Raw genomic sequence first — 203,580 nt, forward strand, 5'->3', positions numbered from 1 at the left:
TGCCGCGGTGACGTTCGAGATCGGCAAAAACGCGGTAGCGGCCCTCGGCATGAAGCCCGTCCAGCTCGTTTTTGAAATACGCTTCGAAATCCATCATTTGCTCCCTTTGCACGTCAAGCGATACATCGGGGCAGCCGGTCGGTGTTTGATCTCCGTCAAGTTGGGCGCAAGTTGCTTCCTTTTCGCGGAGATCACGGTATTTGCTTCCATCAAAGAGCAAGCCGCGGGGCAAGTCGGGAGCTCCCGTGTCAAGCGGGGAATTTGGCAGATGGCTTGCTCAATCTTGACACACCGAGAAAGCCTCTTGTCACTTTGCGCGTGATGGTCCGCCGATACGGCCCGAGCCTTCAATCCTGGCCGCGAACAGGAGAAACCAGCAGACAATCCTTATAGCCGGCAATTCCGCCAAGGCCTTCGACGAGTACCTTGACCGCCCTGCGCTTAAGTTCGGATTCCACCTGACCGCCAACCGTCACCTGCCCGTTCAGGACGGATACCTGGACTTTTTGCGGCGTGAGACCGAGATCTGATCTCAACCGGGTGCGCACTGCCAGCGTGATGGCCTCGTCTCCCCGCGGCAATAGGGCCGTCGGCGCCTCGGCGATGACGCTCAGGATGTCCCGTCGGCTGACGATCCCGACCAGTCGTTCGTCTTCGACGATGGGTAGCCGTTTGATGCGATGCACCTGCAGGCTTTCGGCGATGTCGGAGACTTCGCTATCCGGCCGGGCGACGATGACGTCCTGGGACATGACGTCGGCGACACACCATCCGTTGCTGCCAATATAGCGTTCGAGATCGATTTCGGAGATCAATTCCGGCGCGCGCGCCGGACGGGGAGAAAAGCGAACCTCCCGGCGTAAAAGCAGATCGCCCTCCGTGACCATGCCGCAGATACGGCCGTGGTCGTCAACGACAGGAAGGCCGCTGACGTGGTTTTGCAGCATCATCGCGACGGCATGGCGCACGCTGACCGATGGGCTGATCGACACCACATTTGTCGTCATTATATCCCTTGCTTGCATGGTCGCTGCCTCACTGATCATGATTATTCCTGGAACATGCTAGAGGCCGGCCGGTCATGCCGCTTTGATTTTCATCAAACTGTTCGTGGCCGCCCGTCGCATTCGCTGCGGCTCGGCTGCCTGCGGATCTATCGGTGGCCCGAACGGCACGATGACGAGCAGAGGCGCCATCAGGAGACTGAAGGTCACCTCGAAGAAGGGCGCCCGACCGAGTTCTTGTCGCGGTTAGGGCTGATCTCGATGATTATGGCGTCGCTTTCGCCTCCTGCCCCTGTCCCGGATTTTGGCTCTGTCCCTGCCCCTGGCCTTCCTGCCACAGCCCCTGCTGCTTCAGTTTGTCGGCCACCTCCTTCGGCATATAGGTCTCGTCATGCTTGGCAAGCACGGTATCGGCGGTAAAGACGTTGCTGCCGGCGGCAAACACGCCCTCGGTCACGACGCCCTGGCCTTCGCGGAACAGATCGGGAAGGATGCTTTGACCTTCACAGCATTGGCGCTGCCGTCGGTGACGGAAAACTCCACCGTCGAACCGGCGCCGCGCACGATGCTGCCCTCACCCACCAGACCACCGAGCCGGATGCGGGTCTCCGGCGCCACCGGCGCCTTGGCAAGATCGCCAGGCATGTAGAAATACGCCACAGACTGGCTGAAGGCGAACATCACCAATAACACCACCGCAAGGATGAAACTCATCCCGCCTGCAATCACCACAAGGCGCTTCTGCTTGCGCGTCATTGCAAATCTCCGGCAGCTGTCGTGTGCTTAACTCCGCCACACCGCCATGGAAAAATCGCCGCGCGACTTCGGCACGGGCATTCGCACTCGTTGCCGCCGAGGTGGTGGGCAAGTGGATAAGGAAGGATAGCGATGACGCGTCGCGGCGAACACAATAGGGACAGCATGACATCGAGGTGCCATTTACCCAAAGCTTGGTGGAGCTGGCGATCCCCACATTGATGCCGGTCAAATTGCGCCGCGCTTTTCCGGCTGGTTGCCAACGTCAGCATGCCTTCCGCAACAGATCGACACTGTCGACCAGCACTACCTTGCCTCTGACTTCTACACCTGCGGGAACGAGCGCCGCGAATGCCCGCGACAGGGCTTCGGGCGCGAGCCCCAATTTTCCGGCCAGAATTCTCTTCCGGTAAGGCAGGCGAAACGTAACCTGCGAGGCCGAGGCCGGGCATCGGCTCACGAGATAGTTCGCGACACGTTGCGCGGCCGTGTGCAACCGGTCCCCCGCAATGCAATCCATGGCGCCGAGCAGGTGCCGGGTCATAATACGCATGATGTTGCGATGAATGATGGGGTGCCGGTCGGCGAGTGTCCGCAGGTCCGAAAGTTCGAACACCGCCACCTCCGCTCCGTCGGCGGACCAGGCGCTGTATGCGTAGGAGCCGCCACCCGACAGAAGATATTCGCCGAAGGTGTCGCCGCACTCGCAGACATAGATATCTGCCTCGCGCCCGGCGGATTCGGATTTCGAAAGCCGGACGAACCCGCTCATCACGCAATAGACGAACGATGCCGGCTGGCCTTCGGCGATGATCCGCTCATCCGGCGCGAAGGTTTGAAACCGGGCCGTGGCGGCCAGTTCCTCTATCGTCGCCTCGTCGAGGCCGTCGAATAGGTCAGACCGCAAGAGTACGGGGTTTTTCGCAAGCATCGATCTTCCTTTCGTTTTGGCCTGTCTGCGATTCATGATTTTTTGCGATCGGTTCCTCGTCGACGAGAATTCGCCAGGCGGCTCCTTCAAGGTCGTCGTACTGGCCGCTCTTCAGCGACCATAGGAACGCCAGGAGACCTATGCCTCCCATCATGAGCGCGATCGGTATCAGATAGATGAGCATATTCATCCAGTTCTCGCCTCTCTGCTCCTGCGTTCCCGTGTCTCGATCGCCATGCGGGGACCTTTGCCGAATGTGTTCAGCCGCAGCGCGTTCGTGACTACGATGATCGATGATGTCGACATGGCTACCGCAGCGATGAGCGGCGTTGCCAGTCCGGCAATCGCAATCGGCACCGCCAGGATGTTGTAGCCGATGGCAAGGGCGAAGTTCTGCCGGATAAGGCTCGCGGATCTCCGCGCAATGGCGATCGCCTCCGGAACGGCGTCAAGGCGATCGTTGAAGAAGATAAGATCGGCCGCCTGCCGTCCGATGTCGGACGCTGTGGCAGGCGCCATTGAGACATGCGCGACGGCAAGCGCCGGAGCGTCGTTGATCCCGTCGCCGACCATGAGCACGCGGCGGCCCTGGCCGCTCAGCCTCTGGCATTCCTCGACCTTCTGCTTCGGCGTGAGCGTGCCCAAAGCCATGTCGATCCCGAGAGCCTTTGCGGTAGTGTCGACGACAGCCTGCTTGTCCCCGGAGACCATGAACGTGTCGAGACCGGCCGCATCGAGCTTGCCGATGGTTTCGGCAGCTCCCGGGCGCAGCGTGTCGTCGAACAGGAAACGGGCCAGATGAACGCCGTTCTTTGATAGAATCACTTCCGAGAACGGGCTGTCGCCGGCTGGAGGTGCGAAACCGGTCACGCGGGCGAATTTCGCATTGCCGAGGCGGTAGACATCCGTCCCACGCCTTGCTTCCAGTCCGCCGCCCGGAATTTCCGCGACGCTTTCGAAGGACGACATAGGAGCGAGGTTCGTATCCCGAACCAGCGCCTGGGAAAGAGGGTGGCGCGAATGGATCGCCAATCCGCGGGCGATGACCGCGGCGTCCTCATCCACCGCCTCGGTCTTGATGAGGCGCGGTCTGCCCATCGTGACGGTGCCGGTTTTGTCGAAGGCTACAGTGTCTGCCTCGGCCAATCTTTCGAGCGCCGAGCCATCCTTGACCATGATGCCCTTCCGAAAAAGTTCGCCCGCTGCGACGACCTGAACCACGGGAACCGCCAGACCCAATGCGCATGGGCAGGTGATGATCAGAACTGCAATTGCGACCAGCATCGCCTGTTTCCAGTCGCCGCCGATAAAGCCCCAGGCAAGGAAAGAGATGAGCGCCAAAAGATGCACGGCCGGGGAATAAAGTGCGGCGGCACGATCGGCGATCCGGCGATAGCGGGCTCGTCCTCCCTCCGCGGCTTCCATCAATTCGATGATTTCCGATAGAAGTGAATCCTTCGCCACTTTCGTCGCCCGCAGGATGAGCGATCCGGTCAGATTCAACGCGCCCGAATTCACAGCGCTACCGTTGGCGACGGCGACCGGACTGCTTTCACCGGTGACGATAGAGAGATCCACGTCGCTCTCGCCGCTGACGACCATGCCGTCGACCGGGATGCGTTCGCCTGCTGCGATCGAGATGTGGTTTCCCACCGCAATCTCTTCCACCGGAACAAAGCGTCGCGATCCGTCCGGCATCATCAGCAGCGCCCCGCGCGGAGCCAGCCTCGCAAGTCCGTTGATCGCCGCGCGCGCTTTTTCCCGCATGATATGATCAAGTGTCCTGCCGATTAGCAGAAAGAACAGCAGAGAAACCGTAGCGTCGAACCATGCATGTTCGCCGTGATGAGCGGTCTCCCACAATGAAACGGCATAGGAGAGCGTCACGGCGAGCGAGATCGGAACGTCCATGTTGGTGCGCCCGCGCTTCAGCGCGTTCCAAGCCGATTTGAAGAAGAAGCGCCCCGCATAGATCAGCGCGGGGGCCGCGATCATCGCCGAAATCCAGTGAAACATGTCACGCGTCGCCGCATCTGCGCCCGACCAGACCGATACCGACAGCAACATGATGTTGGCGGCGGCGAAACCGGAAACCCCGACCGCAAGCAGAAGCTGGTTTCTGGTCCTGTCGTTTTCGGGGGCTGCGGGTGTGAAAAGGTGTGCTCGATATCCGGCCGCATTGATTGCTGTAAGAATTTCGGACGGATCGGTTTCACGATCCTGGATGGTTTCCTCGTAGACGCAGGTCACTCTTCGCGCAGTGAGGTTGACCCGAGCCCTCCTGACGAAGGCAAGTGCTGACAGCGCCTTTTCAATGGTCGAGATGCAGCCGCCGCAATGGACGTCGGGCACGCTGAGGTCCAGCTGGCGCAATCCTGCGCCGAGCGGATGGCTGGCTAGGCGGGCCTCCTCGGCGCTGGATGACGTCGCGCTGAGGGCGAGCACGCTTTCCGTATCCATGGAGCAGCAGGTCATTGGCCGAACTCCGTAGTATCGATGCGCTTGGCCTCATGCATAATGACCGCGCCGTTCCTCCTCGATGTGGCTTCGACGATCCAGTCGCCGACCGCGACCTCGTGGTCGGCTTCGAACCTGCCCTCACCCGTCTTCCGGAGCGTCAGGTGGAAATCCTCGTGATCGCCGACCGGGCGTTTGAAATTCAACGTGACCTCGTCGATGAGCGCAGGCGCGCCGTTTCCGTCGTGGATGTTGTAGCGGATCTCGCGGCCGTTGACGGAGAGAACGCCCTCGACGCCGGAGGCGGCCATCGCCTTCATCGCCGCGGCCTTGCCGTTGAATTCCTGACTGGCCACATAGGTGTTTTCGACGACCAGGCCGCTCCAGCTGGATGAGGCATAAAAGGCCATGGTGACGTTGACGGCGATCACCACGGCGAAGAATGCCGAAATTGAAAGCAGCATGTGCAAGCCGGTAAAACCTCGAGGGGAAGTATTCATTTCACGTCTCCCGGTGCGTTGAACGCCGCGCGATAGGTCGCCCGGTCGGAATCGCCCGTATCTTCGATGACGAAAAGGAATTCATTGATCTCGGCCCCATCCGGCTTGCGCGTTACGAAGACCTTCAACGTCGTGGCCGCGTCGGGTTCTGCACGGACCGTAAAGCTGCGGCCATCCTGCCTGCCGAACTCGGGGATGCGCATCGTCCCGCCCTCGAGCCCGACAAGAGTGAGGATCACATCCCGCGGCATGGGCACCATGTTGAGGACACGAAGCGTGTAGCCGTTGCGGATGGAGCCATCGCTTTCCAGAACATATTGAGGGTTGCGATCATGGACGACGTTGAGTTCGAGCCGTTCGCGGAAGGCGAGATGGATGACCATGGCGATGCCGATCGATGCCCAGACGACGGCATAGAAGATGATTCTCGGACGAAAGATGATGCGCCAGTCAAAATGCCGGATTGCCGGAATGAAGCTTCCATCGTCATTTCGAACATTCGAGGGCTGGATAGCTGTCCGTCCTCCGTCCGTCGCAAGCGACATATTGCTCGAATATTCACTGAGCGTCGCATAGGCGATCAGGCCGCGAGGTTTTCCGAGCTTGTCCATGACGCCGTCACAAGCATCGATGCAGAGAGCGCATGTGATGCATTCCATCTGCTGTCCGTCGCGAATGTCGATTCCCATCGGACAGACCGCGACGCAGGCATTGCAATCCACGCAATCGCCGACCGGCAGGCCCTTTGCCTGGGCCTTCTTGGCGTGGCGCGACCTCTGTTCGCCCCGCCAGTCATTGTAGGTGACAACTAGGGAATTCTCGTCCAGCATCGCACCCTGGATGCGCGGCCACGGGCACATATAGGTGCACACCTGCTCGCGCATGAGGCCGCCAAGCACATAGGTCGTGGCGGTCAGGATGGCGACCGTCGCATAGGCCGCCGCAGGAGCGTTTCCAGCAAATAGCGAAGCCGCCAGGCTCGGTGCGTCAGCGAAATAGAAGATCCATGCGCCGCCGGTGGCGGCGCCGATCAGCAGCCAGATCGCATGCTTGATCACCCGCTTCCTCAACTTGTCGAAGGTGAAAGGGCCGGCGTCGAGCTTCATTCGCGCGTTTCGATCGCCTTCGATGGCGCGTTCGACGACGAGGAAGAGATCGACCCAGACGGTCTGCGGGCAGGCGTAGCCGCACCAGGCGCGGCCCACCGCGGCGGTGACGAGAAAGAGGCCAAATCCGGCCATGACGAGCAAGCCCGCGACATAGTAGAATTCCTGGGGCCAGATTTCGATGAAGAAAAAGAAGAAGCGCCGCGAGGAGAGGTCGACGAGGATTGCCTGATCAGGCGCGTAGGGACCGCGATCCCAGCGGATCCAGGGCGCCAGGTAATAAATGCCGAGCGTAATCAGCATCACGATCCATTTGAACCGGCGGAACCGGCCCTCGGCGCGCTTTGGAAATATCTTCTTGCGCGGCGCATAAAGAGGCTGCCGATTACGACGGGCGTTGACCGGCTCGACGCTGACACGCTCGATGTCATTTGGATCTGGGGCGGTGTAAAGGTTCATGGGAGCTGTCCGGTGTTCGCCCGCTCTTGTCCCACCCGCGGCGCATCAATTCCTTGACCCAGATCAAGAAATGACCTCTCGAAACAAAAAGGCCACGCCCTGGGGTAAAGGGCGTGGCCGGAGGACAGCGGGGGAGAAACACCGCTGGAATGTCCTCGACAGGAGTTGAAACTACCGGCTTGTCTGCCTGTGATCCTTGAGGCAGATCAAGCTGACGATCGAATTGCCGATCTTTGCCGGATCGTCCTGTTCGGCAGACGGAGGCATCGCCTTTGCGCGTGCCGAAACACGCGACCGAATTGCGGCGCGCGGTGTGCCGTAGAGACCGAGGATCGGGTTGTGGTCGTGGGACGTCATCAATCTCTCCTTAGGTCCCGCCGCCAAGCGAATGAACGAAAATGGTGAGCTCCTTGACGGTCGTGTCCCCCAGGCGTTCTGCCCAGGCAGGCATGACGCCATGCTTGGGGGAGGCAATCTGGCGAATGATGGCGTCTTCGCCGCGCGTCTTCAGCCAGATCGCGTCGGCAAGATCCGGCGCACCCATTTCCGCCTTTCCTTTGGCATCTTCGCCGTGACATGCGGCGCAGTTGTCGAGGAAGAGCTGCTTTCCGGCCTCCGCGAGAGCGGGGTCCGAGGGCGTATTGGTCAGTCCCCAGACATAAGCGGCGACCTGTCGCATCTGGACAGGCTCCAGAACATCGGTGAAGGCAGGCATCTCGGAAGCGTGCGTTTCGGCATCCGACTCGAAGCGGACCCCGTGGGCGATCGTGGCCTGAATAGCTTCCAGGTCGCCGCCCCACAACCAGTCGTCATCGTTGAGATTTGGAAAGCCCGGGCCGCCGCTCGCCCCCGAGCCATGACAGGGCGCGCAATTGACTTTGAAGGCCGACGCACCGCCGGCTATGGCAAATTCTCGAAGGGTAGGATCGGCGTCGATCTCCTGCACTGTCTTTGCCGCGATGAGGTCATGAAACTGCGTCTGGGACGCTTTGGCCAGATCCAGATCCTGCTGCAGTTCCGCGCGAGTGGAGTAACCGAGATAGCCTTTTGTGGCGGAAGTAATCATCGGGATCGCGGGATATGCGATCGCATAGCCAATCGCCCAAAGAATGGTGGCGTAGAAGGTCCACACCCACCAGCGGGGCATGGGATTGTTAAGCTCGCGAATGCCGTCCCATTCATGTCCGGTCGTTTCGACGCCGCTCAATTCATCGATATGTTTTTCCGACATCTCAATCGTCCTTCAAGGGAATATCCGCGGCTTCTTTCGCCGTCTGCTTGCTGCCTGGGCGAAGGGTGAACACGACCACGCCGACGAAGAATGCCGCCATCGCCAGGAGGCCCCAGCTGTCCGCGAAGTGTCTCATTGCAGTGTAGGTTTCCATGGATCACCTCAACGGTAGCCGGTCGCGTCGTCATAGGTCGAAAAATCGACCAGGGTCCCGAGCATCTGCAGGTAGGACACCAGGGCGTCCATTTCGGTCAGCTTGGCCGGATCGCCGTCGAAATCGCCGACCTTCGCCTTCGGGTAGCGTTCGAGGAGGGCAGTCGTGTCGGCATTGGGATCGGCTTGAGCCCTCATGTCAGCCTCCGCATTCGCCAACATGTCGTCATTGTAAGGCACGCCCACGTGCTCATTGGCCTTAAGGTCCATTCCGACACCCTTGACCGTCACTTCCTGCTCCTTGAGGAAGGCGTAGCTCGGCATAACGGATTCCGGCACGACAGCCCGTGGCTCTGCGAGATGCTGCACGTGCCATTCGTTCGAATAGCGGCCGCCGACGCGGGCAAGATCCGGTCCGGTCCGCTTGGATCCCCACTGGAACGGATGGTCGTACATGGATTCCGCGGCCAGCGAATAATGGCCGTAGCGTTCGACTTCGTCGCGGAATGGCCGGATCATTTGGCTGTGGCAGAGATAGCAGCCTTCACGGATGTAGACGTTCCGTCCAGCGAGCTCCAGCGGCGTGTAAGGCCGCATGCCCTCCACTTTCTCGATCGTGTTCTGCAGGTAAAACAGCGGGGCGATTTCGACGATCCCGCCGATGCTGACGACGAGCAGCGAGCCAACCAGAAGAAGCGTCGCGTTCTTTTCGAGGATCTTATGTTTATCCAATATCGATGCCATGTCTCACCTCATTCGGCAGGCTGTGCTTGGGGCACGAAAGTGGTCGGGATTGCGGCTTCGTCGCGCAGATGGCCGCGGATCGTCATGAACACGTTCCAGGCCATGACGAGGCCACCTGCTAGATAAAGCGCTCCGCCGGCCGCGCGCAGCACGTAGTAGGGGATCATCGCCGCAACAGTTTCGGCGAAGGAATAGACGAGGAAGCCCTGGGAATTGTATTCTCGCCACATCAGCCCCTGCTGTATGCCGGCAACCCAGAGCACGGCGGCGTAAACGACGATGCCGAGCGTTGCGAGCCAGAAGTGCCAGTTGACCATCCGCAGGCTGTAGAGACGCTCGCGCCCCCACAGTTTCGGCGTCAGGTAGTAGATCGCCCCGAAGGTGATCATCCCGACCCAGCCGAGTGCGCCGGAATGCACATGGCCGATCGTCCATTCGGTATAGTGGCTGAGTGAATTGACCGCCTTGACCGACATCATCGGGCCCTCGAAGGTCGACATGCCGTAAAAGGCGATGGCGACGATCATCATCCGGATGATCGGGTCCGTGCGGATCTTATCCCAGGCGCCGGACAGCGTCATAAGGCCGTTGATCATGCCACCCCAGGAGGGCATCCAGAGCATGACCGAGAAAACCATGCCGAGCGTCTGGGCCCAGTCCGGTAGCGCCGTGTAATGCAGATGATGCGGTCCGGCCCAGATATACATAAAAATCAGGGCCCAGAAGTGGATGATCGAAAGCCGGTACGAATAGACAGGCCGGTTCGCCTGCTTCGGTACGAAGTAATACATCATGCCGAGGAAGCCGGCGGTAAGGAAAAAGCCGACGGCATTGTGGCCGTACCACCATTGCGTCAGCGCATCCTGAACGCCCGAGAAGAGAGAATAGCTCTTGGAACCGAGCAAGGAAGCCGGAACTGCAAGGTTGTTGACCACATGCAGCATCGCAATGGTAACGATGAAGCCGAGATAGAACCAGTTCGCCACGTAGATGTGCGGTTCTCTGCGCTTCAGGATCGTTCCGAGATAGACGGCGAGATAGGCAACCCAGACGATCGTCAGCCACAGGTCGACATACCATTCAGGCTCGGCATATTCGCGGGCCTGGGTGATGCCGAGGACGTAACCGGTCGCCGACATAACGATGAAAAGCTGATAGCCCCAGAAGACGAACCACGCAAGGTTGCCGCCGAAGAGACGCGCGCGACAGGTACGCTGCACGACGTAAAAGGACGTCATGATCAGCGCGTTGCCGCCGAAGGCGAAGATCACCGCCGACGTGTGAACCGGCCGTAACCTTCCGAAATTGAGATAGGGCGCGATGTTGAGGTCGGGAAAGGCCAGCTGCAGCGCGACAACGACGCCGACGAGGAACCCCACCACGCCCCAGAATACCGTAGCGATCAGGCCGTAGCGGACCACTTCGTCGAAATAGCCCGATAGGTCGACTCTCCGCCGTTCGTCCGCCGGTGCGAAGTCGACCTTCCTGACTAGGAGCAGGGTTCCCGCAACGAGGCAGAAGCTGAGTATGCCCATATGGACCGCAAAGAGCTGATCGTGCGCAAATGCGGCTCCAAGCAGCGCTAGAAACGCCGCGACCGCGAGCATCATCGTTTCCGTGGTGTAATTCATGATGTCGTCCCCAGTGCAAAGACGACCGCCCCGCGGCCGGCTTTCTCGTGCTTCGAGGCAGGACTGTCATGAAGCCGGCAACGGCTCCTTGATCTACATCAACAAGGCGACCCCAAGCCGCGGACCAACCGCCGCTGTTACATACTGTTACACTCTTTCACCCTTTCGCACCGTCCGCTCATCCGCTTGTGACGCAGCAGCTTTCTACTGGCCCCACTGCCACGAGGGACACGACGATGCTGATGCAGAACAACCACGCGTTCGACCATGTCGAGAAAACGGGCGAAGCCATTGATGCCGGTCAATCGCTTTCATGTCTCTTCCTGAGTTCGGCGGCGGAACCCGTCTCAGCCGGCAAGGCAATTTGTTGGGAGGGCGACAAGGCGAAACATCTCTTCCAGGTGGAAGAGGGCGTCGTTCGCCTCCATCGCATCATCGGCGAAGGTCGCCGGGTGATCACCGCATTCCTTTTCGCCGGCGATCTCATCGGCGCCTCCTTACAAAATGATTTTATTTTCACGGCCGAGGCCGTGACCGAATGCAAGATCCGGCGCATGTCGCGGAAGAGCTTCCACGAAGAAGTCGCCCGGTCCGAAGCGCTCGTCCCGGCCTACATCTCCCTACTTTGTCAGGAGGCGGCCGCCGCACATGAACAGATGGTGCTGTTGTCGAAGAAGAATGCCGAGGAGCGCCTCTGCAGCTTCATCGTCAAGCTTGCATCCCGCCGCAACCCGCGGCCGCGCCAAGGGCTCGTGCGCGTTCCCATGAACCGCCAGGACATTGCAGATCATCTCGGCCTGACCATCGAGACGGTGTCTCGCACGATCACGAAACTGGCTTCGCGCAACATCGTTATTCCCGAGGGCAGGCACGACCTGCGGATCGTCAATCTCCCCCGGCTGATACAGTTATCAGGCGACGCTGATGATTTTTCTGATGATTCCTGTCATAGGGTCAAGCTGCACTGATGCAACAAGCCGCAGGATCGACATTCATGCCTCACCGCCTCGTGTCACCGAGAACCGCATCGCCGCAGGAGCTGGATGCCATGGTGCACGTCCTCGACGGAGCGGATATCGTGGTCCATCGTTTCGACGGAACGATAACGCACTGGTCCATCGGCTGCGAGAACATGTATGGCTGGGCAAGAGAGGAGGCAATCGGCGAGAAGGTCCACGAACTTCTGGCGACGAAGTTTCCCGAACCAGCGGAAAACATCCGCGACCAGCTGAAATCGCGCGGCTTCTGGCAGGGCGAAATCATTCATCGCCATAAGAGCGGGCACGATATTCATGTCGCATCCCGCTGCGTGCTGGTCAGCCTGCCGGACGGCGAGCTTACGGTCATCCAGACAAACAGCGATGTCAGCGCCCTGAGGCGGGCTCAGGAGGCGGTCAAGTCGCGTGAGGCGCATCTGAGCTCCATCCTCGAAACGGTACCTGATGCTATGGTGGTGATCGACCATAAGGGAACCGTGCTGTCGTTCAGCAAGGCTGCCGAAAAACTGTTCGGAATGCCGGCGGATCAGATTTGCGGCCGTAACGTCAGCAACCTGATGCCGAACCCCTACCGCGACGCTCATGACGGTTATATCGGCCACTATATCGAAACCGGCGAGAAGCGCATCATCGGCTACGGGCGAGTCGTAACCGGACAGCGGGCCGACGGCTCGCAATTTCCGATGGAACTGCATGTCGGCGAGGCAACCGCCAACGGCGAACGTATTTTCACCGGTTTCGTCCGCGACCTGACGAGCCGTTTCAAGATCGAGGAGGATCTTCGCCAGGCGCAGAAGATGGAGGCGATCGGGCAGCTGACAGGAGGCCTCGCGCACGATTTCAACAATCTCCTGACGGTCATCAGCGGCAATCTCGAAATGATCGAGGACAAGCTGCCGCCCGGCAGCCTTCGCGATATTCTCAAGGAGGCCCAGTCCGCCGCGCAGGACGGAGCGATCCTGACCGGCCAGCTGCTGGCCTTCGGCCGGCGGCAGCCGCTGAACCCGAAGCATGCCGACCTCGGTCAGCTCGTCAGCGGCTTTTCGGATCTGCTGCGGCGGACGCTCGGCGAAGATATCAAACTTTCGACCGTTATTGACGGGTCGGGCTTCAACGTTCTCGTCGACAGCTCGCAGCTTCAGAACGCCATTCTGAATATCGCCTTGAACGCAAGGGACGCGATGCCGAGGGGCGGCAGTCTGACGACCACGATCTCGCGCGTCTACCTCGATGCCGATTATGCCAAGATGTATCCGGAGGTGCGCAGCGGCAACTTCGTCCTCATTACCATGACGGATACTGGTACGGGCATGACCGAGGAGGTCAGAATGCGCGCAATCGAACCTTTTTTCACGACGAAGGAAGTCGGCTCAGGCACGGGTCTCGGGCTCAGCATGGTGTATGGCTTCGTCAAGCAGTCGGGCGGGCATCTCCAGCTTTACAGTGAGGTGGGACGCGGCACGACCGTCAGGATATATCTGCCTGCCATCAATGGGGCGAAGCCCCGCGAGCTTGCGCCGGATCTTGGCAGCGGAGAGAGCCAGATGCCGCGCGGCGACGAGACGGTTCTGGTCGTCGAGGATGATGCCCGCGTCCGCCGCGTGGCCGTCGCCAGGCTCGCGTCAATGGGTTACACGGTGCGTGAAGCCGAAAATGGCCGCCGCGCACTCGAAGTCCTGCGGGAAAACGCCGACATCGCCCTCCTGTTCACCGACATCGTCATGCCGGGCGGGATCACCGGTGACGAACTCGCACGGGAAGTGCGCGTTATGCGGCCCGACATCGCGGTTCTGTTCACGTCGGGATATTCCGAGCCGGGTCTTGCGGAAAAAGGGACCGTTCCCGGCGCAGAGTGGTTGCGCAAGCCCTATACCGCCAAAGAGCTGGCGTTGAAGATCCGGGAGCTTCTCGACGCCAGGTGATCTCAGGCCTGCTGCCCCCTCGACTTGCCCCTGGAACTGACGCTTGGCGAGCGAACGTCTCCCCGGCAACTGGCGCAGCGCCGCTTGTCGAGCAAGGCAAGCGCATTCCCGACATGGTGCCCGGCAAGCTGCCAACCTGATCGCCGGCTTTTCCCCGAATTTGACGGGCGTCAAAGAACCCGGCTCGGGCATCTTCTAAGACATGTTCATGAGGCTGATCGAGCCTCGCAGAACAGGAGATTGCAATGCGTTTGAAATTTGGTCTGATCGCTGCAGCGGCAGCCTTGATTGCCTCGACAGCGCCGGTGATAGCCGCCGACCACCAGGTTCAGATGCTTAATAAGGGCATGGATGGCGCAATGGTGTTCGAGCCCAGCTTTTTGAAAATCGCCCCCGGCGACACCGTAACTTTCGTTCCCACCGACAAGAGCCACAACGTCGAGACCTTCAAGGGCCTCATTCCGAATGGCGTCGCCGAATTCAAATCCAAGCCGAATGAACAGTATCAGGCAAGATTCGATGTTGCCGGCGCTTACGTCCTGAAATGCACGCCGCATGTCGGGATGGGCATGGTTGCCTTGATCCAGGTCGGCGACAGCCCGGCCAATCTCGAAGCGATCAAGACGGCAAAGGTGCCGAACATGGTACGCAAGCGGCTTGATGCCGATCTTGCGCATATCACCCAGTGATGAATGACCGGTGCGGGTGGGCGCACTCGCGCGCCCTCCCGCATGATGGAGAACCCCTAGCTTCGCCGACGGTGAACCGATCAAGGCTGCGCTGCGGCGTTGGCTGCCGGCGATCTATCGAACCTGACCGCCTGAAGGGCACGAACAGACAGGCCGCAGTCATTGGATCGGGTCAGGCGGCCTTGCTGTGCGTGCGTCCGTGCGAGCCGAAATAGGCGTCGAACGCCGCCGCGACGGCACGGACCATGAAGCGTGCGTCCTGGGATACGACGATCCGCTCGCCGTCCATTGTGACAACGCCATCGGCCATTAGCTCACCGAGACGGTCGTTGCGCTCGACAAGGAAGCCGGTGTCGAAACCCGATCCGCTGCTAACTCTGCCGAGGTCGACCTCGAAATCGCACATCAGCCTTTCGATGATCTTCGCCCGAAGCTTGTCCTCTTCGCTGAGAAGATATCCCCTGGCGGTGGGCAGCACGCCGGAGGCAATCCGTTCGGCGTAGAGACCGAGAGGCACGTGGTTCTGCATGTAGCCGCTCGGAAGCCGCCCGATCGCGGAAGCGCCAAGGCCGATGAGATTATCGCAGTCATCCGTGGTGTAGCCCTGGAAGTTTCGTCTCATCGCGCCGTTGCGCGCGGCGAGCGCCAGGTGATCCTCCGGCAAGGCAAAGTGGTCGAGTCCGATACGCACATATCCGGCTTGTTGAAGCTCCTGGGCGATGGCTTCCGCCTGCTCGTTGCGCTGTTTTGCCTCTGGCAGCGATGCTTCGTCGATGAGACGTTGATGCTTCTTGAAGGCGGGTATGTGGGCGTAGCCGAAAACGGCGAAACGATCGGGACGCAGCTCCGCAGCCAGGCGGACCGTTTCCACGCAGGATTGGACTGTCTGCTTCGGAAGGCCATAGATCAGGTCGAAATTGATGCTTGTCACGCCTGCCGAGCGCAGTCCGACGACCGCCGTCTCCGTCTGCTCGAAGGACTGCAGCCGATTGATTGCCGCTTGCACGACCGGATCGAAGCTCTGGACGCCGAGGCTCGCGCGATCGACGCCGTTTTCGCTGAGCGCATCGATCATGGAGGCAGCCAATGTGCGCGGGTCGATCTCGATTGCGACGCTGGCACTCGCTTCGAAGGCGAAGGCGCTCCTGAGCTTTGCCATCAGAGCGGAGAAGTCCTGCGGCCTCATGATTGTCGGCGTGCCGCCACCGAAATGCACGTTCCTGACGGGCACGTGGTTGCCAGCGGCAAAGGAGACGAGCTCGATCTCCTGGCTCATCACGTCAAGATAATCGACAACAGGAGCGTCCTGCCGGGTGATGGACGTGTGGCAGCCGCAGTACCAGCACATCGAGCGGCAGAAGGGCACATGGAGATAGACCGAGACTGGTCCGCCCTCTCCGATTTCGGCGAGGCCCCTAGCATATTCATCTGGTCCGACGGCGGCTGAAAAAGCCGGTGCCGTCGGGTAACTCGTATAACGCGGAAGCCGTGCATCGCCGTATTTGGCGACAAGATCGTCGGGCATCATCACATTCCTTTCAAAAGCAGGATGCTTTGTGCGCGTGGACCGAGATGTCTTCCTTGTTCCAAATCAATGATGATGCCGCCGCCGCGAGATCATCCACATATTCGTTGCCCGAGCCGGCTAGCGTGTCGTTCCGACACTCAGGACGAAATAGGGCCCATTACCTTGAAGCATCGCGGGCGGTCACGGAGCGAATGTTCGGTGCCGACCCCTTCGCCCTTCCACTTGATCGAGGTCAAAGCGTCATTCGACCGGCGTCGTAGCTTGGAGAAAATGGGAGAGGCCGCAGCGACGAAGCGATGATCCGGAGCGAGTGGAATGCCATATGAAATCGTCACAGCAAGTCTCGACGTGAACGACAAGTCGGGGCGCATCGACGTGTGGTTCGGACCCGACATGAAGACCATCGTCGTGTCGCGGCGGGCATTGCTCTCGGTGGCCTCGCCGCCGCGGGCGACGGAATTCCGCCTTCTCCAATACGTCGAAACCTTCTGCCAAATCGCCGCGCGCCGCCTTGCCTCGACGAGCGGCAACACCATTCTGATCACGGCGAACGATGTCCGCGGATGGCTCTGCGCGTGGCAGTCCTCTCCAGCCCCGGTCCCGATACAGGCGGTCCGCCATCGGCTCCACGACGCCGGATCGGTGTGATCTTGCCCGGAACAGTTTCCGGCGTCCGATGAGGACAATGGACTGCGTGCTGGTGACACCAGCTTGACCGGCATGTTAAAGACGATGCCATTGAACAGGATCTGTAACGAGCAACGGCTTGGCGGATGGACGATGGCAGCAACTCAGCATGACGCGCATCTTCTCGTCGTCGACGACGATCCGCGCATCCGCCAGATGTTGACGCGCTATTTCGAGGATGAGGGTTACACGGTCTCCTCCGCCGCCGACGGCACCGAGATGCGGTTGCGTTTGCGTCAGCAGAATTTCGACGCCGTCCTGCTCGATCTGGTTCTTCCCGGCGGTACGGACGGACTTGACCTTGCCCGCGAAATCCGCGCCCATTCCGATGTGCCGATCATGATGCTGACGGGCCGCGACGACGTCGTCGATCGAATCGTCGGTCTAGAGGTCGGCGCCGACGATTACATCGCCAAGCCCTTCCATCTCCGAGAAGTCCATGCGCGCCTGAAATCGATCCTGCGCCGCCGCCAATCTCCTGCCCGCAGCGCCGAAGCGACTGGCGAGGAAATCATCGGCTTCGAGGAGTGGAAACTCAACCTCAGTCGCCGCCAGCTTCTCGACCCCGAAGGCACGGAAATCGAACTGACGACCGGCGAATTCGATATGCTGACGACCTTTGTCCGGCATGCCGGACGGGTTCTGACCCGCGACGTGCTGATGGACCTGACCAGAGGCCGAAGCCTCGAAGCGTTCGACCGGACGATCGATGCCCAGATCGTCCGGCTGCGGCGCAAGATCGAGACGGACCCGAAGAAGCCGCAATTCATCAAGGCCGTTCGCGGCGTCGGCTATGTCTTTACCGCCAGGCTCGATTGACGGTTTCAGGAGATGGCGAGGCTGACGCGCCTCGCCGAAATCCCCTGCAACGTCCAATCATCAGGGGCGCAGCAAGGCAGTGATCTCGGCGCGAGAAGGCATGGCGGGGGCTGTGCCCGGCCGTGTTACCGCGATTGCGGCGGTCGCGCAGCCGAAGCGGACGGCCTCGATCGGCGCCTGACCTTCGGAAATCGCTGTCGCGAACCCGCCGAGAAAGGCGTCGCCGGCTCCGGTTGTGTCGACGACGTTTCCCGCCGAAAATGCGGAGACAAATTCGCTCTGCCCGGCTGTGTGATAGAGCGCACCGCGAGCGCCGAGCGTGATGACCGCTGCTTTCGCCCCCCGATCGACCAGCGTGCGCGCCGCCGCCCGTGCCTGCTCATCAGTTTCGATAGCATGGCCCACCAATTCCGCCGCTTCGACTTCATTGGGGACGATGAAATCGCACAAGCCGTAGATGCTGTCCGGGATGGCGCCGGCCGGCGCGGGGTTGAAGATCGTAATGGCCCCTGCCCTTTTCGCGATCGACAGGCCGTGCAAGGCCGCTTCCAGCGGCTGTTCGAGCTGTGTCATGAAAATAGCGGCGCTTTCGATCGCCGCCCGGTTGGCTTCGACATCTTCGATGCCGATCAGCCCCGCGGCGCCCGGCACCACGATGATGGCGTTGTCGCCGCTCACTTCGTCGACGAAGATGAAGGCGGCACCCGTGGAAACGCCTTCCATCTTCATCACATTGGCTTTGACGCCCGCCTCCGCATAGGCCGCAAGCGCCATCGCGCCGAACGCGTCGTCGCCGACCCGTGAAATGAAAGCCACCTTGCCGCCTGCCTTTGCCGCGGCAATTGCCTGGTTGGAGCCCTTGCCTCCCGGCCCGAGCGTGAAACCTGACCCCATCAACGTCTCGGCAATATAGGGCAGGCGCTTTGCCTTATAGGCGGTGTCGGCGGCGAAAATGCCAAGAATGACGATCCCGCTTTTCTCGCTCATCTGACCGCCTCTTCCGCTGGAATGACGCCCTTGGTCAAAAGGAAGCATCCGTAGAACCGCAGCTCCCCGGTTGCGATCACGCAATAGGCCTTTTTGGCGATGTCGTAGAACGCCATGCGTTCGACGGGATACATCGGCGAAGGCTTGCTTTCGGCGCGGTCGACGATCGCCTGCACTTCCTGTTGAATCGGCGGAATTTCATCCGGCTTGCCGATCACTTCCATACGGCCAACCGAAGGCTGGATCGGTGTGTCCAGAGGCAGCACCGAAAGGATGGCGTCGATCGCCTGCGGCGCGGGAATGTTCTCCATTGTCAGCAGCTTCCCCAAACGCGTCTGGCGGGCTATCGAATCCGATGGAAAATTCATGTCGGAGATGACGAGATAGTCACCGTGTCCCATGTTGCAAAGTGCTTGAAGAATGTCGCCGTTGAGTTCGGCCCGAATTCCCTTGAGCATTGATCTCCATCCTTTCTCTAGCCGGAACGCCGGCCGTGCTTCAATTTCTGTTGTCCGGCGATATCCGGCATGGAGCGCCGTGCGCCTTTCGTGCGCACAAAACAGCGCCTCATTTTCGGCCCGATGCGCCGGGTTGCGGGCACGGGCCGCTCGAACCGCGCACGATCAGCGATCCGTCTACCATTTCGTCCCCCTTGCCAGGCGGTTCCTCCAGGAGAAGGCTGACTGCGCGCCGTGCCAGCATGTCGGCCGGCTGACGTATGGTTGTCAGCCGCGGCACCACGAGATTGGCAAGCGAAATGTCGTCGAAACCTGTGACGGACAGTTTTCGCGGCACATCGATCTTGAGGTCGCGGGCGGCGCGCAACGCGCCGATCGCCTGCTGGTCGCTGGCGGCCGCAATCGCCGTTGGCCGGTCCTGCGGCGGGTACGAAAGCAGCTCGCGGGCAATTCTTTCGCCGGACTCGTAGTCGAATCTGCCATAGGCGATTTCCAGTTCGACAGGCTCGCCGGTCTTGCCGAACCCGTCCATGCGGCTGACGAAGGCCTCCTTGCGCATGCGCCCTGCTTCGGTGTCGGTCGGCCCGGCGATATAGGCGATGCGGCGATGCCCCAGCCCATAAAGATGATCGGCGATCAGCGTGGCCGCCTGCGCATGGTTGGTCGAAACCAGGGGAAAGGTGCCGAAGCGCCGGTCCAGCGATATGACCGGCACCGAGGCTGGCAGATCGAGACCTGAACCGTCGCTTGAAGCCACCACGATGATGCCGCGCACCGATCGGTCGAGAAAAGCCGAAACGTGGCTCTGCTCCGCCTCGCTGTCGTTATGCGAGCTCGCCAGCATCAGGCTGTGGCCGCATTCGAGCGCCGCACGCTCGACGCTTGCCGCAAGCTGTGCAAAGAAAGGATTGGTGATGTCGGGAACGACGAGGCCTATGACGTCGGTTCTGCTGGTGCGCAAGGCTCTTGCGGTCACGTTCGGCCGGTAACCGAGGGCCGAAATGGCGTCGTTGACCCTTTCACGCAGCAACGGTTTGACCGCGGCTTCGCCCGACAGGACACGCGAAACCGTGCCCACGGATACGCCCGCATATTCGGCGACATCCTTGACTGTGGGCATCTTTGACATTTTCAAACGTCCCGCAGCTATTTTACCGCTCCCGCGGTCATCCCGGCGATGATGTGCTTTTCCAAAACGACGCCAACAATGACCAGCGGAAGGATTCCAGCGGTGGAAAGGGCGGCCATCGACCACCAGTTGATGCCCTGGCTGCCTGTCTGGCTCGCAATCATGACCGGCAGCGTGTTCGTATTGGTGGAGGTCAGCAGTGCGGCAAAGAAATATTCGTTCCAGCACAGGATCAGCGCCAGAAGGAAGGCGGCCACCATACCCGGTAGAACGAGCGGCACGATGATGCGGGCAAACGCGCCCCAGATCGACAGGCCATCGACCAGGGCCGCCTCCTCGAGCTCTACCGGAATGGTCGCGAACTGGTCGCGCATGATCCAGACGACGATCGGTAGCACCATAAGCGTATAAACTGCGATCATTCCGGCATAAGTGTCGAGCAGCGCCAGTTCCTTGTAGAGCACTAGGAACGGCAGGGCGAGGACGACAGGGGGCATGATGAGCTGCGACAGGAAGAAAAAGGAAATGTCGGAATTGCGCATATGGCCGAATTTGTAGGAAAAGCGGCTAAGGCCGTAAGCCGCGAGCGATCCGAGCACGACGGCAAGGGCGGAAGCGGTGACGGAGATGATGACGCTGTTCCAAAGCCTGCGCATGAACTCGTCACGTACGGTTGATATCTGGGAAATCGTATCGGGAGAGAGGCCGAGCGAGCGCCAGCCCAGCCAGTTCGGCGCGAAATTCGCCCATGGGATCAGATTGCCGCGCATGACATCTGCGGCCGTCTTGAACGAGGTCGAAACCGTCCAGAACAGCGGGAAGATGCAGACACACGCCCAGATGACGAGCAGGCCGTAGACGGCCAAACGCATGGCCCACCAGCGAATGCGTTGACCGCGCCCATATTTTTCGAAGTCGATGCGAACCATCAGAGCCTTCCTGTCATCCGCTTCACGATGCGGTCGGAGATCTTCATCAGCACCGTCATGGCGACGACGATGATCACGAGGTAGACGAGCGCCAGCAAGGTTCCGTATCCCACATTCGAACGGTCGCGGTATTCGCGATAGATGAAACTGGTGACGGAGTCCGTCGCCCCGCCGGGACCTCCCGATGTCACGGTGATGATGATGTCGGCGAGCTTAAGCTTGAAGATGATGCGGATCATCACCGCCGTGACCGACACCGGCAGCATCAGCGGGAAAATCACCTGCCAGAAGCGTTGCCACTTGGTGGCGCCGTCGACTTCGGCCGCCTCCAGCACCTCCCTCGACAAGGCCTGCAATCCGGCCAGCAGCATGATCATCATGAAGGGAATGAAGGTCCAGGCGTCCATGATCATGATCCAAAGGCGCGCCGTCAGCGGATCACCAAAAAAGGACGGGTTTTCCCAACCGAGCCAGCGGGCCATGCGCGCGATCGGGCCGAAACGGGTTTCCAGCATCGACTTGCCCACCATCCAGCTCACCGCGACCGGCGACAACATCAAGGGCACGAGGAAGGTGACGCGCCAGAACTTTCGGGCAATGATTTCCTGGTTGAGAAGCAGCGCCAGGCCGAAGGCGATTGCATATTCGACGGCAATCGCGAGGCAATAAAGGATCATGTTGAGCAGGGCGTTGGCATAGAACGGATCGGCGATCATCCGGCGCACATTGTCGAGCCCGTTGAAGCGCCGCCCGGCCGAAGAGGCGAGGTTCCAGTCGGAGAAGCCGATCCAGAGCGCAAAGAGCAGCGGGAAGACCACCATCGATACGACGAAAAGTGCTGCCGGCAGCACAAAGAGCGCCTTCTTGCCGGCCTCTCCGTATATGACGACGCGGGTGACGCAAAGAACCGCGGCCCAGATGAAATAGGCGTAGAGAATCGGCCGCCAATTGGCAAAGCCCCAATCGGTCCAGCCGAGTTCGTGGACGGCCTGCAACACAAAAGATGCCATGAACCATATGGCGCTGAGCCACAGAGCCGAGCGGCCCCAGAGACGGCGGCTCGCGGAAATGGAGCCGGCTTCGACCGTGTGGAGCAGGTCGCCTTCGACTGTCGACATTGATATTCCTCGCCCAGACAGGATGGGCGCTGGCGGAGCCTTCCGGTCCGCCAGCGCGTTATGTCAAACGATCAGAGCCCGAGGCTCGCCCGATACAGCTTCAGCTGGCTATCGCGGCCGATCTGGTCGGTGATCTTTTCCCAGGCGGCTGCAATCGCATCCGCCGTTTCCTGCGCCGACTTGTATTGTCCGGCAAAGCCCTTCGCCAATTCGTCCTCGGCGACGGAGTAGTATTGGAAGATGCCGGGGATGCGCGGTTCGATCGCGGCGTTCGGGTGATTGTAACTGTCGGCGTTCGAACCCAGATAATCCTCGATATAGGCGCGGTCGTAACCGGCCTTTTCCCATTCGTCATAGTTGAAGTGGGACTGACGATAGGGCTGGAAGCCGGAGGGATAGGCCGAGGTCCAAAGGGACAGATCCTTGCCGCCGAGATGGGCGGCAGCAGACCAGGCCGCCTTGCGCTTCTTCTCGTCGCTGGAGACCCGCTTGGTGACGTAGATGCCCCAGCCGATGTAGGCCATGTTGGGCGCCTCGTTATACTTGTCTTCCCACTGCCCGGACTTGCGGTTGTAGACGCGGTTGGAGCCGCGGTTGATGCCGAAGCCGACCACGTCGCCGACGACCGAGGTATCGGATGTGCGGGCGCCGGAGCCAACATCGCCCCACCACATCAGCATTGCACCGGTGCCTGCCAGAAACTGCGAGAAGGCCGTGGTGCCGGGGTCCGCATTGATCTGATCGGCCGGATAGGCCTTGGCTGCGATCAGATCCAAGACGTCCTGGATCGCCTGGACCCAGGCGGGGTTATTAACCAGCGGCTTCATATTTTCGGGGTCGAACAGCCAGGCCGGATCGCCGGGATATTTGGCATAGGCCGTCGCACGGTTTTCGATGAAATAGAAGCCGAAGCCGCCCCAGCCCTTAAGCGGGTCGAGATAGCCGTAGGCCGGCTGGCCGGTCAGCGGATCGGTCTTGCCGATCAGCGCCTTGGACGCTGCGTTGACATCCTGCCAGGTCTTCGGCGGTTCGGCCATGCCGCTGATCGAGCCTTCACCGAAATAGTCCTTGCGATAGGCGAAGGTGTGGCAGTCGCCGTCGATCGTGACGCGATAGTTCTTGCCGTCCCAGGTGCCGACCGGCGGCTTCAGGTAGCTCACCAGGTCGTCGGCTTCGATTTGCTTTGCAGCCCAGTCGGGCATCTCGTCGAGAAGCCCGCGTCCGGCTGTATCACCTTCGAAGGGAGCGCCCATTTCAAGGATGTCGAAATCAACAGTGCCGGTTGCGATCGACTGCTGAAGGCGGGCGTTGTAATCGGCCTGAGCGAGGTCGATCCAGTTGATCTTGGCGCCGGTATAGGCTTCCCAAGGCTTCAGGAAGCCGCGGAACAGGAAGTTGTGGAGGTTCTGGTTGTTGAGCCCCATGAAGGTCAGCTCGACGCCGGCGAATTCCCCCTGCTTGACATTGGCCTTTGTCGGGCCGAGGCAGAGCTCGCCAACCTTCTGCCAGTCTGCATCGGTCGGAGACCCCTTGCCGACGCCTGGAATTTGCAGAATCTGGGCCCGCAGATCATCGGCAGCCAAGGCCATGCCAGGAATTCCGGCCATCGCGCTGGACAGGCCAAGCAGAGCCGCCGCACTTGCCGTTCCGCGCAAAACGTCGCGGCGACTTGCCTGACGGCGCATCAATGCATCGTAAATCTCGATTTTCATGTCTTCCTCCTCCACGTTTGGTGCGCTGCCGCCAGCCAGTGTTCCGGAAGGCTCCGGCCGATTTTGGGACTGGTCTCGTGCAGAACTATCTGGTAAACAAGAAAATGAAACGTTTCATAATTCTTGTTTGAAACCGCTCCTCTCGGTCTCGCCATCGAGCATTAGACGGCAAGCGGAAAAAGTCAATAAAAAATGAAACGTTTCATGGAGGAGGCTCGACGGGTAATTCAGGTCATGGCGCAGCGCTGCTTTTGCTGGCCCTGAGTCGCTGTAATCTGTCGGGAGATGCGCGGGCGCCCGGAATTCTTCCGGGCTGCTGTAAAGCGAGTGGGAGGCATATGGCTGAGGTCAATATTTCAGAGGCGCGAAAGGCCTATGGCGCCTTAAATATCCTGCATGGGGTCGATATAGACATTCGCGACGGCGAGTTTGTGGTGCTCGTCGGCCCGTCCGGTTGCGGCAAGTCGACTTTGCTGCGTATGGTCGCAGGGCTCGAAAGCATCACCGGCGGCACCATCTCGATCGGCGGGAAGATCGTCAACAATCTGCCGCCAAAGGACCGCGACATCGCGATGGTCTTCCAGAGCTATGCGCTCTATCCGCACAAGACCGTTGCCGAAAATATGGTCTTTGCGCTGCGCCTGCAGAAGCAGCCGACCGAAGTCATCAAGCAGCGCCTGCAGGCTGCCGCCGAAACACTCGACCTCGTGCCTTATCTCGACCGCTACCCTCGCCAGCTCTCCGGCGGCCAGCGGCAGCGCGTGGCGATGGGACGAGCCATCGTCAGGTCGCCGCAGGTCTTCCTGTTCGATGAGCCCCTGTCGAACCTCGACGCCAAGCTGCGCGTGCAGATGCGCAAGGAGATCAAAGAGCTCCACCAAAGGCTGAGAACTACGACGATCTACGTGACCCATGATCAGGTCGAAGCGATGACCATGGCGGACAAGATCGTCGTCATGCAGGGCGGCAAGATCGAACAGACCGGAACGCCGCTGGAACTCTATGATCGTCCCCGCAATACATTCGTGGCCACCTTCATCGGTTCGCCGTCGATGAATCTGCTGAAAGGCCGCTACAAGGCCGACGGTGCCGTTTTTGTCACGGAGACAGGCGACGAGATCGCGCTCGGTTTCACGCCGGAGGCATCCGATGGTCAGGCTGTGCGCCTGGGCGTGCGGCCGGAACATCTGTCACTCGCTCCAAGCGGCTTGACGACGACCGTCAACGTCACCGAACCCACGGGCCACGAGACGATGGTATTCCTGCGCTACGGATCCGGTGAGCTTGTGGCGGTGCTGTCCGAACGTCACGATTTCGAGCCGGGGCAGGTCGTAACAATAGCTGCCCGGCCGGGCAAGCTTCATCTGTTCGATGCGGAGTCCGGTAAGACGCTGCGCCGAGACTGAGGAGCTGCTTCCTGCTGAGCGACAAGCCGCGGGTTATGAGGCACGTGGCCTTCGTGGCGTTGACAATCAGTTCGAGAGCCAGTCGAAGCCGATCCCCTGATCGCATGCCGTGTCTCAATGCGATAGCAGGACAGGCAGGGTAATGCTGGTCAGCACTGCCTCCGTCGCGCCGCCGAGCACGAATTCCCGCAGGCGCGAATGGCCGAAGCCACCCATGACGAGAAGATCGGCCCGCAATTCGAAGGCCTTGCTCTGAAGGACCTCCCCGACCGGCTTGCCGTGTGCGCGCAGTCGCGCCGCCTCCGCCGTCACACCGCTCTTTAGCAGGTTTTCGATGAGATAGTCGCCTGTCTCGTGCGTCACCGGCTTCTCGTCGGTCACGGAAAGCAGCCAAACGTTGGAAGCCTGCTCCAGGAAGACGGAGGCATCATGGGACGCCCGCGCAGCCGCGCGGCTGCCATCCCAGGCGATGGCGATATGATCGATCCGGCCGCCGAAAGGCGCCGGCGGATAGAGGATGAGCGGCCGCCCCGATCCGAACAGCACCGCCTCGACGATCGGACGGGAGAGGCCTGTCAATTCCAGAAGCACGAGATCGTAGGCCCGCGAGGCTTCCGCCAGCGCGTCGACGACGAATGGCTCTTCAACTTTGATCGCGCGGGTGCGTAGATCGACGGAAGCCGTCCTTGCCTCATCGACCGCTTTCTGCGTCAGCGTCGAAGCATGCTTGCGGCTTAGCGCTCCCGCTTCCCGCGCCATTCGTGCCGCATCGATGATCAGTGAGGACAGGGCATTGGAGACGTCGGGAATGGTAATCTCCACTGCGCAGACGGTCAGCGTCGCCTGCATGTGGCGCGCGAGCATGATCGCATTGGTGATCATGCTTTCCGAAGTGGCATCCGGATAAGTGAGGAGCGGAAGAAAGATATGCCGTTTCATGGTGTACACCCGAAGAAGAGAATGGCCGTCTGATATTACCACTCTGGCACTCGACCCGGAATGCGCATTGACATGTCTCAAACTGGGCATCTCCCACCCCATTGACACCGATCAATGCGGCATTCCTCCGCAGCCGTACGGTAATGACCGTAGCGTAATGACCGGCCACCGGCCGGCTGTGTGTACCGATAGAGCGCGGCAGGTGCCGCGCTTTCCACAGCGGGAAAGCCGTCGATGAAAAACGAAGAGATAGAAAACAAGCTGAACACCATGAAAGCGGATCTGCAACGCCGGCTGTCGGTGATCGATGCCGATCTCGGTGCTGCGCTGGATCCGGATAGCGAAGATAGAGTTACCCAGATCGAGAACGATCAGGTGCTGACCGAAATGCGAAGGGAAGCAGGTGAGCAAATCTCATTGATCGAGGCGGCCCTCGAACGGCTGAAGCGCGGAAGCTTCGGTCGCTGCGTCAGATGTCTTGCACCGATCCACCCCAGCCGGTTGGAAGCCATCCCCTATACGCCCTACTGCGTGACCTGTGCCCGCCTGGTAGACGAGAGACTTTCCTCATTGGCTTGAAGCATTCTGCCGGAGCAAATTCCTTCTGTTGCCCAAGCTCCCAGTCGGCCCCGCTCCGGCCAATTCGACTTTGCTCTTCATCAATGCGCGAAAGGGCGGTCGGCCTACAGTGACTCCTCGAACACCCGAAAGGAGCGTCTCATGTCATTGGGTTTACGGGAGTTAACGCTGGCCGAATGCCACGCCGTCCTGGGAGAGACAAGAATAGGGCACCTGGCCTGCTGCAAGGGCGGCCAGCCCTATGTCGTTCCCATCTATTTCTCCTATCAAGATGGCGTCGCATATTGTTTTTCGATGCCCGGCCGCAAAGTGGAAGGGATGCGGGAAAACGACAGGGTGTGCCTGCAGGTGGACACGCGGGTGGGCAAAGGCTGGACGAGCGTTATAGCCGAAGGAAAGTTCGAGGAGTTTCCGGACACCGACCTCTGGCGAAGCGAGCGTCTGCACGCCTGGGAAATACTGCAGAAGCACCTGGACTGGTGGGAAATCGGTTCGCTCAGGCCGAAAGAGGTTCCGGTCCTTGCCGAATCTCCGCACATCTTTTTCGGCATCCTTGTCCGGACGTTGTCGGGCCGCGCCGCTTTTGCCATCGACTAGACTCATGCATATCGCCCGGACGTGTGCAGCAACCGGGCGACATGCATAACAAGGTGTGAGACGCAGGGCCGGCTGAGCGCCTGCCGGTTCAATGGGCCATGAAGATCGGCATCCTGCTTTCTTCGATCATGCTGCGGGTCACCCCGCCAAAGATCGTCTGCTGCCAGCGGGGATGATTATAGGCGCCCATGACGATGAGATCGGCGGACACATCGATAGCGTGCTGCCGCAGGACCTGGTCTGCCGAATGGCCGCCGCTTGCAATGCGGTCCACCTGCACCTTTACCCCGTGACGGGCAAGATAGGCAGCAATGTCGGCGCCCGGTTCCTCGCCGTTTGCGCGGATCCGCGCCACCGGATCCACCATGGTCACGTAAACGGTGTCGGCTTGCTTGAGCAGATCAAGCGACTGCCGGGCGGCGCGCGACGCTTCGTCGCTCGAATCCCATGCCAGCAAAACCGACCTCACGGAGGCAGTCATCGCCCGTGTTCCGCGGTTGATGAGGATCGGGGTCGGCGTCTGGAAGAGAGCACCATCGATGATGCGTTTGCGGAGATCTTCGTCTCGGGCCGCCTGCCGCCCGACCAGGACGACGTCGGCATAGAGCGCCCTTTCGGCGATATCTTCGTCGGCCCATGCGAATTCGGTGTAGACGTCCTGGACCTCGTAGGAGATCTCGCTTCGGTCGAGCGTAGTCTTGATCTCGTCTGTCCTCCGGGACAGGACCTCGATTTCGCGCTGACGTTCGTCGAGCCAGACAGAAGAGATGGTGTTATAATTGCCTACCGTTGGAGCAGCTCCCAACGAGATCACCAGCGCATTCAGATGCGCGCCATGGGCGCCGCAGAAGTCGATCGCGGTTTTGAGATCTTCCTCGAACTGGTGAACGCTGAGGATGCTTAGTACCGTCCTGATGGTCATGTCGATATACCTCTGTGGTTGGATACGACAAGGATAGTCGCCATGGCCCTGGGTTCCTTGACCTTCGTCAAAGCGATAGGGATTCCTATCCGGTAAATTGCTTCTAGATGGACAGAACGTGGACGTCCTGATCGCGGAATTCGGAGTGAAGGTCTGCCACCGGTTAGGAGGCCGCAAATGCTGTCGACAGAGAGAGACTTCAAACGGGGCGGTGAGCGGTTGCCCATTCCTTCGCAAGGCGAAGTCGAAGGCAAGCTTGTCATGTTCGAGGCGGTTGCCGTCACCTGTTTGCAGGAGCTTCTCGCCAAAGCGGAATCGCGCCTGGTTCCGAGGCTTCGACGGAGACTTGTCCGCAATCTGAAGAAGCGGTGCGCCCCGTTGAAGCTATGCGCTGATGACGAAAAGGCTGCAGAGGAGTTCGCGCTCCAACTGTTAAGGGCAGCTCTGGAAGAGGCTGAAGACGAAGCAGCCCGCTGAAAGGCAGACGCATCAAGCGCAGGTGCGGGCGCCTAGGTCTTTGACGGTCTCATCCGCCAGCTTGCGCACCACCTTTGCGGAGACCACCCCCATTTTCGATGAGATCCCCGCCAGTCGCGCAGTCTCTCGAGGTGCTTCGGCCAAGGCATTCTGTGCAAAGTCGGCTACGACCTCGAATGTATCGTTCAGTTCTGCACTTTCAGCAAGGTCGTCCAGGAAGACCTGGTAAAGTTGAAGCCGGCGCCGGAATGAAGCCAGTAGCTCGATCTGACAACGTAGCATCGTCCGCGATGCTTCGGTATTCAGACTGTAGGCCGCGAGGAAAAGATTTCTTGCGGAAGCAGGCAGCGCCTGCTCCGGTATCAAGGGCGCGTTATTGACCATGGCAGAGTCCTCTCTTCTTCTTCAAGACTATCGCCGCGGCGGAAGATCTCGTTGATCTGCATCAAGCGGAATCTGCTCATTGCGACGTCATGGACAGATGAGGTGATTGAGCAATCGCAATGACCGGGCCGCATGGGTGTGGATGGATTGCAGGGGCAAGGAGATCGACATGCGAGCTTATTCCGGCAAATTGGGCATAAGGCCGCCGGGGGGCGGCGGCGCCGGCGAGAACTGGATCTTCGCATGATGACTTCATTGGTGATGGCTGATGCCTTTCAACGTCTCAGCCTTGCGCTTGCGATCGGCATACTCGTCGGCATCGAGCGTGGATGGCAAGAGCGCGAGGCCGCGTCGGGCAAGAGAGTGGCGGGCATTCGCACCTACGGCCTCTCGAGTTTCCTCGGCGGCTTTTGCGGCTTCCTGCAACCGGTCACGGGACCGATCCTGCCGACGGCAATCTTCGTATTCTTTGGCATCACGACCCTTGTTTTCAGCCGCGTGCAGGCGTTGCGGGAGGGTGACTACAGCGCAACCGGCGCCATTGCCGCAATTACGGTGTTTGCGCTCGGTTTCGGAGCTGTCGTTGCAGACATGACGACGACCGCGGCGAGCGCGGTCGCAATGACGGCACTTCTGGCGGCGCGGGAGCCACTGCACGGATTTCTGCGGAAGCTGACCTGGCTTGAGCTGAGAGCCGCCCTGATCCTGTTGACGATGACCGTCGTCATTCTTCCAGTTCTTCCCAACGAGGCCATTGATCCCTGGCAGATGATCAACCCCTTCGAACTGTGGATGCTGACCATATTCGTAGGAGCGGTTTCATTTGCGGGCTATGTGATGATCAGGCTCACCGACGCCAGAGCCGGACTGCTCCTGACAGGAGCCTGTGGGGGTGTCGTCTCCTCGACGGCCCTGACTCTCTCCTTTGCACGGCAGTCCAAGCAGATGCCCGCCCTCTCGCCGCTGCTTTCAGCGGGAGCGATGATGGCCGGGGCCGTATCGCTGAGCCGGGTGCTTTTGATTTGCGGGGTAATCGCACCGGCGGTGCTGGAGGAGCTTGCAGCAGTGCTCGGCTCGGCTGCAGCGGTGCTTGCCATTGGAGGTGGTCTCGCCGGCTTGTCGCCGCGCTCCGGTGACAGCCCCGATTTTTCACCGAAAAACCCGCTGGAGGTGATTGTCGTTCTACGCTTTGCTCTTCTTCTTGCCGCCGTCACCATCGTGACGCGAGCGGCTTTGGAATTCTTCGGAACACAGTCGCTGGCGGTGGTCGCCTTCATCACAGGGCTGGGCGACCTCGACGCGATAACGCTTTCGATTGCCAAGCTTCCGAACGTGTCGCTGGATGCGGCTGCACATGCCATAGCAGTCGCTGCCTTCGCCAATCTTCTTGCGAAAACCGGGCTTGCAGCAAGCGCGGGAAGCCTTGGCTATGTGGTGCGGCTCGCCATCGTGAGTGGCATCGCAGTGCTTGCCGGCGCTGCCGGCTCATTTCTGATGTAAGCCGCTGATCTGGTCGTCGGCGATGGCGCTTGCCGCTTTATCACGCCGGATCTGACGCGCTACCTTCTATGGCCGCCGAGCGAGTGCCATCCGGCCTACGCGCCCACTGATGTGCCAAGGTCGGCCGCATGAATGTGGATGCGCCCGTCGGGCTCGATATCGCCACAATCGAACTTCGCGCAGGCGATTCGACTGAAAAGGCCGATATTTTCCTGAAGCCGGCTTTCGTCGCAGCGCGGCGGCTGGGCAACCTCAAGAAGCGCCTGCCTGTCGATAACGACCATCTGGTTGGTGCCGCCGGTATCCATTACCAGCAGGGCCTCCTCGCCGGACGATTTCATCATTCCACTGATCAGCTTCAAGGACATAGCTTATCTCCGGACCGGTTGATCTCGTAAACCTGCCGCGGGACGCGCTACCGGGCTGCTCGGGCAGGCTGCCGGCAACCTTATGCCAGCGCGGGAAGACCACGCCTTGATGCATATCAATAAAGATCGCCAGAGAGGCTCTCAGCCAAGGCCGCTCAAGAACTCCTCGGTCTCCATGAGCTCGAGCTGCACGGAAAAGCGGTCGTGCAGAAGCTCTAGCGATGCGTCATAGGTGTCGTCGGCGCTACTGCAGACGGCGTCCTTCAGCATGATGACACGATAGCCGAGATCGATGGCGCCGAGCGTCGTGGCAAGCACGCAGACGTCCGTTTCCCCACCGGTGACCACAAGGGTGTCGACCCGCTCGGATTGAAGAGTTGTGTGGAGGCGGCCGTCGATCCAGGGGGAATAGGTGCATTTGTCGAAATATCTTGCCGGCGGAACAAGCAAGGTCAGCGAGGAAGCCAGCTCGACGAGGTCACGCGGAAGATGCTCGCCCGTCATCATCCACCATTTCCGGTAATAGTCGCGCCATTTTCCGGGCATCGCATCCGCGTGCTGGGGCGGCACGAAGCGCGTGAAGATCGTTCGGGACGGATGCCGGCCGGCGAGTTCCTCGATCTGCGGGGAGATCCGGGCCATCCAGGGAACGTGCCACGGGGTGTCTTCGGCGAACATCCGCTGCATGTCGACGCAAAGGTGCCGCCACTCGCCGATCTCGCCCATTACATCTCCCTTCGTCCAAGAGCCTTTCCTGCTCAGAATGTTTCAATCTGACGAGGAAAGGCTCTGGGGCGTGAACCGCTGCCCGGGGCGAAAGTTCCCGACTGCCCGGCAGATCAAAAGCTGCTCAGGCAATGGCTCCGGGAACGATCGTCCGTAATGCGGCGCCGCTTTCGGATTTGCCGAAGCAGTCGAGTTCGCGAAGCGGAAGCGGTTTGGAGAAGAAGTAGCCCTGAAGATCGGTGCAGCCGAGGGCAGCCAGAAAATCCCTTTGATATTCTGTTTCCACCCCTTCGGCCGTCGTCGAAATGCCGAGGTTGCGGCTGAGCGCGACGATGGCGCCGATGATGGCCGCTCCATTGGCTTTCGTGCCGAGCAACGAGACGAACGAGCGATCGATCTTAATGCGGTCTATTTCGAAGCGCACCAGGTGGCTGAGGCATGAAAAGCCAGTTCCGAAATCGTCCAGCGATATCTGAACGCCTTGGCTGCGGAGCGACCTCAGCACCGAATAGATCTCGGAATTGTCCTCGATGAGCGAAGATTCGGTGAGCTCGAGCTCGAGCCGGTATGGCGACAGCCCGCTCTCCTCAAGCACGGCGAACACCTCCTCGGCAAAATTTGGCCTTCTCAACTGGGCGGGAGATACGTTGACCGCGACAAAGGTGCCTTCAGGCCATTTGCAGGCGGCTCTGCAGGCTTCGCGCAATACCCAAAAACCAAGCGCGTCAATAAGACCGCCCTCCTCGGCCGCAGGGATAAAGCTGGCGGGCGTCAGGAGCCCGCGCTGACTGTGACGCCAACGCACCAGCGCCTCGGCGCCCGACGCCTGAAATCCCTGCCCGGCACGATGCACCGTCTGGTAATAGACCTCGAGGGACCCGAAATCAGACCGTCCCGTAACCGGAGCCGAGGAGGAAGTCTCGGGGAATGAGGCGGTGCTCTTGGCGAGAACTTCCCGCAGCTCGTTCTTGAGGATATCGCGCGCATTTCTGCCGCCGTCCATGGACGGCGAATAGACGCGCCACTGGCCTCTTCCGCCCATTTTTGCCTCATAAAGCGCGACGTCGGCGTAACGCATGATATCGTCGGCATTGCGCCCGGCATCCGGCACGACGGTCACGCCGATCGAGCCGCCGACCCGGGCGACTGCTTCGCCCCTCAAAAGCGGGAAGGGTTTGCCAAGTTCAGCAACGATTGCATCGCAGATGGACGGCAAGGTTTGATCATCTCTGATGTTCGGGAGAAGCAGGGCAAACTCGTCCCCGCCGAGCCGGGCAAGCGTGTCGTCCGGACGAAGCAACGCGCGGATTCGCGCCGCAGCCATCCTGATGAGTTCGTCGCCGGCAGCATGGCCGAACGTGTCGTTCACCGCCTTGAAGCGGTCGAGGTCAAGAAGCGCCACTGCCGACCGCTCGGTGGAATTGCGCGGGTCGGCCAGGCACTCCTCGAACCGCATCGCGAACATGGCGCGGTTGGGAAGGCCTGTCAGCACGTCATGCAAGGCGAGCTGCCTTGCGTGCAGCTCGCTTTTCTTCAATTCGCCGAGACTGCTTCGCAGGCGCAAGAGCAGAACCGAAAACAGGACCGCGATCACCAGGGCGGCAATCGAAAGCGCCGGCATCAAGCGGCCGATCACCCTCGAACCCGGAAGATCGGGCCGCCATACGATGAAGCCGATCGGTTCACCGTTCGCCGTGGCGTCGATCTGGAACGCGACCTCGTTTTCGTCAGCGTCGGCCGTGCGCGCGAAGCGGGCGCCGTTGAGGCCCTGTTGCCGGCTCAATTCGTCGAGCGCCGCGCCGTCAAGAAACCGTACGACGATCAGGAATTGCCGCATCGGCTGCGGTTGGCTCTCGGCGGCTTCGTTGACGGCGACAATGCCCACGATGGTCGGCCGGCCTTCGAGCCGCATCAGATTGGCAAGTGCTCGGTTGGCGCGGGCGGTATCGGCGAAGCGGCTTTCCATCGATGATGGGGTCCGGTCGCTGGGAACTGTGCCCCGGCTCCCCGTAAGGCGGGCATCTTTAAGGAGAGGCAGAAAGAGCGGCCTCATCCAGCGATAGCGCTTTTCCGTTTCGGCGTCGGTCATCATGATCAGCTGCGCCTTGTCGTCGACGACGAAGGCCTGATCGTAGCCGAAGGCCGACATTGCAGTCTGGCTGATCGCACTCCCGGCCGCTGCGGTGAGAACAGTATCGAGGCTGGAGGAAACTCCGGCTGCCCGGGAGGCCGGATAGACACCGGCGAGATAGCCATTGCCGAATTGACCGATGACATGCGCGACTTGATCGACCTGTTCCCTGAGGCGCGCATTGACGAGCTGGCGCTGTCGATCGAGGGCCGCGGCGTCGCTTTCGGTTCCCGCCCAGAGCGCAGAGAGCACGACCAGTCCGATCGCTCCCAGCCCGCTGACAGCGATCAGGAACAGAATTCTCCCCGAAGCGATCCAGGATTGCTGAAACGTATTGGAGCTGGAAGGAACAACGATGTGCAAGCCTAAACCCCTGAACCCACCACGATACGGGCGCATTCGTGGAGGCTAACAAAGAAGCGTTCACGTAGAATTAAAGGCTGCGGCGCACTATGGGGCGAGATTACCTCACAAGGAGTTTCAGACATGTTGCGCCTTTCCATTCAGACTATACTCCGCGGAGCGCTGATGGCGGGCGGACTGGGTCTTCTTCTCGCCGCGACCGTACCGTTGCAGCTGGCTGCGCAAGATCGCACGCCCATGAGGGTTGCCGTCGAAGGTGCATTTCCGCCCTTCAACTATCTTGATGCGAATAACAAGCTGCAAGGCTTCGACATCGATATCGCCAATGCCCTTTGCGAAGCCGGCAAGTTCGAATGCGAATTCATCATCCAAAAGTGGGACGACATGATCCCCGATCTCGTCGCCGGCAAATACGACGCGATCATTTCCTCCATGTCGATGAGCCTGGAGCGCCGCCAGAAGGTCGCGTTCACCGCCCAATATTACACCAGCCCGTCGGTGTTCATCGCCCGTAAGGACTCGCCGATCAGTGACGTCAGCCCCGCCGCCCTCAGCGGCAAAAAACTCGGGGTGACATCGTCGACAGCGCAGGAATCTTATGCCAACCACTTGTATCCAGACATGAAAAAGACGGTTTTCCGATCTTCGCCGGAATTATACAAAGGGCTGTCGGACGGGCGCGTCGACATTATCCTTGAGGATAAACTCGCCATTTATGACTGGATCGCCAACACCAAGGCGGGGACCTGCTGCGAGTTCAAGGGGCCGGACCTGGTCGATATCACTTATTTCGGCGAGGGTGCCGGGATCGCATTGCGCCTGGATGACAAGGAGCGTCTTGCGCGCCTGAACGAAGCCTTGAAGGCCATCAAGGACGACGGGACCTATGACATGATCAACGCTAAGTATTTCCCGTTCAGCATCCAGTAGTTTTGTCGCGCGCTTCTTGTGATCGACACGTCAATTGTTTACAACGCCGCGCCTGCGAAACAGGCGCGGCGTCATAAATTTTTCCTTTGGGTCAGGCAGCTTTCGCGACCTCTCCGTGCGGATCGAGGACATATTTCGTTGCCGCGCCATGGTCGAAGCTTTCATATCCAGCGGCGGCGTCGTCGAGCGGGATGACCTTGGCGTTGACGATATCGGCGATCGGCAGCCGGTCGTGGAGGATCGCCTGCATGAGCTGGCGATTATATTTCAGCACCGGTGTCTGGCCGGTGTGGAAGGACTGCGCTTTTGCCCAACCGAGACCGAAGCGAAGCGAGAGATTGCCGTGCTTGGCGGCATTGTCGACAGCACCCGGATCCTCGGTCACGTAGAGACCGGGAATACCGATCGAGCCGGCGGCGCGGGTGATCTCCATCATCTGGTTGAGCACGATCGCCGGCTGTTCTCCGCCGGAATGGCCGCGTGCCTCGAAGCCGACCGCATCGATGGCGCTGTCCACTTCGTTGCTGCCGACGACCTCGGCAATCATGTCGCCAAGACGATCGCTCTTGGAAAGATCGATGGGTTCGAAACCGACCTTCGCGGCATGCGCCAGGCGATCCTTGTTGAAATCACCGATCATGACGACGGCGGCACCGAGGATGCGAGCCGAAGCCGCAGCCGCTAGACCGACAGGGCCGGCACCGGCGACATAGACGGTCGAGCCGACCCCGACGCCTGCGCGCACTGCGCCATGAAAGCCGGTGGGCAGAATGTCGGAAAGCATTGTGAGATCGCGGATCTTCGCCATCGCCTTGTCGCGATCGGGGATTTTCAGCAGGTTGAAATCGGCATAGGGAACGGTGACGTAACGTGCCTGTCCGCCGATCCATCCGCCCATGTCGACATAGCCGTAAGCGCCGCCGGCGCGGGCTGGGTTTACCGTCAGGCAGACGCCCGTATCCTGAGATTTGCAGCAGCGGCAACGGCCGCAGGCGACATTGAACGGCACCGAGACGATGTCTCCGATGTCGAGCATCTCGACGTCTACGCCTTTCTCGATGATCTCGCCGGTGATTTCATGGCCAAGGATCAGGCCCGGCATTGCCGTCGTGCGGCCGCGGACCATGTGCTGGTCGGAGCCGCAGATGTTGGTGGAGATAACCTTCAGGATCACGCCGTGTTCGATGCGGCGGCCGTCCGGCGCTTCCAGCTTCGGATCGTCGATATCGCGGACTTCGACCTTACCCGGCCGGAGATAGACGACGCCTCTATTCTTGCTCATGGATTCCTCCCATGTGTTGAATGCCTCGAGCTGCAACCGATGCAGTCGACGGCAAGCTTTCCTCCGGCCTGCCTCCTCTGCAGCCCGGCATTCACAACGCCGCATCGGGCGATGTTCGAATTTCTGAGATAGGCGGGACAGACTGGATCGAGGAGACAGCGAGCACGAAAGGTCTGGCCTGTCGTTCCGCTCATCATCGCCCGCCGCACTCCGCGGGTCTGCTACGCAAAGAGCTGGTTTCGGGCTCCAGAACCTCCTTTCGATCCATCTCGATATCTCCGGATGTCAATCCGGCGACCTCTTGAGGAGTTCAGTTCTTCTACCGCTGCCGGATCGCGCGCAGGCGGCTGGCCGGCCTCCTATAATTCATAGCGCCAGCTTGAGAGGCAGCGCCGTGAACATGTCAAGAAAACCATGCCTGACGAAAAACAGCGCCCGAAAAAACGACATGGGTGACACTCAAGGCGACAGTCGGACAAGTCGCATAGCTTCCAGTTGAGGACGCAGGCTGATCCCGCGAATATGACGGTTTACCCGCATCGACCCGGCTAGCTCATGTCACCTGCGCGCGCATCAATTTGGCCAAGTGCCGTTGCCGTTCTCAATCGTGATTGGACATCCGCTGCGACCTGAGCGAGGCTGTTTTTGGGAGCGGACCATCTATTTTTCCGAAGATAGGAGGCCGAAATGGAACAGTATACAGTAGAGCAGTTGAAAACGATTGCGAAGGTCAGCACGACCTGCAAGCGCCTAGAAATAACGCGGCGCGAACGGCTTGAGCGGTGGGCCGAAAGTCTGGAACGCAGCTCCAGACCTTTCCTCAAGACGCTTCACGAAACCGAATATCAGCCGATTGCAGATCGTATCGCCTTGCGGGACGACGACACCCCAATCTCTGTTGCATTCGCTGATCCCATTCTGCGGGCGGCAGGAATGGAAAATGACAGCTATGGAGAAGCCAAGCGGTTCTTCGAACTCAGCGATGAACAACTGCACGACCTTGTCTGCTTCTGTCATTTCGGTGAACGCGTCAGCGCGGCAACGGTCGCTCGCCGCGTACGGAAGATAGCGAGTCACAAACCAGGCGGGTTTTTCGCTCAGCTTCGTGCGTTCTTTGGCTAAGTGAGGCCGAAGGTACCTGACGCTGTGAAGGCTGGTCTTGGCCACCGTGTGGAATGGTCGCCATGGCAATCGGTCGGTCGCTCATCTCAGTATGAGCGAACAGGACCAGCCCAACACGGTTGCGTCAGCGGACGGAGAAACGGCAATTAGCTAAGCTGCGGCCGCCGGCCTCGGCTGAAGTCGACCGCCGTATGCCAGAACACGGCGCCGAGGATGATGGCGCCGCCGAAATAGGTGGCGACGGGCGGCTCTTCGGAAAATAGCAGCCAGACCCAGAAAGGCGTCAGCACGATCTCCATCGTGCCGATCAGCGCCGCCTCCGCCGGCGGCATCCGCTTCGCCCCGGCGAGGAAGAGCACCAGCGCCAGCGAGAAATTCGTCGCGCCGAAGGCGGCGAGGACGATCCAATTGTGCAGGTCGAGCGAGCCGACCGAACCGAAGGGCGCGAAGATGACGAGCGTCACGAAAGCGCTGACCACGGTCGGCGGCAGGCTCGGCACGCCGGGATCGATACGGGGAATGATGATGACGAGCGCGAAGGAAGCGGTCATACCGAGCGCCAGCAGGTCGCCCCAGCCGGTGCCGCCGCCGATCGACGAGGCGACAATGACGGCCACGCCGAAGAGCGAGATCGCGCCGGCAATCAGCGTCCGTCTGGCCACCCTCTCCTTGAGGATGAGCCAGCCGAACAAGGCGGCGATGAAAGGCGTCGTCGCATAGATCATCGTCACATTGGCGACGGTGGTCATGTAGAGCGCCCCGATGAAGCATCCCTGACTGAAGGTCTGGCAGGCAATCATAGCAAGGCCGGTGGGACGGAGGACGGAACGCCATTGTCGCCGTGAGATGCCCCCTTCGAGGAAAAGGCAGGGGATCAGCAGGAACAGGCCTCCGAACAACGACCGCCACGCGATCGCCGTCCATACGTCAGTCGTAAGCAGCCGCGAGTAAACGCCGCTGGCACTCCAGGCAAGCGTCGCGGCAATGATGAGAAGAACACCCTTCTCGTGCTCGCTGCCTGCGAGGCGTGTGGTCGGATTGTCAATGGTCACGCAGAGATTCTCAAAGAAGGAAGTCGAACGCCGCCCATTTCTGCGCCGGCAATTGACATAAGGCAAACGAATAGTAGAGATGGCTATCATCGATTTTTTCTATGGCATGTCCCATGCATGAGCCGGTCGAAAGCGATCTGTTAAGAACCTTTCTCGTCGTCGCCGAGACATCCAATTTCTCTGCGGCGGCCCAGCGCATCGGGCGGACGCAATCGGCCGTCAGCACCCAGATCAAGCGGCTCGAAGAGGCGATCGGCGAAACCCTGTTTGAGCGCGGCGCCCGTGGCGTGCTGTTGACGCGCCAAGGCATACAACTCGTGCCCTATGCCCGCCGCGTGATCGACCTCTTGAACGAGGCGGCGGCGAGAATCCGCAGCAAACCGCTCGACGGTCCTGTGCGCATCGGAATACCCGAGGAATACAGCCAGACCGTGCTGCCGGCAGCCCTTGCGGCTTTTGCTGTACGTCACCCGGCTGTCGAAGTCACAGTCTCCTGCGATTATACGATCCGCAACATCGCAGCTCTCGAGCGGGGTGAACTCGATCTCGCCGTGGTTTTCGACTGGAGCGACCAGGCGAAAGGCGAGGTCATCTGCGTCGATCCTACCGTTTGGGTCACATCCATGGTCCACCGGCTGCACGACCTGGATCCCCTTCCCATTGCGACTTATCGCAACTCCACTTGGTGTCGCGATTTTGCGCTCCGGTCGCTGGAGCAGATCGGCCGAAACTACCGGATCGCATTCATCGCCGATACAAGCTCCGGACTGAAGAACGCAGTCACCGCAGGTCTTGCCGTGACCGCGCTGTCCCGCAGCAATATCCCGTCCGGCTGCCGGGAGCTGACAACCGAAGACGGTTTCCCGCCGGTCGATTCATCCAAGGTCGTGCTACGCCGGAGCACCTACCGTTCGAGCGAGGCGGTGCGCGAGCTTGCCGAGATGGTTCGAGACGCGTTCCAGCCTATGTACGCGCTTCCGATGGTGTGATGCGCCGGCGCAAGCGGCGGCGGGTCTCGGACGGGCTCTCGGAAAAATTCGCCCGATAGCTTCGGGCAAAGGCCGAGGCCGAATTGAAGCCAGTCGCCGCAGCGATATCGGCGAACGAGGCTGTCGTCTCGATCACTTTGCGGCGTGCCGCGTTCAAGCGCAAAGCGAGATAATGCACATGCGGCGGCGCGCCGAAGCTCTGCTGAAAGAGGTCCTGGAGATGCCGGGCGCTGATGCCTACCCTGCGGGCGAGCCGCGCCAGGATCAGCGGCTGCTCGATGTGCTCCTCCATCAGCCGCACCGCCTGACTCACACGAGGATCGTGCATGCGCAGTCCTGCCGCACCAGCCGAAAGGGGCTCGTCGGCATGAAAGGAGGGCTGCTCGTAACGGAACAGCCGGCTGACTTCGAGCGCCAGCGAATAACCCTGCCGCTGCCTGACGATCTCCAGCATCAGGTCGACGGTTGGAAGGGAACCCGACGTCGTCAGCCTCTTGCGATCGATAACGAACCGATCCTTGACCGCTCGCACCTCAGGATAAGCAAGCGCAAAATCCTCATAATCCTCCCAGTGGACGGTGGCCGGTAGCCCATGGAGCAGGCTTGCCTCGGCGAGCAACCAGGTGCCGGACTCGATGCCCGCAATCACCGAGCGGTGGCGGGCGGCCTGGGAAAGCTGCATCTTGAGGGCCGGCGTCGCGCTGCGTCGCCAGTTGTAGCTTGCCAGGACGAACAGCGGATTATCCTCGGCCGTCGCCCGAAAGGTTCCCTCCGCCGGCACCGCGATATTGCTGGTCGTCAGGATTGGCGCTCCGTCCGGCGTCAGCAGCCGCCAGCGATAAAGCTCGCTGCCGGAAATGCGGTTGGCACCGCGCAGCGGCTCGATGACCGACGCGATCAGGATCAGGTTGGTATCGGGAAGAACCAGGAGATCGATATCCAGTCGTTCCGTCGATCGTTGTAGCAAGCTGACCTCCTCGGTTCTGATAATGTATCAAGTGTCTCTGATAGTGCAAAGCATCATTGTCCGTCCTGGCGCGTAATGCTGCATAGACGGGAGAACAAAAAATGCCTCTTGCTATGAACCGCGATGTCTTCATCACCTGTGCCGTGACCGGCGCCGGCGATACGGTTTCCAGATCCAGCCACGTTCCCATCACTCCCAAGCAGATCGCGGTTTCCGCGATCGACGCCGCCAGGGCTGGGGCGGCCGTCGTTCACTGCCATGTCCGCGATCCGGAAACGGGGGCTGCCAGCCGCCGCAACGATCTCTACAGGGAGGTCACCGACCGCATCCGATCGGCCGATGTCGACGTCGTCCTCAATCTCACCGCCGGCATGGGCGGGGACCTGATCTTCGGCGATGTCGAAACCCCCCTTCCCCTCAATGCGAAAGGCACTGACATGGCGGGCGCCACCGAGCGCGTCAGCCATGTCGCCGAATGCCTGCCGGAGATCTGCACGCTCGACTGCGGCACGATGAACTTCAATCTCGGCGACTATGTCATGACCAATACGCCGGCCATGCTGCGGGCGATGGCGAGGAAGATGACGGATCTCGGTGTGCGGCCGGAGATCGAGGCCTTTGACACCGGCCATCTCTGGTTCGCCAAGCAGCTTGCCGAGGAAGGCCTGATCGAAGATCCGGTGCTGATCCAGCTCTGCATGGGCATTCCATGGGGCGCGCCCGACGATCTCAACACCTTCATGGCGATGGTCAACAACGTGCCCGACAGCTGGACCTTTTCGGCCTTTTCGATCGGCCGCAATGCCATGGCCTATCCGGCAGCGGCGGTTCTCGCAGGCGGCAACGTTCGTGTCGGTCTGGAGGATAACCTCTTCGTCGGCAAAGGCCAACTCGCCACCAATGCGCAGCTCGTCGAAAAGGCCGTGCAGGTGGTGGAAGGCATGGGCGCGCGGATCATCGGTCCGCAAGACGTCCGCGATAAACTGAAACTGACGAAGCGCTGAGGGCGGTATGACAAGGATCAGCAAAGCGGCTTGCATCGGCGGTGGCGTTATCGGCGGCGGATGGATCGCCCGTTTCCTGCTCGCCGGCATCGATGTCGACGTCTTTGACCCGCATCCGGAGGCAGGCCGGATCGTCGGCGAAGTGATTGCCAATGCCGAAAAGGCTTATGCCATGCTGACTGGCGCACCGCTACCTCCGCGCGGCCGGTTGACATTCTGCAGCACACTCGTGGAAGCCGTCGCCGATGCCGACTGGATCCAGGAAAGCGTGCCGGAAAGGCTCGACCTCAAGCGCGGCGTGCTGACACAAATTGATGCTGCGGCGCGTCCCGACGCGTTGATCGGCTCTTCCACCTCGGGACTGCTGCCGACCGATCTGCAGCGGGATATGAAGCACCCCGAGCGCCTTTTCGTCGCCCATCCCTACAACCCCGTCTATCTGCTGCCGCTCGTCGAAATCGTCGGCGGCGAGAAGACCTCGGCAGCGACCATCCGGGCAGCGATGGAACGATTGCCGCCGATCGGCATGAAGGGTGTCCACATCGCCAAGGAGATCGAAGCCTTCGTCGGCGATCGCCTGCTCGAGGCGCTCTGGCGCGAGGCCCTTTGGCTCATCCACGACGATATCTGCACCGTCGAGACGCTCGACGACGTCATCCGCTATTCCTTCGGCCTGCGTTGGGCGCAGATGGGCCTGTTCCAGACCTACCGCATCGCCGGCGGCGAAGCCGGCATGCGCCACTTCCTCGCCCAGTTCGGCCCCTGCCTCGCCTGGCCCTGGACCAAGCTCACCGATGTCGTCGACCTCGACGATGCGCTGATCGAAAAGATCGGCCGGCAATCCGACGAGCAGGCGGCTGGACTTTCAATCCGCGCGCTCGAACGCCTCCGCGACGAAAACCTCGTCGGCATTCTGCAGGCGCTGAAAGGCGGCGATGGCGGCAAAGGCTGGGGCGCCGGCAAGCTGCTGAAGGATTTCGAACAATCGCTCTGGGCGCGAGGCGGCGGTCCGGCCGTCACGGTCGATGCGTCAAAGCCGCTGAGGCTCGTCGAAACCAAGGTGAGCCCCGCCTGGGTCGATTATAACGGCCACATGACCGAACACCGCTACCTCCAGGTCTTCGGCGACACGTCGGATGCCTTGCTGCGCCTCGTCGGCGTGGACCTTGCTTATGTCGAGGCAGGCCACAGCTACTATACGGTGGAAAGCCATATCCGCCATCTCGGTGAGGCCAAGCTCGGGCAGGCGATCCATTCGACCTGCCAGGTGCTCGCCGCCGATGACAAGCGGCTGCACGTTTTCCACACTCTGTACGACACGGCGACCGACGAGGCTCTCGCCACCGCCGAGCACATGCTGCTGCATGTCGACAGCAAAGCCGGCAAGGCCGTGCCGGCGCCGGCCGCCGTGCTCGACAAGGTAAAGACGATCGCCGCGGCTCATTCGGAATTGGCGCTGCCCGAAGGCGCCGGTCGTCACGTCGGCGAAAGGCGGTAGGAGGAGCGGCATGAATTTCGGCCTCAGCGAAGAACAGGAAATGATCGTCAACACGGTTCGCGCCTTTGTCGAGACCGAAATCTATCCGCATGAGAACGAGGTCGAGCGCACCGGCATCGTCCCGCGGGAGCTCGGGCGCGAGATCCAGCGCAAATGCATCGATCTCGGCTTCTACGCCTGTAATTTCCCCGAGGAGGTCGGCGGCGCCGGCCTTGACCATGTCACCTTTACCCTGGTCGAGCGGGAGCTCGGACGCGGCTCTCTTGGGCTCACGGTATTTTTCGGCCGGCCCTCCGGCATCCTGATGGCCTGCGAGGGCGAACAGCGCGAGCGTTACCTGCTGCCTGCAGTGCGCGGCGAGAAGATCGATGCGCTCGCCATCACCGAGCCGGACGCCGGTTCCGATATGCGCGGTATGAAATGCACGGCCCGCCGCGACGGCGGCGACTTCGTCCTCAACGGCACGAAGCACTTCATCTCGCATGCCGATGTCGCCGATTTCGTCATCGTCTTTGCCGCGACGGGCGAGGAGGAAACGGCGAAAGGCATCAAGAAGAAGATCACAGCCTTTCTCGTGGATCGCGGCACGCCGGGCTTTCAAATCCTCAAAGGCTACGAATCCGTCTCGCATCGCGGCTACCATAACTGCACGCTGAGCTTCGAAGATTGCCGCATTCCCGAAGCCCAGGTGCTGGGCGAGGTGCATCGTGGGTTCGATATCGCCAATCAGTGGCTTTACGGCACCCGGCTGACGGTCGCCGCCACCTGCGTCGGCCGGGCGCGCCGCGTCTTCGAAATGGCCCTGCCCTATGCGGCCGAGCGCAAGCAGTTCGGCAAGCCGATCGGGGCCAACCAGGGCGTGTCGTTCAAGCTTGCCGACATGATCACCGAGATCGACGCGGCCGACTGGCTGACGCTTGCGGCCGCCTGGCAGGTCGATGCTGGCCGTCCCGCGGACCGGCAGATCGCCTCGGCCAAGCTCTACGCCTCCGAGATGCTGGCCCGCGTGACAGACGAGGCGATCCAGATTTACGGCGGCATGGGCCTGATGGACGATCTGCCGCTCGCCCGCTTCTGGCGCGACGCGCGTGTAGAGCGCATCTGGGACGGCACCTCCGAAATCCAGCGGCACATCATCAGCCGTGACCTTCTCAGACCTTTGGGAGCGTGAGCCGATGACCTCTCGCCCACTCGACCGCCTGCTCAGACCGCAAACGATCGCCGTCTTCGGCGGGCGCGAGGCGCGCAGGGTGATCGAGCAATGCGACCGCATGGGCTTTTCAGGCGAGATCTGGCCCGTTCATCCCAGATTGGACGATGTGCTCGGGCGCCCCTGCTATCGTTCCGTCGCCGATTTGCCTTCGGCACCGGACGCCGCTTTCGTCGGCGTCAACAGGATGCTGACGGTCGAGATCGTGCGCGCCCTTTCAATGGCCGGCGCTGGCGGCGCGGTCTGTTATGCGTCCGGCTTCAGCGAAGCCACGGCGGAACTCGGCGACGGCGCCGAGTTGCAGCAGGAACTGCTTTCGGCGGCCGGCGACATGCCGATCCTCGGGCCGAACTGCTACGGCCTCATCAATGGGCTCGACGGCGCGTTGCTCTGGCCCGATCAGCATGGCATGCGCCGACTGGAAAAAGGCGTCGCGATCCTCACCCAGTCTTCCAATATCGCCATCAACCTGACCATGCAGACGCGCGGCCTGCCGATCGCCTATGTGGTCACGGCAGGCAACCAGGCGCAGACATCGCTCGCCGATATCGCCTGCGCGCTGATCGAGGATCCGCGCGTCACGGCGGTCGGCCTCCATGTCGAAGGTTTCGGGCAAATCGCTTCCCTCGAGCGCCTCGCCGCCATCGCCCGCCGGTCGAAGAAGCCGGTCGTCGTGCTGAAGGTCGGCAGGTCCGAGCAGGCAAAACACGCGGCCGTGTCGCATACCGCCTCGCTTGCCGGCAAAGATGCGGTGGCGGATGCCGTGCTCGCTCGTCTCGGCATCGGCCGTGTCCAGAGCCTGCCGGCACTGCTCGAAACCTTGAAGTTGCTGCATATCGCCGGGCCTCTCAAATGCAATTCGATCTCGTCCATGAGCTGCTCTGGCGGCGAGGCTTCGCTGATGGCGGATGCCGCTGTCGGCCGCAATGTGGAGTTCCCCGCACTACAGCCGCAGCAATTGCCGCGCTTGCGGCGGGCGCTCGGCGAAATGGTCGCGCTTGCCAATCCGCTCGATTACCACACTTTCGTTTGGGGCGATGTTGTGCGCCAGACCGAAGCCTTCAGCGCAATGTTCGAAGGGGACTACGCGCTTAATCTCGTGGTTCTCGATATTCCACGTGGTGACCGCTGCGATGCGTCCGAGTGGGTGATGACGGTAGACGCGGTCATCGCGGCGGCCTCCGCCACCGGTGCGCTGGCCGGCGTGCTCGCGACCCTTCCCGAGAACATGCCGGAGCTTGTCGCCGAGCGCCTGATGGCCAATGGCATCGTCGCCTTCTCGGGTACCGACGAAGCCATCATCGCGGCGGAAGTTTCCGCTGGGATCGGCGATGCCTGGGGTCGTCCGCCTCCCCTGCACCTGCTCAACGTCGTCCCTGTCGATGGCGAGCTCGAGACGCTGACGGAAGCGGATGCGAAGATCGAGCTTGCTGCCTGCGGCCTCCCAGTTCCCCGGGGGCTGAAGGCTTTTTCTCCCGGCGAAGCCGCCGCGCAGGCGGAACGGCTCGGTTTCCCTGTCGTGCTGAAGGGGCTCGGTATCGCGCATAAGACTGAAGCCGGGGCCGTCGTCCTCAACCTTAAGGATATTGAAGCCGTGACGAAAGCGGCGGCGGAAATGGCATCGAATGCCGGTTATCTCGTCGAGAAGATGATCGATCCGCCGGTCGCCGAACTCATTGTCGGCGCCATGCGTGACCCTGTTTTCGGTTTGTCTCTCACCTTGGGAGCGGGTGGAATCTTCGTTGAATTGGTTGAAGATTCCGTCATCCTGCCGCTTCCGGCAACGAAAACTCAGATTCACGCGGCGATTTCGCGTCTCAAACTGGCGAAACTGATCTATGGCTATCGCGGCCGGTCAAGAGGTGATCTCGAAGCTACGGTCGATGCTGTCGCAGCTGCGGCAGAATATGTCGTAAAGAATGCGGCGCGCTTGGAGGAACTGGACATTAATCCGTTGATGGTTCTTCCCGAGGGGCAAGGTGTTGCCGCAGTCGATGCCCTGATACGGCGAAGGAGGTAGCATAGGTTGAGCGACCAGATACGCACACGACGGGACGGCGGAGTGCTTGAAGTCGTCATCGACCGGCCGAAGGCAAACGCCATCGACCTCGCAACCAGCCGCGCCATGGGATTGATCTTTCGCGATTTCCGCGACGACCCTGACTTGCGCGTCGCCATCGTCACGGGTGCGAGCGAAAAGTTTTTCTGCGCCGGATGGGATCTAAAGGCGGCTGCTTCGGGCGATGCTGTCGACGGCGACTACGGCGTGGGTGGCTTCGGTGGGCTGCAGGAACTGCGTGACCTCAACAAGCCCGTCATCTCAGCGATCAACGGCATCTGTTGCGGCGGCGGACTGGAGATCGCGCTCGCGACCGATCTGATACTCGCTGCCGAGAATGCGACTTTTGCCTTGCCGGAAATCCGCTCCGGCACGGTTGCCGACGCCGCGTCGATCAAGCTGCCGAAGCGCATCCCCTATCATATCGCCATGGACATGCTTTTGACGGGGCGTTGGCTCGACGTTCACGAAGCGCATCGCTGGGGTTTCGTCAATGAGATCTTGCCGGCCCAGCGCTTGATGGCGAGAGCCTGGGAGCTTGCCCGATTACTCGAAAGCGGGCCGCCGCTCGTCTATGCTGCGATCAAGGAAATCGTGCGCGAAGCGGAGGGTTCGACGTTCCAGACTGCCATGAACAAGATCACCAAGCGGCAGTTTGCAACGGTCGACAGACTCTATTCGAGCGAAGACCAATTGGAAGGCGCGCGGGCTTTCGCGGAGAAGCGAAGCCCCATTTGGAAAGGACGATGAGGAGGCGGCGGCAACCGCGCATTTTCCCGCATGATGCGGGCACCGGAGGCGGAGAGGAAACTGCCTGCGATCCTGCCCGGAAGTTCTGTCAACGCACCAAAGAAGGAACAGGGGAATGAACGACTACACCAAATATCTCGCAAGCCGCGTCACCGCCGGCGGGCTCAGCCGCCGCGAATTCATGGGACGCGCGATGGCGGCCGGCATCACACTTGCCGTCGCCGACAAGCTCTTCACCGAAAGTGCCGAAGCCGCGGAACCGAAGCGCGGCGGCCATCTGAAACTCGGCCTCGAAGGCGGTGCCGCCACCGATTCCAAGGACCCGGCGAAGTTTCTGTCGCAATTCATGTTCTGCGTCGGCCGCTGCTGGGGCGACATGCTGGTCGAATCCGACCCGCTGACGGGGGCTGCCGTGCCGGCGCTCGCCGAATCCTGGGAGCCGTCGAAGGATGCCGTCACCTGGACGTTCAAGATCCGCAAGGGCGTCAAGTTCCACGACGGCAAGGAGCTGACGATCGACGACGTCGTCGCGACGCTGAAGCGTCACACCGATGCAAAGTCGGAATCCGGTGCGCTCGGCGTTCTCGGCTCGATCAAGGAGATCAAGGCCGATGGCGGCAACCTCGTCCTGACGCTCAGCGAAGGCAATGCCGATATGCCGCTGCTGCTCTCCGACTACCATCTGGTCATCCAGCCGAATGGCGGCGTCGACGATCCGCTCGCCTCGATCGGCACCGGCCCCTATAAGATGACGAGCTTCGAACCTGGCGTCCGCGCCACCTTCGAGAAGAACAAGGACGACTGGCGCAGCGACCGCGGCTATGTCGATTCGATCGAAATCATCGGTATGAACGACGCCACCGCCCGTATCGCGGCGCTCTCGTCGGGCCAGGTACACTACATCAACCGCGTCGACCCGAAGACCGTCAACCTCTTGAAACGCGCTCCTAATGTCGAGATCCTCTCGACCGCCGGCCGCGGCCATTACGTCTTCATCATGCATTGCGACAAGGCGCCGTTCGACAATAACGACCTGCGCCTTGCGCTTAAATACGCGATGGACCGGGAGACCATGGTGGAGAAGATCCTCGGCGGCTACGGCAAGGTCGGAAACGACTTTCCGATCAACGCCACTTATGCATTGTTCCCAGAGGGTATCGAGCAGCGCGCCTACGATCCCGACAAGGCTGCCTTCCACTACAAGAAGTCGGGCCACAGCGGCTCGGTCCTCCTGCGCACCTCGGAAGTCGCCTTCCCCGGCGCCGTCGATGCCGCCGTCCTTTATCAGGAAAGCTGCAAGAAGGCCGGCATCGAGATCGAGGTCAAGCGCGAACCGGGCGACGGTTACTGGACCAACGTCTGGAACGTCCAGCCCTTCTCGACCTCCTACTGGGGTGGCCGGCCGACGCAGGACCAGATGTATTCCACCGCCTATCTCTCAACGGCGGACTGGAACGATACCCGCTTCAAGCGGCCCGACTTCGACAAGCTGCTGCTGGAGGCCCGTGCAGAGCTCGACGAAGCCAAGCGCAAGGAGATGTATCGCACCATGGCGATGATGGTGCGTGACGAAGGCGGGCTGATCCTGCCGATGTTCAACGATTTCGTGAACGCCTCCACTAAGCAGGTGAAGGGCTATGTCCATGATATCGGCAACGACATGTCGAACGGCTACGTCGCAACCCGCGTCTGGCTGGATGCCTAAGGGGCTTAGCGCCCTTTGATCTCCGACGAAGCCGGGACCGCGGGATAAGACCTGCGGTCCCTCCTGACGTTTTACGAGAGGCCTCCGCCATGACCAATCCCGCTCCGAGCAATATCTTGCCCGGCCTCAGGTTCCGACAGCGATTTCCGTTGCTGGCCCTTATCCTCGAACGCCTGCTGCTCAGCGTCGTTCTGCTTTTTGCCGTCTCGATCCTCATCTTCGGCGGCCTCGAAGCTCTTCCCGGCGACTTTGCCACCACCTATCTCGGCCAGTCGGCGACGCCGCAGGCAGTCGCCAATATCCGTCAGGATCTCGGGCTCGATCGGCCGGTGACGACGCGTTATGTCGAATGGCTCGGCAATGCCGTTCAGGGCGATTTCGGCACCTCCTGGGCCAGCAAGAACTCGGTGAGCGAACAGATCGGCAAACGTCTCGGCAATTCGCTTTTTCTGGCGGGTTTCGCAGCTGTCATATCGGTGCCGCTCGCTGTCGGGCTCGGCATGCTGTCGGTGCATTTCCGCAACCGCCTGCCCGACAAGATCATCAACGTCATCTCGCTTGCGGCGATCTCGCTGCCGGAATTTTTTATCGGCTACCTGCTGATCCTGTTCTTCGCGGTGAAGTTCGGCATGGCGACCTTCCCGGCGACTGTCTACGACAGCATGGTTTTCACAGAGCGGTTGAAGGCGATCGCCCTGCCGACGGCGACCCTGGTGCTCGTCGTGCTCGCGCATATGATGCGCATGACGCGCGCGGCGATCCTCTCCGTCATGTCCTCGGCCTATATGGAGACGGCTGAACTGAAGGGTTTGAGCGCCTTCCGCGCGATCGTCAAACACGCCGCCCCCAACGCGCTCGCGCCGATCATCAATGTCGTGGCTTTGAACCTTGCCTATCTCGTCGTCGGGGTCGTCGTCGTCGAGGTTGTCTTCGTCTATCCCGGTATGGGGCAATATATGGTCGATGCGGTTACCGTGCGCGACATGCCGGTCGTGCAGGCCTGCGGCCTGATCTTCGCGGCCGTCTACATCTTGCTCAACATGATGGCCGACATTCTCGCGATCATCGCCAATCCCCGACTGAGGCATCCCCGATGAGAGCAAGAGACATCCCCATCACCGCCTGGATCGGCATGGCCGGCATCGCAATTGCCTTCATCTTTGCGATCTTCGCGCCTTGGATTGCGCCCTATGGCGAAACCCAGGTCGTCGGCGACGTCTGGCAGCTGCCGGACGATAAATATATTTTCGGCCTCGACAATCTCGGCCGCGACATTCTCTCGCGGCTGATCTACGGCGCGCGCACCACCTTGCTGGTCGCTTCTGCCGCCACCATCATCTCCTTTTCGCTCGGCGTCATTTTGAGTTTCACCGCAGCGGTGTCGCGGGGGCTGATCGACACGGTGTTCTCGCGCTTCAATGACCTGATGATGTCGATCCCGACGCTGATCTTCGCACTGGTGGTGCTGGCGGTCCTGCCGCAGAACATGGTCGTCCTGATCCTCGTCATGGCGGTCCTGGATTCCACCCGCGTCTATCGTCTCGGCCGTGCCGTGGCGCTGGACGTCGCAGTGATGGAATTCGTCGAAGCGGCGAAGCTGCGCGGGGAAGGCAAGCTCTGGATCATCTTCCGCGAGATCCTGCCGAACACGCTGTCGCCGCTGCTGGCCGAGTTCGGCCTGCGCTTCGCCTTCTCGATCCTGTTCCTCTCGACGCTGTCCTTTCTCGGCCTCGGCATTCAGCCGCCGGCGGCGGATTGGGGCGGCATGGTCAAGGACAACAAGGACGGGATCATCTTCGGCATATCGGCCGCCCTTGTGCCGGGTACGGCCATCGCCGTCCTCGCCATCTGCGTTAATCTGGTCGTCGACTGGCTCCTGAAACGCACATCCAGCCTCAAGGGAGGGCGCGGCGATGCCTGAGCTTCTTTCCGTCCACAATCTGAAGATCGAGGCGACCAGCTATCCGCCCGGCGAACCGCCCAAGCGGGTGACGATCGTCGACGGCGTTTCCTTCGACCTTCAGAAGGGCAATGTTCTCGGTCTGATCGGAGAATCGGGCGCCGGCAAGTCGACGATCGGCCTCTCGGCGCTGGCCTATGGCCGCGGCGGCGCCGAAATCACCGGCGGCGAGGTGCGGCTCGGCGGCACCGACATTCTGGCGCTCGGCAAGAACGGCATCCAGAAAATCCGCGGCGCCCGGGTCTGCTACGTCGCCCAATCGGCGGCGGCCGCCTTCAATCCGGCGCACAGGCTCGGCGATCAGGTGATCGAAGCGTCGGTCAAGCATGGTCTGATGACCAAAGATGAGGCGCGCAAACGGGCGCTTTATCTGTTCCGTGTTCTCGGATTACCCAACCCCGAAAGCTTCGGTGAGCGCTTTGCCCATCAGGTTTCCGGCGGCCAGTTGCAGCGCGCAATGACGGCGATGGCGCTTTGCTCGAACCCCGAACTCATCGTGTTCGACGAGCCGACGACGGCGCTTGACGTCACCACGCAGATCGACGTGCTGGCGGCGATCAAGCATGCCATCGAGGAAACGCATACAGCCGCGCTCTACATCACCCACGACCTTGCCGTCGTCGCCCAGATCTCCGACGACATCATGGTCTTGCGCCATGGCAGGCAAGTGGAATACGGCAGCGTCCAGCAGATCATCGAGGCGCCGCAACAGGACTATACGCGCGCCCTCGTCAATGTCAGGCAAGCCTATCGCGACGAAGCCGCAGACCAGTCATCGGCCCTACTCAAGGTGGAAAATCTCAGCGCCGAATATTCCAACGGCTTCAAGGTGCTGCACGATGTCTCACTGCATGTCCCCAAGGGTCAGACGCTTGCGGTCGTCGGCGAATCCGGCTCGGGTAAATCGAGTCTGGCGCGCGCCATCACCGGCCTTTTGCCGCCGAGCAGCGGGCGTATCGTCTTTGACGGCAAGCCTTTGATGCCAGGCCTCAAGAGCCGGCCCAACGATGATCTCCGGCGCATTCAGCTGATTTACCAGATGGCCGACACGGCGATGAACCCGCGCCAGACGGTGCGCGACATCATCGGCCGCCCGCTGACTTTCTACTATCGCCTGAGAGGTGCAGAGAAAACCGCCAGGGTCAAGGAATTGCTCGATCAGATCGAAATGGGCAATGGCTTCATCGACCGCTATCCGGCTGAACTGTCCGGCGGCCAGAAGCAGCGGGTAGCGATCGCCAGAGCGCTTGCCGCCAAGCCAGAACTCATCCTCTGCGACGAGCCGACCTCGGCGCTCGATCCGCTGGTGGCGGAGGGCATCCTCAAGCTGCTGCTGCGCCTGCAGGAGGAAGAGCAGCTTTCCTATGTCTTCATCACCCACGACATCGCAATCGTCCGGGCGATCGCCGATAGCGTGGCGGTGATGCATCGCGGCAAGCTGGTGCGCTTCGGCCCGAAATCGACGGCGCTGTCGCCGCCCTTTGACGATTACACCGACCTGCTTCTGAAATCCGTACCGGAGATGGAAATCGGCTGGCTGGAACGGGTGCTTGCCACACGTCGTATGGAAAGCGCCGGCAACTGAATGGGCATCAAGGAATCAGCATGACCTCGCGCGGCTTTACCACCATCGAGAATGAATGGATTACGCTGAAGGATGGAACGCGGCTTGCCGCGCGCATGTGGATGCCCGAGGGCGCGGAGGACGATCCCGTTCCCGCCGTCTTCGAATTCCTGCCCTATCGCAAGCGCGACGGAACCAGTCTCCGTGACGAGTCGACCTATCCGGTCTTCGCGGCCGCAGGCATTGCCGGCGTGCGTGTCGATATTCGCGGATCCGGAGAATCCGATGGCGTCATCGACGGCGAATATACCGAGCGCGAGCTTGCCGATGCCTGCGAGCTGATCGCCTGGATCGCCGAGCAGCCATGGTCGAACGGTTCGGTCGGCATGATGGGTATCTCCTGGGGCGGCTTCAACAGCCTTCAGGTCGCAGCATTGCGCCCGCCGGCGCTGAAGGCGGTCATCTCGATCGCCTCGACCGTCGACCGGTACAACGACGACATCCACTACAAGAACGGCTGCCACCTCTCCGCCCAACTCTCCTGGGCGGCAACCATGCTCGGCTACCAGTCGCGCCCGCCCGATCCGGTGCTCGTCGGCGAGCGCTGGAAGGAGATGTGGCTGGAACGTCTGGCCGGCGAACCGTTCTTCATGGAGGAGTGGCTGGCTCACCAGCGGCGCGACGGTTTCTGGCGACACGGTTCGATCTCAGAGGATTTTTCGGACGTGGATATCCCAGCGCTCGTCATTGCCGGCTGGGCGGACGGCTACCGCAATACGCCTCTGATGGCGGTGGAAGGTCTCGGCGGAAAGGCAAAAGCGCTGATCGGCCCGTGGGTTCATAAATATCCGCACTTTGCCTGGCCGAAGCCGCGCGTCGACTTCCACAGCGATGCGATCGCCTGGTGGAACAAATGGCTGCGCGGCGAGGACAATGGGATCGACCGCCTGCCGCAGGTCCGCGCCTACATTCTCGACGCCGTCAGGCCTGCCGCCCGACGCGACAGCGATCCAGGCTTCTGGATCGCCAAAGAGGACTGGTCGCCGCCGCGGATGCAATGCTTCTATGTCGAGCAATTCGGGCGGTTGACGCAAGGCATGCCGATCCCGCATGCGCCCGAGCATCCCATCTATCTCCATTCGCCCCTCGACACGGGCACGGCATCGGGGGAATATTTTACGCTGAAACCCGACGCCGAAATGGCCATCGACCAACGCTGCGACGATGCCGGCTCTCTCGTCTTCGACACGGCGCCGCTTGCAGGGGATCATGACTATCTCGGCCGGCCCGTCGTGACGCTTGCGTTGCGCGCGCACGCGACCGGCGGCAATCTCTGTGCCCGGCTGGTCGATGTCCATCCGGACGGCACGGCCACGCGTGTCGCCTTCGGCGTGATCAATCTCACCCACCGTCACGGCAATGCCGATCCTGAGCCGCTCACGCCGGGAGAGAGAGTGCCGATCCGGCTCATGCTCGATGCCTGCGGCTATCGCTTCCGCAAGGGGCATCGCATCCGCCTTTCCCTTTCGACCGCCTATTGGCCGATGATCCTGCCGCCGCCCGATGATCATGGCGTCGAGATCGATATTGCAACGCTCGGCCTGGCGCTGCCCTTGCTCGGGGACCACCGGAAGATCGAAATCGATGAACCGGCCAATCCCGATCCCCTGCCCAAATATATCGAGCATGCAGGCGCCGCGACGAAGCGTCAGGTCGTCCGGGACCTCTCGGCCAACCGCACGGATTATCGTATCCACGAGGAGACCGGGCTTTACGAACATCCCGAGACTGGCCTGTCGACGCGGCAATTGCGGGAGGAGGTCTGGTCGATCTCGCCGGATGACCCGCTGTCGATGACCGGCACTTCGACCTGGACCTGCGACATGCACCGGCCCGGCTGGTTCGTCCGCACCGTCGCGACCGCGCGAATTGCCTGCACCGCGAATGATTGGATCATCAGCGCCTTCGTCACTGCTTTCGAGGATGATGTGCAGATCTTCGAAAAGATCTTTGCCGAAAAGCGGATCGCGCGCGACCTGATGTGATCGTCAGGGCGCCGCGAAATGCCGAACCGCCTCGCAGACGGCGTGGAAGCCGTCGCGCGCGCCTTCACTCATGTGCCGGGCGCGCAGCCAGGCATGCACCATCTGCGGTTCCTCCCGAAAGGAGACCTCGACACCCTCCGCTGCGAGCCGGGCCGCATACTGGCGGCCGTCGTCTCTCAAGGGATCGAAATGCGCGACGGTGATGAAAGCGGGCGGCAGCCCGGCAAGCGACGATGCATTCAGCGGTTCGGCGACTTCGGCGCCTGCCGGCGCCTGCAGGATCTCGCGATAATAGGCGACATCGGCCGTGGTCAGGCCAGGCGCCGCAGCCATTTCGACATAGGAACCGGCAGTCAGGTCTCCACCGAGTGCCGGATAGATCAGGACCTGACCGACGACGCCGGGCAGGCCTTCGTCGCGTGCGCGTAATGCAAGGCCCGCCGCAAGGTTGCCGCCGGCGCTGTCGCCGATCAGCACGACCTTGTTGCTGGCCGAAAGGAGATGCTTCAGCACGGCAAAGCCGTCATCCGTCTGTGCCGGCCAGCGATATTCGGGAGCCAGGCGATAATCGACGGAAACGAGTTCTGCACCGGCAAAATCGGCAATCTCCGCACAGATGGCATGATGGCTCTCCAGCGAACCGACGACGAAACCGCCGCCATGGAGATAGAGAAGAACCGTGCGCGTGCTGATCTTGCGGGGACGGTAGCGCCGGATCGGAATGCGCTGGACCATGCCGTCGGCAAAAACCATGTCAGGCGGCAGCGGGCGGTCGAACCGCGCGCATAGGGCATCGTACCAGTTTCGCTGCTGCTCGACTGACGCTTCGACGGCGTCCTGGGGATAGAAACTATCGCAAATATCGAGAAACTGCAGGATGGCTTTTTCAGTAGGGACAGGCGATGGAGCGGACATGAAGAGTCCTTTCGATTTGGGACATGCAGATCCATGCCCTTGGCCGACTCTGCCATCATCATGCGCCTGCGGGGCGAAGGCAATCTGTCTGGTCGCGACTCGCGGATGTCGTGATGCTTCATTATTTTAAGCTGCGCCCGAGATAGTGCCGGTGTTCGAACGAAAATTTTGCTGTCGACCCAAGGAACGCCATCGGAAAAACGTCTCAATCCCGAATGGCATCTTGCTTGATAGCTTGGGGGTAGGTGCGCATTGGATGCGGAGCTCATAGAACGGGCGCAGCGTGGTGACCGGGAGGCCTTCGGGCAACTGGTCTCGCGCCATTATGATTTCGTCCATGCGACGGCGTGGCGATGGTCGGGCAGTTCCACCGATGCTGATGACATTGCCCAGGAGGTCTGTGTCAAGCTCGGCGCGGCGATACGCGGCTTTCGCGGCGCCAGCCGGTTCAGGACATGGCTTTATACGCTGACGCTCAACGCCGCCCGCGACCATAGACGCAAGCTGGCGCGGGAAGAGCAGACGTCCCGCGCGTATGCTGCCGAACCACGGCAGGATGCGCCTGCTGGAAATGATGATGACGAGATATCGAGCGAATTATGGGCGGCCGTGCGCGCCTTGCCGGAAAGGCAATGCGACGCCGTGCTGCTCGTTTACGGCGAGGGCCTCAGCCATTCGGCTGCCGCCGATGTCATGGGCTGCTCGGAGACGACCGTGTCCTGGCAGGTCCACGAGGCGCGCAAGAGGCTGAAGGCAATGCTCGGCAAGGAAGAGGTATGACCGTGGACAAGGAACTGGACAAACTCTCCCGCCCTACGCCACCGGCAGCCGATCCGGAGGCACGCTCACGCGCGCTCGCCGCCGCGATGCGGGCCTTCGACGACGCAGGAAATGATGCTGCCGCAGCCAAAGGAAATGTGAAGGTCTGGCGTCAAAGCTCCATCATCAACTGGATATGGAGCCCTGCCATGAACAAGAAATTCCTCGCCGGTTCAGCCCTTGCGACGCTGCTCGTCATTCCCGCCGCCGGTTATCTCACCTTCAAGCTGACCCGCAACCAATTGCCGATCGTCGGTCAGGAAGAGATTGCGGCCAGCCGTTCGAAAAATGACGCGCCGAACCAAACCGCCGAACTGGTGCCCCAGGCGGTTGGACCGGTTACAGCCGCGCCTCCAGTTCCACAGACAAGGCCAGAAATAAGCGAGCCTGTTGAGAAACCTGCCGCCGATAGCGCGCAGGTGTTGCAGGACAGCGAGCAGCGTGCCCCGGCGAGATCGGCTGAGTCGCCGTTATCCGATTTCAGCTCCGATGAGATATCGGCTCTCCTGAATAAATCGGACGGGTCCGCCAGACGGGCCAAACGCGCTGCACCGACCGCTCCCGGTATGGTGGCTCAAGGGCAGCTGTTGGCCGAACCGATGGCTGTCGCCCCCTCGCCTGTTCCGCCAGCAGATAGGCGTGCGCAGATTCAGCTCGATCCTGATCGCGAGCGGTTTGCCAATGCCGCGGCAAATCCGATCAAGAGCGTCGCGACCGATCCGGTTTCGACCTTCTCGGCCGATGTCGACAGCGCCTCCTATTCCTTCGTCCGCCGGTCGTTGACGGGCGGGGCGATGCCCGATCCCCAATCGGTTCGCGTCGAGGAGATGATCAACTATTTCCCCTACGATTGGCCGCGTCCCGACAATGCCGGTCAGCCCTTCAAGGCGACCGTAACGGTGATGCCGACGCCGTGGAACCACGACACGCAATTGATGCACGTGGCGATCAAGGGTTATGACATCGCGCCGGCGACCGCGCCGCATGCCAATCTGGTCTTCCTGATCGACGTCTCGGGCTCGATGGATGAGCCGGACAAGCTGCCGCTTCTGAAGAGCGCTTTCCGCCTCCTGGTCAACAGGCTGAAACCCGACGACACCGTCTCGATCGTCACCTATGCCGGTAATGCCGGCACGGTGCTTGAGCCGACTCGGGTGGCGGAGAAATCGAAGATCCTCGCGGCGATCGACAGGCTGGAGGCTGGAGGCTCGACCGGTGGCGCCGAAGGTATCGAGGCGGCCTACGACCTCGCCAAACAGGCCTTCGCCAGGGACGGCGTCAATCGGGTGATGCTGGCGACGGACGGCGATTTCAATGTCGGCCCTTCGAGCGACGAGGATCTGAAGCGTATCATCGAAGAAAAGCGCAAGGACGGCATCTTCCTGACCGTTTTGGGCTTCGGGCGGGGCAATCTCAACGATTCCCTGATGCAGACGCTTGCGCAGAACGGCAACGGCAGCGCCGCTTACATCAACACCCTGTCAGAAGCGCAAAAGACGCTGGTCGAAGAGGCGGGATCGACGCTGTTTCCGGTCGCCAAGGACGTCAAGTTCCAGGTGGAGTTCAATCCTCAGCGCATCGCCGAATACCGGCTGATCGGTTATGAAACCCGCGCCCTCAACCGCGAGGACTTCAACAATGACCGTGTCGACGCAGGCGATATCGGCTCCGGCCACAGCGTCACGGCAATCTACGAGATCACACCCAAGGGAAGCCCGGCGGTGATGAACGACGATCTGCGTTACGGCGCGGCAGGGAGGGCGCCGACCACGACGTCTGACAATTCGCACCAAGGCGAGATCGCCTTCGTCAAGATGCGCTACAAGCGGCCGGGCGAGGACAAGAGCGCTCTCATCACAACGCCGGTCGGCGATGGCAATGCAGTCGCCAGCGTCGATGCCGCGCCGCAGGATGTCCGCTTCTCGGTGGCGGTCGCCGCCTTCGGCCAGAAACTGAGCCGCCTCCCCGCCCTCGACACCTATTCCTATCAGGCGGTCGCCGACCTCGCCGCAGCATCGCGGGGAGCGGATCCCTTCGGCTACAGGTCGGACTTCCTTGGTCTCATCAGACTGGCTGACAGCCTCAGTCAACGATAAGAGAGGGCACGGCGAAAGCGGCCCCTGAATATGCGGCATCGGAAGTCAAGTAAGTTTCACCGCGAACACCAGTGTAAGCTGCTTGCCAGAGACTGGAGGAGTTATCTGCATGAAGAACCTGTTTGATCTTACCGGACGGCTTGCCCTGATCACCGGCTCGAGCCAGGGGATAGGCTACGCCCTCGCAGAAGGGCTAGCGCAGCACGGCGCCGAAGTCATCATCAACGGCCGGGCCCCCGAAACTGTCGGGCGCGCGATCGAAAGCCTCAAGGCTCAAGGTCTGTCCGCTCATGCGGCTATCTTCGACGTCACCAGCAGGGACGCCGCTAAAGAGGGCATAGACGCGATCGAAGCTGATATCGGGCCGCTCGACATTCTGATCAACAATGCCGGCATGCAGTTTCGTACCCCGCTCGAAGACTTCCCGGCGGACAAATGGGAACTGTTGCTGACCACCAATATTTCGAGCGTGTTTTATGTCGGGCAGGCCGCAGCCAAGGCGATGATCGCGCGCGGCCAGGGCAAGATCATCAACATCGCTTCCGTTCAAAGCGAGCTCGCCCGTCCCGGAATCGCGCCCTACACCGCGACCAAGGGCGCAGTGCGCAACCTGACGCGCGGCATGTGTGCCGATTGGGCCAAGCACGGCCTGCAGATCAACGCGATTGCGCCCGGCTATTTCAAGACGCCGCTTAACCAGGCGCTCGTCGACAATCCGGAATTCTCATCCTGGCTGGAAAAGCGCACACCGGCTGGGCGCTGGGGCAACGTCGAGGAACTGGTCGGCGCGGCCGTTTTCCTCTCGGGCTCCGGCTCGTCCTTTATCAACGGTCACACGCTTTATGTCGATGGCGGCATCACGACATGCCTTTGATATAGGCGCCACGACGCGCTGTTTCAGCTCTTGGGGAAGCTCAATATCGGCGGAGCGGTGACATCGAAGCCCATATCACTGCCGGCTGCTGCGGCACAGCCATGCTCAAGCCGTGGTCTCACCCCGCCCTCGATGATTGCAAAGGTGGGCAAGTCTTTCCAGTCAAATGGCAACGAGGCATTGGCTGGCGACCGGGAAGATTTCTGATCGGCTGCTCCTTTATCAGCTTCTGCCGAAGTACAAAGTGACGAAGGGCAGCGTCTGCTGCCCTTCGCATTTCCTGTCATGCTCGAGCTGTGGCCCGGGCCGGAAGCAGGGCGTTGACCACGACTGCAACCGCGATGTTTGCCGCCAGCGCCAGCAGGCCGGTATAGACGGTGAAGGGTTCGCCGCCGAGGCTGATCAGATGCAGCGGCTTCCAGCCGGCATCCCAGACCAGGAAAGTGCCGCCGCAGAAGCCGACGAACCAGCCGGCAAGCAGGCCGGGTGCTCGGAACCAGTTGGTATAGAGGCCGAAGACGAGCGCCGGGAGCGTCTGCAGGATCCAGATGCCGCCGAGCAGCTGCAGGTCGAGCGCGAACTGCGTCGGCAGAAAGATGATGACGAGAAGCGCGCCGACCTTGACGACGAGTGACGTCACCTTCGCGACCTTGGCCTCACCCGCATCGCTGACTCTGGGATCGACATAGGCTTTCCAGAAATTGCGGGTGAAGAGGTTGGCCGCGCCAATGCTCATCACCGCCGCCGGCACCAGCGCGCCAATCGCGATCGCCGCAAAGGCGAAGCCGGAGAACCAGCCCGAAAAGAGCGTCTTGAACAGGGTGGGAACGACGTCATTGGCGCTGTCGAGCTTCAGGTTGGCGGCGTGCCCCATATAGCCGAGCAGAGCCAGAAGGCCGAGCAGCAGCGTATAGGCCGGCAGCATGATAGCATTCTTGCGGATCGTCTTGCCGCTGTTCGAGGCAAAGATGCCCGTCAGCGTATGCGGATACATGAAGGCCGCCAGCGCCGAGCCGAGAGCGAGCGTGGCATAGGCGACGTATTGATTGCCGCCGAGCAGCAGATTGCCCGAACCCTTGGCCTGGAAAGCTGCGTCCGCCGAGGCGAAGACATTGGCGTAGCCGCCGAGCTTCGACGGGATCAGCGCGACGGCGGCGATCACCACGATATAGATCATGATGTCCTTGACGAAGGCGATCAAGGCGGGCGCGCGCAGGCCTGCCGAGTAGGTATAGAGCGCCAGCACGATGAAGGCGATCGCAAGCGGCAGTTCGCCATGCAGCCCGAGCGCCTTCAAGACCGCCGTCATGCCGACGAGCTGCAGGGCGATGTAGGGCATGGTGGCGATCACGCCAGTCGCCGCGACGGCGAGTTCAAGACCGCGCGATCCGTATTGGCCATGCACGACGTCGGCTGCCGTCACATAGCCGAAATCCTTCGCGCGTTTCCACAGGACCGGCATGACCATGAAGACGAAGGGATAGACGACGATCGTATAGGGCAGCGCGAAGAAGCCGTAGGCGCCGACCGTGTAGACCAGCGCGGGGACGGCGATCACGGTATAGGCGGTGTAGAAATCGCCGCCGACAAGGAACCAGGTGATCCAGGTGCCGAAGCTGCGTCCGCCGAGGCCCCATTCGTCGATATGGGCCAGCGTCTCGGGCTTGCGCCAGCGGCTGGCGACGAAACCCATGACGGTGACGAGGGCGAAAAAGAAGATGAAGACGGCAAGCGCCGTGCCGTTGATGTCAGTCGTCATGGCGAACGCTCCGATAGGCGATCCAGGTCAGCGTCGCGGTGATCGGCACCCAGAGAAGCTGATACCAGTAGAAGAAGGGAAAGCCGAAAAGCGTCGGCTCCCGGAGATTGTAGAATGGAGGCCATAGCAGCCCTATGTACGGGATGATCAGCAGCCAGAGCGCTGCCTTGCTTTGTGGTTTTTCCATGTCGGGTACCTTTCAGACGCCGCGGGCGGCGGTCGCCATGTTCCAGTTATCGGCGTGGAAGGCAGGTCTGTCAGCCGCAGGCCGCGGCGAGCCCGGTTCGGGTCGCTCGACCTTTCCAGCCGATCGAAAGCTGATGTAACGCATGTGAATTCCTCCCAACGACTGACACTCGGCCAGCCGCGGAGGGAGTCCTATGGCGTCGGTTTTGTCATCACAAGATGGGCGCGGGGCGGAAATGCCGGTGCCTACCCAGAAGTGGGTAGGCGCGGGTTTCCGCTGACTTTCGAGACGATACCGTGATCGAGCGCATAACGGATGAGGCCGGCCGTGGTGGCGATGCCGAGCTTCTTCTTGAGGTTCTTGCGGTGCGTTTCCGCCGTCGCGGAGGTTATTCCAAGCGCTTCGGCGATCGCCCTGTTGCTCCTGCCGGCAACGATCAGCTCGAGGATGTCACGCTCACGTGGCGTCAGGGGGTCACTCCCCTCCTCCGCGCGTTCGCCCATCAGCGCGTCGAACACGCCCGAGGAGAAATAGGTGCCCCCGGCCGCCACTGTGTCGATGGCCGAGACGATCTCGTCGGTAGAAACATCTTTGAGGACGTAACCGGCAGCGCCATGCATGACCGAGGAGGAGATATATTCGCGGCTGTCATGCATGGAGAGCATCACGACACGCGCTTGAGGAAGCTCGTTCCTGAACAGTTCGATCGCATCGATGCCGCTGAGTTTCGGCATGTTGATGTCCATCAGTACCACCTGCGGCTGGACCTGCCGGGCGATGTCGAGGCCCGTTTGGGCGAGCCCGGCGGTGCCGGCGACTTCGATATGGTCGAATGTTTCGAGCACCGCCTTCAATCCGTCCAGCACCAGCGGATGATTGTCGATCAGGAGAACCCTGATTTTCGGCCGTTCGCTCATGCGGCTTCCGCCTGGTTGCCGGCGGGCAGATTGGCCGACCTCGGCATCATTGCCGTCAGCGTCGTGCCGGATTCGCTGCTGTTGATGAGCAGCAGGCCCCGGAAGTGGGCCATGCGTTCCTGCATGTTGCGCAGTCCGAGACCTGTCTCGCCTGATGCGCCGCCCTTGCTGCCATCGAAGCCGGTGCCGTTGTCAGAAATCGTCAAGCGGGCGCGGCCGCCATCGCTCCACAGCTTGACCGAGAGCTTTGAGGCGCCCGAATGCCGCTCGACATTGTTGAAGGCTTCCTGTGCGACGCGATAGAGGGCGGTGTTGGCTTCGGCTTTCAGCGTGCCGGTAAAGCCTGAAGCGTCGATCGTTGTCTCGATCCCCGTCCGCTCGGCGAAATGATGACAGAGCGCCTCCAGCGCGGCCGTCAGGCCGAGATCGTCGAGCACGCGCGGGCGCAGGTCGTGCGACAGCCGCCGGATTTCCTTGATGGCGCCGTTCAGCGCCTCGACGCCACGGTCGATGGTCAGCGCTGCATCCGCGACATTGGTCCTGACCTTGCGGCCGGCGAGATCCATCGCATAGCGCACCCCGAGAAGATTCTGGGAAATGCCGTCATGCAGCTCGCGTGCAAGCCGCGAGCGCTCTTCCTCCTGGGTGTCGATGACCCGCTGCGTCAGCTCCTTCAGCCGGCTGTCGGCCATGCGGCGTTCGTGGAAAGTCAAAAGCATGCAGGTCGTGAAGACGACGAGCACCGAGGGCACTGCAATCAGCGCGACGATCACGAAGGTTCGTCTGATGTTGGCGCGCATCACGGTGTTGGCGGCCGCGCTCTGAGCAAAGACGTCGTCGAGATAGACGCCCGTGCCTACCACCCAGTGCCATTTGTCGAGGCTGACGACGAAGGAGAGCTTGTCGGCGATCTGTCCCGTGGAAGGTTTCTGCCATTTGTATTGATGCAGGCCGCCGCCCGCCTTTGCCGTGGCTATCAGCTCGGCAATCACCTTGTCGCCGTCAGGATCGGTAAGATCCAGCCAATTTTGCCCGTGCCGGAAGCTCTGGCGCGGATGGACGATATTGTTGCCGTCATAATCGTAGACGAAGAAATAGCCATCCCTGCCATAGTCGAGTGAGGTGAGGATCGCGGCCACCTGCTGCTTGGCGGCTTCGTCGTCGGGACCGGCCCTGTCATAGATCGCTTGGATGGCGGACAAGGCAAGATTGGTCAGGTTGAGGATCTCGGTTTCCTTGGCCTTCAGCATGTTCTGCTCGAACGTGTCGATGCTGTTCTTGGCGAGATTTGCCGATTGCCAGGTGATGAAGGTGGTGATCGCGAGGATCGAAATCACGAGCGGGACGATCGCCAATGCGATGATCTGGTGTCGTAAGGTCAAAGATCGTTCCTCCCGAAATTGCCCTCCGGGATTATGCCCTTTGTCCGACATGAGTCCAGCAGCTTGCCGGCTAAACAAGGTGATGGCTATTCCAGGGGCACGAACAGGCCGAGCTTGACGTCTCGCAGCACCACATTGGTGTGCATGCGGCGGATCTGCGGATTCTCAGCCATGATCAGGGCGGCGATGTCGTCATAATGCTCGACGTCGCGGGCGGTCACGATCGCGATCAGATCGACCGCGCCTGTGACGTAATAGACCTGCTGGATATGATCCTGTTTTTCCGCCCAGACGCGGAACTTCGCCAAGGCGTCGTAATTATCCCGCTCGATCTCCATTCCGACGATGAACACCATCGAGGTCCCCGTCGCCTTTCGGTCGACGATGGCGACCTCCGCCTTGATGACGCCCTCCTCCCGCAGGCGCTTCAACCGCCGCTGCACGGCCGAGACCGACAACCCCACCCGTTCGGCGATCGTTTCGGCCTTCAGCTGGCAGTCGCGCTGAACGATATCGAGAATGTCACGATCAAAACGATCCAGCTGTTCCATTGTACCAGTCCATTCCGGCGTTTCGCGGCTCATGCGTTTCGCCTGATTTGCCGCGTGAGAAAGATTATTTTGCACATTAAATGCAGAAGAGGCAGAAATTGCGCGAAAAAACCGCGCAACTTTATCATTATTCTTCGCAAATTCAGCTCAGCCGGACCCATGCATGTCGGATCACCCTATACCTGCTCTTCGCGTCGAAGATCTTCATAAAAGCTTCGGCTCCCAACAGGTTCTCAAGGGGATTTCGGTCGAGGCCCACAAGTCTGACGTCATCTCCATTATCGGCTCATCCGGTTCTGGCAAGAGCACCTTCCTCAGATGCATCAATTTTCTGGAAACGCCGGATCGTGGCCGCATCATCGTGAGCGGCGAGGAGGTCGCCCTGAAGACCGGCCGCGGCGAACGGCTGCAACCGCGCAGCTGGCGGCAGATCGAGCGGCTGCGAACCGGCCTCGGCATGGTCTTTCAGAGCTTCAATCTCTGGGCTCATCGCACTGTCCTGGAAAATGTCATCGAGGCGCCGGTGCATGTCATGGGCATTTCCAGGCGCGAGGCCATCGAAAAGGCGGAAGCTCTGCTCCACAAAGTCGGGCTCTTCGACAAGCGCGACGTCTATCCCGCCTTCCTCTCCGGAGGCCAGCAGCAGCGCGCGGCGATCGCAAGAGCGCTCTGCGTCGATCCCGCTGTCATGCTGTTCGATGAGCCGACATCGGCACTCGATCCCGAACTGGTTGGCGAGGTGCTGAAAGTCATCCGCGATCTGGCGGAAGAGGGCCGGACCATGCTGATCGTCACGCATGAAATGCGTTTCGCCCGCGATGTATCGAGCCGCGTCCTCTTCCTGCACCAGGGACGGGTCGAGGAGGAAGGCCCGCCCGAGCAAGTCTTCGGGGCGCCTGTCAGCGCCCGCTGCCGGGAATTCACTCGTCTCAGCTCCCACTGAACCCGCATCGAGCCATCACCCACAACACGAACCAGGAGAACCCTGCGAATGAAACTGCTCCCCACGCTTTTCGCCGGCGTCGCATTAGCGCTTTCCGCCGTCGCGGCACAGGCCGACGTCCGCTTCGGCGTCATGAATGAATCTTATCCGCCCTTCTTTGCCAAGGACGCTTCGGGCCAGTGGCAGGGATGGGAAATCGATCTGATGAATGCCGTCTGCGAAGAGATGAAGGAGAAGTGCTCGATCGTCGAGATCTCCTGGGACGGCCTCATTCCGGCTCTTGAGAGTAAGAAGTTCGACGTGATCTGGTCGTCGATGTCGAACACTGCCGAACGTTCGAAGGTGATCGACTTCACCGACAAATATTACAACACGCCGAGCACCCTGATCGGCCCCAAGGACCTGAAGCCGGGCGCCACGGCAGAGGACGTGAAGGGCAAGACCATCGGCATCCAGGTGTCGACCATCCAGTCGGAATATTACAAGAAGTATTTTGCCGCCGTCGCCGAGGAAAAGACCTACCAGACGCTCGACGAGGCTTTTCAGGACCTTTCTTCCGGCCGCATCGACTATGTCTTTGGCGATTCGCTGGCGCTTGACGCCTTCCTGAAAAGCGATGCCGGAAAGGATTGCTGCGCCAACATGGGAGATGTCACCGACGACAAGGAGATCCTCGGAGCCGGCGTTTCAGGCGGCCTGCGCAAGGAAGATACCGAATTGAAAGCCAAGCTGAACAAGGCAATCGCGGCAGTGCGCGCCAACGGTCAGTACGACGCGATTACCAAGAAATACTTCGACTTCGATATTTACGGCGCGAAGTAAGCCGTCCTGATAATGGCGACCGCGCAGCAAGGAATTCTGGACCTCCTGTCCCCCTCTCCTCCGGGATGGGGCGGCGTTCTCTTGGCAGGTGCGGTCTCCACGGTCGCCATCTCGGCCTGCGCCTTCGCCGTCGGTCTGCTGCTCGGCACGGGCGGCGCGCTTGGAAAGCTTTCCGGCAACCCTGTGCTCCGCCTGCTGCTCGACCTCTATACGACAGTCATTCGCGCCGTTCCCGAGCTGATCCTGATCGTCGGGCTCTATTATGCCGGCACCGATGGCGTCAACCGGCTGCTGGCTGCGCTGGACCTGCCGCCGGTCGAGGTGAACGGCTTCGTCGCGGGCGTCGCCGTCCTGGGTTTCGTGCAGGGCGCCTATATGACCGAGGTGCTGCGCGGCGCGATCCTTGCCATTCCCCTCGGCCAGATCGAGGCCGCCAAGGCTTTCGGCATGGGCCCGGTGCTCCGCTTCCGTCGCGTCCTCTTGCCGGCGCTGTTGCCGAACGCGCTGCCGGGCCTTGCCAACCTGTGGATGTCGGTGACCAAGGACAGCGCGCTCGTCGCGGTCGTCGGCTACCAGGAACTGGCGCTCGCCACCCGGCTCGCCGGGGCGAGCACCAAGCACTACTTCGTCTTTTTCCTCGCTTCGGCTCTTCTCTACCTCGCCATCACCCTTGTTTCCAACGTCGCCTTCAAGCTGATCGAAAGTCGGGTGCGGCGGGGGCAGCCGCGCCCTGCCTGAAGAGACCGCACTCATGAATTTTACCTGGATCTCTTCCTATTGGGCGCTTCTCCTGACGGGTGCCTGGCAGACAGTGTCGCTGCTGGTGATCTCCGTCACGTTCGGCTTCGTCATCGCCATAGGCCTTGCTTTCGCGCAGGTCAGCGGAGGCAGGATTACCAAGCTCCTTGCCCGCGGCTACTGCACTTTCTTCCGCGGCACGCCGCTGCTGATCCAGCTTTGGCTCCTCTATTATGGGGTCGGCTCGCTGCTGCCCATGATCCCCGGCATCCGCCAGAGCCTGTTGTGGCCGGTTCTGCGCGAGGGCTTTTTCTTCGCTTCCGTTAGCTTCACGCTGAATTACGCGGCCTATGAGGCCGAGGTGCTGCGCGGTGCCCTGCTTGCCGTTCCCAAGGGCGAGCTCGAGGCCGGTCGGGCCTTCGGGCTCTCGCCGTGGAAACTCACCCGCCGCATCTGGCTGCCACGCGCCATTCGCATCGCCCTTCCGACCATTGCCGGGGAGATCGTCATGCAGCTCAAGGCCACCCCGCTTGCCTTCACGGTGACGGTGATGGATCTCTACGCCGTTGCCAACAAGGTTCGCCAGGACACGCTGCTCGTCTACGAACCGCTCATCGTCGTCACCCTCTTCTATCTTGCTCTGACCGCAGTGATCGCCCGCGTCTTTCGAGGTCTCGAAGCGCAGGTGCCGGTTCGCCGCTAGGCCAAGAAAAGCTCGCCACTTTGTATTGAAAGCCCGCCGCCGCCAATGGCGCGACAGCCTGAATGGAGACTACCTCATGAGCACAACGCGAATTCTCGATGGCGGCATGAGCCGCGAGCTTCTGCGGCTGGGCGCCGAACTGAAGCAGCCCGAATGGTCGGCGCTGGCGCTGATGAATTCGCCGGAGATCGTGCGCGAAGTGCACCAGGAATTCATCGCCGCCGGCTCCGAGATCATCACGACGAACAGCTATGCGCTCGTGCCCTTCCATATCGGCGAACACCGCTTTCGGCAGGAGGGGCCAGCGCTCATCCGTCTTGCCGGTCGCCTGGCGCGCGAGGCCGCCGAGGGCGTCACCGGCCGGAAGGTGCAGGTCGCCGGTTCGCTGCCGCCGATCTTCGGCTCGTATGAGCCGCAGAATTTTCAGCCCGCCCAGGTGCAGGATTATCTGGAGGTGCTGGTCGAAAACCTCGCTCCCTTCGTCGACCTATGGCTCGGTGAGACTTTGAGCCTGATCGCCGAAGGCGAAGCCGTTCGCAAGGCGGTGGCGGCATCGGGCAAGCCGTTCTGGATTTCGTTCACGCTGGCGGATGACGAGGCTGCGCTCAGGGGCGGCGCGCCGAAACTCCGCTCCGGCGAAAGCGTCGAGGACGCGGCGTCCTGGGCGGTTTCGTCGGGTGCGGCGGCTTTCCTGTTCAATTGCAGCAAGCCCGAGGTCATGCGGGGCGCGGTTGACACGGCGGCACGGGTGTTCCGGGAGAGAAATGCTCAGATCGAAATCGGCGTCTACGCCAACGCCTTCGAAGGGGAAACTGGCGAGCAGGCCGCCAATGAAGGCCTGCATGGCACCCGCGACGATCTGGATGACGATGCCTATTCGCGCTTCGCCTGCTCCTGGGCCGAAGCTGGCGCGACGATCATCGGCGGCTGCTGCGGCATCGGCGCCGCCCATATTCATCGCCTGAGGAAGACGCTTTCCCGCTGAAGTGACATCTGGCCGCGGGTAACGGCCCCCGTTGCCGCCGCTCAGCCCTTGATTGTCTCGAGCATATTCATGTGATCATGGCGCAAGTCGCTCATTCCGCCTTCGCCGACGGCCGTCTGCCATTTCTTTCGCGAAGCTTGCCGTTCACCCATTCACCGCTTATATAGTCACAGTAGTCATTCTGGTCAGGAGGTGGGCCATGCAGTCATCACGGCAAGGCGAGGAAAGCTGGACCGTCGCCAGCGCAAAGGCGAAGCTTTCCGAAGTGATCGAACGCGCGCAATCCGCGCCGCAGACTATTACACGCAACGGCAAGCCGAGCGTGGTCGTCGTCTCTGCGGAGGAATGGCAACGGAAGATCGCCCGCAAGGGGACGCTGGCCGAATTTCTGATGGAGTCACCGCTGCGTGGAGCCGATCTGGATCTCGAGCGTCAACGCGACGAACCGCGCGATAGCGGACTGTGAGACTTCTGCTGGACACCAACGTCCTGTCTGAGGTCACGAAGCCGAACCCCGATGTGCGCGTCCTGGGGTGGCTGGGTGGGCTCGACGAGGATCGCTCCTTCATCAGCGTCGTGTCGGTCGCGGAAATCCGGCGCGGTGTCACCCTGATGGACAATGGACGAAAACGTGACGTGCTGGCCGATTGGCTTGCCCGCGATCTGCCGCAGCGTTTCGAGCAGCGCATCATCCCAGTGGACGAAGCGGTGGCCTTGGCTTGGGGAGATCTGATGGGCCACGCAAAGCGGAACGGCCGCGGCCTTTCGTCGATGGACGGCCTGATCGCCGCGACCGCGATTGCTCACGATCTCACCCTTGCGACGCGCAACACCAGGGATTTCGAAGGTTTTGGGATCGAGCTCGTCGATCCATGGGTCGGGTGAAACGCTGCTGATCCGCGAGATTGATACCCGTCAGCGGGTAGAGGCGGACGGCACAGGCCTCCCGCCTCCGCAGCCGTCAATGCAGCCCAAACAGGTGCAGCAGTTCCTCGCGGTGCCGGACGAATTCCGGAGCGCTGCGATCGCGGGGACGCGGCAGATCGATTTCGATCAGGCGCGGCTCGCTTCCTTTTTCCCGGGGCAGGATCAGGATCCGGTCGGCGAGATAAATCGCCTCCTCGAGATCGTGCGTGACGAGAATGGTCGTCACATCCTCGTCGCGCCAGATCCGGGCAAGCTCCTGCTGCATGCCGATCTTGGTCATCGCGTCGAGCGCACCGAGCGGTTCGTCGAGCAGCAGGATTTCGGGCTGGACGGCGAGCGCGCGAGCGATGCCGACGCGCTGCGCCATGCCGCCGGAGAGTTGCCGGGGATAGGCCGCTTCGAATTGCTGCAGACCGACGAGCTTGACATATCGGCGGGCTCGGTCCCTCGCCTGCTCGTGAGAGAGACCTCTTGTTTTCAGTCCGAAGGCGACATTGTCGAGCACGGTAAGCCAGGGAAGAAGGCGCGGCTCCTGGAAGATGACGGCGCGCTCGGCGCCGACGCCTCGCATCACCTTACCGTCGACGAGCACTTCTCCGGTGTCGGACTCTTCCAGCCCCGCGAGAACCCTGAGCAGGGTCGTCTTGCCCGATCCGCTGGCGCCGACGATGGCGAGGCTTTCGCCGGAGCGGACGTGGAGATTGATATCTTTGAGAACCTGCAGCGGTGTGCCGTTCAGCCTGTAGGATTTGGAGAGGTGACGGATGGTCACCTCTCCGCGGCGAATGTCCTCAGCGACGCTCATCGCGGCTCCTCAATTGCTTGCCGGCTTGGCGTCGGCGGTAAAGAGAATATCCTTGGCCGCGAGCTGGCCTTGCTTCAGCTTGCCCTCGCGAACCAGGACGTCGATCCAGAACTGGATGTCGCGCTCGACCGGGAGACCGCCGGCGCGCACGCCGTAGCCGCGGAAATATTGCGCGATATCCGGGTTTTCGCCGCGCTCGGCGAGCGCTTTGGCCAGGATCTTCTTGGTGTCCTCAGGATGCTCACGGGCATAGTCGAGCGCGCGTGCCGACTGCTCGACAAAGATTTTCGAGGCTTCCGGGTGTTGCTTGATGAAATCGCGGCGCAGGACCACGAAGCCGCCGGCGATGTCGCCGAGCACGTCAGTATCATCGAAAACCGGGCGCAGCCCCCCGTTCTTCAGCGCCGCACCCTCGAAGGTCGTCTGCCAATAGCCAAAGGCGGCGATATCGACCTGCTTCGAGCGCAGCACCTGCTCGAGCTGCGGTCCGGGAACGACGACCTGGTTGGCGGAGTCGCTCGGCAGGCCGACTGAATGCAGGGCCTCGCGGATTGTATAGTCGAGATGCGCACCGAGTGTATTGACCGCGATGCTCTTGCCGGCAATGTCCTTGATTGTTTTGATCGGGCTGTCTTCCAGTACGAAGAAGGTCGACTGAACCTCGTCATTGATGCCGTTCGAGGGATAGGCGGCGACGAAATCATTGCCGCCGATGATCGAATTGAGGACGGCGGAGGTGGCGGCGCTGCCGATCTCGACATCGCCCGACGCCAGGGCGATGAGGGAGGCCGGGCCGCCATGGGCATAGCCGACATTCTCCAGGGTGATGCCCGTGTCGTCGAAATATCCAAGCTCGGCGGCGAGCTCGTGGGCGGCAAGGCCCCCTTGGCTTGCGAGATAGCGCAGCTTCACCGCGTCGGTGGCTGCGGCCGGCGCGGCGAGACCGAGAGCGATTACGGCCGGCAGGAGAAGATTGCGGAGATGGTATGTCATGGGGTGTCCTTTCGGATAAGGAAAATCGATGGAAGCGGGTCAGGTGCTCGGCTGAGACCAGCGGCAGAGACGGCGCTGCAGGAGAACGAGCAGCGCATTGGCGGCAAGCCCCAGAAAGGCGAGCAGCAGGATCGCCGCAAACATCAGCGGGATCTGGAAATTGTACTGGGCGTTCATCACCTGGAAGCCGATGCCCTTGTTGGCGCCGATCATCTCGGCAGCGATCAGCAGCAGAAGCGCAGTCGTCGCCGAAAGACGCAAGCCGACGAAAATCGCCGGGACGGAGGCCGGCAAAATGACACGGCGGAAGACGGTGAGCGGCCCGGCGCCATAGGTGCGCGCCATCTCGATGAGCTTCTTGTCCACTTCCTTGACGCCGCCGATCGTGGAGAGCAGCACCGGAAACAGCGTCGCCCAGAAGATGACGAATATCTTGGAGGTTTCACCGAGCCCGAGCAGCAGGATGAAGACTGGATAGAGCGCCAGCGCCGAGGTCTGGCGGAAGAGCTGCAGGATCGGGTCGAGCGCCTGTTCAACCAAGCGAAACTGGCCCATGAACAGGCCGAGCGGAATACCGACAGTGACGGCAAAGGCGAAAGCGGTTCCGGATCGCTGCAAGCTGATGGCGATGTCATCGAGCAAGGCGCCATTGGCAAGATTGGTCCACAGCGCCGACAGGATCACATTCAAGGGTGGGAAGACGGCGGGATTGACCCAGCCTCGGGTGCTCGACACTTGCCACAGCACGAGGAAGCTGATGAGCAGACCGTAGCGCGGCAGAAACGCTGCAAGCACTCCGCGCACATGGGAGGCGAGAGGGGAACTATTGCTTTTGCTGCTCTTCAGCCGGCCGAAGCTTCTCGGAAGAGCTTGATTGATTTCGTAGGCCATGGATTTCTCCTCACTCCGCTGCCTCAAGGACGGCGCGTCCGGCAGTCCAGCGGTTTGTCGGGAAAGGCAGGCCGAGGTTTTCCCGGAGCGTCTTGCCTTCATAGGCCGTGCGGAACAGTCCGCGGCGCTGGAGTTCCGGAATAACGAGATCGACAAAGTCGTCGAGCGCCGTCGGCAGCCAGGGCGGCAAAATGTTGAAGCCGTCGGCCGCTTCGTTTTCGAACCATGTCTGCAGCGTATCGGCGATCTGCTCGGCCGTGCCGACGATCGTGTAGTGACCGCGAGCCGATGCGATCCACTGATAGAGTTGGCGGATGGTGAAGTTGTTTTCGTCTGCGATCTGGCGGATGAGGGCCTGGCGGCTCTTCATGCCTTCCGTCGGCGGTGCCGGGGGAAGAGGCCCGTCGAGATCGTAACCGTGCAGGTCGAGCGTACCGCCGGTCAGGCCGTTGAGGAGGCCGATCCCGTCTTCTTCAAGGATGAGCGAGGTCAGGCGATCATACTTCTCGCGTGCCTCGGCCTCGGTCCGGCCGACGAAGGCAGATACGCCGGGCATGACCAGGATATGATCGGGGTTGCGGCCGAGGCTGCGGGCGCGCGCCTTGATATCCCGATAGAACTCCTGGGCGGTTTCGATATGCTGGTGGGCGGTGAAGATGACCTCAGCCGTCGCGGCGGCGAGCCCGCGGCCGGCTTCCGACTGCCCGGCCTGCACGATGACCGGATGTCCCTGCGGCGAGCGCGAGACGTTGAGCGGCCCGCGCACGCTGAAATGCTCGCCGCGGTGGTCGGTGTCGTGCAGCTTCGCCGGATCGAAGAAGACGCCGGTCTCCTTATCGCGGATAAACGCGTCATCCTCGAAGCTCTCCCAGAGTTTGCGGACGACGTCGACATGCTCAGCGGCGCGGCGATATCGCTCGGCATGCGGCAGCTGCGTTTCACGGTTGAAGTTCTGCGCCGTGAGGTCGCCCGTTGTGGTGACGACGTTCCAGCCGGCACGGCCTCCCGAAATCAGATCCAGCGAGGCGAACTTGCGGGCGGTCGTATAGGGCTCCTCATAGGTGGTCGAGGAGGTCGCTATAAAGCCGAGATGGGTGGTGAGAGGCGCAAGAGCGGAGAACAAGGTGACGGGCTCGAAGCCGGCCACGCGGGCGTTACCGCCTTCACGCGCTCCGCCGAAACCGACCGCCAATCCATCGGCCAGGAAGTAGGCATCGAACAGACCGCGTTCCGCCGACAGCGCGAGCTGCTTGTGAAACTCAAAACTGGTCGCGCCGTCAACCGGCTGGTCGGGATGCCGCCACGATGCAACATGCTGTCCACCGCCGGGAAGAAATGCCCCAAGTCTGATTTTCCGCGTCATTTGCGTCCTCTCCGTTCGCCGGCAACAGCCCGTCTTGCCAAGAGCAAGGCAGAAATATCTGTCGCTGAGGACATCAGAATACGTACTCTATAAATTTAATAGAGAAACTTCATTCCGTAGTTTCGGGAGAAGGGTGAATAGATTTGCGGGATTGGACTGAATCCCGAAATCAACATCGGAGCGCACAACAGCACATGGCTCGTCCTGCGGCGGCTCTTCGACTTGCACGCGGCACAGAACCAGCGCGAGAGTGCTATTATTTAACGAAGCACGCAGCGCGGTGCGGCTTCCCGCAGGAGTCAGGCCCGCGATTAATGCGTGTTCGCGTCCGGGGTGTCAGCCTCGTTTCGGCCGGGCCGGGGCATGCTCCAAGCCGGCGGCGGCCTTCTTGAGGCAACCGAGGTAGCGTTCGCGGTTCGCGATGCCGTCGTCGCGCGGCGTGACCAGGCAGAGCGTTGCGGCCGCATGACCCTCCTCGCCCCGCACCGGCACTGCAAAACAGTGGGTAAAGCTGTCGACGATGCTGTTGAACGTGAAGACACCTTCGCGTTCGGCCTGGCGGACCTCGACGATGAAGCTTTGCGGATCGAGCCATTCGCCGTTCGGCAAACGAAAATCCTGCGATGGAATGAAGTTTAGGATTTCCTGATCCGACAGATGGGCGACCAGCAAGCGTCCGGAGGCCGTCCACGGGATTGGCACCGACTGGCCGATATCCGTCGAAATGCGGAATGGCCGCGCGCCTTCGCGCATGCGCACGACCGTATATTTGTTTCCGTCCAGCATGCAGAACTGCGCCGTCTCCCGCGTTTCGTCGGCGAGCTGTTCCAGCGCGGCCTCGCATTCGCGGGTGAAATCGAAATGGTTTTCATAGGCGGCGCCGAGGAAATAGAGCTTACGGCCGAGGTAGACGCGCCCCTCGCCGCCCGTGAATTCCAGAATGCCATTGCTCAGCAGCAGGTTGACGAGCTCGTAGACGGATGAGCGCGGCGCGCCGATCTGCGCGGCGATTTCATTCGGCTTCAAAGCCTGCCGTTTCTGGCGCAGGAAATCGAGGATTTCGAAGGCGCGGTCGAGCCCTCGGGCACGCTTGCCGATTGCTTCGTCCTGAATTGCGTCCATTGCTGTCGATCCCAATTTCTGTTCGGCCAAGCTTTTCAAACCCTCTGGTGCAATCTGTCAACCGATCCTGTAATTCCCAGCAAACGAAAATCCTTTCACCCCGCTGCGAGGCTGAAAAATTGGCATAGGATTACCTCGTCTGCTATATAGATCAGATGTACAATATATTGGACAAAAACGTATGGCAAGCGTCACCGGATAGATGAAGCAGCACACCTCCTACCCTCCCCCTCCCCTGAGATAACGATGCGAAGCTGTGCGTCCGGGCGGGAGATTTCCAACCCCTCCACTCCGGCGGCCCAGTGCTTGTTCTCACCGCTGACGGTGAATATATGTAGGTAAATACCTACATGGAGTGTGCCATGACAATTACGACACTTTCCAGCCGTGAGCTCAACCACGATGTCAGCAATGCGAAAAAAAAAGCCGCTAGAAAAGGGCCGGTCATTATCACTGACCGGGGCAAGCCTTCCCATGTACTTCTGACATATGAGGAATTTGAGCGTCTTTCCGGCAGGCGCCAGAGCCTCGTCGACGGGCTTTCCATGACAGGCCTGTCGGAAATCGATTTCATGCCGCCGCGCGTCGAGATCAAAATCCGCGGAGTTGATCTGTTTTGAGCTATCTGCTGGATACGTACGTCATTTTCGAACTGCGCAAAATTGGTGATGGTAAGGCTGATCCTGAAGTCGTAGCTTGGATCAACACGGCAAATGCTTTGGACTTCTATCTCTCCGCAATCACCATTCTCGAATTGGAACGGGGCGTGCTTGCTGTCCAGCGACGAGATGCAGCGCAAGGTTCACGCCTGCGTAAATGGCTTGATGACCACGTACGTCCGCAGTTCGCCGGCCGGATACTGCCGATCGATGAAGCCATCGCAACGCGCTGCGCGCATCTGCATATTCCTGACCGGCGCAACGAGGCAGATGCGTTGATTGCCGCGACCGCACTTGTTCACAATCTCACCGTGGTCACGCGAAACGTGAGAGATTTCGACGGCACCGGGGTCGTTATTGTCGATCCCTGGCAGGGCTAGGCACCGCGGGCGCCTGACTGGATGCAAGTTGCAGCATTCATTGACGGCGTCCGTTTTTTTTTCGGGACGTGCGGCTTCGCTCCGTCCCCGTCAGCTTTTCGGAGTGCCAATGCTCTCCCGCAGAATAAGCTCGCTCGGAATGACGGTGCGGACCTCCGCCATCTTTTGCCGCTGATCAATGGCGTCGAGCAGCAGATCCACCGCCGCGCGCCCCATCTCTTCCACCGGCTGCTTGATCGTCGAGAGCGGCGGAGAGCAGAACTCGCAGACGGGAGAGCCGTCGAAGGAGACGATGGAGAGGTCACCCGGTACGGCGAGGCCTGCACGCTGAATGCGGCTCATGAAGGAGATCGCCATGTCGTCGCTCGTCGCGATGACGGCCGTCGGCCGAGCATCGAGCTTCATGAAATCGTCGACCGCGCGAATGCCGGTCTCGAAACCGTGCTGATATTCGAGGTCTCCGCCGGATATGGACACGGCCTCCTCGGAAAGTCCCCCTGCCCAAAGCGCCTCGAGGACGCCGGCATAGCGCTCGACATCATGATAGTTGCCCCTCGGGCCGGCGATATAGAGGAATCGCCGGTGGCCTAGGCGGATCAGTTCCGTCGTTGCGTCTCTGATCGCTTCCCGATCGTTGGTCACGACGCTCGGCACCCCGGCATCGCTCATGTCGAACAGCATCGAGACGATGGGCAGCCCTGCGCCGGCTGGAGAGCGCCCGTCGACCTCGGGAAGTTTCGACGAGAAGATGATGGCGCCCCGCACCGTTCCACCAAAGGCAAGATTGAGGATGTGCCGTTCGGAGGCTTCCTCACGATCGAGATTGGCGATCATCAAATTGTATCCCTCCTGGATCAGGGATTTGTTGATGCTCTGGAGAACCTGCGGGATGATCTGCGATGCGCCGTAGTAAGGCGATCCGGGCAAGATGATCATGATCGTATTTGACTTGCCGACCCTGAGACCGCGCGCCATCGCATTCGGAGTGTAGCCGAGCTGCTTGGCGGCCGCATTGATCTTTGCGCGGGTCTTCTCGTTGACCCGACCGGGATTGGCAAGCGCCCGGCTGACGGTCGAGATCGCAACGCCGGCAAGCCGCGCGACGTCGGCCATCAAGGCACCCGACTGCTCATCTCCCATCACATCCTTGTTTTTATTCACCTTTATGTCTTTCTCCCGGATGTTTCGATTTGCAACTCTAAGGCAAGCGACGATTTATAGCAAACGTTTGCCAAAAATCGCTTGCTTAAAAAACCAGCTTGATTATCATCTAAGCATGGCAAACGATTGCCATTTCTTAATGTGTTGAAACCCATGGCTTTTTGAATGTGGGGCTCTCGTTCCGCACGCGGGTAGGTCATGCCTCGAGAAATGGACAGATTATGGCTGGCAACAGGCTGCGTTTCGGCGTCGATCTCGTGACATTCTTTCATCCCGGCTTCTGGGGCGTCGGCAGCCACGATGCGATCGTCGACCATGCGCGGGCTCAGCCGCGCGTCTTCTGGGACAAGATCCTCGACAGCGTCCAGGCTTCCGGCGTGACAGGCGTCGAACTTACCTTTTCTCCCTTCAACTGGCAGGACGCTATCAAGACCTATGGTTCCATCGATGCCTTCGCCGGCGAACTGGCAAGGCGCGGCCTGACGCTCTGCAGCGGCTTCTTCGCGGAACTGGAGGCGGCCGGTGACTTTGCCGATCCCGAGGCGCAGCGCGCATTGATCGACAAGGCGGAACGCTATGCCGATTTCCTGAAATCCTGCGGCAGCGACATCATGGTGATCGGTGCGCCGCTTCGCCAGACGCTCGGCGCTCAGCCGGTGCAGTTCCATGATTTCGACCGTGCCAAGACGATCGCAGATTTCTTGAACCGGCTCGGCGGGACCCTTTATGCCAAGGGCGTGCGGCTTGCGCTGCACACCGAGGCGCATTCGATGTTTGCCGCCGCGCGCGATGTCGACCTGCTGATGCTTTTGACCGATCCGGCCTATGTTCACATGTGCCCCGACACGGCTCATATCATCGTTGCCGGTTCCGACCCCGTCCAGCTCGTCGACCGTCATCACGAGCGCATGATCATCGCCCATTGGAAGGATGCGGTCGGCCCGATGCCTGCCGACACGCCGATCGACAAGCACATCCACGAACGCCACCAGCCCTATTTCTGCGGCTTCGGCCTCGGACGGGTCGACTGGCCGGCCTGGATCCGACTGCTACGCGACCGGGCCTACGAAGGCTGGGCGATCCTCGAACTCGATGCCGCGCCGGATCCCGTCCGCGACATCGCCAACGGGCTCACGCTCGTGCGGCAGGCGCTCCTGCCGATCTATCGCTGACATTATTCTGAGAACGACAAACGCCCCGGCAAGAGGGCATTTTCAAGAGGTGGAACAATGAAGACAATGATGAAGCTTTTTCTTGCCGGCGTGGCTTTCGCCGGTTCCTTCGTCCCGGCGCATGCCGAGGACAAACCGACGATCGAGATCATGTCGTCCTGGACGTCGGGCGGCGAAGCCGCGGCCCTCAACGTCATCAAGACGGAATTCGAAAAACGCGGCGGCGTCTGGAAGGACTCCTCGATCGCCGGTTTCGGCGCGGCCGATGCGGCTTTTCAGAACCGTATCGTTGCTGGTGACGCGCCCGGCGCCAAACAGGGCGTCATCGGTCTTGCCGCCGCCGATTTCGTCAGCCAGGGCCTGTTCAATCCCATCGACGACGTGGCCGCTGCGGGCAAGTGGACGGATGCCCTGCCGAAATCGATCCATGATCTAATTTCCTATGACGGCAAGGTCTATCTCGCTCCAACAGGTGCTCATGGCGAAAGCTGGGTCTTCTATTCCAAGGAAGCCTTCAGCAAGGCGGGTATTGCTCAGGAACCGAAGAGCTGGGACGAGTTTTTCACCGATCTCGACAAGCTCAAGGCCGCCGGCATCATCCCGATTGCCTGGGGCGGCCAGCCCTGGCAGCAGACCAAGGTCTTCAACATGATTCTGCTCTCCCAGGTCGGGACCGACGGCTTCCTGAAGATCTATGCCGACAAGGACAATAGCGACGCCTCCGTCGAGGGCGTGAAGAAGACGCTCGAAATCCTCGGCAAGCTGCGCGGCTATGTCGATGCAGGTGCGGCCGGCCGCAACTGGAACGACGCAACCGCCATGCTGATTACCGACAAGGCCGGCGTGCAGTTCATGGGCGATTGGGCCAAGGGCGAATTCACAGCCGCCGGCCAGGAGCCGGGCAAGGATTATGGCTGCATGTTCGCACCTGAATCCAAAGGCATGGTCTACATCGCCGACGCCCTGTGGTTCCCTAAGACCGGCAATGCCGCGACCGACAAGGCGCAGAAGCTTCTCGCCGAGGTCGTCATGGACCCGAACGTCCAGCTCGAATTCGCCCTCAAGAAGGGCTCGGTTCCGATGCGCTCGGATGTCGACAAGTCGAAACTCGATGCCTGCGCCCAGAAGGGCCTCGAGATGATGAGCACCGGCGCCATCGTGCCGGATCAGGCGATCGTGCTCACGCCCCAGCAGGTCGGCGCGCTCGATGATTTCGTCGACGAATACTGGAGCGGCGGCTCGAACGACGCCGGCTCCGCTGCCGAAAACTTCTTCGCCATCTTCGAGTAGGATCGTACCCGTGGCGTCGGCTCGATCCCGACCGCCACGGCTGCCGGCCGCCGCATGCTAGGCGGCGGGTGTTCCGCTTTCCATCCGTCAAAGAGCTGGCCGATGTCCGTCAAACGCAAGCGTAATCTTTCCGCGACCATCGCTCTCTTGCCGACATGGTTTGCCGCGGTCGTGGTCTTCGTCGGCACCATGGCCTGGTCGATCCGGCTGTCCTTCACCAATTCCACACTCTTTCCGTCCTCGACCTACGTCGGCCTTGCACAGTATTCGAAGCTCTTCGCCTCCGCCAAATGGCTCGCCTCGCTGCAAAACGTCTTGGTCTTCGGCGTCCTTTATGTGGCCGGCTGTCTGGTGCTCGGCTTCCTGCTGGCCGCAGCACTGGACCGCAAGATCCGCTTCGAAAGCGCCTTCAGGACGATCTTCCTCTATCCCTATGCCATGTCCTTCGTGGTGACGGGGCTGATCTGGCAATGGATGCTCAATCCCACACTCGGCATACAGGCAAGCGTGCGTTCGCTCGGCTGGGAAGGCTTCGTGCTCGACTGGGTGGTCAATCGCGATATGGCGATCTACGCGCTGGTGCTCGCCGGCGTCTGGCAGGGCGCGGGGCTCGTCATGGTGATCGCGCTTGCCGGCATACGCGGCATCGAAGCCGAGCAATGGAAGGCGGCGCGTATCGACGGCATTCCCGTCTGGCGCATCTATGTCTCCATCATTCTGCCCCAGCTCGGGCCGGCGCTCGCCGCTGCCGGCATGCTGCTCGCCATGGGCGTGATCAAGACCTACGACATCGTCGTCGCCATGACCAATGGTGGCCCGGGCAATGCGACCGAAGTGCCGGCGAAATTCATCATGGACAATCTGTTCGGGCGCCAGAACCTCGGCCTTGCCACAGCAGGCGCAACAGTGCTCGTCCTCGGCGTCATCATCGCAGTTGCACCATTCCGTTACGCGATGCACATGCGCAACCAGGCAAAGGGAGCGGCGTGATGAACCAGCCTCATCCGAATGGCCCGAAGCCCGCACGGATCACGGCGGGACGCATAGGCCTTTATGCCTTCCTGGTCGGCGCTGCGCTTTTCTTCCTTCTGCCGCTCTATACGATGGTCGTCACTTCGCTGAAGAGTATGGACGAAATCCGGCTCGGGCAGATCTTTGCCCTGCCTGCCACGCTCGATTTCTCCGCCTGGGTGACCGCCTGGTCGGGTGCCTGCATGGGCACTGTCTGCGTCGGCATTCGCAGCGGCTTCTGGAATTCGGTGGCGATCACCATTCCCTCCGTCGCGCTCTCGGTCTTCATCGGCGCCGTCAACGGCTATGCGCTGTCGCTCTGGCGGCCGCGTGGGGCAAATGCGCTCTTCGGCCTTCTCATGACCGGTGGTCTGATCCCCTATCAGATTTTCCTCTATCCGATGGTCCGCGCCATGGCGAATATCGGTCTCTACAATTCACTCGCCGGCATCATTCTCGTCCATGTCATCTTCGGACTGCCGTTGGTGACGCTGCTCTTCCGCAACTATTTCGTCAGCGTGCCGGAGGAGCTCTGCAAGGCCGCGCGCGTCGACGGCGCCGGCTTCTGGCGCATCTTCTTCGAGATCATGCTGCCGATCGCCCTGCCGATGGTCGTCGTCGTCTCCATGTTGCAGTTCACCGGCATCTGGAACGACTTTCTCCTCGGCCTCGTCTTCGCCGGCCGAGACAATCTGCCGATGACCGTACAGCTCAACAACATCGTCAACACCACGATGGGCGAGCGCACCTACAACGTGAACATGGCGGCGACGATCCTGACCGCCATCGTCCCGCTCGCCATCTATTTCCTGTCCGGCCGCTGGTTCGTGCGCGGCATCGCCGCCGGCGCAGTCAAGGGGTAACTCATTCCATGCAGTCCGCCGTTTCCGTCAAGGACCTGAAGATCGCCTATGGCGACCATACGGTGATCGAGAAGATGTCGATCGATATCGCGTCGCGCGAATTCCTGGTGCTGCTCGGCCCTTCCGGCTGCGGCAAGTCCACGCTTCTGAACGCCATCGCCGGGTTGCAGGACATTACTGCAGGCGAAATTTGGATCTCTGGCAAGAATGTCACCTGGGAGGAGCCGAAGGACCGCGGCATCGGCATGGTCTTCCAGTCATACGCGCTCTACCCGCGCATGTCGGTCCGCAAGAACCTCTCGTTCGGACTTCGCGTCGCCGGCCTGCCGAAGGCGGAAATCGAGGCGCGCGTTGCCCGCACGGCCGCGCTTCTCCATCTCGACACATTGCTCGACCGGCGTCCTGCCGAGCTGTCCGGCGGCCAGCGCCAGCGCGTCGCCATCGGCCGGGCACTGGTGCGCGAAGTGGATGTGTTCCTCTTCGACGAGCCGCTCTCGAATCTCGACGCCAAGCTGCGCAACGAATTGCGCGTCGAGATCAAGAAGCTGCATCAGAGCCTCGGCAATACCATGATTTACGTGACCCACGATCAGGTCGAGGCCCTGACGCTCGCCGATCGCATTGCCATCATGCGCGACGGCGTAATCCAGCAGCTCGCTTCGCCGGCCGAGATCTACCGCCGTCCGGCCAATCTCTTCGTCGCCGGCTTCATCGGTGCTCCGGCGATGAATTTCGTCGAGGGCCGGATCGAGCGCGGCGGCGGAGCACCCGTCTTCAGAAGCAACGCATTGGCTATCGATCTCTCTGACTATGCCTTCCGGACGGCTGCGGTGGAAGGACCTGTTACGTTAGGCTTTCGCCCTGAGCACCTTGTGCTCAACGGGGCGGCAAGCGGGCTTCCCACCATTCCTGGCTGCGTTTCGGTCGTCGAGCCGATGGGTTCGGATGCCGTCGTCTGGTTCGACTGGGCGGAGCAAAGTCTCTCGCTTCGTTTCATGGGCGACGTCTCCTTCAAGCCCGGCGATGCCATGGCTCCAGGCCTCGATATCACCAAGGCGTCGCTCTTCGCTGCCGATGGATCGCGGCTTTGACGCGCCACCCCTTTGCTTTCCCGCAATTTCGGATGCGCTTTGCGCGGCTTTGAGGAATTGCTCCAGGACAGGATTTAAGAAGACATGTCTGAGATCGTTTATGATGCGCTGGTGATCGGCTCCGGCGCGGCGGGTTCCTTTGCGGTTAAAGAGCTGACGGCCCAAGGCCTGTCTGTGCTGCTGCTTGAGGCCGGGCCGGCCGTCGGGCCAGGAGATTTCGACCCGGCGCGCAAGAAGGCGCCGGCAAGCAGCATCAATATCTGGGAGCGTGCACGCGCCACCCTCAAGGGCCAGCCGATCCAGGCGCGGGCGGCCTTCTTTACCGAGCGTTTCAGCCACTTCTTCGTCAACGATCGCAAGAATCCCTATACGACGCCGAAGGACGAGCCCTTTCTCTGGATCCGTGGCCGCCAGGGCGGCGGCCGCCTGCACAGTTTCGGCCGCGTGCTGCTGCGCTGGACCGACGATGATTTCAAGATCCGGTCGCGGACCGGAAAGGGAGTGGACTGGCCGGTCTCCTATGACGAGCTCACGCCCTTCTACGACGAAGTGGAGGCTTATCTTGGGCTCTACGGCAACAAGGACGATGTGCCGGCCTTGCCGGACGGCATCTATGCGAAGCCAGCAAGCCTGACGCCCGCCGAGCAGATATTCAAGCAGGCTGTTGAAAGCCGCTGGCCGGACCGGCACGTCGTCTCCTGGCGCTATATCGCGCCGGACGCCGAACGCATACCGCGACCGTTGCGGGAAGCAACGGCGAGCGGGCGGCTGACGGTCCTCTATGACGCGATCGTGCGCCGCATCACCACCGACGAAAAAACCGGCCGCGCCACCGGCGCGGAATTCATCGACCGCAATACGGGGAAGGTTTCGACGGCGCGTGCCGCGACGGTCGTGCTCTCCGCCTCGCCGATAGAGAGCGTGCGCCTGCTGCTGAATTCAGCATCGGCAAGACATCCCGGGGGGCTCGGAAACAGCTCGGGGGCGCTCGGGCGCTATTTCATGGATCAGCTTCCTTGCCTCGCCTTCGGTTCCTTTTCCAAGGCGAAGGGTTGGGCCGTTGACGATTCCGCTCCTGTCGATCCCTTCTACAACCCGTCGGGTGGTATCTTCATCCCCCGCTTCGGCGAGGGTGACGCCGCCCGCGGCGATTTCAATTATCAGGGCAGCATCGGCAGGGCACCGGTCTCAGGCGAGACAGATGCCCGTCTCGCCTTCTTCGGCTTCGGCCGGATGCTGCCCTATGCCGACAACCGCATCACCCTCGACGTCAAGCGAAAGGATGCCTGGAACATTCCGGTGCCGCATATCCGCTGCGTCATGCAGGAGGAGGAGCAGAGGCTGCTTCGCCGGCAGGAGGAGACGCTGATCACCATGATCAGGGAGGTCGGTGGCGAGCTGGAATTCATCGGCTCTCCCGAGGGCCTCAAGGAGATGGGCAGGGGCGCCTTTCCCGACGCCGATGCCTTCAGCCGCTTCATGTTCCGCAAATGGTTCCGCAAGACCATGTGCATGGGCGCGGCAATCCATGAAACCGGCGGCGCGCGCATGGGCGAAAGCCCGGAAGCTTCCGTGCTCAATTCCTACAACCAGCTCTGGGATGCCCCGAATGTCATCGTCACTGACGCCAGCGCCTTTCCGGGCAGCGGCATCGCGGGCACGACGCTCACCGTCATGGCGCTGACGCTCCGCGCCTGCCGCAACCTTGTCGATGGCTACCGGAAGGGACTGCTCTAGACGCACTTTCGCTTATGGCGCCTGCACGGGCGAGGGCGGCTTAGCTTTTTCGCATAGGCCGTGTGACGCCGGGTTCAGGCAGGGCTGGGGAACGCGACCTCACCAGGCATCCTGCTCAAATCAACTGTGTCTTTTGACCGGCGCCGCTCTGGACGGTGCCGCGAGCTTCAGCGCCCTTGCGGAGGACTCGGATCCTCTCTGGAACACGCAATCCGCGATGTTGCTTATCTACAACAATAAATTGAAAATCATTTCTGATCAACCGAAATCGCGTGATTTACGGCGGCAGAAAATTGCCTTTCAAGATGCTTCCACTACTACTGTAAATGCGTGGGCCGGCGTCAGCTACAATGCAGGCGGGCAAGCGCAAGCGCAGCCTCCTGTTGTTTGCAGTGGAGTGCGCTCGGTCTTCGGGTTGGGCAAATGACAAGTGACGAACAGCTGGACATCGGACTTTCCGGAAGAGAATCCTCGCCTGGAAACGTGAGCGGCATCTCACAAAACGACCTGATCAGAACCCGGCCGCGCTACAGGATGCGGAAGGCGAAGCAGGCCTTTAAAACAGATAGAAGATCAATTGCTGCCGGCACGCTCGCTTGCAAGCTGCTGTTGAAGCTAGCGCTGCTCGTTACTCTTTTCTGTTCTGGTTTATCGCTGGCAAGCCCGGGTGTGGCTTATGCTGCTTGTACCGTCTTCAACTTCCCTGATGCGAACACGACGCCATCGACAAGTCCGATGGCCTCCGGCGGGTCGATTGATGTCAACATCGGCACTCAGTGCGATCCCGTTGGCCTCAATCCCCTCAACGACCCAAGTGCAACCTCTCCGCAGCATGGCTCGATAACGAACTACAATGCCGCCGCGGGGACGTTTACGTATACAAACAATGGCGACGGAGCCACCAGCGACAACTTCATCCTGGTCGATGCCAGCGCCAATCCTTTCACGATCAATATTGCGATTGCGGCAAGTGTGGCGCCACCGGTTGCCGGGCCGGCCAGCGCAACAGTCAGCCATGGAAGCAGTTCGAATCCGATTACGTTGAATCTGTCGGGGGGAGCGGCCACATCTGTGGCTGTCGGCACGCAGGCGGCTCACGGCACAGCCTCGGCAAGCGGCACGTCGATCACCTATACGCCGACGGCAAGCTATGCCGGCCCGGACAGTTTCACCTATACCGCGACCAATGCCGGCGGTACTTCCGCGCCGGCAACGGTAACGATAACCGTCAGCCCGCCGACGATCTCGCTCAGCCCAGCGACATTGCCATCCGGCGCAACCGGGGCGGCCTATGGCCAGATCGTCACGGCCTCCGGCGGCACGGCCCCCTACTCCTATGCGATCACCGCCGGCGCTCTTCCGCCCGGTTTGAGCCTGTCGGCCGCGACGGGCGCGCTCGCCGGTACACCGACGGCGGGAGGTGCATTCAACTTCACTATCAGCGTGACCGACAGCTCGACGGGGGTTGGACCGTTCACCAGTTCGAGGCCCTACAGCATAACCGTTGCTGCACCGACGATCGCGATCAACCCTTCCTCTTTGCCGGCCGCGACCACCGGAACCGCCTATAACCAGACCATCACCGCCTCGGGCGGAACAAGCCCCTACAGCTATGCGGTGACGGCAGGCACGCTTCCGTCCGGCCTGACCCTGTCATCGAGTGGGGTTCTCTCCGGCACTCCGACGGTATCGGGCACATTCAACATCACGATCACCGCGACGGACAGTTCGAGCGGCACGGGACCCTTTACCGGCTCCAGGGCCTATACCCTGACAACCAACATCCAGCCTCCGGTCGCGGGTGGCGTTACGGCAACCGTTGCCGCCAACTCGTCGAACAATCCCATCACGCTCAATATCACGGGCGGAGCGGCGAGCTCGGTTGCGATCGCAACCGGAGCCGCCAATGGGACGGCGATCGCATCGGGAACGTCCATCACCTATACACCGACGTCAGGCTACAGCGGATCCGACAGCTTCACCTATACCGCAACCAATGGCTCCGGTACCTCGGCGCCGGCAACGGTCACCATCACAGTCAGTCCGCCGACGTTGGCATTCTCGCCGCCGAGCGGCGCCCTACCGAATGGTGCAGTCGGCATCGCCTACAGCCAGACAGTTACTGCTTCGGGTGGTGCCAGCCCTTACAGCTACGGCGTTACCGGCTCGCTGCCGGCCGGGCTGACGCTCAATCCGTCGACGGGGGCGATCACCGGCACGCCGACGACGCCAGGCAATTATGGTTTCTCCATCACGGCCACCGATGCCAACAGCGCCGCCACGTCGGCCGCCTATACGATCACAATTCCAGTGCCCACGAGTTTTGTCTTCTCGCCGGCCGATGGTGCGCTGCCCGAGGCCATGGCGGGCGAAGCCTATAGTCAGCAAATCTCGGCGACCGGCGGGGTCGGCACGAAGATCTACAGTCTGGCCTCCGGCAGTTTGCCGAACGGGCTGGTTCTGAACATCTCGACCGGACAGCTAACCGGCCCACTGGCGACCGGCACGGAAGGCGATTACAGCTTCACGATCGAGGTCCGCGACGGCAACGGCGCAACTGGAATAGCCTCCTATTCGCTGAAGGTGAAGACCCGCTCCGTCACTGTCCAGGACATGGTCGTCGACGTGCCGGCCGGTTCGACGCCTCCCGACGTCTACCTCAATCGCGGCGCAACCGGCGGTCCGTTCACCGCTGCGGCCCTCGCATTCGTAGAGCCCGCCAATGCGGCCACCGCGACGATCATCCGGGGTCAGCTGGCCCAGGCCGGCCCGGCGACCCCGGCCGGCTGGTATCTGCACCTTACGTTGAACCCAGCCTATTCCGGCCAGGTCCGCGTCGGCTACAGGCTCGTCAGCGCGCTCACTATGACGCCGGCAAGGTGGCCGATGATATCGACAAGCTCGTACATGACTTCGTGGAATCCCGACAGAACATGATCGCCAACACGATCAAGGTTCCGGGACTCCTGCAGCGCCGGCGGATGCAGGAGGCGACCGATCCGATCACCGCGCGCATGATGCCTTCCGAAGAAGGGATGACGTTCGGCTTCGCCACCAGCCTGTCGCAGATTCGCGCAGCCGGTGGTGATGCGGATACGGCCTCGGCACCCTTCAACGTCTGGATCGACGGCGCCTTCCTGGCCCATAACGACAGGAATAGGGACGACGGCGCCGGTGAGTGGGGCAGCTTTGCCATGATCAATATGGGAGCGGATTATCTGCTCTCTGACAAGGCGTTGATCGGGCTGTCCTTCCACTATGACCGCATGACCGATCCGACCGATCAGGATGCCGAGCTGACGGGCAATGGCTGGCTTGCGGGACCCTATGCCTCGCTGGAGATCGGCAGGGGCGTATTCTGGAACGGTAGCCTGCGCTACGGCGGTTCCGGCAACACCATTGACACGGAGTTCTGGGACGGTGATTTCGAGACGACGCGGTGGATGGCCGATACGTCAATCGAAGGACAGTGGAATCTCGACGATGAAACCACGATCGCGCCAAAACTGCGGGCGATCTACTTCTCGGAAAAGGTCGACGATTATACCGTCAAGAACAGTTCCGGCGATGCCATCATCATCGACGGCTTCAACGACGACCAGTTCCGGGTCAGCCTGGGTGCCGAAATCGCCCGGTCCTTCCTGCTGGAGAGCGGCGCGAAGCTCACTCCGAAGCTCGGCCTTACCGGCGGCTTCTCCGGACTGGACGGGTCAGGTGCCTTCGCTTCTCTTACCGCCGGGCTGACGATGCAGACCGCGAACTTCTGGATGCTCGACACAAGTCTGCTCTTCGACGTCGAGGGCGACGGGGAGCAATCCGTTGGCGCCAGGGTCGCTGCGTCAAAGAAGTTTTGAAGTTGCCTCAATTTGCTGCACTTAAGATAGCAAATTGCTCTTGCGTTTAGCGCAATGATTGAGTGATGATGCTCTTCAATATCGTTGGTATATTCAGGGGTATGGGTATGTCGGAATTCTTTCTCGGCCAGATCATGCTCACAGGGTTTCCGTTCGCGCCCAGAGGCTTTGCCCTGTGCGACGGCCAGTTCCTCAGCGTGAACCAGAACCAGGCCTTGTTCTCACTCTTGGGCACGCATTACGGTGGTGATGGGCAGACGACATTCGCCTTGCCCAATATGCAGAGCCGTACGCCGGTGGGATTTGGATCATCCTACGATCCCACATGGCAGCCTTCGCCCTATGGGATTGGCGCAACCGGCGGCGCCGAAAGTGTGACTTTGCTGCAGCAACAATTGCCTCAGCACATTCACCTGGCGACAGGAACCACGAGCAGCGGCACCGTGCGAAATCCGAGCGATGCGCTCTACGGAACCAACAGCGCCGAAATTTACGGCGCTTCCAGTGGTGATCAGGTCACGCTGTCGAGCCAGACTGTGATCCCCGCCGGTAATGGCCAGCCCCATGAGAATAGGCAGCCCTATGACGTGATCAGCTTTTGCATTGCACTGTCGGGGATTTTTCCGTCCTCCAATTGAACAGCGCTTGTCAACCCATTGCTTGGAGGATCAATCATGAGCACTCCCTTCGTCGGAGAAATCCGGTTATTTGGCTTTTCCCGAGTGCCCAGCGGGTGGTTGCCCTGCAACAATTCCCTACAACCCATTTCCGAATATGAGAACCTGTTCACGCTCATCGGGACGACGTATGGCGGCGATGGAGAGACAACGTTTGCGACCCCCAATCTTTGCGGGCGCGTACCGGTGCATCAGGGCAGCGGGCCGAACTTGTCGACCTATGTGATCGGTCAATTCGCCGGTAGCGAGAACGTCACGCTTCTGCCCACACAAATGCCAGCACACACGCATCCGTATCTTGCCACCACCGGACTGGCGGAAGCGACATTGGTAAGCTCGTCCGAACTCGCCGCGCTGAGCGGCGACACGATGTATGCCACCGATATCAGCGGCGCCACTCCGATCACAGCATCACAGGCGGCAATACAGGCAACCGGATCGACGGTCATGCATGACAATACGATGCCGACATTGACGGTGCAGTATTGCATCGCATGGGCCGGTATCTTTCCCTCATCCCCATGAGCCCGCTTCATCCATCAAGGACATTGCCATGACAGAACCTTATCTCGGCGAGATCCAACTGTTCGGTTTCGATTTTGCTCCCCGCGGCTGGGCATCGTGCAACGGTACATTGCTCCCCATCCAGCAGAACTCCGAACTTTTTTCCCTGCTCGGCACCCAATATGGCGGCAATGGCAAGAGCACGTTCCAGTTGCCTAACTTTGCCAACCGGGCAGGCTGCAACCAAGGTCAAGGCGTAGGTCTGACGCCGCGCACCATCGGCAACAGCTTCGGCAGCAACTTCATAACGCTGACGCAGGCGGAGATGCCGGCACACACGCATTCCTTGACTATCTATAATCAAGGCGATGCATCCAAGCGCGCCGCCTCGCCCAGTGAAGGCAATGCCCTGAGCCTGCCGAATTCGAGCAGTCCGTTTCTTCCCGATGCCCAGCCGAATACCCAATTTGCCCCGAACGTCATCGGCATTGCAGGCGGGAGCCAGCCGCATGAAAACCGTCAGCCTTTTCTTGCCGTCAACTTCTGCATCGCGCTGGTCGGCGTTTATCCATCCTTCGATTGATGATCGACCCGCTACCGGAGTTTCCTGCGCGAACGAGCATCATCGGCTTTGTGTTCCGGCCTGTATCCTGCGTCCGGCAAAGCAGGACGATCTCCCCTTTCTACGTCAGCTTTACCATTCGTTCCGGAGCGATGAACTGGCTCGGATCCCGTGGTCGCAAGAAGACAAGCAGGCATTCCTCGACCAGCAATTTAATCTTCAACATCGCTACTACGTCGCCGCATTCCCGCAAGCGGACTTCTTGATCATCGAGAAGGACGGCACCTCCATCGGCCGCCTCTACATCGATTTCGACGCTCATATCTGGCATATTGTCGATATCGGCTTCCTCCCCGAATGTCGTAATCTGGGTCTGGGCTCCGGGACACTGAAAGCCATTCAACATGCGGCAGTGACAAGGGAAATCCCGGGAATCGCACTGCATGTCGATCGAAACAACACGCGCGCATACGACCTTTATATGGCCTTGGGATTCGTGGTGATTAAAACGACCGTTACCCACATTCGTATGGAATGGCGCTCGCACCGGCTCCTGCCAGAGCCGGCGGATGAGCCGTCAGGCGTTAATTGAAGACGGCCTGATAGATGATCCCGTCTTTGTCCCTGGCGACCGGTACAAGGAAAATATCGAGAATCCCAAGTGTGGCGCTACGCAGCCTGTAAATCTGTTGTGGCAACAGCACCTTTGACGCACTGCGAAACAGCAATGAAAACGGCGCTCTCACCATCCCTGCGAAGCCCCGCTCGGGCAAGGGCCGTGCCTCGGTCAGCGTAAAAACAAGGCATCCTGTCCCCATATCGACTTCGAAGCCTTCCCCGACACAGCGGGCGAAATGATCCAGCGTTACGATCGCCATCCGGACCCCACTTCCTTTCTCCCTCTGCTTGCAGATACTTGCGCTTCATTCCATGGTTGAAGTTTATCAAGAGATTGGAGTGACGCAAGCAACTCTCTCCAGCAAGCCGATGCGTTAGCGCCAAATCGGGAGTCCGCTGTTCCAGCTCTCGGTCGGCCGAACCGTCACACAAACTTCGCAGTGACATGCTCCTGTCAAAAAAAGCAAAAGGGAAAAGACCATGTCTCAAAAAGATCAGGACCAGCTCAGCCGGATAAAGGCCGAAATCGCCGACAGCTTCGATGAGGAGCTGGAAATGCAGATGGAAGAAGACCGGCTGGGCGATCTGGTCGTCGAAGGAATGACGGAACCGGCGGAGCAGACGCTCGACCGAAAGATTTACTTCCGCGAGCTGTTCCGGCTGCAGCATGAGCTGGTGCGGCTGCAGGATTGGGTTCAGTACAAGAAGCTCAAGGTCGTCGTGCTTTTCGAAGGCCGGGATTCGGCCGGCAAGGGCGGCGCGATCAAGCGCGTGACCCAAAGGCTCAACCCGCGCGTCTGCCGGACGGTGGCACTGCCCGCTCCGACCGAACGGGAACGCCATCAATGGTATTTCCAGCGTTATGTTCCGCATCTTCCCACCGCCGGCGAGATCGTGCTCTTCGACCGCAGTTGGTACAACCGCGCCGGCGTCGAGCGCGTGATGGGGTTCTGCACCCCTGACGAACTCGAGGAGTTTTTCCGCTCGGTGCCCGAATTCGAACGGATGCTCGTCCGGTCCGGGATCGTGCTGATCAAATACTGGTTCTCGATCACCGACGAGGAACAGGAATTCCGCTTCAAGATGCGCATCCACGATCCGCTGAAGCAGTGGAAGCTTTCGCCGATGGATATGGAAAGCCGCATCCACTGGGAAGAATATACCAAGGCCAAGGAAGAAATGCTAGCGCGCACACACACCAGGGAAGCGCCCTGGTGGGTGGTGCAGGCCGTCGACAAGAAACGGGCGCGGCTGAACTGCATCGCCCATCTTCTTGATCAGATTCCCTATGAGGATGTGCCGAAGCCTGAAATTCAGCTGCCGGATCGTATCCGCCATGCCGATTACATCAGGGCGCCGGTTCCGGCCGAAATGCTTGTACCGGAGCGCTATTGAAAGCATAGCCGCGACGTCCCGCAAGATCGGCGGCGCGAGAACCGCTGCGTAGCGACCTGAACCACGGGCGACCGTCAGGCGGCCATATCGGCCATTCGGTTCAGCTCCTCAACAGCATCATCCGGCAGCACCAACCGGGCAGCGGCGAGATTCTCCCTGAGATGGCCGAGCGAGGACGTGCCGGGGATCAGCAGGATATTGGGTGCACGCTGCAGCAGCCAGGCGAGCGCTACCTGCATCGGCGTCGCACCGAGACGCGCGGCGACATTGGAGAGCGTGGACGACTGCAGCGGCGTAAACCCACCGAGCGGGAAGAACGGCACATAGGCAGTGCTTTGACCGGCAAGATCGTCGATCAGTCCGTCGTCGGTCCGATGCGCCAGATTATAGTGGTTCTGCACGCAGACGATCTCGGTGATCCCACGGCCTTCGATAACCTGTTTCGATGTGGCGTTGCTCAAGCCCACGTGACGGACCAGGCCTTGCCGCTGGAGATCAGCGAGAACCGTCAGGGGTGCTTCTATCGAGCCCTCGGCCGGGCTATGCAGGTCAAATGCGATCCGGAGGTTGACGACATCAAGCACGTCCCAGCCGAGGTTACGAAGATTGTCGTGGACCGCCTGCGTCAGTTCCTGGCGCGAGAAGGCCGGAATCCAGGATCCGTCCGCGCCGCGCCGCGCGCCGACCTTCGTGACGATCACGAGATCGTCGCGATAGGGATGGAGCGCTTCACGGATGATTTGGTTGGTCACATGCGGACCGTAGAAATCGCTGGTATCGATATGATTCACGCCGCTTGCGACCGCCTCGCGCAACACCGCCAGGGCGGCGCCATGATCCCTGGGCGGTCCGAATACACCGAGCCCGGCGAGTTGCATGGCGCCGTAGCCAAGCCGCCTCACCTTGCGGTCGCCGATAGTGAATGTGCCGGACTGATCTATGATGGACATGATCTCGCTCCCTTCAAGAGATGGGATCGAAATTACTCCTTGGCGGCGCGTGTGATAATTGAGTACAATGCGCACAGGCTGTGCGGAGTGGCGAACAGTGAAAGCAGACCTGAGTGACCTCAACGCCTTTGTCGCGGTGGCGCGGGCAGGTGGTTTTCGCGAGGCAGCGCGTGCCAGTGGCAGCAGCGCCTCCTTCTTGAGCGAAGCGGTCCGTCGCTTGGAGGCCAAACTTGAGGTTAGGCTTCTAAATCGCACGACGCGCAGCGTCGTTGCGACCGAAGCGGGAAAGGGTTTGCTTGAGCGGCTCGGCCCCGCTTTGACGGAGGTGGAGGCCGCGCTCGACGTGGTCAACCGTTTTCGCGACAGGCCGGCTGGTTCGCTGCGGCTCAATGTCCCGGTCAGTGCTGCGCGGCTGGTGCTGCCCGCTGTCGTCCCGCCATTCCTTGCCGCCTATCCCGATATCCGCCTGGAAATCGTTGCCGAGGAGAGCTTTGTCGACGTGCTCGCTGCCGGATGTGATGCCGGCATCCGTTATGACGAGCGGCTGGAACAGGATATGATTGCGATTCCAATCGGTCCGCGCCACCAGCGCTTCGCCACTGCGGCGTCGTCTGCTTATCTCGACCGCCGCGGGCGGCCGCAACATCCGAGTGAACTCCTCGGCCATTCCTGCTTGCTGGGCCGTTTTGCCAGCGGCGCGCTGACGACCCCATGGGAATATGAGCGGGACGGCGAGGTGGTGCGAGTCGAACCCACCGGCCCATTGATCGTCACGGTTGGTGGTGCAACCGATCTTGCCGTCGACGCGGCGATAGCGGATAGAGGGATCATCTGCATTTTCGAAGATTGGCTGCGTCCGCATTTCGACAGCGGTGCCCTCGAACCGGTCCTAGAGCCGTGGTGGCAGCGCTTTTCCGGGCCGTTCCTCTATTATCCCGGCCGGCGACTGGTGCCTGCGCCGCTGAGGGCATTCATCGATTTCATCAAGGCGTCGGCCAACCGATCCTGATATCCAATCCTGGTTGAGCGCCTATTCGTCAGAGCGTGACCTCGGCATTGTCGCCCATATCCGGTTTGCTGTTCGTAACCGCTGCGGCCGCCATTTTGATATAGCTGATGATGGTGCCGGGGCTGTCCCAATATTCGGCCGAGGTCGGGCTAACCTTGAGGATGCGGATGGAGGGATCGTCGGGGTTGTCCCACCATGCCTTTGCCGGTGTTGCCCACAATTCACGGATCTTTTCGCGATCGTTCTGCACTTCGGCCGTCCCTGACACGGAAACATATTTCTGTGCCTTCGTGTCGGCAAAGGCCAGGCAGACGCTCGGCCAGCGGGCGACCTCGTCGTCCTTGTGGCTACCGAGATCCGTTAGAAAATAGACCGCGTTTTCAAGTTGCGCGCTATAGGCGGACATCGGTCGGGCGCGCAGGTTGTCGCCATTTCGGGTCGTCAACATGCAAAACCCTATTCTGTCGATTAACTCCCATACCCGTGTCGCATCATCCTGCTCGACCATCGTTATCTCCATTTGTGCGAAAGACGGAGTAACCATCTGTTAGAGCCGATGTTCCCGTAGTTTACGCGGCCAATTCCCGGAAGGTGATCGAATAACGCAGTTGATCGACAGGCGGGATGGAATGCTCCCAGAGCGTTCTTGAGGCGCCGGCCATAAGATAGGCGGAGCCGGGTTCAAGCACCAGCGATCGCCGCAGCCATTTGTCGCCGTCCCGGCGCCTCAGCCTGAAGGTGCAGGACGAAAGCAGGGAGATGCCGACGACTCGGCCGAACACGAATTTATCCTTGTGCCAGCCGATTGGAGCGCCGGGCGAATATTCCGTCACGAGAGCATGTTCGAACGCCTCGGGCACGATATCCGCGAAGCGTGCTGCGACCTCGCGAATGGGGAGCAGCAAAGACGGTATTTCCTCTGCTCTTCTCATGCGCTGACTGTCGAAGTCGTATTTCCAGCCGAAGGAGACCGTCCTGCGTTTGCCTTCGAACCCGTGGAAATCGAAGGCTTTGAACGGCAGGGCCGGTATCGCTTTGAGAACCGAGCGCTGCAGATCGACGGGCACAATATCCTGGGAATATCGGAAACCCTCAGGAAAATCGTCATCGGCCACACCAAAGAGATCCTTTTGTACCATCGTGGCCACTGCTCATGTCCTCAATGCACGCTCGGGGTTTCCATAACAATCGCGAAGTCTTCTGCGACCAATTCGCTGACTGCTATGAGGATTTCCTCCCGCGAAAAGCCCGATGTCAGTGCGCGCTGGATCAGGTCCTGCAAATCCGGCTCGACCACATCGCGGCAATCCTCGAGGCGGTCCTCCGAAACGGTGAGGCTAATCAGTTCGTCCATTGTCTATCCTTTCGGGAATTGTAATCGCTGAGACCGGGTAGATTCTAACGCGCGGCGGTCCGCTTGCGCCCGACCAGCAGCCCTTCGCGCTGCATCTTCTTGCGGGCAGCCTTTCGCTGCCGGCTGATTGCCTGCGCTTTTTCCCGGACGCGGCGTTCGGACGGTTTCTCATAGGCGCGCCGTTCCTTCATTTCGCGGAACAGCCCTTCGCGCTGCATTTTCTTCTTCAAGGCCCTGAGGGCCTGATCGACGTTGTTGTCTCTGACGAGTACCTGCATATCGAGTCTCCTTGTTGGGATTATGATCGTTTCTCAGCCGAACTGTGCAGCGATCGGCGCCTACATTCGCGGCGGCAAAGAGGCAGGGGAAATGCCGTTCAGGCTCCCGCAGTTTAGGACAGCATGCCGCGCTTGCGCCGGCCGACCTGCCGCAATCGCAGTCGCTGTGTTTCGTGGTTCAAAAGAAATCCTCTGCCGGCCGCAGCCGTGATCATCGCTTGTTCTTGGGATTGCCCATAGTGCGCCGGCTGGCACACACCGCCGATCCTTGGCGTTCGCGGACGAGTCGGCACCACTCCGGTGTCCGATGGGATCAAGGTCGACCTTAGATAGGTGCGGGTGTCTGGGATTGCAATGGTGTGCAGGCACCGTAAAGCAGCATCAGAGAAGCGCCGCGGTAACGTAGTCGCCGCAGAGGTTCTTTCAAGTTTACCGCGTGTAAATAGGTCGAAATTGCTTCAAATTTGATTGAAGTGAAAAGCGTATTAGTCGATTTATAAGCGGCTGCACACGCTAAACGCGAATGTTAACCTTGCGTTAAATAACCCATTGACTTGTAGTATTAATAAGTTGTTAAAGGAGCGGCTCGCTAAGGTCAAATTGGCCTGCTGATAAACAATTTTAGGAGAAACTAATGGCTTCGCTGATTCACGCAACTGACGATAGTGCAACATTTCAAGAAACTGACGTAATTTCCGGAAATCTTCTTTCCAACGACTCGTCCGAAAACGGTCATCTGTTCCTGCGTGCATTTGACGGCGCTAGCGTTGGCGCCAAGAGCGGCATGAACCAGATCACCGAAATCCAGGGCGAGTACGGCACGTTCTTCGTCAAGCCGGACGGCAGCTATACCTATGTGCTGAGCGATGCAGCCAAGATCGGCTTCAGCAACGGCGAGCTGCTCCAGGAGAAGGTATCGTACAAGATCTCCGACGGCAGCGGCCATACCGATGTCGGCCTGTTCACGCTCAACATCCAGGGCGTCACCCAGAAGCCGATTGCTGTCGACGACGTCTACAGCTTCACCGAAGGCAGCCCCATTGCCGGCAACGTTCTCGATAACGACATCGCAGGCGACAATGGCAAGATGTTCCTGCGTCAGTTCCTGAGCACGCAGGTGGATTCCAAGGCTGATGCCGTAACCGATATTGCCGGTACCTACGGCACCTTCCATGTCAAGGCGAACGGCGAGTTCACCTACGAGCTCACGGCCGATCTCGAAGCGGGTCAGACCTACACGGAAGTTCTCCGCTACTACAAGATCTCCGATGGCGAAGGCCATACGGACACTGCCAAGGTGACGCTCAACATCCTCGGCACGGACGCTCTGCCCGACGGCGTCGGCGTTTGATCCGCAGCCCATAGATCAGTGAGACAAGACGCCCGCCGCGCAATCGGCGGGCTTTTTCATATATAAGCCGCTTTTACCGAAATGCCGGATGCACGCCGGCATATAACACCTTTTAGCTAGTTCGTATAAAAGCCGGGCGGGCGTAGTCTCGATGTTCGGAGGACAAGCTCTTGACCGAACATATCGAACTCAACCAAATCGAGTCGGAGGATCTGACGAAAGTCTGGTCCGTAACCGAGTTCTGCGCTCGCCATCGGATAGATGCCGAGGAGCAGGCGCTGCTTCTCAAGCTCTTTGGGCCATTCGCGACAGCTTGCGAACTGCTCCACAATGCCAGGCGCGCGCCGCGATTTCGATAAAAGCTCCGCATTGTTGCTAGCGGTTGCCGGTTTGCTTGCCTCGGCGCGCCGATTTCGAAATTGCAAATACCCTTGCTATCCCAGGCGGCTAAGCGCGCCGTCAGCTTTTCAGGTAGCTGACGACCGCATCGGCGATCATTCCGCGATGGCGTTCGATGATCTCGCCATCCGATAGATTGCGCCGGAAGATCGTGCCGAACGTGTAGCGGTTCGACACGCGAAAGAAGCAGAAGGCGCTGATCATCATATGGATGTCGATCGGGTCGGCTTTTCGCCGGAAGACGCCTTGGGTAAAGCCTCGCTCCAAGATACCGGCAATGGTTTCGATGACGGAGACGTTGAGATCGCGGATAGCTTCGGAGCGAAGCATATGGGCGGCATGATGGATGTTCTCGATGCTGACGAGCCGGACGAAATCAGGATTGGCTTCGTCGTGATCGAAGGTCGTTGAAATCAGTGTCCGCAACGCTTCTTCCGGCTCGAGATTGGATAGATGCAGATCGGCTTCCAGCGATCGTATCTTGCGGTAGGACTGTTCGAGGACGGCGAGATAAAGGCCCTCCTTGCTGCCGAAATAATAATAGATCATCCGCTTCGAGGTGCGCGTCTTCTCGGCAATCGAGTCGACGCGGGCGCCGGCGAGCCCATGAGTGGAGAATTCCTCTGTTGCGACGAGCAGAATATCTTCCTTCGTCTGCTGTGGATCATTCTTCCGGCCGTTTTCGCCCCGTTCCGCCATGAGCCTGGTTACCGCACTTTCTAATCAGTTGTTTTATATCTCGATTTTATGGTCTTAGGCTCAAGTGGAAACAAGTTCTTTCCGTTTCCGAGCCCGCCAGTCTTATTCACGTTGTTTGAATGTTTCAATAGATGCCGCTTGACATACGAACTAGTTAGTACATTCTGGAGTGGCGAACAGTGGAGGAATTGATCGCGACGGCAATATCTAGGTCATGACGTGCATCCGCGGGTCTGACTACGGTCGGCCGGCAGGAGCAAAGGCTACGCTTGGGAGGAGCGAATGACCCGTATCATCGATTTCTATTTCTTCGCGCTGAAGGTGACGATCGCGTTGCTGCTGGCAGGTATGGTCGTGCTGGTTTTCGGCAATGTGGTGCTTCGTTACGCGTTCAACCAGGGCATCACCTCCTCGGAGGAATTATCGCGGATCTTTTTCGTGTGGCTGACCTTCCTCGGCGCCGTGGTCGCAATGCGCGAGCACGCACATCTCGGGGTGGATTCTCTGATCACGCGCCTCCCGAAACCTTTCGCCAAGTTCGCTGTGCTGCTCGGTTACGGCATGATGCTAGCCGCCACATGGCTTATGATCAGCGGCAGCTGGACCCAGACGCTGATCAACCTTCACGTTTTGGCGCCGGCGACCGGTATTTCGATGGGCGTCTTCTATGGCGCCGGACTAGCCTTTGGCGTGCCGGCCTTTTTCATCCTTCTCTGGGACGCTTTTGCCATCGTGACCGACCGCATCGACGTGACGACCGCCGAGCTTGTGCGCGACAGCGAGGAACAGGCGGCGCTCAAAGAGCCCGCGCAAACAGCCTTCCCCGTTCTGAAGCCGAAGCACTGAGGAGCACGTCATGACTGTCACGATCTTTCTCGGCGCGCTTCTCGGTCCGATGGCGCTCGGAGTGCCGATCGCCTTTGCCCTCGTCATATCAGGCGTGGCGCTGATGATGTATCTCGACATGTTCGATGCGCAGATCGTCGCGCAGAACGTGCTGAACGGCGCCGACAGCTTCCCGCTGATGGCGGTGCCTTTCTTCCTTCTCGCCGGTGAGGTGATGAACACAGGCGGTCTTTCGCGCCGCATCGTCAATCTGGCCATGGCCATGGTCGGCCATATCAGGGGCGGCCTCGGCTTCGTCGCGATCTTTGCGGCCTGTGTGCTGTCGAGCCTTTCCGGATCGGCCGTCGCCGATGCCGCCGCCCTCGGCGCGCTGCTCTTCCCGATGATGCTGAAATCCGGTCATGATCCTGCTCGCGCCGGCGGTTTGCTTGCATCGGCCTCGATCATCGGCCCAATCATCCCGCCATCTATCGGCTTCATTCTCTATGGTGTCATTGGTGGGGTCTCGATCACCAAGCTGTTTCTCGCCGGTATCGTTCCCGGCCTGCTGATCGCGGCAGCACTCTGCGTCACCTGGCTGATCGTGGCGCGCAAGGAGCAGTTCGCCCTGCCGCCGAGACAAAGCGGCGCCGTGCGGATGAAGGCCTTCGTCGAAAGCATCTGGGCGCTGATGCTTCCCGTCATCATCATCGTCGGCCTGAAGTTCGGCGTGTTCACCCCGACCGAAGCCGGAGTCGTGGCGGCGGTCTATTCGCTGTTCGTATCGATGGTCGTCTATCGCGAACTGCCGCCGGCGCGGCTGTTCGAGGTCTTCGTCGCGGCTGCAAAAATCACCTCGGTGGTGATGTTCCTGGTGGCCTGCGCCGCGGTCTCGGCCTGGCTGATCACCGTCGCCGATGTGCCCGGCGAACTCGCGGCCCTTGTCGAACCCCTCATGGACAATCAGACGCTGCTGCTGCTTGCCATCATGGTGCTGATCGTCGTCGTCGGCACCGCAATGGACATGACGCCGACGATCCTGGTCATGACGCCGGTGCTGATGCCCATCATCAAGCAGGCCGGTATCGACCCGGTTTATTTCGGTGTGCTGTTCATCATCAACAACTCGATCGGGCTGATAACGCCGCCTGTCGGCACCGTGCTCAACGTCATTTGCGGCGTCTCGAAGCTTTCGATGGAGGATCTGATGAAGGGCGTCATCCCCTTCATGATCGCCGAACTGATTGTTCTGCTTTTGCTCGTCCTTTTCCCCGCGCTTGTGACCGCTCCGGTTGCCTGGTTCGGGCACTGACTTCGCCTGTGGCGATGGAATTTCAACGCGGCCGGAGGGAGATTGCGGCTCTATCCTGGGAGGAAAACATGCTGAACAGATTGACGAAACTGGCTCTGGGGCTGGCCCTGCCCATTGCCTTCCTGGCAAGCGGCCCCGCTATGGCGGAGATCCGCGAACACAGCCTCAAATTCGCCGCCGCCAATAATAAAGGCCATCCCCAGGTCATGGGCATGGAGAAATTTGCCGAACTGGTGAAGGAAAAGAGCGGCGGCAAGATCGAGGTCAAGCTGTTTCCGGGCGGCGTGCTCGGCGGCGACGTTCAGACGGTGTCGGCGCTGCAGGGCGGTGTGATCGAGATGACGGTGCTCAACGCCGGGATTCTCGCAAGCAACGTCAAACAGTTCGGCGCTGTTGACCTGCCGTTCCTCTTCAACAGCGGCGAAGAGGCCGACAATGTGATGGACGGTGCGTTCGGTACCGGCCTGATGAAGCTCCTGCCCGACACCGGGCTCGTCGGTCTCGCTTATTGGGAACTCGGCTTTCGCAACCTCACCAATAACCGTCATCCGGTCACCAAGCTCGAGGACATCAAGGGCCTGAAGATCCGCACGATTCAGTCGCCGATCCCAATCGAACTCTTCAACAGCCTCGGCGCCAATGCGGTGCCCCTGCCCTATACGGAACTCTATACCGCGCTTGAAACCGGCACCGTCGACGGCCAGGAAAATCCGGCCGCCAACATTATCAATGCCAAATTCTTCGAAGTGCAGAAGTACATGACGATCACCCGTCACCAGTACAATCCGCAGATCGTGCTCATCAGCAAGAAGTTCTGGGATGGCTTGAACGACGAGGAAAAGGCGGTTTTCCAGTCGGCTGCCACGGAAGCCCGCGATTATCAGCGCAAGGTGTCCAGGGAAAAGGACGCCAGCGCAATCGCGGAAATCAAGAAGACCGGCATGGAAGTCGCCGAACTCAGCCCCGAAGAGACGCAGAAACTGCGCGACGCCGTCAAGCCGCTGATCGACAAGTTCACGGCCCAGATCGGTGCCGATACCGTCACACAGCTCTTCAAGGAACTCGACGCGGTTCGCGGCAAGTAAGCGAATCAAGGCCCGCAGCGATCCTGCGGGCCTTTCCAATCACCAGCAAACGGGAACTGGCGCATGTCCGAGATACTGCTGAAACCGTTGAAAGCCGGGCTGATCGGCTCCGGCATCCAGGCGTCGCTCACGCCTGCCATGCATATGAAGGAAGGGGCTGCGCAGGGACTGGACTACGACTTTGAGTTAATCGATCTCGTCAAACTGAACGCTTCGCCGGCCGATCTCTCGCGGTTGATCGCGGACGCCGAAGCGCGTGGTCTTGCCGGCCTCAACATCACCCATCCCTGTAAGCAGCTCGTCATCCCGCTGCTCGACGACTTGTCGCCCGAAGCCCGGGCGCTCGGCGCCGTCAATACCGTCGTCCTGAAGGACAACAGGCGCTTCGGGCACAATACCGACTGGTGGGGCTTCGCCGAGAGCTTCCGCCGCGGGCTGCCGCAAGCCGATCTTTCCTCGGCCGTGCAGCTCGGAGCAGGCGGAGCGGGTGTCGCAACCGCCTATGCCATCCTGACGCTCGGCCTGAAGAGCCTGACGGTCTTCGACCGGGAGCATGAGCGCGCCGTGGATGTGGCGGAAACGATGTCCGCGCTCTTTCCCGATGCATCGATTACCGCCGGCAACGATCTTGAAGCCGCGATGAAGGTCGCATCCGGGCTGATCCACGCGACGCCGACCGGCATGACAAAATATCCCGGTGTGCCGCTTCCGCCCGAATTTCTTGAAAGGCGGCATTGGGTCGCCGAAATCGTCTACTTCCCGCTGGAGACGGAGCTTCTGCGGCAGGCAAGGCAGCGCGGCTGCCGGACGCTCGACGGCGGCGGCATGGCGGTCTTCCAGGCGGTCGGAGCTTTTCGCCTGATCACCGGCAGGGAGGCCGATGCTGGCCGCATGCTCGCTCACTTTAAGACCATGACGACCTGACACCTATCGCGAGGACCACTGCGATGAAGACATCGATTGCGACTGTTTCGCTGAGCGGCGACCTCAGTGACAAGCTGGAGGCGATCGCCAAGGCCGGCTTCGACGGGGTGGAGATCTTCGAGAATGATTTCCTGATCTTCGACGAAAGCCCGAAAGAGGTCGGTCGCATGGTGCGTGATCTCGGCATGGAGATCACGCTCTTTCAGCCGTTTCGTGATTTCGAAGGCATGCCGGAGCCGCTGCGCAGCCGCACTTTCGATAGGGCCGAGCGCAAGTTCGACCTCATGCAGGAGATGGGCACTGATCTCGTGCTTGTATGCTCGAACGTCTCGCCGGCCGCCCTCGGCGGTCTCGACCGGGCGGCGGCGGATTTTCGTGAACTCGGCGAGCGTGCCGCCAGACGCGGTCTGCGCGTCGGCTATGAGGCGCTCGCCTGGGGCCGCCATATCCACGATCATCGCGACGCCTGGGAGATCGTCCGGCGGGCCGATCATCCGAATATCGGCCTGATCCTCGACAGCTTTCATACCCTGTCGCGCAAGATCGACGTCAACTCGATTCGGTCGATCCCGAAGGAGAAGATCTTCATCATCCAGCTTGCCGATGCGCCGTCGATCGACATGGACCTGCTCTACTGGAGCCGGCACTTCCGCAACATGCCGGGTGAAGGCGATCTACCGGTGCTAGACTTCATGAAGGCTGTCGCGGCAACCGGCTATGACGGCTATCTCTCGCTTGAGATCTTCAATGACCAGTTCCGCGGCGGTTCGCCGAGCGCGATTGCCGTCGACGGCCGCCGTTCGCTGATCTATCTCGGTGATCAGGTGAAGCGACAGCAGCCGGAGAGCGCATTGCCGGTGCCCTCGATGCCGCCGCGCGCTACCGTCGAGGGCATCGCCTTCATCGAGTTTACCGCCGACGAGGACGAGGCGTCTCAACTCGAAGCGCTGTTTTCAAGCCTCGGCTTCTGCAAGGCGGCGAGACACAAGACCAAGCGGGTGACGGTCTTCCGCCAGGGCGCCATCAATCTCGTGATCAATACCGAGCGGAAGGGCTTTGCCAGCGCCTCCTATGCCGTGCACGGCACCTCGGCCTATGCCGCCGGCCTGATGGTCGATGATGCCGTGGCGGCCCTGCGGCGCGCCGTCGCGCTTGGCGCCGAGCGCTTCTCCCAGTCGCTCGATGCCGGCGAGATCGAGATGCCGGCGGTGCGCGGCGTCGGCGGCGGTGTGCTCTATTTCCTCGACCGCAAGAGCGATCTCGGCCGCATCTGGGATATTGAATTCGAGGCGGTCGAAGACGACGAGGCTTGCCGGCCGGCCGGGCTGCAATCGATCGATCATATGGCGCAGACGATGAAATACGAGGAGCTCTTGACCTGGCTGCTGTTCTACACCTCGCTCGTCGAGGCGGAGAAGACGCCGATGGTCGATATCGTCGATCCCTCGGGCATCGTCCGGAGCCAGGTCGTCGAGAACCGCGAAGGCTCGCTGCGCATCACCATGAACGGGGCGGAAAACCGCAATACGCTCGCCGGCCGTTTCATCGCCGAAACCTTCGGCTCCGGCATCCAACATCTCGCCTTCAGGACCGACGACATCTTCGCCACTGCCGCAGCCCTTGCCGCCAATGGCTTCGTTCCGCTGGCGATCTCGCCGAACTATTATGATGATCTCGAAGCCCGCTTCGGCCTCGACGCCGATTTCGCCGAGCGTCTAAAGGCTGGCAACATCCTCTACGACCGCGATGACCACGGCGAATATTTCCAGCTCTATAGCCCGACCTATGGCGAGGGCCTATTCTTCGAGATCGTCGAACGGCGCGGCTATCGCGGCTACGGTGCGGCCAACGCCATCTTCAGGATTGCGGCTCTCCGGAAACATCTGAGACCGGCGGGCCTGCCGCGTACCTGAGGCGCGATCTCAGGGCCGACTTCCGCAGCATCAGCACCGCTTGACCAAATGCGGGCGTGGGCCCCCTCCCCCGAGGGATCGCTGACATTTTACCGCGTCGTATAGCCACCGTCGACAACAAGCACCTCGCCGGTGACATAACTTGCCGCCGCCGAGCAGAGAAACAGGGCTGCACCGGCCACCTCTTCCGGCTGCCCGACACGTCCCATCGGCGTCATGCTGCGCCAGGTCGGGAACCAGTCGGGGTTGGCGATGCCGCCGCGCGACATGTCGGTCTCGATATAGCCGGGAGCAATGGCATTGACGCGGATGTTCTCGGCGGCGACTTCGCTTGCCAAGCTCTTCGTCATCATATGGACCGCCGCTTTGGAGGCGTTATAAGCCACCTGGTTCTGCGGAATGTTGGAAACAATGCCGGATATCGAGCCGATGTTGAGGATGACGCCGCCGCCCTGGCGCCGCATGGGTGCAAGTGCTGCGCGGCAGGTGCGGAAGACGGCGTCGACATTGACGGTCATGATCTCGCGCCAGATGGCATCGGAGAATTCGCCGCTGTCGCCATGAATTGCGATGCCGGCATTGTTGACCAGTATATCGAGCCGGTCCGCCCGTGAGAGGGTTTCGGCAACGAGCGCATCGGGGGCATTGTCCCCCATCATGTCAGCGGCGATGAAATCGAAGTCGACGCCTGCCTTGGCGAGCCGGTCTTCACTCGCTACGCTGCGAGTTCTTCCGCTGATGAAGACCTTGGCGCCCGCCTCGCCGAGCGCCTCGGCGATCGCCAGTCCGATGCCGCGCGTACCGCCGGTCACCAGCGCCACCTGTCCGTTCATGCGAAATCTGTCGAAGATCATGGCCGATTCCTTTCTCCGGTTGGGGAGCCCGGCACATCCTCCTCAGATGTCGGTGCTCTGCGGCAGGATGACGAGGTCGCGGATCGTGACGTTGCGTGGACGTGTCAGCATGAAGAGCACCGCTTCGGCCACTTCTTTCGGCTCCATCAGACCGCCCGCGGAGAGTGCCTCATCGAGCTTCTCTTGCGGCCAATCGCTAATAAGGGCGGTGACGACAGGGCCGGGCGCGACGGCGCCGACGCGCAAGCCGTGCTTGGCGACTTGTCGTCTGAGGGTATGGACAAAGGCTTGGACCGCGTGTTTGGAGGCCGTGTAGATCGGCTCCCAGACGACGGGGATCATCCCGGCAACCGAACTCGTCAGGATGATATCGCCGGTCTTGCGCCCGACCATGTGCGGCAGGACGGCATGCACCGAGCGAAATGCGGCGTTGATGTTCAGGTTGAGCATGCGATCCCAGGCGTCAGGGTCGCCGTCAAGCACTTCACCGCCGATATAGGATCCGGCGTTGGCGTGGAAGATGTCCAACTGGCCTGCTTTCTCCAGAATCCCGGGCATCATCCCAGCCACGCTTTTGGGATCCAGGAGATCGACGACTAAGGGAACAGCCTCTTCGCCGAGCTTCGCGCAGATTTCCCTCAATGCCTCTTCGTTGCGGTCGATCAACACGACGCGCGCACCTGATGCAAGCATGGTCTTGGCGCATTCGAGGCCGATACCCGATGCCGCGCCGGTGACGGCCGCGACTTTTCCAGACAGATCCTGTCCCATTTTCTTCCTCTGCTTTCCTGGTTGGTTAGGCTCTGCCGTGCGAAATCCGCGACCGGCGTGCCAGCGAATCGACGATGACGGCGACGGCAAGCACGGCACCCGTGATCATGTACCGAAGCGATGACGACAGATCGAGAAGTGTCAGTCCGCTGGCGATCGACTGGATAACGATGATGCCAAGAAGGGCTGAATAGGCGCTGCCGCGCCCGCCGAACAGGCTCGTGCCGCCGATGACTGCCGCAGCGATGGCGTTGAGATTGACGTCGCCCGTGCCGGCCTGCTGGCTGGCTGTCGCCAGCCGCGCGGCGGAAAGCACGCCGCCGGTCGCCGCCAGCAAAGCGCAGATGACGAAGGCGCTCGCATAGATGCGCGGCACGTTGATGCCCGAGCGGCGGGCCGCCTCCCTGTTGCCCCCGACGGCATGCATCGAGCGTCCCCATTTCGTCCGCGTCAGCGCGTAATTCATCGCGGCGACGAGCCCGACGAAGAGTCCGAACATCCAGGGAATGCCGCGCGACTGGTTGAGATAGAAGGCTATCGCCTCCAGGGCGACTGTAATGATGACGGCGCGCAGAAGCAGTCCGCCGACCGATTTCGACGACAGCCCGGCGGCGCGCCGGCGCGCCGCCGTGCGGTAGCTCGCGAAGAAGAAACCAAAGCCGGCAAGGGCAACAAGCACATAGGCGACCGGATCCGGCATGACCATGATCTGCCCGAAATTCACGAGCCACGAGCCATAGGTCAGATTGATCGAGCCGGTCGATCCGAGGATATAGAGCTGCAGCCCGAGAACGGCGAGCAGTCCCGACAGGGTAGAGACGAAGCTCGGCATGCCGAAGCGGTTGAAGAGGAAGGCGTAGAGCGAACCGATCAAGGCGCCGACCGCCATGGCGGCAAGAATGGCCAGCACCACCGGCCAGCCCTGGTTGATCCAGAAGACGCCGACGAGCGCCGAGGCGAAGCCGCTGACGGAGCCGACGGAAAGATCGATCTCTCCTACCATCAGGATGCAGACGATGCCGAGCGAGATGACGCCGACCGTCGAGCAGTCGAAGAGCATGTTGACGAGATTGGCGCTCGAGAGGAACACGGGATTGAGCGCCTGAAAAACTGTCCAGATGATCGCCAGACCAACGATGACCGGCAGCGAGCCCAGGTCGCCGGAGCGGATGCGATCCCAGAAGGCGCGGGCCCAACCGGCAAGGCTGTCGTCATGGTGCACTCTTTCGTCGCGCCGATCGAGAAGCGCGGGTGCTGCCGGTTCGTTCTCAATGGTCTTCATCATGGCCTTCCCTCCTCGTTCTCTCGGCCTTGCGCCTTGCGGCGCATCGCGCGGCGGGAGACGGAGTTGTTGGACGCGCCGGTAATCGCGCTGACCAGCTCTTCGTTGGACGCGTCGGGCATGAAGGTGCCGTTGTTGCGGCCGAGCCGAAGCACGACGATGCGGTCGGCGACGGCCCGCACATCCTCCATGTTGTGGCTGATCATGATAACGCCCAGCCCGCGTTCACGCACGCGTTCGATCAGATCGAGCACCTCGGCCGTCTGGGCGACGCCAAGAGCTGCTGTGGGCTCGTCGAGCATGATCAGTTTCGGCTCGAGCAGCAGCGACCGGGCAATCGCCACGGTCTGCCGCTGCCCGCCGGAAAGCGAGGCGACCGGCTCGCGCACGCTTGGGATTCGGGCCGATAGCTCGCTCAGCAGCTTCCAGGCGCGGATTTCCATGGCGACTTCGTCGAGCTGAAAAGGGTTGAGCTCCTTGCCAAGAAAGATATTCGCGACAACATCGAGATTTTCGCAGAGCGCCAGATCCTGGAAGACGGTCGCAATGCCAAGGTCGAGAGCAGCACTTGGGCTCGACAGATCGGCCTGTTTGCCCTCGAACAGGATCGTGCCCGACGTCGGTTGGTGCACGCCGGCCAGGATCTTCACGAGCGTCGATTTGCCGGCGCCGTTGTCGCCCACAAGCGCCACGACCTCTCCGGCATGCACGTCGAGTTCGATGTCGGTCAGGGCCGACACCGCCCCGAAATTCTTGGAAATTCCGCGCAGGCTGAGGACGGGCTGGCGTGAGTCAAAAGTGTGAGAGGTTTCAGACATCGCCTGGTCCTTCGAAAAAGCGAAATCGGAAGCGCGGCCGATGACGGCCGCGCTTCTCTTGCCGATTTACTTGATGATGCCGAGCTTCTTGCAGCCTTCGGCGTAACGGCCGGTGCACAGCTCCTCAGCGGTGTTGATCTTCTTGTCGATGATCTCGGCCTTCAAGTTTTCGGCGGTGACGACGGCCGGTACGAATAGCTGCGCCGGCGTGTCGTACAGCGTCATCTCGGCCTTGACCGTTTCTCCCGCCAGCAGTTTCACTGCAACGTTTGCCGCGGCAGCGGCGACGATTTCGCTCGGCTTGGAGATCGTATTGTACTGATCCCCCGATATGATCAGCTGCAGCGCGGCGATGGTCGCGTCATTGCCGGTCACCGGCGGCACGGGATCGACGCCGGCTGCCTTGAAGGCAGCGATGGCACCGCCGCCGGTGCCGTCATTTGCCGCGACGACGCCGACGATCTGCTTGCCGAAACGGGTGATCTGCCCCGCGGCCCATTGCTGGGCATTCGCCGGCTGCCAGTTCGGCGTGTCGAATTCGGCAAGCGTCTTGTAACCGCCGCTTGCGAGCCCCTCGTGAATGCCGTCCTTGATCAGCCCGGCAGCGGCATCCGTCGGCGAACCGTTGATCTGCAAGATGCCGCCACCATCGGTCGGCACGTTTTGAGCCTTCAGATGCTGAACGAGCGATTCCGCGATCGCCTTGCCGATAGCCTTGTTGTCGAAGGAAACGTAGAAGTCGGCCTTGCCGCTCGGTATCGGGCGGTCATAGGCGATGACCTTGACGCCCTGGCTCTGGGCGAGCTGGACAAGAGAAGCGGCTGCGGCCGAATCCACCGGATCCAACACGATGACTTTGGCGCCCTGGGTGATGGCCGAATTGAATTGCTGCTGCTGTTTGGCGATATCGGCATCGGCATTCTGATAGATGACTTTGCATGACGCGCAAAGCTTCTTCATTTCCGCGACGAAGCCCGGGTGGTCATGCTCTTCGTAGCGGGTTGAGCCCTGGTCGGGCATGAGGAACGCGACGGTCGCGTCCGCAACAGCGCTTTGTGCAAAGGCTGAAGTCCCGGCGAGCAAGGCCAGGATAAGTGCCGCGGCGCCTGCCGCGTTTGTCGGGAATTTCATCATTTCCATCTCCTCCCATTGGAAAAAATTGTGTAGCTTGGTCTTCTGCTAGGCCGTTCGGCTGATCGAACGGCCACGCCTGTCCCGGCGGTTTTCAGTTTTCTGGGGACAAGCGTCTCCTGCCGCGACCGCTCGTTGCGCGCTCGCGTTCAAGTCAGTGTCAGTTTCGCTCTCCTCCTTGACCTCCCAAACGCCGTGTTGGGCGGCTCCTATGCCGCCTTCGCTACATTGATGTTGTCACCAACTAGCCGCCGAAAACGGGAAGGCGTCATTCCCTTCTCCGCAAGAAACTGGCGGTTGAAGTTGGACAGATTGTTGAAGCCGACTTCGAAGCAGATATCGGTGATCGATGCATGGTCGTCACTCATCAGGATCTGGCAGGCGAGATTGATGCGCAGGCGTTTCACATATTGCACGAGCGACATGCCGGTATGGCGGCGGAAGGCACGTGAAAAGGCGCCTGTGGACTGTTCGGCAATCTTCGCGAGATCCGCTTCGTCGAAGGATTTTGTCAGGTTTTCTCTGATATAGGCGAGCGCCTTGTTAATGCCGGCAGACATATAGCCCGATGGATCGGGCAGATAGCTTGGGCTTGCGAGAAGCTGGGCATCCTGCGCGCGGCTGAGCAGGCCGACGATCATCATGAAAAGCTCGATACGGCGCACGCCCTGCGCCTGCTGCACCTCGCCCATCAGCGGCGCCACCTGCCGGCTGGTCTTGGCGCCGAAGAGCACACCGCGGCGGGATGCTTCGAGGACCGGCTCGAAGGGACCGAGCTCGGGCAGCACCTTCATCGTGTCGCTGATGAAAGTCTCGCTGAACTGGATGAGTTGGCATCGAAGCGGAATGCTTGAGCCCTTCGGGACGTCGCTGATCCAGTTGTGGGGAAGATTGGGACCGGCAAGCACAAGATTGCCGGGTTCGAATTCGCCAATGAAATCGCCGACGAAATAGCGCCCGGTCGTCGCTACGACGAGATGCAGTTCGTATTCCGGATGAAAATGCCAGCGAACGGTGTGGTAAGGATAGCCATGCGCCTTCGTTGCGAAGGATTCGCCCGGTCTGATCTGAACAACTTCCAAGTCAGGTTCCATTGTCCCTCCTCCGAGGATGGGTACCAAGCCCCGCGCCAAATTGCCTCTTTGGCCTTGTTGTTGAGGCGAGTGTAGTGGGCTCGTTTCACGCGCGCCACCACGATTCCTGGCCAAAACCGATACTTTTTTGATGATTGACGCTGCGCAGGCGGGGCAAAGACAACAGCAACCCGCCTTTGAGATCATCCAATTTGGTCTCAGGCGGCCAGGGCGGCGATGACGTTTCTGACGAGCGCAGCCGAAGACAGCCGGCTCGTGGCGCAGCTCGGAGCGCCGATCGCACCGACACGCACGGAAACCCCGCCGCGCGCATTGGCGATCGCAAACATCGACTCGTCGGTCAAATCATCGCCGATGGTGATCGGGCAGCGATTCTTGAAAGGATCGGACTGGAAAAACCGCTCCAGCGCATCGCCTTTGCTCGACCGTGCCGGCCGCAGCTCGAACACCATCTTGCCGAGCTGCAGCGCCCAGTTCGGCCCGGCAAGCTCCGCATAGTGGTGCATGCGCTCTTCGAGCACCTTTTCATATTCGGGCGCAAGCCGGTAGTGAGCGGCAACGGCTGCCCCCTTGTCCTCGATCAAAACCCCGGGATAATGTTCGGCTTCGGCGGTCAACGCATGTTTCAGCGCCTGGAACTCGGGTGTCGCCTCGAGCGTGTGCATTCCTGTGGCGCTCCGGATCTCGGCGCCATGCAAGCCTGCCGTCGGAAATGCAAAGGGTTTGAACAGCGCGTCGGCATAGGCGAGCGAGCGCCCGGTGACCAGCGCCAGGGCGCCGCCGAGCTTGTTCGACAGGCGGTGAAGTTGTCCGGGAAGTGCTTCCGGAACTTCGATCGCATCCGGAGTCGGTGCGAGATTGAGCAGCGTTCCGTCGATGTCGAGGAACATCGCCCAGCGATCCGGTTCCTCCAGCACCATTGAAAGCATTTCCTGCGTAGCGGCGTCGTCCTGCACGGCATTCTCCAAACTCTGCAATCATTGAAGCTAGGTCGCTGGTCGAAGAGGGCAAGATGACTTTTCAGGCTCCGGAACATCCAGAGGCTGGTCCGCGTTTTGTTTCGCCTGTTCAGAGCATTCGCGGCGGGAAAGGGACATCGATGGCCAGACGCAATCCGGAGCCCAGTGACGGGGCGAGTGCCCCATTGACGCATGGCGCGATGGTCCTGCCGTTGGTAACGATCGACGATTACAACAATGAACTGCGTGATAAGAACGGCTTCGTTGGCGACAACGCCAACAAGAAGACCTTTCAACAGAAGCTAGACGATTGGAGAAAGCGTGTCCGCAAGTTCGGAGACGACCCTCTCGGCAAGGCTGCGACAGCAGAGCTTTCCAAGAAAAAAATCGAGTCTCTGCTGAAAGGAGACGATATGGAGGCCGCGGCCCTGATCATGGGTGCGGTGGAGGACTTCGCGCAGGAGTTTGCCGACGTTATCGGCAAGTTCCTGAAGGACGAGCGCTGGTTCAAGACCGAGCGCATCGTCGTCGGCGGCGGCTTCAGGCAAAGCCGCTTCGGAGAACTGGCGATCGCAAGGACCATGATTCTTCTCAAGGCTGGAGGCATCGATATCGAACTCATCCCGATCGTCCATCATCCCGATGAGGCGGGACTGATCGGCTCCGTGCATCTCATGCCACCTTGGATGTTCAAAGGCTATAAAGCGATGCTGGCCGTCGATATCGGCGGCACGAATGTCCGTGCCGGCGTCGTCGAGTTCGGAAAGGAAAAAAAGCCGCACTTTGCCGATGCGAGCGTCTGGGATTCCGCCATCTGGCGCCACGCCGACGACGAGCCGAGCCGCAGTGCGACGATGGAAAAGCTGGTGGCGATGCTAGAGGAACTGATAGGAAAGGCCGAGAAGGCCAATCTGAAGCCCGCCCCGATCATCGGGATTGGCTGTCCAGGCATCATCAAGGCCGACGGCTCGATCGAACGCGGCGGACAAAACCTGCCAGGCGGCAATTGGGAAAGCGACAACTTCAACCTTCCCGCTGCACTGATGAAGGCCATTCCCTCAATTGGCGATCACAGCACATTCGTGATGATGCACAACGACGCCGTCGTGCAGGGATTGTCACAGATCCCCTTCATGGAGGACGTGTCGAGATGGGCGGTGCTGACCATCGGCACCGGTTTGGGCAATGCGCATTTTACCAATCGCGAGGGACGAAACCGCGATAGTCCTGCCATGGACGGGAGAACAGCCGGCAAACAATGACCATGTCACCCTTTCCGTGCCGACCGCGATAAAGGATCGGGCCGAAGTTGCGTCGCTTATGGTAAATAACAGGTAAACAACGAGGAATTGGGCAGACGGAAGCAAACCAGCGGATAAGTTCCGATAGAGGAGACCCGGTTTCGGGGAGAGACAGGTCAACGCCGCAACCATTTGCCGAGCTTGATGATAGCCGTCACGGCCTGATTCGCATAGCGCAGGTGTTGCAACCCTCACAGTCGGTGCGCCCATAATGTCCCTTCGCGCCAACTGTTCCTGTCCACGCCCAGCCGCGAACCACGGCCGACTGGTGTCATCGCGCTGACATTCGGCTGGCTCAGTCGTCGCATTCAGATGCCGTACAAGCATCACACGGAAAGCAATCAGGTCGCAACCATTGCAGTCGTGAGTGGCGGCACAACTCCGTCGCCAGAGCCGCGGCAGCAACTCGCGACTCTGGCAGTGCGCATTGCCCAACCGAACGCGGTTCGGCGATCCGTCGGAAATGCGGACGATCGGTCCTGTCGCAAGCGCCATCTCGGAGCGGCGCTTGCTTAAGCCCCTCTCCTTCTCCGACTTGATTGAAAAGATGGTGATAACGTCGGCGGGCGGTTCTCCGCGCGTTCAAATTGCGCTTATCTCCACCTCACGCATGCTCATACGCAAACGAAAGATGGAAGATGAATTTCAAGGGAATAAGCGCTCCGCTCAATGCCGGCCGTCTCGAACAAATGCTCGGCCTTGCCCCGACACGCCAGAGTTCCGAATCGCAAGATGCACATGACAAGTCTCCCAGCGACGAGCCCGTCCGCGGGTTGGGGGGCGAGAGCCTCTGCCGTTCGTCTGCCTATAAATGAAAAGCGGTTTCGCCTGATCCGGGGCCAAAGCGGCGGGTTGCTCCGGGGTGAGTCGGCAAATGGTGTTCGGGTCCGCTGAGAGTGCCGCGATATGCGGATGCGTTGCCGTTGTCAGCTGACAATTGCGCTAAGATTCCGGAATTCCACCTGATTTTTTGGTCGAATCCAGTTTGTTATATATTCGCTAACCAAGAAATCGCTTGACGGAATCGGCAGACTCACGATCATTTGCGCAAAATTACCCGATTTATCAGGATTTGCGTGAATGCCGACCAAGGCCGCGATTGTTGAGAAAGCCAAAAGAGCGAGTCAAGTCTCGATCGACGAGACGATTGCGCAGGACTCGACGATGCTCAGCAGCCAGCTCCAGGTGCTGTTCGAGCGGTTGTTCTCGCCCAATGCCCGCAAATCGCTCAGGCGGTTCAGCAGCACCGAGGCCGCCAAACTGCTCGGCGTCACCGACAGCTATGTTCGCCACCTCGCCGCCCAGGTGGAAAGCATCAATCCCGAAAAGACGGCGGCCGGCCGGCGTGTCTTCTCGCTCGAAGAAATCCATGCGATGCGCCAGCATCTGGGGCGCACCAAACCCTCCTATCTGCCAACGCGCCGGCCGGGTGATCATCTCCAGGTCATCGCCGTCACCAATTTCAAGGGCGGCTCAGGCAAGACGACAACGTCAATCCATCTGGCGCAGTTCCTGGCGCTGCGCGGCTATCGCGTGCTCGCCGTAGACCTAGACCCGCAGGCGTCGATGTCAGCGATGCTCGGATATCAGCCGGAGTTCGACGTCGGCGAAAACGAGACGCTTTACGGCGCCATCAAATATGACGAGACGCGCCGCGACGTCGGCGACGTCGTCCGTCAGACCTATTTCCCCGGTCTCGATCTCATTCCGGGCAATCTCGAATTGCACGAGTTTGAGCATGATACCCCGAAGGCGCTGGCAGACACCAATCGCGATGACAAGGACATGTTCTTCATGCGGGTCGGCAATGCGCTGCATTCGCTGGAGCAGAGCTACGACGTCGTCATCATCGACTGCCCCCCTACCCTCGGCTTCCTGACGCTGTCTGCTCTATGCGCCGCAACTGCCGTGCTGATCACCGTTCATCCACAGATGCTCGACGTGGCGTCGATGAACCAATTCCTGACGATGACCTCCGACCTTCTGGCGGTGGTCAAGCAGGCAGGCGGCAATCTGGACTACGACTGGATGCGCTACCTGATCACCCGCTACGAGGCGAACGACGGTCCGCAGGCGCAGATCGTCGCCTTCCTGCGCAGCCTGTTCGGCGAGCGCGTGCTGACCTCGATGATGGTCAAGTCGACGGCGGTTTCCGATGCGGGCCTGTCCAAGCAGACGATCTACGAGGCGGGGCGCGAGACGATGCATCGCCAGACCTATGACCGCGGCGTCGAATCCGTCGACAACGTCAATGCCGAGGTCGAGCAACTCATTCGCAGTGCATGGAGCAGGACATGAGCCCAAAAGGTCGCGATATCCTGAAGAGCATGGTTGGTGCCGTGGAGCCGGCACGACCGGAGACGCCAAGTGCGCCGCCGCCGCATCGGCCATCGGGCGCTGTCAAGGCGATGAACCTGTCGCTGGGGCGGCTGGGAGAGGAAGCGGCTGCCGCCAAGGCCCTGCGAGAATCGCTCGCCTCCGGCGATAAGGTGCTGGAGATCGATCCGTCTGCCGTCGAAATGTCCTTCATCCGCGACCGTATCCCGGTCGACAAGGATCCCGAATTCGAGCGATTGAAGCAGTCGATTCAGGAAAGCGGACAGCAGGTTCCGATCCTCGTGCGTCCGGATCCTATAAGAGCCGGGCATTATCAGGCCGCCTACGGCCATCGGCGCTTGCGTGCCGCCGCGGAGATCGGTGTTCCCGTCAAAGCTGTGGTGCGCAAGCTCACGGACGAAGAGCTGATCCTGGCGCAGGGTCAGGAAAACGGCCCGCGTGTCGACTTGAGCTTCATCGAACGGGCACTCTTCGCACGACGCATGGACGAACATGGCTTCAGTCGCGAGATGATTGCTCAGGCCCTGGCGACGGATAAGCCGGAAACGTCACGGCTGCTGCAGGTAGCGCAGACGATCGATCCCGAGATCATTCTTGCCATCGGGCCGGCGCCGAAGGTCGGACGTCCCCGCTGGCTGGCCTTTGCCGAAAAATTCCGGGAGACAGGCGGGCGGAAGAAGGTGCAGGCGGCAATCGCTGGCGCTGCTTTCCAAACGCTGGAGAGCAATAGCCGCTTCGATGTCATCTGGAAGGCGCTGGAGGAAAAGGACGCGCCGCAGCGGGTCGAGCAGATGCTCCGGACCCAGGATGGCGGGACGCTTGCTTCGGTGAGCCGCTCGGGAAAAAACTTTCGCATCACCGTCAAATCGGCGGCGTTCTCTGAGTTCCTTGCTCGGAGGTTGGCAGGCCTCGCCGCCGAATTCGAAGAGGAAAATGAGGGAAAATGAGACAGTTAGACTGATTGTCAGCTGACAATTTGAACAGGAGATAACGCGCAAAAGAAAAAAGCCCCCGAACGTCACCGTCACGGAAGCTTTCCTCGTAGTCTTGAACACCTCCGAGAATCGCACTTCCGAGAATCGCTGTCAAGAGTCTTTGGCGCCGTTTTGGCGAGCGGATTTCTTTTGCCTCGTCGAGGTGGAAGATATGGAAACCGGAAGTATAACGACGCCTTTTGGGCGGCGGTCGATGACGCTTGGAATGCTCGCGAACCAGGTCATGGCGGCTGAGATCAAACCTGATCAGTCGGTCGACAAATGGAAACTGTTTCGTGCGCTGTGCGAAGCAAAGCCGCTGCTCGGCATCACCGACCGCGCGCTTGCGGTGCTCAATGCATTGTTGAGCTTCTATCCCAAGAACCAACTGAACCAGGAAAACGGCTTGATTGTCTTCCCGTCGAACATCCAGCTTTCGCTTCGAACGCATGGTATGGCCGAACAGACCGTGCGGCGTCACCTCGCCGCACTCGTCGAGGCGGGTCTTCTGCTGCGTAAGGACAGCCCCAACGGCAAACGGTATGTGCGCAGAGACAGGGCAGGGGAGGTCAACGAGGCCTTCGGCTTCTCGCTGGCGCCACTGCTTGCCCGCGCTGAGGAGATCGAGCAGCTGGCGGCCGAGGTGATGGCCGAACGGCTGCACGTCCAGAGGCTGCGGGAACGCATCACGCTTTGCCGCCGTGACGTCGCGAAGCTGATCGAAGCAGCCGTCGAAGAAGATGTTCCAGGGGATTGGCAGGGGTTGTATCTCGAGTTCCGTGCCCTGATCGAAGGCTTGCCGAGGTCTCCGACGACAGCACAGCTCGAAGGATTGCTGGATGAATTGAAGGTTCTGCGGGCGGACATCCTTAACCAGTTGGAAATTCGGCTTAAATCAACAAAACAGCGCGGCAATGCCCGTTATAACGAGCGTCACATACAGAATTCAAACCCCGACTCTACATCTGAACTTGAACCAAGCTTCGACACGAAGCAGGGAGCGATGCCGGAGCAAGACAACCAGCAAGAGGCCGTGACGCTGGAAGAGGGGAGGGGTGAAGCGGCGCATCCGAGCATGCAGAAGGGACAGAAGGGACAGAAGGGCCGACGGCCGGGCGACGGCGGTCATGGTGGCGGGCTGAAATCTTTCCCGCTCGGCTTGGTTCTGCAGGCCTGCCCTGAAATCCTTGCCTACGGCCCGAACGGTGTGATTCGCAATTGGCGCGACATGATGACCGCGGCCGTGACGGTTCGATCAATGCTCGGTGTCAGCCCGTCAGCCTATGAGGAGGCCGCGGCTGCGATGGGACCGGAAAATGCCGCAACGGTGATGGCATGTATCCTGGAGCGTGGCGGACATATCAATTCGGCCGGTGGTTATCTCCGCGACCTGACACGGCGAAGCGAAAAGGGAGAATTCGCGATCGGTCCGATGCTGATGGCGCTCTTGCGGGCCAATGCGCCGGCCGGCGCCCGAAAGGCTGGATAGATCTCCGGCGGCTGCTGCGGTCGGCTGGAGGCAGGCGAACCATGTCGAGACCGGAGAGGGGCGGTATGCCAATTTCAGCGGATAAGCCTTCGCTCCGGGAAGGCCTGCATGTCGCAGCGTCCGTCCGCCACGCAGTAGATGATGACGTCGTCGCCGATGATGCGGTAGATCATACGCCAGGGCTATGGTGCAGTTCCCGACACTCGGAGATGCCGATGCCCGCCAGTTCCTTCGGGATATTTCCGCGGGTGGGGAATTCTTCGAGATCGGCACAGGCGGTCTCGATTTCCGTCAGGAGGGGTTCCGCCGTCTCAGTGCCGTCGCGACTAGCGACGAAGACATAGAGATCCTCGACGTCGCGTTCCGCGTCTTCGGCGAAAAGGACACCGTAGGCATCAGGACCGGTTGTCGGCCAAGCGTCGGCGAATGCGCCCGAAAGATTCCGCGGCCGGGCGCAGCTTGCCTTCCTCGACCTGCCAATTGGTGAGCGCCAGCACCTTCAGAAGAGCCAACCTCTCCTGCGTTTCTTCATATTGGCCGATATCCTGAAGGATCGCCTTTGCCTCGCCGTGAAGGGTAATGACGACAGGTTGCGGGTTGTCCCTCAGGGGTCCGGACAATTTCGGGCGCGTGCGCCTTGAGATTGTTGATAGGCTTGACCTGTTCAGACAGCTTCATGCGGTGCTCCATTTCGACCAGAAGATAAATCATCAAATGGTCTGTTTGGAAGGGCGCGTCCGATCATCCCTGCATCCGGTGCCCACGTTCAGCCACGGCTGCTTTTTTCCCCTCAGCCTCTTCGAAAGAGAATGTCATTTCTTATAAGGAACATTGTCTACTGATTTAATAGAGTACTCATTGCAACCAGCGAGCGGACCGTGGCGTCATGACCTACCTCCTCAGCCTTCTCGACAAAAGCCCGATCGAGCAGGGCCTTTCCGCCGCCGATGCGCTGAGGGCGACGGTCAGGTTTGCCGCGCGGGCCGAGGAACTCGGCTATCACCGTTTCTGGGTCGCCGAACATCACAATATGTCCAACCTCGCGAGCTCGGCACCGGAGGCGCTGATCGCCTACCTTCTCGCCAGGACCTCGAAGATCCGTATCGGCTCTGGCGGCGTGATGCTGCAGCACTACAGCGCCTACAAGGTCGCCGAGACGTTCAATCTGTTAGCGTCGCTGGCGCCGGGGCGTGTCGATCTCGGCGTCGGCAAAGCGCCGGGCGGCTTTCCGCTTGCAACGCGCGCCCTGCAGCTTGCCGTCGATCCGTCCAGGAAGCCGGATTTTGCCGGCCAGCTTACCGATCTCAACACCTATCTCGCCGCTGATCCGAATTATGACGGCGCACGGGCGACTCCATTTCCGCCGACCCCTCCCGATCGGTTTCTGCTCGGCGCCAGCGTAGAGAGCGCCGAGCTCGCCGCCGAGAAGGGCTGGCAGCTCGTCTTTGCCGGGCACCTGAACGGCGATGCTGACAACCTGCGTAGGACTTTCGACGCCTATGAACGGGTGTCCGGCGGTCAGCGGCCGATCCTGGCGCTCGCAGCCTTTGCTGCCGAAAGCGAGGACTACGCCCGCCAGCGCGTCGCCGACCTGCGCATCGTCAAGGTGTTCCTGCCGGATGGTCAGACCGTCAATGTCGGCAGCGAGGAGCAGGCGGCCGAATTCGCCCGGCAGGCGGGTGTCACCGAGTACCGCACCGAGGAAAAGGTGCCGAGTGTGCTGCATGGCACTGCGAAGCAAATCCGTAAGGAGTTGGACGAACTTCACCGCCGCTACGGCGTCAACGAATTCGTTCTCGACACACCGGCGCTTTCAGCCGCCGAGCGCCTCGCTTCCATCGAGCTGCTCGCCGCCGAGCGGCTTTCTCTCGTCGCCTGACCGTTTCAAGAAGGATCGATCCCATGGCTCAGAAACACATTACGTTCGGCATCATGCTGCAGGGTCCAGGCGGCCATATGAATGCCTGGAAGCATCCGAGTGGACCGGCCGATGCCAGCGTCAACTTCGATTTCTTCGTTGAGACGGCGCGCAGGGCGGAAGCAGCCGGCATCGCTTTCGCCTTCGTCGCAGACGGTCTTTACATCAACGAGCAGTCGATCCCGCATTTCCTCAACCGCTTCGAGCCTATCGCGATCCTTTCGGCCCTCGCCGCTTCGACGTCCAGGATCGGGCTCGTCGGTACGGTCTCGACCTCCTACAGCGATCCCTTCACCATCGCCCGCCAGTTCGCCTCGATCGATCTCATCAGCGGCGGCAGGGCAGGGTGGAACGCGGTGACGTCACCGCTTGAGGGCTCGGGGCGCAATTACAATCGCGAGCATCCCGAGCACGAACTGCGCTACGAGATCGCCGAGGATTATATCGATGCGATCAAAGGCCTCTGGGATTCCTGGGACGACGATGCTTTTGTGCGCAATCGCGAGACCGGCGTCTTTGTTGACAAGACGAAGATGCATCGCCTTAACCACAAGGGTCGCTTCTTCCGAATCGAGGGGCCGCTGAATATCGGCCGCTCGAAGCAGGGCCAGCCCGTCATCTTCCAGGCAGGTGCTTCGGATTCCGGCATCAGGCTTGCCGGCAAGCACGCCGACGCCGTCTTCACCAATGGCGGGCCGTTCGAGGAGGCGCAAGCCTTCTACCGGCAGCTGAAGGACAGCGTGATCGCCCATGGGCGCAGTCCTGCCGAAGTTGGCATCTATCCCGGCATCGGGCCGATCGTCGGCGCGACGTCCGATGAGGCGGAAGCCAAGTACCAGGCGATCCGCAATCTCGTCACGATCGAGGAGGCGTTGCTTTATCTCGGCCGCTTCTTCGATCATCACGATTTCAGCGCCTATCCGCTCGACGAGCCGTTCCCCGAGCTTGGTGATATCGGCAGGAATAATTTCCGCGCCACCACCGATCGCATCAAAAGGACGGCGCGGGAAAGAGGGCTGACGCTCCGGCAGGTGGCGCTCGATTCGGCAACGCCGCGCACCGCCTTCATTGGCACCGCCGAGCATATCGCAGACGAGATCATCCGCTGGGTGGATCATGGCGCCGCCGACGGCTTCATCCTCGGCTTCCCAGTCATTGCCGAGGGCTTCGACGATTTTGCCCGATACGTCCTGCCGATCCTTACCGAGCGCGGTTATTTCGATCCCGTCCTCAAGGGCGAGACGCTGCGCGACCATCTCGGCCTGCCCTTCCGCCAAAGCCGCTATGCAACCCCTGCGGATGAGCTCGAACGCGGAAAGGCTGTCGGCGCCTGAGCCGGCGAATCGTCATGAACGTCATCGCTCAGAACCCGCGCAGCAACGATCCAGTCGAAAAGGGAATCGCCTGTTACCTCGATGAAATCATCGCGCTGCGCCACGATCTGCACCAATATCCCGAGCTGGCGTTCCAGGAGCTGAGGACCAGCAAGCTCGTGGCATCCCGGCTTTCCTCCTGGGGCTATGAGGTGGCGACGGGCATTGCCGGCACCGGCATCGTCGCCACCCTCAGGCGCGGGCCAGGCAAGAAGCGGATTGGTATCCGGGCGGATATGGACGCGCTGCCGATCGAGGAGGCCAGCAACCTTGCCTATGCCAGCAGCAATCCCGGCGTCATGCACGCCTGCGGCCATGACGGGCACACCTCGATCCTGCTTGCCGCCGCCCGTTATCTCGCGGAAAGCGGCAATTTCAGCGGCACGCTCAGGCTGATCTTCCAGCCGGCCGAAGAAATCGGTGCAGGCGCCCGCAAAATGATCTCGGAAGGGTTGTTCGAACGATTTCCCGTCGATGCGGTCTTCGGGTTGCACAACTGGCCGGGTGTATCGGCGGGTCAGTTCGGGTTCGTCACAGGTCCCGCCATGGCGTCGGTCGACCAGGCGGTGATCAGGATCCTTGGCAAGGGTGGCCACGGCGCCGAACCTCACCGGGCAGTCGATCCGGTCTTGGCATCGGCCTCCTTCATCACCGCCCTGCAAAGCGTCGTCTCGCGCAATGTTGATCCGCAGGACATGGCGGTCGCGACCGTTGGGTCGATCCATGCGGGCTCTGCCTCGAACGTGATCCCAGAAAGCGTGGAGATGAAGCTCACCATGCGGGCCTTCAGCGAACCGGTTCGCCGGCTGTTGCAGGAGCGCATTCCAGCCCTTGCGCGCGCCCAGGCCGAAAGCTTCGGCGCCGAGGCTGATGTGAATTACCGGCTCGGCTTTCCGGCACTGGTCAACCACGCCAAAGAAACGGCGTTTGCCCGCGACGTGGCCTATGACGCGCTCGGTCTTGCCGCAATCGAGAAGGATTTCCGGCCGAGAACCGCAAGCGAAGATTTCGCCTTCATGCTGCAGGCCAATCCCGGCAGCTACCTTTTCGTGGGCAATGGCGACAGCGCTCCTCTTCACAGCGCCCACTACGATTTCAACGACGCGATCATCGCGCCGGCCGCCCGCTACTGGGTCCGGCTCGCAGAGACCTTCCTCACTGAAGACGATGGGTGATGAACGATATGAGCGATACGTTTCTCTATACGACCCCTCTCGATCCCCGCGCCCGGCCATTGATCGATGAGCTGATCCACGAATATGACAGCCGCTACGGCACCTACTTCAATGCCGAAGGGGCGGCAGCCGAATTGAATCGCTATCCCCCGGAAGCCTTCGCTCCGCCTCGCGGCAATTTCCTGCTGCTGATCCGAGACGGCGAAACCATCGGCGGCGGCGCCTTCAGGCACTACGACGATCGCACTGCCGAGTTCAAACGCATCTGGACACGTTCTGATCTGCGCCGCCAGGGGCTTGCCCGCAAGGTTCTGGTGGAGCTGGAGGCTCAGGCCGCCCGCCAAGGTTATAGCAGGATCTATCTGACGACCGGTTTCCGCCAGCCCGAGGCCGTCGGCCTTTATCTGAATTACGGCTACACCGCCCTCTTCGACACGGCTGCCGATCCCGAGATCTACAAGAGCCTGCCTTTCGAGAAGGACATCACTCATCTCACGGCGGCGGTTTTTGAAAGCGAGCCGCGCCTGAAGGTGGCCGCCGCAAATCTCTGAAACGGCAAGACCGACAGTCATAAAAGGGAAACAGAAATGGCACTGACTACGGATTTTGCGGGCCTTGAGCCCGGCAGCAGGACGGCGGAACCCAGACAGGACTACTCCCGCTACCGCATCGTTCCGGCGCGCCATCCCGAGCGGCTGGCGGGCACGATATTCGCCGTCGTCGTCATCGTTGCCGTGCTCTATTCCACCTTCACCAATCCACGTTGGGGTTGGAGCGTCTTTGCCGAATGGTTCTTCGCCGAGCCGGTGCTCGTCGGCCTTGGCAGGACGCTGCTCCTGACCGCGCTCGCGGCCGTTTCGGGTTCCATCCTCGGAACGGCTCTGGCGCTTGCCCGGGTTTCCAAGTCACCGCTGCTGTCGGGCCTTTCCTGGGGCTATATCTGGCTGCTTCGTTCTATCCCTATGATCGTGCTGCTGTTGATATTGAACAATCTCGGCTATCTCTACGAAACGATCAGGATCGGCATTCCCTTCACCGACACGGTTTTGTTCGATTACCCCACGGTGCAACTGCTGACGCCCTTCGCCGCCGCCTATCTCGGCCTCACACTCAACCAGTCGGCCTTCTTCGCCGAGATCGTCCGCGGCGGCATTCTGTCGGTGGATCATGGGCAGCTGGAGGCCGCAGCCGCGCTCGGTCTGCCACGCCGCCGCCAGGCCTTCCGCATCGTGCTGCCGCAGGCCATGCGCTCCATTTTGCCGACGGGTTTCAATGAGCTCATTGGATTGGCCAAGAGTACCTCCGTCGTCTATGTGCTGGCGTTGCCGGAGCTCTTTTACACGGTACAGGTGATCTACCGCCGCAATCTCGAAGTCATCCCGCTGCTGATGGTCGCAACGGTCTGGTATCTGATCATCATGACCGTGCTGTCGGTCGCCCAGCACTATATCGAGCGCTATTTCTCCAAGGGTGCCGTGCGCAATCCGACGCCGCTGCCCTTCCAGGTATTCCTGGAGCGCTTCCGCCGCCCGCTGCCGGCTCTCCATAACCCGACCGATAAAGCGCGCAATCTCGGTTTCCACGATGCTACGGCCTTGCGGACAGGCGGTGCGGTACGCATCCACGCCATCTCCAAAAGCTTTGGGTCGCTGAAGGTGCTTGATGATGTCGAGCTCAGCCTGCCGGCCGGCAGCGTGACTGCCATCCTCGGCCCCTCCGGTTCGGGAAAATCGACTCTGCTACGCTCGATCAACCACCTGGAACGTGTCGACGAGGGCTTCATCTCGGTCGACGGCGATTTCGTCGGCTACAGCAGGAAGGGCGATACGCTCTATGAACTCAAGGAGAAGGATATTCTCAGGCGTCGCGCCGATATTGGCATGGTCTTCCAGAGCTTCAATCTCTTCCCGCATCTGACCGTGCTCGAAAACCTCATCGAGGCGCCGATCCAGGTCCGCGGCGTCGGCCGCGAGGAAGCGGTGCAATTGGCGCAGGAACTTCTTGCCCGTATCGGCCTCAGCGACAAGATCAACGCCTATCCGCGCCAGCTCTCCGGCGGCCAGCAGCAGCGCGTCGCGATCGCTCGCGCACTGGCGCTCCGCCCCAAGGTGCTGCTCTTTGATGAGCCGACCTCCGCGCTCGATCCCGAACTCGTCGGCGAAGTGCTCGATGTCATCAAGGAGCTCGCGCGCACCGGCACGACGCTCGTCATCGTCACCCATGAAATCGGGTTTGCCCGCGAGGTCGCCGACACCGTCGTCTTCATGGAAAGCGGCCGCATTCTGGAAGCAGGCCCGCCGGCCCGGATTTTCACGCAGGCCGAGCATCCTCGCACACGCGAATTCCTCGCCAAGGTTCTCTAGCGCCGGCAGCGCTGGTGAATGCCGGGCCGCAACGTGCTGCTCCGGCCGAATGACAACAAGCACAATCTTAAGATGAAACGGAGAAGGGGCATGACATTTACAGATAGAGCAAGGCTTCTGATAGCGGGAGCCGTGACCGTTGGCGCAATCGGTTTCGGTTCCGCTCAGGCGCAGCAGAAGTTCGATCTCAGCCCGGAACAGCCGAACCGGCTGCGGGTGGAAAAGAACGAGAAGCGTATTGCCGAAGTCAAGGACTTCAACTTCGTTGAAAACGGTATTTTCACCGTTGGTATCAGTTCGAGCGGCAATCTGCCTCTGCATGATTACGCTTCCGATTCCAAGACGGTGATCGGTTACGACGTCGATCTGGCACAGGCGATCGCGGATAGCCTGGATCTGAAGCTCAATCTGGTTTCCGTCGCATGGGCCGATTGGCCGCTTGGGCTGACGTCCGGCAAGTTCGATGCGGTTATTTCGAACGTGACCGTTACCGAAGAGCGCAAGGAAAAATTCGATTTCTCGACCTACCGCAAAGACGAGCTCGGCTTCTACGTCAGGGCTGACAACCCGATCACGGCGATCAAGGAGCCGAAGGATATTGCGGGCCTGAAGGTCATCACCGATGCCGGCACCAACCAGGAGAAGATCCTGCTCGAATGGGATCGGCGGAATGTCGCGGCTGGCCTGAAGCCGATCGAGATACAGTATTACGACGACGACGCGGTCAAGGATCTCGCCGTCCAGTCCGGCAGGGCCGACGCGGTCTTCAGTGTCAACGCCACCCAAGCCTATGCGGCCGGGATCAATGGCAAGACCAAGCTCGTCGGCACGGTCAGCGGCGGTTGGCCGATCACCGCCGAAATCGCGGTGACCACGCGAAAGGGAAGCGGGCTTGCCGCGCCGGTCACCAATGTCGTCAATGATCTGATCGCCAGCGGCGCCTACAGCAAGATCCTCGATAGCTGGAATCTCGGTCCCGAGGCAATTGAAAAGGCCCAGACAAACCCGCCCGGCTTGCCGAAGAGCGGTTCGTAAGCTCGCGGGACGGACTGGTGTTCAGGCCGGGCCGTCCCTGCTTTTCAACGCAAACGGAGACATACCGAACGTGACGGCCTTTTCCGATATTCGCACCTTCTTCTTCGCAGCGCTGACGGCAGCCTTGACCGGCGTCGGTGCAGCCCATGCGGCAGATGATTTCGACTTGAGCCCGCAACAGCCGGCCAGACTCCATGCGGCCAGGAACGATGCCGCCGTCGCCGCGATCCCGAAGGATTTCAAATTTGTCACGCCGGGCAAATTCACCATCGCCGTCAGCCCCGGCGGCCCTCCGCTTGCCACCTATGCCACCGACGCCAAAACCGTGGTCGGGGCGGACCCCGACTATGCCTATGCCATCGCCGACAGCCTCGGCCTGACGCTGGAGATCGTTCCCGTCGCCTGGATCGACTGGCCGCTCGGCCTCACTTCGGGCAAATACGACGCCGTCATCTCCAATGTCGGCGTTACCGAGCAGCGTAAGGAGAAGTTCGATTTCTCCACTTATCGCCAGGGCCTGCATGGTTGCTTCGTAAAGTCAGATAGTTCCATCACCTCGATCAAGGAGCCGAGGGACGCGGCAGGCCTCAGGGTCATCGTCGGTGCGGGCACTAACCAGGAGCGCATCCTGGTGAAGTGGAGCGAAGAGGATGTCGCCGCAGGCCTGAAGCCGATCGAGCTGCAATATTACGACGACGAGGCGGCAAGTCTTCTCGCGCTGCGTTCCGGCCGGGCCGATGTCATCGTCCAGCCGCACGCCCAGCTCGTTTTCATCGCCGCGCGAGACAAGAACATCAAGCGCGTCGGGACGCTGAGCGCCGGCTGGCCTGATCGTTCAGACGTCGCCATCGCCACGCGCAAGGGAAGCGGGCTCGCCGATGCACTGACGATCGCCACCAACGGCCTGATCAAGGACGGCACCTACGCCAAGATCCTCCAGCATTGGCATCTCTCCGAAGAAGCCTTGCCGGCATCCGAGACCAACCCGCCCGGCTTGCCGAAATACTGATCATCGGATGGCACGAGTGCAAGGGATGACATGAGCGGGCGCAATATATCCATCAGCCATATCGGCTTTCTCACCCCCGGCAATTATCCCGACGGCGATCCGCTGTCGGGATTGGAGCAGACGCTCCAGCAATTGCAATATGGCGAGGAACTGGGCTTCGAGAGCGCCTGGGTCCGCCAGCGGCACCTGGAGCCGGGAATTTCCTCGGCGAGCGCCTTCCTGGCGGCGGCCACGCAGCGTACCAGCCGGATCGAGCTCGGAACGGCGGTCATCCCGATCGGCTATGAAAGCCCTTATCGGCTGGCCGAAGACCTGGCCACGGTCGATGTTCTCTCGCGCGGACGGCTGAACATCGGCGTCAGCGCCGGCCGGCCGCTGCATGCTGAGCTGATTGGCCCGCTTGCCTTCGACGGGGACTGGACCAGCCATGACTTCTCGCATACGCGCGTGCTGCGCTTTGCCGACAATCTGCGCTGCAGCTATCTGGGCGACGAACAGACATTCGTCGAGACGCCCTTCGGCCCGCAGCGGCCGCGTCTGCAGCCTTTTGCCAAAGGCCTGGTCGACCGGATCTGGTATGGCGGCGGCTCACAGCGATCGGCCGAATGGGCTGGCAGCAACGGTTTCAATCTATTGACGGGGAACGTGATAACGGGGGAGGGAACCGACGACTTCTTCGTCGCCCAATCCAGACTCATCAATACCTACCGCGGCTCCGGAACTGAGCGCCGTATCGCACTCGGCCGAGTCATAGTGCCGTTCGACAGCGCCGATTCGGCAACGCGCCGCCGCTACCGTGATTACGCCGACGGCCGTCATGGGCGGACGCTCTCGCCGCAGGGCGAGCGGCGCACCCTGTTCGCTAGAGATATCGTCGGCACGTCTGACGAGATATTGGAACGGCTTTTTTCCGATCCGGTCCTGCCGGAGGTCAGCGAATTGAGGCTGGAACTCCCTTACGAGTTCGAGGACGAGCAATATCGCCAGATTCTCCACGACTTCGTGACGTCAATCGCACCCGAACTCGGATGGAAAGCGCAACCCGGAATTCGGGCCGCTTCCTGATTTGATCGCCAACAATCGGCCCCAGAACAATCGCTCTACGAGGAACATTCATCAGTGACGAAAACGGTAGAATACTTCTTTTCGATTGGCTCGCCCTGGTCCTACATCGGCTTCGACGCCTTTACCGAACTGGCGGTGAAGAACGACGTGGTCATTACGCCCTATCTGACGACAGTGGTCGAAGAAAACGGCGGCATATTCTCGCGCAACCGGCCGGAAATCCGCCGCGCCTACTGGACGCGGGACCTCAAACGCTGGGCGCGCGTGCGAGGCAAGCAGTTGCGGCTCGAAGACCGTCCCGAGCTCAGCGATCCCACGCCAGCGTCCCTCTTCGTGATCGCGGCCTATCTTGACGGACAGGATTGGATCGGCGTCGCCCGTGCCCTGCAGCATGCTTTCTGGAGCGAGGCGAAGGATATCGGCAAGCCCGAAGTGCGTGAGGCGGTCGTTAACGCCGCCGGTCTTGATGGCGCCGTGCTACTCAGACGACAAGCCGATGACGATGTTCAGAACAAGTGGTCAGCCGATCGCGTTCACGCGCGCGACAGCGGCGTCTTCGGTTTTCCCACCTACGTCTATGACAGCGAACTCTACTGGGGACAGGACAATCTGCCCTTCCTCGAACGTCATCTCGGCGGCGACAGGCCTTAGGCGCAATCAACAGGGGCGAAGACGAATATTTTTTCACCCAGGTGAGCAAGGAGAGGCGCCTATTTCTTTAATCTATTATTTTTGTAGACAATAGTTGAAGCAATCAAAGAGAGGAAAACTGATGTCAGGTTTCAAACTCGTCGGCATTGCTGGCAGCTTCAATCGTCCATCGAAGACACTGGCCCTCATCCGGCACGTCGCCGAACTTGCGAGCGATCGATACGGCTTTACGAGCAAGACTTATGATCTGCATGATGTCGGTCCGTCGCTGGGAAGCTCCTTATGGCGCAAGGACCTCGATGAGCAGGCGCGGCGCGTCGTCGACGAGATCGTCCACGCCGATGCCCTGATCATCGGCTCGCCAACATACAAGGGCTCCTATCCCGGCCATTTCAAGCACCTCATCGATCTGATCGATCCTGGGGAATTGCGCGGCAAGCCGATCATCATCACGGCCACGGGTGGCGGTGACCGGCATGCGCTGATGGTCGAGCATCAGCTTCGGCCGCTATTCGGCTTCTTCATGGCCCATACGTTGCCGACTGCCGTTTACGCTTCCGATCGCGATTTTACCGACTACACGATCTCTTCGGATGCGCTTTCGAACCGTATCGGCGAAGTGGTCGGGGAATTGGCGGCATTCTTCCCGGAGGTAAAGCCGGCACTCGCGGCGGCCGAATAGGATCGTCGTCATGGTCAGGTTTCAGGACGTATCGGCCGACGATGCGGAAAAGCCCGAAGCAGGCGAGCAGATGTGGAGCGTCTTTGAATTCGCACGGCGATATCGCCTTGCCAAGCGGGAAGAGAACCGACTGCTGATGCTCTACGGACCGACCGCATCGCTTCGCGATCTTCTTGCCAATGCGCGACGCCATTCGCTGATTTCCTGATGCAGGTTACCTGGGCGGGCGCGAACAAAAACCTGAGGCGCGCCACTCGAGTTAATTTGGTGCGACGCGCTTCAGCCGAAGAAAATCGGTTCCGGACAGGAGTTTCGCATGAAGCTTGATTTCCAATCCTGGCTGAAGCTCGCGATCGGCCGCTTTCTTGATCTAAAGCAGGCGGCTGCGCGCAAGCCCGCAAACGAGTTGCTCACTCGCGACGAAGAGCGGGACTGGTCTGCGCGCGAATACGAACTTCATTATTGGGGCGCGACGCCCGGCCTTTGGTATTAGGGAGGTGGCGTAATGGCGATCGTCGTTGAACCCGGCCTCGGTCGGCATCGTGCGAAAAGAGCAACGGGCAGCATCATGTCGCAATTCCGGCATGCCGCCGGAATTTGCACGATCACGGGCTCCTTCATTTTCCTGTTCGCTGTGGTGATCGGGTTGATCCGATGAAAGAAGTACTTATCCTTCCCGGGCTTTTCGGCTCGGGAGAGGGACACTGGCAACGGCACTGGCTGCAGGATCAGCCCGACAGTCGTTGCGTCATCCAGGACGACTGGGATCATCCGCACGTCGACAAGTGGTTGTTTCGGCTGGAAAACGCGCTCGAAGAGGCTGGTGAGGCCTATCTGGTCGCCCATAGTCTCGGATGCCTGCTGGCTGCCCGGCTCGCCGGCCGGAGCGTTGCGCGCCGCGTAAAAGGAGCCCTGCTCGTTGCGCCATGCGACCTGCCGATTACCGAAGCCCTGCATCCCGGACAAATCTCCTTCGGCGATATGCCGACGGCGCCTCTGCCTTTTCCGAGCATCGTCGTCGGCAGCATGAACGACGCCTATATGAGCGTCGACCGCCTGGCCCTGTTCGGCCGGCTGTGGAACGCCGAGACCCGGAATATCGGGCTCGCCGGCCACATCAACATCGCCAGCGGTTTCGGACGCTGGCGCAACGGCTACCGGCTGCTGGAGGCCTTGAAGACGCGATCGGGCGCTCGAAAGCGCTCCGTTTCCATGCCGCCGGCTTTTGCGATGTGAGTGGAAGCGCAATGTCCGACATCGTCGCCGATCTCCTGCGCCTGAGCGAAGACCCGAATGCCGACCCGAGAAGCAGGCGCCGCCAGACAATGGATCGCTTGGTGCAGGCGCTGCTTGCCATTGCCGATAGCCAATTCGGACCGGATGATGCGCAGAACCGCCATTCGATCAGCCATTTGACGGCGATCATCCGCGATATGACCGGGCGGATCGTCGATGCCGACGATGCGACGTTTTCGGCAATCGTCAGGGAGGCCGCGATGCTGATCCGCAGCCTGCAACGGCGCAGGGCCGATGTGGCCAGGTTTACGGTGCATTGAAGGTGACTGTTATGCGGGAGCACCAGCGGGCGGCGATCCTATGGCGGCTTCAGAAGCTGGTTGCGGACGAACTTGTCGCCATACATGGGCTGACCGAGGCAGCAGGCAGTCATTGATATGGCTGCCTGCTGCCTGCCATTCGGTCAGAGCTTGCCTTTCCACGGAACGAGGAAGACCTCGAGGAAGCGGACGGCGGCCGAAAAAGTGAAGGCTGAGATTGCGATGATGGCGATCCCGACGAAGACGACGTCGGTCGCCAGAAACTGCGAAGCCGACATGATCATGAAGCCGATCCCCCGGGTGGAGGCGATCAGTTCGGCCGCAACCAGCGTGCTCCAGCCGACAGCGAGGGCGATGCGGATGCCGGTGAGGATCTCGGGCAGGGCCGAGGGCAGGACGATGTCGAGGAAGAGCTGCAGCCGGCTTGCTCCGAGCGAACGGGCGGCATTGACGCGCTCGATCGGCAACGAACGAACGCCGGCCTGGGCGGAAAGGCAGATCGGCGCGAACATCGCAAGCACGAGCAGCGTGATCTTCGACGTCTCGCCGATGCCGAGCCAGATGATCATCAGCGGCAGGTAGGAGAGGGGCGGAAGCGGCCAGTAGAATTCGATCGGCGCGTCCAGCACACCTTTGGCCCAGCGGTTCAGGCCCATGAGCAATCCGAGCGGAACGCCGGCGGAGATGGCGATGAGGGCGGCAACCACGATGCGGAACAGACTTGCAGAGACATGCTCGCAAAGCGATGCCCCGGCATAACCGTTGCGATAAATGACGCCGATCTGCGTCAGCACCTCGTCCGGGCGCGGCAGAAACAGGTGCGGAACGACGCCGAGCGCGGCGACGAACCACCACAGCAGCAATATTGCTAGGGCGGTGGCGACGCTGATGGCCGCCGTCGACTTCTCGCCGGCGCCGAAGCCGGCCATTTTCACCAGCTTGACCTGGCGCTCCTCGGCGTCGGCTGCAATCGGCGGAGCCTGGGTTATATCGCTCATGCGACGCTCCTCAAATCTTCGGTGCTGTGGAGAATGGCGCGGATTTCCTCGCGCAGCTCGGCAAATTGCGGCGAGCTCTTGATCGCCCGGGCATCACCTGTATCGGCGAAGCGGCTGATGAAATCGAGATCGAAGCGCGCTACGACGCGCCCCGGCCGAGGTGACATGACGAGCACCTCAGTGCCGAGGAACAAGGCCTCTTCGATCGAATGCGTGATGAAGAAGACCTTCTTTGCCGTCTTATTCCAGACGGAAACCAGCAGTTCCTGCATCTGCTCACGGGTCAGGCTGTCGAGCGCGCCGAACGGCTCGTCCAGCAGCAGGATATCGGGATTGGTCGCCAGAGCCCGTGCGATGCCGACGCGCTGGCGCATGCCGCCCGACAGCTCGTAGGGAAAGGCGCCGGCGAATTCGTCGAGGCCGACGAGCCGGAGCAGTTCCAGGGCCTGCGCTTGCCGCTCTTTTCGGTTTATGCCGGCGAATTTCAGGCCTAGCGCGACATTGTCGATGACTGACTTCCAAGGCAGCAGCGAGTCCTTCTGGAAGACGACGCCACGATCGGCACCCGGTCGTTCGACGCTGCGGCCATCGAGCGTTATCCGGCCGTCGGACAGCGGAAGAAAACCGGCAATCGCGTTGAGAAGGGTTGATTTGCCGCAGCCCGAGGCTCCGAGTGCGACGACGAAACCGCGTTCGGGAATATCGAAAGACACGCGATCGAGCGCATGAACGGCCCGCCCGTCGCGGGCGGCGAAGAAAACGCTGGCGTGGTCGACTTTCAGCATATGGGAACTCGCAAGTTAGACGCCGGCGCGGCAAGCCACGCCGGCGTCGGGGAGGATCAGTTGCTGACGCCGGCGAGTGCGTCGGCGGTGACGAAGCTTCCGTAATTGTCCAGCACGCCGGACACCTTGCCCTGTTCCTTCAGGAAGGATGCCGTGTCCTTGAGGATCTTGCCGGCGCCCGCCCTTTCTCCACCGCCGAGCCAGGCGTCCGATGCCTGGACTTCGGGAGTGAGCAGCGTCAGGTTCTTCAAGGCGGAGGCCTGCTGCTCGGGCGTTCCGCCGAGAAGTTTTGCGAGCGATTTGGCGTTGTCGCTGTCGGGACCCCAGGCGGACTTGTCCGCCGCGAAGGACGCGTAGAATTTGGTGACGACCGAGGCGAAGCCCTTGAGGAATTCCGGATTGTCGGCGGCGAATTTGGACGTTGCAACCCAGGCCGAGAAGGTCGGCGCACCCTTGTCTGCCACGTCCTTGGACGTCACGAGGACTTTGCCGTTCTTCTTGAGTTCGGTCAGCGCCGGATCCCAGACGAAGCCGCCGTCGATATCGCCGCGGTTAAAGCTTGCGACGATCTCAGGCTGGGGGATTGCAAAGACCTGGACGTCCTTTTCCGTCAGGCCCAGCGATTTGATCAGCGCCAGCAGCTGATAGTGGTCGGTCGACACGGGCGCGGCGGCAAGCTTTTTGCCCTTCAGATCATTCAGGCTTTCGATGCCGGTGCCGTTGCGGACGACGAGAGCTTCGTCGATGCCCGAGATGGAGGCGAGGTAGAAGGCCTTGACCTCCAGTCCGCGTGATACCGCAGCCGCAAACGGGCTGGAGCCGACATAGCCGACCTGGACATCGCCCGAGGCGATGGCCGCAAAAATCTCGGCTCCCGAATTGAACTTGCGGAAGTCGATCTCGTAACCGGTGGTCTTGGAAAATTCGCCATTGGCGATCGCGACCGAAGACGGCAGTGCATCGGTTTGATAGCCGACGACGACCTTTTTATCCGCCGCCTCGGCGACAACAGCCGCTGCAAGAGTTCCGACGCCGACGGCGATCGCGGCAATCAACTTTCTGAAATTCATCTCGAGCCCCTTTGTTCAGGGCCACATGCGGCCCTTGATCTCACCCTGAGAAGCGTAATGGTTGAGAATGGGCTAGCGGGAGAAATAACAAACTATATTTATAGACTATAGAGACATTTGTTTCCGCGATTCTGCCGCTTGCGCGGGTGGGGGAACGAGTGAGCGGCAAGAGCGAAGGTGACGGACCCTCAGGGAGAATGCATTGATATACGATGTTGTCGTGGTCGGTTCCGGTTTTTCGGCGATAGCCGTGACCTGCAATCTCATCGAGCAACTCCCAGCTTCGGCGACGGTTGCCGTCGTTGGCGACGACCCCGGCTTCGGCCGCGGGACGGCGTACCGGACAGAACTCTATCTCCACCGTCTCAACGTGCCTGCGGGCCGAATGAGCCTGATGCCGCATCGGCCCGACGACTTTGTCGACTGGCTGAAAAATCGCGGGCGGCGGCTGCAGTCCGGTGATTTCGCCTCGCGCAGCGATTACGGTCTTTATGTAAGGGATACGCTCGCGCAGCTGCTTCGAAGGCGCGACGGCCGCTGCCGGGTTGATTTCATCCGGGCCAAAGCTGCGGGATGCGTGGAACGTTACGCCAGCACTTTATCCTTCCATCTCGGCAATGGTGGCGAGATCGCCGGAAAGAACGTCGTGCTCTGCCTTGGCGTCGGCAACGCCAACCTGCCGGTCGAGCCAACAGGCGTGCCACTGCCGATGCGGTCGCGGATCATCGAGAACCCCTGGCGGCTCTCCTGGCTGAGACGCGTCGCATCGTCCGATACGGTTTGCATCCTTGGTTCCGGCCTGACGATGATCGATCAGGTTCTCGCGCTGCGTGCTCACGGCCATCGAGGCAGGATCGATGTGCTTTCGCGCCGCGGGCTCGCGCCGCTCGGGCACGCGAGGAGGCCGCCTTCGCCGCTGCCGATCGACGTTGCGTCACTCCCCGACACGGTCAGCGGCATATTGAAGAGCTTGCGGGAAAAGAGCGGGTTGGTCGACGACTGGCGAAGCGTGATGGATGGCCTGAGGCCTGTCACTCAGACTCTCTGGCAACGGCTTTCCGACATGGAGCGGGCTCGGTTCCTCAGGCATGCGCTTCCCTGGTGGAACATCCATCGTCACCGCGTCGCGCCTGACGTGTTCGACAGCTTCGACAAACTTGTCTCTGAAGGAACCGTGCGCTTCCATGCAGGCTTCCTGCAATCGCTCGGGGCCGAGGAGGGCAGGCTCGTTGCCGGATACAGGGTCAGGGCGACACCTGAGATCGCTGAGATCAGGCCGGATTGGCTGGTCAACTGTACGGGAATGGAGCGCGCAGGGATCAGCCATTCACCGCTTTTGAAGGAAATGCGCCGATTTCAGCTGATCGCCGCCGATCCTCTCGGTCTCGGAATCCAGGTGGATGCCGCTTCCGAGGTGATAGCCCCCTCCCGGATCTCGCCTGCCCGGCTGTTTGCCGTCGGCGCCTTGACGGCGGGGCAGTTCTGGGAAATTACCGCCGTCCCCGACATTCGGGTGCAGGCCAAGGCCGTAGTCGAAGCAATCGTTGCGCAGCGGCCGGCGCCCGAGGCCTAGACTTGTCGATCCCCAGGGCCGGTTCGGTGCTTGTTGAATTGCCGGCCGCCGCCAGCTACAGTGTCTGGTACGCCATAATACGATTCTTGAATTCGACTGCCGCGGCGAGCCTTGAGCATGCGAAGTCGGTCCAACACTGAGGTGCAGAATGAGCGGTGCTTTGAAGGACGCAGCAATCAGGGTCGAGCGTCCCGCAAAGACATTGCGGGAACTGGCACTCGACAAAGTCCGCGAAGCCATCGTTAACGGGTATTTCCGTCCCGGAGATCGTCTCGTCGAGCGCGACCTCTGCGCTCAGCTCGGTGTCAGCCGGACCGTTGTGCGCGAGGTTCTGAGGCATCTAGAATCGGAAGGGCTGGTCGCCAATTTGCCGAACAAGGGGCCGATCGTTGCACAGCTCGACATCGAGGAAGCCAAGCAGATCTATGAGATCCGCGGTGCGCTCGAGGGCATGGCGGCGCGGCTATGCGCGGAACGCAGCAGCCCCGAAATCGTCGCCGCACTGGAAGAATCGCTGGCGGGCATCCGCAACAGCTACCGCGACAATGATATGGCGGCTGTGCTGGCGAACACGTCTTCCTTCTATCAGACGCTGTTCACAATGGTCGACAGGCACGTCGCCTGGGGTGTCGTCAACCTCCTAACCGTGCGCATAAACCACTTGCGGTCGATGACGATCAAGACGGAAGGGCGCGGCGTCGAGGGACCGGCGCAGATGTCGAAGATCGTCGACGCCATCCGCCGCGGCGACGGCGAGGGCGCCTATCGGGCGGCGATGGATCATGTCGCCGCCGCCAGTGCGATTGCTGAAGCAGTGTTGTCGGCGAAGAAGCCTGCCGAATAAGGCCAAGTAGTCGCCGCCGCTTCCATTGGTGCCATCAATCACCCATCATCATGCCAATCACGATTCCGGTAAGTCGGCACTGCCCCGGCTTGACATACGAGTTTGTGCGATGTGATGGTATGCCATAATAAATAATATCAAAGGGGACATTTGTCAGAGCCTGGATCGTCCTGCCTCGGGTTCGTTGCGCCCGCGGGCGGGGCATTTGCAGGCTTTGTCAGCTGACAACAGTTGACGGAAATGAAGAGACTATTCCGGCTGGCTGAAGGTGTTCCGTGGGCAGCTTGGAAATGGGGACGTGGGTTACTCGGCGATCAATGTGGTGCCGGCGGAATCAATAACGTGTTGTTTTATAATGGAATTTATAAGATCGCCCTCGATCGCGTGACGAACTTGACTCTGCGATAATATGGTATACCATAATACTAACAATCGATCGAGGTATTCAGATGGGCATTCAAATTCGCAAGACCGGACTGCAGATCGAAACGACATTGATCGAGGGCGGCAAGGCCGCGGCCGTACCGTTGAAGCTCTTTTCCGCCTATGCTGTCGTAAACAACCCCTGGGCAGGGCGCGGTTTCGTCGAAGACCTCAAGCCGGAAATCCATGCGGGCGCTCCCGTTCTCGGTGAGTTGCTCACCAAGATGATCATTGACGCCGTCGGATCCGGCGATGCCGTCGAAGCTTACGGAAAGTCCGCCGTCGTTGGTCTGGACGGCGAGATCGAGCACGCATCCGCGCTCATCCACACACTGCGCTTCGGCAACTTCTATCGCCAGGCCGTCGGCGCCAAGTCGTATCTCGCCTTCTGCAATACGCGCGGCCCTGCCAATGCGCCGATCATGATCCCTCTGATGGACAAGAACGATGAAGGCCGCCGCTCGCACTACCTGACCATTCAGACCTCGATCCCCGACGCGCCTGCTGCCGATGAGATCGTCGTGGCTCTTGGCGCTTCGGTCGGCGGGCGTCCTCATCATCGTATCGGCGATCGCTACCAGGATCTCAAGGACCTGGGGCAGGACGTTGCCAATCCTGCGGGCGTTTGAGGGAGCGGCGCTCAGATGCTGACAGCCGGATCGACCACACGCACCGCTGCAGCAACGAAGGCCGCCGGTGCCTTGTCGCGAAAGAAGACGGCAGGCGGAACGGCCTATCACGAGGCTGGTAGCGGTGAGCCGCTGGTTCTCATTCACGGTGTCGGCATGCGGCTCGAAGCCTGGACTCCGCAGATTGCATTTCTGTCGGCGGGTCACCGCGTCATCGCCGTCGACATGCCGGGACACGGCGAGAGCGCAAAGCTGCCGGCGGGCAGCCGGCTCGAGGAATTCGTCGCCTGGTTCGGCCGCTTTCTCGACGAGATGGAAATCGAAACCGCAAATGTCGCGGGGCACTCGATGGGCGCGTTGGTCTCGGGAGGGGCGGCGGCGACCTTTGGCAAGCGTATCAGCCGTGTCGCTTACCTGAACGGTGTCTATCGCCGTGACCCGGAAGCCAAGGCCGCCGTCCTCGCGCGGGCTGCGGCCATTCCGGTCACGGGTGTCGACAAGGAAGGTCCCTTGGCCCGCTGGTTCGGCGATGACGCGGACAGCACCGTTGCGCGTGAATTGACACGAGAATGGCTGAACCTCGTTGATCCCCAAGGCTATGCCGTCGCCTACGCCGCCTTTGCGGGAGGGGACGAGACCTATGCAGACGGCTGGAAGGACGTGGCTGGTCCGGCGCTGTTTCTGACGGGATCCGACGATCCGAACTCGACGCCCCTGATGGCAACGCAGATGGCGGCGCTTGCGGGCCGAGGCTACGCCCGTATCGTCGAAGGCCATCGTCACATGGTGAACCTGACCGCGCCTGAAATCGTCAATTCGCTGCTCGCCGAGTGGCTGTCGTTCGGGGAGGATGAACGATGACAATCCAGACTGTCGACCCAAGGGCCTTGCGTGATGCATTCGGCGCTTTTCCCACAGGCGTGACCGTCGTCACCGCCTGCGATGGCGACGGAAATCCGATCGGCTTCACGGCTAACTCCTTCACCTCGGTTTCCCTCAATCCGCCATTGCTGCTTGTCTGCCTCGCCAAGACGTCGCGCAATTTCGCCATCATGACCGGCGCGCAGCATTTTGCGATCAACGTGCTGTCGGAAACGCAGAAGGACGTCTCGAACACCTTCGCGCGGCCGGTCGAAGACAGGTTTGCGGCGGTCGAGTGGAGCAAGGGATCAGCTGGCTGCCCGATCTTTTCGGACGTGGCGGCCTGGTTCGAATGCGCGATGGAAGAGGTCATCGAGGCCGGCGACCACGTCATTCTGTTGGGACGCATCGAAGCTTTCGACAATAGCGGCCGCAATGGTCTCGGCTATGCTCGTGGCGGCTATTTCACGCCGACGCTCGCAAGCAAAGCGGTTTCCGCTGCAGCCGAAGGCAATATCGAACTTGCGGCCGTCGTCGAACGCCGCGGAGAGGTTCTGCTCCTCGGCGTGGACGTGCTCGCTCTGCCGAGCATTGACGCTCATGACGGCAACCCGACCGAGGCGCTGGGAAAATACCTGGAGTCGCTGACCGGGCTGAAGATCAGCATCGGCTTTCTCTACTCGGTTTACGAGGGCAAGAGCGACGGCAAGCAGCACATCGTCTACCTCGCTGTCGCAGGCGATGGGGAGCCCGCCAGCGGCCGGTTTGTGAAACCCGACGCTTTGTCGGGCGCTCAATTCAAGACCAGCTCGACCGCCGATATCGTCAACCGTTTCGCGATGGAAAGTTCTATCGGCAATTTCGGCGTCTATTTCGGTGACGAGACCGGCGGCACCGTCCACCCCATTCCGGCCAAGGGTGCAAAAGCATGAAGTTCTCCCTCTTCGTCCATATGGAACGGCTCGACGCCAGCCAGAGCCACAAGAGCCTCTACGAGGAGTTCGTCGCGCTCTGCGAGATCGCCGACAAGGGCGGCATGCATGCGATCTGGACAGGAGAACACCATGGTATGGATTTCACCATCGCCCCCAATCCGTTCGTTACCATCGCCGATCTCGCGCGCCGCACATCACGGGCGCGGCTTGGAACGGGGACGGTGATTGCTCCCTTCTGGCATCCGATCAAGCTTGCCGGCGAAGCTGCCATGACCGATATCATCTGCGACGGCAGGCTCGATATCGGCATCGCGCGCGGCGCCTATTCCTTCGAATATGAACGCCTGCTGCCGGGTCTCGATGCCTGGGGTGCCGGCCAGCGCATGCGTGAGCTCATCCCAGCGGTCAAGGGCATATGGAAGGGCGACTATGCCCATGACGGAGAGTTCTTCAAGTTCCCCGCGACTACCTCGGCGCCGAAGCCGCTGCAGCAGCCGAACCCGCCGATCTGGGTTGCGGCGCGCGATCCGAACTCGCACGAATTTGCCGTCGCAAACGGTTGCAACGTTCAGGTTACCCCGCTCTGGCAGGGCGACGACGAGGTCCAGTCATTGATGGACCGCTTCAACGATGCCTGCGCCAAGAATCCCGATGTCGAGCGGCCGAAGATCATGCTGCTGCGCCACACCTATGTCGGCTCATCGGAAGAAGACGTCGCCCAGGCCGCCCATGAACTCAGCGTATATTACAACTACTTCTTCGCCTGGTTCAAGAATGAGAAGCCGGTCACTCAAGGCCTGATCGAGCGAATTCCGGACGAGCAGATCCGAGCGAACGCGATGCTTTCGGATCAGGTCATGCGCACCAACAATGTCGTTGGTAACGCCGAGACCGTCATCGGCAGGCTGAAGGCCTATGAAGCGCTCGGCTATGACGAGTATTCTTTCTGGATCGACACCGGCATGAGTTTCGAGCGCAAGAAGGCGTCACTCGAGCGCTTCATCGCCGAGGTCATGCCGGCATTTTAGGAGTAGGATCATGCGGCGTTTCCAGCATTACATCGACGGCGAATTCTCTGATGGCGAAGCTTCCTATCCGAGCATCGATCCGGCCACCGGCGCAGCCTGGGCTAATATGCCCGAAGCGCGCGAGGGTGATGTCGACCGGGCTGTGAACGCTGCCGAGAGGGCGCTCTATGAAGGTCCCTGGGGGAAATTGACGGCAACGCAACGTGGCAAGCTGCTCTACAAGCTCGCTGACCTCGTTGCCGCCAACGCTAAGATACTCGCCGAGTTGGAGACGCGCGACACCGGCAAAATCATCCGCGAAACATCGGCGCAGATCGCCTATGTCGCCGAATACTACCGTTACTATGCCGGCATATCAGACAAGATCGAAGGCTCCTACCTGCCGATCGACAAGCCTGATATGGATGTCTGGATCCGCCGTGAGCCGATCGGCGTCGTCGCCATGGTCGTGCCGTGGAACAGTCAGCTCTTCCTGTCTGCAGTCAAGATCGGCCCGGCGCTCGCGGCCGGCTGCACCATGGTGGTCAAGGCGTCGGAAGACGGGCCGGCGCCGCTTCTCGAATTTGCGCGTCTCGTCCACGAGGCAGGCTTTCCCGCCGGCGTCGTTAACATCATCACCGGGTTCGGCGCCTCCTGCGGCGCAGCGCTCGGCCGTCACCCGAAGGTAGCGCATGTCGCTTTCACCGGCGGTCCAGAAACCGCCCGGCACGTCGTTCGCAACTCGGCCGAAAACCTCGCCTCGACCTCGCTCGAACTCGGCGGCAAGTCACCCTTCATCGTCTTTGCCGATGCCGACCTCGAAAGTGCGGCCAACGCTCAGGTCGCCGGCATCTTCGCGGCAACAGGCCAGAGCTGCGTTGCCGGCTCGCGCCTCATCGTCGAACGCAGCGTGAAGGACAAATTTGTCGCCCTGCTGCGGGAGAAGGCCGAGGCGATCCGCATCGGCCCGCCGCTTGACATGGCGACCGAGGTCGGCCCGCTCGCCACCAAGCGTCAGCAGGACAATATCGGCGCGCTCGTCGAAAAGTCGATCGAAAGCGGCGCCCGTCTCGTCACCGGCGGACGCAAGATCGATGGCGAAGGCTTTTACTTCGCGCCGACGATTCTGGATTGCGATCATGTCGCTTCCCCCTCGCTGGTCGAGGAATTTTTCGGCCCGATTCTCTCCGTTGTCTCGTTTGGAACGGAAGCCGAGGCGCTGAAGCTTGCCAATGATACCCGCTATGGTCTGGCGTCGGGCCTCTTCACCCAGAACCTGACCCGGGCGCATCGGCTGATGAAGGGCATCCGCGCCGGCATCGTCTGGGTCAATACCTATCGGGCCGTATCGCCAATCGCGCCGTTCGGTGGTTTCGGCCTGTCCGGCCACGGCAGGGAAGGCGGCATGGCCGCAGCACTCGATTACACCCGCACCAAGACGATCTGGCTGAGGACCTCAGACGATCCGATCCCCGATCCTTTCGTGATGAGGTAGCGCCATGTTCTACGAAATCCGGACTTATCGGCTGAAGAACGGCGCCATTCCGCAATACCTTAAAGTCGTCGAGGAAGAGGGGATCGAGATCCAGAAGAGCCATCTCGGCACGCTCGTCGGCTACTTCTTCTCCGAGATCGGCACGATCAACGAGATCGTCCACATCTGGGCTTTTGCGAGCCTCGACGACCGCGAGGCGAGACGCCAGCGGCTTCTGGCCGACCCCCGCTGGCAGGCCTTCCTGCCGAAGATCCGCGACCTGATCGAGGTGGCGGAAAACAAGATTATGAAGCCAGCAAGCTTTTCTCCCAAGGGCGAGGCGCACTGACGGCATAAGGCATACCCGTAGGACAAACCAGAACAGGGATAAGGGAACATGAAAACAACATTTGCTTTCGCGGCAGTTGCCGCATTCGTGGTGGCATCCGCCCCGGCCAAGGCCGACAGTTTGGTTTTCTCGAGCTGGGGGGGAACGACCCAAGACGCGCAGAAGGCCGCATGGGCAAGCCCGTTCACCGAGAAGACCGGCATCACCGTCGTGCAGGACGGGCCGACGGATTACGGCAAGCTCAAGGCGATGGTCGAGGCCGGCGAAGTCAACTGGGATGTCGTCGACGTCGAGGGCGATTACGCCGCCCAGGCCGGCAAGAACGGCCAGCTCGAGAAGCTCGACTTCTCCATCATCGACAAGTCCAAGCTCGATCCGCGTTTCGTCACCGATTATTCGGTCGGCAGCTTCTATTATTCCTTCGTCATCGGCTGCAACGCCGATGCCGTCAAAGCCTGCCCGAAGACATGGGCTGACCTGTTCGACACCGCGAAGTTTCCGGGAAAACGTACATTCTACAAGTGGTCGGCCCCCGGCGTGATCGAAGCGGCGCTGCTTGCCGACGGCGTACCTGCCGACAAGCTTTATCCGCTCGATCTCGACCGCGCCTTCAAGAAGCTCGACACGATCAAGTCCGATATCATCTGGTGGTCGGGCGGCGCCCAGTCGCAGCAGCTCCTGGCCTCCGCCGAGGCGCCCTTCGGCAGCGTCTGGAACGGCCGTATGACGGCGCTTGCTGCGACCGGCATCAAGGTGGAGACGTCCTGGGAGCAGAACATCACCGCTGCGGATGCGCTGGTCGTGCCGAAGGGCGCGCCGAATGCCGAGGCTGCGATGAAGTTCATTGCGCTGGCAACCTCGGCCGAACCTCAGGCAGCCCTTGCAAAAGCCACCGGATATGCGCCGATCAATCTTGACTCGGCCAAGCTGATGGACCCGGAAACAGCCAAGACGCTGCCGGACCAGCAGACAGCAAGCCAGGTGAATGCCGATATGAACTATTGGGCCGACAACCGCGATGCCATCGGCGAAAAGTGGTACGCCTGGCAGGCAAAATAGGCTGAGCTCCATATGAACAGGTACGGCGAAATTTTCGCCGTACCTCACGCAGCGGTACTCCTTTTCGGACGACGCCTGTGGAACTGACGGGTGGGAAGGACTGTCATGTCGACATATAGCGATGCCTCTGGCGCAATCATGCCTCTGCAAAAGGCGCGCAGGGCAACAGGTTTTGGCGGGGTGGTTCCGGCTCTGGCCTTCGTGGCGATCTTTTTCGTCGTGCCGGTTGTGGTCTTGCTGCTGCGAAGCGTATTGGAACCTGTTCCGGGGCTTGGAAACTATGCGCAGCTGATCGGGTCGGCGACCTATTTCAAGATTTTCGTCAATACCTTCATCGTCTCGGGTTTCGTCACGGTCATATCGCTGCTGATCGGATTTCCCGTCGCCTGGGCGCTGGCGATCATGCCCGGTCGGGTGACCTCGGTGATCTTTGCGATCCTGCTCCTGTCGATGTGGACCAATCTGCTGGCCCGCACCTATGCCTGGATGGTCCTGCTGCAGCGGACCGGGCTGATCAACAAGATGCTGATTGCAATGGGCCTGATTGACCAGCCGCTCGCACTTGTCAACAATCTCACGGGCGTGACGATCGGCATGACCTATATCATGCTGCCCTTCATCATCCTGCCGCTCTACGGCGTGATCAAGAAGATCGATCCGTCGATCCTGCAGGCGGCCGCCCTTTGCGGCGCCAATCGCTGGCAGTGCCTGACCAGTGTTCTCCTGCCCCTGGCAATGCCCGGCATGGCCGCCGGCGCCCTCATGATCTTCGTCATGTCGCTCGGCTATTTCGTCACGCCGTCGCTTCTCGGCGGCACTGCCAATATGATGCTCGCGGAGCTGATCGCGCAGTTCGTACAGTCGCTGGTCAACTGGGGGATGGGCGGTGCCGCGGCCTTGGTTCTGCTGGTGGTGACCTTGTCGCTTTATGCTGTGCAGTTGCGCTTCTTCGGCAGCCAGAATCCGGGAGGACGTTGAGATGCTGCTCAATCTCGACCGTCTCGGTTGGTGGAAATACGTGCTCCTGGCGATCACGCTTCTGACCGCCGCCTTTCTGTTGCTGCCGATCGTGTTCATCGCAGCGCTCTCCTTCGGCTCCTCGCAGTGGCTGATCTTTCCGCCGCCCGGCTGGACGTTCCAATGGTACAGCGAACTCTTTGCCGATCCGCGCTGGTTGGGATCGGCCTGGACGAGCTTGAAGATTGCGGTCATCGTGACGATCCTGTCGGTGCTGCTTGGGCTCGTGACGTCCTTCGGGCTGGTGCGCGGTTCGTTCCTGTTCCGCGATGCGCTGAAGGCGTTGTTCCTCACACCGATGATCCTTCCGGTCGTCGTTCTCGCGGTCGCTCTTTACGCCTTTTTCTTGAAAATCGGCCTTGGCGGGACTTTGGCGGGTTTTGTCATTTCGCACCTCGTGCTGGCGCTGCCCTTCTCGATCCTGTCCATATCGAGTGCGCTTGAAGGTTTCGACAAATCCATCGAGGACGCGGCGGTGCTCTGCGGCGCTTCGCCCCTGGAAGCAAAAATCAGGGTTACGCTTCCCGCGATCAGCCATGGGCTCTTTTCGGCTGCCGTCTTCTCTTTTCTGACATCCTGGGACGAGGTCGTGGTGGCGATCTTCATGTCAAGTCCGACCCTGCAGACGCTGCCCGTGAAAGTATGGGCGACGCTGCGGCAGGATCTGACACCCGTCGTCGCAGCAGCCTCGACTCTTCTCATCCTCTTGACGATCATCCTGATGGCGCTGGTTGCCGTCGTGCGTAAGGTACTGAAACAATGAACCAACCATTCCTTCAGATCCGCGGTATACGCAAGGAATACGGCCCTGTCGTCGCCGTGCACGACGTCAATCTCGATGTCCGGCGTGGCGAGTTCCTGACCTTTCTTGGGCCGTCCGGCTCCGGCAAGAGCACGACGCTCTACATTCTCGCCGGCTTTGAGAACCCGACGAAAGGCGACATTACGCTGGAGGGCAGAACCCTGCTCGCCACCCCGTCGCATAAGCGCAATATCGGCATGGTGTTCCAGCGCTATACGCTGTTTCCGCATCTGACCGTGGGCGAAAACATCGCTTTTCCGCTGAAGGTCCGGCGCAAGTCCAGGGCCGAGATCGACTTGAAGGTGAAGGAGATGCTGCGCCTCGTGAGGCTCGAAGGTTTCGAGGATCGCAAGCCCGCGCAAATGTCCGGCGGCCAGCAGCAGCGTGTCGCCCTTGCTAGGGCGCTTGCTTATGATCCGCCGGTGCTGCTGATGGACGAGCCGCTCTCGGCGCTCGACAAGAAGCTGCGGGAGGAAATCCAGCATGAGATCCGCCGCATCCACCAGCAGACGGAAGTGACGATCCTTTATGTCACGCACGACCAGGAGGAGGCGCTGCGGCTGTCCGACCGCATTGCGGTCTTTTCGAAGGGCGTCATCGACCAGATCGGAACCGGACCCGAACTTTATGCCAATCCCAAGACCCGCTTCGTAGCCGAGTTCATCGGCGACAGCGACTTCATTTCATGCGACCTGGTGTCTTCCTGCGATGGACAAGCCACGATCGCGCTCGGAGGCGGAACCATCTTCAACCAAATTCCGGTGCATGGAAAAGGGATCTCCGGCGCAAGGGCGGCGCTGATGCTGCGGCCGGAGCGCATACGGTTGTCGCGGGCGAGAGCTGCCGGCGCGGGTCTTGCCGCGACGGTCAGCGATATTACCTTTCTCGGCAACAACATCCATGTCTCCACAGAGACGGCGACAGGCGAGGCGCTTTCGGTTCGCTTGCCTTTCGGTCATGAGGCTATTGCCGGGCTCAATCGCGGAGATATAGTCCATCTGGATTTTGATCCAGGTGCCGCTCACGTATTCTGCTGAAAGTTGTCCCATGAAGCTGAATGATCCCTCACTGTTCCGTCAAGCCTGCCCCATCGGCGATCGCTGGGTCGAAGCGGAAGGTCGACGGGCGGCCACGGTCCGCAATCCGGCGACAGGTGAGGTGCTGGGTGCGGTCCCTGACCTCGGTGCGGCGGAAACGGAAGACGCTATCCGGGCCGCCGTGGTCGCGCAGAAGCTTTGGGCGAAGAAGACCGCCGGCGAGCGCGCCGCCGTTCTCAAGACCTGGCATCGCCTGATGATCGAAAACCGCGACGATCTGGCGATGATCCTGACGCTGGAGCAGGGAAAGCCGCTCGCCGAAGCCAAAGGTGAAATCACCTATGGTGCGAGCTTCATCGAATGGTTTGCCGAAGAGGCAAGACGCATCAACGGTGAGACCATACCGGGTCATCAGCCGGACAAGCGCATCCTCGTCCTGCGCCAGCCGGCCGGCGTCGTCGCAGCGATCACGCCCTGGAACTTTCCGAACGCGATGATCACCCGCAAGATCGGCCCGGCGCTTGCCGCTGGCTGCGCCGTCGTTCTCAAACCGGCGCTGCAGACGCCATTCTCCGCGGTCGCCATCGCCGTTCTTGCAGAACGTGCCGGCCTGCCGGCGGGGCTTCTCAATATTATCACGGGTGACGCGGCCGCAATCGGCGGGGCGATGACCGCAAGCAGAGACGTCCGGGTTCTGACATTCACCGGCTCCACCCGGACGGGCGAGCTGCTTTACCGCCAATGCGCGCCGACGATCAAGAAACTCGGCCTCGAGCTCGGCGGCAATGCGCCGTTCATCGTGTTCGACGACGCCGATCTCGATGCGGCGGTCGAAGGCGCGATCATCGCCAAGTTCCGCAACAACGGCCAGACCTGCGTCTGCGCCAACCGGCTCTATGTCCAGGACGGCGTCTACGAGGCATTTGCCGACAAGCTCGCCGCGGCCGTTTCGGCATTGAAGGTCGGCAATGGCCTGGAGCGTGACGTCGTGCTTGGCCCCCTCATCGACGACAACGCCGTCGCCAAGGTCGAGAGCCATATTCAGGACGCCGTTGCAAAGGGCGCGGGCGTCATGTCGGGCGGCAAGCGCCATGCGCTTGGCGGTCACTTCTTCGAACCGACGATCCTGCGCGATGTCGATGCCGGGATGCAGGTCGCGCGCGAGGAGACCTTCGGGCCGCTTGCCCCGCTTTTCCGTTTCCGCGACGAAGAGGACGTTATCGAACAGGCAAACGACACCGAGTTCGGCCTTGCCTCCTATTTTTACGCGCGCGACCTGTCGCGGGTCTTCCGCGTCGCCGAAGCGCTCGAATATGGGATGGTCGGCGTCAATACCGGCCTCGTCTCGACGGCGGAAGCGCCGTTCGGCGGCGTCAAGATGTCGGGCTTGGGCCGCGAAGGGTCGAGGCACGGGTTGGACGAATATACCGAACTTAAATATGTCTGCCTGGGCGGCATTGCCTGAGCTTGGTCGGCGCTTGCGCTTTGCCGCAGAAGAAGACCGGCAGGACCCTTGGGCCTCGTTGATACTTCGGCCGTTTCGGAAGCCGATCACGAACCGCTCCCTGTCATTGGCCGGAGATGCGTTGCCGCAGCTGAGAGCTTGAAGAGCCGAATGGATTCAGGATGCCGGCTTTGCTTCTGTTTCGGCAAGGCGATGGGCGATGCGATCGGCATTGGCCATGATCGTCATCGTGATATATTTCGATGACAGATCCGGGATAATCGAGCCGTCGACGATGTGGAGACCGGGATGGAAATTCAACTCGCCGTCCGCGGAGGTGCCGAACGGGCCGGAGGCGCCCATCGGTAAGGTGCCGGCGAAATGTGCGTCGACACCCGGCTCCGCCAGCGAAGCGCCCGGAAGCTGAATGAGTCCCAACCGTTTCCATTCACGCCGAAGCGCTCTTTTCAAAGCTTCGGCAAGAATATCAAAGCCTTCCGCGAAGCCGCCATGAATGGTCAAACTCTTTTCCGCCGCAGCATCTCGGTGGATGTAGCTGCGGCTTTGATCTCCAGGATAATAAATGGTGGCGACAAGGAGACTTCCGGCGATCCTCTCGAACGCGGCGCGCCCCGCGTTACGGCCGAGCGGCATCCTGTTGATGAAGTTTTGTGCGGGCAGGGAGCCCACTTCATAAATCGCTCCCGTCACATAATCGGATATGCCGTCACCGTAGCGCAGGGATAATCCGAGCTGCGCCAGGCTGTGCGTCGGCGTTGACGAACGCAACAACCTTTGCGGGGAAAGCAGGGGAATGGCCAGCGTGGGACTATTCAAGAGACGGAGTCCCTGTTCCTCAATCGGCAGGTGGTCCGCCAGCAGGGCGGCCGTTCCGAGTACCCCTGCGGCAAGAATGATCCTTGGAGCGAAAAATGACGATCCATCTGCCGTTCTCACTGTCCAGCCCGCATTATGTGTCAGCGAAACGGCCCGCATGTTGTCGAGCAGACGAAAATGCGGGGATTTCCGCAACGAAAGCAGGTCCTGTCTGCTGTTATATATTGCCCCGTTCGGGCAACCATAGAGACAGTCACCGCCGAGGTCGCATGCCGCTCGTCCCGGCCTCGATTCCGAAAGTATGGCATTCACGGCGGGAAAAAGCCGAAACGATCCGTTTGCTGGCTTTGCGACCCTGTGCCTATGAAGAACATAGGCAGCCGTCGCCCCAAGCGGCAGGACGGACTCGCCCTCCGCACTCCTCTTAAAATCGGCATTCCTGCTGATCCCGATGCGTTCGGATATGCGCTCGTAGGATTTTTGAAGAGAAGCGATGTCTATGGGCCAATTCGCAATGTCGTCAGCGTCGAGGTAGCTGATCTGCGCACCCCAGATATTGGAGAGGCCGCCACGAGTGAGGCTGCCAATGGGCATGAATCCAACGCCACCTATGCCGGACTCGCCCTGGAAGCGTTCGAGAATTCCACGCGACACCGGCGTCTGCAGTTTTGGCGAGCTGCCATCGTCCGCCCGCAGCGATTCTAGGTCGCCTCCCAGGACACGCACGCTGCGGCTTTCATCCCGCGACCCGACATCATTGCCTGCATCCAGCATCAGGACGCGGCGGCCGGCCGCTATGAGGGGGAACGCGGCGGAAACACCTGCAGGCCCGCTGCCGATGATGATGAAGTCGGCATCCGGCCCATTCATCGATATCTCCCGGCGAGGAGGGCGCGGAGAGGAAGGAGCAAGACGTCGCCTGATATCGTCAGGATTGCGTTGAAAAGCCCGGCCTTCTTGTCTCGCTGCCTTTCCGGTTCAATCGCGAGATCGGCGAGGTAGAGGGCTCTTGCGAGGCGATGCTGCGTTCGATTGGCCGGTGGTTCAAACAGTGCCAGCAGACGCGGATGCTTGATCAGCGTCGGTGAGAGACCGAGCGGCGCCAGTCCTTCACGGCGGAGCCCTTCGGAGAGGCGTTGCAATTGCATTTCGGTGGGCGCAGAGCCGAGATATTGCAGCAGAGCCTTGGCCTCGCTTTGCGACGGCTCGCCACTTTTCTGGCCGAGCTCCGCCGATAGCATCACCAGTGGGTCAACCAGGTGCAACTTCAGCAGCCTGAGGCTCTCACCACTTTCCATAGGGGTGGCTCCCGCGAGCCCCAGGACGCGCTCCGGATCGACCGTCGGGATCAGCGGCAGAAGCTTCGTCATCCGGCAGGCGAGCAAGGCGGCAGTGAGGGGGATCGGTATGAAATGCAGGTTCCCTTTGCCCTGGCTGCGGCGAAGAATGCGCAGCCAGGCGGCAAAGCTTATCGGTCTCTCCTGGGCGAGCACGAATGCCCGCGGCGGCTGGCTTTCGTCCGTCGCAAGCGTCAACAGGCCTGCGGCCACTTCGTCGAGATGAATGGGCTGAACCTTTCGGCTAAGCCCTATCATCGGCAGCAGCGGACTTAGGGCGGATAATTTCGCCATCAGACCGTACATTGCTGTGCGCGGCCCGCCGTACACAAGCCCTATTCGCGCGATCCGAACGATCGGTGCCGCGGCGCTGCCCGCCAGATGCTGTTCGATCCTGAATTTGGTGCGGCCGTAGACGTTCAGCGCTTCCGGTCTGGATGACGTGGAGGAGGCAAAGACGAAGCGTGATACTCCGGCTGCCTTTGCCGCTTCCGCCAATTTCACCGTGCCCGAGACATTGATATTGCTTTCCTCGGCCGCTTCCGGCCCGGTGGCCCAGGAATGCGCGAGATGAACGACTGCGGCAGCCCCTTCCAGATCGGAGGCGGCGGGCTCGTCGCCGATGCGCCACTTTGCTTCGGAGCGTCGGCCGAACTCAACCACGTCGAAGCCGCGCTCACGCGCCAACGCCGCAAGTCTTGCGCCGATATAGCCGGTCGATCCGGTGATGATGAGACGCGGTGCCATTCACGCCCCCTATTGTGCAAAAGCGATACGCGCGCCGCTCCAGTCAAAACGAAACTCGATTTCCTTGAGCTGCGACAGGGCCTGCCGGACTTTGGCGTGGCGGTCTTTTGGGCAATAGAGAACGAGGAAGCCGCCTCCGCCGGCACCCGCGAGCTTGCCGCCGATCGCGCCGGCAGCGCGTGCCGCCTCGTAAAACTCGTCGATCGCGCTGTTGGTGATTTTCGAGGTCAGCGATCTTTTCATCATCCATCCGCGATGCAGCGCTTCGCCGAAGGCGCTAAGGTCCCCGGCCATCAGGATGTCGCGCATCTCGTAGCTCAACTGCACCATGCGCTCGACGGTCCGGAACTTTTCCTCGTCCGTCTCCATCGCTTGCACCTGTGTCGACAGCACCGAACGCGTATCGCGCTGGTTGCCGGTGAAAAACAGAAGGATGTTGCTCTCGAGCTCAGCCATCTTTTCGGAGCTGAGGACGACGGGTTGTACGTTCACGCTGCCGTTGGAATTGAATTCGATGAAATTCAGGCCACCATGGGCGGCAGCGTACTGGTCCTGTTTGCCGATCGGCTCCTTCAGGATGTCAATCTCGAGTTTGCAGGCTTCATCCGCCAACTGGTCCTTTGAGGCAAAGCGTGAGCTGTGGGCGTAGAGCGCGTTGATCAGCGCCACGGAAAAGGAGCTGGATGATCCAAGACCGGTCCCGGAGGGAATGTCGGCAACGGAGGCGACTTCGATGCCAGGCTCGACCCTGTGCATGCGCAAGGCCTCGCGCAGCAGCGGATGCGCGATTTCTTCAAGTGTGTCGGCAAGCTCGGTGCGTGTATATTTAAGATGGTATTTGTTTTCATTGAAGTAGTTGTGCACGATAACGAAGCTGTACTTAGCTATCGCGCAGGACAGTACCGCCCCAGCCTGACGACGGTAATAGGACGCTATATCAGAGCCGCCGCCGGCAAAACTGACCCGAAAAGGTGCGGATGAAACGATCAAAGGATTGCCCCCTCGAGATTGATGATAATATCGGCCGACCGGCGCTGCAGATCGATCCTCGGCCACTCATCCTGAATTCGTGACTGCCAGAGTCCTTCGGCGGCAACCGGCGTGAGGCCTTTCCAGGCGTAGAAGGTGTGAAAGCGGTTCAGCAGGGTCTGCTGTGACGCTTCGACGAAAACGGCCATATCGACCTCCTCGCGGATCGACGCGTGCCCGGCAAAGATGCCGTCCAGCAGGATGACCTCGGCATCTCGCGCGTCATAGGTGGTAGTAACCCTGAACTGGCCACGGCTTGCCGCGTTATAGCCGGGCGCTTCGACCTGACCGGATCGGCGCAGCATGCTGACGATTTCGGGATAGAGCTCGACCCTGCTGCGCTCTTCCGCGCTCATATCCGGGCTGCGATGTTCGAGCGGCAGTATCCAGCGGTCGAGTTCCAGCCTCAGCACCCGGCGCCTTGTTTCCGAAAGTATGCGTTGGACGGCATGCGCAAACGTACTTTTCCCGGAGCGGGAGCGGCCGCATATGCTTACAAGCAGCGGACCTGCTGTTTGTGAAAGCCGTTCCTCGATCACTCCTGATAGAGCTTTCCCGATGTCCTGATATTGGCATTGAAAGCGAACGGCGTCGTAGACCGTGTCGAAAATGAGATCGGCGTGCGGAATCGCTGTTTCGGTGGCGGGATAGCTCTTTTCATCGCGCAGGCCGTAACCGGTCCGCACACCATAGGCCCAGATGCCTGCCTTGCGGCCCGCACCTATGTCGCGCAAACTGTCGCCGATGATGACGGATTTCGCTTTTTCGATCGGCAATTCCGCCATGGCCTGGCGGATCATTAGATCTCCCGGTTTGCGGCAAGCGCAGTCGATCTTGAGTTCGGCGACTTCGTTGGGAAATCCTTTGTCCGGATGGTGCGGACAAAAATAGATACGGTCCAGCACGCCGCCGTCTTCGGCAAGCTCGGCCTCCAGGCGACCAAGAACATGATCCAGACCTGCTTCATCCAGCAGGCCTTTGGCGACCTGCGGCCTGTTGGTTACGGCAACCGCAAGGAAGCCGGCCTGGCGGGCGAGCCGCACCGCTTCGCCGGCTCGGCCGACCAGCTTCACCTGGTCGGGATGAATGACTCCATGGCCGCCGACGTCTTCGTTGAGCACGCCGTCGCAATCGAAAAACACCGCGGGTCTTCGAACCGACAGATGGACGGCATGAACCCGTTCCTGCCGAAGATCCTCGGCCGCGGCGGCATGTCGGCTCGGAGAGCCGGTATCCTTCATATATTCGGGCGTATCATAAATTGCGACCGGGATGGAACGCTCGAGGAGACCGGGAATGACATCATGGATCATGTCGGCCGGTTGCCCCGGCACGAGAGCCTCGAAAAACTGGCCGCAAGCCACGTACAAACCAGCCGGCACGAGATTGCGCCAATCCGCATCGCGTGGCGCCTTGCGGGGCAACAGGCGCTGGAGATAGCCGTTCTTTTGAACGACGATATCGGATGTCCGCGGATGATCGTTGGGGTGCGCAATGATCGTCACGGCGGCAGGAAATTGCCGACGATGACGCGCGAGTGCCGACAGATCGATATCGAAAAGCATGTCGCCATAGACGATCAGCACGTCATCGGCGATCGTGTCCAAAGTCGTCAGGCATCCTGCCGTGCCGAGCGGGGACTTCTCGACGAAGACGTCGATCGTAATGCCGAGTTTTTCGGCTTCCGGGCCAAGGGCAGGCTCAAGCTGGCTGCCGAGATGGCCGCCGAGCACACGGACGTGCCGAACGCCTTCGCGGGCGAGGACGCGAATCTGCCTGAGAATGATCGGCACGCCATCAAGAGGCAGAAGAGCCTTGGGAATGACGTCGCCCGTCATGCTGCGCGCGCGGGTACCGAGGCCCCCGGCGATGATGATTGCCTCGCGGATAGCGGTTTCAGAACCCATTCGCCAGGATCCGCTCGACGGCGAGTTCAACGGCTTCGGTCGACCTTCGCTTCGGCGTCCAGCCGAGAGCGACAAGCCGGCTTATGTCGTAGCTGAAGCGCGGCACGTCGCCCAGCCAGCCACGGTCTTCGCTGCCGTATTCGATAGCGGCTCCGGCCGCGACCTTCGAGACTACGATCTCGGCGATATCCCGAACAGATGTTTCGCCGATGCCGCTGGCGTGAAATACCTCATAGGCGCCAGGCGCCTTGTTCCATGCGAGGAGAATCGCATCCACCAGATCACCGACATAGAGATAGGGTTTTGTCTGCATTCCATTGCCGAGTACCTGAAGTCTCGTCGGATCGTCCCTCAGCCTGTTGATGAAATCGTAGATCGCGCCGTGTGTGGAGCGTTCCCCAACCACATTCGGAAAGCGCAGCACGAGCGTCTTGATGCCGAATGACAGCGCATAGACGGACAAATAGGCTTCCGCAGCAAGCTTGCTGGCGCCATAGAACGAGATCGGCCGCAGCGGGCCGTGATTTTCGTGAATGTTGCCTTCGGCTTCGCCGAACACGGCGGAAGTGCTGGCGAAGAAAAGCCTGCCGACACCATGCTTGCGCATGATGGCAAGCAGCGTCGTCGTCGTCAGCTGGTTCAGCTGCAGGTCCAGTTCCGTATTGGCGTTGCCTGCGGCAATATCGGAATTGGCGGCGAGATGGAAAACGGCATCAGGACGATCCGTCGCGACGAGCTGGTCCATGCCCTCGCGATCGAGCATATCCAGCTTTTGGAAGCGGAAATCCGGCCGGCCCAGCAGATGATCTATATTCCGCATGCGGCCAAGATGAAGATTGTCGATTGCGGTTACCCGATAACCCGAATCCAGAAGGCGATCGCAGAGATGGCTGCCGATAAATCCGGCCCCTCCCGTTACCAAGGCATGCATGTCGGCAGCTCCATATGATCTGTTAAGGCTCTTCAGAGCGCTTTGATCTTTCCCGAATGAGGACGCGAAAGGACGAATACACCACCGGCCAAGCCGACCACAAGCTGCAACAGGCCGAAAACCACCGACAGTGTTGCGGCGTCCGTCGTGCCGATGCCGAACACGGCGAGCGAAATGATCATGCCGCCTTCGCGCAGGCCCCATCCTCCGACGGAAATGGGAACCATGGCGATCAATAGCACTGGCGGGAACGCGGCTGCCGCCTGGCCCCAATCGAGCGGGAGGCCAAGACCGCGAACCAGGATTTCAAGTGTTACGACGCTCACTCCGTGAATGACGAGGGTCAACAGAAATATACCCATCGTTCTCCGATGGCTCAGAAAAGTCGCGAGCGCGTCGCTCAGGGCGTGCAGCTTTTCCGGAAGAAAGCGAATGAACAATCGCCGACGCCAGCTGAAGACCACGGCCGATGCGACTGTTCCCGCGACGCCAAGGGCCGTGAGTTCGGCCAGATAGGGGATTGGAAAGGCGTGTCCGTAAAAGGCGCGCATGATGATCAGCCCGATCAGGGCAACGACCGCCAGCCCGAAAAGAGTGAGGATACGGTCCATAACGACGCCCAACGTCGCTTCCTTTATCGTCAGGCCATAGTTGATGGCCCCAAATATGCGGGCGGCATCGCCTGGAATGGGACTTGGAAGAGCCTGATTGTAGAAGAGACTTTCCATGAAGAGTTTCATGGCGCCTATCATCTTCAGCCTTTGCCCGATCATGTCAGTCAGAAGGCACCACCGCCACGCCGAAAGCAGGGCCTGCAGGAGAAGCAGGACGATGCTGACTGAGATGGTCGTCACCGGCAGGCTGCGGACCGCTGCCCACCCTTCTGCGAAATCGACCCTGCGTGCGATCCATATGACGAGGCCAAGCGCCACGGCCACTTTCAGAACTGGTATGGCGACGCGAAGCCATGCTCGGGGGGAAGAAGGAGTCACGAGGGCCGATCCGCGTCAAAGCGGTATAGCTTCCATCCGAAGCGATCCGTCACTATCAGTGAGGAGCGAGGCATCATACGGGCTATGACGCTGTTGGCCATCGCGATTTTGTCTTCACCAATGCGTTCGGCGAGGAACGCGCTCCCGGCATCGGGGGGAATGATGAAGTAAGCTATATGATTGTCCTTGATGAAAACATCGATGTCCGAACCCGGCGCCGGCAGAACGTGGCGCGGCAGCTGCCAGCCGCCATCGCGGCCGCCGTTGTAAGCCGTGGATAATAGGGTATTGGCCGTATCGAAAGGTTGAAACACGGTTCGTAGGTCATGATCTGCGATATAGCGGTACATGAAATAAGCCTCGCGATGGCTCTCCATGTATTTATCGGCGCTTATCATCCCGAGCACCACGTCGAAGTCTTTCGCCTTGACGGGGTCGAAGTCGCTACCGCCCATTCGATGCCAGTGGGAAATCCAGAGTCCCCCGGCCAGCAAGCCAATGATCACCGGGCTGGCGACCCTGCATGCCGGCGAGGAAGCCATTTTCGCAAGTGGAGCCATCCGCGGCAGGACCTGTCGGTCAAGCCATTTATCCAGCCTTTCGCGAACCAGAGAGGCTCCGATAAAACCAGTCGAAAAGAAAAGCAAATAGGCTGGCGTTGCCCACCTGATGTGATTGAACATGACAGTGTACCATATCACGAACATCGCAAAGACGATGGCGGCGAGAAATGCGATGCGCCGGAAAGCCACCGTCAGACCGGCCAATATTAAAGCGAGAGCGGCGAAAGCATTCGGCTTGTTCTCGAGAAACCAGTCGTAAAGAATATAGAGGAAGTCCTGCCAACCCTGCAGAGTGGCGAGATTTGTCACAAAGTGTCGGTTGGCGGGATCGAAGGCCCTGCCCAGTTCGAGCATGTAATCGGCCATCCAAGCATCGCTGAGGCCTGGGTGACCGAACATGAAGGGATAGATCGGATTGCCGAGTACGACCAGGTTTTTCGCATACCAATAGCCGGCGATTACGAGAAATGCGCAAAGGCATGGCAGAAGGAGCGGCAGGGGTAGCCTCCCCTTGAGAAGCATCGGTATCAATATCAGCCCTATGAGGACGACCATTTGCAGTTCGGTATATTTCCCTCCGACCGCTCCTCCTAACACGAGCGCGCAATGAAAGAGCTCCGCCGGCCGCCGAGTTTCGAAATAACGCCACAGGAAAAGCACGGCTGCGACGGAGAAACACGACCGGGCCAGATCCGTCATCGGTTCGCCGACACTGCCCCTGAAGAAGGGGATGCTGAGGATCAGAGCGGCCACCAGAAAAAAGCCGCATGCGCGCCAACGACTGGCGCAGCTTGAAAGCAGGAACAGAAATCCGAAGAAAATCGCAATATTCATGACCGCCGCGCCGGTCCAGTGACCGCTGACCATCATGACGAGAGCAAACAGCAGATTGAAGAAGAGCGGAATATTGCCGTAGAAGGGATGGTCGATCTGCGGTGACACAAAGCCGGCGTGATCGATGATGCTGTTCGCCAGAGGGATATGGAAAACCCACACGTCGGCAATAGCTGACGGGAATTGTGCCAGCACACTCCACACATAACCAAGTATGAGGCATGTGAGGGCCGCAAGCACCGGAACCGGATTTCCGTTTTTCGTTTCAGTGGCGATTTTACGAAACAGCGAACCCAGGTTGCAAAGAACGGCGACGAGATCGCGCCGCCGCCAGATCATCGAGACAGCCACTATGGGAAGAACGATTTCCCATCTCAATCCATGAAACGCGCCAAGAATAGTGGCCGCGCCGCCGGCGATCGCCAGGGCCGGCAAAATACCGCTGAACAGAAAATCGGTGCCGTCTCGGAAAGGCTGATCGCAACGTCGGTTGAGCCAGGCCACGATGCCTTTGTCGATCACGAGGCCCCATAATATTATGGAAAGAACCGCGAACCAGCCTACGATCATGATAGCCCTTTCGTCGCTGTTATCCCGCGAGAGGCGGCGCAGGCTTTTTGACGGGCAGCATGACCCCGAGCGCACGTATCATGAGCCCGGATATAAATATCTGGAACGCCGTGATGATGAGCCACAAACCGAAGACGGCCCAGTTGGTCTCGATGCCGATCTCAGGCAGCACGTATCCGTTCCCGACATAGGAATCGAAGAGCGGAACCGCCAGCAAGACGCCTGCCAGAACGGCGACAACAGATCCCCATATTGTTGCATTGTAGGGAAGGAGCCCCTCGAGGCGAGGCTGTACATGTCCCGAATAGTCAAAAATGACGCGACCGATGGCTGCTGAAACTAGCATTGATTGACCCAGGACGGCCAGAGCCATCGCGAACAGCATGGCATTCGACGAGAATCGTACGCCTGCTACGGACATAGGTCCGGCGAGCAGCGGCAACATCATGATCAAGCCGAGGGTGAGAAGCAGAAGGCCCGGCCAAATCAAAAAGAAATCGAACCCGTAGACAAACATCGCCTGCAGATTGCGCCAGCCCGCGCGCCAGGGTTCCATCCAGCCTCGGCGCTTCATATGGCTGAGCCGGCCTTCAGGATCCTTCAGGAAATGAATCGGCACCTCGGTCGTCGCAAGCTCCATATGGACTGACTTCAGCACCATTTCAGACGCGTATTCCCAGCCTTGCGAGCGGAGATCCATGCGCAGCAGCGCATCGACGCTGATGCCGCGCATGCCACAATGGATATCGGAAAAGCGGCTGCCAAACATGCGATTGAGAATCCACGTCGTCAGCGGCGTGCCGAAATAGCGATGCAGCGGCGGCATCGCATTATCCTCGATCGAGCCCTTGAACCGCGAGCCCATGACGAATTCAGATCCCTTCCGGAAGGCCTCGATGAAGGGTGCTATCTGGCGAAAATCATAGGTGCAGTCCGCATCGCCCATGATGATGAATTTGCCCCGGACGAAGGGAATGGCGTCGATATAGGCTCTGCCCAAGCCGCGCTTCGGCGTCCGCAACACGCGCGCGCCCCTCTCACGCGCGATTTCGGGGGTGCGATCGGTCGAACTGTCGACAATAAGGATTTCGACCGCTGCACCACTTGCGGCGATGCCTTGACGGCACCAATCGACGAAAGTTCCAATGGTCAACTCCTCGTTGAGTGAAGGGACGAGGATGGTTACCTCTGGGTCGGCGACGTCGTCGTCGGGGGTAAGGAGCGACAGTTCCGGATCATGGATGTGGGGGAAACTCATGCGCGTGATAAGGCTCTCAGGAAAGGCTGGGCGGGACGAGGCCGCAGGAAAAATCCAATATGGCGTGGCAAATCGCCAGATGGGCAATTTCCACATAGCCATATTGATCGGAAGCGACGTAGAAATTCAGATCGCCGAGCGAGCGCAACGGGTTGCCAGGAGCGAAGCCGCTCAAGGTGATAACGGCACCGCCTTTTTCGCGGGCGGTGCGGACGGCCTTGGTGATGCTTTCCGATTTGCCTGAACTGCTGATCGCAACCAGCAGATCGCCTTCATTCGCATGCATTTCGATCTGCTTTGCGAAGACGTTTTCATAACCGAGGTCATTAGAGAGGCAGGTCAGTGTCGCCCCGTCGTTCATCGCCATGGCGCGGAGTCCGCCATTCTTGGAGTAGTCCGTGGCCATATGGCTGGCAATGGCCGCGCTGCCGCCGTTACCGATGAAGATGATCTTCCGGCCGGCCTCATGGGTCGCACGGGCGAGTTGCATGGCCTCACTCATAGCAGTTGCATAATCCAGGTCTTTGCTACCCTGCCGCGACGCCGCTGCATTCACAAGAACATGGCGTAGAAATGTGAAATAGCGATCGAGATCGCTGGCCGTCACGCCAAGCTCCGAAGTAGTGGTCTGGTTATGTGACATGCTGGTTCAGCCCCTGCGCCTTTGGAGTTGGGGCGTCCTTAAAGGCTAAATTATACAAAGGCAAGTTGCCCGGCATCCCTTCGGACGGTTGTTGGCGAGTGTCACGGCTTTGCAACTGCCGGTCTTCGTCAACCAGGCGGGCGAAATTCTCGTGACGAGGTCGGAGGTTGCTCCTTGCCTCCCGCGCCCGTCGCTCCGGGAAGCTTCGCCGGTCAGTTGCCGGCCGCTGCGATAATGTCGATTTCCACCGCGAATTCCGATGCCGCAAGTCTTGCTTCGACCGTTGCGCGAGCCGGCGCATGGCCCGATGGCACCCAGGCGTCCCAGGCAGCGTTCATCTCTTCGAAGCCGGACATATGCGCAAGCCAGATGGTCGCGCTCAGGATTCGTGTCGGATCGCTGCCGGCGCTTTCCAGAAGCCGGGTGATCCGCGCCAGGATGTTAGTCGTCTGTTCGCGGACGGACGAACCCGGCGCGTCGATGGCGACCTGACCCGCGAGGAAGACAAAGCCGCCGTAGATCACGGTCTGGCTCATCCGCTTTCCGATTTCGTAGCGCTCGATCTGCATGCTGGCGGAGCTGCTTTCCCATGCCGATGCCGCCTGGCAACCACTGGTGACACAGGCAGGCGCCGAAAGGTTGAAGCGGCATAACGGCTGCCTCTATCTCTACAAGACGGAGGCGCAATTCCGGGCGGCCGATGCCGAAAACGCGCTGCGCGAACACCATGGCGTCGCGATGGACAGGCTGGACCGCGTGGCTATCCAGAGCATGGAGCCCAATCTCGCGCCGCTCTACCACAAGGGCGTATTGTTCCGTGACGCTTATGTGTTTTCCAGCCCCAGGCAGCTCGCCTTCGCACTGGCGGAGGCGCTGGTAAACGGCGGCGGAGGAATCATCCGCGGCGAAGTTTCGGCAATCGAGCCGCACAATGAGAGTATCGGCCTCAGGACGGAGGACAAGGCAATCCTTGCCGACCACGCCATCGTGGCCGCCGGCGCCCATTCCCGCAAGCTCGCAGCACTGGCAGGCGACCGTGTTCTGCTCGATACGGAGCGAGGCTACCACGTCCTGTTCCCGGAAGCGGGCGATCTGCTGTCGCGCCCGGTCTGCTATCCAGAACACGGCTTCTATATGGTGCCGATGGCGGACGGGTTGCGCGCCGCGGGAACGGTCGAGCTTGGCGGCCTTGCCGCTCCGCTGAACACGAAGCGGACTGCAATGATACGCGAAGGCGTGAAAAAACTGCTGCCGAGGGCTGGAGACGGCGACGACGAATGGCTCGGTTTTCGTCCCTCCATGCCGGATTCGCTTCCCGTTATCGGCGCTTCCCGCCGCCTGCCCCGCATTACCTATGCCTTCGGCCACGGCCATCTCGGTCTGACGCTGTCTGCGTTGACAGGCTACCTCGTTTCGCAGCTTGTGGCGGGACAACGCCCCATCATCGACCTGACGCCGCTGCGTCCCGGCCGGTTCTGAGTGAGTCACGGGGCCAACAAGACAGTGCTCGAAACTTGATTGTAAGTAAAAAATCCATTACTTTTATCTTGATTTGAGATAGGAGATTTTCCATGCCTTCCCTTGCGGTGACAATGAAAGGGCAAATCACGCTGAGACGGGATTTACTGACGCATCTTGGTGTCAAGCCCGGGGATCGAATTGAATTCGACAAGCTTCCGGGCGGTGAGCTGAGGGTAAAGGCTGCTCGTCCGGCGGGGACGATCGATAATTTCATCGGCCGGCATGCCGGCAGGACGAAAAAGCCGTTGACGATTGAAGAGATGAACGAAATCGCCGCCTCGGGCTGGGCCGGCGAGGAATGAAGGTCTCGGTCGATACCAATATTCTTGCGCGGGCAGTCCTGCAGGATGATGCGGAGCAGGGGGAGGCTGCGGCAAAACTTCTCAGACAGGCATCGCTGGTCGCGGTTTCTCTAACGAGCCTCTGCGAGCTAGTCTGGATACTGCGTCGAGGAGCCAAGCTATCGAAGGAAGATGTTGCACAGACAATTCAAGATCTGCTCAATGCCGGCAATGTGGCAATGAACCGCCCCGCGGTTGAAGCAGGACTGGCGGTGCTGGAAGCGGGCGGCGATTTCGCCGACGGCGTGATTGCCCATGAGGGAGCATGGCTAGGCGGCGAAAGTTTCGTGTCTTTCGACAAACAGGCGGTCGAACTGGTAATCCGCCAAGGCCAGCCCGCCCGTCTTCTCGCCTGACATCGGCTGGCACGAGCGGGCGGAAAGAAGCACAAGATTTTGGTCCCGCGCAATCGGTTCGATATCGCGGCATGCGCACTCCTCAAAACCGGTGCTCCGCTCCCTCGACCGGATTTGCCCAGACCGTCATGCCGGGCGCAAACGGCGTCTCGCCTTCGGCGCGCACGACCATCTCGCCGAGTTCGGTAACGTCGAGATAGAGGATCGCATCGGCGCCGAGCCGTTCCACATGCCGAATCCTGCCCTGCCACCGGCCGGTGCCTTGCGAAAGCCTGATATGTTCCGGCCGGATCCCGTAGGTCGTGCAGTTCATTCGCCGTGCCGTCTCGCCGCCATAGAGGTTCATCCTCGGGCTGCCGATGAAGCCGGCGACGAAGGGCGTGGCGGGATTGCGGTAGAGCTCCATCGGGCTGCCGACCTGCTCGACGGTGCCGCCGTTCAAAACGACGATCTTGTCGGCCATCGTCATGGCTTCGACCTGGTCGTGGGTGACATAGATCATCGTCGATTTCAGCCGGGCGTGGAGCTCCGAAATCTCAAGGCGCATCTGGGCTCTGAGCGAAGCGTCCAGGTTGGAGAGCGGCTCGTCGAACAGGAAGACCTTGGGATCGCGCACGATCGCCCGGCCGATGGCGACGCGCTGCCGCTGGCCGCCGGAGAGCGCTTTCGGCTTGCGCTGCAGGAGGTGGCTGAGCTGCAGCGTTTCGGCAGTCGCCGCCACTTTGGCGGCGATCTCGGCCTTCGGGCGGCCGGCGAGCGAAAGCCCGAAGCCGATATTCTCGGCAACCGTCATATGCGGGTAGAGCGCGTAGCTCTGGAACACCATGGCGATGCCCCGCTCGGAAGGTTCGGCATAGGTCACGTCCTTGCCGCTGATGGTCAGCCTACCCGAAGTCGTCTCTTCGAGGCCGGCGATGATGCGCAGCAGCGTCGACTTTCCGCATCCCGAAGGGCCGACGAATACGACGAATTCGCCGGAGGCAACTTCAAGATCGACCCCTTTGATGACCTCGAGCGCGCCGAAGCTCTTGCGAACCTGTTTGAGAGTGAGCTCAGCCATTCTGCTACCCTTTTACTCCGCCCGCCGTCATGCCCGCGACGATCTGGCGGTTGAAGAAAATGAAGACGATCAGCGGCGGGATCGTCACGAGGAGGATGTTCATGAAGAGCAGATTGTACTGGCTCGAATACATGCTCTGGAAATTATAGAGCGTCAGCTGCACCGTGACGTTCTCCTTGCCGGGAAGGTAGTAGAGCGGATTGGTGAAGTCGTTGAAGATTGCGATCGACTGGACGACGATATTGGTCACGGTCACCGGCTTCAGAAGCGGCAGCACCACCCGGAAGAAGATCTGACGCGGCTTGGCGCCGTCGATCAGCGCCGCCTCGTCGAGATCGCGCGGGATGGTCGAGATGAACGAGCGGTAGAGCAGGATCGAAAAGGAAAGATTATAGGCGACCTGGATCAGGATCATCCCGGTCATGGTCTTGAAGAGGCCGATGTCCTGCAGGAGGCCGATAGTGGGAACAACGGCCGGCGGCATCATCAGCCCCATGAACAGTGCAACGAAGGCCACACGGTTCCAGGCCGTATTGCGGCGCTGCATGACATATCCGACCATTGCCGACAGGAGGATCAGGATCGTGACGGAAACGACCGTGATCAGCGTCGAATTGAAATAGGCTAGCACGAGCTGATAGTCGCGCGCCTTGAAAACGGCGACGATATTATCCCAGAACAGCCAGTGCTCCGGGAGTTCGAAGTCGAGGCGGGAGGCTTCCGATTTGGATTTGACCGCCTGGAGAGCGACGAAGACGAAAGGCATGACGAAGATGACTGCCGCGACGGCAAGGGCTATCGCGCCCGTTACATAGGGTCGGACGCTTCTCATTCCTCGACCTCGCGCCGGTTGAACCATAGGGTGAATGGCAGAATGATTACGGCAATCAGCCCGAACAGAATGACGTTTCCGGCCGTCGACAGGCCATAAAAACCAGCCTGGTACTGCTTATAGATGACCGAGGCGATCACATCGGAGGAGAAACCAGGTCCGCCGCGCGTCATGGCCCATATGAGATCGAAGGAACGCAGCCCGCCGATCAGCGACAATGTCACGACGATGACGGTGGCCGGGCGCACGAGAGGCAGGGTGATCCGGAAGAATTGCTGGAGCCGCGTGGCGCCATCGATCCTGGCGGCCTCGTAATAGTCGGGACTGATCGCAGCCAGACCGGCAATGAAGATCAGGGTGGCAAGGCCGACACCCTTCCAGACGTCGACCAAGGCGACGGAGAAAAGCGCGAGCGCCGGGTTGGTCAGCCATCCCGGCCCCGGGATGCCGAGCGTTTCCAGCGTGACATTGATGATGCCCTTCGTCGGATGCATCATCACCGCGAAGGTAATGCCAATGCCGATCGTCGAGACCAGGACCGGGAAGAAGACCAGCGTTCTTAAGAAGCCGCGGGCGAAGATATTCCCGGTCAGGAGCACGGCCAGCAGCAGCCCGCAGACCGTCTTGAGCCCGGACGTCGTCACGGCATAGATCAGAGTATTGATAAGTCCCTTTATCAGGAACGGCTCGGAGAAGAACTGCTGAAAGTTTTCGAGCCCAATGAATTGCGCCGTCGAAAGATCCCAGCGCGTCAGGCTGAACCAGAGAGAAGAGACCGTAGGAACCAGAAACAGCACGCCGTATACGATGGCAGCCGGAATGAAAAACCACAGCGGGTAGGGCGATTTGCGCGAGCGGGGGCGTGTCTCGATCATGACTACCTCTTCGAGCGGGAGGAACCTCGCTCCATCAGGAGCGAGGTCGGGTGGCCCGCAGGGCCGCTACCAATTGGGCAGGCCGAGCTGCTTGGCCTGTTTGCGCACATCGTCATCATAGAGTTTCGCCGCGTCGGCGGGCTGGCGGATGCCCGAGCCGACTTCGACGGTGATCTGTTCGAGTGACGGCCCCTTGACCGGCGATACGAATTCCAGCGCCGGCGTCGTCTTGCCCTCGGTCTCGAAGTAAGGGAGCATGTCCTTGACGACAGGAGGCACATCGGCGGGCAGATCGCAGCCATCGACAAGCGAAGGCCCCTGAACGGTGTTGGTGTCGACCATGATCTTGCAGCCCTCGACGCCTCCGGCGAAATCCACGAACTTCTTCGCTTCTTCGATATGCTGGCTGGCAGCGGGAATGTAGAGCGCGGGCGGCATCCACACCGTCAGGCCATTGACCGCGGCATCGTCGCTCGGCTGGGCAAAGAAACCGACATCGCCGAGGTTTTCGGGATAATTCTGTTTCAACACGCCGACTGCGAAGGTCAGCATCGGATAGTGCGCCGCCTCGCCGGTCGCGACCATTCTCAACCCGTCGTCATAACTTGCCGCGCCGAAGTCCTCGTTCATCAGGCCGGCATCGTGAACATCCTTCAACCGCTCGAAACCTTTCATGGCCGCCGGCGTCTCGGCATATTTCGCCTTGTTGGCGGTATAGTCGGAGGCGAAGTTCGGCACTGCGGCATGCAGATTATAATAGTCGGCCAGCACGAAGAGTTGCGAGGTCCAGGTGTCGCGATAGGTTTGTGCGACGGCGACTTTGCCCGCAGCCTTGACCTTTTCATTGTTCGCCATGAACTCCGCCCATGTTTTCGGGACGGAGAGGCCGAGGTCCTGGTAGATCTTTCTGTTATAGAGGATCCCGCCCGCCATCGCCGTGCCGAAGGGAACGCCGTAAAGCTTATCTTCGGCGCGGACGACGGATTTGAAACCTTCATTCACCTTTGCCTGAGACGAAAGGCTGCTGAGGTCCACGAGCGTCTGAGCAGGCTTCAGCGCCTGCAGCAGCGAGCCGGAATTATAGAGGAACACGTCTGGCATCTCACCCGTCGCCAGACGCGTCTTGACGATATTGTCGCCTTCGCCGCCGCCCGGCCGCTGTTCGATTTCGATGGTCACGTCGGGCGCCTTGGCCTGGTAAGCAGCAACCAGTGCCTCGGCGGCCGCGACAGTATCGGGACTGTTGTCGATCAGGAATGACAGCGTGGTTTCCGCATGCGACGGGTTAGCCGCTGCCAGCGCAACAAGCGTGAACGCGCCCGCGAGAATGAGCCTTATCCGATGTGTCATGACGTTCCTCCTCTGAACGGTGTGACCTATATGCTCCTCAGTAATCGGGTAGGGAAAAGACCAGCCGGTGCGTGCCCGGGGGAAGAATCGCCTCCTCGATGACGGGCTCCCCATTGAGCGACGGGTTCCGGTGCCGGCCGCCGGGCCGGAAGCGGCCGACGCAGCCCTCCGGAAGCGTCAGCACATAGGTGACCTCGCTGCCGGCGCAGGCCCAGCCGACGTCTATGCGCCCCTGGCTGATATCGTGATAGGCTGAAACCGGAGAAAGCGACGCGATCGGCGCGGGATCGACGATCACCTCGGCAAATCCGGGCGCCTCCGGGCTCGGCGAAATGCCGGCGACACATTCGAACAGCCATTGGCAGACGGCGCCATAGGCATAATGATTGTAGCTGTTCATATCGGGTTCGTAGATGGTGCCGTCGGGCGCCATGGAATCCCAGCGCTCCCAGATCGTCGTCGCCCCCTTGGACACCTGGTAGAGCCAGCCCGGCACGTCCTCCTGCAGGAAGACCTTTTCGGCGAGGTCGTCCATTCCGAGCTTCGTCAGGGCCGGCAAAAGGGCAGGCGTGCCGATGAAACCGGTGCCGATCTTGTAGTCGGCGTCAATGATCACCTTCCGGAAATGTAGCCGGGCGGCTTGCTGATGCTCCGCCGGTATCAGATCATAGAGGAAAGCCAGTGCATAGGATGTCTGGTCATTATGGGCGAGCCGCCCCGCCGGCGTGATGAACTCGTTGGCAAAGGCCAGCCGGATCTGATCGGCGCGGCTTTCCATCTGCTCTTCGAGCCCATGCTCGCCGAGAATGCCGGCGATCTTCGCCAGAAGATCCGTCGAGATGAAGTGGTAGAGGGTGGCCGCGCAGTCGTCGGCGATTGTCGGGCGCGGCTTTCTGTTATCGCCGACCGGCTGCAGCCAGTCGCCGAAGGTAAAGCCGCGGGCGCCCCAGTGCGAGGGCGGACGGACGATCGGGCCGTTCGAGATGGACCAGACGAAATCGACCCAGCGCACCATCGAATCCAGGCACTCCGAAAGAACGGCCCGGTCACCGTAATGGGTGTAGAGCACCCACGGGATCACGACGATCGCATCGCCCCAGCCGGTCGAGCCGGCATAGCCCGGGAAATTACCGGGGTGCAGTCGCGTTGGGTCCGGCGAAAAATGCGAAATGGCGCCGTCCTGGCGCTGGTCGGCCATCACATCCCGCAGGTATTTCCTGAGGAAGGACCGGCTGTCGCTCAGCCAGCATGCGGTTGCGGCAAAGACCTGGGCGTCGCCCGTCCAGCCCAGGCGTTCGTCGCGCTGCGGGCAATCCGTGGGCACTTCGATGAAATTGGCGCGCTGCGACCAGATGGTGTTCTCGACGAGACGATTGACGAGCGCATTGCCCGAGGTGAAGCCGCCCGCGGGCTCAGGCACCGAGGAGATCGGGACGGATGCGATGGCGAGGATTTTCGCATCGCCCTTGACCGTCACTCGGGCATACCGGAAGCCGTGAAAGGTGAAATGCGGCGCATAGGTCTCGTCGCCGTCGCCGCGTAGCGTGTAGAGGGTGTGCGCCGCCGCCGTGCGATAATTGCGATTGTCGAAATGACGGTCGGGGCCGAGCACTTCCGAATGCTCCACCTGCACTTCGGCGCCGGCAACACCCCGGACCGTGTATCTGACATAGCCGCCAGCATTCTGGCCAAAATCATAGACGGTCCTGCCGTCATCGTCGGTCCAGCTTTCGATCGGGGCAAGCGGCGGCAGCTCCTGCACCGCCGCGGTTTCATGCGCGACGAGCAGCAGCGTTCTGTCGAACGGCAGACTTTCCGTGCCATGGGACTCGTTGAGATTTTCCTGGCGGGCATCATAGATCTCGCCGAAATAGATCCCCGATTTCCGGATCGGCAGGAGGCCGCTACGCCAGGTGGTGTCGGTGGAAAGAATGACGCCGCCAGGGCCGACCAGATCGGCGATGGCGCCGATCCTGTCGCCCCAGCAGTTCGGGATCGCCTTGGCGCCCCACATCAAAGGTGAGCGGTACCATCCGTCGGCAAGCCAGATTTCGATGCGGTTGAAGCCCGGCTTGAGCAGGTTCGAGACAGCATATCGCTGATAGGCGATGCGATCGTCGTAATTCGTCCAGCCCGGCGTCAGCAGGTCGGCGCCGACGCGGGCGCCGTTGATGAAGCAGCGGTAGAGGCCGAGGGCGGAGATGAAGAGTTCGACCGGAAGCCCGGTGCCATCGTGATCGAAGGTCTTGGAGACGAAGCTCGCGGGCGTTCCCTGGCCGCCGTCCGACAGCGGCGCGATCATCTCTCCCGACCAGGCGCGCGAAACGAGATTGCCGTCGATGGCTGTCGGCTGAAAGTTCATCAAGTCCTCCCGGTCATTTGTAGAACGTTCTCCATATAACGTTCTACATTTTTTTCGGAAGCGCAATAGAAATTTCGTCGCCACTCTGCCATGGTGGTTACGGGCGATCGTTGACGGCCCGCAGAGTAAGCCCAGAGATTTCATGTCGATCGAAGACAAACAAAGACTGCAACGCAATGATCGCGTGACGATCCGGACAGTGGCAACGCATGCGGGCGTATCGGTGGCCGCCGTTTCCAAGGTGATGCGAAACGCCTATGGCGTCAGCGAAGCGCTGCGCGCAAAGGTGACGGAGGCCATCGAGGCGCTCGGATACCGGCCTTCACGGGCGGCGCGGGGGCTGCGGGGCCGCAGTTTCACCATCGGCGTGCTGCTGATCGATATCCGCAATCCCTTCCTTCCCGAGGTGATCGCCGGCGTCAACGGCGTGCTGGCCCCTTCGCACTATCAGGCGATGATCGGCGTCAGCGATGCGCGCGTGCAGCTGGAGACGTCGTTGATCGAATCGATGATCGACTACAAGATGGACGGCCTGATCCTGGTTGCGCCGCGCCTGCCCTCTGAGATCATCGCAAAATTCGCGGTGGAGATACCGATTGTCGCGGTTGGTTACCACGATGCCGGCGCCACGGCCTTCGACACCGTCAATGCCGACGACCAGCGCGGGGCGGAGATTGCGGTGGAAGCTCTGCTTGCCTGCGGCTATCGCGACATCGAAATGCTGAGCCTCGGCGAGCGCGAGGGGCATCAGGTTTCCGTCGTCCGCCAGCGTGAGATCGGCTTCCGCCGGGCAATGCAGCGCGGCGGGCTCGGCTCGTCTGCGCCGATCACCAAGATCCCGATCGCTCCGCCAAAGCGGGAAGAAACGATGCGGAAATTCCTGTCACGAAAAAACAGGCCGCGCGCCGTCTTCTGTTGGAGCGATCTTGATGCCATCACGCTGCTCAGCCTGGCGATGGAGATGGGCGTGCGTGTGCCGGAAGATCTTGCTGTCGTCGGCTATGACAATTCGTCGACCGCAGCACTTGGCCTCGTCAATCTCGCAAGCATCGATCAGTCGGGCAGGGAGCTCGGTCAGGTCGCCACCCGGACGCTGATTTCGAGGATAGAGGGCCGCACAGGCGCCGAGCATATTTTCCAGATACCGTCGCTGGTCAGCCGCAACAGCCTCACTCGCTCCGGCAACGCTCCAGGCACATAGCCCCAGAAATGGCAAGGCCGGCTGCCGTTGCGGGCTGCCGGCCTCGCAGTCTCAGGCGGCCTTGCCTAGTTTCGTGGGCCGCGTCGCGGCAGCCTTCTCGACCATGGCGGTGACTTCGGTGCGCCGTGCCCCCGAAAGCGGCAGGCGCGGCATGCGGACCCGTTCGGAGCCGCGGCCCATGATCTGCTCGGCGAGCTTGATCGACTGCACGAGGTCATGCTCGGCGTCGAGATGCAGAAGCGGCATGAACCAGCGGTAGATCCTGCGGGCCTCTTCCCAGTCGCCGCGTTCGGCCGCAGCAACGAGCTGCACGGATTCCTCCGGGAAGGCGCTGGTCAGGCCGGAGACCCAGCCCTTGGCGCCGAGCATCAGGCCTTCTAGCGCAACGTCATCGAGGCCGGCGAAGATATCGAAGCGGTCGCCGAAGGCGTTGATGAGATCGGTGAAGCGGCGCGGATCAGGCGCGCTTTCCTTGACCGCCTTGATGTTTGGAACGTCGGCAAGCACCTTCAGCACGTCGACGCCGATGTTGACGCGGTAGGCGGGCGGATTGTTGTAGAGCATGATCGGCAGCGACGTCGCCTCGGCGACGGTCCGGAAATGCGCGATCAGCTCTTCCGGCTTCGGCACGTAGACCATGGCCGGCAGCAGCATCAGGCCGTCGGCGCCGAGCTTTTCGGCATCGCGGGCATAGGCGACGGCGCGGCGAGTATCGAATTCGGAGACGCCGGTGACGACGGGAACGCGGCCATTGACGACCTCGACGGCGGCTTTCAGGATGGTGCGCTTCTCATCGGGATCGAGCGAGTTGTTTTCACCGCATGTGCCCATGACGATCAGCCCGTTGACGCCGTCGTTGACGAGCGCGTCCTGAACGCGCTGGGTTGCGGAAAGGTCCACGGAAAGGTCTTCGTTGAACTGCGTCGTTACGGCGGGAAATACGCCCTTCCATCCTGTTGTCATCGATCGAAACTCCGTTAAGGTGTGTTCCTTATATACAAACTGTCGACAGTACTCAATCGTCTTGATTTTAAAAATTTGTCGCCGTTGCGGAAATCGGCCAAAACGCAATACAAGGCTCTCATGAACGGGAGGGACGGATGCAAAACGAGGCGGAAAATGTGCGGGTGCGAGGTTCCGGCACGCAGAGCGTCTATGTCACGCTGCGCCGGCAAATCCTGTCGATGGGGCTTGAGCCAGGCAGCCCCCTCGATGAGGTGCGGCTGTCGGAGCGGTTCGGCATGTCGAGAACACCCATACGCGAGGCGCTGTTGCGGCTTGCCGCCGATGGGCTGGTCACGACCCTGCCGAACCGGAACACGATCGTCGCACCGATCGATTTTGCCAACCTGCCCACCTATTTCGAAGCGCTGACGCTGATGTACCGGGTGACGACTCGCGGAGCGGCGGGGCGGCGGAACGACGCGATCATGGAGACCATCCGCCGCCACCAGAAGGACTTCGCCGGCGCCGTTGCCGCGCGCGACGCCTATGCGATGATCGAGGCGAACCGCGAATTCCACGTGGCGATCGCCGAGCTTGCCGGCAACTCCTATTACACGGCCTTCTTTGCCAGGCTGCTCGACGAAGGCCGGCGGATCCTTCGCCTTTATTATTCGACGTTCGAAGACCGGCTGCCGCGCCAATATGTCGATGAACACGAGGAAATCATCGCCGCGATCGAGGCCGGTGACGCCGAACGCGCCGATCGGCTGGCGATTGCCCACGCCGGCCAGATCGTCCGCCAGATCCAGGACTATCTCGCCCGCAACCTCGATCGGCCGGTGGCGATCGGTCTGTCCTGAAGCGCTGCGCGGGACTAGGCATAACGGTAAGAACAGGAAAACGACATGTCGTGGCAGCATCCCATACCCCGCATCACCGAGGATGAGCGGCAGAACCGCCTCACCAGGCTGCGAGAAGCGATTGACGCCGAAGGACTGGCAGGCATGCTTCTCGGCCCGACCGAAAGCCTGCGTTATTTCACCGGCCTCGTCTGGCACCCGAGCGAAAGGTTCCTCGGCGCGCTCATCACCCCCACGGCCGTTTCCTATATCGTTCCCGGTTTCGAGCGCAGCCGCGTCGAAACCCTGCCGCATCTGCCGGGGGAAATTCTGGTCTGGGAAGAGGAGGAAAGCAGTGCTGCACTCATTTCCCGCCTTGTCAGCCGAGGCGGCAGGCTTGCACTCGACGATGGTCTGCCGCTGTTTTTCTATCACGCCTTGGCCGCGGCGATGGGCGCCGAAAGGCTCGCCGATGGCGGACGGCTGATCCGCGGCCTGCGCCGCATCAAATCCGTCGCGGAGATTTCGCTGATCCAATATGCGATGAACCTGACGCTCGACGTGCACAGGCAGGTGCATGGGCTGTTGAAGCCGGGCATCACCTCATCCGAAGTGGTCGATTTCATCGACCGGCAGCATCGCCAGGCGGGCGCCGATGACGGCTCGACATTCGCAATCGTCTCCTTCGGCGCGGCGACCTCGCTTCCGCATGGCGCCGACGGCGAGCAGATCCTTGGCGACGACGACGTCATTCTTGTCGATACCGGCTGCCGGGTCGACGGCTACCATTCCGATATCACCAGGACCTATATGCTCGGCGGCGGCGACGGCGACTTTGAGCGTGCCTGGTGGATCGAACGGGAGGCGCAGCAGGCCGTCTTCGATGCCGCCCGGATCGGCGCCGCCTGCTCGAGCCTCGACGATGCGGCCCGCAATGTGCTCGCCAAACATTCTCTCGGCCCCGACTATAGCCTGCCGGGATTGCCGCATCGCGCCGGTCATGGCCTGGGACTCGCGATCCATGAAGAGCCTTACATCGTTCGCGGCAACGACACGACCCTTGCCGCCGGCATGTGTTTTTCCAACGAACCGATGATCGTCTTCCCCGATAAATTCGGAATCCGGCTGGAGGACCATATCTATATGACCGCAGACGGTCCTCGCTGGTTCACCGATCCGGCGGCCGGACCCATCGAGCCGTTCTCCTGAGCGGGCGAATGCCGTCAGTCCATGCGCCAGTTCGCGCGGTGCTAGGTCTCCTGAAAACATGAGCGACGGACGTCGCTTCACTTCTCAGAGCGGAGACTCTGTTGATCCGCAGCGGCCGGATCGCCACCGCTTCGATCGGCTACGCCAGCGGCGCCTTGCCTGATTTCAAAGCAACGGAGCGGCTCTCTTGACTTCCATGGACGTTCAGACGGGAGCCTGTATCTTGCTGGCCTCCGGACACTTCAAGCTATGTCAATATTGGAGGCAGGTCGGCATGTCGTTGAAAACCGTCAAGACACCGGCGTATCTGCGACGGGCAGTCTCAGCAGGTTACCTGCTTCCATCACCTCATCGCAGCATTCGTCACTTTCTAGTTTGGCGCGCTGGCTGCGGTTTCACCCGGGGGCATGATCCGGAACAAGAAGGTTGAAACCTTCTCCCCCGGCTTGAAGGGGCCGGGAACCTGGTTAGTTACCGGTTTCAAGCTTTCAAGGAACGCTGCAATTGATGTCACGTCCTCGTCAGTGAGCTGCGCGAATGCATGCCATGGCATGATTGGCGCCAGGACGCGACCGTCCGGCCGCTGGCCGGTCTGAAGGGCAGTCACAATCTGTTCCCTGGTCCAGCTGCCGATGCCGGTCTCCTTGTCAGGCGTAATGTTGCGGCCGACAAAAACCCCCTGGCCCGGGATCTCAAAACCAACATCCGATCCACCGAGAAATCGCTCGGTGTCCGGCTTTCCGAAGAAATATCCCGGTGTGTGGCAGTCGTTGCACCCGCCGACCGTGACGAGATATTCGCCGCGCGCAATCTGTGGATCATCGGCCGCTGCTGCGATGCTCAACGGTAGCTCCAACGCACAAGCGGCTAAAAATGCGAACCGAACGCTAAATCGAAACATTTTACCCTCCGTGTTACGGCCGCCCGCAGCCGAAAAGGACTGAATATCACGATGAAGTTGTTCTATATATTAGCCACTTCGAATTATCGAATTGTACGGGGACGCAGGCCGCCAGGCAGGCAGTGAAAAAGCGCCACCACGCGAGCAGGCCTGCATGTATTTTCGCGAGCACGGGGCGCGGCCGCCACTATTCGATCAACGGCGGCCGGATTGTTATCACTTCGCTCGGGGGCGTCGGCCACCAGCGCCACCTTGCCCGGTTTCGAAGCGATGGAGACGTTGTCTAACGCATAGCAGGACGCGCAGGCGGCTTGTGGCCGCCTGCGGGGGAACACGTCCCGCGGCTTTGTTCCTGGGGAGGAACTACACCGAAGAGGCTGCCGTCACCGACCGTTGTCTGGAGCGGGACCCTCTGCCCAAGCGGTTGGGGGAGCGGAGATCATCTCTGAGCGTGCCCCCGCCTCGATTGCTCGGGCTGGAAGGCGATGGCCGCGTGATCGTTGGAGGCCTGCGGTTTATCATCGGCGATCTCCTGGGCCAGGCCGATCCGGCGCAGCAACCGTCTGAGCGCCTCGTCCAGGTCATCGACGAAGGTGAAGATGACAGGGATGACGACGAGGCTGAGCAGCGTCGACATCATTACGCCGCCGATTACCACGATCGCCATCGGCTGCCGGAAGCTCGAATCGCCGCCGGTCAGGCTGAGAGCGACCGGAAGCATGCCGCAAGCCATGGCGATGGTGGTCATGACGATCGGCCGGGCGCGCTTATGGCAGGCATCCACGAGGGCATCGAACCTGGACATGCCCTGGCGGCGCGACATGATCGCGTATTCGATCAGCAGGATCGAGTTCTTCGTCACCACGCCCATCAGCATGAGAAGCCCGATGACGGCGGCCAGCGAGAAGCTGGTCCCGGTCACCACCAGCGGCACGAGCGCGCCACCGAGCGAGAGTGGCAGAGCCATCAGCAGGGTGAGCGGCTGCAGGAAGTCGTGGAAGAGCAGGACGAGGACCGCGTAGATGCAGAACACGCCGATCGCCATTGCCAGCCCGAAGCTCTGGAACAGTTCCGAGCTGCGCTGAAGTTCGCCCTGCTCGACAAGTGTAACGCCCGAGGGCAGATGCTGTAGCGCCGGCAGCGCCTGTGCCTCGCGGTTGACGTCGCCGAGGATGCGGCCGTTGAGTTCAACCGATAGGGTGACGTTGCGCATCCGGTCGATGCGGTCGATTTCGGAGGGACTGCCGCCGATCCGGATATCGGCGATCGATCCGAGATCGACACTGCCGTTCGTGCCCGCCACCCGCATGTTCTTGATATCGTCAAGGCTGGTGCGCGACTCCGTGCTGAAGCGGACAACGATAGGAACCTGGCGCTGCGGCAGATTGAGCTTTGGCAGACTGGCGGAATATTCGCCGTTCGTCGCCACGCGCGCGGCCTCGGCGATGGCGCTCGACGTTACTCCGAGCGCTGCGGCGCGCGCGAAGTCCGGGGTGATCTGGATCTCCGGCGCCTGCCTTGCCGCGGTCGATGTCACAGCTCCGATGCCTTTGAGCGTACGGAGCTGCTCCTCGAGCGCCGTGCTGGCGCTGTCGAGGGCGTTAGCGTCGTCGCTGGCAAGGGTGATCTCCAGCTTGGTGCCGTTGGCGCCATTGCCGACTGCGACCCGCACGCCTGATAGAACCGAAAGAGCCTGCCGGATGTCGTTTTCGATTTCCGACTGCTTGCGGTCACGCTCGCCGATCGGCGTCAGCACAGCGACGATCGTGGCGGAATTGACGCTGCTCGTGGTGCCGACGTCGGCGCCGCCACCCGAAGATGCGGAGCCGACCGAGGAAAAGACATGCGTGACATCCGCGAGCTTGCGGACGAGATCGGCGGCTTTCCTCGTCATGGCATCCGTTTGCTCGATCGTGGCGCCCGGCTGCATGGTCAGCGTGATCTGGGTGCGCGCGTCGTCCGAAGCCGGCAGGAAGCCGGATTTCAGCAGCGGAATAGTGGAGAGAGATAGCGCGACGACAATGGCGGTTACGGCCACGGTGGTCTTTCGCCGGTTCATGGCAGCTTTCACGATTGCCAGATAAGCGCGCATGATGCGGCCATCCGTTTCCTCCGTCGGAGGGGCGGCCTTCATGAAATAGGCGGCCATCATCGGCGTCAGCAGGCGGGCGACGACCAGCGAGGCGAGAACGGCGACAGCGGCCGTGACCCCGAACTGGCGGAACAGAAGTCCCGGAATACCGCTCATGAAGGCCGTCGGCAGAAAGACGGCGACCAGTGTGAAGGTAGTTGCGATGACGGCAAGCCCGATCTCGTTGGCGGCTTCGAGGGCGGCATCGATCGGCCGCTTGCCCATCTGCAGGTGGCGGGCGATATTTTCGATCTCGACGATGGCGTCGTCGACGAGGATGCCGACCACCAGCGACAGCGCCAGCAGCGTGATGACATTCAGGCTGAAGTCGGCAAAGTACATGATGAGGAAGGTGGGGATGACAGACAAGGGCAGCGCCACGGCCGACAGGATCGTCGCGCGCCAGTCGCGAAGGAAGAGCCAGACGACGATGATCGCCAGGATCGCCCCCTCGTACAGCATGTGCATCGAACCATCGTAGTTGTCGATGATCGGCCCGATCGTGCTGTAGGCTTCGTCGATCTGGACATTGGAATGTTTTGCGGCAAGCTGTTTCATCGCCGTGTCGACATCGCCGGCGACACCGCTGTCGGAAAAACCGTTCGAGCGCTTGATCTCGACGGCGATCACCGGTTTTCCGTCGAGATAGGCCATCGAAGACCGCTCCGCAAAGCTGTCGGTGACGGATGCGACGTCGTCGAGACGAACCTGCTGGCCGTTGGTCAAGGGAATTCTGAGCCCCTTCAGCTCATCGACCGAAGCTACGGCGCCGAGCGTACGCAAGGTTTGCCGAGTGCCACCGATTTCGCCGAGACCGCCTGACGTGTCCGCCTGCACGGCCTTCAGCTGCGACGACACGGTCGCTGCCGTGACCCCGAGCGACGCCATCGTCGCGGGATCGAGATCGACGTGAACCTCGCGGTCGATCCCGCCGATGCGGTTGACTTCTCCGACGCCTGACACCGACAGCAGCGCCTTGGTCAGATCATTGTCGACAAACCAGGAAAGCTCGGTTTCGTTGAGAGCAGTCGAGCGGACGGCATAGGTGACCAGCGCGGAGCTTTGAACCGTGACCTTGGTGACGCTTGGTGTCTCCATCTGCGCCGGAAGATCGCCCTTGACGCTGTCGACGGCGTTGCGGACTTCGTTGAGCGCCGCTTCGCTGTCTTTATCCAGCTTGAAGGAAACCTTGATCGAGACGGTGCCGTCGGTGATCGTCGTGGTGATGTGGTCGAGATAGCTGAGCGAAGCCAAACTGTCTTCGATGGTGCGGGCGACCTCGGTTTCGAGCTGTGCCGGCGCCGCTCCGTCGAGCGTCGCCGTGACGCTGATCGTTGGAAGGTCCATATCGGGGAAGTTCTGGACCGCCAGGGTCTTGAAGGCCAAAAGTCCCCCAACCGTCAGCATCACGAACAGCAAGATTGCCGGGACGGGGTTGTGGATCGACCATGCCGAGAAGTTCATCAGTTTTTCTCCGCGATCTTCACGAGGTCATTGTCCGAGAGGAATGCGCCGCCCGACGCCACCACCTTCGACGTCCGGTCGATGCCGGAGACGATTTCCACCTCGCCATTGTTGCGGCGGCCGGTTTCCACCCGGAGCCTTTGCACCCGTTGATCCTCGCCTGCGGTGAAGACGTAACTGATCCCATCGCGGAACACGATTGCGGTCTCGGGCACGGTTAACGCCGGGGAGGTCTGCAGCTCGATGTTGCCTGTGACGTAAAGGCCCGTGCGCGGACGGGTATCGGCCGGCAGCGTGACATAGACGATTGCCCGGCTGGTATCGGTGCTGACTGATGGCCCGACAAGTCTCACCTTACCTTTGATGGCGTGGCCTTCAGGCCCGTTGACCTTGACGTTCAGGCCTGGCGAAATGCGCGGGAGGTAACGCGAGGAAACCTCAGCCTGCCATTCGATCCGCTGCTGGCGAACCATGCGAAACAATTCGGTGCCGGCGGAGACGACGGCACCGAGATCGGCGGAACGCGAGGTGATGAGGCCGTCATCGACCGCCGTAATGGTCGTCTGCGCAAGCTTGATCTTTTCGCTGTCGAGCGCGGCCTCTTCTGACGCAAGACTTGCCGTCGCCGTCTGTTCGTCGGCGAGATATTCGACGATTTTCTCATCGGAGAGCGCCCCTGAAGGCTGGAGCTGCCGCGCCCGGTCGGCATTGGCTTTGGCCTTCGAAAGGCTTGCTTTGGCGGTCGCGACGGCGGCCTCCTGCTTGCGAAGATCGGCGAGCACGCTTTCCTGGGAAAGCCGGACAAGCGTCTGGCCTTTCGTGACCACGGAACCGACATCGACCAGAACATCGGTTATGCGCAGGCCGCTCGTCTCGGAGGCGATGACGGCTTCCTGCCATGGTTTCAGCCATCCGCTCGCCGGAACGGTCTCAGGCCAGTCTCGCTGAGCCGGCGCCGTCAGAGAGACGGTGAGAGCGGTTGCCGCAGCCTGGTCCGCCATGGCATTGCGAAGGGGGGAGACGAGTGCGGCCGCAACGACGGCGGCCGCGAATAGTCTGGACGGTTTTCTCAACGATGCACTCCTTATGGTCAAGGCATCCGTGCCTTTCCCGATCGGCGCAATCGACTGAAGGATTGCCGCTCATGCACGGCAACCGGGCTCTCAGCGCGCGACGATGTCATGGCAGGATAAGTAACGGGGCGAACGTTAAGTGCGGTCAAGCTAGTGTTAAGTTGAGTAAAACTTACCCGCACGAGTGCGATTGTGCTGTATGGCTTGCCCGGATTGATAACGGATAACGCGAATGAACAAGGTTCTCCTGATCGACGACGATGCGGAGCTGACGACACTTCTGCAGGAATATCTGGTCGAAGAAGGATATGATGTCGTAACGGACACGGATGGTCGCGCCGCCATTGCTGCGGCGGCCGGCAATACGGTCGACATCATTGTGCTCGACATCATGATGCCCCGCATGAATGGGATCGAAGTTCTCCAAAGGATCCGGAAACTCAGCCAGGTCCCCGTTCTGATGCTGACGGCCAGAGGCGACGACGTGGACAGGATATCCGGTCTCAATCTCGGCGCCGACGACTATGTGCCGAAGCCGTGCTCTCCGGGCGAACTTGCGGCGAGGCTGCGGGCCATCCTGCGCCGGGCGGGTCAGCCGGCGGCCGGCGTATCGACCGACACGGTGAGAGCGGGGCGGCTGGTGATCCATCCGGGCAGCAGGCTTGCCGAGTGGCGCGGAGAAACCCTTGACCTGACCGGCACGGAGTTCAGCCTGCTCGAGGTCCTCGCCCGCAGCGCCGGCCAGCTGGTGTCGAAGCAGGAAATTTCGAAACGCGCCTTCGGCAAGCCGCTGACGCCGTTCGATCGCCGTATCGACGTCCACATCAGCAGCGTTCGCCAGAAGCTCGGGCTGCGGGAGGACGGACAATCCTGGATTCAGTCCGTCCGCGGCCAGGGCTACCAACTTCTCGTGGACTGACCATGCCCCGGCTTTTCTGGAAGTTCTTCGCGATCATCTGGCTGACGCTGACCACGACCGTCGGCGTGATCATCCTGCTCGTCAACCTTCTCCAAGGCGTGCCTTTTGCGCGGGAACTGGAACAGGAGCGACGGTCGATCGCGTTGAACCTAACCGCAAATGTGCTGGTGAGGGACGGAGAGGAAGCGGCAGCATATTTCGTGCGTTCAAGTGAAGACACGCTGCCGCACGGTCTGACCATCTCCAAAACCGCGAAACCCGATGCATGTTCGGATCCGAAGGCGGCTGATACGCGATCCGTTCTGAAGGAGGGGATCTGCTATCGGATATTCCTGCCAGCCCCTCCCACTTTCACCTTCGAGAATTTTGGCCCGTTTATGCCGTGGCTCACGATCCTGATCTCCAGCACGATATCCGCCTGGGCACTGGCACGATACCTCATCCGCCCCGTGGTGCACTTGCGCGATGGCTTGAGCGCGCTTGCGCATGGCCGCTTCGACTTCCGCATCGGCGACAAGATGGCCGGCCGGAAGGACGAGGTGACGGCGCTTGCCCACGACTTCGATTCGAGCGCCTCACGGCTTCAGGAACTTCAGGACGCGCAGCAGAGATTGTTTCACGACGTTTCTCATGAACTGCGTTCGCCTTTGTCCCGGCTGCAGGCCGCCGTCGGGGTACTCCGGCAGAGTCCGGCCAAACTTGGCGCCATGCTGGATCGCATGGACCGGGAGGTCGAACGGCTCGACGTGCTGGTGGGAGAGGTTCTGACGCTTGCCAGGCTGACGGCGGGATCCGGCCTGCCGCTGAAGACGCAGACCGTCGATGTCATCGAGTTGTTGAACGAAATCCTCGGCGATGCGGCCTTCGAAGCCCAGGCAAGGGAGGTCTCGATCACGACGAGCGTCGAGGGTATCTTCCGAGCCGAGGTCGAAGGCGAGCTGATCTACCGGGCGCTGGAAAACGTCGTCCGCAACGCGATCAAATACACGGCCGAGCATTCGTTCATATCCGTGTCTTGCGAGACGGCAGCCGACCGCATCAAGATCTGCGTCACGGATCAGGGGCCAGGCGTCAAACGGGACGAACTCGAACGAATCTTCCAGCCATTCTCACGCGGGAAAGAAGCGGTGCCGAGAGGCGGATACGGCCTCGGACTCGCCATCACCAGGCAGGCTATCGAACGCCATGGCGGACGTGTGCATGCGTCGTTGCCGGAGGCGGGGGGGCTGGCGATCACACTGGAGCTCCCCAGAAAGCGTTGATCCTTTCTGCCGGGTTTTACCCAACTTTACAGTTTCTTAACCGTCATTAACGCTGGCGTCGCTAAGCCTGAACCCACCATCCCGGTTCAGAAGGCTCGCCAGTGAGTAAGTCGCTTCACACAAGATTATCGTCCCTCCGCTACGCCGCATCCGCGTTCACACTGCTGCTCGCAGGCTGCGTCAGCGGCCCGGATCACGTTCTCCCTGAGATGCCGCTTCCCGCGAAATTCGTGGAGGGGGGTAGCAAGAGCAACGGCGATGTCGTGACGGCAGAGTGGTGGACGGGCTATCGCGACAAGAAGCTCGATGGGCTGGTCGCCCACGGAGTGAGCGAGAATCTTGATGTGCTGCAGGCGCTGGAGAGTATCAATTCGGCTTTCGCCAACGTCACTGTCGCCGGTGCAGGCGGTCTGCCGAGCCTGAGCGTGGACGCATCGCACACCGTGTCCGGCGAAAAGGGGCGGCTGCGCACGACGGTCGGCACCACGAACACGACGGGAGGCGATGTCAGCCTGTCCTGGCTGCTGGACTTGTTCGGCCAGTATCGTCGCTCGAAGGAGAGTGCCATCGCCTCTGTTGGGGCCGCCTATGCCACGGGCGACAATGCGAAGCTCACCTTCCTGAAAGACCTGATCGAGAGTTATATCGACGCTCGCTACTATCAGGAGCGGATTGCGCTTTCACAGGCGAATTTGAAATCCCGTCAGCAGACTTACGAACTCACGCAGCTGCAGCTGAAAGCTGGTGCGGCCTCCCGCCTCGACGTGGTTCAGGCCGAGGGCCTGGTACAGTCGACAAAGTCGGAAATTCCCGGCCTCGAACAGAGTTTCACCGAGTCGGTCCATCACATTGCCACTCTGCTCGGAATGCCGGCGGCTTCGCTGACGGACGAGCTGCGCAAGAATACAGGCCAGCCGGTGTTCCGCGGCGACATTCGCGCCGGTATCCCGGCCGATCTCATCCGCAACCGTCCCGATATAAGGAAGGCCGAACGCGAGCTGGCAGCGGCCGTGGCCGATATCGGTGCAGCCGAAGCCCAGCTCTACCCGTCGATCTCGCTCTCCGGGTCGATTTCGCCGAGCTGGATCAAATCATCGGGCACCAGCGGCGCAAGCCTGACCAGTTGGTCGTTCGGACCGACTCTCAACCTGCCGATTTTCGATGGCGGCAAGTTGCGGGCCAATGTCGATATCGAGAAATCCGACGCCAGAACCCAATATCTGGCGTGGAAGGCGGCGGTGCTGAACGGGGTCGAGGAGGTCGAGAATGCGCTTGCGGCCGTCCGCCACGACACGCAGACGCTGGGACCGTTGCGCAGGCAGGTGCAGACGGCGCAGGAATCGCTGGCGCTTTCAACCACGAGCTACAAGGATGGCGCCTCTTCACTGCTCGACGTTCTGGACGCGCAGCGGTCGGTCTCAGATGCCCAAGAAAGCCTCGCTGCCACCGTGCAGCAGATCGCGAAGGATTATGTGGATCTCTATGTCGCCATCGGCGCCGGTTACCTCGAGCCGGAGCAGGCCGCCTCCAGGCAAACGACAAAGTCGGGCTAATTCGCCGTAGATTCGGCCTATCGTCGGGCGCTTTCCAGAATGCGCAGCGCAAGCTTGAGATGCGGCAAGTCAAGCATACGCCCGTCAAGCTGGATGACGCCGGCTTCGGGCTTGTCAGCAAAGGCGGCGGCGACTTTCTCGGCCCAGGCGACCTCGGAGACGTCAGGTGTGAAGGCGTGATTGATCCCTTCCACCTGGCTCGGATGAATGGCCATCATACCGGAGAAGCCGTCGCGCCGGGCGCGGCCGAGATAGGCTCTGAGACCGTTGAGATCGCGGAAATCGGGATAGATGGTTTCGATCGCGGGAACGGCAGCTGCATGGGCTGCAAATAGCGTGAGCGAGCGGGCAAGCTCGTAAGGTGGCGTATAACGTCCGTCTGTCCGTCGCGCGGTCGAAGCTCCGATGGCGGCCGGCAGATCCTCGGCGCCCCAGGTCAGGCCGCAAAGGTGCGCCGAGACCTCCCGGTAGCTGCCGATCTCGAAGATCGCGGATGGTGTCTCGGTTGCGATCGGCAAAACGGGAAGAGCCGGTTCCAGCAGGGCCGCGAGTTTGCGCACGGAAACGGCCCCTTCTGCCTTCGGCAACATGATCGCGAAAGGATCAAGGCCGCTAAGCGCGACAAGATCGCCTTCGAATTCGGGCGAAGTCAGGGGATTGATGCGAATAAGCAGAGCGTTCTCGCCGGCACGACGCAGCATGAACTCGCGCACGGCCTCCCGTGCACGCGGCTTGTTAACGGGCGTGACCGAATCTTCCCAGTCGAGGATGACGGCATCGGCGCCCGAGGTGAGCGCTTTTTCGAAACGCTCCGGCCGGTCGCCGGGCACGAAGAGCAGCGAGCGCAGCCTCATGACGGTTTACCCTTCAGCATCGCCGTGCGCAGGCACTGGCAGACGATCTCGTCACGCTGGTTCAACGTGACATGCCGGAAAGTGACGATGCCGGCATCGGGGCGGGAGTTCGAGCGCCGCAGCTCCGTCACCTCGGTTTCCACCCGCAGCGTATCGCCGATGAAGACCGGCTTCGGCATCGTCACCTTGTCATAGCCGAGGTTGGCGACGAGCGTTCCGAGCGTGGTGTCGCCGACCGAAAGGCCGATGGTGAGCGCAAAGGTGAAAGTGCCGTTGACGACGATCCGGCCGAACTCGGTGGCGGCGGCGTAATCGGCATCGAGATGCAGCGGCTGCGGATTGTGCGAAAGCGTCGAAAACAGCAGGTTGTCGGTCTCGGTGACCGTGCGGCGGATCTCGTGGGCGATGCGGTCGCCGACCGTCCATTCGTCGAAATAGCGGCCTGCCATCACCCTTCCTCCTTGATGACGCTGACGACCAGCTGGTTTTCCGAAACCCGGACGCCCGTGGAAACCTGCAATTTCCCAACGATGCCGTCGAAGGGCGCGCGTAGCGTATGTTCCATCTTCATCGCTTCGACCGTCAGCAGACGATCCCCCTTGGCGACACGACGGCCTTCGGCGACGTCGACCGATATGACAAGGCCGGGCATGGGCGAAAGGATCGCGCCGTCGCCCGCACCCTGGCTTGCCTCGACCTCGCCCGCATGGGGCAGGCCGATCGGCCAGGCATTGCCGGCGTCGAAAAGCACCGTTTTCTGGTCGACCTCGACGGCATTCGCCTCAAGGTCGGGGCGCACACGCCCCCAGTAGAGGTGACCGTCAATGCGCACTCGAACGCGGCCGTCGCCTGGCCCGGCGATGCGAAAACCGGTGAGGGCTGACCAAGGATCGTCGGTCGTGCGCTTTGAAAGCACCGTGGCGGCGCTGTCGATCGCCGTTTCATCCGGCTGCTTCGCGGCAAGGCTTTCGCCATGGCGGTCGAGAAAGCCGGTGTCGATCCGTGCGGCGCGAAAATCCGGGTCGATGGCAATGCGGGCGAGAAGACCGGCATTGGATCTGACCGGCCAGACCTCGATCTCGGCGCAGGCAGCGGCGAGCTTCGACAGTGCGGCCTCGCGGTTCGGCCCATGCGCGATGATCTTGGCGATCATCGGATCGTAGAAGGCGGTGATCTCATCGCCCTGTTCGACGCCGCTGTCGACGCGGACCGCCTCCGGAAGTTTCAGATGTTCAAGCCTTCCGGTCGAGGGCAGGTAGCCGGCGGCGGGATTTTCGGCATAGAGCCGGGCTTCGAAGGCCCAGCCTTTCATGGCGATCTCGTCCTGGCTCTTCGGCAGCGGCTCGCCGCTCGCGACCTTCAGCTGCCAGAGCACCAGATCCTCGCCAGATATCGCTTCGGTCACCGGATGTTCCACCTGCAGGCGCGTATTCATCTCCATGAACCAGATGCGATCCGGTCGCAGCCCTTGCGAGGCATCGGCGATGAACTCGACAGTGCCGGCGCCGACATAGCTCACTGCTCTTGCGGCCTTCACCGCCGCATCGCAGATCGCCGCGCGCGTGGCGGCATCAAGCCCTGGGGCTGGGGCTTCCTCGATGACTTTCTGGTGCCGGCGCTGCAGCGAACAGTCGCGTTCGAAAAGATGGACGCAGTTGCCGTGCTGGTCGGCGAAGATTTGCACCTCGATATGACGCGGGTTGACGATATAGCGTTCGATGAGAACCCGATCGTCGCCAAACGAGGCGGCGGCTTCGCGGCGGCAGGAGGCGAGGAGCTCGCTGAAATCCTCACGCCGGTCGACGCGGCGCATGCCCTTGCCGCCGCCGCCGGCGACAGCCTTGATGAGGACGGGGTAGCCGATGGCATTGGCCTCGGCCGCAAGCCTTGCTTCGCTCTGGTCCGGCCCCAGATAACCGGGCGTGACCGGCACGCCGGCTGCCTGCAACAGTGCCTTGGCCGCGTCCTTCAGGCCCATCGCCCGGATTGCGGCCGGCGGCGCGCCGACCCAGACGATGCCTGCCTTCTCGACCGCTTCGGCAAATTCGGCATTTTCCGACAGGAAACCGTAGCCCGGATGGATCGCGGCCGCGCCGGTTTTGCGGGCTGCTTCGAGGATGCGTGCCTCAGACAGATAGCTTTCGCGGGCCGGCGGCGGCCCGATGGCGATCGCCTCGTCGGCTTCTCTGACGAAGGGCAGGCCGGCATCGGCCTCGGAATAGACGGCGATGGTGCGGATGCCGGCAGTCTTTGCCGTGCGGATGATGCGGCGGGCGATTTCGCCTCTGTTGGCTATGAGAAGGCTTTCCATCATAGCCGCCTCACATCCGAAACAGCCCAAAGCGCGGCCCTTTTGGGATCGGCGCATTCAGGCAGGCGGAAAATGCAAGGCCGAGTACTTCGCGCGTCTGTTTGGGATCGATGATGCCGTCGTCCCAGAGGCGGGCCGTGGCATAATAGGGATTGCCCTCGGCCTCGTAGCCGGCGCGGATCGGCGCCTTGAAAGCCTCCTCTTCTTCGACAGACCAATTCTCTCCGCGCGCCTCCAGCGCGTCGCGGCGGATGGTGGCGAGCACGGAGGCGGCCTGTTCACCGCCCATGACGCTGATGCGGCTGTTCGGCCAGGTGAAGAGGAAACGCGGGCGATAGGCGCGGCCGCACATGCCGTAATTGCCCGCGCCGAAACTGCCGCCGATGATGACGGTGACCTTCGGCACGGTCGCTGTCGCAACCGCCGTCACCAGCTTTGCCCCGTCCTTGGCGATGCCGCCGGCCTCATAGCGGCCGCCGACCATGAAACCGGAAATATTCTGCAGGAACAGCAGCGGCACCCGGCGCTGGCAGGCGAGCTCGATGAAATGCGCGCCCTTCAGCGCGCTTTCGGAAAAGAGCACGCCGTTATTGGCGATGACGGCGACCGGCATGCCCCAGATGCGGGCGAAGCCGCAGATGAGCGTCGTGCCGTAGAGTGGTTTGAACTCGTGCAGTTCCGAGCCGTCGATGATCCGGCCGATCACCTCGCGCACGTCATAGGGCGAACGCACGTCATCGGGAATGAGGCCGAGGAGATCGTCGGCATCGAGCTTCGGCGGCCGCGGAGGCTGGATGTCGATATCGACCGATTTGACGCTGTTGAGGCTGGCGACGATATCGCGCACGAGAAGCAGCGCATGCTCATCATTTTCGGCGACATGATCGACAACGCCGGAGCGGCGGCCATGGGTCTCGGCGCCGCCGAGCTCTTCGGCCGAGATGATCTCGCCGGTTGCGGCTTTGACCAGAGGGGGCCCTGCGAGGAAGATCGTGCCCTGATTGCGCACGATGACGGTTTCATCAGACATGGCCGGCACATAGGCGCCGCCGGCCGTGCAGCTTCCCATCACGCAGGCGATCTGCGGAATGCCTTCGGCCGACATCTGCGCCTGATTGTAGAAGATCGCGCCGAAATGGTCGCGGTCGGGGAAGACCTCGGCCTGATGCGGAAGATTGGCGCCGCCGCTATCGACCAGATAGAGGCAGGGCAGCCGGTTCTGCAGGGCGATCTCCTGCGCCCTGAGATGTTTCTTCACCGTCATCGGGAAATAGGCCCCGCCCTTCACCGTCGCGTCATTGGCGACGATCATCACCTCACGGCCGGAAACACGGCCGACGCCTGATATGATGCCGGCGCCAGGCGCCTCGTCACCATACATGCCGTTGGCCGCCAGCGTGCCGATCTCCAGGAAAGGGCTGCCGACATCGAGCAGGAGCTGAATGCGGTCGCGCGGCAGGAGCTTGCCCTTGCCGGTATGGCGCTCGCGCGCCGTCTGCGATCCGCCCTCGCGCGCTTTCGCCGAACGCGCGTAGAGTTCGTCGATGAGGGCTTTGTTCTTGGCGGTATTGGCTTTGAAGCTTTCGCTGTCGCGATCGATCGCAGTCGAAATCACCGTCATGATGCGATGAGCTCCCGCCCGATCAGATAGCGGCGAATCTCGTTGGTGCCTGCGCCGATATCGTAGAGCTTGGCGTCGCGCAGGAAGCGCTCGACCGGCCATTCCTTGGTATAGCCGGCGCCGCCAAGCGCCTGGATCGCCTCCAGCGACACCTTCACCGCGTTCTCGCTTGCAAAGAGGATCGCGGCGGCCGCATCGGTGCGCGTCGCGCGGCCGGCATCGCAGGCGCGGGCGACGGAATAGACATAGGCGCGCGCCGAATTCAGCGCCACATACATGTCGGCGATCTTGCCCTGCATCAGCTGGAAATCGCCGATTGCCTTGCCGAACTGCTTGCGCTCCCGCACATAGGGCAGCACGACATCGAGGCAGGCCTGCATGATGCCGAGCGGGCCGCCGGCAAGCACGGCGCGTTCGTAATCGAGGCCGGACATCAGGATTTTCACGCCTTCTCCCTCCCGGCCCATCAGCGCCTCGGCCGGCACCTCGCAATCCTGAAAGACCAGTTCGGCGGTATCGCTGCCGCGCATGCCGAGCTTTGAGAGCTTCTTGGAAACGCTGAAGCCGGTCAGGCCCTTTTCGATGATGAAGGCGGAAATGCCTTTCGGGCCGGCCGCCGGATCGGTTTTGGCATAGACGACGAGCACGTCGGCATGCGGAGCATTGGTAATCCAGAACTTCGTGCCGTTCAGAATATAGCGGTCGCCCTTTTTCTCGGCACGCAGCCGCATCGAGACGACATCGGAACCGGAGCCCACTTCCGACATGGCGAGCGAGCCGACATGTTCACCGGAGATCAGCTTCGGCAGATGACGGCGTTTCTGCTCAGATGAGGCCCAGCGGCGGATCTGATTGACGCAGAGATTGGAGTGGGCGCCGTAGCTCAGGCCGACGGAGGCCGAAGCCCGTGAGACTTCCTCCATGGCGACGACATGCTCGAGATAGCCGAGACCGGCGCCGCCGAACTCTTCCTCGACGGTGATGCCATGCAGGCCGAGCGCGCCCATCCGAGGCCAGAGCTGACGTGGGAAGGTGTTGCTTTCGTCGATCTCCGCAGCCAGCGGAGCAATCTGAGCGGCGGCAAACCGCGCCGTCGTTTCACGGATCGCGTCCGCGGTTTCGCCGAGCGAAAAATCAAACATGGCACTCCTCCCGCTGAAATATGTAGCGCGGGTTGCGGAAGGTTCAAATAGGCACGTCCTCTCCACCCCTCATGCCTGTGACAAGCCCAGGCATGAGGGAGTGTGTTGAACGACCAGCGCCAAATAGCAGCGTGAAGTCTATGATGCTGCTGTTGATCGCGGATTTTGGCCTACGGCTCGCGGTCTTCCCCATCTCCGTTCCGCCGAAAAGCCTCGGGGCTCTTCCTCATCCATTTCCGAAAAGCGCGAAAGAACGCACTCGGTTCGGAATAGCCGAGCAGCACGGCAATCTCGCCGATGGTCTTCGTCGTGTTCAGCAAAAGCTCGACGGCGAGATCCCGGCGGATCTCGTCCTTGATGGCGGCATAGCTTTGTCCCTCGTCGTGCAGCCGGTGGCGGAGCGTGGAGGGCGGCATGCGCATGTCGGTTGCGAGTTCCGCGAAGCTCCGCCACATCGCAGGTGTTGCCTGGCTCAGGCGCCTGCGCACTGCGGCGGCGATGCCGGCATCGTAGCGATAACGCACCAGAATATTGGCGGGCGCGCCGCGCAGGAACTGTTTCAGCGCCTGTTCGCTGCGTGCAACCGGCAGGTCAAGCAGAGCGCTATCGAAGCCGAGGCGGCTGATCGGTTGCGAGAAGCGCACCGGCGCGCCGAAGAACAGCCGGTAGTCGGCGCCCTGTTTCGGCTCGGCGCAGCGGAAGTCGACGAGCCGGATGGGGATGCGGCGGCCGACCAGCCAGCAGGTGATGCCGTGCAGGATGATCCAGTAGGTACGGTAGGCGAAGGCCGATCGCGGGGCCCCCACATCTGTGAGCTCGATTTGGGCGAGACCGTCCCGGATGACGAGCCGTCCTCTGGGATCGTCAAGCACGACATCAAGAAAGCGCAGCGCTCGGCGTATTGCATGGCCCAGCGTCGGTGCATGAAGCACGCAGTGGCAGAGCAGCGTGAAGCTGCCGCTGCGCATCGGTCGGCCGCCCATGCCGAAGAATTCATCGTCGAGCTCGGCGGCAATCGTCAGCCAGAGCGCGCCATAGGTCTCGGCAGACACCGGCTGATCGACGACCGCCGGCAGGCCGACCCGCGCAAGGATTGGCGCCGTCGGCTTGCCGAGCCTCCGCAGGCTGTCGAGCGCCTCCTCGACGAAGCCCGGTGCGATCATGCGTCGCTCGATCTCGGCCATCCCAACCCCGCTATGGCAAAACTGGCCGAAATAATGGAGCAGTTCTGTCATCGCTTGCAATAGGTAGAGCGAATAGAATCCCGCCTGCCGGCAATATCTTGAGGAGGGGCCGGCGGCGAGGAGAAGAGATCCATGCTGATCCGCGGCGCAAGTTTCATCGTGACGGGAGGCGGCTCCGGCTTGGGTGCGGCGACGGCACGCATGCTCGTCGAGGCCGGCGGGCGCGTGACGATCGCCGATCTCAATATTGAGGCGGGCGAGGGTATCGCTCGGCAGTTCGGCAGCGATGCCCGCTTCGTCAAGGCCGATGTGAGCGATTGCGAGGCGGGAGCAGCCGTGGTCGCGGGGGCTGTCGAAGCTTTCGGCAGCCTGCGCGGTCTGATCAATTGCGCTGGGGTGGCGCCGGCCGAAAAGGTGATCGGCCGTGAGGGGCCGCACCGCCTGGAGAGTTTCGCGCGCACCGTCGGCATCAATCTGATCGGCACCTTCAACATGATCCGGCTTGCCGCCGCCGCGATCCAAACTGCGGAGCCGGATGGCGAAGGCGAACGCGGCGTGATCGTCAATACGGCCTCGGTTGCCGCCTTCGACGGCCAGATCGGCCAGGCGGCCTATGCCGCCTCCAAGGGTGGGGTGGCGGCGATGACCTTGCCGATCGCCCGCGAGCTCGCCCGTCACGGCATTCGCGTCGTGTCGATTGCGCCCGGCATTTTCGAGACGCCGATGATGGCGGGCATGCCGGCCGAGGTTCAGGCAGCCCTCGGCCAGAGCGTGCCCTTTCCGCCGCGGCTCGGCCGGCCAGCGGAATTTGCCGGGCTGGTGCGCCATATCATTGAAAACAACATGCTGAACGGCGAGGTCATCCGCCTCGACGGCGCATTGCGGATGGGCCCGCGTTGAGCGAATGGCCCAAGGAGGAAAGATGGCATTGCAGGACCCTATCGTCATCGTCGGTGCGGCGCGCACGCCGATCGGCAGCTTCCAGGGAGAGCTGAAGGAGGCTGCAGCGCCGGAGCTTGGAGCAACGGCGATCCGCGCCGCACTTGAGCGCAGCCGCGTTGCGGCCGAGGCGATCGAGGAGGTCGTCTTCGGCTGCGTCCTGCCGGCAGGCCTTGGCCAGGCGCCGGCGCGCCAGGCGGCGATCGGCGCCGGCCTGCCCTTCGCGACAGGGGCGAGCACCGTTAACAAGATGTGCGGTTCGGGCATGAAGGCGGTCATGATTGCCCACGACCTGATCGCCGCCGGCAGCGCTTCGATCGCGGTCGCAGGCGGCATGGAAAGCATGACGAACGCGCCCTATCTCCTTGACAATGCCCGTGGCGGCTACAGGCTCGGCCATGGGCGTGTCGTGGATCACATGTTCCTCGACGGGCTGGAGGATGCTTATGACAAGGGGCGCTTGATGGGCAGCTTCGCGGAGGATTGCGCCGAGGCCTATCAGTTCACGCGCGAGGCGCAGGATAGTTACGCTATCGCTTCTTTGACGCGGGCGCAGAAGGCGATCGCGCAGGGCAGTTTTGAAAGCGAGATCGTGCCGGTCACGGTCAGGTCGGGGAAAGCCGAGCAGGTGGCGAGCCGCGACGAACAGCCGGGCAGGGCGAAGCTCGACAAGATCCCGACCCTGAAGCCCGCCTTCCGAGACGACGGCACCGTGACCGCGGCAAATTCCAGCTCGATCTCCGACGGCGCGGCAGCGCTCGTGCTGATGCGCCGCTCCGAGGCGGAGCATCGCGGACTCGAACCCGTTGCTACGATCCTCGGCCATGCCACACATTCGCAGGCGCCTAATCTTTTCGCTACCGCGCCGATCGGCGCGTTGCAGAAGCTCTCGGATCGGACCGGCCTGGCGCTTTCGGACGTCGACCTCTTCGAAATCAACGAGGCTTTCGCCGTCGTCGCCATGGCGGCGATGCGCGACCTCGACCTGCCGCATGAAAAGGTCAATGTGCATGGCGGCGCCTGCGCGCTCGGCCATCCGATCGGCGCATCGGGAGCCCGGATTCTGGTGACGCTGCTTGCAGCAATGGAGCGCTACGACCTGAAGCGTGGCATGGCGGCACTTTGCATCGGCGGCGGCGAGGCGACGGCCGTCGCCATCGAACGGCATTAGCGGGAAGGGAGAAGCCATATGATCCTTTCCGAACTCCAGCAGCAGATTTCGGATCTCGCCCGCGACTTTGCCCGCGACAGGCTGGCGCCGGGGGCGGCCAAACGCGACCGGGAGCACCTCTTTCCGCGAGAGGAACTGAGGGAGATGGGCGAACTCGGGCTGCTCGGGATGCTGGTACCGGAAGCCTATGGCGGCTCGGATACGGGTGTCCTCGCCTATGCCGCGGCACTTGAGGAGATTGCCGCGGGCGACGGACCCTGTTCGACGATCATGAGCGTGCACAGTTCCGTCGGTTGCGTGCCGATCCTGAAATTCGGCACCGAGGAGCAGCGGCAGCGCTTCCTGCCGAAGCTTGCGACCGGCGAATGGATCGGCGGCTTTGCGCTCACCGAGCCACAGGCCGGTTCCGATGCCTCGAACCTGAAGACCCGGGCGGGGCGTGACGGCAACGACTACGTGCTCGACGGCGCCAAGCAGTTCATCACCTCGGGCAAGAACGGCGATGTCATCATCGTCTTTGCCGTCACCGATCCCGACGCCGGCAAGAAAGGCATCACCGCCTTCATCGTACCGACGGAGACGCCGGGTTACGAGGTAATCCGCGTCGAGGAAAAACTCGGCCTGCATTCCACCGATACCTGCCAGATCGCCTTCAACTCTATGCGCATTCCTGCGGACTTGAGGTTGGGCGCGGAAGGTCAAGGTTATCGCATCGCGCTCGCCAATCTCGAGGGTGGGCGGATCGGCATTGCGGCGCAAGCGGTCGGCATGGCGCGGGCGGCCTTCGAGGCGGCGCGTGATTACGCCAGGGAGCGCACGGCTTTCGGCCGACCGATTTTCGAGCACCAGGCCGTTGCCTTTCGTCTTGCCGATATGGCGGTGCGGATCGAGGCGGCGCGCCAGCTCGTCTTTCATGCCGCCGCCCTCAGGGAAGCCGGGCTGCCCTGCCTGGCGGAAGCTTCGATGGCGAAGCTCTTTGCCTCGGAGATGGCGGAGCGCGTCTGCTCGGATGCGATCCAGATCCACGGCGGTTACGGCTACATGGCCGACTATCCTGTCGAGCGCATCTACCGCGATGTGCGCATCTGCCAGATCTACGAGGGAACGAGCGACGTGCAGCGCATGGTGATCGCCCGCAATCTATAGAACCACATCCGGCCGTGCTTCCGGGGAGGGGGCAAGGCTGGCATAGGGAGGAAAGAAAAGCATGGTGGATTCCGCTCATTTGAGCCTGCATGTCCCCGAACCCGCCGTCCGCCCGGGCGGCCAGCCCGATTTTTCCAACGTCAAGATCGCCAAGGCCGGTGCCGTGCCGCGGCCGGAGGTCGATGTCGCGTCCGAGGACATCCGCGATCTCGCCTATTCGATCATCCGCGTCTTGAATCGTGACGGCGAGGCGGTCGGTCCCTGGGCCGGGTCGCTCACCGATGAGGAACTGTTGACCGGGCTTCGCAACATGATGAAGCTGCGCGCCTTCGATGCCCGAATGCTGATGGCGCAGCGCCAGGGCAAGACCTCCTTCTACATGCAGCATCTCGGCGAAGAGGCCGTCAGCTGCGCCTTCCGCAAGGCGCTCAACAAGGGCGACATGAATTTCCCCACCTATCGCCAGGCGGGCCTCTTGATCGCCGACGACTATCCGATGGTCGAGATGATGAACCAGATCTACTCGAACGAGAGCGATCCGCTGCACGGCCGGCAGCTGCCGATCATGTATTCTTCCAAGGAGCATGGCTTCTTCACCATTTCGGGCAATCTCGCCACCCAATATGTGCAGGCCGTCGGCTGGGCGATGGCCTCGGCCATCAAGAACGACAGCCGCATTGCCGCGGCCTGGATCGGCGACGGCTCGACGGCGGAATCGGACTTCCATTCGGCGCTCGTCTTCGCCTCGACCTACAAGGCGCCGGTGATCCTCAACATCGTCAACAATCAGTGGGCGATCTCCACCTTCCAGGGAATTGCCCGCGGCGGCTCCGGCACCTTTGCCGCCCGCGGCCTCGGCTTCGGCATTCCGGCGCTCAGGGTCGACGGGAACGATTATCTCGCCGTCCATGCCGTCTCCCGCTGGGCGGCCGAACGCGCCCGGCGCAATCTCGGGCCGACGCTGATCGAACATGTCACCTACCGCGTCGGCGCACATTCGACCTCCGACGATCCGAGCGCCTATCGGCCGAAGACGGAATCGGCAGCTTGGCCGCTCGGCGATCCCGTGCTGCGGCTGAAGAAACATCTGATCGTCACGGGCGTATGGTCGGAGGAGCGGCATGTGCAGGCGGAAGCCGAGATCATGGACGAGGTGATCGAGGCGCAGCGCCAGGCCGAGGCGCATGGCACGCTGCATGCCGGCGGCAGGCCTTCGGTGCGCGACATCTTCGAGGGCGTTTATGCGGAGATGCCGGCGCATATTCGCCGCCAGCGACAGAAGGCGGGGTACTGACATGGCCAGGATGACGATGATCGAGGCCGTGCGCAGCGCCATGGATGTGTCGATGGCGAAGGACGACAATGTCGTGGTCTTCGGCGAGGATGTCGGCTATTTCGGCGGCGTCTTCCGCTGCACCCAGGGCCTGCAGGCAAAATATGGCAGGACGCGTTGCTTCGATACGCCGATCAGCGAATCCGGCATCGTCGGCACGGCAATCGGCATGGCTGCCTACGGACTGAAGCCCTGTGTCGAGATCCAGTTCGCCGATTACATGTATCCCGCCTATGACCAGTTGACGCAGGAAGCGGCCCGCATCCGCTACCGTTCCAACGGCGATTTCACCTGCCCGATCGTCGTGCGTATGCCAACGGGCGGCGGCATCTTCGGCGGCCAGACCCACAGCCAGAGCCCGGAAGCGCTCTTCACCCATGTCTGCGGGTTGAAGGTGATCGTGCCTTCCAATCCCTATGACGCCAAAGGCCTGTTGATCGCGGCGATCGAAGACCCCGATCCTGTCATGTACCTGGAGCCGAAGCGGCTCTATAACGGCCCCTTTGACGGCCACCACGAGCGGCCGGTGACGCCTTGGTCAAAACACGATCTCGGCGAGGTGCCCGACGGCCATTACACGATCCCGATCGGCAAGGCCGAGGTGCGGCGGAAGGGATCGGCGGTGACTGTCATTGCCTATGGCACGATGGTGCATGTGGCGCTGGCAGCGGCCGAGGATGCCGGCATCGATGCCGAGGTGATCGATTTGAGAAGCCTGCTGCCGCTCGATCTCGATACGATCGTCAGATCGGTGACCAAGACCGGGCGCTGCGTCGTCGTCCATGAGGCGACCTTGACGTCAGGCTTCGGCGCCGAAGTCGTATCCCTGGTGCAGGAACATTGCTTCTATCATCTCGAAGCGCCGGTCGTGCGCGTCACAGGCTGGGACACGCCTTATCCGCATGCGCAGGAATGGGACTATTTCCCTGGTCCAGGCCGGGTCGGGCGGGCGCTTGCCGAAGTCATGGAGGCCTGAGCCATGGGCGAATTCATCATCAAGATGCCCGATGTCGGGGAAGGGGTCGCCGAGGCCGAACTGGTGGAATTGCATGTGAGGCCGGGAGATCCCGTCCGCGAGGACATGGTGATCGCCGCGGTCATGACCGACAAAGCCACAGTCGAAATTCCCTCTCCCGTCGATGGCACTGTCATCTGGCTCGCGGGCAGTATCGGAGACCGCATCGCGGTCAAGGCGCCGCTGGTGCGGATCGAAACGGCGGAAGGTGCCGGCGAAGCCCAACCGGTGCGGATATCGCAGGCGCCGACCGCCGAAGTGGTCAAACCGGAAATCGCGAGGCCCGTCCCGGCAGCGCCTGTCTCCGCTGCCCCGGCTGCCGCCGCGCCGCCCGTCGAAAAACCGCTTGCTGCCCCTTCCGTTCGGCTCTTTGCCAGGGAAAGCGGCGTCGATCTCAGGCAGGTGCAGGGGAGCGGGCCGGCCGGACGCATCCTGCGCGAAGATGTCGAGCAATTCCTGGTGCAAGGGGCCGCTCCTGCCCTCGTCAAGGGCGGATCCGTCAAGAAGACAGCGACCGAGGAGATCAAGCTCACCGGACTGCGGCGGCGCATCGCGGAAAAGATGGTGCTTTCCACCTCGCGCATTCCCCACATCACCTATGTGGAGGAGGTTGATATGACCGCGCTGGAGGAGCTGCGCGCCACCATGAACGGCGACCGCCGGGAAGGCCATCCGAAGCTGACGGTACTGCCCTTCCTGATGCGGGCGCTGGTGAAAGCCATTGCCGAGCAGCCTGAGGTCAACGCCACCTTCGACGACGATGCCGGCATCATCACGCGCTATAGCGCCGTCCATATCGGCATCGCCACGCAGACGCAGGCCGGCCTGACCGTGCCTGTCGTGCGGCATGCGGAAGCGCGCGGCATCTGGGAATGCGCCGCCGAGATGGCCCGGCTGGCGGATGCGGCGCGTTCGGGCACCGCGACGCGCGACGAGCTTTCCGGCTCCACCATCACCATTAGCTCGCTCGGCGCGCTCGGCGGCATCGTTTCGACGCCCGTCATCAATCATCCCGAGGTGGCGATCATCGGCGTCAACAAGATCGCCACACGGCCGGTCTGGGACGGAACGCAGTTCGTGCCGCGCAAGATGATGAACCTCTCCTCCAGCTTCGACCACCGCATCATCGACGGCTGGGATGCGGCGACCTTCGTCCAGCGCATCCGCACGCTCATCGAAACGCCGGCGCTCATTTTCATCGAAGGCTGACCATGAAAGAGATTGTCTGCAAGCTCCTCGTCATCGGCGCCGGTCCGGGCGGCTACGTCTGTGCCATCCGCGCCGGACAGCTCGGCATCGATACCGTCATCGTCGAAGCCGGCAAGCCGGGCGGCACCTGCCTGACGGTCGGCTGCATTCCCTCCAAGGCGCTGATCCATGCGGCCGAAGAATTCGACGCCACGCGGAAAATGCTGGCTGGCAAGAACCCGATGGGCATCCGCGTCGAAGGCGCCTCGATCGATCTCGCAAGGACGATCGCCTGGAAGGACGGCATTGTCGGCCGGCTCACAGGCGGCGTTTCGGGTCTGTTGCAGAAGGCGCGGGTGAAGATCGTCCATGGCCGCGCCCACTTCCGTGACGGCAAGACGGTGGAGGTAGAGACCGAAACCGGCCAGCAGGTCATCCGCGCCGAGACCGTGGTGATCGCCACCGGTTCCGATCCGGTGGAGTTGACCAATCTGCCTTTCGGCGGCCGCGTTATTTCCTCGACCGAGGCGCTGTCGCTGATGGAACTGCCGAAAAGGCTCGTCGTGGTCGGCGGCGGTTATATCGGGCTCGAACTCGGGATGGCCTTTGCGAAGATGGGCTCGGAGGTAACCGTCATCGAGGCGACGCCGCAGGTGCTGCCGCTCTATGATGCAGAGTTGGTGCGTCCCGTCATGCGCAAGCTGACCGAGGGCGGCATCCGGGTGCTGACGGGTGCAAAGGCGATAGGTCCTGCCGATGATGGCGAGGCATTGATCGTTGAAACGGCAAACGGCCGGCGTGAGACACTGCCGGCGGATTGCATCCTTGTCACTGTCGGCCGCCGCCCCCGAACGGCAGGTTCCGGTCTTGAGGAACTCGAGCTCGACCGCGCCGGTCCGTATCTGAGGATCGACGATCGTTGCCGCACCTCGATGCGCGGCATCTATGCGATCGGCGATGTCACCGGCGAGCCGATGTTGGCGCATCGGGCGATGGCGCAAGGGGAGATGGTGGCGGAGATCATTGCGGGCAAGAAGCGGGCCTGGGACAAAAGATGCATTCCCGCCATCTGCTTTACCGATCCTGAGATCGTCAGCGTCGGCCTGTCGCCGGCGGAGGCGCGCGCGCAAGGATATGAGATCCGCACCGCCCAATTTCCGTTCAGCGCCAACGGGCGGGCGATGACGATGGTCTCTGAGGAAGGCTTCGTGCGCGTCGTCGCCCGCGCCGACACCAATCTTGTTCTCGGCCTGCAGGCGGTGGGAGCCGGAGTCTCCGAGCTCTCGGCGGCTTTTGCCCTGGCGATCGAGATGGGTGCGCGCCTGGAGGACATCGCCGGCACCATCCACGCTCATCCGACCCGCAGCGAAGCGCTCATGGAAGCGGCGCTGAAAGCTTTGGGAAGCGCACTGCATATTTGAACGGAGCGGATCCAGAGGCGGCTGCGCCGGCTCGGATCCCATCAACTGCAGCCGGAATGCTTTGGCGTTTTAGTCGCCGAAGTCGAAATTGGCAGGATCTAGGAACGGTCTTGTCGAGGTATTGAAAACGCTACGGTCGCGCCTGGTCCATCATTCGATTTCGCCCACATGACACCGCCATGGTTCGCTATGATAGAGCGGCTGATTGAAAGTCCGATCCCCATTCCGTGTTGCTTCGTTGTGTAGAATGCCTCGAACAGCTTGTTCGCATTCTCAGTGGAGATACCGACACCGGTATCGGTTATCGACAGGGTCGCGCTGCCGCCGGGGTCGAGGTATGTGTGTATAAACATGCTGCGAGGTCGTCCCTCGATATCGGCCATGGCTTCTGTCGCGTTCAGGACCATGTTCAGGATGACCTGTTGTAACTGAATGCGGTCACCGATAACCCTGAGTACATGTGGCTCGAGCTTGAGATTGAGCGCAATCAACTTTTGCTGCATGTCTCGCGAAGATAGTGCGATCACCTCACGAGTGATCTCGTTCAGATCGATTTCTTCCATGGTTGGAGACTGCCGGTTGAACATGGCGCGGAGACGCTTGATTACCTCTGTCGCGCGCATGGTATCGCGTATCGTTCTGCGGGCGGTCTCGGCCGCGGCGGTGATGTTTGGAGGATCCATCGCGAGCAGGCGCACACAGGCGTTCGCGTTGGCAAGGATGCCCGACAATGGCTGACTGACCTCATGGGCGATCGACGTCGTAAGTGCGCTGATCGTCATAGCACGGGAAACATAGGCTAGTTCTTCTCGGGCTTTCGAGAGAGCTTCCTCGCCGCGTCGAAGAGCATCTTCAGCTCTCTTCGCTTCTGTAATGTCTTGAACCGTTCCCATGAAAACCGGGCGGTCGCCTATATAGTGGGTTAGGCGAGCCAATCCGCGTATGAATCTGACCGATCCGTCGGAGGTGACAATCCGGAACACGAAATCAGCACCCTCGCCCGCCAATCCTCGCTCCATTTCCACGTTGAACAGTTCGAGGTCATCCGGGTGGATGCGCCCCCGAACTGCATCGATACTGGGGTCCGTGTTCGGATCGAGATCGAAAATACGGTAGAATTCTTCCGACCAGATGTTCTCGTCCTGCGAAATGTCGGAAGTGAAGCTGCCGGTCGAGCTAATGCGCTGAGCAGCAACAAGTTGTGCTTGGCTTCGTTCGAACTGAGTCTCACGCTTCACAAGGGCCTCTTCGTGACGGGTCCGATCAATGGAGATCCCAGCGATGTGCGCAGCTCGTTCGATTACCTGCCTTTCATGGGGTGCAAACACCTTGTGCCGATGACGAAAGATAGCGAAGATCCCGGCCGTGTTGCCATAAGGGGAAAGTATCGGAATGGCTGTGCAAGCTTTGAGGCCGTTGACCAGCATGAGCTTTCCGATCGGAGTCTCCCGAAGCTCATCGCTGGCGCAGTCGAAGACCTCGACGGTACGCCGACTGATTGCGGCCGAAGCACAAGGCCCAAGTCCCATCTCGATAGCCTTCCCATCGAAGATCTCCTTGAACTCATTCGGTAAGCCGGGTGCTGCGCCAACTCTGAAAAACTTGCGGTCGAGGGACAACTCCAAGAAACAGCAGAAGCAATCTGCACTCAGATCCTCAACCAGATGGCAGAGCTTTTGCAGCACATGTGGCGTTGGGACGCCTCGACCCACCATTTCGAGAATCTCCACCTCATTTGCGAGAAGGTAGGTGGCATGCCTGAAATCTTGCACATCGCTTTGAAGCACGCAGTAGCGAGCCACATTTCCCGCTGCATCGCGGATCGGCACCATTCGTGTCTCAAGCCACCGCACCGCGCCATCAGCCCGGACGGCTCGATGCGATGCGGCATCCAATGCTCCCTCTTGCAGGTTGGCTTTTAGAGGGCCAAGGATGCGGTTCAACTCATCGGAATCGAAATTGCTGAGTTGTTGGCGCAGCGAAGGCTCTTGTGAAAACCCGTGCCACCGCCAAACCTCCTGGTTAGCGAACTCCAACTCGACCGTCGGGCTTACAAGCAGCGCCTGAATTGGCAGCGCATCCAAGAATCTCTGCATCCGGCAAGTCAGAACAGGAAATTCGTGGTCCGCGGGCGTCTCGTCAGATCCGACCGCAAGCCAGCAATATGCGCCTTCGTGACTGTCGTCCAGCGGTGAAGCCGACAAGGCAAACCACCGGTACTCACCGTCCCAGCGGCGCAATCGCCCCTCAATCGCAACATGCAAGCTATTGCACTGTGCATCCTCCAGCTTCTCGACGATCACACTTGCATCATCAGGATGGAAGGCAGTCAGCCACTGGCCCGGAACGCCCGCTGTCCATTCCAGACCGGTGTATTTTGCGAGACGGTGATTTGCGTAGGTAACAGCACCCGCTCCGTCCGTTGTCCAGACTAGGCCAGGTAAACGCTCCAGAATACTTGCCGCGCTCGGTCCAGTCAGAAACCGTTCCTCTTCGAGTGAGATAGGCATGGACTTATCACCGTTCTACCGCTCTCGTAGTGACGATCTGTCTCCAGTTTTCGGATCGCATTCCTGCGAGCATACTTTGGCGGGCTTATGGGTGCCAAGTCTTGGGTAAGGAAAGCCAGTTCAAGCGAATGGTCCGATTAGTGGTCCAATGCCATAATAAAACTGCTGACAAAGCCAGTATTAAGAAGCCGACTGCGAATGACAAGGTAAATGGGACGGATGTCCAGCCGATTGCCATGGAAGCGAGGATCGTTCCTATGGAAGTCGATGTTTTCAAGAGAGAGAACACCTCAGGTCTCATCTTCGGCGACACCAAGGTGTTGATTTGAATCGAGAAGTGTGCGCCGAGGGGTGCTGCAACGACTCCGGCTAGCACGCAACCGATCAACGATGCCGCGGCCGAGTGCTGGAAAGCAATCAGCGCGGTGCCGGCAATCATCAGAAGGAGCATTGCGACAACTTGCTGATTTGAGAACTTCTGGTTGCGAACACTCATGAAAATCGAACCTAGAAGCGACGCCGTGCACAGAATCCCTATGAACATCGCGCCGCGTTCCGGCTGAAAACCAAAATGGAGGGCAATTGATACCGCCCCAACTTCGATCGCGCTGATCGCCGCCGCACCTGAACAGGCGCATCCAAGCCAGAGCAGTACACCAGGTTTGGTCATTTTGCCCGCGTGTTCGGAGCTTCGAGCCACCGGGAGATGCGGTATTCTGGGCAGGATGAAAGCGGGTACAGCACCCAACGCCGCGATCGCAACAACTGCAAACGATGGGGATATTGAGCCGATGGTTGCAGCAAGTATCGGCGTGACGACAAAAGTGACATCTGTCGCCATCGCTCCAAAGCCAAGGGCCTTCATCATCTTTGAAGGTTCGACCAAATAATTCGCGGCATTGCGCAGGTGACCGAAAGCCGCTCCCTGGACGAGGCCGGCGGTGGCTGCTGCGCCGACAAGGATCGGGAGGGGTGCGCCCGTGCCGCACGCTGCTGCGCATCCCAACATTGCTACCGTTCGAATGAGGATTAATGACTTGAAGAAAGAAATGGTGTTGGCATGGCGCCCCAGCCGGGCAACAGGGACCGCCCCGAGAAGTTGTGTCGTCGTCATTGCCGCGAGCACAAGCGCGCCGTCTGCAGGGTCGCCGGTGATCGCGAGGGTCGCCAGAGCAAATGCGATGGACGCGCCCGCACGGGGAGCGCCGAACAGTCCAAATGCAACTGCCCAGCGGGCAGAGTGATTACAATGTGAACCGCCCCTACGCATGTCAGCTTGCCCGTCAACTTGATTGAATTCGGCCGGCTAGGCGAAATTCGTCGAAAGTCATGGAAGTTGCCCAGCACATGGTTCATGCCCGAAGCCGGTTCGGAAGCGTTTGAAGCCGCGACGCTCGATGTGCAGCAACTTTATCTTAATACGAAGAGAAGCCCAGCTATACTATGGTATTGCCGCAACATTCGTTGACTTGACACATGTCACGATTGATGGACTTCCCGTCCCATACAGAGGGCTTCGACTCAACTGAAATCAGAAAAGATCAGGTAGCGCCTAGGGCAGACACTCATCATCATCACTGGAACCCATTTTTTTAACGTTACGTCGTGGGAGGGCCCGATGGCGGGGGTGGCTGATTGCCGTCATCAGGGGATTGCCCCGCTCGATCGCGGCTAAGCTCGTGCACCGGCACCGTGAAGGTCATAGTCACGCCCTGATCCGCGTTCGCGCGCGCCCATAAGCGGCCGTTGTGGCTTTCGACAATCGAACGGCTTACCGATAAACCTATGCCCATGCCGTCCTGCTTGGTCGTATAAAAAGGGTCGAAGATCCTTCTGACATCCTGCGAGCCGAAGCCGACGCCCGTATCGATCAGGGATAATCGAACTTCCTTGCCGTCACTGCCTTCCGTTTTAATTACGATCTGTCTCGGCCTTTCCTTGACTGGTGTGAGCGCTTCGATCGAGTTGCGTAGCAGGTTCATGATCACCTGCTGCAGCTGAACGCGGGCACCGGCGACGCGGGGCAGATTGGAGCCGAATTCCGGCTTGACTAAGATACGCCCGCGTTGAAGATCACTCGATGCGAGAGCGATCACTTCGCTGGCGATCTCATTGATGTCGAGTGCTTCGATTGCCGGAGGCTTCCTGCTGAACAGGGCACGAAGTCGAACGATGACATCGGCTGCTCGGTTCGCGTCGCGGATCATGCGGGATGCCGTCTCCTTCGCAACCTCCATATTGGGGGGATCTGCGGTGAGCACGCGCAGACATGTGTTGGCATTGTTGACCATGCCAGCAAGAGGTTGGTTAACTTCATGCGCGATCGACGCCGTCAGGACGCCAAGGCTCGTGACGCGGGTGACATAGGCAAGCTCCGAACGGGCTTGACTGAGTGCCTCGTCGGCTTTCCTGCTTTCCGTCACGTCCTGGACTGCACCCGTCAGTTCCTGCTCGCCATCCTTATTGCGTTCGCTGTGGGCAAGAACGCGCACGTTTTTAACCGACTGATCGGGCATAATGAGCGTGATGTCGTAGTCGAAGTCCCCGCTGCCCTCACAGGCTCGATCAAGAACGTGTTGCACTGTTGTCAGACTGCCGGGATCAAGCCGCGACAATACCGTTCGAAGCGTCACCCTCGTAGAGGGATCGACGCCGAATATGCGGTAGGTTTCCGCTGACCAGGTGATCTCGTCACCCCCGAGCTTCAAGGAGAAGCTGCCGGTCCTGCTGAGGCGTTGGGCGTCGGCTAGGAACGCTTCGCTACGCCGGAGCCCTTCCTCTGCCCGTTTCCGATCATCGATATCCGTCAATAGCCCGTACCAGCGGACGATCTGGCCATCCGCATCGCGCAACGGCAACCCGCGCAGCTGAAACCAGCGCCACACGCCGTCATGTCTGAGGAAGCGGGTTTCGTAGTCGTATGGTTCACCGCTCGCGATCGACCCCATGAAACTGTCGATACAGAGCTGCAGATCGTCTGGATGCGTGATTCCGTTCGTCGCCCAGTTGTCCAGCTCCTCGAGTGGGCGATTGAAATAATCCAGTATCTGTTGATTGCCGCCGATCAGTTTCCCGACGGGTGAAAAGATAGCGATCATCCCCGCTATGCCATCAACGATGAAACGCGATTCCCGCTCGCGTTCGGCCAACGCCTCCTCTGCTCTTTTGCGGTCATCGATATCGACGTGCAAGGCGTACCAGCGAACGACAGTTCCATCCTCGGCGCGCAGTGGGTGACCAGTGACTTGAAACCAGCGATTGGCTCCGTCTGACCGGCGCAACCGCACCTCGAGATCGTAGGGTTGCCCGGAGGCGACGGCATCGTCGACGGCGGCAATCATTCGAGGCATGTCGTCACCATGCACGACGTCCGTGCCTGCCCAACTGCGAAGCTGGTCCAGTGTTCGTCCATAATAGCGTAGCAGCGGACCGTTGATCGCTTCGACTGTTCCGTCGGCCGCCAACACTCCGATGCCGGCCGGGATGCTCTCGAGAACCATATGCGCTTCCCGCTCCCGCGCAGCCAGTTCCAGCTCCGTCCTCTTGCGGTCGTCGATGTCGACGAGCAGATGAAACCACCGCAGGATGTTTCCTTCCTGACCCCTGAACGGCAGTCCCAACACATTATGCCAGCGGTAGACACCGTCCGCACGGAGATGACGGCTCTCGACGTTGTAAAATGTTCCCGTTCGGTGCGCTTCAAGTTGATCAGCGATCGTCGCCTGCAGGTCGTCCGGATGAACCACCTCCATTGCTTTCCAATTCTTCAATTCCTCCAGGCTCATGCCAAAATAATCAAGCGCCGGAGTATTGAGCGCCTCAACGTCGCCCGTTGGCGTGGTAACTGCGACAGGGACAGGGATGCTGTCTACAATGCGTTGGAAATCAGTCTCGTTCTCTCGCAAGGTCGGAGAAGGCGGATCGGCCTCAACGGCAACACCGTACCATCTATCGACCTGGCCATCTGAAAACATCGGATTGCATTGGATGCGCAGCAGGCGATGGACGCTGTTGGCACTGCGGACCGGCATCTCGATCTCAAAAGGTTTGCTTGAAGACAACATGGTGCGAAATCGTTCGACGATTGCCGACGCCTCGTCCGCCGATGCCATGATCGGCCAGGTCCAACCGGCGGGCGGACAAGCGGAAAGACCAAAAAAATCCGCCAGGCTCTTGTTCACAAACGGGATGCTGCCGTTCGAAAGAGCGGTGAAAACCATTCCAGGGAGCGTGTCGAGAACCCGACCGAGTTCCGCCTCCATGCCTGTCCTTTCAAACGGTCAAACCCATTTACGGACCCTACGATTTCGAGCCACCAGCCGTACATTATGCTATGGTGTCGAGTATCGGGTTCGCGTAGCTGTGAGATGGCAGGGACCTCAGAGTGCTAGGCAAACACCTGTGACAGCGTCTCTTGCAGGGCGACATCGCTGAAGGGCTTGAAAAGGCACGCGACCGCGCCGTTCTGAAGCAAGGGCAGCCGTTCGTTCTCGTCCTTGTGAGCCGTGATGAAGATAATAGGTATGTTCTCGCCCCGGCGGATCAGCTCGTCCTGAAGTTCCGGACCGGACATGCCGGGCATCGCGACATCCAGTATCAAGCAGCCAGTGCTTTCGACCCACTCGGATTGCAGGAACTCGGCGGCTGATGAGAAGGCCTGCACTTCGAAGCCGAAGGTCCGAATGAGATCGGGGAGGGACTCTCTGACCGATTCATCGTCATCAACGACGGATACGAGTGCCTGTTTCGATCTCATCGACAACCACCTGCGCGAAGCCGGCTTCGCTTTCATTTTTCTACCGGCATCAAATATGGGATCTGGTGCCTCCTGTCGCGTCGCGGGCCCTTCATCTCCGGCCGGCTGCATGTGGCGTCCGCAAGACAAGATGCATCAATTGCGCATAACGGTCCATTGTCCAATGGTATCGAAACCGATAGCAAGCGGCTTCGCTTGACGGCCGCAGCCGGAGATCGCGCTTCGGTCAGCGGCCTCGAGCGCCTGGTGCAGGTCGATCTCCCACGACTCCTGAGAGCTGACTTGCCAGCAGGTTGAGGTCTGCTTCTCGATCCGGATCTACCGTTTCTCTGGCACGAGGCTTTGGGCTCACGCTCAGCAAGCGCCGGTCGGCCGGCCTTACTGCGAGCCGGGCTGAAAGATCGGGCTACTGACCGCCGTATTCGCCCTCGGGCAGATCGTGAGACCGCTGGTCATAGGGTCGCTCTGGCGCGGACCGACAGCACCGGCGCGGATTTGATCTCCCTCTTAATCTTGCCAACCTTGCTCTTGCCGTCGGTGCGGCGATATTCGTCGGGATAATTGTCCTTTATCATCGGGAGCCGCCGAATCCGGATGGAAATTGTGCGGCCGCGTCAGAAAGACACCTTCCGCTTCAGTCCACTTCTCCACTTTCTTCGAGGCGAAGCTTGGCAGCCATGTTGACCAGCTCTGGAAGAGTACGGGCACGCATTTTCCGCATCACCTGACCGCGATGCGCCTTCACGGTGATCTCGCTGATATCAAGTTCGAAGGCGACCTGTTTGTTCAAGAGACCCTTGACGACTCGTACCATCACTTCGCGCTCCCTCTTTGTCAGCGCGTCGTAGGACTGCTGCAACTGCCGAAGCTCTTCGTCGTTGCGCAGCATTTCCTCGCTCTGCGCTAAGGCCGCTCGGATGGCCTCCAGGAGCGCAGGTGTGTCGATGGGCTTTGTCAGGAAATCGAGTGCGCCGCCTTTGAGCGCCTTCACGGTCATCGGGACATCGCCAAAGCCGGACACGAAAATGATGGGCATGCGACTCCCGCCCACCTTAATCATGGTCTGTAGATCGAGGCCGTTCAGACCTGGCATGTTCATGTCGAGAACGAGGCAGCAGGGAGCCGACGAAAGTGGCGTGGCGAGATAGGACTGGGCGGATTCAAAGAGCAATGGTCGCCATCCCGCCGACATGATCAGGAGCTCCAGGGATTCCCTGACTGAGATGTCGTCATCAATGACCACGACCGTTGGCCGCTCTATAACCGCGCCATCGGGAAGCGTTGCATTCGTCATTGTCGAGATCATCCGATACATGTGCTTCCTCCCCGAAGAAGACAGCAGGCTCGTCGTCCAATCGAAGTAACCATAACACAAGTCACGCGTTGCGGCACGTCCGGCGCTATAGGCGCTCGCTTCTCCAGCCGCCTTGCGAAGATGCGCCCTTCCGGCGAGAAATCCATTGTACGATGGTATCGCCACAGTTTTTCAGGGATCACGGCGGCAGACCTTCCAGGCGGAGGCTTGCCGGCCAGCTTGGCATCGATACCATCATCGTCGAAGGCGGCAAGCCGGGCGGCACCTCCCTGACGGTCGGCTGCATTCCCTCCAAGGCGCTGATCCATGCGGCCGAAGAATTCGACGCCACGCGGAAAATGCTGGC

Annotated in this window: 191 protein-coding genes and 8 pseudogenes; 107 read left to right on the forward strand and 92 right to left on the reverse strand. The window is 60.9% G+C overall.

Features of this window, described 5'->3' with window-relative positions; genetic code table 11:
* The 13 genes and pseudogenes from FFR93_RS30565 to ccoN all read right to left on the reverse strand — a co-directional run.
* On the reverse strand, positions 1 to 232 hold a 232-nt coding region (locus FFR93_RS30565; RefSeq protein ID WP_138395936.1), incomplete at its 3' end, for a hypothetical protein.
* 115 nt (positions 233 to 347) lie between these two features.
* Positions 348 to 1,025 (reverse strand): CBS domain-containing protein, encoded by a 678-nt coding sequence (locus FFR93_RS30570; protein WP_138396085.1) that lies wholly within the window; start codon positions 1,023 to 1,025, stop codon positions 348 to 350.
* Between the two features lie 244 nt (positions 1,026 to 1,269).
* Positions 1,270 to 1,760: pseudogene (gene ccmE / locus FFR93_RS30575) on the reverse strand (cytochrome c maturation protein CcmE).
* A 265-nt stretch (positions 1,761 to 2,025) separates the two neighbouring features.
* Positions 2,026 to 2,691 (reverse strand): Crp/Fnr family transcriptional regulator, encoded by a 666-nt coding sequence (locus FFR93_RS30580; protein ID WP_138395937.1) that lies wholly within the window; start codon positions 2,689 to 2,691, stop codon positions 2,026 to 2,028.
* Between the two features lie 52 nt (positions 2,692 to 2,743).
* Positions 2,744 to 2,881, reverse strand: a pseudogene (gene ccoS, locus FFR93_RS30585) (cbb3-type cytochrome oxidase assembly protein CcoS); the annotation flags it as partial.
* Entirely contained in the window at positions 2,878 to 5,166 is a 2,289-nt protein-coding gene (locus tag FFR93_RS30590; protein WP_138395938.1) for a cation-translocating P-type ATPase, read from the reverse strand. The pseudogene ccoS and the gene FFR93_RS30590, both read right to left, overlap by 4 nt.
* Positions 5,163 to 5,648, reverse strand: coding sequence for a FixH family protein (locus tag FFR93_RS30595; RefSeq protein ID WP_138395939.1), 486 nt, complete (start codon positions 5,646 to 5,648; stop codon positions 5,163 to 5,165). Before FFR93_RS30595 ends, FFR93_RS30590 begins: the two co-directional genes overlap by 4 nt.
* Positions 5,645 to 7,213 carry a cytochrome c oxidase accessory protein CcoG gene (gene ccoG, locus FFR93_RS30600; RefSeq protein WP_138395940.1) on the reverse strand — a complete coding sequence of 523 codons (1,569 nt, stop codon included), beginning with the start codon at positions 7,211 to 7,213 and terminating at the stop codon, positions 5,645 to 5,647. Before ccoG ends, FFR93_RS30595 begins: the two co-directional genes overlap by 4 nt.
* 171 nt (positions 7,214 to 7,384) lie before the next feature.
* Positions 7,385 to 7,570 (reverse strand): hypothetical protein, encoded by a 186-nt coding sequence (locus FFR93_RS30605; protein WP_064709251.1) that lies wholly within the window; start codon positions 7,568 to 7,570, stop codon positions 7,385 to 7,387.
* Positions 7,571 to 7,580: 10 nt separating this feature from the next.
* Positions 7,581 to 8,444 (reverse strand): cytochrome-c oxidase, cbb3-type subunit III, encoded by an 864-nt coding sequence (ccoP, locus tag FFR93_RS30610; protein ID WP_138395941.1) that lies wholly within the window; start codon positions 8,442 to 8,444, stop codon positions 7,581 to 7,583.
* Position 8,445: 1 nt separating this feature from the next.
* A complete protein-coding gene (locus tag FFR93_RS30615) occupies positions 8,446 to 8,598 on the reverse strand; it encodes a CcoQ/FixQ family Cbb3-type cytochrome c oxidase assembly chaperone (RefSeq protein ID WP_017969139.1) in 153 nt (50 codons plus the stop codon).
* A gap of 8 nt (positions 8,599 to 8,606) precedes the next feature.
* The gene (gene ccoO / locus FFR93_RS30620) at positions 8,607 to 9,341 is read right to left on the reverse strand and encodes a cytochrome-c oxidase, cbb3-type subunit II (protein WP_064709253.1); all 735 of its coding nucleotides are present in this window, start codon (positions 9,339 to 9,341) and stop codon (positions 8,607 to 8,609) included.
* 8 nt (positions 9,342 to 9,349) lie between these two features.
* Positions 9,350 to 10,972, reverse strand: coding sequence for a cytochrome-c oxidase, cbb3-type subunit I (ccoN, locus tag FFR93_RS30625; RefSeq protein WP_138395942.1), 1,623 nt, complete (start codon positions 10,970 to 10,972; stop codon positions 9,350 to 9,352).
* 236 nt (positions 10,973 to 11,208) lie between these two features.
* On the opposite strand from ccoN, the gene FFR93_RS30630 reads away from it, so the two are divergent.
* The 3 genes from FFR93_RS30630 to FFR93_RS30640 all read left to right on the forward strand — a co-directional run bounded on the left by FFR93_RS30630 (position 11,209) and on the right by FFR93_RS30640 (position 14,581).
* Entirely contained in the window at positions 11,209 to 11,940 is a 732-nt protein-coding gene (locus FFR93_RS30630; RefSeq protein WP_138395943.1) for a helix-turn-helix domain-containing protein, read from the forward strand.
* A gap of 26 nt (positions 11,941 to 11,966) precedes the next feature.
* The gene (locus tag FFR93_RS30635) at positions 11,967 to 13,892 is read left to right on the forward strand and encodes a PAS domain S-box protein (protein WP_138395944.1); all 1,926 of its coding nucleotides are present in this window, start codon (positions 11,967 to 11,969) and stop codon (positions 13,890 to 13,892) included.
* Positions 13,893 to 14,137: 245 nt separating this feature from the next.
* Entirely contained in the window at positions 14,138 to 14,581 is a 444-nt protein-coding gene (locus FFR93_RS30640; RefSeq protein ID WP_138395945.1) for a pseudoazurin, read from the forward strand.
* A gap of 172 nt (positions 14,582 to 14,753) precedes the next feature.
* Here FFR93_RS30640 and hemN read toward each other — a convergent pair whose 3' ends face one another.
* On the reverse strand, positions 14,754 to 16,106 hold the full coding sequence (hemN, locus tag FFR93_RS30645) for an oxygen-independent coproporphyrinogen III oxidase (protein WP_138395946.1): 1,353 nt from the start codon (positions 16,104 to 16,106) through the stop codon (positions 14,754 to 14,756).
* A gap of 318 nt (positions 16,107 to 16,424) precedes the next feature.
* Between hemN and FFR93_RS30650 the strand changes: the two genes are divergently transcribed.
* Positions 16,425 to 16,757 carry a hypothetical protein gene (locus FFR93_RS30650; protein ID WP_138395947.1) on the forward strand — a complete coding sequence of 111 codons (333 nt, stop codon included), beginning with the start codon at positions 16,425 to 16,427 and terminating at the stop codon, positions 16,755 to 16,757.
* 132 nt (positions 16,758 to 16,889) lie between these two features.
* On the forward strand, positions 16,890 to 17,615 hold the full coding sequence (locus FFR93_RS30655; RefSeq protein ID WP_138395948.1) for a response regulator: 726 nt from the start codon (positions 16,890 to 16,892) through the stop codon (positions 17,613 to 17,615).
* Positions 17,616 to 17,675: 60 nt separating this feature from the next.
* Here FFR93_RS30655 and FFR93_RS30660 read toward each other — a convergent pair whose 3' ends face one another.
* The 6 genes from FFR93_RS30660 to FFR93_RS30685 form a co-directional block, all read right to left on the reverse strand.
* Entirely contained in the window at positions 17,676 to 18,602 is a 927-nt protein-coding gene (locus FFR93_RS30660) for a ribokinase (RefSeq protein WP_138395949.1), read from the reverse strand.
* Positions 18,599 to 19,060, reverse strand: coding sequence for an RbsD/FucU domain-containing protein (locus FFR93_RS30665; RefSeq protein ID WP_138395950.1), 462 nt, complete (start codon positions 19,058 to 19,060; stop codon positions 18,599 to 18,601). The genes FFR93_RS30660 and FFR93_RS30665 overlap by 4 nt, the downstream gene beginning before the upstream one ends.
* A 109-nt stretch (positions 19,061 to 19,169) precedes the next feature.
* Complete coding sequence (locus tag FFR93_RS30670) at positions 19,170 to 20,189, reverse strand: LacI family DNA-binding transcriptional regulator (protein WP_138395951.1); 1,020 nt, start codon at positions 20,187 to 20,189, stop codon at positions 19,170 to 19,172.
* A 17-nt stretch (positions 20,190 to 20,206) separates the two neighbouring features.
* Positions 20,207 to 21,118, reverse strand: a complete 912-nt coding sequence (locus FFR93_RS30675; protein ID WP_064709263.1) for a carbohydrate ABC transporter permease — start codon at positions 21,116 to 21,118, stop codon at positions 20,207 to 20,209.
* Positions 21,118 to 22,236, reverse strand: a complete 1,119-nt coding sequence (locus FFR93_RS30680) for a sugar ABC transporter permease (RefSeq protein WP_138395952.1) — start codon at positions 22,234 to 22,236, stop codon at positions 21,118 to 21,120. Before FFR93_RS30680 ends, FFR93_RS30675 begins: the two co-directional genes overlap by 1 nt.
* A 71-nt stretch (positions 22,237 to 22,307) precedes the next feature.
* Entirely contained in the window at positions 22,308 to 23,948 is a 1,641-nt protein-coding gene (locus FFR93_RS30685) for an extracellular solute-binding protein (protein ID WP_138395953.1), read from the reverse strand.
* Between the two features lie 338 nt (positions 23,949 to 24,286).
* Between FFR93_RS30685 and ugpC (FFR93_RS30690) the strand changes: the two genes are divergently transcribed.
* Positions 24,287 to 25,354, forward strand: coding sequence for a sn-glycerol-3-phosphate ABC transporter ATP-binding protein UgpC (gene ugpC, locus FFR93_RS30690; protein WP_138395954.1), 1,068 nt, complete (start codon positions 24,287 to 24,289; stop codon positions 25,352 to 25,354).
* Positions 25,355 to 25,468: 114 nt separating this feature from the next.
* Here ugpC (FFR93_RS30690) and FFR93_RS30695 read toward each other — a convergent pair whose 3' ends face one another.
* Positions 25,469 to 26,293 carry a universal stress protein gene (locus FFR93_RS30695; protein WP_138395955.1) on the reverse strand — a complete coding sequence of 275 codons (825 nt, stop codon included), beginning with the start codon at positions 26,291 to 26,293 and terminating at the stop codon, positions 25,469 to 25,471.
* 234 nt (positions 26,294 to 26,527) lie between these two features.
* Between FFR93_RS30695 and FFR93_RS30700 the strand changes: the two genes are divergently transcribed.
* Together FFR93_RS30700 and FFR93_RS30705 are read left to right on the forward strand one after the other, a co-directional pair.
* Positions 26,528 to 26,872, forward strand: a complete 345-nt coding sequence (locus FFR93_RS30700) for a TraR/DksA C4-type zinc finger protein (protein ID WP_138395956.1) — start codon at positions 26,528 to 26,530, stop codon at positions 26,870 to 26,872.
* 141 nt (positions 26,873 to 27,013) lie between these two features.
* Positions 27,014 to 27,469, forward strand: coding sequence for a pyridoxamine 5'-phosphate oxidase family protein (locus tag FFR93_RS30705; protein WP_138395957.1), 456 nt, complete (start codon positions 27,014 to 27,016; stop codon positions 27,467 to 27,469).
* 88 nt (positions 27,470 to 27,557) lie between these two features.
* Here the strand turns inward: FFR93_RS30705 and FFR93_RS30710 are convergent, their stop codons facing one another.
* Positions 27,558 to 28,391, reverse strand: coding sequence for a universal stress protein (locus tag FFR93_RS30710; protein WP_138395958.1), 834 nt, complete (start codon positions 28,389 to 28,391; stop codon positions 27,558 to 27,560).
* A gap of 177 nt (positions 28,392 to 28,568) precedes the next feature.
* On the opposite strand from FFR93_RS30710, the gene FFR93_RS30715 reads away from it, so the two are divergent.
* On the forward strand, positions 28,569 to 28,868 hold the full coding sequence (locus tag FFR93_RS30715; RefSeq protein ID WP_064709271.1) for a hypothetical protein: 300 nt from the start codon (positions 28,569 to 28,571) through the stop codon (positions 28,866 to 28,868).
* A 12-nt stretch (positions 28,869 to 28,880) separates the two neighbouring features.
* On the opposite strand, the gene FFR93_RS30720 is transcribed toward FFR93_RS30715, so the two are convergent.
* Positions 28,881 to 29,252, reverse strand: a complete 372-nt coding sequence (locus FFR93_RS30720; protein WP_138395959.1) for a hypothetical protein — start codon at positions 29,250 to 29,252, stop codon at positions 28,881 to 28,883.
* Between the two features lie 243 nt (positions 29,253 to 29,495).
* On the opposite strand from FFR93_RS30720, the gene FFR93_RS30725 reads away from it, so the two are divergent.
* Positions 29,496 to 30,752, forward strand: a complete 1,257-nt coding sequence (locus FFR93_RS30725; RefSeq protein WP_138395960.1) for a DUF4010 domain-containing protein — start codon at positions 29,496 to 29,498, stop codon at positions 30,750 to 30,752.
* Between the two features lie 95 nt (positions 30,753 to 30,847).
* Here the strand turns inward: FFR93_RS30725 and FFR93_RS30730 are convergent, their stop codons facing one another.
* The 3 genes from FFR93_RS30730 to FFR93_RS30740 form a co-directional block, all read right to left on the reverse strand.
* Positions 30,848 to 31,120: a hypothetical protein gene (locus tag FFR93_RS30730; RefSeq protein WP_138395961.1), complete on the reverse strand. Its 273-nt coding sequence runs from the start codon at positions 31,118 to 31,120 to the stop codon at positions 30,848 to 30,850.
* Positions 31,121 to 31,261: 141 nt separating this feature from the next.
* Positions 31,262 to 31,846: a cysteine hydrolase gene (locus FFR93_RS30735; protein ID WP_138395962.1), complete on the reverse strand. Its 585-nt coding sequence runs from the start codon at positions 31,844 to 31,846 to the stop codon at positions 31,262 to 31,264.
* A gap of 124 nt (positions 31,847 to 31,970) precedes the next feature.
* Entirely contained in the window at positions 31,971 to 34,340 is a 2,370-nt protein-coding gene (locus FFR93_RS30740; protein ID WP_138395963.1) for an EAL domain-containing protein, read from the reverse strand.
* A 123-nt stretch (positions 34,341 to 34,463) separates the two neighbouring features.
* On the opposite strand from FFR93_RS30740, the gene FFR93_RS30745 reads away from it, so the two are divergent.
* A complete protein-coding gene (locus FFR93_RS30745) occupies positions 34,464 to 35,270 on the forward strand; it encodes a transporter substrate-binding domain-containing protein (RefSeq protein WP_064709277.1) in 807 nt (268 codons plus the stop codon).
* Positions 35,271 to 35,361: 91 nt separating this feature from the next.
* Here FFR93_RS30745 and fdhA read toward each other — a convergent pair whose 3' ends face one another.
* Positions 35,362 to 36,552, reverse strand: a complete 1,191-nt coding sequence (fdhA, locus tag FFR93_RS30750; RefSeq protein ID WP_064709488.1) for a formaldehyde dehydrogenase, glutathione-independent — start codon at positions 36,550 to 36,552, stop codon at positions 35,362 to 35,364.
* Positions 36,553 to 37,239: 687 nt separating this feature from the next.
* Here fdhA and FFR93_RS30755 point away from each other — a divergent pair.
* Positions 37,240 to 37,674 carry a hypothetical protein gene (locus FFR93_RS30755; protein WP_064712920.1) on the forward strand — a complete coding sequence of 145 codons (435 nt, stop codon included), beginning with the start codon at positions 37,240 to 37,242 and terminating at the stop codon, positions 37,672 to 37,674.
* 146 nt (positions 37,675 to 37,820) lie between these two features.
* Here the strand turns inward: FFR93_RS30755 and FFR93_RS30760 are convergent, their stop codons facing one another.
* A complete protein-coding gene (locus FFR93_RS30760; protein WP_138395964.1) occupies positions 37,821 to 38,726 on the reverse strand; it encodes an EamA family transporter in 906 nt (301 codons plus the stop codon).
* Positions 38,727 to 38,839: 113 nt separating this feature from the next.
* Here FFR93_RS30760 and FFR93_RS30765 point away from each other — a divergent pair, with 113 nt between their 5' ends.
* Positions 38,840 to 39,715: a LysR substrate-binding domain-containing protein gene (locus tag FFR93_RS30765; protein WP_138395965.1), complete on the forward strand. Its 876-nt coding sequence runs from the start codon at positions 38,840 to 38,842 to the stop codon at positions 39,713 to 39,715.
* Here the strand turns inward: FFR93_RS30765 and FFR93_RS30770 are convergent.
* Entirely contained in the window at positions 39,690 to 40,682 is a 993-nt protein-coding gene (locus FFR93_RS30770) for a GlxA family transcriptional regulator (RefSeq protein WP_064709281.1), read from the reverse strand. The genes FFR93_RS30765 and FFR93_RS30770 overlap by 26 nt on opposite strands.
* 101 nt (positions 40,683 to 40,783) lie before the next feature.
* Between FFR93_RS30770 and FFR93_RS30775 the strand changes: the two genes are divergently transcribed.
* The 10 genes from FFR93_RS30775 to FFR93_RS30820 all read left to right on the forward strand — a co-directional run bounded on the left by FFR93_RS30775 (position 40,784) and on the right by FFR93_RS30820 (position 54,477).
* Positions 40,784 to 41,686 (forward strand): 3-keto-5-aminohexanoate cleavage protein, encoded by a 903-nt coding sequence (locus FFR93_RS30775; RefSeq protein WP_064709282.1) that lies wholly within the window; start codon positions 40,784 to 40,786, stop codon positions 41,684 to 41,686.
* Between the two features lie 7 nt (positions 41,687 to 41,693).
* Positions 41,694 to 43,184 carry a carnitine 3-dehydrogenase gene (locus tag FFR93_RS30780; RefSeq protein ID WP_138395966.1) on the forward strand — a complete coding sequence of 497 codons (1,491 nt, stop codon included), beginning with the start codon at positions 41,694 to 41,696 and terminating at the stop codon, positions 43,182 to 43,184.
* Between the two features lie 10 nt (positions 43,185 to 43,194).
* Positions 43,195 to 44,355, forward strand: coding sequence for an acyl-CoA dehydrogenase family protein (locus FFR93_RS30785; RefSeq protein WP_138395967.1), 1,161 nt, complete (start codon positions 43,195 to 43,197; stop codon positions 44,353 to 44,355).
* A gap of 4 nt (positions 44,356 to 44,359) precedes the next feature.
* On the forward strand, positions 44,360 to 46,414 hold the full coding sequence (locus FFR93_RS30790; protein WP_138395968.1) for an acetate--CoA ligase family protein: 2,055 nt from the start codon (positions 44,360 to 44,362) through the stop codon (positions 46,412 to 46,414).
* Between the two features lie 6 nt (positions 46,415 to 46,420).
* Positions 46,421 to 47,203: a carnitinyl-CoA dehydratase gene (locus FFR93_RS30795; RefSeq protein ID WP_138395969.1), complete on the forward strand. Its 783-nt coding sequence runs from the start codon at positions 46,421 to 46,423 to the stop codon at positions 47,201 to 47,203.
* A gap of 115 nt (positions 47,204 to 47,318) precedes the next feature.
* Positions 47,319 to 48,908: an ABC transporter substrate-binding protein gene (locus FFR93_RS30800; RefSeq protein ID WP_138395970.1), complete on the forward strand. Its 1,590-nt coding sequence runs from the start codon at positions 47,319 to 47,321 to the stop codon at positions 48,906 to 48,908.
* Positions 48,909 to 48,997: 89 nt separating this feature from the next.
* On the forward strand, positions 48,998 to 50,005 hold the full coding sequence (locus FFR93_RS30805) for an ABC transporter permease (protein ID WP_064709288.1): 1,008 nt from the start codon (positions 48,998 to 49,000) through the stop codon (positions 50,003 to 50,005).
* Positions 50,002 to 50,829 carry an ABC transporter permease gene (locus FFR93_RS30810; RefSeq protein ID WP_138395971.1) on the forward strand — a complete coding sequence of 276 codons (828 nt, stop codon included), beginning with the start codon at positions 50,002 to 50,004 and terminating at the stop codon, positions 50,827 to 50,829. The genes FFR93_RS30805 and FFR93_RS30810 overlap by 4 nt, the downstream gene beginning before the upstream one ends.
* Positions 50,822 to 52,453, forward strand: a complete 1,632-nt coding sequence (locus tag FFR93_RS30815) for an ABC transporter ATP-binding protein (protein ID WP_138395972.1) — start codon at positions 50,822 to 50,824, stop codon at positions 52,451 to 52,453. Before FFR93_RS30810 ends, FFR93_RS30815 begins: the two co-directional genes overlap by 8 nt.
* Before the next feature lie 20 nt (positions 52,454 to 52,473).
* Complete coding sequence (locus FFR93_RS30820) at positions 52,474 to 54,477, forward strand: CocE/NonD family hydrolase (protein WP_138395973.1); 2,004 nt, start codon at positions 52,474 to 52,476, stop codon at positions 54,475 to 54,477.
* 3 nt (positions 54,478 to 54,480) lie between these two features.
* Here the strand turns inward: FFR93_RS30820 and FFR93_RS30825 are convergent, their stop codons facing one another.
* The gene (locus FFR93_RS30825) at positions 54,481 to 55,392 is read right to left on the reverse strand and encodes an alpha/beta hydrolase (protein WP_138395974.1); all 912 of its coding nucleotides are present in this window, start codon (positions 55,390 to 55,392) and stop codon (positions 54,481 to 54,483) included.
* Between the two features lie 252 nt (positions 55,393 to 55,644).
* On the opposite strand from FFR93_RS30825, the gene FFR93_RS30830 reads away from it, so the two are divergent.
* The 4 genes and pseudogenes from FFR93_RS30830 to FFR93_RS41635 all read left to right on the forward strand — a co-directional run.
* The gene (locus FFR93_RS30830) at positions 55,645 to 56,172 is read left to right on the forward strand and encodes an RNA polymerase sigma factor (protein WP_138395975.1); all 528 of its coding nucleotides are present in this window, start codon (positions 55,645 to 55,647) and stop codon (positions 56,170 to 56,172) included.
* Complete coding sequence (locus tag FFR93_RS30835; RefSeq protein ID WP_138395976.1) at positions 56,169 to 58,307, forward strand: VWA domain-containing protein; 2,139 nt, start codon at positions 56,169 to 56,171, stop codon at positions 58,305 to 58,307. Before FFR93_RS30830 ends, FFR93_RS30835 begins: the two co-directional genes overlap by 4 nt.
* A gap of 109 nt (positions 58,308 to 58,416) precedes the next feature.
* Complete coding sequence (locus FFR93_RS30840) at positions 58,417 to 59,181, forward strand: SDR family oxidoreductase (RefSeq protein ID WP_138395977.1); 765 nt, start codon at positions 58,417 to 58,419, stop codon at positions 59,179 to 59,181.
* A 12-nt stretch (positions 59,182 to 59,193) separates the two neighbouring features.
* Positions 59,194 to 59,388 (forward strand): annotated as a pseudogene (locus FFR93_RS41635) (hypothetical protein); the annotation flags it as partial.
* Between the two features lie 76 nt (positions 59,389 to 59,464).
* Here the strand turns inward: FFR93_RS41635 and mctP are convergent.
* From mctP to FFR93_RS30865, 6 genes are all read right to left on the reverse strand, one after another.
* Positions 59,465 to 60,940: a sodium:solute symporter family monocarboxylate transporter gene (gene mctP, locus FFR93_RS30845; RefSeq protein ID WP_138395978.1), complete on the reverse strand. Its 1,476-nt coding sequence runs from the start codon at positions 60,938 to 60,940 to the stop codon at positions 59,465 to 59,467.
* Positions 60,930 to 61,127: a DUF3311 domain-containing protein gene (locus FFR93_RS30850; protein ID WP_064709297.1), complete on the reverse strand. Its 198-nt coding sequence runs from the start codon at positions 61,125 to 61,127 to the stop codon at positions 60,930 to 60,932. The genes mctP and FFR93_RS30850 overlap by 11 nt, the downstream gene beginning before the upstream one ends.
* Before the next feature lie 12 nt (positions 61,128 to 61,139).
* Positions 61,140 to 61,271, reverse strand: a complete 132-nt coding sequence (locus tag FFR93_RS41990) for a hypothetical protein (protein WP_281407918.1) — start codon at positions 61,269 to 61,271, stop codon at positions 61,140 to 61,142.
* A gap of 101 nt (positions 61,272 to 61,372) precedes the next feature.
* Positions 61,373 to 62,044 (reverse strand): response regulator transcription factor, encoded by a 672-nt coding sequence (locus FFR93_RS30855; RefSeq protein ID WP_138395979.1) that lies wholly within the window; start codon positions 62,042 to 62,044, stop codon positions 61,373 to 61,375.
* The gene (locus tag FFR93_RS30860) at positions 62,041 to 63,426 is read right to left on the reverse strand and encodes a cache domain-containing protein (RefSeq protein ID WP_138395980.1); all 1,386 of its coding nucleotides are present in this window, start codon (positions 63,424 to 63,426) and stop codon (positions 62,041 to 62,043) included. Before FFR93_RS30860 ends, FFR93_RS30855 begins: the two co-directional genes overlap by 4 nt.
* 86 nt (positions 63,427 to 63,512) lie before the next feature.
* Positions 63,513 to 63,977 (reverse strand): Lrp/AsnC family transcriptional regulator, encoded by a 465-nt coding sequence (locus FFR93_RS30865; RefSeq protein WP_064709300.1) that lies wholly within the window; start codon positions 63,975 to 63,977, stop codon positions 63,513 to 63,515.
* Positions 63,978 to 64,140: 163 nt separating this feature from the next.
* Between FFR93_RS30865 and FFR93_RS30870 the strand changes: the two genes are divergently transcribed.
* From FFR93_RS30870 to FFR93_RS30900, 7 genes are all read left to right on the forward strand, one after another.
* Positions 64,141 to 64,920, forward strand: a complete 780-nt coding sequence (locus FFR93_RS30870; protein WP_138395981.1) for an ATP-binding cassette domain-containing protein — start codon at positions 64,141 to 64,143, stop codon at positions 64,918 to 64,920.
* Positions 64,921 to 64,968: 48 nt separating this feature from the next.
* On the forward strand, positions 64,969 to 65,742 hold the full coding sequence (locus FFR93_RS30875; protein WP_138395982.1) for a transporter substrate-binding domain-containing protein: 774 nt from the start codon (positions 64,969 to 64,971) through the stop codon (positions 65,740 to 65,742).
* 12 nt (positions 65,743 to 65,754) lie between these two features.
* A complete protein-coding gene (locus FFR93_RS30880) occupies positions 65,755 to 66,480 on the forward strand; it encodes an ABC transporter permease subunit (protein WP_138395983.1) in 726 nt (241 codons plus the stop codon).
* A gap of 13 nt (positions 66,481 to 66,493) precedes the next feature.
* Positions 66,494 to 67,183, forward strand: a complete 690-nt coding sequence (locus FFR93_RS30885; RefSeq protein WP_138395984.1) for an ABC transporter permease — start codon at positions 66,494 to 66,496, stop codon at positions 67,181 to 67,183.
* A gap of 76 nt (positions 67,184 to 67,259) precedes the next feature.
* Positions 67,260 to 68,168: a homocysteine S-methyltransferase family protein gene (locus FFR93_RS30890; protein ID WP_138395985.1), complete on the forward strand. Its 909-nt coding sequence runs from the start codon at positions 67,260 to 67,262 to the stop codon at positions 68,166 to 68,168.
* 199 nt (positions 68,169 to 68,367) lie between these two features.
* Positions 68,368 to 68,634, forward strand: coding sequence for a type II toxin-antitoxin system Phd/YefM family antitoxin (locus FFR93_RS30895; protein ID WP_138395986.1), 267 nt, complete (start codon positions 68,368 to 68,370; stop codon positions 68,632 to 68,634).
* A complete protein-coding gene (locus tag FFR93_RS30900) occupies positions 68,631 to 69,053 on the forward strand; it encodes a type II toxin-antitoxin system VapC family toxin (RefSeq protein WP_138395987.1) in 423 nt (140 codons plus the stop codon). Before FFR93_RS30895 ends, FFR93_RS30900 begins: the two co-directional genes overlap by 4 nt.
* A gap of 76 nt (positions 69,054 to 69,129) precedes the next feature.
* Here FFR93_RS30900 and FFR93_RS30905 read toward each other — a convergent pair whose 3' ends face one another.
* From FFR93_RS30905 to FFR93_RS30925, 5 genes are all read right to left on the reverse strand, one after another.
* Entirely contained in the window at positions 69,130 to 69,900 is a 771-nt protein-coding gene (locus tag FFR93_RS30905; protein ID WP_138395988.1) for an ABC transporter ATP-binding protein, read from the reverse strand.
* Between the two features lie 9 nt (positions 69,901 to 69,909).
* A complete protein-coding gene (locus tag FFR93_RS30910; protein ID WP_064712939.1) occupies positions 69,910 to 70,893 on the reverse strand; it encodes an ABC transporter substrate-binding protein in 984 nt (327 codons plus the stop codon).
* Positions 70,894 to 70,932: 39 nt separating this feature from the next.
* Positions 70,933 to 71,784, reverse strand: coding sequence for an ABC transporter permease (locus tag FFR93_RS30915; RefSeq protein ID WP_064709310.1), 852 nt, complete (start codon positions 71,782 to 71,784; stop codon positions 70,933 to 70,935).
* 10 nt (positions 71,785 to 71,794) lie between these two features.
* The gene (locus FFR93_RS30920) at positions 71,795 to 73,147 is read right to left on the reverse strand and encodes an LLM class flavin-dependent oxidoreductase (protein ID WP_138395989.1); all 1,353 of its coding nucleotides are present in this window, start codon (positions 73,145 to 73,147) and stop codon (positions 71,795 to 71,797) included.
* Positions 73,148 to 73,483: 336 nt separating this feature from the next.
* On the reverse strand, positions 73,484 to 74,269 hold the full coding sequence (locus FFR93_RS30925) for an IclR family transcriptional regulator (RefSeq protein WP_138395990.1): 786 nt from the start codon (positions 74,267 to 74,269) through the stop codon (positions 73,484 to 73,486).
* A gap of 362 nt (positions 74,270 to 74,631) precedes the next feature.
* On the opposite strand from FFR93_RS30925, the gene FFR93_RS30935 reads away from it, so the two are divergent.
* Both FFR93_RS30935 and FFR93_RS30940 read left to right on the forward strand, forming a co-directional pair.
* Positions 74,632 to 74,889, forward strand: a complete 258-nt coding sequence (locus tag FFR93_RS30935; protein ID WP_138395992.1) for a type II toxin-antitoxin system prevent-host-death family antitoxin — start codon at positions 74,632 to 74,634, stop codon at positions 74,887 to 74,889.
* Entirely contained in the window at positions 74,886 to 75,308 is a 423-nt protein-coding gene (locus FFR93_RS30940; protein WP_138395993.1) for a type II toxin-antitoxin system VapC family toxin, read from the forward strand. The genes FFR93_RS30935 and FFR93_RS30940 overlap by 4 nt, the downstream gene beginning before the upstream one ends.
* 90 nt (positions 75,309 to 75,398) lie before the next feature.
* Here the strand turns inward: FFR93_RS30940 and FFR93_RS30945 are convergent, their stop codons facing one another.
* Entirely contained in the window at positions 75,399 to 76,469 is a 1,071-nt protein-coding gene (locus FFR93_RS30945; RefSeq protein WP_138395994.1) for a LacI family DNA-binding transcriptional regulator, read from the reverse strand.
* 218 nt (positions 76,470 to 76,687) lie between these two features.
* Here FFR93_RS30945 and FFR93_RS30950 point away from each other — a divergent pair, with 218 nt between their 5' ends.
* The 13 genes from FFR93_RS30950 to FFR93_RS31010 all read left to right on the forward strand — a co-directional run bounded on the left by FFR93_RS30950 (position 76,688) and on the right by FFR93_RS31010 (position 89,822).
* Positions 76,688 to 77,641: a sugar phosphate isomerase/epimerase gene (locus FFR93_RS30950; RefSeq protein ID WP_138396086.1), complete on the forward strand. Its 954-nt coding sequence runs from the start codon at positions 76,688 to 76,690 to the stop codon at positions 77,639 to 77,641.
* Positions 77,642 to 77,698: 57 nt separating this feature from the next.
* Positions 77,699 to 78,931 carry an ABC transporter substrate-binding protein gene (locus tag FFR93_RS30955; protein ID WP_138395995.1) on the forward strand — a complete coding sequence of 411 codons (1,233 nt, stop codon included), beginning with the start codon at positions 77,699 to 77,701 and terminating at the stop codon, positions 78,929 to 78,931.
* A gap of 102 nt (positions 78,932 to 79,033) precedes the next feature.
* Positions 79,034 to 79,921 carry a sugar ABC transporter permease gene (locus FFR93_RS30960; RefSeq protein WP_138395996.1) on the forward strand — a complete coding sequence of 296 codons (888 nt, stop codon included), beginning with the start codon at positions 79,034 to 79,036 and terminating at the stop codon, positions 79,919 to 79,921.
* Positions 79,921 to 80,805 (forward strand): carbohydrate ABC transporter permease, encoded by an 885-nt coding sequence (locus tag FFR93_RS30965; protein ID WP_138395997.1) that lies wholly within the window; start codon positions 79,921 to 79,923, stop codon positions 80,803 to 80,805. The genes FFR93_RS30960 and FFR93_RS30965 overlap by 1 nt, the downstream gene beginning before the upstream one ends.
* Before the next feature lie 8 nt (positions 80,806 to 80,813).
* Complete coding sequence (locus FFR93_RS30970; protein ID WP_138395998.1) at positions 80,814 to 81,896, forward strand: ATP-binding cassette domain-containing protein; 1,083 nt, start codon at positions 80,814 to 80,816, stop codon at positions 81,894 to 81,896.
* 84 nt (positions 81,897 to 81,980) lie between these two features.
* Complete coding sequence (locus FFR93_RS30975) at positions 81,981 to 83,633, forward strand: GMC family oxidoreductase (protein WP_138395999.1); 1,653 nt, start codon at positions 81,981 to 81,983, stop codon at positions 83,631 to 83,633.
* Between the two features lie 217 nt (positions 83,634 to 83,850).
* Complete coding sequence (locus FFR93_RS30980; RefSeq protein ID WP_138396000.1) at positions 83,851 to 84,060, forward strand: hypothetical protein; 210 nt, start codon at positions 83,851 to 83,853, stop codon at positions 84,058 to 84,060.
* Entirely contained in the window at positions 84,057 to 86,570 is a 2,514-nt protein-coding gene (locus tag FFR93_RS30985; protein WP_138396001.1) for an Ig domain-containing protein, read from the forward strand. Before FFR93_RS30980 ends, FFR93_RS30985 begins: the two co-directional genes overlap by 4 nt.
* Complete coding sequence (locus FFR93_RS30990; RefSeq protein WP_138396002.1) at positions 86,513 to 87,487, forward strand: autotransporter outer membrane beta-barrel domain-containing protein; 975 nt, start codon at positions 86,513 to 86,515, stop codon at positions 87,485 to 87,487. The genes FFR93_RS30985 and FFR93_RS30990 overlap by 58 nt, the downstream gene beginning before the upstream one ends.
* A 65-nt stretch (positions 87,488 to 87,552) precedes the next feature.
* Positions 87,553 to 88,125 (forward strand): tail fiber protein, encoded by a 573-nt coding sequence (locus FFR93_RS30995; protein WP_246661384.1) that lies wholly within the window; start codon positions 87,553 to 87,555, stop codon positions 88,123 to 88,125.
* 36 nt (positions 88,126 to 88,161) lie between these two features.
* Positions 88,162 to 88,689 (forward strand): tail fiber protein, encoded by a 528-nt coding sequence (locus FFR93_RS31000; RefSeq protein ID WP_064709324.1) that lies wholly within the window; start codon positions 88,162 to 88,164, stop codon positions 88,687 to 88,689.
* A gap of 28 nt (positions 88,690 to 88,717) precedes the next feature.
* Positions 88,718 to 89,251, forward strand: a complete 534-nt coding sequence (locus FFR93_RS31005) for a tail fiber protein (protein ID WP_064695086.1) — start codon at positions 88,718 to 88,720, stop codon at positions 89,249 to 89,251.
* Entirely contained in the window at positions 89,178 to 89,822 is a 645-nt protein-coding gene (locus FFR93_RS31010; RefSeq protein ID WP_138396003.1) for an N-acetyltransferase, read from the forward strand. The genes FFR93_RS31005 and FFR93_RS31010 overlap by 74 nt, the downstream gene beginning before the upstream one ends.
* On the opposite strand, the gene FFR93_RS31015 is transcribed toward FFR93_RS31010, so the two are convergent.
* The gene (locus FFR93_RS31015) at positions 89,815 to 90,108 is read right to left on the reverse strand and encodes a hypothetical protein (protein ID WP_138396004.1); all 294 of its coding nucleotides are present in this window, start codon (positions 90,106 to 90,108) and stop codon (positions 89,815 to 89,817) included. The genes FFR93_RS31010 and FFR93_RS31015 overlap by 8 nt on opposite strands.
* Positions 90,109 to 90,328: 220 nt before the next feature.
* Here FFR93_RS31015 and ppk2 point away from each other — a divergent pair, with 220 nt between their 5' ends.
* Positions 90,329 to 91,243: a polyphosphate kinase 2 gene (ppk2, locus tag FFR93_RS31020; RefSeq protein ID WP_064709327.1), complete on the forward strand. Its 915-nt coding sequence runs from the start codon at positions 90,329 to 90,331 to the stop codon at positions 91,241 to 91,243.
* A 74-nt stretch (positions 91,244 to 91,317) separates the two neighbouring features.
* Here the strand turns inward: ppk2 and FFR93_RS31025 are convergent, their stop codons facing one another.
* Positions 91,318 to 92,193, reverse strand: coding sequence for an aldo/keto reductase family oxidoreductase (locus FFR93_RS31025; protein ID WP_138396005.1), 876 nt, complete (start codon positions 92,191 to 92,193; stop codon positions 91,318 to 91,320).
* A 97-nt stretch (positions 92,194 to 92,290) separates the two neighbouring features.
* On the opposite strand from FFR93_RS31025, the gene FFR93_RS31030 reads away from it, so the two are divergent.
* Positions 92,291 to 93,202: a LysR family transcriptional regulator gene (locus FFR93_RS31030; protein WP_138396006.1), complete on the forward strand. Its 912-nt coding sequence runs from the start codon at positions 92,291 to 92,293 to the stop codon at positions 93,200 to 93,202.
* Between the two features lie 28 nt (positions 93,203 to 93,230).
* On the opposite strand, the gene FFR93_RS31035 is transcribed toward FFR93_RS31030, so the two are convergent.
* The 4 genes from FFR93_RS31035 to rpsU all read right to left on the reverse strand — a co-directional run bounded on the left by FFR93_RS31035 (position 93,231) and on the right by rpsU (position 94,834).
* A complete protein-coding gene (locus FFR93_RS31035) occupies positions 93,231 to 93,710 on the reverse strand; it encodes a pyridoxamine 5'-phosphate oxidase family protein (protein ID WP_064709330.1) in 480 nt (159 codons plus the stop codon).
* A gap of 61 nt (positions 93,711 to 93,771) precedes the next feature.
* Positions 93,772 to 94,341: an alpha-ketoglutarate-dependent dioxygenase AlkB gene (locus FFR93_RS31040; protein ID WP_064709331.1), complete on the reverse strand. Its 570-nt coding sequence runs from the start codon at positions 94,339 to 94,341 to the stop codon at positions 93,772 to 93,774.
* A gap of 20 nt (positions 94,342 to 94,361) precedes the next feature.
* Positions 94,362 to 94,556: a hypothetical protein gene (locus FFR93_RS31045; RefSeq protein WP_064709332.1), complete on the reverse strand. Its 195-nt coding sequence runs from the start codon at positions 94,554 to 94,556 to the stop codon at positions 94,362 to 94,364.
* Between the two features lie 44 nt (positions 94,557 to 94,600).
* Positions 94,601 to 94,834: a 30S ribosomal protein S21 gene (rpsU, locus tag FFR93_RS31050; protein WP_011427834.1), complete on the reverse strand. Its 234-nt coding sequence runs from the start codon at positions 94,832 to 94,834 to the stop codon at positions 94,601 to 94,603.
* Positions 94,835 to 95,468: 634 nt separating this feature from the next.
* Here rpsU and FFR93_RS31055 point away from each other — a divergent pair.
* A complete protein-coding gene (locus FFR93_RS31055; RefSeq protein ID WP_064695079.1) occupies positions 95,469 to 96,185 on the forward strand; it encodes an Ig-like domain-containing protein in 717 nt (238 codons plus the stop codon).
* Positions 96,186 to 96,355: 170 nt separating this feature from the next.
* Positions 96,356 to 96,544: a hypothetical protein gene (locus FFR93_RS31060; protein WP_138396007.1), complete on the forward strand. Its 189-nt coding sequence runs from the start codon at positions 96,356 to 96,358 to the stop codon at positions 96,542 to 96,544.
* 100 nt (positions 96,545 to 96,644) lie between these two features.
* Here the strand turns inward: FFR93_RS31060 and FFR93_RS31065 are convergent, their stop codons facing one another.
* The gene (locus FFR93_RS31065) at positions 96,645 to 97,283 is read right to left on the reverse strand and encodes a TetR/AcrR family transcriptional regulator (protein ID WP_064709334.1); all 639 of its coding nucleotides are present in this window, start codon (positions 97,281 to 97,283) and stop codon (positions 96,645 to 96,647) included.
* 282 nt (positions 97,284 to 97,565) lie between these two features.
* On the opposite strand from FFR93_RS31065, the gene FFR93_RS31070 reads away from it, so the two are divergent.
* The 5 genes from FFR93_RS31070 to FFR93_RS31090 all read left to right on the forward strand — a co-directional run bounded on the left by FFR93_RS31070 (position 97,566) and on the right by FFR93_RS31090 (position 103,342).
* Positions 97,566 to 98,129, forward strand: a complete 564-nt coding sequence (locus tag FFR93_RS31070; protein ID WP_064709335.1) for a TRAP transporter small permease — start codon at positions 97,566 to 97,568, stop codon at positions 98,127 to 98,129.
* A gap of 10 nt (positions 98,130 to 98,139) precedes the next feature.
* Positions 98,140 to 99,420 (forward strand): TRAP transporter large permease subunit, encoded by a 1,281-nt coding sequence (locus FFR93_RS31075; protein WP_064709336.1) that lies wholly within the window; start codon positions 98,140 to 98,142, stop codon positions 99,418 to 99,420.
* Positions 99,421 to 99,488: 68 nt separating this feature from the next.
* The gene (locus FFR93_RS31080) at positions 99,489 to 100,505 is read left to right on the forward strand and encodes a TRAP transporter substrate-binding protein (RefSeq protein WP_138396008.1); all 1,017 of its coding nucleotides are present in this window, start codon (positions 99,489 to 99,491) and stop codon (positions 100,503 to 100,505) included.
* A 63-nt stretch (positions 100,506 to 100,568) separates the two neighbouring features.
* The gene (locus FFR93_RS31085; protein ID WP_138396009.1) at positions 100,569 to 101,429 is read left to right on the forward strand and encodes a shikimate dehydrogenase; all 861 of its coding nucleotides are present in this window, start codon (positions 100,569 to 100,571) and stop codon (positions 101,427 to 101,429) included.
* A gap of 23 nt (positions 101,430 to 101,452) precedes the next feature.
* A complete protein-coding gene (locus FFR93_RS31090; protein ID WP_138396010.1) occupies positions 101,453 to 103,342 on the forward strand; it encodes a sugar phosphate isomerase/epimerase and 4-hydroxyphenylpyruvate domain-containing protein in 1,890 nt (629 codons plus the stop codon).
* 89 nt (positions 103,343 to 103,431) lie between these two features.
* On the opposite strand, the gene FFR93_RS31095 is transcribed toward FFR93_RS31090, so the two are convergent.
* From FFR93_RS31095 to otsB, 7 genes are all read right to left on the reverse strand, one after another.
* Entirely contained in the window at positions 103,432 to 104,196 is a 765-nt protein-coding gene (locus tag FFR93_RS31095) for an SDR family NAD(P)-dependent oxidoreductase (RefSeq protein WP_138396011.1), read from the reverse strand.
* 42 nt (positions 104,197 to 104,238) lie between these two features.
* Positions 104,239 to 104,967, reverse strand: coding sequence for an SDR family oxidoreductase (locus tag FFR93_RS31100; protein ID WP_138396012.1), 729 nt, complete (start codon positions 104,965 to 104,967; stop codon positions 104,239 to 104,241).
* Positions 104,968 to 104,992: 25 nt separating this feature from the next.
* Complete coding sequence (locus FFR93_RS31105) at positions 104,993 to 106,252, reverse strand: sugar ABC transporter permease (protein ID WP_138396013.1); 1,260 nt, start codon at positions 106,250 to 106,252, stop codon at positions 104,993 to 104,995.
* Positions 106,249 to 107,067 carry an ATP-binding cassette domain-containing protein gene (locus FFR93_RS31110; protein WP_064709492.1) on the reverse strand — a complete coding sequence of 273 codons (819 nt, stop codon included), beginning with the start codon at positions 107,065 to 107,067 and terminating at the stop codon, positions 106,249 to 106,251. The genes FFR93_RS31105 and FFR93_RS31110 overlap by 4 nt, the downstream gene beginning before the upstream one ends.
* 66 nt (positions 107,068 to 107,133) lie before the next feature.
* Complete coding sequence (locus tag FFR93_RS31115) at positions 107,134 to 108,207, reverse strand: sugar ABC transporter substrate-binding protein (protein ID WP_138396014.1); 1,074 nt, start codon at positions 108,205 to 108,207, stop codon at positions 107,134 to 107,136.
* A 200-nt stretch (positions 108,208 to 108,407) separates the two neighbouring features.
* Positions 108,408 to 109,292 carry an AraC family transcriptional regulator gene (locus FFR93_RS31120; protein ID WP_138396015.1) on the reverse strand — a complete coding sequence of 295 codons (885 nt, stop codon included), beginning with the start codon at positions 109,290 to 109,292 and terminating at the stop codon, positions 108,408 to 108,410.
* Positions 109,293 to 109,489: 197 nt separating this feature from the next.
* Positions 109,490 to 110,269, reverse strand: coding sequence for a trehalose-phosphatase (gene otsB / locus FFR93_RS31125; RefSeq protein WP_171049283.1), 780 nt, complete (start codon positions 110,267 to 110,269; stop codon positions 109,490 to 109,492).
* Positions 110,270 to 110,391: 122 nt separating this feature from the next.
* Between otsB and FFR93_RS31130 the strand changes: the two genes are divergently transcribed.
* From FFR93_RS31130 to repC, 4 genes are all read left to right on the forward strand, one after another.
* A complete protein-coding gene (locus FFR93_RS31130; protein WP_138396016.1) occupies positions 110,392 to 111,513 on the forward strand; it encodes an ROK family protein in 1,122 nt (373 codons plus the stop codon).
* Positions 111,514 to 112,632: 1,119 nt separating this feature from the next.
* Positions 112,633 to 113,850, forward strand: coding sequence for a plasmid partitioning protein RepA (gene repA / locus FFR93_RS31135; RefSeq protein WP_064709345.1), 1,218 nt, complete (start codon positions 112,633 to 112,635; stop codon positions 113,848 to 113,850).
* Positions 113,847 to 114,836 (forward strand): plasmid partitioning protein RepB, encoded by a 990-nt coding sequence (gene repB / locus FFR93_RS31140; RefSeq protein WP_138396017.1) that lies wholly within the window; start codon positions 113,847 to 113,849, stop codon positions 114,834 to 114,836. Before repA ends, repB begins: the two co-directional genes overlap by 4 nt.
* 199 nt (positions 114,837 to 115,035) lie before the next feature.
* On the forward strand, positions 115,036 to 116,352 hold the full coding sequence (gene repC, locus FFR93_RS31145; RefSeq protein ID WP_138396018.1) for a plasmid replication protein RepC: 1,317 nt from the start codon (positions 115,036 to 115,038) through the stop codon (positions 116,350 to 116,352).
* A gap of 74 nt (positions 116,353 to 116,426) precedes the next feature.
* Here the strand turns inward: repC and FFR93_RS31150 are convergent.
* Together FFR93_RS31150 and FFR93_RS31155 are read right to left on the reverse strand one after the other, a co-directional pair.
* A pseudogene (locus tag FFR93_RS31150) lies at positions 116,427 to 116,743 on the reverse strand (type II toxin-antitoxin system RelE/ParE family toxin); the annotation flags it as partial.
* Positions 116,744 to 116,747: 4 nt separating this feature from the next.
* Positions 116,748 to 117,030 (reverse strand): annotated as a pseudogene (locus FFR93_RS31155) (type II toxin-antitoxin system Phd/YefM family antitoxin).
* Between the two features lie 208 nt (positions 117,031 to 117,238).
* Here FFR93_RS31155 and FFR93_RS31160 point away from each other — a divergent pair.
* The 15 genes and pseudogenes from FFR93_RS31160 to FFR93_RS42090 all read left to right on the forward strand — a co-directional run.
* Positions 117,239 to 118,231, forward strand: a complete 993-nt coding sequence (locus tag FFR93_RS31160) for an LLM class flavin-dependent oxidoreductase (protein WP_064709349.1) — start codon at positions 117,239 to 117,241, stop codon at positions 118,229 to 118,231.
* A gap of 23 nt (positions 118,232 to 118,254) precedes the next feature.
* Positions 118,255 to 119,604, forward strand: a complete 1,350-nt coding sequence (locus FFR93_RS31165) for an LLM class flavin-dependent oxidoreductase (RefSeq protein WP_138396019.1) — start codon at positions 118,255 to 118,257, stop codon at positions 119,602 to 119,604.
* A 14-nt stretch (positions 119,605 to 119,618) separates the two neighbouring features.
* Positions 119,619 to 120,818, forward strand: coding sequence for a M20 aminoacylase family protein (locus FFR93_RS31170; RefSeq protein WP_138396020.1), 1,200 nt, complete (start codon positions 119,619 to 119,621; stop codon positions 120,816 to 120,818).
* Positions 120,815 to 121,369, forward strand: a complete 555-nt coding sequence (locus FFR93_RS31175) for a GNAT family N-acetyltransferase (protein WP_138396021.1) — start codon at positions 120,815 to 120,817, stop codon at positions 121,367 to 121,369. The genes FFR93_RS31170 and FFR93_RS31175 overlap by 4 nt, the downstream gene beginning before the upstream one ends.
* A gap of 36 nt (positions 121,370 to 121,405) precedes the next feature.
* A complete protein-coding gene (locus FFR93_RS41995; RefSeq protein ID WP_138396022.1) occupies positions 121,406 to 123,181 on the forward strand; it encodes an amino acid ABC transporter permease/ATP-binding protein in 1,776 nt (591 codons plus the stop codon).
* Positions 123,182 to 123,271: 90 nt separating this feature from the next.
* Entirely contained in the window at positions 123,272 to 124,216 is a 945-nt protein-coding gene (locus FFR93_RS31185) for an ABC transporter substrate-binding protein (RefSeq protein WP_138396023.1), read from the forward strand.
* Positions 124,217 to 124,286: 70 nt separating this feature from the next.
* Positions 124,287 to 125,225 (forward strand): ABC transporter substrate-binding protein, encoded by a 939-nt coding sequence (locus tag FFR93_RS31190; RefSeq protein ID WP_138396024.1) that lies wholly within the window; start codon positions 124,287 to 124,289, stop codon positions 125,223 to 125,225.
* A gap of 30 nt (positions 125,226 to 125,255) precedes the next feature.
* Entirely contained in the window at positions 125,256 to 126,290 is a 1,035-nt protein-coding gene (locus tag FFR93_RS31195; protein WP_138396025.1) for an LLM class flavin-dependent oxidoreductase, read from the forward strand.
* A 54-nt stretch (positions 126,291 to 126,344) separates the two neighbouring features.
* Positions 126,345 to 126,941, forward strand: a complete 597-nt coding sequence (locus tag FFR93_RS31200) for a DsbA family protein (protein ID WP_138396026.1) — start codon at positions 126,345 to 126,347, stop codon at positions 126,939 to 126,941.
* 121 nt (positions 126,942 to 127,062) lie between these two features.
* Positions 127,063 to 127,623 (forward strand): FMN reductase, encoded by a 561-nt coding sequence (msuE, locus tag FFR93_RS31205; protein WP_138396027.1) that lies wholly within the window; start codon positions 127,063 to 127,065, stop codon positions 127,621 to 127,623.
* Between the two features lie 10 nt (positions 127,624 to 127,633).
* On the forward strand, positions 127,634 to 127,831 hold the full coding sequence (locus tag FFR93_RS31210; protein ID WP_138396028.1) for a hypothetical protein: 198 nt from the start codon (positions 127,634 to 127,636) through the stop codon (positions 127,829 to 127,831).
* A 108-nt stretch (positions 127,832 to 127,939) separates the two neighbouring features.
* Positions 127,940 to 128,116 carry a hypothetical protein gene (locus FFR93_RS41080; protein WP_171049284.1) on the forward strand — a complete coding sequence of 59 codons (177 nt, stop codon included), beginning with the start codon at positions 127,940 to 127,942 and terminating at the stop codon, positions 128,114 to 128,116.
* A 161-nt stretch (positions 128,117 to 128,277) separates the two neighbouring features.
* Positions 128,278 to 128,859, forward strand: coding sequence for an alpha/beta hydrolase (locus tag FFR93_RS31215; protein ID WP_138396029.1), 582 nt, complete (start codon positions 128,278 to 128,280; stop codon positions 128,857 to 128,859).
* A gap of 11 nt (positions 128,860 to 128,870) precedes the next feature.
* On the forward strand, positions 128,871 to 129,179 hold the full coding sequence (locus FFR93_RS31220) for a hypothetical protein (protein WP_138396030.1): 309 nt from the start codon (positions 128,871 to 128,873) through the stop codon (positions 129,177 to 129,179).
* A 38-nt stretch (positions 129,180 to 129,217) separates the two neighbouring features.
* Positions 129,218 to 129,295: pseudogene (locus tag FFR93_RS42090) on the forward strand (gamma-glutamylcyclotransferase); the annotation flags it as partial.
* A 27-nt stretch (positions 129,296 to 129,322) separates the two neighbouring features.
* Here the strand turns inward: FFR93_RS42090 and FFR93_RS31230 are convergent.
* From FFR93_RS31230 to tauA, 3 genes are read right to left on the reverse strand one after another with little or no spacing between them, the layout of a single operon-like run.
* Entirely contained in the window at positions 129,323 to 130,177 is an 855-nt protein-coding gene (locus FFR93_RS31230) for an ABC transporter permease subunit (RefSeq protein WP_138396031.1), read from the reverse strand.
* Positions 130,174 to 130,962 carry an ABC transporter ATP-binding protein gene (locus tag FFR93_RS31235; RefSeq protein ID WP_138396032.1) on the reverse strand — a complete coding sequence of 263 codons (789 nt, stop codon included), beginning with the start codon at positions 130,960 to 130,962 and terminating at the stop codon, positions 130,174 to 130,176. The genes FFR93_RS31230 and FFR93_RS31235 overlap by 4 nt, the downstream gene beginning before the upstream one ends.
* Positions 130,963 to 131,018: 56 nt before the next feature.
* On the reverse strand, positions 131,019 to 132,032 hold the full coding sequence (gene tauA, locus FFR93_RS31240) for a taurine ABC transporter substrate-binding protein (protein WP_138396033.1): 1,014 nt from the start codon (positions 132,030 to 132,032) through the stop codon (positions 131,019 to 131,021).
* A gap of 202 nt (positions 132,033 to 132,234) precedes the next feature.
* Between tauA and FFR93_RS31245 the strand changes: the two genes are divergently transcribed.
* The 13 genes from FFR93_RS31245 (at position 132,235) to FFR93_RS31305 (ending at position 145,507) form a co-directional block, all read left to right on the forward strand.
* The gene (locus tag FFR93_RS31245; protein ID WP_138396034.1) at positions 132,235 to 133,605 is read left to right on the forward strand and encodes an FAD/NAD(P)-binding protein; all 1,371 of its coding nucleotides are present in this window, start codon (positions 132,235 to 132,237) and stop codon (positions 133,603 to 133,605) included.
* 148 nt (positions 133,606 to 133,753) lie between these two features.
* A complete protein-coding gene (locus FFR93_RS31250; protein WP_138396035.1) occupies positions 133,754 to 134,449 on the forward strand; it encodes a GntR family transcriptional regulator in 696 nt (231 codons plus the stop codon).
* A 449-nt stretch (positions 134,450 to 134,898) separates the two neighbouring features.
* Positions 134,899 to 135,501 (forward strand): amino acid synthesis family protein, encoded by a 603-nt coding sequence (locus FFR93_RS31255; protein WP_138396036.1) that lies wholly within the window; start codon positions 134,899 to 134,901, stop codon positions 135,499 to 135,501.
* Between the two features lie 15 nt (positions 135,502 to 135,516).
* Entirely contained in the window at positions 135,517 to 136,362 is an 846-nt protein-coding gene (locus FFR93_RS31260) for an alpha/beta fold hydrolase (protein ID WP_138396037.1), read from the forward strand.
* Positions 136,359 to 137,294: a flavin reductase family protein gene (locus FFR93_RS31265; RefSeq protein WP_138396038.1), complete on the forward strand. Its 936-nt coding sequence runs from the start codon at positions 136,359 to 136,361 to the stop codon at positions 137,292 to 137,294. Before FFR93_RS31260 ends, FFR93_RS31265 begins: the two co-directional genes overlap by 4 nt.
* On the forward strand, positions 137,291 to 138,325 hold the full coding sequence (locus tag FFR93_RS31270) for an LLM class flavin-dependent oxidoreductase (protein WP_138396039.1): 1,035 nt from the start codon (positions 137,291 to 137,293) through the stop codon (positions 138,323 to 138,325). The genes FFR93_RS31265 and FFR93_RS31270 overlap by 4 nt, the downstream gene beginning before the upstream one ends.
* Before the next feature lie 10 nt (positions 138,326 to 138,335).
* The gene (locus FFR93_RS31275; protein ID WP_138396040.1) at positions 138,336 to 139,799 is read left to right on the forward strand and encodes an aldehyde dehydrogenase; all 1,464 of its coding nucleotides are present in this window, start codon (positions 138,336 to 138,338) and stop codon (positions 139,797 to 139,799) included.
* 4 nt (positions 139,800 to 139,803) lie between these two features.
* Entirely contained in the window at positions 139,804 to 140,127 is a 324-nt protein-coding gene (locus tag FFR93_RS31280; RefSeq protein ID WP_064709370.1) for an NIPSNAP family protein, read from the forward strand.
* 48 nt (positions 140,128 to 140,175) lie between these two features.
* The gene (locus FFR93_RS31285; RefSeq protein WP_138396041.1) at positions 140,176 to 141,186 is read left to right on the forward strand and encodes an ABC transporter substrate-binding protein; all 1,011 of its coding nucleotides are present in this window, start codon (positions 140,176 to 140,178) and stop codon (positions 141,184 to 141,186) included.
* A 105-nt stretch (positions 141,187 to 141,291) separates the two neighbouring features.
* Complete coding sequence (locus tag FFR93_RS31290) at positions 141,292 to 142,164, forward strand: ABC transporter permease (protein WP_138396042.1); 873 nt, start codon at positions 141,292 to 141,294, stop codon at positions 142,162 to 142,164.
* A 1-nt stretch (position 142,165) separates the two neighbouring features.
* A complete protein-coding gene (locus FFR93_RS31295; protein ID WP_138396043.1) occupies positions 142,166 to 142,966 on the forward strand; it encodes an ABC transporter permease in 801 nt (266 codons plus the stop codon).
* Positions 142,963 to 144,042: an ABC transporter ATP-binding protein gene (locus FFR93_RS31300; RefSeq protein ID WP_064712981.1), complete on the forward strand. Its 1,080-nt coding sequence runs from the start codon at positions 142,963 to 142,965 to the stop codon at positions 144,040 to 144,042. The genes FFR93_RS31295 and FFR93_RS31300 overlap by 4 nt, the downstream gene beginning before the upstream one ends.
* Positions 144,043 to 144,052: 10 nt before the next feature.
* Positions 144,053 to 145,507 (forward strand): NAD-dependent succinate-semialdehyde dehydrogenase, encoded by a 1,455-nt coding sequence (locus tag FFR93_RS31305; protein ID WP_138396044.1) that lies wholly within the window; start codon positions 144,053 to 144,055, stop codon positions 145,505 to 145,507.
* A gap of 156 nt (positions 145,508 to 145,663) precedes the next feature.
* Here FFR93_RS31305 and FFR93_RS31310 read toward each other — a convergent pair whose 3' ends face one another.
* From FFR93_RS31310 to FFR93_RS31355, 10 genes are all read right to left on the reverse strand, one after another.
* The gene (locus tag FFR93_RS31310) at positions 145,664 to 147,193 is read right to left on the reverse strand and encodes an FAD-dependent oxidoreductase (protein ID WP_138396045.1); all 1,530 of its coding nucleotides are present in this window, start codon (positions 147,191 to 147,193) and stop codon (positions 145,664 to 145,666) included.
* A complete protein-coding gene (locus tag FFR93_RS31315; RefSeq protein WP_138396046.1) occupies positions 147,190 to 148,407 on the reverse strand; it encodes an NAD(P)-dependent oxidoreductase in 1,218 nt (405 codons plus the stop codon). The genes FFR93_RS31310 and FFR93_RS31315 overlap by 4 nt, the downstream gene beginning before the upstream one ends.
* Positions 148,408 to 148,416: 9 nt before the next feature.
* A complete protein-coding gene (locus FFR93_RS31320) occupies positions 148,417 to 149,397 on the reverse strand; it encodes a GHMP kinase (RefSeq protein ID WP_138396047.1) in 981 nt (326 codons plus the stop codon).
* Positions 149,394 to 151,343, reverse strand: coding sequence for an HAD-IIIA family hydrolase (locus FFR93_RS31325; RefSeq protein WP_138396048.1), 1,950 nt, complete (start codon positions 151,341 to 151,343; stop codon positions 149,394 to 149,396). The genes FFR93_RS31320 and FFR93_RS31325 overlap by 4 nt, the downstream gene beginning before the upstream one ends.
* Positions 151,333 to 152,274, reverse strand: coding sequence for an NAD-dependent epimerase/dehydratase family protein (locus FFR93_RS31330; RefSeq protein ID WP_138396049.1), 942 nt, complete (start codon positions 152,272 to 152,274; stop codon positions 151,333 to 151,335). The genes FFR93_RS31325 and FFR93_RS31330 overlap by 11 nt, the downstream gene beginning before the upstream one ends.
* A gap of 32 nt (positions 152,275 to 152,306) precedes the next feature.
* Positions 152,307 to 153,266 carry a lysylphosphatidylglycerol synthase transmembrane domain-containing protein gene (locus tag FFR93_RS31335; protein ID WP_138396050.1) on the reverse strand — a complete coding sequence of 320 codons (960 nt, stop codon included), beginning with the start codon at positions 153,264 to 153,266 and terminating at the stop codon, positions 152,307 to 152,309.
* The gene (locus tag FFR93_RS31340; RefSeq protein ID WP_138396051.1) at positions 153,263 to 155,233 is read right to left on the reverse strand and encodes a hypothetical protein; all 1,971 of its coding nucleotides are present in this window, start codon (positions 155,231 to 155,233) and stop codon (positions 153,263 to 153,265) included. The genes FFR93_RS31335 and FFR93_RS31340 overlap by 4 nt, the downstream gene beginning before the upstream one ends.
* A 19-nt stretch (positions 155,234 to 155,252) precedes the next feature.
* On the reverse strand, positions 155,253 to 156,491 hold the full coding sequence (locus FFR93_RS31345; protein WP_138396052.1) for a glycosyltransferase family 2 protein: 1,239 nt from the start codon (positions 156,489 to 156,491) through the stop codon (positions 155,253 to 155,255).
* Between the two features lie 16 nt (positions 156,492 to 156,507).
* Positions 156,508 to 157,134 carry an SIS domain-containing protein gene (locus tag FFR93_RS31350; RefSeq protein WP_138396053.1) on the reverse strand — a complete coding sequence of 209 codons (627 nt, stop codon included), beginning with the start codon at positions 157,132 to 157,134 and terminating at the stop codon, positions 156,508 to 156,510.
* A 212-nt stretch (positions 157,135 to 157,346) separates the two neighbouring features.
* Positions 157,347 to 157,703, reverse strand: a complete 357-nt coding sequence (locus FFR93_RS31355; RefSeq protein WP_138396054.1) for a RidA family protein — start codon at positions 157,701 to 157,703, stop codon at positions 157,347 to 157,349.
* A 1-nt stretch (position 157,704) separates the two neighbouring features.
* On the opposite strand from FFR93_RS31355, the pseudogene FFR93_RS31360 reads away from it, so the two are divergent.
* The 3 genes and pseudogenes from FFR93_RS31360 to FFR93_RS31370 form a co-directional block, all read left to right on the forward strand.
* Positions 157,705 to 158,613: pseudogene (locus tag FFR93_RS31360) on the forward strand (FAD-binding oxidoreductase); the annotation flags it as partial.
* Between the two features lie 92 nt (positions 158,614 to 158,705).
* Positions 158,706 to 158,957: an AbrB/MazE/SpoVT family DNA-binding domain-containing protein gene (locus FFR93_RS31365; RefSeq protein WP_064712985.1), complete on the forward strand. Its 252-nt coding sequence runs from the start codon at positions 158,706 to 158,708 to the stop codon at positions 158,955 to 158,957.
* Entirely contained in the window at positions 158,954 to 159,352 is a 399-nt protein-coding gene (locus tag FFR93_RS31370) for a type II toxin-antitoxin system VapC family toxin (RefSeq protein ID WP_064712986.1), read from the forward strand. The genes FFR93_RS31365 and FFR93_RS31370 overlap by 4 nt, the downstream gene beginning before the upstream one ends.
* Positions 159,353 to 159,434: 82 nt before the next feature.
* Here the strand turns inward: FFR93_RS31370 and ugpC (FFR93_RS31375) are convergent, their stop codons facing one another.
* The 5 genes from ugpC (FFR93_RS31375) to FFR93_RS31395 form a co-directional block, all read right to left on the reverse strand.
* Positions 159,435 to 160,412, reverse strand: coding sequence for a sn-glycerol-3-phosphate ABC transporter ATP-binding protein UgpC (gene ugpC / locus FFR93_RS31375; protein WP_138396055.1), 978 nt, complete (start codon positions 160,410 to 160,412; stop codon positions 159,435 to 159,437).
* A gap of 4 nt (positions 160,413 to 160,416) precedes the next feature.
* Positions 160,417 to 161,244 (reverse strand): carbohydrate ABC transporter permease, encoded by an 828-nt coding sequence (locus tag FFR93_RS31380; protein WP_138396056.1) that lies wholly within the window; start codon positions 161,242 to 161,244, stop codon positions 160,417 to 160,419.
* Positions 161,241 to 162,119, reverse strand: a complete 879-nt coding sequence (locus FFR93_RS31385) for a sugar ABC transporter permease (RefSeq protein WP_138396057.1) — start codon at positions 162,117 to 162,119, stop codon at positions 161,241 to 161,243. The genes FFR93_RS31380 and FFR93_RS31385 overlap by 4 nt, the downstream gene beginning before the upstream one ends.
* 66 nt (positions 162,120 to 162,185) lie before the next feature.
* A complete protein-coding gene (locus FFR93_RS31390) occupies positions 162,186 to 163,469 on the reverse strand; it encodes an extracellular solute-binding protein (RefSeq protein WP_138396058.1) in 1,284 nt (427 codons plus the stop codon).
* A gap of 37 nt (positions 163,470 to 163,506) precedes the next feature.
* On the reverse strand, positions 163,507 to 165,831 hold the full coding sequence (locus tag FFR93_RS31395) for an alpha-L-rhamnosidase (RefSeq protein WP_138396059.1): 2,325 nt from the start codon (positions 165,829 to 165,831) through the stop codon (positions 163,507 to 163,509).
* Positions 165,832 to 165,973: 142 nt separating this feature from the next.
* Between FFR93_RS31395 and FFR93_RS31400 the strand changes: the two genes are divergently transcribed.
* On the forward strand, positions 165,974 to 167,032 hold the full coding sequence (locus FFR93_RS31400; RefSeq protein WP_064709390.1) for a LacI family DNA-binding transcriptional regulator: 1,059 nt from the start codon (positions 165,974 to 165,976) through the stop codon (positions 167,030 to 167,032).
* A 51-nt stretch (positions 167,033 to 167,083) separates the two neighbouring features.
* Here FFR93_RS31400 and FFR93_RS31405 read toward each other — a convergent pair whose 3' ends face one another.
* Positions 167,084 to 167,995: a dihydrodipicolinate synthase family protein gene (locus FFR93_RS31405; RefSeq protein ID WP_064709391.1), complete on the reverse strand. Its 912-nt coding sequence runs from the start codon at positions 167,993 to 167,995 to the stop codon at positions 167,084 to 167,086.
* Between the two features lie 137 nt (positions 167,996 to 168,132).
* Here FFR93_RS31405 and FFR93_RS31410 point away from each other — a divergent pair, with 137 nt between their 5' ends.
* On the forward strand, positions 168,133 to 168,837 hold the full coding sequence (locus FFR93_RS31410) for a GntR family transcriptional regulator (RefSeq protein ID WP_138396060.1): 705 nt from the start codon (positions 168,133 to 168,135) through the stop codon (positions 168,835 to 168,837).
* Between the two features lie 45 nt (positions 168,838 to 168,882).
* Positions 168,883 to 170,025 carry a Xaa-Pro peptidase family protein gene (locus tag FFR93_RS31415; RefSeq protein WP_138396061.1) on the forward strand — a complete coding sequence of 381 codons (1,143 nt, stop codon included), beginning with the start codon at positions 168,883 to 168,885 and terminating at the stop codon, positions 170,023 to 170,025.
* A gap of 370 nt (positions 170,026 to 170,395) precedes the next feature.
* Here FFR93_RS31415 and FFR93_RS31420 read toward each other — a convergent pair whose 3' ends face one another.
* The 3 genes from FFR93_RS31420 to FFR93_RS31430 form a co-directional block, all read right to left on the reverse strand.
* Complete coding sequence (locus FFR93_RS31420; RefSeq protein ID WP_138396062.1) at positions 170,396 to 170,926, reverse strand: cytochrome c; 531 nt, start codon at positions 170,924 to 170,926, stop codon at positions 170,396 to 170,398.
* Between the two features lie 439 nt (positions 170,927 to 171,365).
* A complete protein-coding gene (locus FFR93_RS31425) occupies positions 171,366 to 174,521 on the reverse strand; it encodes an efflux RND transporter permease subunit (protein WP_138396063.1) in 3,156 nt (1,051 codons plus the stop codon).
* Complete coding sequence (locus FFR93_RS31430; protein WP_138396064.1) at positions 174,521 to 175,594, reverse strand: efflux RND transporter periplasmic adaptor subunit; 1,074 nt, start codon at positions 175,592 to 175,594, stop codon at positions 174,521 to 174,523. Before FFR93_RS31430 ends, FFR93_RS31425 begins: the two co-directional genes overlap by 1 nt.
* A 232-nt stretch (positions 175,595 to 175,826) precedes the next feature.
* On the opposite strand from FFR93_RS31430, the gene FFR93_RS31435 reads away from it, so the two are divergent.
* The 3 genes from FFR93_RS31435 (at position 175,827) to FFR93_RS31445 (ending at position 179,328) form a co-directional block, all read left to right on the forward strand.
* The gene (locus tag FFR93_RS31435; RefSeq protein ID WP_138396065.1) at positions 175,827 to 176,513 is read left to right on the forward strand and encodes a response regulator; all 687 of its coding nucleotides are present in this window, start codon (positions 175,827 to 175,829) and stop codon (positions 176,511 to 176,513) included.
* A 2-nt stretch (positions 176,514 to 176,515) separates the two neighbouring features.
* The gene (locus tag FFR93_RS31440) at positions 176,516 to 177,775 is read left to right on the forward strand and encodes an ATP-binding protein (protein WP_138396066.1); all 1,260 of its coding nucleotides are present in this window, start codon (positions 176,516 to 176,518) and stop codon (positions 177,773 to 177,775) included.
* 101 nt (positions 177,776 to 177,876) lie between these two features.
* The gene (locus tag FFR93_RS31445) at positions 177,877 to 179,328 is read left to right on the forward strand and encodes an efflux transporter outer membrane subunit (protein WP_138396067.1); all 1,452 of its coding nucleotides are present in this window, start codon (positions 177,877 to 177,879) and stop codon (positions 179,326 to 179,328) included.
* A 17-nt stretch (positions 179,329 to 179,345) separates the two neighbouring features.
* On the opposite strand, the gene FFR93_RS31450 is transcribed toward FFR93_RS31445, so the two are convergent.
* The 6 genes from FFR93_RS31450 to FFR93_RS31475 form a co-directional block, all read right to left on the reverse strand.
* Positions 179,346 to 180,182 carry a CoA ester lyase gene (locus FFR93_RS31450; RefSeq protein WP_138396068.1) on the reverse strand — a complete coding sequence of 279 codons (837 nt, stop codon included), beginning with the start codon at positions 180,180 to 180,182 and terminating at the stop codon, positions 179,346 to 179,348.
* The gene (locus FFR93_RS31455) at positions 180,179 to 180,631 is read right to left on the reverse strand and encodes a MaoC family dehydratase (protein WP_138396069.1); all 453 of its coding nucleotides are present in this window, start codon (positions 180,629 to 180,631) and stop codon (positions 180,179 to 180,181) included. The genes FFR93_RS31450 and FFR93_RS31455 overlap by 4 nt, the downstream gene beginning before the upstream one ends.
* Entirely contained in the window at positions 180,631 to 182,496 is a 1,866-nt protein-coding gene (locus FFR93_RS31460) for an acetyl/propionyl/methylcrotonyl-CoA carboxylase subunit alpha (RefSeq protein WP_138396070.1), read from the reverse strand. Before FFR93_RS31460 ends, FFR93_RS31455 begins: the two co-directional genes overlap by 1 nt.
* 7 nt (positions 182,497 to 182,503) lie before the next feature.
* The gene (locus FFR93_RS31465) at positions 182,504 to 184,114 is read right to left on the reverse strand and encodes a carboxyl transferase domain-containing protein (RefSeq protein ID WP_138396071.1); all 1,611 of its coding nucleotides are present in this window, start codon (positions 184,112 to 184,114) and stop codon (positions 182,504 to 182,506) included.
* Positions 184,111 to 185,256, reverse strand: a complete 1,146-nt coding sequence (locus FFR93_RS31470; protein ID WP_138396072.1) for an acyl-CoA dehydrogenase family protein — start codon at positions 185,254 to 185,256, stop codon at positions 184,111 to 184,113. Before FFR93_RS31470 ends, FFR93_RS31465 begins: the two co-directional genes overlap by 4 nt.
* Before the next feature lie 170 nt (positions 185,257 to 185,426).
* On the reverse strand, positions 185,427 to 186,491 hold the full coding sequence (locus FFR93_RS31475; RefSeq protein WP_138396073.1) for an AraC family transcriptional regulator: 1,065 nt from the start codon (positions 186,489 to 186,491) through the stop codon (positions 185,427 to 185,429).
* Between the two features lie 81 nt (positions 186,492 to 186,572).
* Between FFR93_RS31475 and FFR93_RS31480 the strand changes: the two genes are divergently transcribed.
* The 7 genes from FFR93_RS31480 (at position 186,573) to lpdA (ending at position 194,653) form a co-directional block, all read left to right on the forward strand.
* Positions 186,573 to 187,340, forward strand: coding sequence for a 3-hydroxyacyl-CoA dehydrogenase (locus FFR93_RS31480; protein ID WP_138396074.1), 768 nt, complete (start codon positions 186,573 to 186,575; stop codon positions 187,338 to 187,340).
* 22 nt (positions 187,341 to 187,362) lie between these two features.
* Positions 187,363 to 188,550: an acetyl-CoA C-acyltransferase gene (locus FFR93_RS31485; RefSeq protein WP_138396075.1), complete on the forward strand. Its 1,188-nt coding sequence runs from the start codon at positions 187,363 to 187,365 to the stop codon at positions 188,548 to 188,550.
* Positions 188,551 to 188,568: 18 nt separating this feature from the next.
* Entirely contained in the window at positions 188,569 to 189,696 is a 1,128-nt protein-coding gene (locus tag FFR93_RS31490; protein ID WP_138396076.1) for an acyl-CoA dehydrogenase family protein, read from the forward strand.
* Between the two features lie 61 nt (positions 189,697 to 189,757).
* Complete coding sequence (locus FFR93_RS31495; RefSeq protein WP_138396077.1) at positions 189,758 to 190,990, forward strand: 3-methyl-2-oxobutanoate dehydrogenase (2-methylpropanoyl-transferring) subunit alpha; 1,233 nt, start codon at positions 189,758 to 189,760, stop codon at positions 190,988 to 190,990.
* 1 nt (position 190,991) lies between these two features.
* Positions 190,992 to 192,005 (forward strand): alpha-ketoacid dehydrogenase subunit beta, encoded by a 1,014-nt coding sequence (locus FFR93_RS31500; RefSeq protein ID WP_138396078.1) that lies wholly within the window; start codon positions 190,992 to 190,994, stop codon positions 192,003 to 192,005.
* 3 nt (positions 192,006 to 192,008) lie between these two features.
* On the forward strand, positions 192,009 to 193,253 hold the full coding sequence (locus tag FFR93_RS31505; protein WP_138396079.1) for a dihydrolipoamide acetyltransferase family protein: 1,245 nt from the start codon (positions 192,009 to 192,011) through the stop codon (positions 193,251 to 193,253).
* Positions 193,254 to 193,255: 2 nt separating this feature from the next.
* Positions 193,256 to 194,653, forward strand: coding sequence for a dihydrolipoyl dehydrogenase (gene lpdA, locus FFR93_RS31510; protein ID WP_138396080.1), 1,398 nt, complete (start codon positions 193,256 to 193,258; stop codon positions 194,651 to 194,653).
* 98 nt (positions 194,654 to 194,751) lie between these two features.
* Here lpdA and FFR93_RS31515 read toward each other — a convergent pair whose 3' ends face one another.
* From FFR93_RS31515 to FFR93_RS31535, 6 genes are all read right to left on the reverse strand, one after another.
* Entirely contained in the window at positions 194,752 to 197,163 is a 2,412-nt protein-coding gene (locus FFR93_RS31515; protein WP_138396081.1) for a PAS domain-containing protein, read from the reverse strand.
* Positions 197,164 to 197,248: 85 nt separating this feature from the next.
* On the reverse strand, positions 197,249 to 198,433 hold the full coding sequence (locus FFR93_RS31520; protein WP_138396082.1) for an MFS transporter: 1,185 nt from the start codon (positions 198,431 to 198,433) through the stop codon (positions 197,249 to 197,251).
* A 328-nt stretch (positions 198,434 to 198,761) separates the two neighbouring features.
* Positions 198,762 to 201,425 (reverse strand): PAS domain-containing sensor histidine kinase, encoded by a 2,664-nt coding sequence (locus FFR93_RS31525; RefSeq protein WP_138396083.1) that lies wholly within the window; start codon positions 201,423 to 201,425, stop codon positions 198,762 to 198,764.
* 125 nt (positions 201,426 to 201,550) lie between these two features.
* A complete protein-coding gene (locus FFR93_RS31530) occupies positions 201,551 to 201,919 on the reverse strand; it encodes a response regulator (protein WP_064695220.1) in 369 nt (122 codons plus the stop codon).
* 452 nt (positions 201,920 to 202,371) lie between these two features.
* Positions 202,372 to 202,494, reverse strand: a complete 123-nt coding sequence (locus FFR93_RS42000; protein ID WP_281407919.1) for a hypothetical protein — start codon at positions 202,492 to 202,494, stop codon at positions 202,372 to 202,374.
* Between the two features lie 59 nt (positions 202,495 to 202,553).
* The gene (locus FFR93_RS31535) at positions 202,554 to 203,234 is read right to left on the reverse strand and encodes a response regulator (protein ID WP_138396084.1); all 681 of its coding nucleotides are present in this window, start codon (positions 203,232 to 203,234) and stop codon (positions 202,554 to 202,556) included.
* 152 nt (positions 203,235 to 203,386) lie between these two features.
* Between FFR93_RS31535 and FFR93_RS31540 the strand changes: the two are divergent.
* Positions 203,387 to 203,580: pseudogene (locus tag FFR93_RS31540) on the forward strand (hypothetical protein); the annotation flags it as partial.

Source organism: Rhizobium sp. MHM7A (assembly GCF_005862215.1).
Classification (GTDB): Bacteria; Pseudomonadota; Alphaproteobacteria; order Rhizobiales; family Rhizobiaceae; genus Rhizobium; species Rhizobium bangladeshense.

Excerpts from the sequence above, each read along its gene's own strand:
- FFR93_RS30675 (WP_064709263.1), bottom strand. The coding sequence starts at position 21,118 with ATGGTTCGCATCGACTTCGAAAAATATGGGCGCGGTCAACGCATTCGC.
- FFR93_RS30775 (WP_064709282.1), top strand. The coding sequence starts at position 40,784 with ATGCCTCTTGCTATGAACCGCGATGTCTTCATCACCTGTGCCGTGACC.
- FFR93_RS30825 (WP_138395974.1), bottom strand. The coding sequence starts at position 55,392 with ATGTCCGCTCCATCGCCTGTCCCTACTGAAAAAGCCATCCTGCAGTTT.
- FFR93_RS31160 (WP_064709349.1), top strand. The coding sequence starts at position 117,239 with ATGACCTACCTCCTCAGCCTTCTCGACAAAAGCCCGATCGAGCAGGGC.
- FFR93_RS31170 (WP_138396020.1), top strand. The coding sequence starts at position 119,619 with ATGAACGTCATCGCTCAGAACCCGCGCAGCAACGATCCAGTCGAAAAG.
- FFR93_RS31490 (WP_138396076.1), top strand. The coding sequence starts at position 188,569 with ATGATCCTTTCCGAACTCCAGCAGCAGATTTCGGATCTCGCCCGCGAC.
- FFR93_RS30915 (WP_064709310.1), bottom strand. The coding sequence starts at position 71,784 with ATGGCCTACGAAATCAATCAAGCTCTTCCGAGAAGCTTCGGCCGGCTG.
- FFR93_RS30670 (WP_138395951.1), bottom strand. The coding sequence starts at position 20,189 with ATGTCAAAGATGCCCACAGTCAAGGATGTCGCCGAATATGCGGGCGTA.
- FFR93_RS31325 (WP_138396048.1), bottom strand. The coding sequence starts at position 151,343 with ATGGGTTCTGAAACCGCTATCCGCGAGGCAATCATCATCGCCGGGGGC.
- FFR93_RS31315 (WP_138396046.1), bottom strand. The coding sequence starts at position 148,407 with ATGGCACCGCGTCTCATCATCACCGGATCGACCGGCTATATCGGCGCA.
- FFR93_RS30715 (WP_064709271.1), top strand. The coding sequence starts at position 28,569 with ATGCTGTCGACAGAGAGAGACTTCAAACGGGGCGGTGAGCGGTTGCCC.
- FFR93_RS30650 (WP_138395947.1), top strand. The coding sequence starts at position 16,425 with ATGCCATATGAAATCGTCACAGCAAGTCTCGACGTGAACGACAAGTCG.
- FFR93_RS31260 (WP_138396037.1), top strand. The coding sequence starts at position 135,517 with ATGCTGACAGCCGGATCGACCACACGCACCGCTGCAGCAACGAAGGCC.
- FFR93_RS30680 (WP_138395952.1), bottom strand. The coding sequence starts at position 22,236 with ATGTCGACAGTCGAAGGCGACCTGCTCCACACGGTCGAAGCCGGCTCC.
- FFR93_RS30965 (WP_138395997.1), top strand. The coding sequence starts at position 79,921 with ATGAACCAGCCTCATCCGAATGGCCCGAAGCCCGCACGGATCACGGCG.
- FFR93_RS31465 (WP_138396071.1), bottom strand. The coding sequence starts at position 184,114 with ATGACGGTGATTTCGACTGCGATCGATCGCGACAGCGAAAGCTTCAAA.
- fdhA (WP_064709488.1), bottom strand. The coding sequence starts at position 36,552 with ATGAGCAAGAATAGAGGCGTCGTCTATCTCCGGCCGGGTAAGGTCGAA.
- FFR93_RS30905 (WP_138395988.1), bottom strand. The coding sequence starts at position 69,900 with ATGAGCGTCGCTGAGGACATTCGCCGCGGAGAGGTGACCATCCGTCAC.
- FFR93_RS30855 (WP_138395979.1), bottom strand. The coding sequence starts at position 62,044 with ATGAGCGAACGGCCGAAAATCAGGGTTCTCCTGATCGACAATCATCCG.
- tauA (WP_138396033.1), bottom strand. The coding sequence starts at position 132,032 with ATGAATTTCAGAAAGTTGATTGCCGCGATCGCCGTCGGCGTCGGAACT.
- FFR93_RS31000 (WP_064709324.1), top strand. The coding sequence starts at position 88,162 with ATGAGCACTCCCTTCGTCGGAGAAATCCGGTTATTTGGCTTTTCCCGA.
- FFR93_RS31380 (WP_138396056.1), bottom strand. The coding sequence starts at position 161,244 with ATGAGAAGCGTCCGACCCTATGTAACGGGCGCGATAGCCCTTGCCGTC.
- FFR93_RS31195 (WP_138396025.1), top strand. The coding sequence starts at position 125,256 with ATGAGCGGGCGCAATATATCCATCAGCCATATCGGCTTTCTCACCCCC.
- FFR93_RS31065 (WP_064709334.1), bottom strand. The coding sequence starts at position 97,283 with ATGGCGGAACGGGGCGAAAACGGCCGGAAGAATGATCCACAGCAGACG.
- FFR93_RS31410 (WP_138396060.1), top strand. The coding sequence starts at position 168,133 with ATGCAAAACGAGGCGGAAAATGTGCGGGTGCGAGGTTCCGGCACGCAG.
- FFR93_RS30815 (WP_138395972.1), top strand. The coding sequence starts at position 50,822 with ATGCCTGAGCTTCTTTCCGTCCACAATCTGAAGATCGAGGCGACCAGC.
- FFR93_RS31525 (WP_138396083.1), bottom strand. The coding sequence starts at position 201,425 with ATGGAGGCGGAACTCGGTCGGGTTCTCGACACGCTCCCTGGAATGGTT.
- msuE (WP_138396027.1), top strand. The coding sequence starts at position 127,063 with ATGTCAGGTTTCAAACTCGTCGGCATTGCTGGCAGCTTCAATCGTCCA.
- FFR93_RS31040 (WP_064709331.1), bottom strand. The coding sequence starts at position 94,341 with ATGGTACAAAAGGATCTCTTTGGTGTGGCCGATGACGATTTTCCTGAG.
- FFR93_RS30835 (WP_138395976.1), top strand. The coding sequence starts at position 56,169 with ATGACCGTGGACAAGGAACTGGACAAACTCTCCCGCCCTACGCCACCG.
- FFR93_RS31090 (WP_138396010.1), top strand. The coding sequence starts at position 101,453 with ATGAAGACATCGATTGCGACTGTTTCGCTGAGCGGCGACCTCAGTGAC.
- FFR93_RS30895 (WP_138395986.1), top strand. The coding sequence starts at position 68,368 with ATGCAGTCATCACGGCAAGGCGAGGAAAGCTGGACCGTCGCCAGCGCA.
- FFR93_RS31440 (WP_138396066.1), top strand. The coding sequence starts at position 176,516 with ATGCCCCGGCTTTTCTGGAAGTTCTTCGCGATCATCTGGCTGACGCTG.
- FFR93_RS30810 (WP_138395971.1), top strand. The coding sequence starts at position 50,002 with ATGAGAGCAAGAGACATCCCCATCACCGCCTGGATCGGCATGGCCGGC.
- FFR93_RS31420 (WP_138396062.1), bottom strand. The coding sequence starts at position 170,926 with ATGTTTCGATTTAGCGTTCGGTTCGCATTTTTAGCCGCTTGTGCGTTG.
- FFR93_RS30665 (WP_138395950.1), bottom strand. The coding sequence starts at position 19,060 with ATGCTCAAGGGAATTCGGGCCGAACTCAACGGCGACATTCTTCAAGCA.
- FFR93_RS31015 (WP_138396004.1), bottom strand. The coding sequence starts at position 90,108 with ATGGCGATCGTAACGCTGGATCATTTCGCCCGCTGTGTCGGGGAAGGC.
- FFR93_RS30755 (WP_064712920.1), top strand. The coding sequence starts at position 37,240 with ATGGAACAGTATACAGTAGAGCAGTTGAAAACGATTGCGAAGGTCAGC.
- FFR93_RS31355 (WP_138396054.1), bottom strand. The coding sequence starts at position 157,703 with ATGCAGATCGAGCGCTACGAAATCGGAAAGCGGATGAGCCAGACCGTG.
- FFR93_RS30570 (WP_138396085.1), bottom strand. The coding sequence starts at position 1,025 with ATGCAAGCAAGGGATATAATGACGACAAATGTGGTGTCGATCAGCCCA.
- FFR93_RS31070 (WP_064709335.1), top strand. The coding sequence starts at position 97,566 with ATGACCCGTATCATCGATTTCTATTTCTTCGCGCTGAAGGTGACGATC.
- FFR93_RS31285 (WP_138396041.1), top strand. The coding sequence starts at position 140,176 with ATGAAAACAACATTTGCTTTCGCGGCAGTTGCCGCATTCGTGGTGGCA.
- FFR93_RS30730 (WP_138395961.1), bottom strand. The coding sequence starts at position 31,120 with ATGTCCTTGAAGCTGATCAGTGGAATGATGAAATCGTCCGGCGAGGAG.
- FFR93_RS31215 (WP_138396029.1), top strand. The coding sequence starts at position 128,278 with ATGAAAGAAGTACTTATCCTTCCCGGGCTTTTCGGCTCGGGAGAGGGA.
- FFR93_RS30865 (WP_064709300.1), bottom strand. The coding sequence starts at position 63,977 with ATGGAACAGCTGGATCGTTTTGATCGTGACATTCTCGATATCGTTCAG.
- FFR93_RS30975 (WP_138395999.1), top strand. The coding sequence starts at position 81,981 with ATGTCTGAGATCGTTTATGATGCGCTGGTGATCGGCTCCGGCGCGGCG.
- FFR93_RS31340 (WP_138396051.1), bottom strand. The coding sequence starts at position 155,233 with ATGATCGTAGGCTGGTTCGCGGTTCTTTCCATAATATTATGGGGCCTC.
- FFR93_RS30745 (WP_064709277.1), top strand. The coding sequence starts at position 34,464 with ATGTTGCGCCTTTCCATTCAGACTATACTCCGCGGAGCGCTGATGGCG.
- ppk2 (WP_064709327.1), top strand. The coding sequence starts at position 90,329 with ATGTCTCAAAAAGATCAGGACCAGCTCAGCCGGATAAAGGCCGAAATC.
- mctP (WP_138395978.1), bottom strand. The coding sequence starts at position 60,940 with ATGACGACTGACATCAACGGCACGGCGCTTGCCGTCTTCATCTTCTTT.
- FFR93_RS30630 (WP_138395943.1), top strand. The coding sequence starts at position 11,209 with ATGCTGATGCAGAACAACCACGCGTTCGACCATGTCGAGAAAACGGGC.
- FFR93_RS31365 (WP_064712985.1), top strand. The coding sequence starts at position 158,706 with ATGCCTTCCCTTGCGGTGACAATGAAAGGGCAAATCACGCTGAGACGG.
- FFR93_RS30735 (WP_138395962.1), bottom strand. The coding sequence starts at position 31,846 with ATGGGCGAGATCGGCGAGTGGCGGCACCTTTGCGTCGACATGCAGCGG.
- FFR93_RS31520 (WP_138396082.1), bottom strand. The coding sequence starts at position 198,433 with ATGCGTAGGGGCGGTTCACATTGTAATCACTCTGCCCGCTGGGCAGTT.
- FFR93_RS31085 (WP_138396009.1), top strand. The coding sequence starts at position 100,569 with ATGTCCGAGATACTGCTGAAACCGTTGAAAGCCGGGCTGATCGGCTCC.
- ccoP (WP_138395941.1), bottom strand. The coding sequence starts at position 8,444 with ATGTCGGAAAAACATATCGATGAATTGAGCGGCGTCGAAACGACCGGA.
- FFR93_RS31415 (WP_138396061.1), top strand. The coding sequence starts at position 168,883 with ATGTCGTGGCAGCATCCCATACCCCGCATCACCGAGGATGAGCGGCAG.
- FFR93_RS31480 (WP_138396074.1), top strand. The coding sequence starts at position 186,573 with ATGCTGATCCGCGGCGCAAGTTTCATCGTGACGGGAGGCGGCTCCGGC.
- FFR93_RS31530 (WP_064695220.1), bottom strand. The coding sequence starts at position 201,919 with ATGAGATCGAAACAGGCACTCGTATCCGTCGTTGATGACGATGAATCG.
- FFR93_RS31515 (WP_138396081.1), bottom strand. The coding sequence starts at position 197,163 with ATGCCTATCTCACTCGAAGAGGAACGGTTTCTGACTGGACCGAGCGCG.
- FFR93_RS31210 (WP_138396028.1), top strand. The coding sequence starts at position 127,634 with ATGGTCAGGTTTCAGGACGTATCGGCCGACGATGCGGAAAAGCCCGAA.
- FFR93_RS41995 (WP_138396022.1), top strand. The coding sequence starts at position 121,406 with ATGGCACTGACTACGGATTTTGCGGGCCTTGAGCCCGGCAGCAGGACG.
- FFR93_RS30605 (WP_064709251.1), bottom strand. The coding sequence starts at position 7,570 with ATGACGTCCCACGACCACAACCCGATCCTCGGTCTCTACGGCACACCG.
- FFR93_RS30885 (WP_138395984.1), top strand. The coding sequence starts at position 66,494 with ATGAATTTTACCTGGATCTCTTCCTATTGGGCGCTTCTCCTGACGGGT.
- FFR93_RS31450 (WP_138396068.1), bottom strand. The coding sequence starts at position 180,182 with ATGAGGCTGCGCTCGCTGCTCTTCGTGCCCGGCGACCGGCCGGAGCGT.
- FFR93_RS31385 (WP_138396057.1), bottom strand. The coding sequence starts at position 162,119 with ATGATCGAGACACGCCCCCGCTCGCGCAAATCGCCCTACCCGCTGTGG.
- ugpC (WP_138395954.1), top strand. The coding sequence starts at position 24,287 with ATGGCTGAGGTCAATATTTCAGAGGCGCGAAAGGCCTATGGCGCCTTA.
- FFR93_RS30695 (WP_138395955.1), bottom strand. The coding sequence starts at position 26,293 with ATGAAACGGCATATCTTTCTTCCGCTCCTCACTTATCCGGATGCCACT.
- ccoN (WP_138395942.1), bottom strand. The coding sequence starts at position 10,972 with ATGAATTACACCACGGAAACGATGATGCTCGCGGTCGCGGCGTTTCTA.
- ccoG (WP_138395940.1), bottom strand. The coding sequence starts at position 7,213 with ATGAACCTTTACACCGCCCCAGATCCAAATGACATCGAGCGTGTCAGC.
- FFR93_RS30880 (WP_138395983.1), top strand. The coding sequence starts at position 65,755 with ATGGCGACCGCGCAGCAAGGAATTCTGGACCTCCTGTCCCCCTCTCCT.
- FFR93_RS31115 (WP_138396014.1), bottom strand. The coding sequence starts at position 108,207 with ATGGAAATGATGAAATTCCCGACAAACGCGGCAGGCGCCGCGGCACTT.
- repC (WP_138396018.1), top strand. The coding sequence starts at position 115,036 with ATGGAAACCGGAAGTATAACGACGCCTTTTGGGCGGCGGTCGATGACG.
- FFR93_RS31535 (WP_138396084.1), bottom strand. The coding sequence starts at position 203,234 with ATGTATCGGATGATCTCGACAATGACGAATGCAACGCTTCCCGATGGC.
- FFR93_RS31055 (WP_064695079.1), top strand. The coding sequence starts at position 95,469 with ATGGCTTCGCTGATTCACGCAACTGACGATAGTGCAACATTTCAAGAA.
- FFR93_RS41990 (WP_281407918.1), bottom strand. The coding sequence starts at position 61,271 with ATGCGTTACATCAGCTTTCGATCGGCTGGAAAGGTCGAGCGACCCGAA.
- FFR93_RS31485 (WP_138396075.1), top strand. The coding sequence starts at position 187,363 with ATGGCATTGCAGGACCCTATCGTCATCGTCGGTGCGGCGCGCACGCCG.
- FFR93_RS31235 (WP_138396032.1), bottom strand. The coding sequence starts at position 130,962 with ATGCTGAAAGTCGACCACGCCAGCGTTTTCTTCGCCGCCCGCGACGGG.
- FFR93_RS31495 (WP_138396077.1), top strand. The coding sequence starts at position 189,758 with ATGGTGGATTCCGCTCATTTGAGCCTGCATGTCCCCGAACCCGCCGTC.
- FFR93_RS30820 (WP_138395973.1), top strand. The coding sequence starts at position 52,474 with ATGACCTCGCGCGGCTTTACCACCATCGAGAATGAATGGATTACGCTG.
- FFR93_RS31470 (WP_138396072.1), bottom strand. The coding sequence starts at position 185,256 with ATGTTTGATTTTTCGCTCGGCGAAACCGCGGACGCGATCCGTGAAACG.
- FFR93_RS30800 (WP_138395970.1), top strand. The coding sequence starts at position 47,319 with ATGAACGACTACACCAAATATCTCGCAAGCCGCGTCACCGCCGGCGGG.
- FFR93_RS30870 (WP_138395981.1), top strand. The coding sequence starts at position 64,141 with ATGTCGGATCACCCTATACCTGCTCTTCGCGTCGAAGATCTTCATAAA.
- FFR93_RS31035 (WP_064709330.1), bottom strand. The coding sequence starts at position 93,710 with ATGGTCGAGCAGGATGATGCGACACGGGTATGGGAGTTAATCGACAGA.
- FFR93_RS41080 (WP_171049284.1), top strand. The coding sequence starts at position 127,940 with ATGAAGCTTGATTTCCAATCCTGGCTGAAGCTCGCGATCGGCCGCTTT.
- FFR93_RS31370 (WP_064712986.1), top strand. The coding sequence starts at position 158,954 with ATGAAGGTCTCGGTCGATACCAATATTCTTGCGCGGGCAGTCCTGCAG.
- FFR93_RS30720 (WP_138395959.1), bottom strand. The coding sequence starts at position 29,252 with ATGGTCAATAACGCGCCCTTGATACCGGAGCAGGCGCTGCCTGCTTCC.
- FFR93_RS30590 (WP_138395938.1), bottom strand. The coding sequence starts at position 5,166 with ATGACCTGCTGCTCCATGGATACGGAAAGCGTGCTCGCCCTCAGCGCG.
- FFR93_RS31405 (WP_064709391.1), bottom strand. The coding sequence starts at position 167,995 with ATGACAACAGGATGGAAGGGCGTATTTCCCGCCGTAACGACGCAGTTC.
- FFR93_RS30785 (WP_138395967.1), top strand. The coding sequence starts at position 43,195 with ATGAATTTCGGCCTCAGCGAAGAACAGGAAATGATCGTCAACACGGTT.
- FFR93_RS30995 (WP_246661384.1), top strand. The coding sequence starts at position 87,553 with ATGATGCTCTTCAATATCGTTGGTATATTCAGGGGTATGGGTATGTCG.
- FFR93_RS31305 (WP_138396044.1), top strand. The coding sequence starts at position 144,053 with ATGAAGCTGAATGATCCCTCACTGTTCCGTCAAGCCTGCCCCATCGGC.
- FFR93_RS31460 (WP_138396070.1), bottom strand. The coding sequence starts at position 182,496 with ATGATGGAAAGCCTTCTCATAGCCAACAGAGGCGAAATCGCCCGCCGC.
- FFR93_RS31105 (WP_138396013.1), bottom strand. The coding sequence starts at position 106,252 with ATGATGAAGACCATTGAGAACGAACCGGCAGCACCCGCGCTTCTCGAT.
- FFR93_RS30910 (WP_064712939.1), bottom strand. The coding sequence starts at position 70,893 with ATGACATACCATCTCCGCAATCTTCTCCTGCCGGCCGTAATCGCTCTC.
- FFR93_RS31110 (WP_064709492.1), bottom strand. The coding sequence starts at position 107,067 with ATGTCTGAAACCTCTCACACTTTTGACTCACGCCAGCCCGTCCTCAGC.
- FFR93_RS30985 (WP_138396001.1), top strand. The coding sequence starts at position 84,057 with ATGACAAGTGACGAACAGCTGGACATCGGACTTTCCGGAAGAGAATCC.
- FFR93_RS30700 (WP_138395956.1), top strand. The coding sequence starts at position 26,528 with ATGAAAAACGAAGAGATAGAAAACAAGCTGAACACCATGAAAGCGGAT.
- FFR93_RS30710 (WP_138395958.1), bottom strand. The coding sequence starts at position 28,391 with ATGACCATCAGGACGGTACTAAGCATCCTCAGCGTTCACCAGTTCGAG.
- FFR93_RS31395 (WP_138396059.1), bottom strand. The coding sequence starts at position 165,831 with ATGAACTTTCAGCCGACAGCCATCGACGGCAATCTCGTTTCGCGCGCC.
- FFR93_RS30725 (WP_138395960.1), top strand. The coding sequence starts at position 29,496 with ATGATGACTTCATTGGTGATGGCTGATGCCTTTCAACGTCTCAGCCTT.
- FFR93_RS31310 (WP_138396045.1), bottom strand. The coding sequence starts at position 147,193 with ATGAATGGGCCGGATGCCGACTTCATCATCATCGGCAGCGGGCCTGCA.
- FFR93_RS30790 (WP_138395968.1), top strand. The coding sequence starts at position 44,360 with ATGACCTCTCGCCCACTCGACCGCCTGCTCAGACCGCAAACGATCGCC.
- repB (WP_138396017.1), top strand. The coding sequence starts at position 113,847 with ATGAGCCCAAAAGGTCGCGATATCCTGAAGAGCATGGTTGGTGCCGTG.
- FFR93_RS31280 (WP_064709370.1), top strand. The coding sequence starts at position 139,804 with ATGTTCTACGAAATCCGGACTTATCGGCTGAAGAACGGCGCCATTCCG.
- FFR93_RS31435 (WP_138396065.1), top strand. The coding sequence starts at position 175,827 with ATGAACAAGGTTCTCCTGATCGACGACGATGCGGAGCTGACGACACTT.
- rpsU (WP_011427834.1), bottom strand. The coding sequence starts at position 94,834 with ATGCAGGTACTCGTCAGAGACAACAACGTCGATCAGGCCCTCAGGGCC.
- FFR93_RS30705 (WP_138395957.1), top strand. The coding sequence starts at position 27,014 with ATGTCATTGGGTTTACGGGAGTTAACGCTGGCCGAATGCCACGCCGTC.
- FFR93_RS31185 (WP_138396023.1), top strand. The coding sequence starts at position 123,272 with ATGACATTTACAGATAGAGCAAGGCTTCTGATAGCGGGAGCCGTGACC.
- FFR93_RS31120 (WP_138396015.1), bottom strand. The coding sequence starts at position 109,292 with ATGGAACCTGACTTGGAAGTTGTTCAGATCAGACCGGGCGAATCCTTC.
- FFR93_RS30805 (WP_064709288.1), top strand. The coding sequence starts at position 48,998 with ATGACCAATCCCGCTCCGAGCAATATCTTGCCCGGCCTCAGGTTCCGA.
- FFR93_RS30640 (WP_138395945.1), top strand. The coding sequence starts at position 14,138 with ATGCGTTTGAAATTTGGTCTGATCGCTGCAGCGGCAGCCTTGATTGCC.
- ugpC (WP_138396055.1), bottom strand. The coding sequence starts at position 160,412 with ATGGCTGAGCTCACTCTCAAACAGGTTCGCAAGAGCTTCGGCGCGCTC.
- FFR93_RS31250 (WP_138396035.1), top strand. The coding sequence starts at position 133,754 with ATGAGCGGTGCTTTGAAGGACGCAGCAATCAGGGTCGAGCGTCCCGCA.
- FFR93_RS30890 (WP_138395985.1), top strand. The coding sequence starts at position 67,260 with ATGAGCACAACGCGAATTCTCGATGGCGGCATGAGCCGCGAGCTTCTG.
- FFR93_RS30840 (WP_138395977.1), top strand. The coding sequence starts at position 58,417 with ATGAAGAACCTGTTTGATCTTACCGGACGGCTTGCCCTGATCACCGGC.
- FFR93_RS31295 (WP_138396043.1), top strand. The coding sequence starts at position 142,166 with ATGCTGCTCAATCTCGACCGTCTCGGTTGGTGGAAATACGTGCTCCTG.
- repA (WP_064709345.1), top strand. The coding sequence starts at position 112,633 with ATGCCGACCAAGGCCGCGATTGTTGAGAAAGCCAAAAGAGCGAGTCAA.
- ccoO (WP_064709253.1), bottom strand. The coding sequence starts at position 9,341 with ATGGCATCGATATTGGATAAACATAAGATCCTCGAAAAGAACGCGACG.
- FFR93_RS31330 (WP_138396049.1), bottom strand. The coding sequence starts at position 152,274 with ATGCATGCCTTGGTAACGGGAGGGGCCGGATTTATCGGCAGCCATCTC.
- FFR93_RS31045 (WP_064709332.1), bottom strand. The coding sequence starts at position 94,556 with ATGGACGAACTGATTAGCCTCACCGTTTCGGAGGACCGCCTCGAGGAT.
- FFR93_RS31025 (WP_138396005.1), bottom strand. The coding sequence starts at position 92,193 with ATGTCCATCATAGATCAGTCCGGCACATTCACTATCGGCGACCGCAAG.
- FFR93_RS31345 (WP_138396052.1), bottom strand. The coding sequence starts at position 156,491 with ATGAGTTTCCCCCACATCCATGATCCGGAACTGTCGCTCCTTACCCCC.
- FFR93_RS30655 (WP_138395948.1), top strand. The coding sequence starts at position 16,890 with ATGGCAGCAACTCAGCATGACGCGCATCTTCTCGTCGTCGACGACGAT.
- FFR93_RS30765 (WP_138395965.1), top strand. The coding sequence starts at position 38,840 with ATGCATGAGCCGGTCGAAAGCGATCTGTTAAGAACCTTTCTCGTCGTC.
- FFR93_RS30850 (WP_064709297.1), bottom strand. The coding sequence starts at position 61,127 with ATGGAAAAACCACAAAGCAAGGCAGCGCTCTGGCTGCTGATCATCCCG.
- FFR93_RS31005 (WP_064695086.1), top strand. The coding sequence starts at position 88,718 with ATGACAGAACCTTATCTCGGCGAGATCCAACTGTTCGGTTTCGATTTT.
- FFR93_RS31290 (WP_138396042.1), top strand. The coding sequence starts at position 141,292 with ATGTCGACATATAGCGATGCCTCTGGCGCAATCATGCCTCTGCAAAAG.
- FFR93_RS31400 (WP_064709390.1), top strand. The coding sequence starts at position 165,974 with ATGTCGATCGAAGACAAACAAAGACTGCAACGCAATGATCGCGTGACG.
- FFR93_RS31100 (WP_138396012.1), bottom strand. The coding sequence starts at position 104,967 with ATGGGACAGGATCTGTCTGGAAAAGTCGCGGCCGTCACCGGCGCGGCA.
- FFR93_RS31010 (WP_138396003.1), top strand. The coding sequence starts at position 89,178 with ATGAAAACCGTCAGCCTTTTCTTGCCGTCAACTTCTGCATCGCGCTGG.
- lpdA (WP_138396080.1), top strand. The coding sequence starts at position 193,256 with ATGAAAGAGATTGTCTGCAAGCTCCTCGTCATCGGCGCCGGTCCGGGC.
- FFR93_RS30875 (WP_138395982.1), top strand. The coding sequence starts at position 64,969 with ATGAAACTGCTCCCCACGCTTTTCGCCGGCGTCGCATTAGCGCTTTCC.
- FFR93_RS30660 (WP_138395949.1), bottom strand. The coding sequence starts at position 18,602 with ATGAGCGAGAAAAGCGGGATCGTCATTCTTGGCATTTTCGCCGCCGAC.
- FFR93_RS31080 (WP_138396008.1), top strand. The coding sequence starts at position 99,489 with ATGCTGAACAGATTGACGAAACTGGCTCTGGGGCTGGCCCTGCCCATT.
- FFR93_RS31075 (WP_064709336.1), top strand. The coding sequence starts at position 98,140 with ATGACTGTCACGATCTTTCTCGGCGCGCTTCTCGGTCCGATGGCGCTC.
- FFR93_RS30960 (WP_138395996.1), top strand. The coding sequence starts at position 79,034 with ATGTCCGTCAAACGCAAGCGTAATCTTTCCGCGACCATCGCTCTCTTG.
- FFR93_RS30935 (WP_138395992.1), top strand. The coding sequence starts at position 74,632 with ATGACAATTACGACACTTTCCAGCCGTGAGCTCAACCACGATGTCAGC.
- FFR93_RS31265 (WP_138396038.1), top strand. The coding sequence starts at position 136,359 with ATGACAATCCAGACTGTCGACCCAAGGGCCTTGCGTGATGCATTCGGC.
- FFR93_RS30685 (WP_138395953.1), bottom strand. The coding sequence starts at position 23,948 with ATGAAAATCGAGATTTACGATGCATTGATGCGCCGTCAGGCAAGTCGC.
- FFR93_RS31505 (WP_138396079.1), top strand. The coding sequence starts at position 192,009 with ATGGGCGAATTCATCATCAAGATGCCCGATGTCGGGGAAGGGGTCGCC.
- FFR93_RS31165 (WP_138396019.1), top strand. The coding sequence starts at position 118,255 with ATGGCTCAGAAACACATTACGTTCGGCATCATGCTGCAGGGTCCAGGC.
- FFR93_RS30595 (WP_138395939.1), bottom strand. The coding sequence starts at position 5,648 with ATGAATACTTCCCCTCGAGGTTTTACCGGCTTGCACATGCTGCTTTCA.
- FFR93_RS31275 (WP_138396040.1), top strand. The coding sequence starts at position 138,336 with ATGCGGCGTTTCCAGCATTACATCGACGGCGAATTCTCTGATGGCGAA.
- FFR93_RS31425 (WP_138396063.1), bottom strand. The coding sequence starts at position 174,521 with ATGAACTTCTCGGCATGGTCGATCCACAACCCCGTCCCGGCAATCTTG.
- FFR93_RS31455 (WP_138396069.1), bottom strand. The coding sequence starts at position 180,631 with ATGGCAGGCCGCTATTTCGACGAATGGACGGTCGGCGACCGCATCGCC.
- FFR93_RS30615 (WP_017969139.1), bottom strand. The coding sequence starts at position 8,598 with ATGGAAACCTACACTGCAATGAGACACTTCGCGGACAGCTGGGGCCTC.
- FFR93_RS31475 (WP_138396073.1), bottom strand. The coding sequence starts at position 186,491 with ATGACAGAACTGCTCCATTATTTCGGCCAGTTTTGCCATAGCGGGGTT.
- FFR93_RS30980 (WP_138396000.1), top strand. The coding sequence starts at position 83,851 with ATGTTGCTTATCTACAACAATAAATTGAAAATCATTTCTGATCAACCG.
- FFR93_RS31130 (WP_138396016.1), top strand. The coding sequence starts at position 110,392 with ATGGCCAGACGCAATCCGGAGCCCAGTGACGGGGCGAGTGCCCCATTG.
- FFR93_RS30925 (WP_138395990.1), bottom strand. The coding sequence starts at position 74,269 with ATGGACGCAATTCAGGACGAAGCAATCGGCAAGCGTGCCCGAGGGCTC.
- FFR93_RS42000 (WP_281407919.1), bottom strand. The coding sequence starts at position 202,494 with ATGATAAAGGACAATTATCCCGACGAATATCGCCGCACCGACGGCAAG.
- FFR93_RS31095 (WP_138396011.1), bottom strand. The coding sequence starts at position 104,196 with ATGATCTTCGACAGATTTCGCATGAACGGACAGGTGGCGCTGGTGACC.
- FFR93_RS30635 (WP_138395944.1), top strand. The coding sequence starts at position 11,967 with ATGCCTCACCGCCTCGTGTCACCGAGAACCGCATCGCCGCAGGAGCTG.
- FFR93_RS31390 (WP_138396058.1), bottom strand. The coding sequence starts at position 163,469 with ATGACACATCGGATAAGGCTCATTCTCGCGGGCGCGTTCACGCTTGTT.
- FFR93_RS30780 (WP_138395966.1), top strand. The coding sequence starts at position 41,694 with ATGACAAGGATCAGCAAAGCGGCTTGCATCGGCGGTGGCGTTATCGGC.
- FFR93_RS31230 (WP_138396031.1), bottom strand. The coding sequence starts at position 130,177 with ATGAGCGATATAACCCAGGCTCCGCCGATTGCAGCCGACGCCGAGGAG.
- FFR93_RS30970 (WP_138395998.1), top strand. The coding sequence starts at position 80,814 with ATGCAGTCCGCCGTTTCCGTCAAGGACCTGAAGATCGCCTATGGCGAC.
- FFR93_RS31220 (WP_138396030.1), top strand. The coding sequence starts at position 128,871 with ATGTCCGACATCGTCGCCGATCTCCTGCGCCTGAGCGAAGACCCGAAT.
- FFR93_RS31500 (WP_138396078.1), top strand. The coding sequence starts at position 190,992 with ATGGCCAGGATGACGATGATCGAGGCCGTGCGCAGCGCCATGGATGTG.
- hemN (WP_138395946.1), bottom strand. The coding sequence starts at position 16,106 with ATGCCCGACGATCTTGTCGCCAAATACGGCGATGCACGGCTTCCGCGT.
- FFR93_RS31255 (WP_138396036.1), top strand. The coding sequence starts at position 134,899 with ATGGGCATTCAAATTCGCAAGACCGGACTGCAGATCGAAACGACATTG.
- FFR93_RS30955 (WP_138395995.1), top strand. The coding sequence starts at position 77,699 with ATGAAGACAATGATGAAGCTTTTTCTTGCCGGCGTGGCTTTCGCCGGT.
- FFR93_RS30580 (WP_138395937.1), bottom strand. The coding sequence starts at position 2,691 with ATGCTTGCGAAAAACCCCGTACTCTTGCGGTCTGACCTATTCGACGGC.
- FFR93_RS31300 (WP_064712981.1), top strand. The coding sequence starts at position 142,963 with ATGAACCAACCATTCCTTCAGATCCGCGGTATACGCAAGGAATACGGC.
- FFR93_RS31350 (WP_138396053.1), bottom strand. The coding sequence starts at position 157,134 with ATGTCACATAACCAGACCACTACTTCGGAGCTTGGCGTGACGGCCAGC.
- FFR93_RS30920 (WP_138395989.1), bottom strand. The coding sequence starts at position 73,147 with ATGACGCGGAAAATCAGACTTGGGGCATTTCTTCCCGGCGGTGGACAG.
- FFR93_RS31270 (WP_138396039.1), top strand. The coding sequence starts at position 137,291 with ATGAAGTTCTCCCTCTTCGTCCATATGGAACGGCTCGACGCCAGCCAG.